Origin of the sequence: Streptomyces sp. GDS52 (assembly GCF_052246875.1) — a bacterium.
In the GTDB taxonomy this organism is placed as follows: domain Bacteria; phylum Actinomycetota; class Actinomycetes; order Streptomycetales; family Streptomycetaceae; genus Streptomyces; species Streptomyces cathayae.
Genome location: NZ_CM125966.1, coordinates 1,076,310 through 1,306,995 on the forward strand (window position 1 = coordinate 1,076,310; position 230,686 = coordinate 1,306,995).

Below are 230,686 nucleotides of genomic sequence, written 5' to 3' on the forward strand. Positions count from 1 at the left end.
CAACATCTCGTCGGTGGCGGGTGTGTACGGCCACGCCAGCCAGAGCAACTACTCCGCCTCGAAGGCCGGCATCATCGGCTTCTCCCGGTCGCTGGCCAAGGAGGTCGGCCGCTCCGGGATCCGGGTCAACGCCGTCGCCCCCGGGTTCATCGACACCGACATGGTCGCCGCGATGAACGAGAAGGCCCGCAAGGACATCACCCGGACGATCCCGCTGCGCCGCATGGGCCGTGCCGAGGAGGTCGGCGACCTCGTCGCGTACCTGGTGTCGGACAGGGCCGAGTACATCACCGGTTCCGTCCTGCAGATCGACGGCGGCATCACCATCTGACCACCTGACGGGCGGGAAGACCCGGCCCGTCCGCCCCCGGCCCGATCCGTGACCGGCGGCAGCACTCAGCATGTTTGGAGGCGGTGATGGCCCGACGGAGGCCACGCTGGTACTTCTCGTTCCGCAGCCCCTATTCGTGGATGGCCTACCGGGACCTGATGGCCGACCACCGGGACGTCGCGGAACGCATCGACTGGCTCCCCTTCTGGGAGCCGGACGCGGAGACGAGCGGCCATCTGGAGCAGGCCGGCATCAGCCTGCCGTACGTGGCGATGTCGAAGGAGAAGCACCTCTACATCCTGCAGGACGTGCGCAGGCTCGCCCGCGACCGCGGCCTGGAGATGGTGTGGCCGGTCGATCGCCACCCCCGGTGGGAGGTGGCGCACCTGGCGTACCTGGTGGCCGACGAGCTCGGCCACGGGCCGGAGTTCATCGCGGCGGTCTACCGCGCCCGGTGGGAGGAGGGGCAGGACATCTCCGACCCGGCCGTCATCGCGTACATCGCCGAGCGGCTCGGTCTGGACCCGGTGCGCCTGTCCACCGCGTGCGACGATCCGGCCGTACGCGAGCACGGCCTCGGATCCCTCAACTCGCTCTATCGCGACGGGGTCTTCGGCGTTCCGTTCTTCATCAACGGCTACGAGAAGTTCTGGGGGGTGGACCGGCTGCCCGGCTTCGTCTCCTCCGTCCGTGCCGGCGCCGCCTGAACCGGTCCCGCACCCCGATTCCGCATCCGCAACCCGAAACCCCCAACAGCGAAGGAGCCCGACATGGCGACCAACCCGTTCGAAGACGACAACGCGAGCTACCACGTCCTGGTCAACGACGAGAACCAGCACTCGCTGTGGCCCGCGTTCGCCGAGGTGCCGGCCGGCTGGACCACGGTCTTCGGCGAGGCGACCCGCCAGGCGTGCCTCGACTACATCACCGAGAACTGGACCGACATGCGGCCCAAGAGCCTTGCGATGGCCATGGACGCCTGACGAGGACATCGCAAGGGGGCGCGGCCGGGCATCCCCGGCCGGTCGCGCCCCGCGCAGAAGGCCCGGTGGGCGGGTGCGACGCCCACCGGGCCTTCTGCGTACGGGGAGACCCTCCCCGCCCGGCACCACAATGCGACAACGGACTTTCCGGTGGCAGCTTGATGCAGCCGCCATTGTCCGCCTTCCGAAGCCGATGCGAAAGTGCTCGGAATTGACCAACGTCGGCCATGCCCGGTCGCGGGATTCAACCGCCGGGATACCCGCCGCACACACTGCGCAATCCCTGCCAAGGCGATCCGCTAGAGGTGGAAGAGAATCATGCTCGCTGGTGACGGAGTACCGCTTACGTCCGCGCAGTCGGGAATCTGGTTCGCCCAGCAACTCGACGCGTCGAATCCGATCTACAACGCCGGCGAATACCTGGAAATTCACGGGTCCGTCGACGTCGCGGTGTTCGAGGCGGCGCTGCGGCAGGTCGTGGCCGAGGCGGAGAACCTGCGCGTCACCTTCGTCGAGACGCCCGAGGGGCCCCGCCAGTACGTCCACCCGGACCCCGAGTGGCAACTGCGGATCATCGACGTGAGCCACGAGGCCGACCCGCGGGCGGCCGCCGAGGCATGGATGCGCGCGGACCTGGCGCAGCCTCAGGACCCTTCGGTCGGACCGCTGTTCCTCTTCGTCCTCTTCCGGGCCGCCGACGACCGCTGGTTCTGGCTGCACCGGTACCACCACCTGCTCGTCGACGGGTTCACCGTGGCGCTCGTCGCCCAGCGCGTCGCCGAGGTCTACACAGTCCTGCTGGACGGCGGGACGAGCGACAACCCCTTCGGCGCCCTGGACAGCCTCGTCGGCATGGACACCGCCTACCGTTCCTCCGACGCCTTCGACGCCGACCGCGCGTGGTGGGCGGAGAAACTGGCCGGCCGGCCCGAACCCGTGAGCCTCTCCGCCAAGGAACCCACGGCCGCCCGCGGTCTGCTGCGCCGCACCGAGTACCTGGACGCCGGGGCGACCGAGCGGCTCCGCGACGCGGCCCGCGACGCCGGGGTGCCCTGGCCCTGCATGATGACGACCGCCGTCTCGGTCTATCTGCACCGGCTCACCGGCGCGGAGGAGATCGTGCTCGGCCTCCCCGTCACCACCCGGCTGGGGAAGGCCGCACGCGGCGTGCCCGGCATGGTCTCCAACGTGCTGCCGCTGCGGATTCCGGTGGGGCCGGCCGACACGCTCCCCCGGCTGCTGGCACAGGTCTCCCGCGAGATGCGCGGCGCCATGAAGCATCAGCGCTACCGCTACGAGGACCTGCGCCGCGACCTCCAGCTCCTCGGCAACGACGAGCGGCTGACCGGGCCCCAGGTCAACATCATGATGTTCGACTACGCCCTCACCTTCGGGGAGCACCGGGCCACGGTCCACAACCTCTGCATCGGCCCCGCCGACGACCTGTCGGTCATCGTCTACGACCGCACCGACGGCCAGGGTCTGCAGATCGACTTCGACGCGAACCCGGAGCTCTACTCCGAGTGCGAACTCGCATCCCACCTGCGGCGCTTCGTCGAATTCCTGGCTGAACTGGCCGATGCCCCGGCCGACCGGGGCATCGGCGCCCTCGACGTGGCCACCACCGCGGAGCGCGACGTCGTCCTGGCTGCCGGTGCCGGTGCGGTGGTGGACCGGGCCGGTACGGACGGACCGTCACTGGCGGAGCTGTTCGAGGACCGCGCCGCCGGCACACCGGACGCCACCGCCCTGGTCTGCGGCGACCGAACGGTCTCCTACCGCGAGCTGAACGCCTCGGCGAACCGGCTGGCACGCCGGCTGGTCGCCACCGGCGCCGGACCCGGCCGGTTCGTCGGCCTCGCCCTGCCCAGATCCGTCGAACTCGTCACCGCCCTGCTCGCCGTCATCAAATCCGGCGCCGCCTACGTCCCCATGGACCCCGACTACCCCGCCGACCGCCTCGCCCACATGGTCGCCGACTCCTCCCCCGCCCTCGTCGTCACCACCTCCGGCGTGGACCTGTCGGGCGTCGACTGCGGTGACGCGGCCCTCCTCGTCCTGGACGACCCGCACGTACTGGCGGACCTGAGCGACCTGGCCGACGACGACCTCACCGACACCGAACGCGGCGGCCTGCTCTGCCCCGGCTCCGCCGCCTACGTCATCTACACCTCCGGCTCCACCGGCCGCCCCAAGGGCGTGGTGATTCCGCACGGCAACGTGGTGCGGCTGTTCTCGGCGACCGACCACTGGTTCGGCTTCGGACCCGACGACGTGTGGACCCTCTTCCACAGCTACGCCTTCGACTTCTCCGTCTGGGAGATCTGGGGCCCCCTGCTGCACGGCGGCCGCCTCGTCGTCGTCCCCTTCGAGGTCTCCCGCTCCCCGGAGGACTTCCTGGAACTGCTGGCCGACCAGAAGGTCACCGTCCTCAACCAGACCCCCTCCGCCTTCTACCAGCTGATGCGGGCCGAGGGTGAACGCCCGGACCTGGCCGCCCGGTTGACCCTGCGCTACGTCGTCTTCGGCGGCGAGGCCCTCGACCTGTGGCGACTGGAGGAGTGGTACGGCCGCCACCGCGAGGACGCCCCCCGCCTGGTCAACATGTACGGCATCACCGAGACCACCGTCCACGTCACCCACCGCGCCCTGGACCAGCTGACCGCCAAGTCCGCCCCGGGCAGTCTCATCGGCCGGCCCATCCCCGACCTCGGGGTACGCGTGCTGGACTCCGCCCTCCGGCCCGCCGCACCGGGCGTCGTCGGTGAGATGTACGTGGCCGGCGCGGGCCTGGCCGACGGCTACCTCGGCCGCCATGCCCTGACCGCCGAGCGCTTTGTCGCCGATCCGTACGGCCCGCCCGGCACCCGCATGTACCGCACCGGCGACCTGGCACGCTGGGACGACGACGGCGAGCTGGAATACATCGGCCGCGCCGACCAGCAGGTCAAGATCCGCGGCTTCCGCATCGAACTCGGCGAGATCGAGGCCTGCCTCCAGGCCCACCACGACGTCGTCCAGGCGGCCGTCGTCGTACGGGAGGACCGGCCCGGCGACAAGAGACTGGTGGGCTACGCGGTCATGGCCGACGGCCGGGACTGCGATCAGGCCGCGCTCCGGAACCACCTGGCCGTGCTGCTCCCCGACTACATGGTGCCCGCCGCGTTCGTCGCGCTCGACGTCCTGCCGCTGACCTCCAACGGCAAGCTCGACCGCAAGGCGCTGCCCGCCCCCGCGGTGGCCACCGGTACCGCCGGCCGTGCCCCCGTCACCCGGACGGAGGAGACACTCTGCGCCGTCTTCGCCGAGGCGCTGGGTGTGCCCGCCGTCGGACCGGACGACAACTTCTTCGACCTGGGCGGCGACTCCATCGTCTCCCTCCAGCTGATCACCCTCGCACGCCGTGCCGGACTGCGGCTGACCACCCGCGACATCTTCAAGCACCGCACCCCGGCGGCCCTGGCGGCCGTCGCGGCCACCGCCCCGGCGGCCGCCGGAACGGTGCGGGACGAGCCCGTCGGCCCGCTCGTCGCCACCCCGGTCGTCCACTGGCTCGCGGGCCGCGGCGGCACCATGGACCGGTACCACCAGGCCACCCTTGTCCAGGTCCCCGCCGGTCTGCGGCAGGAACACCTCACCGCGGCCCTGCGGGCACTGCTGGAGCGTCACGACGCCCTCCGGATGCGTGCCCTCGCCGCCGGAGACGGTGGCTGGACCCTCGAGGTGGCACCGGCCGGCACGGTCGAGGCCCGGGACACCCTGCGGCGCGTCGGCATCCCGGACACGGCCGCAGGCCTCCCGCCGGAGCTGCTCGACGAGCGGACCCGCGCCGCCGTCGCCGAACTCGCCCCGCACGACGGGGTGATGCTGCGGGCCGTGTGGTTCGACGCCGGGGACGAGGCTCCCGGACGGCTGCTGCTGGTCGCCCACCACCTCGTGGTCGACGGTGTCTCCTGGCACATCCTGCTGTCCGACCTCGCGGAGGCCTGGCAGGCCGCCGCCGCCGGACGCGCCCCCGCGCTCCCTCCGTACGGAACCTCCTTCCGGACCTGGGCCCGTGAGCTCCGGCAGCTGGCCCAGCGCCCCGAGCGGGTGGCCGAGGCCGAACTGTGGCAGCACATCGCCTCCGGGCCGGACCCGCTGCTGGGCAGCCGTGCCGTGGACCCGGCGCGGGACACGGCGGCGACGGTGCGGTCGCTCTCGGTGTCGCTGCCGGCGGAAGAGACGTCGGCGCTGCTGGGTGAGGTGGCGCGGGTGTTCCGTGCCCGGGCGAACGAGGTGCTGCTGGCGGCGTTGGCGCTGGCGGTGCCGAGGTGGCGCCGGGCGCGTGGTGTGGACACCAGCGAGGTGTTGCTGGAGGTGGAGGGGCACGGCCGGGAGGACGTGCTGGAGGGCGTGGACGTGTCGCGGACGGTGGGCTGGTTCACCAGTCTGTTCCCGGTGCGTCTGGACGCCCGCGGGGAGGACCCCGGGGACGCGTTGAGACGCGTCAAGGAACAGCTCAGGGCGGTGCCGGACAACGGGATCGGCTACGGCCTGCTGCGTCATCTGCATCCGGTGGCGGGGGCCGGGCTCGCCGCCTTGCCGGTTCCGCAGATCGGCTTCAACTACCTCGGCCGCATCGGTGGTTCACCGGGCGGCGACTGGGCCCCGGTGGCCGGGGAGCGCGCGCTGACGGGCGCCGACGACCCGTCGATGTCCGTCGCCCACACCGTCGACCTCAACGCGTACACCCAGGAGACCGCCGAGGGCCCGCGGCTCACCGCCGTGTGGAACTGGGCCGGCGGTGTGCTCACCGAGGCGGAGGTGAGCGCTCTGGCCGACCTGTGGTTCACGGCCCTGCGGGAACTCGTGGCCGCGTCCTCGCAGCCCGGAGCGGGCGGCTTCACCCCCTCGGACGTGCCGCTGGTACGGCTCACCCAGGACCAGATCCGGAGCATCGAGGCCGCGCACCCGGCGACCGCCGACATCCTCCCGGTGACGCCGCTCCAGCAGGGACTGCTCTTCCACACCCTGTTCGACGAGGGCGGACCGGACGTCTACACCGTCCAGTTCTTCTACGACCTGGAGGGCCGGCTGGACGCCGCCGCCCTGCGGGGCGCGGCCGAGGAGATGCTGCGCCGTCACCCCGGTCTGCGCGCGGCCTTCCGGCTGGACGGACTGGACCACGCCGTCCAGGTGATCCCCGAGTCGGTGGAACTGCCCTGGGCGGACAAGGACCTGCGCCACCTCGACGCGACCGAGCAGCAGACGGTCCTGGACCGGATGCTGCACGAGGACCGCAACAGCCGCTTCGACCTGGCGGCCCCTCCGCTGATGCGCTTCCTGCTGGTCGCGCTCGCCGACGACCGGCACCGGCTGGTCTTCACCCACCATCACGTCCTGCTCGACGGCTGGTCCATGCCGCTGTTCGTCCGGGAACTCCTCGACCTCTACGCGGGCCGGACCCCGGACCGCACCCCGCCCTACCGGGACTACCTCGGCTGGCTGGGCGAACAGGACGCGCCGGCCACCGCGGGCGTCTGGCGCGAGGCGCTCCACGGGGTCGAGGAGCCCACCCTCCTCGCCCCCGCGGCCACCGACCGGCAGCCGGTCACCCCCGACCAGCTGCTGGCCGACCTGCCCGCCGATCTGACCGCGCGGCTCCTGGGCGCCGCACGCGAGCACGGCCTCACTCTCAACACCCTGCTCCAGGGCGCCTGGGCCGTGGTGCTGGGGCGTCTCACCGGACGCGACGACGTCGTCTTCGGAGGGACGGTCTCCGGCCGGCCGCCGCAGGTTCCCGGCGTGGAGTCGATGATCGGCCTGTTCATCAACACCCTTCCGGTGCGGGTCCGGATCGTGCCCGGGGAGAGCGCCGTCGCGTTCCTGACCCGGCTGCAGGACGAGCAGAGCCGGCTGATGGAGCACCAGCACCTCGGCCTCGCCGACGCCCAGCGGATCGCCGGGATCGGCGAGCTCTTCGACACCATCACCGTGCTGGAGAACTACCCGCTGGACCCGGCACGGCTGAGGGTGCCCGGCCTCGCCGTCACCGCCATCGACGGCCGGGACGCCACGCACTACCCGCTGAGCCTCGCCGTGATGCCCGGCGAGCGGCTGCACCTGCGCATCAACTACCGGCCCGACCTGTTCGACGCCGATGCCGTCCGGCACCTGGTGGGCCGCCTCCAGGCGGTCCTGGAGTTCTGGGCGGACCGTCCGCAGGAGCCGGTGGGCCGGATCGATGTCCTCCCCGCCGCCGAGTACGAACATGTGGTCCGCGGGGTCAACAGCACCGCGCGGAACGTCCCGTACGACACCTTCCCGCAGCTGTTCTCCGCGCGGGTCGCCGCCGCCCCCGACGCCCCGGCCGTGCTCTTCGGCGACCGCGTGCTGACCTACGCGGAGTTGGACGAGCGCACCGACCGGCTCGCGGGCGTGCTGGCCGGCCGGGGCATCGGCCCCGAACAGATCGTGGCCGTCGCGGTGCCGCGCTCGGCGGAGCTCGTCGTGTCCGTGCTCGCCGTCCTCAAGGCAGGTGCCGCGTACCTGCCGGTCGACCTCGACTATCCGGCCGAGCGCGTCGCCTACATGCTGGAGGACTCCCGCCCCGCGCTGGTCATCACCACGTCGGCGGCGGCGGACACGATCCCCGGTGACGTACCGCGGTTCCTCATGGACCGCCCGGACGACCTCGCCGGGCCCCTCGCGCCCGTCGTCCCGGCGGACGTCACGAGCCCCGCGTACGTGATCTACACCTCCGGCTCCACCGGCCGCCCGAAGGGCGTGGTGGTCACCCACTCCGGCGCGGCGAGCCTGATCGCCGCCCAGACCGAGCGCTTCGACGTCGGACCGGGCAGCCGGGTGCTGCAGTTCGCCTCGCCGTCGTTCGACGCCGCCTTCTGGGAGCTGACGATGGCGCTCCTGTCGGGGGCCGCCCTGGTCGTGGGCACCGCGGAGGAGGTCACCCCCGGCCCGGCCCTGGCGGCGTTCGCCGCCCGGCACCGGGTCACCCACGCGACGCTGCCACCGGTGGTCCTCGGAGCCGCGTCCCCCGGCGACTTCTCCTCGGTCTCGACGCTGGTCGTCGCGGGGGAGGCCACCGCCGGCGAGATGGTCGACCGCTGGTCGTCCGGCCGCCGGATGGTCAACGCCTACGGCCCCACCGAGACCACGGTCTGCGCGACGATGAGCGCCCCGCTCAACGGCGGCGGACTGCCGCCCATCGGCGGTCCCGTCGTCAACGCCCAGGTGTACGTCCTGGACGCCAACCTGCGACCGGTGCCGCCCGGTGTCGCGGGCGAGCTGTACATCGCCGGCGCCGGTCTCGCCCGCGGGTACCTGGGCCGCCCGGACCTGACGGCCGACCGCTTCGTGGCCGACCCGTTCGGTGGGGCAGGCACCCGGATGTACCGCTCGGGCGACGTCGTGCGCTGGAACCACGACGACCAGCTCGAGTTCCTGGGCCGGGTCGACCACCAGGTCAAGGTGCGCGGTTTCCGGATCGAGCTGGGCGAGATCGAGTCCGTGCTCACCGCCCTGCCGCAGGTCGCCCAGGCCGTCGTCGTGGTGCGCGAGGAGTCCTCCGGCCCCCGCCGGCTGGTGGGCTACGCGGTGCCCGCCGAGGGCGCCGCGGCCGACCCGGCGGAGCTCCGCTCCGCGGTCGCCCGCGAACTCCCCGACCACATGGTGCCCTCCGCCGTCGTCGTGCTCGACGCGCTGCCGCTGACCCCGAACGGCAAACTGGACCGCAAGGCCCTGCCCGCCCCCGGGACACCCGCCGACACCGGCCGCGCCGCCGCGACGGAGCGGGAGAGCATCCTGTGCGAACTGTTCGCCCAGGTGCTCGGCCTGCCCGCGGTGGGTCCCGAGAGGAGCTTCTTCGATCTGGGCGGCGACTCCATCGTCTCCATCCAGCTCGTCTCCCGGGCCCGTGCCCGCGGCCTCGTCATCACACCGCGCGAGGTCTTCGTCCACCGCACCGCCGCCGCCCTGGCGGTCGTCGCCCGCGCCACCGAGGGGGATTCACCGGAGGACACCGAGCAGGAGAACGCGGACGACGGCCTCGGCCCGCTGCCGCTCACCCCGATCATGCACTGGCTGCGCACCAGGCCCGGCACTGTCGACGCCTTCAGCCAGTCCGTGCTGGTGCGCACCCCCGCCGGTGCGACGGAGCAGGACCTCGCCGCCGTCCTGCAGGCCGTACTCGACCGGCACGACATGCTGCGGGTGCGGCTGACCCGCCGCGGACCGCTCTGGGGCCTGGAAGTGGCCGACCGCGGCAGCGTCACGGCCGCGTCCGTGCTCTCCCGCGTCCCCGCGGACGGTACGTGGAACGAGGCGTTCGGGACGCTCGTCGCCGAGCAGGCGGCGCAGAGCCGGGCCGCACTGGCGCCCGAGGACGGTGTCGTGCTCCGGGCCGTGTGGTTCGATGCCGGACCGGACACGGCGGGCCGGCTGCTGCTGACCGTGCACCACCTGGCCGTCGACGGTGTGTCCTGGCGGATCCTGCTGCCCGACCTGTCGGCAGCCTGGGACGCCGTCCGCGCGCAGCGCACCCCGCGTCTCCCCGCCGTCGGTACTCCTTACCGCCGCTGGGCCGAGCAGCTCACCGCCCTCGCCCAGGAACCGGAGCGGCTCGACGAGCTCGGTTTCTGGACCGACATGCTCGCCGTGCCCGACGCGCCGCTCGGCGACCGGCCGCTCGATGCCCGCCGGGACACCGTCGCCACCGCCCGCAGTCTCTCGTCGACCCTCCCGTCACAGACCACGGCACCGCTGCTCACCAGCGTGCCCGCCGACTTCCGCACCGGTGTGAGCGAGGTCCTGCTCGCCGGGCTCGCCCTCGCCGTCACCGAGTGGCGGCGCCGCCGCGGCCATGACACGGCCGCCGGAGTGCTGATCGACCTGGAGGGCCACGGCCGCGACGAATCGCTGACCGGTGCGGACCTCTCCCGTACCGTCGGCTGGTTCACCAGCCTGCATCCCGTACGCCTGGACGCGGACAGTCGGCAGGACCCCGCCGAGACCGTCAAGCGGGTCAAGGAACGGCTGCTGGCCGTCCCCGGCGGCGGCATCGGCCACGGGCTGCTGTCCCACCTCAACCCCCAGACGGCGATGCTGCTGCACGGCCTGGCAGCCCCGCAGATCGGCTTCAACTACCTGGGCCGCTTCGGCTCCCCGGACGACAGTGCCTGGGCCCCGGCGGACGAGGCGGGCACGATCGGCGGCGGCGCCGACGACGACATGGCCATGCCCCACGTCGTGGAGATCAACGCCGTCACCCAGGACGGTCCCGACGGGCCGCGCCTCGTGGCCACCTGGACCTGGGCCGGCGAGATCCTGGAGGAGCCCGAGGTCCGCGAACTGGCCGGGCTGTGGTTCGAGTCGCTGCAGCGGCTCGCCACCCCGGCCGGCCCGACCGGTCCGGTCGGCGGCCTCACCCCCTCCGACCTGCCGCTCGTCTCCCTGGAACAGCACCACATCGACATGCTGGAGGCCGACCGGCCCGGCCTCGCGGACGTCCTGCCGCTGGCCCCGCTCCAGGAGGGCCTGCTCTTCCACAGCCTGCTGGACGACAGTGCTCCGGACGTCTACAACGTCCAGCTCCACATGGACCTTTCCGGTCCCCTGGACGTCACGGCGCTGCGCTCCGCGGCCGCCGGGCTCCTGGCCCGGCACCCCAACCTGCGGGCCTGCTTCCGCGAGGACGGGCTGCCGCACGCCGTGCAGCTCGTGCCGAACGCCGTGGACCTGCCCTGGGCCGACATCGACCTCGTCCACCTCGACGAAGCCGAGCGCGCCGGCGAGCTCGACCGGGTGATGGAGACGGACCGGACCGCCCGGTTCGACGTGACGACCGCACCGCTGATCCGCTTCACCCTGGTCCGGCTGGCCGCCGACCGCCACCGGCTCCTTCTCACCAACCACCACATCCTGCTCGACGGCTGGTCGATGCCCCTCCTGCTCGAGGAGCTGTTCACGCTCTACGAGACCCGTGGGGACGCTTCGGCGCTGTCCCCTGCCCCGGCTTTCGCCGACTACCTGACGTGGCGCGCCGGTCTGGACGACGAGCCGGCGAGGCATGCCTGGCACACCGCGCTGGACGGGCTGGAGGAGCCCACCCTGCTCGTGCCGGAGTCCTCCGACGCCTCCGTGGCGCCCGGCCGGGTCTCCCGGTGGCTCTCCGAGGAGTCCACCGCCGAGCTGACCGCCCTCGCCCGTAGGCACGGCTTCACCCTCAACACCCTGGTCCAGGGCGCGTGGGCGCTGACGCTCGCCGGGCTCACCGGACGCCAGGACGTGGTGTTCGGCGCGACGGTCTCCGGCCGTCCCCCGGAGGTTCCGGGTATCGAGTCGATGGCCGGCCTCTTCATCAACACACTGCCCGTCAGGGTCCGGCTGCGGCATGACGAGACCGTCGCGGAGCTGCTCGCCCGTCTGCAGGCGGAGCAACTGGACCTGATGGACCACCAGTACCTCGGCCTGTCCGAGATCCAGCGCATCGCCGGTCGCGGCGAACTCTTCGACACGCTGGCGGTGCTGGAGAACTACCCCCTGGACCCGGAGAAGCTGCGGGCCCCCGGGGCGCTGGACGTCACCCACATCGACGGCCGCGACGCCACCCACTATCCGGTGACGTTCGTCGTCCTGCCGGGCGACCGGCTGGAGTTCCGCCTCAATCATCGGCCGGAGCTGCTGCCGGCCGACCGGGCCGAGGCCATGGCCGACCGGCTGGCGGACCTGCTGGCCCGCATCACCGCCGAACCGGACCTCCTGGTCGGCCGGCTGGATCACGTCACCGAGGCGGAGCGTGAGCGCGTCCTCCACACGTGGAACGGCGCACGCCTCGCGATCGAGCCCCGGACGTTCCCGGCGTTGTTCGAGGCGCAGGCGGCCCGCACCCCGCACGCCCCGGCGGTCGTCTCCGACGACGGCACGCTGTCCTACGCGCAGCTGAACGCACGGGCCAACCGGCTCGCCCACCACCTCATCGACCGGGGCGTGGGCCCCGAGCGGATCGTCGCCCTGCTGCTGCCCCGCTCGGTGGACATCGTCGTCGCCCGCCTGGCGGTGATGAAGGCCGGCGGCGCCTACCTGCCGGTCGACCCGGACTACCCCGCCGACCGCATCGCCTACATGCTCGACGACGCCGACCCCGTCCTGGTCATCACCACCACCCGCGAAGCCGACCGGACACCCGAGTCCGCAACCGCCGGCCACGTGCTCCTGGACCGCCTCGACCTGGCCGCCGAACCGGCCACCGACCCCACCGACACCGACCGGCCGGCACCGCTGACCGTGGCCCACCCGGCCTACGTCATCTACACCTCCGGCTCCACCGGCCGCCCCAAGGGCGTCGTGGTCTCCCACCAGGGCCTGGCGGCCTTCGCCACCATGCTGGCCCAGCGGTGCGCCGTCGCCCCGCACAGCCGGGTGCTGCAGTTCTCCTCGCCCAGCTTCGACGCCTCGGTCCTCGAACTGTGCATGAGCCTGCCCTGGGGCGCCGCCCTGGTGGTCCCCCCGCCCGGCCCGCTGGCCGACGAGGCCCTGGGCCGGGTCCTCGCACAGCACGCCATCACCCACGCACTGATCCCGCCGGCCGCCCTGGCCACCGTCCCGGCCACGGACCTGCCGGACTTCACCACCCTGCTCGTGGGCGGCGACGCCACCGACGCCACCCTGGTCGACCGCTGGGCCCCCGGCCGCCGCATGATCAACGCCTACGGACCCACCGAATCCACCGTCGTCGCCACCCTCAGCGAACCACTGGTCGCCGGTGCCGGCACAGCGCCTCCCATCGGCCGGGCCATCGACGGTACGAGCGTCTTCGTGCTGGACGCGGCACTGCGGCCGGTCGCCCCGGGCGTGGCGGGAGAGCTCTACCTCGCCGGCGAGCAACTGGCCCGCGGCTACCTCGGGCGCGCGGCGCTGACCGCGGAACGGTTCACCGCCTGCCCCTACGGCGACGCGGGCAGCCGCATGTACCGCACCGGCGACCTGGTCCGCTCCGCCGAGGACGGGACGCTGGAGTACCTGGGCCGCGCCGACGACCAGGTCAAACTGCGCGGCTTCCGCATCGAACTCGGCGAGATCGAGATCGCGCTCACAGCCTGCGAGGGAGTCGGCCGGTCCGTCGTGCTGGTCCGCGAGGACCGCCCCGGCGACAAGCGGCTCGTCGCCTACACCGTCCCCGACACCACCCCCGCACCGGACGCCGGTGCACTGCGTGCCGCGCTGGCCGCCACACTCCCCGCCCACATGGTGCCGTCGGCCTTCGTCACCCTCGACGCCCTGCCGCTCACCCCCAACGGCAAGCTGGACCGCAAGGCCCTGCCCGCCCCCGAGCACACCACCGCCGGCACCGGCCGCGCTCCGCGCACCCCGCGCGAGGAGGTGCTCTGCGCCCTGTTCGCCGACACTCTCGGCGTGCCGGAGGTCGGCCCCGACGACAGCTTCTTCGAGCTGGGCGGGCATTCGCTGCTCGCCACCCGTCTCACCGGCCGCATCCGGGTGGCGCTGGGCACCGAACTCCAGGTGCGCGCGCTGTTCGAGACCCCGACCCCGGCCGGTCTCGCCGCCCGGCTGGACGGCGAGACCGCAGTGGCCCGGCGGGCGCTCCGCCTCATGCCCCGGCCCGAGGAGGTGCCGCTCTCGTACGCGCAGCAGCGGCTGTGGTTCCTCGGTCGCTTCGAGGGCCCGGGTGCGACCTACAACATCCCGCTGGCCCTGCGGCTCACCGGCTCGGTGGACCCCGCCGCGCTGGCCGCGGCCCTGCACGACGTGGTCGGCCGCCACGAGCCGCTGCGCACCGTCTTCCCCGACATCGACGGCGTGCCGCACCAGCGTGTTCTCGACGCGTGCGACGCACAGCCCGAGTGGGCCGTCGTCGACGTGGACGCGGACGGGCCCGGCCTGGACGCGCTCCTCGCCGAACAGGTGAAGCGCGGTTTCGACCTCTCGACCGACCTGCCGCTGCGGGCGACGCTGTTCCGGCTCGGCGAGCAGGAGCACGTGCTGCTCCTCGTGCTGCACCACATCGCCGCCGACGGTTCCTCGCTGACCCCGTTGGCGCGTGACCTGTCGGCCGCCTACACGGCACGGTGCCGCGGCGAGGCGCCGGCCTGGAACGAGCTGCCGGTGCAGTACGCGGACTACGCGCTGTGGCAGCGGGAGGTCCTGGGCAGCGAGAGCGACCCGGACAGTGTGGTCTCCGGCCAGCTGGAGTTCTGGCGCCAGACACTGGCCGGTGTGCCCGAGGAGCTGTCCCTGCCGGTGGACCGGCCGCGCCCGGCGCACTCCTCCTACCGCGGCGACGTGGTCCCCTTCACCCTGGACGCGGACGTGCACGCGGGACTGGCCGCGCTGGCACGGGAGTCCGGCGCCAGCCTGTTCATGGTGCTGCAGGCCGCCGTCACCGTCTGGCTGGGCAAGCTCGGCGCCGGCACCGACGTGCCGCTGGGCACCCCCGTCGCCGGACGCACCGACAGCGCCCTGGACGACCTCGTCGGCTTCTTCGTCAACACCCTGGTACTGCGCACCGACGCCTCCGGCGACCCCACCTTCCGGGAACTGCTGGACCGGGTCCGGGAGACCGACCTGGAGGCCTACGCCCACCAGGACGTCCCCTTCGAGCGCCTCGTCGACCTGGTCAGCCCCGAGCGCTCCCTGGCCCGCCATCCCCTCTTCCAGGTCATGCTCACCCTGGACAACGACGCGTACGGCCGCCTGCTCCTGGGCGACGTCGACGCGGAGATCCTGCCGTTGGGCACCGGAGCGGCCAAGTTCGACCTCGCGCTCAGCTTCGGTGAGCGGTCGGCCGGGGCCGGTTCCCCGGCCGGGCTGGACGGGTTCGTCGACTTCGCCGTGGACCTGTTCGACCGGTCGACGATCGAGGCGTTCCTCGGCCGGCTGGAGCGGGTGCTCCGGGCCGTCGTGGCCGACCCCGACGCCCCGGTCGGCACCGTGGACGTCCTGTCCACCGCCGAACGCACCGACATCCTGACCACCTGGAACGCCACCACCACCCCGGTCCTCACCGGCACCCTGCCCGACCTGTTCCAGGCCCAGGCCGCCCGCACCCCCACCCACACCGCCCTGGCCCACGCGGACGGCGAGAGCCTCACCTACGCCCGGCTCAACCAGCGCGCCAACCGCCTCGCCCGGCACCTGATCGGCCACGGCGCCGGACCCGAGCGCATCGTCGCCCTGGTGCTGCCCCGCTCCGTGGAACTCCTCGTCGCCGAGCTGGCCGTCCTCAAGACCGGCGCCGCGTTCCTGCCCATCGACCCGGCCCACCCGGCCGACCGCATCGCCTACACCCTCGACGACGCCGACCCCGTCCTCGTCCTCACCGACCAGCGCGACCCGGTGGCCGCGACGGCCGGTGACCGTCCCGTCCTGCGGATCCACGACCTCCCGCTCGACGGCCAGGCCGCCGACCTCACGGACGCGGACCGCCTGTCCCCCCTGACCGTGGCCCACCCGGCCTACGTGATCTACACCTCCGGCTCCACCGGCCGCCCCAAGGGCGTCGTCGTCTCCCACACCGGCGTCGGCAACCTCGCCTCCGCACAGATCGACCGCTTCGCCCTCACCCCCCACAGCCGCCTGCTGCAATTCGCCTCCCCCAGCTTCGACGCCTCCGTCTCCGAGGTCTTCACCACCTGGCTCTCCGGCGCCACCCTCATCACCGCCACCGCCGACCACCTGCGCCCCGGCCCCGACCTCGCCGACACCGTCCGCGACCTCCACGTCACCCACGCCACCATCCCCCCCGCCGCCCTGGCCGCCATGCAACCCCCGGACCTGCCCACCCTGACCACCCTCGTCGTCGCCGGCGAAGCCGTCCCCGCCCAGGTCGTCGCGAACTGGGCACCCGGCCGCCGCATGATCAACGCCTACGGACCCACCGAAACCACCGTCTGCGCCACCATGAGCACCCCCCTGACCGGCACCCCACCGGACAGCGTGCCCATCGGCACCCCCATCACCAACACCCGCGTCTACCTCCTCGACCACTCCCTGCGCCCCGTCCCCCCCGGCGTGGCGGGCGAGCTGTACGTGGCCGGCACCGGCCTGGCCCGCGGCTACCTGAACCGGCCCGCCCTGACCGCCGAACGGTTCCTCCCCTGCCCGTTCGGGACACCCGGCGAGCGGATGTACCGCACCGGCGACCTGGCCCGCTGGACCGCAGACGGCGAACTCACCTACCTCGGCCGCACCGACGACCAGATCAAACTCCGCGGCCACCGCATCGAACTCGGAGAAATCGAAACCGCCCTCCGACACCTCCCCGGCATCCGCCAGGCCACCGCCACCCTCCGCGAGGACCGCCCCGGCGACCGCCGCCTGGTCGCCTACGTCGTGACGGACGACAGCGACACCACGACCGACCCGACGACGTTGCGCGAAGCACTGCGCACCACCCTGCCGGAACACATGGTTCCGGCCGCGGTCGTCCCCCTCGACGCCCTCCCCCTGACCGTCCACGGCAAGCTCGACCGCACCGCGCTCCCCGCACCCGCGTACGGCCGGGCGGCGGGCTCGGGCCGGGCGCCCTCCGGGCCGGTGGAGACGACGCTGTGCGCGATCTTCGCCGAGGTCCTCGGCGTGGAGAACGTCGGCGTCGACGACGGGTTCTTCGACCTCGGAGGCGACTCCATCGTCTCCATCCAGCTCGTCGCCCGCGCCCGCAAGGCCGGGCTCGCCATCACCGCCCGCGACGTCTTCCAGCACAAGACCGCCGCCGCGCTCGCGGAGATCGCCGAGGCCACCACCGCGCACGCGGCGGAGGACCCGGACGCGGGCATCGGCCGTGTCGACACCACGCCGATCGTCGCCTGGCTCTCCGAACTCGGTGGTCCCACCGACCGGTTCAGCCAGTCGATGTTGCTGCAGATCCCCGCCGGAACGCGTCAGGAGCAGCTCACCGAGGCGGTGCAGGCACTCCTGGACCGTCATGACGCACTGCGCAGCAGGCTGGAACGCGGCACCGACGGCTGGTCCCTGGAGGTGCTCCCGCGCGACGCGGTCCGGGCCACCGCCCTGATCCGGCGCGCCGACGCGCTCGGCATGGACGAGGCCGCCCTGCGGGAGACCATCGCCCTGCACCACGACACGGCGCAGGCGGCCCTCGCCCCCGAGGACGGCGTCATGCTGCGGGCCGTGTGGTTCGACGCCGGCCCGGACCATCCCGGACGGCTGCTGCTGGTCGCCCACCACCTCGTGGTCGACGGTGTGTCGTGGCGCATCCTCCTCACCGACCTGGCCGCCGCTGGTGCGGCCGTCGCCGCGGGCCGTCGGATCGAGCTCGACCCGGTGCCGACCTCGCTGCGCACCTGGGCCCGGGAACTCACCGCTCACGCGGCCGAGCGCGCCGGTGAACTGCCGTTCTGGGAGCGGACCCTGGCCGGGCCCGATCCGTTGCTGGGCGACCGTCCCGCCGACCCGGCCCGCGACACCATGGGGACCGCCCGGTCGCTGTCGGTGTCGCTGCCGGCCCAGGTGACCTCGGCGCTGCTGGGCGAGGTGTCCCAGGTGTTCCACGCCCGGGCGAACGAGGTGCTGCTGGCGGGGCTGGCACTGGCGGTGCCCAGGTGGCGCCGGGCCCGTGGCCTGGACGGTGACGACGTGCTGCTGGACGTGGAGGGACACGGCCGGGAGGACGTGCTGGCCGGCGCCGACGTGTCGCGGACGGTGGGCTGGTTCACCAGCCTGTTCCCGGTGCGTCTGCACTCCGGCACGGACGGTGTCGACGCCGCGGTGAAGCGGGTCAAGGAACAGCTGCGGGCGGTGCCGGACAACGGCATCGGCTACGGCCTGCTGCGCCACCTCGACCCCGGGGCGCGGCCCGTGCTCGCCGCGCTGCCCGTTCCGCAGATCGGTTTCAACTACCTGGGCCGCATGGCCGGTACCGCCGGTCCGGCCGACTGGGCCCCGGCCGACGAGTCGGACCTGCTCCTGGGCACCGGCGTCGCCGACGCGGCGATGGCCGTACCGCACCCGCTGGAGATCAGCGCCGTCGTCCGGGACGGGCAGGACGAGGGTCCCGTGCTCACCGTCACCTGGGTGTGGGCCGAGGGCCTGCTGGACGAGGCCGCCGTCAGGGCGCTCTCGGCCGACTGGTTCGACGCGCTGCGGGACATCGCCGCGCACGCCGCCCTGCCCGGAGCGGGCGGCTTCACCCCGGCCGACCTGCCGCTGGTGGAGCTCAGTCAGGAACAGATCGACCGGATCGAGGAGGCGCACCCCGCGCCGGCCGACATCCTGCCCGTCGCGCCGCTCCAGGAGGGGCTGCTCTTCCACGCGATGTTCGACGAGGGCGGACCGGACGTCTACAGCGTCCAGTTCTCGTTCGGCCTGGACGGTCCGCTGGACGCCGGCGCCCTGCGGGCCGCCGCCGAGTCGCTGCTGGCCCGCCACGACAACCTGCGGGCCGCGTTCCGTCTGGACGTCGCGGACCGCCCGGTCCAGGTGATCCCGGCCGCCGTGGACCTGCCCTGGCAGGAAGTCGACCTGGGCGGCCTCGACGAGGACGCGCGACGGGCCGGGGTGGAGCGGATCCTCGCCGAGGACCGCGCCGTCCGCTACGACCTGTCCGTCGCGCCCCTGCTGCGCTTCACCCTCGTGAGGCTGGCCGACGAGCGCCACCGACTGGTGTTCAGCAACCACCACGTCCTGCTCGACGGGTGGTCCATGCCGATCGTGTTCGGCGAACTGTTCACCCTCTACGCCCGGAACATCGGCACCGACCGCGACCTGCCGCGCGTCACCCCGTACCGCGACTACCTGTCCTGGGTGGGCGGGCAGGACCGCGCCGTCGCCCTGGACGCCTGGCGGACCGTGCTGGACGGGCTGGAGGAACCGACGCTGCTGGTCCCGGACGACTCCGGGACCCGGGGGGCGGGCCACGAGGCCGAGGTTCCGCGGCAGCTGCCCTTCGAGCTGTCGGCGGAACTGACCGCGGGACTCCAGGAGTGGGCCCGTCGGTCCGGACTGACGCTCAACACCGTGGTGCAGGGACTGTGGGCGGTGCTGCTGGCCCGGTCGACCGGACGGGACGACGTGGTGTTCGGCGCCACCGTCTCCGGCCGGCCGCCGGAGGTGCCCGGCATCGAGTCGATGGTGGGCCTGTTCATCAACACCGTGCCGGTGCGGGTCACCGTCGACCCGGCGGAGACCGTCACCGCCCTGCTGACCCGTGTACAGGCGGCGCAGAGCGGGCTGACGCCCCACCAGCACGTGCAGCTCTCCGAGATCCAGGGGCTCGTCGGCATCGGTGACCTCTTCGACACCCTCACCGTGTTCGAGAGCTATCCGATGGACGCCGAGGTACTGGAACTCCCCGGCACCGGGCTGCGGGTGTCCGACGTCGACGGCGCGGACGCCACGCACTACCCCGTCACCCTCGCGGCGCTGCCCGGGGAACGGCTCCAGTTGCGGCTGGAGTACGCTCCGGGCCGCTTCCCGCAGGACCGTGCTCAGGCTCTGGCGGCCCGGCTGACCGGGCTGTTCGAAGCGGTGGCCGAGGACCCGGACCGTCCGGTCGGCCGACTGGACGTGCTGACCGTGGAGGAGTGGGAGACCGCGCTCTCGGGCGGGAACGCCCTCATGCACCCGGTGCCCGGGCACCCCGTCCAGACGCTGCTGGAAGACCTGGCCGCCCGCACGCCCGACGCGACCGCCCTCGTCTTCCGCGACACCACGCTGACCTGCTCGGAGCTCAACGAGCGGGCCAACCGGCTCGCCCGACTGCTCATCGGGCGGGGCGTCGGACCGGAGCGGATCGTCGCCCTCGCGCTGCCGCGCGGCGCACAGGTGCCGGTCGCGATGTTCGCGGTGCTGAAGGCCGGTGCCGCCTTCCTGACGGTGGACCCCGGGCTGCCGGCGGACCGCATCGCCTACCTGCTCCAGGACGCCGCGCCGACGGTGGTGCTCACCGACGGCGAGGTGGACGCCCACCTCACGGCCGACGGTCTCGGCGCGGGCATCGAACGCCTGGTGCTGGACACGGAGGAGACCGGCCGGGAACTGGCCGCCGCAGATCCGGCGGACGTGGTGGACACCGACCGCACCGCGCCGCTGAGCCCCGCCACCCCGGCGTACGTCATCTACACCTCGGGTTCGACCGGCCGTCCCAAGGGCGTGGTCGTACAGCACCGCAACCTGGTCAACCTGTTCCACAGCCACAAGGGGACGCTCTTCGACCGGCACGCACGGGCCGAGAGCCCCGAAGGCCGCTTCCGGGTGGCGCTGACGGCCGTGTTCTCCTTCGACACCGCCTGGGACGGCGTGCTGTGGATGCTCGACGGCCACGAACTCCATCTGATCGACGACGACACCCGTCGCGATCCGGAGGCTCTGGCCGACTACATCGACCGGGAACGCATCGACTTCCTCGACCTCACCCCGGCGTTCGCCGGGCAGCTGGTGGAGGCGGGCATGCTGGCCGACGGCCGGCACCACCCGGCGGTGCTGATGCTCGGCGGCGAGGCCCTCGGCCCCGACCTGTGGTCGCGTCTGCGCGCCGCCCCGCACACCACCGCGTACAACTTCTACGGCCCGACCGAGGCCACCATCGACAGCGTCTTCCTGGCCCTGTCGGAGAGCGAGAAGCCCCTGGTGGGCCGGCCCGTGCGCAACACCCGGCTGCACGTTCTCGACGGACACCTGCGGCCCGTCCCGCCGGGGGTGACCGGTGAGCTGTACCTCGCGGGCGACCAGCTGGCCCGCGGTTATCTGGGCCGCCCGGACCTGACGGCCGGCAGCTTCGTGGCCAACCCCTTCGGGGAGCCCGGCTCCCGCCTGTACCGCACCGGCGACCTGGTGCGGGCCACGGCGGACGGGCTGCTGGAGTACCGGGGCCGGACGGACGACCAGGTCAAGGTCCGCGGTTTCCGCATCGAGCTCGGCGAGATCGAGTCCGCGCTGACCGCCGGTCCCGACGTGGCCGCGGCCGCCGTCGTGGTCCGTGAGGACACCCCCGGCGTCCGCCGGCTGGTCGGTTACGCGGTCCCGGCCGCCGGCGCCGCCCCGGAGCCCGCGGTGCTGAGGGAACGGGTGGGGCGGACCCTGCCCGAGTACATGGTCCCCGCGGCCGTCGTCCTGCTGGACGCTCTGCCCCTGACGGCCAACGGCAAGCTCGACCGCAAGGCGCTGCCCGCACCGGACTTCTCGGTCCGGGCGACGGGCGGCCGGGCGGCGGGCGACCCGGTCGAGCGGGCGCTGTGCGCGCTCTTCGCCGAAGTCCTCGCACTGCCCGACGTCGGTGTCGACAGCAGCTTCTTCGACCTGGGCGGGGACTCCATCGTCTCCATCCAGCTCGTCGCCCGCGCCCGCGCCGCCGGCCTGGTGTTCTCCCCGAAGGACGTCTTCACCCACCGGACCGTCGCCGCCCTGGCGCCCGTGGTCCGCCAGGCACAGGACACTCCCGCCGAGGACCCGGACGCCGGTGTCGGCGCCCTGCCGGCCACCCCCGTCATCCGCTGGCTCCAGGAGCACGGTGGGGCCACCGAGGGCTTCGTCCAGTCGATGCTGGTGCAGGTGCCGGCCGGACTGGGCCTGGAGCACCTGACCACGGCCGTCCAGGCCGTGCTGGACCACCACGACGCGCTGCGCATGACCGTGACCCGCGGCGCGGGCGACACGCCCTGGTCGCTGGAGATACCCGCCCGCGGCAGCGTCCCGGCCACCGAGGCCGTCGTCCGTGTCCCCACGGGCGGCTTCACCGGTACGGACCTGGAGGCGCTGATCGCCGCCGAGGCGGAGGCCGCCTGGCGCGGACTCGACACGGCCACCGGACGGATGCTCCGGGTGGTCTGGTTCGACGCCGGGCCGTCGGCCCCCGGCAGGCTGCTGATCACCGCCCACCACCTGGTCGTCGACGGAGTGTCCTGGCGGATCCTGCTCCCGGACCTCGCCGCGGCCTGGCAGACCGCCGCCGACGGCGGACAGCCGCGCCCGGCACCGAACGGAACCTCCTTCCGCCGCTGGGCGCAGCGCCTGACCGAGGCCGCCGCCGAGCGGGAGGACGAGGTGGAGCTGTGGCTGGAGATGCTGTCCGAGGAGGAGGCACCTCTCGGCGGACGTCCGCTCGCGGAGTCCGACACCGCGGCCGGAGCGCGCTCGCTCACCCTGAGCCTGCCGGCCGACCGCACCGAGCCGCTGCTCGCCGACGTCCCGGCCGCGTTCCACGGAGGGATCAACGACGTACTGCTCACCGGGCTCGCTCTGGCCGTGGCCCAGTGGCGTCACCGCCGGGGCCTCGGTGAGGACGGAGCCGTCCTCGTCGACCTGGAGGGCCATGGCCGCGAGGACGTGGTCGGGGACGTCGACCTGTCCCGTACGGTCGGGTGGTTCACGACCGTGTACCCGGTACGGCTCGACCCCGGGCAGCTCGACCGGGACGAGGTGAGGGCCGGCGGCGCGGCACTGGGACGCGCCGTGAAGCGGGTCAAGGAGCAGCTGCGGGCCGTGCCGGACAACGGCATCGGTCACGGCATGCTGCGCCACCTCAACCCGGCCACGGCCCCCTTGCTGGCCGCGTACCCGGACCCCCAGATCGGTTTCAACTATCTCGGGCGCATCGGTGCTCCGGGCGCCGAGGGCCAGGACTGGGCCGTGGCACCGGAGTCGACCGCCCTGACCGGGGCCGCCGCCGGCGATCCGGACACCCGACTGGCACACGCCATCGACATCAACGCCCTCGTGAGGGACCTTCCCGAGGGTCCCGAACTGAGCGTCACCTGGACCTGGCCCGACGGGCTGTTCCCCGAGCGGGACATGCGGGAGCTGGCGGACAACTGGTTCGACGCCCTCGACGCGCTGGCCCGGCACGCCACCGCGCCGGAGTCGGGCGGCCACTCGCCGTCGGACATGCCGTTGGTGAACCTGTCTCAGGCACAACTCGATCTTCTGGAAAGCAAGTGGAGGAAGTCGTCATGAATGGTGCGGGACTTGAGGACGTCCTCCCCCTGTCGCCGATGCAGGAGGGCATGCTGTACCACGCCCTGCTCGACGAGCAGGAGCTCGACGTGTACGGCGGTCAGATCGCCTTCGACTTCGAAGGCGCCCTGGACGTGGCGGCTCTGAAGACGGCCGCTGCCGCCCTGCTGCGGCGGCACGCGAACCTGCGCGCCGGTTTCGTGCACGAGGGTCTCGACAAGCCCGTGCAGATCATCCCCCGCGAGGTGGAACTCCCCTGGCAGGAGATCGATCTGACGGATGTGGCGGCCGAGGACGAGCCGGAGCGCCTCGAGGCGCTCATGCTCGCCGACCGCGCCCGGCACTTCGACCTGACCGCGCCACCGCTGGTGCGCTTCAGCCTCGTACGGCTCTCGGGCGGGCGGTTCCGTTTCGTACTGGCGAACCACCACATCCTGCTCGACGGCTGGTCGATGGCGATCATGCTGCGGGAGCTGTTCGTCCTGTACGCGCAGGGCGGCGACGACACCGGGCTGCCGCGGGTCACGCCGTACCGCGACTACCTCGCCTGGGCCGCCGCCCAGAACCGCGACGAGGCGGCGAAGGCGTGGGGCCGGGCCCTTGCCGGGGTCGAGGAGCCCACCCTGCTGGCGCCGGCCGCCCCGGCCGCCGCCACCGAGCCCCCGCACTACCACCACCACGAGCTCTCCGAGGAGCTGACGGCGGCCGTGGCGTCCCTGGCCCGCCGTCACGACCTCACGGCCAACACCGTGGTGCAGGCCTCCTGGGGCGTCCTGCTGGGCCGTCTCACCGGCCGGGACGACGTGGTGTTCGGCAGCACCGTCTCCGGCCGCCCGCCGGAGATGGCCGGCATGGAGAACATGGTCGGCCTCTTCATCAACACCCTGCCGGTCCGCGTCCGCCTGGACGCCGGACAGCCCGTCGCCGACCTGCTGCGCCGTCTGCAGGACGAGCAGTCGGAGCTGATGGACCACCAGCACTACGGCCTCTCCGACATCCAGTCCCTCCTCGGCGGCGGTGAACTCTTCGACACCATCACCGCGTTCGAGAGCTACCCGGTCGACACCGACGGCTTCTCCCAACCCGCCGAAGGCCTGCGCGTCACCGGTGTGCACACCACCGACGACAACCACTACCCGATCAGCCTGGCGATCCTCCCCGGCGAGCGGATGCGGCTGCGTCTGGGCTACCGCCCGGATCTGTTCACCGCCGAGCAGGCGGAGCTCATCGGCCGGCGGCTCCAGCACATCCTGGAGAGTTTCACCGGTGCTCCCGAGCAGCTCCTGGGCCGTCTCGACGTACTCACCGGTGCGGAACGGGAGCAGCTGCTGCAGGCGTGGCGGGGTGCCCGGCCCGCGGCACCCGCCGCGTCGTTCCCGGCGTTGTTCGAGGCGCAGGTGGCCCGCACCCCGCACGCCCCGGCGGTCGTCTCCGATGACGGCACGCTGTCCTACGCGCAGCTGAACGAGCGGGCCAACCGGCTCGCCCACCACCTCATCGACCGGGGCGTGGGCCCCGAGCGGATCGTCGCCCTGCTGCTGCCCCGCTCGGTGGACATCGTCGTCGCCCGGCTGGCGGTGATGAAGGCCGGCGGCGCCTACCTGCCGGTCGACCCGGACTACCCCGCCGACCGCATCGCCTACATGCTCGACGACGCCGACCCCGTCCTGGTCATCACCACCGGCCACGAGGCCGACCGGATACCCGGGTCGACGACCGCCGGCCACGTGCTCCTGGACCGCCTCGACCTGGCCGCCGAACCGGCCACCGACCCGGCGGACACCGACCGGCCGGCACCGCTGACCGTGGCCCACCCGGCCTACGTCATCTACACCTCCGGCTCCACCGGCCGCCCCAAGGGCGTCGTGGTCTCCCACCAGGGCCTGGCGGCCTTCGCCACCATGCTGGCCCAGCGGTGCGCCGTCGCCCCGCACAGCCGGGTGCTGCAGTTCTCCTCGCCCAGCTTCGACGCCTCGGTCCTCGAACTGTGCATGAGCCTGCCCTGGGGCGCCGCCCTGGTGGTCCCGCCGCCCGGCCCGCTGGCCGACGAGGCCCTGGGCCGGGTCCTCGCACAGCACGCCATCACCCACGCACTGATCCCGCCGGCCGCCCTGGCCACCGTCCCGGCCACGGACCTGCCGGACTTCACCACCCTGCTCGTGGGCGGCGACGCCACCGACGCCACCCTGGTCGACCGCTGGGCCCCCGGCCGCCGCATGATCAACGCCTACGGACCCACCGAATCCACCGTCGTCGCCACCCTCAGCGAACCACTGGTCGCCGGTGCCGGCACAGCGCCTCCCATCGGCCGGGCCATCGACGGTACGAGCGTCTTCGTGCTGGACGCGGCACTGCGGCCGGTCGCCCCGGGGGTGGCGGGAGAGCTCTACCTCGCCGGCGAGCAACTGGCCCGCGGCTACCTGGGCCGTGCGGCACTGACCGCCGAACGGTTCACCGCCTGCCCCTACGGCAACACGGGCAGCCGCATGTACCGCACCGGCGACCTGGTCCGCTCCGCCGAGGACGGGACGCTGGAGTACCTGGGCCGCGCCGACGACCAGGTCAAACTGCGCGGCTTCCGCATCGAACTCGGCGAGATCGAGACCGCGCTCACAGCCTGCGAGGGAGTCGGCCGGTCCGTCGTCCTGGTCCGCGAGGACCGCCCCGGCGACAAGCGGCTCGTCGCCTACACCGTCCCCCGCGACGTCCAGGGCCCGCCGGTCGAGCCCCGGGCGCTGCGCGAGCAACTGGCCGCCACGCTCCCCGAGTACATGGTGCCGTCGTCCTTCGTCGTGCTCCGTGAACTCCCGCTCACCGCCAACGGCAAGCTGGACCGCAAGGCGCTGCCCGCGCCCGAGGAGACCGCCGGGGGCGCGGGCCGTGCCCCGCGCACCCCGCAGGAGGAGATCCTCTGCGGCTTGTTCGCCGAGATCCTCGGCCGCCCGTCCGTCGGGGTGGACGACAGCTTCTTCGACCTGGGCGGCCACTCCCTGCAGGCCACCCGCCTGGTCAGCCGCGTGCGGTCGGCGTTCGACGCCGAGCTGCCGCTGCGCAGCCTCTTCGAGTCGGCCACCCCGGCCGGGCTCGCCGCCCTCCTCCAGCGGTCCGCGGACGGCCGGCCGGCCCTGGAGTCCCGGCCGCGGCCGACCGAGGTCCCGCTCTCCTTCGCCCAGCGGCGCCTGTGGTTCCTCGGCCGCTTCGACACCACCGGTGCGGGCTACAACATCCCGCTCGTGCTGCAGCTCGACGGCGACCTGGACCGGCACGCCCTGAGTGAGGCGCTGGCCGACGTCGTCGCCCGGCACGAGAGCCTGCGTACCGTCTTCGCCGAGGCCGACGGCCGTCCCCACCAGGTCGTCCTGCCCCCGGCCCCGGCCGCTCCGTTCCTTCCCGTCGCCGCCACCGACGACGACCTCGACGACCGGCTCGCCGAGGCCGCGTCCCTTCCGTTCGACCTGGCGGCCGAGACCCCGCTGCGGGCCACTCTCTTCGCCCTCGACGAGCGGCGGCACGTCCTGCTGCTCCTGTTGCACCACATCGCGGGCGACGGGTGGTCGCTCGCGCCCCTCGCCCGCGACCTGTCGGCCGCCTACGCCGCCCGCAGGGCCGGCGAGGCTACCGCGTGGGAGCCTCTGCCGGTGCAGTACGCCGACTACAGCCTCTGGCAGCACGATCTCTTCGGCGACGAGGACGACCAGGACAGCGTCGGAGCACGTCAGATCGCCCACTGGAAGCAGGTCCTGGCCGGCCTGCCGGAGGAGCTGGCGCTGCCCACGGACCGTCCGCGCCCCGCGCAGGCGAGCCTGCGGGGCGACGTCGTCGCCTTCTCGCTCACTCCGAAGCTGCACCGGGGGCTCGTCCAGCTGTCCCGCGACAGCCGCTGCAGCCTCTTCATGGTCCTCCAGGCGGGCCTCGCGGCCCTGCTCGACCGGCTCGGCTGCGGCGAGGACATACCCATCGGCACCGCCGTCGCGGGCCGCACGGACGAGGCCCTCGACGACCTCGTCGGCTGCTTCGTCAACAACCTGGTACTGCGCACCGACACCTCCGGCAACCCGACCTTCCGGGAGCTGCTGAGCCGGGTCCGCGAGACGGACCTCACCGCCTACGCCCACCAGGACGTCTCCTTCGACCGGCTCGTGGAGGTCCTCAACCCGGGGCGTTCCCTCGCCCGGCACCCGCTGTTCCAGGTGATGCTCACGCTGCAGAACACCGAACGGGCCACCCTGGAGCTCCCCGGTCTGAGCGTCGCACCCCGTGCGGTGCAGACCCACTCGGCCCGTTTCGACCTCGCGCTGGAGCTGGGCGAGAGGCGCGGCGCCGACGGCAGCCACGACGGACTCGACGGCATCGTCGAGTACAGCACCGACCTCTTCGACCGAACCACCGTCGAGAAGATCACCACCCGCTTCGTCCGGCTGCTGGAGGCCGTGGTCGCGGACGCGGACCGCGCCATCGGCCGGATCGACGTCCTCGGCCCCGTCGAGCGGCACGAACTCCTCGTACGCCGCAACGACACCGGTCACGAGGTGCCCGCCACCACCCTGAACGGTCTCCTGGCCGAGCAGGCGGCCCGCACCCCGGACGCGTCGGCCCTCGTCTTCGAGGACACCACCCTCACCTACGCCGAGCTCGATGCCCGCGCCAACCGCCTCGCCCGCCGCCTCGTGGCCGAGGGGGTCGGTCCGGAGGGGACGGTGGCCGTGGCGGTGCCGCGCTCCCCCGAGCTCGTCGTCGCGTTGCTCGCCGTCCTCAAGGCCGGCGCCGCCTACCTGCCGGTCGACCCGGACTACCCGGGCGACCGCATCGGGTATCTGCTCACCGAGGCGAAGCCCGCCCTGCTGCTCACGGTCGCGGCGGCCGCGCTCCCCGAGGACCTGGACCTCCCCGTCCCCCGGCTGGCACTGGACGACCCGGCACTGCTCACCGGACTCGAGTCGCTCGACGCCTCACCGCTGCCGGACACCGCCCGGCCCGACAACCCGGCCTACGTCATCTACACCTCCGGCTCCACCGGCCGCCCCAAGGGCGTGCCCGTGCCGCACCGGGGCATCGTCAACCGGCTGCTGTGGATGCAGGACCGCTACGGGTTGCGCGCCGACGACCGGGTGCTCCAGAAGACGCCGTCCGGCTTCGACGTGTCGGTGTGGGAGTTCTTCTGGCCGCTGATCACCGGTGCCACCCTGGTTCTGGCCCGTCCCGAGGGCCACCGGGACCCGGTGTACCTGGCCGGGCTGATCCGCGCCGAACGGATCACCACACTGCACTTCGTGCCGTCCATGCTCCAGGCCTTCCTCGCCGAGCCGGCCGCGGCCGGATGCGGGGAGTCCCTTCGTCGGGTGATCTGCAGCGGCGAGGCCCTCACCGGCGACCAGCGCTCCCGCTTCTTCGAACTGTTCGACGCCGAGCTGCACAACCTCTACGGCCCGACCGAGGCGTCCGTCGACGTCACCCACTGGACCTGCGAGCCCTCCGAGGGGGCACGCTCCGTCCCGATCGGCCACCCGGTGTGGAACACGCGGGTGTACGTGCTGGACGCGGCGCTGCGGCCGGTCGCCCCGGGGGTGGCGGGAGAGCTCTACCTCGCGGGCGAGCAGCTGGCCCGCGGCTACCTGGGCCGTGCGGCGCTGACCGCCGAGCGGTTCACCGCCTGCCCCTACGGCGACGCGGGCAGCCGCATGTACCGCACCGGCGACCTGGTCCGCTGGGGCTCCGACGGAGCCCTGGAGTACCTGGGCCGCGCCGACGACCAGGTCAAACTGCGCGGCTTCCGCATCGAACTCGGCGAGATCGAGTCGGTCCTGGTCGCCCACCCGGCCGTCGCCCGGGCGGCCGTCCTGGTCCGCGAGGACCGCCCCGGCGACAGACGGCTCGTCGCCTACACCGTCCCCGACGCCACCACCGCCCCGGAGGCGGACGCCGGTGCGCTGCGCAGGCACCTGACGGCCGCGCTGCCCGAGTACATGGTGCCGTCGGCCTTCGTCACCCTCGACGCCCTGCCGCTCACCCCCAACGGCAAGCTGGACCGCAAGGCCCTGCCCGCGCCCGAGGTACAGAGCGGAGAGCCCGGCCGCGCTCCGGCGACCGCGCAGGAGGCGCTGCTGTGCCGGCTGTTCGGGGAGATCCTCGGACTCGACGCCCCGGCCGGGGCCGACGACAGCTTCTTCGAGCTGGGCGGCCACTCCCTGCTGGGCACCCGTCTGATCAGCCTGATCCGTACCGAGGCCGATGTCGAACTGCCCATCCGGGCCCTGTTCGAGACGCCCACCCCGGCGGGGCTCGCCCTCCTGCTCGGCGACGCACGACCGGCCCGCAGGGCCCTGTCCCGCGGACCGCGCCCCGAGCACCTGCCCGTTTCGTACGCGCAGCAGCGGCTGTGGTTCCTCAGCCGACTGGACGGCGCGGAGGCCGCCACGTACAACCTGCCGGTCGCCCTGCGGCTCACCGGCTCGGTGGACTCCGCCGCACTGGCCGCGGCCCTGCGGGACGTGGTCGGCCGCCACGAGGCGCTGCGCACCGTCTTCCGAGAGGTCGGCGGCAGCCCGGTGCAGCTCGTCCTGGACGGGGCGGCGCCCCGGCTGGACATCGTCGAGGTCCGTGAGAAGGAGCTGCGGGCGGCGCTCGACGCGACCGCGGCGCGCGGCTTCGACCTCTCGGCCGACCTGCCGCTGCGGGCGACGCTGTTCCGGCTCGGCGAGCGGGAACACGTGCTGCTGCTCGTGCTGCACCACATCGCCGCCGACGGATGGTCCATGGGCCCGTTGGCGCGTGACCTGTCGGCCGCCTACACGGCACGGTGCCGCGGCGAGGCGCCGGCCTGGAACGAGCTGCCGGTGCAGTACGCGGACTACGCGCTGTGGCAGCGGGAGGTCCTCGGCAGCGAGGACGACCCGGACAGTGTGGTCTCCGGCCAGCTGGAGTTCTGGCGCCAGACACTGGCCGGTGTGCCCGAGGAGCTGTCCCTGCCGGCGGACCGGCCGCGCCCGCCACACTTCTCCTACCGCGGCGACGTGGTCCCCTTCGCCCTGGACGCGGACGTGCACGCGGGACTGGCCGCGCTGGCGCGGGAGTCCGGCGCCAGCCTGTTCATGGTGCTGCAGGCCGCCGTCGCCGTCTGGCTGGGCAAGCTCGGCGCCGGCACCGACGTGCCGCTGGGCACCCCGGTCGCCGGACGCACCGACAGCGCGCTGGACGACCTCGTCGGCTTCTTCGTCAACACCCTGGTACTGCGCACCGACACCTCCGGCGACCCGACGTTCCGGGAGCTGCTGGACCGGGTCCGGGAGACCGACCTGGAGGCCTACGCGCACCAGGACGTCCCCTTCGAGCGCCTCGTCGACCTGGTCAGCCCCGAGCGCTCCCTGGCCCGCCATCCCCTCTTCCAGGTCATGCTCACCCTGCAGAACGCGGGTGGCAGCGACCTCGAGCTGCCCGGTCTGACCGTACGGAACGAGGACACGGACACGGGCGCCGCCAAGTTCGACCTCTCCCTGACCTTCGGTGAGCGGTCGGCCGGGGACGGTTCCCCGGCCGGACTGGACGGGTTCGTCGACTTCACCCTGGACCTGTTCGACCGGACCACCGTGGAGACGTTCCTCGGCCGGCTGGAGCGGGTGCTCCGCGCGGTCGTGGCCGACCCCGACGCCCCGGTCGGCACCGTGGACGTCCTGTCCACCGCCGAGCGCACCGACATCCTGACCACCTGGAACGACACCACCACCCCGGTCCTCACCGGCACCCTCCCGGACCTGTTCCAGGCCCAGGCCGCCCGCACCCCCACCCACACCGCCCTGGCCGCCGCGGACGGCGAGAGCCTCACCTACGCCCGGCTCAACCAGCGCGCCAACCGCCTCGCCCGGCACCTGATCGGCCACGGCGCCGGACCCGAACGCATCGTCGCCCTGGTCCTGCCCCGCTCCGTGGAACTCCTCGTCGCCGAGCTGGCCGTCCTCAAGACCGGCGCCGCCTTCCTGCCCATCGACCCCGCCCACCCCACCGACCGCATCGCCTACACCCTCGACGACGCCGACCCCGTCCTCGTCCTCACCCGCGACCTGTCCCGCCTCCCGCACACCACCACCGGCACACGCACCATCCTGCACATCGGAGATCTCCCGCTCGGCGACCACGCATTCCACGACAACGCCGCCACCGATCTCACGGACGCGGACCGCCTGGCCCCGCTGACCGTGGCCCACCCGGCCTACGTGATCTACACCTCCGGCTCCACCGGCCGCCCCAAGGGTGTCGTCGTCTCCCACACCGGCGTCGGCAACCTCGCCTCCGCGCAGATCGACCGCTTCGCCCTCACCCCCCACAGCCGCCTGCTGCAATTCGCCTCCCCCAGCTTCGACGCCTCCGTCTCCGAGGTCTTCACCACCTGGCTCTCCGGCGGCACCCTCATCACCGCCACCGCCGACCACCTGCGCCCCGGCCCCGACCTCGCCGACACCGTCCGCGACCTCCACGTCACCCACGCCACCATCCCCCCCGCCGCCCTGGCCGCGATGGACCCGGCAGACCTGCCCACCCTGACCACCCTCGTCGTCGCCGGCGAAGCCGTCCCCGCCCAGGTCGTCGCGGACTGGGCACCCGGCCGCCGCATGATCAACGCCTACGGCCCCACCGAAACCACCGTCTGCGCCACCATGAGCACCCCCCTGACCGGCACCCCACCGGACAGCGTGCCCATCGGCACCCCCATCACCAACACCCGCACCTACGTGCTGGACGAGTCCCTGCACCCCACCGCCCCCGGCGTCACCGGCGAACTCTACGTAGCCGGCACCGGCCTGGCCCGCGGCTACCTGAACCGACCCGAACTCACCGCCGAACGCTTCATCGCATGCCCCTACGGAACACCGGGCGAGCGCATGTACCGCACCGGCGACCTGGCCCGCTGGACCGCAGACGGCGAACTCACCTACCTCGGCCGCACCGACGACCAGATCAAACTCCGCGGCCACCGCATCGAACTCGGAGAAATCGAAACCGCCCTCCGGCACCTCGACGGCATCCGCCAGGCCACCGCCACCCTCCGCGAGGACCGCCCCGGCGACCGCCGCCTCGTCGCCTACATCGTCACGGACGACAGCCACACGACCGATCCGACGACGGTGCGGGAAGCACTGCGGACATCGCTGCCGGAACACATGATCCCGGCCGCGATCGTCCCCCTCGACACCCTCCCCCTGACCGTCCACGGCAAGCTCGACCGCACCGCCCTCCCCGCACCCGACATCACCGCCACCGGTGCGGGCCGGGCCCCCCGGACCGTCCAGGAAGCGCTGCTCTGCGACCTGTTCGCCGAGGTGCTGGGAGTGGAGGCCGTCGGCGTCGACGACGGCTTCTTCGACCTCGGGGGCCACTCCCTGCTGGCCACCCGGCTCGCGAGCCGCATCCGGGACGAGCTCGGCGTGGAGCTGCCGGTGCGCAGCGTCTTCGAGCACCCGACCGTGGCCGCGCTCGTCCGGCAGCTCGGCTCGGAGTCCGGGGTACGTCCCCCGGTGCGCGCGGTCGAACGCCCCGCGGAGGTTCCGCTCTCCTTCGCCCAGCGCAGGCTGTGGTTCCTCGGTCACTTCGACGGGCCCAGCGCCGCGTACAACATCCCGCTGGCGTTGAGTCTGAGCGGCGACCTGGACCGGGAGGCTCTCGCCGCCGCGCTGCGCGACGTGGTCGACCGGCACGAGAGCCTGCGGACCGTCTTCCCCGACACCGACGGGCGCCCGCGCCAGCTGGTGCTGGAGGCAGCCGCCCTCGGTCTCGGACTGCCGGTCACCGAGGTCACCGAAGCCGAACTGCCCGGCGCGCTGAGCGCCGCGGCCGGCCACGCCTTCGACCTGACGGCCGATGTACCGCTGAAGGCGGACCTCTTCGCTCTCGCTCCCGACCGGCATGTGCTCCACCTGCTGGTGCACCACATCGCCGCCGACGGCGCCTCGCTGGCGCCGCTGGCCAGGGACCTGTCCACCGCCTACGCGGCGCGCCGCCTGACACGGACTCCCGACTGGGAGCCCCTGCGGGTGCAGTACGCGGACTACACGCTGTGGCAGCGGGAGGTGCTGGGCAGCGAGGACGACCCGGACAGCAAGGTCTCGGCTCAGCTGGAGCACTGGCGTACCGCTCTCGCGGATCTCCCCGAGGAGCTGGCGCTGCCGACCGACCGGCCGCGGCCCCAGCGTTCCTCCCACCGCGGCGGCCTGGTCCCGCTGGAACTCGATGCCGAGCTGCACGCCCGGATCGCGACGCTGGCACGCCGTACCGGTACCAGCGTGTTCATGGTCCTCCAGGCGGCCACCGCCGCCCTGCTCACCAAGATGGGGGCCGGCACGGATGTCCCGATCGGCACGCCGGTCGCCGGACGGACCGACAGCGCCCTCGACGACCTCGTCGGCTTCTTCGTCAACACCCTGGTGCTGCGCACCGACACCTCCGGCAATCCAACCTTCCGGGAGCTACTGGCACGGGTCCGGGACACCGACCTCGCTGCCTACGCGCACCAGGACGTTCCGTTCGAGCGGCTCGTGGAGGTAATAAACCCGGAGCGCTCGGCGGCCCGGCACCCGTTGTTCCAGGTCAACCTGACCTTCCACAACCAGACCCCCGCCGCGGACGGCCTGGAACTGCCCGGGCTGACGTTCGGCGGTCACCCGGTCGAGCACAGCGTCGCCAAGTACGACCTGGCGCTGAGCCTCACCGAGCAGCGGGCTCCCGACGGTTCGGCCGCAGGGATCACGGGCGCTCTGGAGTTCGCCGTCGACCTCTTCGACGCGTCCACGGCCGACAGCCTGGCCGAGCGTTTCGTGCGGCTGCTGTCCACGTGGACCGAGGAGCCCGACCGGGCGCTCGGCGACGTGCACGTCCTGGACGTGGCCGAGTGGGATGCCGCTCTCGCCGGTGCCGGTGCGGTGGTGGACCGGGCCGGTGCGGACGGACCGTCGCTGGCGGAGCTGTTCGAGGACCGCGCCGCCGGCACACCGGACGCCACCGCCGTGGTCTGCGGCGACCGAACGGTCTCCTACCGCGAGCTGAACGCCTCGGCGAACCGGCTGGCACGCCGGCTGGTCGCCACCGGCACCGGACCCGGCCGGTTCGTCGGCCTCGCCCTGCCCAGATCCGTCGAACTCGTCACCGCCCTGCTGGCCGTGGTCAAATCCGGCGCCGCCTACGTCCCCATGGACCCCGACTACCCCGCCGACCGCCTCGCCCACATGGTCGCCGACTCCTCCCCCGCCCTCGTCGTCACCACCTCCGGCGTGGACCTGTCGGGCGTCGACTGCGGTGACGCGGCCCTCCTCGTCCTGGACGACCCGCACGTACTGGCGGACCTGACCGACCTGGCCGACGACGACCTCACCGACACCGAACGCGGCGGCCTGCTCTGCCCCGGCTCCGCCGCCTACGTCATCTACACCTCCGGCTCCACCGGCCGCCCCAAGGGCGTCGTCGTCCCCCACGGCAACGTGGTGCGGCTGTTCTCGGCGACCGACCACTGGTTCGGCTTCGGACCCGACGACGTGTGGACCCTCTTCCACAGCTACGCCTTCGACTTCTCCGTCTGGGAGATCTGGGGCCCCCTGCTGCACGGCGGCCGCCTCGTCGTCGTCCCCTTCGAGGTCTCCCGCTCCCCGGAGGACTTCCTGGAACTGCTGGCCGACCAGAAGGTCACCGTCCTCAACCAGACCCCCTCCGCCTTCTACCAGCTGATGCGGGCCGAGGGTGAACGCCCGGACCTGGCCGCCCGGTTGACCCTGCGCTACGTCGTCTTCGGCGGCGAGGCCCTCGACCTGTGGCGACTGGAGGAGTGGTACGGCCGCCACCGCGAGGACGCCCCCCGCCTGGTCAACATGTACGGCATCACCGAGACCACCGTCCACGTCACCCACCGCGCCCTGGACCAGCTGACCGCCAAGTCCGCCCCGGGCAGTCTCATCGGCCGGCCCATCCCCGACCTGCGGGTGCACGTCCTCGACGCGCGCCTCGCTCCGGTCCCCGCCGGTGTCGTCGGTGAGATGTACGTGGCCGGCGCGGGCCTGGCCGACGGCTACCTCGGCCGCCATGCCCTGACCGCCGAGCGCTTCGTCGCCGACCCGTACGGCCCGCCCGGCACCCGCATGTACCGCACCGGCGACCTGGCACGCCGCACCAAGGACAGTGACCTGGAGTACCTCGGCCGCGCCGACCAGCAGGTCAAGATCCGCGGCTTCCGCATCGAACTCGGCGAGATCGAGGCCTGCCTCGCCTCGCACCCGCAGACCGGCCAGGTCGCCGTCGTCGTACGGGAGGACCGACCGGGCGACCGCAAGCTCGTCGGGTACGTCGTCCCGCAGGCGGAGAGCGGAGCCCCGGAGGCGGAGGACCTGCGCAAGCACCTGCGTACGCAGCTCCCCGAGTACATGGTGCCGTCGGCCTTCGTCACGCTCGACGTCCTGCCGCTGACCGCCAACGGCAAGCTCGACCGCAAGGCGCTGCCCGCCCCCGACTTCGCCGCGGCGGCGGGAGGCCGCGCGGCGCGGACCGAACGTGAGGAGCTGCTCTGCGGTCTGTTCGCCGAAGTCCTCGGGCTGCCCGCCGTCGGCGTGGACGACGGCTTCTTCGACCTGGGCGGCGACTCCATCGTCTCCATCCAGCTCGTCGCCCGCGCCCGCAGGGCCGGACTGCTCCTGACCCCGCGCGACATCTTCGAGCACAAGACGGTCGAGGCGCTGGCCGCCGTCGCCGCCGTCGTCGACCGCACGGCCGACGAGGGCCCGGACGCCGGGATCGGGACCGTGGGGGCGACGCCGATCGTCCGCTGGCTGGAGGAGCGCGGCGGCCCCGTCGACCGCTTCAACCAGTCGACGCTGCTCCAGGTCCCCGCGGGTGCGTCGGCCGGGCATCTGACGGCCGCGCTGCAGACGCTGCTGGACCACCACGACATGCTGCGGGCGCGGCTGACGCACGGCGCCGACGGTTGGTCGCTGGAGGTCCCGGACCGTGGCACGGTCGACGCGGGCGACCTGTTGTACAGGGCGGCGCTGCCGTCGGGTCCGGTACGGGCCGAGTCGCTCGCCGAAGCGCTGGAGGAGCACGCCACCGCGGCGTGGGACCGGCTCTCGCCCGAGAACGGCGTCATGGTCCAGGCGGTCTGGTTCGACGCCGGCCCGGACCATCCGGGACGGCTGCTGCTGATCGCCCACCACCTCGTGGTCGACGGCGTCTCCTGGCGGGTCATCACCCCCGATCTGGCCGCGGCGTACCAAGCCCTGGCCGGTGGTGGCAAGCCGGTGCTCGAACCGGTGCCCACGTCCTTCCGTACCTGGGCCCGCCTGCTGAACGAGGAGGCCCACAAGCCCGCACGCGTCGGTGACCTGAGCCGCTGGACGACGATGCTGGCCGCCGCCGAACCGCTGCTCGGCGAGCGTCCGCTCGATCCGGCGCGTGACACCCGGGCGACCGCGCGCACCCTCACCCTGTCCCTCGCCCGCGAGCACACCGAACCGCTGCTGACCTCCGTCGTCTCCGCGTTCCACGCCGGGGTGAACGACGTGCTGCTGACCGGATTCGCGCTGGCCGTGGCCGAGTGGCAGGAGAGCCGGGGCCGCAGCACCCGGGGTGTGCTGGTGGACCTCGAAGGCCATGGCCGGACCGGACCGGGCGACGCCGCCTGCGACCTGTCGCGCACGGTCGGCTGGTTCACCGGGATCCACCCGGTACGGCTGGAGACCGGCCACCAGGACTGGGAGCGGCTCGCCGCCACCGGCTCGGGCGCGGGCAGGGTGCTCAAGCAGGTCAAGGAGCAGTTGCGTGCGGTGCCCGACAACGGGCTCGGCTACGGGCTGCTGCGCTACCTCAACCCGAACACCCGGGCCGTCCTGGCCGAACTCGCCCCGCCGCAGATCGGGTTCAACTACCTGGGCCGGCTCGGCGGGGGCGGCGAGGCGGCCGAGGCCGCGGACTGGGGCCCGGCCCCCGAGTCGGGCGGGCTCGGCGGCGGCTCCGACGACGCCATGCCGCTCGCGCACCCGCTGGAGGTCAACGCCTTCACCCAGGACGGCCCCGGGGGCCCGCAGCTCGTGGCCACCTGGACCTGGGCCGGGGAACTCCTCGGCGAGGAGGACGTGGCCGGGCTGGCCGAAGGGTGGTTCCGCATGCTCCGCATGCTCGCCGAGCACGCGGCCGCTCCCGAGGCCGGCGGCTGGACGCCTTCCGACCTGCCCCTGGTGTCACTGAGCCAGCACGACATCGACGGCCTCGGAGACGACCTCGACGAGGCCTTCGAGGACGACCTCGAGGACGACTTCGACGGTCCCGACGCGTCCGACGGTCACCGGGACCGAGGGACGCGGCAGAACCAGCAGAACACCGCACACGACGATGCCGAGGCCGGCACCGACTGGAGGAACCGATGACCAAGCCGGCGATCGAGGACGTGCTCCCGCTGTCACCGCTGCAGGAGGGGCTGCTGTTCCACGCACTGCTCGACGAGCAGGAGATGGACGTCTACACGGTGCAGCTGGTGCTGGAGCTGACCGGTCTGGTGGACACCGAGCGGATGACGGCCGCCGTCGCCGCGCTCGTCGCCCGGCACACCAGCCTGCGCGCCGGCTTCCGGCACGAGGGTCTGGAGCGCCCGGTGCAGGTGATCCGCAGCCGGGTCCGGCCGCCCTACCGGGAGGTCGACCTCGGCGGGCTGCCGCAGGACGAGCGGCCCGCCGCGCTGGAGAAGACGCTGGCCGAGGACCGCGCGCGCCGCTTCGACCTGAACCGGCCGCCGCTGGTGCGCTTCACCCTGGTACGCCTCGGCGAGCGCGAGCACCGGCTCGTGGTGAGCAACCATCACATCCTGCTGGACGGCTGGTCCACACCGTTGCTGGTCAGCGAGCTCTTCACGCTGTACAGGCAGCACGGCGACGCGTCCGGTATGCCGCATGTCACGCCGTACCGCGACTATCTGGCGTGGGTGGCCAAGCAGGACCGGGCGCAGAGCGAGCAGGCCTGGCGCGAGGTGCTCGGGGACGTCTGCGAGCCCACCCTGCTGGCCCCCGCGGACCCGTCCCGCCGGCCGGTCCGGCCGCGCCATCACACGCTGGACCTCTCCGAGGAGTTCACCTCGGCGCTGGCGGCGCGGACCCGCGGGAGCGGTCTGACGCTGAACACCGTTCTGCAGGGCGTGTGGGGGCTGCTGCTGGGCCGCCTCACCGGCCGGGACGACGTCGTCTTCGGCGGTACGGTCTCCGGGCGCCCGCCGGAGCTGCCCGGTGTGGAGCACATGATCGGACTGTTCATCAACACCCTGCCGGTCCGGGTCACCCTCGACCCCACCGAATCGCTGGCCGGACTCCTGGCCCGGCTGCAGAGGCAGCAGTCCGGCCTCATGAGCCACCAGCAGCTGAGCCTCACCGAAGTCCAGTCACTCGGCGGCTGGAAGGAGGGCGTCGGCGAGCTGTTCGACACCCTCACCGTGACGGAGAACTACCCGGTCGACCCGTCCGCGCTGGCGGCCGAGGACCCGGGTGACCCGGACGAGCTGCGGGTCACCGGGCTGGTGGGCGAGGACGCCAACCACTACCCGATGAGTCTCGCGGCCGTTCCCGGCCCCCGGCTGCACCTGCGGCTGAGCTACCGGCCCGACCTGTTCTCCGAGGAGACCGTGCGGCTGATGGGCGGCCGTCTGGAGGCACTGCTGCGGGCCGTGGTCGAGGACCCGGAGCAGGCCGTCGGCCGACTGGACGTCGTCTCCCCGCAGGAGCACCGGCGGCTGGTCGACGAATGGAGCCGCAGCGGCGACGGGCCGCGGGCCCGGACCTTCCCCGAACTGTTCGAGGAACAGGTCCGCAGCACCCCGGACGCCGACGCCGTCGTCGCGCCGGGGGCCCTGCTCCGTTACGCCGAGCTGAACGAGCGGGCCAACCGGCTCGCCCGGCTGCTGGCCGCGCGCGGGGCCGGGCCGGAGAAGATCGTCGCCCTGCTGCTGCCCCGGTCGGTGGACATCGTGGTGGCGCAGCTCGCGGTGCTCAAGTCCGGGGCCGCCTACCTGCCGGTGGACCCGTCCTACCCGGCCGAGCGCATCGCGTTCATGCTCGAGGACACGGCGCCGGTGCTCGCCGTCACCGCCTCCGGTGTCACCCTGCCGCAGGGCACGCCGCCGGCCGGACTCCCGGTGCTGCGGCTGGACGACCCGGCCGTCACCGGGGAACTGGCCGCGCTGCCGGCCCACGACCTGACCGACTCCGACCGCACCGCCGCGCTGCTGCCCGGTCATCCCGCGTACGTCATCCACACCTCCGGTTCCACCGGCAGGCCCAAGGGTGTGCTGGTGCAGCACACCGGGCTGGCGGCCTTCTCCGCCGCGGTGGCCGAAGGGTTCGCCGTGGACGGCACGGCGCGGGTGCTCCAGTTCGCCTCGCCGAGTTTCGACGCCTCGGTGCTGGAGCTGTGCTCCGCGCTGCCGGCCGGGGCCGCGCTCGTGGTGCCACCTCCCGGCCCGCTCGCCGACGAGGCCCTCGCCGAGGTGTTGCGCGAGCAGCGGGTGACCCATGCCCTGGTGCCGCCGGCGGCGCTCGCCACCGTGCCCGTCGAAGGGCTGCCCGCCTTCCGCTCCCTGGTCGTCGGCGGCGATGCCACCGGCGCCGAACTCGTGGACCGTTGGGCGCCGGGCCGTCGCATGGTCAACGCCTACGGGCCGACCGAGGCCACCGTCGCGGCCACCCTCAGCGGGCCCCTGGCCGCGGGGGCCGGCACCCCGCCCATCGGCCGACCGGTCCGCGGCACCAGGGTCTACGTGCTGGGCGGCACGCTGCGCCCCGTACCCGTCGGCGTACCGGGTGAGCTGTACGTGGCCGGGGACGGTCTGGCCCGTGGCTACCTGGGCCGTACGGCACTGACGGCCGAACGGTTCACCGCCTGCCCGTACGGCGGGCCCGGCGAGCGGATGTACCGCACCGGGGACCTGGTGCGCTGGACCGACGACGGCGCCCTGGAGTACCTCGGCCGCGCCGACGACCAGGTGAAGGTCCGCGGCTTCCGGATCGAACTCGGCGAGATCGAGTCGGCACTCGCCGCGCTTCCCGGTGTCGGCCGTGCGGTGGCGGTGGTGCGGGAGAACGCCGAGGGCGACCGGATGATCGTGGCCTACGTCGTTGCGGCGGACCCGGCCGGACCGGCCGGCTGCCTGGAACCGGTCGCGCTGCGGGACGGTCTGGCCGACAGGCTCCCCGAGTACATGGTGCCCTCCGCGTTCGTGCGGCTGGACGAGGTTCCGCTGATGCCGAACGGAAAGCTGGACCGCAAGGCGCTGCCCGACCCCGAGTTCACCGGGGCCCTGGGCAGCGGTGCCCCCCGCACCCCCGAGGAGGAGGTGCTCTGCGGTCTGTTCGCCGAGGTGCTCTCGCTGCCCAGGGTCGGCGTCGACGACAACTTCTTCGATCTCGGCGGGCACTCGCTGCTCGCGACCCGGGTGATCAGCCGGGCGCGGGCCGCGTTCGGCGTGCGGCTCTCGGTGCGCAGCCTGCTGGAGAACCCGACCGTGGCCGCGCTGGCCGCCGAGCTCACCGCCGGTTCCGACCACGACCCGTTCGACGTGCTGCTGCCCCTGCGGCCCGGCGGCTCGAAGCCGGGCGTGTTCTGCCTGCACCCCGGAGCCGGTATCGGGTGGGGCTACTCGGGCCTGCTGCGGCACATCCCGGCCGACCACCCGATCTACGCGATCCAGGCTCGAGGGCTCGCCCGCGACGAGGAACTGCCCTCCTCCATCCAGGAGATGGCCGACGACTACCTCGACCGGATACGCGGCGTCCAGCCGTCCGGTCCCTACCACCTGGTGGGCTGGTCCCTCGGCGGAATCCTCGCGCACATGATCGCCACCCGGCTCCAGGAGGCGGGCGAGCAGGTCGGGCTGCTGGCCGTGCTGGACACCGACCCGGACATCCCCGCCGAGGATCACGAGGGTCTCGAGTACGACGAACAGGACGTGCTGGCCACGCTGTTGGACCTCAGCGGCCGGGCAGGGGACCGCGACCCGGCCGAGCCGCTGGTGTACGAGCAGGTGATGGAGGTCCTGCAGGCCGGGGACAGCGCTCTCGCCGGCCTGGAAAAGCGCCATATCGGCGCGCTCGCCCGTGTTGGCACCAACATGTCGAGGAGCATCATCCACGCCTACAGCCCTGGTCTACTGGGCATCGTCCGTGGCGATGTCATGCTGACCGTCGCAGGCCGGGACCATGCCTCCCCGCAGGCGATGGCCACGGCGTGGCGGCCCTTCGTGGAGGGGCGGGTCGACATCCAGGTCGTCGACTGCGGGCACAACGAGCTGACCCGGCCAGGGCCCATCGGCGAGATCGGCCGGGCCCTCGCAGCGCAGTTGCGTGAGCTCCGGTGAACCGCCGGGGTACCACCGTACCGACGACCCGCCACAGCGCACCGACTTGGAGCATGCCCCTATGACCAGCGCCACCGCGACGGCACTGGGCGGAGCCGACGTCGAGGACCGTGAGCTCGACAGCTTCGACCTGACCGATCCCCTGACCTATCAGACGACCGACGTCCACGCCATGTGGCGCCGGTTCCGCACCGAGCGCCCGGTACACCGTCATCCGGCGACCGCGGCCGGACCCGAGTTCTGGGTCCTGTCCCGGTACGACGACATCATGAAGGTGTACAAGGACGACGACGACTTCACCTCCGAGCGGGGGAACCTGCTGGTCACGCTGTTGCACGGCAGTGACTCCGCGGCGGGCAAGATGCTCGCGGTCACCGACGGCCCCCGGCACGCGGCGATCCGCAAGCTGATGCTCAAGTCGTTCTCGCCGCGCGCCCTGCGGCACATCTCGGAGCAGGTCGTGCAGCGCACCCGCCTGCTCCTCAAGGGCGCGGTGGAGCGGGGCGAGGCGGACTTCGCGCGGGATGTCGCCGAGCACATCCCGATCGCCACCATCTGCGACCTGCTGGGCGTCCCCGAGTCGGACCGCGCCTTCCTGCTCGGCCTCAACAAGCAGGCACTCAGCTCCAGTACGGCCGACACCAGTGCCGAGGACTCCTGGCTCGCCCGCAACGAGATCCTCCTGTACTTCGGCGAGCTCGCCGAGGAGCGCAGGAAGAACCCGGTCGACGACGTCATCAGCGTGCTGGCCACCGGCCTGATCGACGGAAAGCCGCTCGACGAGGACGAGATCGTCCTGAACTGCTACAGCCTGATCATCGGCGGCGACGAGACCAGCCGGCTGTCGATGATCGGCGGGCTGCAGGCACTGATGCGTCACCCGGAGCAGTGGAACGCGCTGAAACAGGGCGAGGTCACGGTGGAAAGCGCGGTGGAAGAGGTGCTGCGCTGGACGACCCCGGGCATGCACTTCGGCCGCCGGGCGCTGCGGGACGTCGAGGTCGCGGGTCAGCGGATCGCCGCCGACGACATCGTCACCCTGTGGAACACCTCCGCCAACCGGGACGAGGGCGTCTTCGACGCCCCCGAGACGTTCGACCTGGCGCGCACCCCCAACAAGCACGTGTCGTTCGGCTACGGGCCGCATTTCTGTCTCGGTGCGTTCCTCGGCCGTGTCGAGATCAACGCCATGCTCGACGGACTGCGTACGGTGGCGGACCGCGTCGAGCCCAACGGCCCGGTGGAACCGGTGTTCTCCAACTTCCTCAGTGGTCTGGAGAGCCTGCCCGTCCGCTTCGAGGCGGACCGTGAAGGGCTCGCACAGTGGGACTGAGGGCCGTTCGTTCCGCCCGCAGGTCCTGATGAGAAGGAAGAGGAATCTGATGTCGAAGGCACGAGCAGAGACCACCTCGGCGTCCGCGGTCCCGGTCTCCCGGTGGGAGCGGACCGTCGGGTACTGCGCTGTGGTCGCCGGGCTCGCCTACGCCCTGCCGCACCTGTGGTGGGGGCTGGGGATCATGTTCGCCTACCCCGACACCCCCGAGTCGGTGCCGGACGTGGCCTGGCAGCGCATGATCGCCTTCTGGGGCATGGGGGCGGCCGCCACGCTCGCCGCCCTCGCGACCACCGCTCTCTTCCGGCCCTGGGGGGACTTCTTCCCCCGGTGGCTCCGCATCGGGGCGGCCCTGACCGCCGGCACCGGGCTCACCCTGTGGGGACTCGGCTACGGCTACCTGCGGTTCTTCGTCGCCGTGGGCAGGGTCGAGCCGAGCGCGGAAGTGGCCGCCTCCTTCGGGCCCTGGAACTTCTACTGGTATCCCGTGTTCTTCGTCTGGGGCGTTTCGCTGGCGCTCGCCGGTCTCCATCTGCGCCACCGCCCCCGCCGCCCCGCCGCCCCCGGGACCGACGTCCCGCAGCCGGACGGACCGGCCCGGAGGGCACCGTCAACCACCGAGGTGAACTCGTGACGAACGCCATCGAGGCCGAAGGCCTCCGCAAGAGTTACAAGGGGCACGAGGCACTGAGCGGGGTGTCCCTCTCCGTGCCCGAGGGAACGGTCCTCGGACTGCTCGGCCCCAACGGTGCGGGCAAGACCACCACCGTCCGTATCCTGGCCACTCTGCTCCGGCCCGAGGAGGGCCGCGCGACGGTGGCCGGATTCGACGCCCTCAGACAGCCCAAGGAGGTACGCCGCCGGATCGGCCTCACCGGCCAGTACGCGGCCCTCGACGAACGGCTCACCGGCCGCGAGAACCTGCGGCTCATCGGCACTCTGCTCCACCTGGGCAAGGGCCCCTCGCGCCGGAGGGCGGACGAGTTGCTGGAGCGGTTCGAGCTCTCCGAGGCCGCCGACCGGGTGGTACGGACCTACTCCGGCGGCATGCGTCGGCGACTGGACCTGGCGGCCAGCCTGATGGTCGACCCGCCGGTCCTCTTTCTCGACGAGCCGACCACCGGACTCGACCCCAGCAGCCGGCTCGTGCTGTGGGGGATGATCCGGGAGCAGGTGGCCAAGGGCGTCACCGTCCTGCTGACCACCCAGTACCTGGAGGAGGCCGACCAGCTCGCCGACCGCATCGTGGTGATCGACTCCGGCAAGGTGATCGCCGACGGCACCGCCGACCAGCTGAAGCAGAAGGTCGGCAACGAGCGCCTCGAGGTCGCCGCGGTCGCCGCCGAGGACACCTCCCGGGTGGTGGCCGCGATCGGTGCCCGGCTCGCGACCAGCCCGTCGGTGGCCGAGGACGGCCGCACCGTGTCGGTGCCGTTGCCCAACGGCATCGGCGGTGTCGCCGCCGCGGCAGCAGCGGTCGAGGAACTCGGCGTCGACATAGCGGAGTTCGCCGTTCGGCGCCCTTCGCTCGACGATGTTTTCATGACGCTGACCGGCCAGACGGCCAAGGAGAGGGATTCGGCGTGACCGAGACACTGAGTGACGTACGGGCGTTGGTGGGCCGCCACTTCCGGCACATCTACCGCATACCCGAGCAGCTGATCAGCGTCACCATCATGCCGATCGCCTTCGTGCTGATCTTCGGCATGCTGTTCGGCAGCGCCATGACGGTGGAGGGCGGCAGCTACCAGGAATACATCATGGCGGGCATCTTCATCCAGGTGATGATGGCCAACATCTCCCAGACGGCCCTGGGCGTCGTCGGGGACCTGAGCAACGGCCTGGTGGACCGCTTCCGTTCACTGCCGATCTCCCGCTCCGCGGTACTGATCGGCCGTACCACGGCGGACATGGCGCTCGCCGCCTGGTCCTGCGTCCTGATGGCCGGTGTCGGCTATCTCATCGGCTGGCGCATCCACAACGGACTGCCCAAGGCCCTCGCGGCGTTCGGGCTGCTGCTCCTGCTCGGCTTCGCCATGTCGTGGCTGGGCGCACTGCTCGGTCTGGCGCTGCGCAGCACCGAATCGGTCAACGCCCTGGCGTTCATGGCGATGATGCCGCTGGTGTTCCTGTCCAACGCGTTCGTCCCGCCCGACGGGCTGCCGACATGGCTGAGGGTCGTCGCCGAATGGAACCCGGTCAGCATGGTGGTCACCGCCTGCCGGCAGCTCTTCGGCAACCCCACCGTGGGCGTCGGCACGGGGCTGCCGGCCGAGCACCCCATCGCGATGTCGCTGCTCCTGATCGGTGTCATCCTCGCCGTGGTCGTCCCGCTGTCGGGCCGCGCCTACAGCACGGCGACCGCCCGCTGAGGGCGGCCGTCCCGTACGCCGGAGGGCTCGTTCGCGTGCTCGCCGGAGCAGTTCACGCGACTACGCCCGGCTGGGGTCTCCCAGCCGGGCGTAGTCGCGTGGGCGGCCGTTCGGGTTCGGCGGCGCCGGCGCCGAGGAGGGCGCGGGTGAAGGCCCAGGGCGCCGGTTCCTTCCGGAACCGGCGCCCTGGGCTTGGGGTGCTCGGCAGACGCCTCGTGGACCACGTGCCGCTCCGACCCGGCCGGGAACACCTCCCGCGGGACGTGACACATCTGCCGCGGGTTCCGCTCCTTGCCCGGCATCGCCGGGACGGCGTCCCGGCGGTACCGGTTCGAACCGAGCCCGCAGGGCTCGTAGCGGGAGCGGCGGCCGTCGTCACGGCCCTGAACCGGGGCCCGTCGGTATCGGGGCCCGTCGGCGCCGGACGGCCCGGGTCAGCGGCGGCCGCGGGAGAGCGTGAACAGCACCCGTAGCGTCAGCACCGAGGCGACGAGGAGCATATTGCACCCGAGCACCTCGAACAGTCCGACCGACGGGGTGATCTCCGGCCCGCCGGGCGTCCGCAGCAGCATCACCCCGACCACCCCGGCCGCACCGCCGCTGAAGGCCAGCAGTACGTCGTGGACGATGCCACGGACGAAGTCCCGGTCACGTTCGTCGGCCAGCACCCGGACGTTCACGTTCAGCCGTCCCTGCTCCAGGATCTCCGTGATGCGGTCCACCCGGCGCGGCAGCCGGCGCAGGACCGGCAGCAGCGTGAGCATCTCGTCCGCGGCCGCCCGTCCGAGGCTCCCCGGGGCCAGCTTCCGCCGGGCCTGGGAGGTCGCGAACCGGCGGGCCTCGGCGATGATGTCGTAGTCGGGGACCAGCCGGCCGAGGGACGCCTCCAGCGTCGACAGGGAACGGAACACGGCTGCGATCTCGCCGGGCACGACGAGTCCGTACTTGGTCACCAGCAGGAACAGCGCGGCGAACATGTCCCGGTCCGGCCGGCTCCCCGGAAGCAGGTGCCGGGCCATGAACCGGCCCAGGTCACGGGCCAGCCGGTTCTCGTCGGCCGGTTCCGGCCGGTGCTCCACCAGCTCCAGCAGCGCGTCGCAGAGGGCCTGCTGGTCGTTGCGGTGGATCGCGACCAGCAGGTCGCGCAGCGCCGAACGCAGCACCCGGTCGATACGACCGGCGCAGCCGAAGTCCAGCAGTCCCGGTCGTCCGTCGTCCAGCAGCATGATGTTGCCCGGGTGCGGATCGGCGTGGAAGACGCCGTCCGACATGATCTGCGCGAGAACACAGTCCAACAGGGCTCCGGCGAGCACCGTCCGGTCGAGTCCGCGGGCGTCGGCGTACTCGGCGGCCCTGTCGAGCGTCTTCCCGTCCAGCCACTCCACCACCAGCACGCGGGCGGTGGTCAGACCGTCGTGGACGGCGGGGATCTTCACTGCCGGGCGCGGGGCCGGATCTTCCGACGGGTGCTGTCCCGCATCGGCCCCCCGTGCGGCGGCGACCTCCCGGGTGTTGCGGGCCTCGGTGCGGAAGTCGAGTTCCTCCCGGAGGGAGGCGGCGAAGCCCCGGGCCAGTCCGGTGACTCCGACGGAACGGCCCCACGCGGTGCGTTCGTCGGCCCTCCGGGCGAGCCACAGAAGGATGTCCAGGTCGCGTTCCACCACCTGGCGGGCCCGGGGGCGCTGCACCTTGACGGCGACCGCCCGGCCGTCCCGCAGCCTCGCCCGGTGCACCTGGGCGACGGAGCCGGCCGCCAGCGGCACGGTGTCGAACTCGGCGAACACCTCGCCCGGTGGGGCTCCGAGGTCCTCGGTGAGCGCCTGTTCGATGTCGTCCCAGTGCTCGGCGGCCGCCGAGCACTGGAGCAGGCTCAGTTCATCGATGAACTCGGCGGGCAGCAGGTCGTAGCGGGTGGAGAGCATCTGGCCGAGTTTGACGAAGGTGGTGCCCGCCTCCTCCAGGGCCATCCGCAGGGCACGGGCGTGCTCCGTCCGGGTGGCGCCCGTCGCCGGGCGGGTCAGGCCGGACAGCCGCGGGAGGCGGCCCAGCCCGTGCCGGAGGGCGATCCTGCTGAGCTCGGTGAAGCGCTGGGTGCGCGCCACCCGGCGCTTCACCGAGCGGGGCCAGCGGACGATGCCGCCGACCGACCCGCTGGGCACCACCGCCTCGGACAGGGCCAGGAAGATCATGGCGGCCAGCAGGGCGCAGCCCACCTGGACGGTCCCCAGCACGGGGCCCGCCGCGGCGGGCCCCATCGCGGAACTCACCAGTCCGATGGTGAGCAGCCCGGTGCATCCGGTGAGCAGGGAACGCAGCACGCCGATCCGCAGACCGAGCAGTCTGCGCGCCCCGAAACCGAGTATCACCAGACCGAGGGCGATGGTGCCCACAGCGGTCAGGACGACGACGAACGCGGTCAACGTGAGGAGGTCACGTCGTGGCCGGCTCGGGTGCCGACGTCGGCACGGCGTCGTCGCTCTCCGCCGGTTCCCGACGGTCGCGACCCGGCCACCAGGCCCGTTCACCGAGCAGCGAGGTGACCGCCGGTACCAGGACGAGCGCCATCACGAAGGCGGCGATCAGGATGCCGAACGACACCGCGAAGCCCAGCTGCTGGAGCATGCTGTTGGCGGCCAGCATCAGCACGCCGAAGGTGCCGGCCAGGATGACGGCGGCGGCCCCGATGGTGGGCGCCGAGTGGGTCACGGCGAGCCGGACGGCCTCCTGCTGGGTCCTGCCCCGGGCGATCTCCTCGCGGAGGCGGGCCACCATGAGGATGTTGTAGTCGGTACCGATCGCCACCACGAAGAGGTAGACGAACACGGGCAGCGCGAACATCAGCCCGTTCTCGCCCTTGATCTGCTGGAAGACCAGGACGGTCGAGCCGAGGGTGGCACCGAACCCGAGGCCCACGGCCACGATCAGGTACCAGGGCGCGACGGCGCTGCGCAGCAGGAGTCCGAGAATCACCATGATGGCGATGCCGGCGATCGGGAAGACCAGCGAGTAGTCGTGTTCCACGGCGGTGCGGATGTCCGCGAGGACCGCGCTGGTGCCGCCGACGAGCGCCTCGGTGCCCTCGGGCGCCACCCGGTGCGCGGTGTCGCGCAGGTCTCCGGAGACCAGGTCGATGGCTGCCTCCTCGGCGGGGCGGAAGTCCAGGACCACGCTGAACTGCGCCGCGTCCCCGGCGGTGCCGAGCATGGCCGGGGAGACGTCTCCGACGCCCTCGACCCCGGAGAGCTGTTCGCGGAACGTCTCCAGGTCGGCCGGGTCGAGCCGGGAGCCGTCCTTGGAGGCGACGAGCACCAGGGAGGGGTCGGTCTGCCCGGCGGAGAAGCCGTTCCTGAGGTCCTTGGACGCCTGGACGGACTCCAGGTTCTGCGGCAGCGAGCTCTCGCTGTCGAACTCGGCGCTGAAGCCGAACGCGGCCACGCTCATGACGGCCAGCAGGCCGCCGGAGAGACCCGCGAGGAGGCGGGGCCGCCGGGAGACGAGGGTGCCGAGCCGGCCGGCGAGGGCGTTCCTGGGCTGCTTCTTCCACGCCTTGGACGGCCAGAACGCTTTGGTGCCCAGCAGCGAGAAGACGGCGGGTACGAGAGTGAGGGAGGCCAGCAGGGTGACGGCCACGGCGATGGCCAGCGACGGACCCATGGCGCGCAGCATGCCCATGGTGGAGAGCACCAGGGCGAGGAAGGCGACGATGACCGCGCCGGCCGCGGAGGCGATGGTCTCGCCGACCCGGGTCACCGCGTCGATCATGGCCTCCTTGGCTTCCTGCCCCTCCCGCAACTGCTCGCGGTACCGGAAGAGCAGGAACAGGATGTAGTCGGTGCCGACGCCGAACAGCACCACGATGAGGATGGCGGAGACCGAGTTGTCGGCCTGGAGCCCGCCGAGTTCGGCGGCGGTGGCGATCAGCCCGGTGGCCACCACGAACACCAGAAGAATCAGCAGCACCGGCAGCAGCGCGATGAGCGGACTGCGGAAGATCAACAGCAGCAGCACCACGATCAGCACCAGGGTCGCCAGCATGATCATCGCATCGGTGTTGCCGGAGGACTCGAGGTTGTCCAGCCCGCTGGCGGTCGGCCCGGTCACCCCCATGCTCAGGCCGCTCTTCGCGAGCAGCGGCTTGGCGTCCGCCCGGAGCTGCTTCACCGACTCGAAGAGCTTCTGGTCGTAGTGGTTCTCCGTCGTGGCGAAGACACTCGCCAGCGCCACCTTGCCGTTGGGCGAGACCGCCTCGGGGCTCGCGAGGACCGACTTCACCTTGGCGTAGCCCTCCGCCTGCAGGGCCCCGGCGATCCGGGTCACCTCCGCCAGGTCGGCCGGAGAGAGCTTGCCCCCGTCGGCGCGTTGGAACACCGCGATGGCGGAGGGCTGCTCCGCCATCGGGAACGCGCGCTGCTGCAGCTCCGTGACACGCACCGACTCGTAGTGGGACGGCAGGAAGTCCGCCTGGTCGTTGGTGCTCTTCAGCTGCGGCGCCAGCGCGACCGCGGCGACGGTCGCGACGAGCCAGGCGACGATCGTCAGCCAGGGCCGGTGAACGGCGAACCGCCCTATCCGTCCGAACATGGTGCTCCTTCGTGCTTCCTCGGCTGGGGGGGATACCGGGGCCAGTACATGGGGGTCGCCGGTTCTCCCCGCAGTCTGGCCGCCTGTTCCGCCGCCCGACGACGGCGAGCCGCCAATGCGGCAAGAACCTGCCAGGGCCGTTGCCCGCGGTCCGGGCCCGGTGTGACAGTCCTGATGTACGCAGCGCGATCCGGTGCGGCACCCCTGGCGTCCGCAGCGCGACCCGTCGCGGACGCTCTCCACTCCTCTGGCCCGCCGCGCCCGCCCTCCGGCCCTGCCGCGGCAGCGGAAGGGCATCCGGCTGTCCGGAGCCTGCCCCGCGCGGCGGCCGTCCGCAGTGTCCGGCCGGGAGATCCCGTGCCTCATCTTCTTCATCAGGAGCCCGGATGAACCTGTTGAGCGCCCCGGAGCACCGTTCCCTCGTGTCCGGACTGGCCATCGACGACCCGGCACTGCGGGACCGGCTGGCCGAGCGTCTGCGAAGCGTCGAACAGCACCTCCGGGAGCGCACCGCCCGTACCGCCGACCCCCGTGTCGCCCCGCTCGTCGGGCATCTCGTGGCCACCGGCGGAAAGCGGCTGCGGCCCCTTCTGGTCCTGCTGGGTGCGGAGTTCGGGGATGCGGAGAGCGAGGGGGCCGTCGACGCGGCCGTCCTGGCCGAACTCGTCCATGTTTCCTCCCTCTACCACGACGACGTCATCGACAACGCCGACACCCGGCACGGGGCGGCCAGCGCCAACGCCCGCTGGGGGAACCGCCGCGCGGTGTTCGCCGGGGACTGGCTCCTCGCCCAGGCCGCCCAGCTGGCCTGCGCACTCGGGCCGCACGCGGTGCGGATGAACGCGGTGACCGCCGACCGGCTGGTGCAGGGCCAGATGCTGGAGCTGCTCGGCCCGGATTCCGGGACCGCTCCCCTGGACCACTACTTCCAGGTGACGGCCGGCAAGTCCGCGTCCCTGATCGCCCTGTCGCTGCGACTCGGTGCCCTGCAGGCGGGCGCGTCCGCCGCGTACGTCGACGCTCTCGCCGAGTACGGCGAGCAACTGGGCCTCGCCTTCCAGATATCCGACGACCTCCTCGACATCGAGGCACCCGCCTCCTCATCGGGCAAGGAACCGGGAAAGGACGTGGAGGCCGGGGTGCTCAGTCTCCCTGTGCTGCTCGCCCTGTTCGACGACGAACCGGGCGACGGTGAGCTGCGTGCCCTGCTCGCCGCCGGGCCGGCCGCCGGGACGCACCCGCACCGCCGGGCGTTGGAACTCCTGCGGGACTCCCCCGCGCTCGCCACGGCCGAGGCCATGATGGACGATCGCCTGGCCCTGGCCCGTACCGCCCTCGCAGCCCTGCCGCCGACCCCGGCACGCGGGGTCCTCGGCTCGCTCTGCGACTTCGTGGCCCACCGCAGGGGCTGAACCACCTTCTGGAGACCGAACATGCCGGGGTACAGCGACACCGTGCGCGACTTCGTCCGACCCGGATCCGCGGGAACGGGCCGCGTCCGGCCGCCCGCCACGCAACCGCGCCCGGCCGCCGGGCCGCGAGGACGAAGACCGGCGGGTGTGAACGGCCTCGAGCCGTCCGTGTTCCGCGTACTCGGGTCGGTCGAGGCCGAGGCCGGCGGACGGGCGGTCACCCTCGGCGGAGCGAAGCAGCGCACGGTTCTCGCGGCGATGCTGCTCGCCGGGGGCCGGCCGCTCTCCGACGACCGGCTCAAGGCCCTGCTGTGGGGGTGCGAACCGCCCGCCACGGCGACGGCCCAGCTCTACACCTACGTCTCCCGGCTCAGGAAGTGCCTGGGTACCGACATCCACCTGGAGCGGCACGCCCACGCCTACCGACTGGACACACGGGGCGCCTTCTTCGACTGGACGGTTTTCGAGAGCCTGGTGGACCGCGGTCGCGCGGACCTGACGGCGGGCCGCTACACCGCGGCCGCCGACCGTCTCGGGCAGGCGCTCGCGTTACGGCGCGGGCCGGTCCTCTCCGATGTCACCGTCCACCTCAGGGAACGCCAGCGGCCCTTGCTGGACGAGGCCCTCCTCTCCACGCGGGAAGACCGGATCGAAGCCGAACTGGCCCTGGGAGGCCACGACGCGGCGGTTCCGCAGCTGATGCGGCTCGTGATGGAGAACCCCCTGCGCGAGCGGCTGCTCGGCCAGCTCATGACCGCTCTGCACCGGTGCGGCCGGCAGGCGGAGGCCCTCGCGGTGTACGAGCGCGGCCGACGGATGCTCCGTGACGAGCTGGGGGTGGACCCGGGCCGGGCCCTGCGTGACATCCGGCAGGCCGTGCTGACGGGCACGCTCGCGCGGTCCGTCGCGCGCGGGGAAGCGGAGCTCTCCGGCACGGCGCTCGCCCTGCCGGACGGTGGGCCCCGCTCCGCGGTGGCACGGGCGCGGGCGCGCGACCGCGGCGCCTGGAACGGTGTCGTGCCCGCGATGCTGCCCGCCGACGTCGCGGACTTCTCCGGTCGCCGCCGGGAACTGGCCGCCCTCATGGCCGACCTGCGCCGAGCAGGGCCCTCCCCCCTCGTGGTGACGGGCGCCGCGGGTACCGGCACATCGGCCCTGGCCGTGCACGCGGCGCACCGGGCACGGCAGAGCTTCCCGGACGGTCAGCTTCATGCCGACCTGTCCGGAGGGTCCGGACGCCCCCGCTCCCCCGGCGAGGTACTCGGCTGGTTCCTCCGGGCCATGGGCGTCGCGGAGCACGAACTTCCGGCGTCTACGGAGGAGCGCGGCCAGCTCTACCGCAGCCTGCTCGCCGACCGCCGGATGCTGGTGCTCCTGGACAACGCCGTGGACGACCGCCAGGTCCGCCCGCTGCTGCCCGGCACGGACGGCTGCCGCACGCTGATCACCGGCCGGGACTCCTTCACCACCCTGCCGGGAGTGCGTCCGGTCCCCCTCGGCCCGATGAGCGCCAGGGAGGGCCACCGGATGCTGAGCGCGATCGTGGGGCCCGAACGGACCGGGGACGAGCCCGACGCGGCCGCCCGCATCGTCGAACTGTGCGACCGGCTGCCGCTCGCCCTGCGGATCGTGGCGGCCCGGCTGGCTGCGCACCCGCGCCGACGACTCGCGGCGGCGGCGGCCCGGCTCGAACCGGAGGAACGCAGGCTCGACGAACTGCGGGAGGGCGACCTGGACATCCGGGCGGCGCTGTCCTCCGGTCACCGGCGGGTGACCGGACCGGTGCGCACGGCCTTGGGTGTCCTGGCGTCCGGCTGCCCCGACGTCTTCGACTCGCAGGAGGCGGCGAACGCCCTCAGCTGCCTGGAGGAGGACGCCGAGGACGCTCTGGAGACGCTGGCCGCCGCCCGCCTGCTGGAGGTGTCCGGTCCGGCCCCGCACCGCTACCGCCTCACGCCGCTGGTCCGCCTCTTCGCCCGCGAGCAGAGCCGCGGGGGACCGGCTTCACCCGGCACGCCGGACGGCGGGCGACGACCGGTCATCTGCTGACGGAACACGGTCAGCCGCAACCTCCCGCGTGCCCCTCGTCGAGGCGGAACGACATCGGGGAGCCCTCCTCACTGCTGCGCGGGAGCAGCGAACAGCTCAGGGAGTCGATGTAGCTGGCCACCAGATCGCTCCACCGGATGTCGGAGTCGAGGTCCCACCGGTCGAGCAGTTCCGAGGACGGGCCGGCCGGCTCGGTTCCCCCGAAGCCGTCCTGCTGCACGAGATCCCAGATCGTGTCCCGGGCGGTCGCCTCGTCGGACACGCTCTGGCCGTTCAGGACCGTCATCAGGTTCATCCCTCCTTGTTCCAACCAGGACGTGATCTCCTCCTCCAGTTCCGCCGGCAGCTGCTCGCTGTCGCGGTCGTCCCCCTCATGGGGCATCCTCCCGCTCATAACCGCCTCCCTCGTCGACACGGATCCGATCGGTCAGTACCGGAACAGCATCCGGGAAGCGTCTATGAATCACCTATGGAAAGCGGTCCTGCCCGAACTCCTTGACTTCTTGGACCCACCGGCCGGGACACCCGCGCGGCATGCCGACGGGGTCTGCACGGTGATCGGTCCGTTGCTCCGGGCCGGGGAAGAGGTGGCTGTGGACGTTCGGGGGCGTCGCGGCGCCGGTGTGCCCCGACCGCTCCGGCACGACCTTGGCGGAATCCCCCGCGGCCGTACCGACCGCCGTGGCCCGTGAGGTGGACGCGAGGTCATCGCCTCGGGGGGTCCTGTCGTTCACTCCTCCGGTGTGCGGGTGGGGTGGGGGCGGTGCAACTGCGCCCAGAGGCGGGCCTCTTCGCGTGTGCTGCGCCGGCGGTGGACGGCGGCACGTCCCCAGAGGCCGGTCGTGACGGTCGCCCCCGTCAGGGCCGCCGCACAGGGCGGCCACCAGCCCCCGGTCACGAGCAGGAGTACGGCGACGACGGCTGCCGTGCTCCAGCCGCTGAGGCAGGCCACCGCCTCGGCACGCCGGGACGCGGGCCGGTCGGCCCCCGCGCGCAGGTCGACGAGGGCCGGCAGGTACCAGACGGAGCCGGCCGTGGTCACCGCCGCGGCGCCGAGGGCCAGGACTGGATGGGACACGGCTCAGCCCACCGTCTCCAGGGCGGCGATCTCCGGATGGTGCACGTCGAAGGCCGGGGATTCGGACCGGATGCGGGGCAGGGAGGTGAAGTTGTGGCGCGGGGGCGGGCAGGAGGTGGCCCACTCCAGGGAGCGGCCGTAGCCCCAGGGATCGTCGACCTCGACCTTCTTGCCGTACTTGGCCGTCTTCCACACGTTGTAGAAGAAGGGCAGGATCGACATGCCGAGCAGGAACGACCCGATCGACGACAGGGTGTTGAGGGCGGTGAAGCCGTCGGCCGCCAGGTAGTCCGAGTAGCGGCGGGGCATGCCCTCGGCGCCCAGCCAGTGCTGGACCAGGAAGGTGAGGTGGAAACCCGCCGTGAGCGTCCAGAAGGTGATCTTCCCGAGGCGTTCGTCGAGCACCTTGCCGGTGAACTTCGGCCACCAGAAGTGGAATCCGGCGAACATCGCGTACACGACCGTACCGAAGACCGTGTAGTGGAAGTGCGCGACGACGAAGTACGAGTCGGTGAGGTGGAAGTCCAGCGGCGGCGAGGCCAGGATGACCCCGGTCAGCCCGCCGAAGAGGAACGTGACGAGGAAGCCCACGGTCCAGAGCATGGGCGTCTCGAACGACAGACTGCCCTTCCACATGGTGCCGATCCAGTTGAAGAACTTCACCCCGGTGGGAATGGCGATCAGGAAGGTCATGAAGGAGAAGAACGGCAGCAGCACCCCGCCCGTGGTGTACATGTGGTGCGCCCAGACGGTCAGCGACAGACCCGCGATGGCGATCGTCGCGCCGATCAGCCCCATGTAGCCGAACATCGGCTTGCGGGAGAAGACCGGGATCACCTCGGAGACGATGCCGAAGAACGGCAGGGCCAGGATGTAGACCTCGGGGTGGCCGAAGAACCAGAACAGGTGCTGCCACAGCAGCGCCCCGCCGTTCGCCGCGTCGAAGATGTGGCCGCCGAACCCGCGGTCGTACTCCAGGGCGAACAGTGCCGCCGCCAGCACCGGGAACACCATGAGGACCAGCACGCTGGTGAGGAGCACGTTCCAGGTGAAGATCGGCAGGCGGAACATGGTCATGCCCGGCGCGCGCATGCAGAGGATCGTGGTGATGAAGTTGACCGCGCCCAGGATCGACCCGAAGCCGGACAACGCCACGCCCATGATCCACAGGTCGGCTCCCACGCCCGGCGAGTAGACGGCGTCGGAGAGCGGGGCGTACAGGAACCAGCCGAAGCCGGCGGCGCCGTCAGGAGTGAGGAAGCCGCTCGCCGCGATCGAGGAACCGAAGAAGAACAGCCAGTAGGCGAGCATGTTCAGCCGGGGGAAAGCCACGTCCGGCGCGCCGATCTGCAGCGGCATGATCCAGTTCGCGAACCCGGTGAACAGCGGCATCGCGAACATCAGCAGCATGATCGAACCGTGCATCGTGAACGCCTGGTTGAACTGCTCGTTCGACATGATCTGCAGTCCGGGGCGGGCCAGCTCCGCCCGCATCAGCAGTGCCAGCACACCGCCGACGACGAAGAACACGAACGCGGAGATCAGGTAGAGCGTCCCGATCTTCTTGTGGTCGGTGGTCGTCAGCCACTCCACCCACGACGGACGTGCCGTCCCGGGCCCGATCTCCCGGGGATGCCCGGGCGCCCCCGTGCCGGAAGCCACGGCGTTCCCCTCCGCGGTCCCCACCCCCCGCATCTCTCGTATCTGCCCCTCGTCCACCGTCGGCGCCCTGCCCTTCCGCTCATGTCCGTACGCGTCGTCGAGCCGGGAGGGGCCGGGTCGACCGGGGTGGACGCGACGCCTCCCGGCCGCTGCCACATGATCCTTTCCGGGGTACCGGGGCCGGACAGGGCCGAACAGTCCACACCGTGGCCCGGGAGGGGGGCCCAACGGCCCTGATGCGTCCGGCGGCCGGGGCTCGTCCGGCAGCAGCTCCACGTGAGCCTCCCGGCCACCCCGGCCCAGGTGGCCGGGAGGACCTGCTCACCGTCACCGAGCTCATCGAAGCCGACGAGCTCACTCCCGCGGACGAGCACACCCACTCCCTGGCCGACACGGCCGAGGGCGTACGCCATGCGGAGCAGGGCCACGCCCGCGGCAAGGCCGCGGTCACCGTGGTGTGAGCACCCTTGCCGCGCACCCTCGCCTGCGGTCCCCCTTGACAGCCCGCCGACTTCACAGGCAGTCTTCCGTTAAGCAGAAACAGCTTTCCACCATACGGAAAGTGAGGTGGTCCTGATGCCGGGTGCCGAGTGGAGTGCCGCCGCAGAGCAGCGCTTCGACGTCAACCTGTCGATCCTCTTCACCGAACTCCCGCTCCTGGAGCGCCCCGCGGCCGCCGCCGCGGCCGGCTTCACCGCGGTCGAGCTGTGGTGGCCCTGGGCCGACTCGCCCACCCCCGGGCAGTCCGCACTGGACGGTCTGCGGAAGGCGGTCGAGGACGCGGGCGTCCGGCTCACCGGCCTGAACTTCTACGCCGGGCAGCTCCCCGGCCCGGACCGGGGCGCCCTGTCGATCCCGGGCGAGGAGTCGGAGCGGTTCCGCGCCAACGTCGAGGTCGCCGCGGACTTCGCCGAGTCCCTCGGCTGCCCGGCCCTCAACGCGCTGTACGGCAACCGCGTCGACGGCGTGGATCCCGCCGAGCAGGACGCGCTCGCCCTGGAGAACCTCGCCCTCGCCGCCCGCGCGGCCCACCGGACCGGCGCGATCCTGCTGGTCGAGGCGCTGAACCGGCCCGAGTCGCCGCGGTACCCGCTGGTGTCGGCGCCGGCGGCGGTGCGGGTCGTCGGCGCGGTGAACGCGGCCACGGGGCTGGGCAACGCCCGGTTCCTGATGGACCTGTACCACCTGTCCAGGAACGGTGAGGACCTGCCCGCGGTGATCGAGCGGTACGCCGCGCGGACCGGCCATGTACAGATCGCCGACGACCCCGGCCGCGGCGCCCCCGGCACCGGATCGCTCCCGCTGGCGGACCTCCTCGGACGGCTGCGGAAGGCGGGCTACGCGGGCTGGGTCGGCCTGGAGTACAAGCCCGGCGACCGGCCGAGCGCCGAGGCCTTCGACTGGCTGCCGGCCGAGGCCCGCCCGGCCCGCTGAGCAGTGGACGCCCGCAGTCACCGCAGAGTGAGAGAGAGGCACCCCACATGAGCACCGGACTTCCCGCGGTCGCCTGGATCGGCCTCGGCATCATGGGCTCCCCCATGTCCGAGAACCTGATCAAGGCGGGCTACGACGTCACCGGTCACACCCTGGAGCAGGAGAAGCTGGACCGGTTGGCCGCCGCGGGCGGCACCGCCGCCTCCTCCGTCGCCGAGGCGGTCCGCGACGCGGACGTGATCATCACCATGGTGCCCGCCTCCCCCCAGGTGGAGGCGGTCGCCTACGGAGCCGAGGGCATCCTGGAGAACGCCCGGCCCGGCGCCCTGCTGATCGACATGTCCTCGATCACCCCGCAGACCTCGGTCGACCTGGCCGCCGCCGCGGGGGACAAGGGCATCCGGGTGCTCGACGCCCCGGTGTCCGGCGGCGAGGCGGGCGCCGTCGAGGCGGTGCTGTCCATCATGGTCGGCGGTGAGCAGGCCGACTTCGACCGGGCGAAGCCGCTCTTCGACGTACTCGGCAGGACGGTCGTGCGGTGCGGACCGCACGGCTCCGGTCAGACCGTGAAGGCCGCCAACCAGCTGATCGTCGCCGTCAACATCCAGGCGTGCGCCGAGGCCGTGGTCTTCCTGGAGAAGTCCGGCGTGGACCTGGCGGCCGCGCTGGACGTCCTGAGCGGCGGTCTCGCGGGCTCCACCGTGCTGACCCGCAAGAAGGACAACTTCCTCGCCCGTGACTTCACGCCCGGCTTCCGCATCGATCTGCACCACAAGGACATGGGCATCGTCACCGACGCCGCCCGCACCGTCGGGGCGGCCCTGCCCGTCGGCGCGGTGGTCGCCCAACTGGTCGCGAGCCTGCGCGCGCAGGGCGACGGCGGCCTGGACCACTCCGCGCTGCTGCGCGCGGTGGAGCGGCTGTCCGGCGCCCGGGTCTGACCGTCCGACCCGCGTACGGCCGCCGACGGGGGCGAGGCCGTACGCGCGGCCCGCGGGGTCTTCCCCGCGGGCGGGGCGGGGCGCCGCGGCGGCGTGCGCGCCAGTGCGGTGGTGAGGGCCGCCGGGGCACCTCCTCCGACCTGAGCGGAGGGGCACCCGGCGCCGTCGCACCCGCCGCGGTCCCCGGCCCGGCCCACCGACCCCGTCCGGCGGCGCGAACACACCGTCGCGCCCGGCCTCGCGCCGCCGGACGGCCAACGCCTCCCGGCGTCCGGGGTGCGGATCCGCCCGGCGGGCAGGAGCCTGGGGGCATGGCACCTCCCACCGGGCAACCGCACATCGTGGTCCATGCGCCGGCCCTGGACGGCTCGCGGCGGGTCACCTCGGGCGACGAGACGCTGGGCGTCGCCTCGCACGTCGACGACGTCGGCGAGATCCTGCGGCTGGCGGATCTCTATGTCACCGACGTCGAGGAGGCCGACCTCATCGAGTGGCAGGGCGGCGGCCCCGACGACTGGCCGGGCCTGTCGGAGCACCACGAGGCCTGAGCGGGAGGGCGGGGGTGGGGGGCGTACGGCCGCTCCCGGTCCACCGGCGCTACGGCAGCAGACGTAGCCCTCCTACGGCACTCTCAGATCGACCTCTGAACCGGGCTCAGGAGGCTTCGGCCACCCCCGCCGACGGGCACCTACCCCGTACGCGGGGCCCGCCGGCACGGGGGCGGCGGGCCCCGCGTGCCGGGGAGCCGCCCGTCAGACCTTCAGCGTCCTGATCGACGTCGGGGCGTGCCACGGCTCCGTCGCGATCTCCTCGAACTCGGTGACGTCGCTGATGTCGTTGGTGGTCGACATGGAGATGTCGGTGACGCGTTCCAGGATCGCCTCGACCACCACCGGGACCCTGAACTCCGCGGCGAGCTTCTTGGCCTCCTCCAGTGCCGGGCCCAGTTCGCCGGGTGCGGTCACCCGGATCGCCTTGCAGCCGAGGCCCTCGGCGACCCGTACGTGGTCGACGCCGTAGACGCCCAGTTCGGGCGCGTTGACGTTCTCGAACTCCAGGTTGACCTGGAAGTCGATGTCGAACGCCCGCTGCGCCTGACGGATGAGGCCCAGGTAGGAGTTGTTGAGCAGCACATGGACGTAGGGGATCCTGTGCTGCGCCCCGACGGCCAGCTCTTCGAGCATGAACTGGAAGTCGTAGTCGCCGGACAGGGCGACGACCTGCGCGCCGGGATCGGCCCTGGCCACGCCCAGCGCCGCCGGGACGGTCCAGCCGAGGGGGCCGGCCTGGCCGCAGTTGATCCAGTGCCGGGGCCGGTGGACGTGCAGCATCTGGGCGCCCGCGATCTGCGCGAGGCCGATCGTGGAGACGTACCGCGTCTCCGGGCCGAAGGCCCTGTTCATCTCCTCGTAGACGCGCTGCGGCTTGATCGGGACGTCGTCGAAGTGCGTGCGGCGCTGGAGGGTGGCCCGCTTCTCCTGCGCCGCGGCCGCCCACGCGGAACGGTCGGGCAGCCCTCCCTCGGCCCCGAGTTCCCTCGCGACCTCGACGAACAGTTCCAGCGCGGCGCGCGCGTCGGAGGCGATGCCGTAGTCGGGGGCGAAGATCCGGCCGATCTGGGTGGGGTCGATGTCGACGTGGACGAAGGTCCGGCCGGCCGTGTAGACGTCGAGCCGGCCGGTGTGCCGGTTGGCCCAGCGGTTGCCGATGCCGAGGACGAAGTCGGACTCCAGGAAGGTCGCGTTGCCGTGGCGGTGCGAGGTCTGCAGGCCGACCATGCCGGCGTTCAGTTCGTGGTCGTCGGGGAGGACGCCCCAGCCCATCAGGGTCGGCACGACCGGTGTGCCGGTCAACTCGGCGAACCGGACGAGGAGTTCGGCGGCGTCGGCGTTGAGGATGCCGCCGCCCGCGACGATCAGGGGGCGCTCGGCGGCGTTCAGCATGCCGAGCGCCTTCTCGATCTGGGCGCGGCTCGCGGCGGGTTTGTGGACGGGGAGCGGCTCGTACGTCCCGGGGTCGAACTCGATCTCCGTCCGCTGCACGTCGATCGGCAGGTCGATGAGGACCGGGCCCGGCCGGCCGGAGCGCATGAGGTGGAAGGCCTGCTGGAAGACGCCGGGGACCTGCGCGGCCTCCAGGACGGTCACCGCCATCTTGGTGACCGTCCTGGCGATGGCGGCGATGTCGACGGCCTGGAAGTCCTCCTTGTGGAGCACCGCGGTCGGGGCCTGGCCGGTGACGCACAGGATCGGAACGGAGTCGCCGGTCGCGGAGTACAGGCCGGTGATCATGTCGGTGCCGGCCGGGCCGGAGGTCCCGACGCAGACCCCGATGTTGCCCGGCCGGGTGCGGGTGTAGCCCTCGGCCATGTGCGAGGCGCCCTCGACGTGGCGGGCGAGGGTGTGGGTGATGCCGCCGGATGCCTTGAGCGCCGCGTAGAAGGGGTTGATCGCCGCGCCGGGGACACCGAACGCGTCGGTGACGCCCTCGCGCTTGAGGATTTCGACTGCCGCGCGGGCAGCGGTCATTCGAGCCATGGAGTACTCCTGCTTCGGCTGTCGGATCAGCACTCCCGTCGCGCCCCGCGGTGCGCTTCTTCCGTATTACGGAAAATTCTTTCTGCTATCTGGAATGAATGTAGGCAGGGCGGGTGAAGGTCGTCAAGAGAGCGGCACGACGGCGCCACCGGACGGCACGAGTGCCGTCCGGAAGCGGCAACCGCCGGACAGGACGGGCGCGCGGGAGGACGATGGGGGACGCCGGTCCGAGGACGAGCCGTCCAGAACGGAAGGGGTGGGGTCATGCCCGAGAGCGTGTCCGTGTCCGTGCGCTGTCCGGCCTGCCGCGGCGCGCACCGCTACACGGCGCCGTCGTACCCCTGTGTGTGCGGCGCGCCCGTCGCCCTGCCGCTGGACGGGAACGCGGCGCCCGCACCGGTCGTCCACCGCGTCTGGCAGGACGACTGGGTCACCCTGCGCTGCGGTGACTGCGGACGGCCCGGCGAGTGGCCACGGCCGGAACTCGGCTGCCCGTGCGGGACGCTCCTGCGGATCCCGCTGACCGACCCGGACGCCACGCCCGCCCCCGGCCCCCGGGACACCGGCGCCGCCGCGCGCCCCGCCCTGCCTCCCGTACCGATCCACAGCGCCCGCGACGCGGTCACCGCCACCGTGCTGTATCTGCGGAAGCTCGGCCACGGGGACATCCGCCGCGCCGACCAGCGTCCCCCGTCCGGCATCGGGCTGGCCGGCCGGGGCATCGTCGCCCTCCTCGACCCGTCCGCGCACCGGGCGACACCGCGGGACGTGGAGTGCCTGTGGCTGACCGCCATGGCGGAGTCCGCCCGGTGCCTGTACTTCTCCCTCGCCGGATACGCCCCGGACGCCCGGGAGAGCGCCGACCGCCTCGGCGTCCCGCTGTTCCTGCTCGACCTCACCGGCACCCCGCAGCCGGTGAACGCCCCGGCCGACGCCCTGGACGCCACCCGCACCTGAGTCCCGGCCCGAAATACCGCACCGCCCGCGAACCGGCCCCGACCGGAAACCCGGCGACGCGCACCCCGCCGCCGTTCGATACTCGGCACATGCGCATCCGCCCCGCCACCCCCGATGAGCTGCCCGCCCTCCAGGACGTCGAACGGGCCGCCGGCGCCCCCTTCCGCGCCCTGGGCATGACGGAGATCGCCGAGGACGAACCGCCCGCCCTGGACGCCCTCGAGCACCACCGTCGGGCGGGGTACTGCTGGGTGGCGGCCGACGCACGGGGCCGGCCCGCCGCGTACCTGATCGCCGAGCCGGTGGACGCCGCGCTCCATGTCGAGCAGGTCTCCGTCCACCCGCGCGCCGCACGCCGCGGCGTGGGCCGGTCCCTGATCTCCCACGCCGCGCGACGGGCCGGTGCGGAGGGCCTGACCGCCCTGACGCTGACCACGTTCGCCGACGTCCCGTGGAACGCCCCGTACTACACCCGCCTCGGCTTCCGCACGCTGACCGAGGCCGAACTGACGCCCGGTCTGCGCCGGATCCGCGCCGAGGAGAGCGCGCACGGCCTCGACCGGTGGCCGCGCCTGTGCATGCGCGGAAGCGTCCGAACGCTCCGTCAGCCGGGAGGGACACCTGACGGCCTGTCCGCACCACGGGCAGAGTGCTGACCGGATCGGCCGCGCCCCACCGCTCCACCGTTCAGCCGCTGACCGGGCCGGTGGCGTGCCGATTCCGCGGCTCCACCTCGCGCGCCTTCCCGGAGACCGGCCTCGGGGAGGAGTCGACGAGCCGGAGCCGGCTCGGGATCCTGCAGTGGGCCGGCTGCCGAAGGCCCGCGTCGGACCGACCGCGGGTGCGGGCCCTGGTGCCGTCGACGAGGAGGCGTCGTGCCTCGTCCGTGTGATGCGGTGCGCCCGCTGATGCGGTGCGCCGGTTCGCGTGGATACGCTTGCCCGTGGGGCCGGTGTGCAGCCGGTGGGGATGCCTGCCACGTCGTCATCGTGGCGTCGGGCCACGTGGTCGTGACGGCTCTCCTCGAAGGACATGGGCTCGGCGGCCGCTGCGGGCGAGAGCCTGGGGCCAGTGGGCGCCCGGGCGGGGCCGCAGGTGTTCTCCGGTGAAGTTCCCGGAGCGGCTCCCGGCAAGGGAGGTGGCAGGGTGGCCACATTGAGAGCCTTGAGCGTCGGGATGCCGAAGGACGTCCCCTGGCACGGCAGGACCGTGCACACCGGCGTCTACAAGAGGCCCGTGTCCGGGCCGCGGATGGTGCGGCGGCTGAACATCGACGGCGACGGCCAGGGCGATCTGGGCGGTCACGGAGGCGAGCAGCGGGCAGTGCTCGTGTACCAGACCGATTCCTACCGTTTCTGGGCTCGCGAACTCGGCCGCGACGATCTCCGGCCAGGTCGGTTCGGGGAGAATTTCACCGTCGACGGCCTGCCGGACAACGAGGTCTGCATCGGTGACCGCTACCGCATCGGCGACGCGCTCTTCGAGGTCACCCAGCCGCGGGTGACCTGCTACCGGGTCGGCCTGCGGATGGGCGAGCCGCGGATGGCGGCACTGCTGGTGGCACACCACCGGCCCGGCTTCTACCTGCGCGTGCTCGAGGAAGGCGAGGTCGAAGCCGGGCAGGAGATCGTCAAGGTCTCCACCGGACCCGAGGCGATGACCGTCGAGGAGATCGACCGGGTGCTCTACCTGCCCGGGCACACCCGCCGCCAGGTCGAACGTGCCCTGCGGATCCCCGCGCTCAGCCCCGGCTGGCAGGCGTCCATGAGGGCCCTGCTGGACCAGGGGGACGACGAGGCCGCCGCAACGTCCGGCAGCGCCGGGCTGAATGCCGCGGCCACCGCCCCGCGCCCGGCCTGGCCGGGCTTCCGCCCGCTGGTCGTCACCCGCGTCCGGCCCGAGAGCCGGAGCGTTTTCTCCCTGTCGCTGGCCGCCCCCGACGGTTCGGATCTGCCGACGGCGCTGCCGGGGCAGTTCGTCACGGTCAAGGTCCCGCTCGAGGGGAACGCGCCGCCGCTGATCCGCAGTTACTCACTGTCCGGCGAGCCGGGCACCGGAACGTACCGGATCAGTGTGAAGGCCGAGATCCACGGCGCGGCCGGCAACCGCCTGCGCGACCACGTGTCCACCGGCGACCACCTCGACGTCGCGGCGCCCCGCGGTACCTTCTGCCTGACCGCCGGGGACAATCCGGTGGTCCTGCTGTCGGCCGGCGTCGGCGTCACTCCCGTGCTGGCGATGCTGCACGCACTCGCCCGCGACCACTCCAGCCGCCAGGTGTGGTGGCTGCACGGGGCCCATGACGGCACGGAGCACCCCTTCGCCCGGGAGAGCCGGGAACTGGTCGGCGTGCTTCCGCGGGCCCGGTCGAGGATCTACTACAGCGAACCGGCCGCCGAAGACCGCCGGGACGTCGACTACACGGACATCGGCCACCTGTCGGGCGACCGTATTCCCGGCCTGGGACTGCCCATCGACGCCGACGCCTACCTGTGCGGCCCCGTGGCCTTCATGGACAGCGTCACGACCGCCCTCGTCGGCGCGGGCCTTGATGCCTCCCGCGTCCATACCGAGATCTTCGGCGCGGGTCCGTCCCTCACCCCCGGGATCGACGGCGTGGCGACAGCCGCACCCCACCGGCCCGCCGGGCGGGCGGGCACCGGTCCCCCGGTCGCCTTCGCCCGCAGCGGTCTCGAGGTCCCCTGGAGCGATGCCCGGCAGTCCCTGCTCGAACTCGCCGAAGCCTGCGACGTCCCCGTCAGATGGTCGTGCCGGACCGGTGTCTGCCACACCTGCGAACTCGCCCTCATGTCCGGGGCGGTGCAGTACGCTCCCGAACCGGTCGAGCCCCCCGCCGACGGCAACGTCCTCATCTGCTGCTCCAAGCCCACCGAGGGGGTCGTCCTGGACCTGTGAGGAGCGGCGCCCCACCCCGGCACGCGGGCACTGCCGCCCAGCGGTCCGTGGCGGTGGGGGTTCCGCCCTCACTCCGTTCCGTCGGTGGCCCGCCCGGGGTCGTTGGGGTGGGGTTCGAGCGGGGTGACGGTGAGAGTCATCCAGGGACGCAGCGGAAGTGTGCCGAGCACCTTCTCCCGGAGTTCCTTCTCGTCCGCGGCCCGCCAGATCCCGATGCTGCGCGACTCGCCGACGGGGCGCCACAATCGGGCCAGGTTGCCGGTCGTCGAGAGCTCCCCCGCGCGGACCGCCTCGGCCGCCCTCCGCCGGTCGACCTCGTCCTGGCTGGTCCCCTCAGGGATCGTCGTGGTGATTTCGACGAGGAACTCCTGCATCGGTTCCGCTCCGTTCGGTGAAGGTCCCGGGGGCGCCGGGAAGGGCGGGTTCGCCGGTGGCCATCTGCCTCCCCCGAGCGGAGCCGCGATCAGGTCGGACGCCGCCTCACCTCATGAGAGCTCTCACACGAGGGTTTTCAGCAGCCGTTCTGCGAGCACTTCGGCGGAGTGGGGATTCTGCCCGGTGATCAGGTTGCGGTCCTCGACCACGTACGGCTTCCACATCTCGCCCCGGCTGTACTCGACGCCGACTTTCTCCTTGAGCTCGTCCTCGAGCAGCCACTGTGTCCTGTCGGCCAGCCCGACAGCCTCCTCCTCCTCATTGGTGAAGCCCGTGACCCGGTAGCCCTTGAAGGGCGACTCGCCGTGGATCCTGGTGGCCAGCATCGCGGCAGGGGCGTGGCACACGATGGCGAGTGGTTTGCCCGAGGCGAGTTGCCCGGTCAGTATCCGTCCCGCGTCGGCGTCCACCGACAGGTCCTGCATCGGGCCGTGGCCTCCGGGCAGGTACACCGCGTCGTAGTCCTGCAGCCGCACGTCCGAGAGTTTGATCGGCCGACGCATGACCTCCGCGGACCGGATGACGGCTTCCAGTTCGAGCGCTCCCTCCTCACCGCCGGCCATGGCGGGGCGCAGGCTCATCATGTCGACGGTCGGCGTCACGCCGTCGGGCGTCGCGACGACGACCTCGTGGCCCGCCTCCGTGATCGCCTTGTACGGCTGCGCGAACTCCTCCGCCCAGTAGCCGGTGGCGTACCTCGTGCCGTCCTTCAGGACCAGGTACGTGGCTCCGGTGACCACGAAAAGCACCTTCGCCATCGCTCATCACCTCCTCAGCCCCATTTGGCCGAATTGAGTGGATTCACGCTGAAGGCCAGTCTAGGTACAGGACCCCTCAGGCACCTGTGGACAGCGGTTCCCGCCCGAGGCCCGCAGCGTGACGCGTTGCCGACCGCCTCCGGGGACAAGGGCCTCCCGCCCTCCTGAACAGAGCCGGGCGGCAAGGTCCCGGAGAAGCGGCGCCCGCTGTTCGGCGGGACAGCCGGTGGCGGCCTGCGCGGGTGGGACGCGTGCGGCGGCGGCCTGGACGCCGGCGGCCGCAGCCGCTACTTGATCAGGGCGTTGGCCACGATGATCACCAGGCCGATCAGCATGTCGGCGGTTCCGGCCCGGAACGAGGCCGCCCGGCCACGGCCCACGCTGCGCGCGGTCCACACCCCCCCACCCGGCGAGCAGCAAGGTGTTGAGCACCAGTGCGGTGTTCACCGCCGCGGCCTCCGTCCACCAGGAGGGCACCGCGGTCAGCAGCAGCACGACGGTGGGGGCGGCCGCCGCGACCACCGGCCACTCGGCGAGCATCGCGCGCAGCCCGATCCTGACACCGCCGCGGTCCGCCGACATCCGGTGCGCGATGACGTGGGCGTAGCCGTGGGCGGCCGCGGAGGCCAGTGCGGTGAGCAGGACCCACAGCGCGTCCGACCCGGGGTCGGACACCTCACCGGGAGAGTCGAGCGCGGCCGCCAGCGCACTGGCCAGAACGAGCCCGTAGACGCCGCTGAACAGCCTCGTCTCCGACGGCTGCCGGTCCGGTGTCCACTGCGGGGCGGCCGACGGGGGGAAGCGGTGGGCACCGTGGTACATCGCTGCACTCTCCGCTGGGACGGTACGGGCATGGCAATATGCCACGAGTCATGGCGATCCGCCCAGGATTGCGCACGCGAGTCGCGGCCCCGGCTCGTCTTCCGCGTCACACGGGAGCCCTGCGCGTGGTGCGCCGCCCGCTCCGACTGGGGTACAGTGGATCTTGTTCACGCCGCCGGATTCACCGGCGGAGAGCAATGCGTCGGTGGTCCAAGGAAAGACGTCCCGCTTCCTGCGGGAAAATGCAGGTGCAAGGCCTGCCCGGCGCTCGACGAAGAAGGCCTCCCCCCCTGTTGTCCAGGGCGGGAGGCCTTCTCGTTTCCGGTCAACGCCGGCCCGGGGGTACCGGGGAAGAGGTCACCGGAAGTCCTCCTCGCGGTACTCGGCGTCGGAGCCCGCCGCCGTGGCCTCGCGCAGCTCGATGCGGCGGATCTTGCCGGAGACGGTCTTGGGCAGTTCGCCGAACTCCAGCCTGCGGATCCGCTGGTAGGGGGCGAGCACCTTGCGGGAGTGCTCGAAGAGTTCCTTCGCGGTGTCCGGGCCGGGCCGCCTGCCCTCCACGAGCACGATGTACGCCTTGGGCACGGCCAGGCGCAGCGCGTCCGGAGCGGGCACCACGGCCGCCTCGGCGACCGCCTCGTGCTCCAGCAGGGCGCTCTCCAGCTCGAACGGACTGATCTTGTAGTCGCTCGCCTTGAAGACGTCGTCCGCGCGCCCGATGTACGTGATGTATCCGTCTTCGTCCCGCGCGCCGATGTCGCCCGTCCGGTAGTAGCCGCCGGCCATGGCCTCCGCGGTGCGGTCGGGGTCGCCGTGGTAGCCGGTCATCAGGCCCACCGGACGGTCGGACAGGTCGAGCGCGATCTCGCCCTCGGCGGCGGGCGCGCCGGAGACCGGGTCGAGGAGGGCGACGCGGTAGCCGGGGCTGGGGCGGCCCATGGAGCCCGTCTTGAGGGGCTGGTCCGGGCTGTTGGAGATCTGGACGGCGGTCTCGGTCTGGCCGAAGCCGTCACGGATCGTCACGTGCCAGGCGCGCCGGATCTGCTCGATGATCTCGGGGTTGAGCGGCTCACCGGCGGCGACGAGCTCGCGCGGCGGGGTGTGCAGCCGGGTGAGGTCGGCCTGGATGAGCATGCGCCACACGGTCGGCGGCGCGCAGAAGGTGGTGACGCCGGCCCTGTCCATCTCGGCCATCAGCCGCACGGCGTCGAAGCGTGCGTAGTTGTACAGGAAGACGGTCGCCTCGGCGTTCCACGGGGCGAAGAGGTTGGACCAGGCGTGCTTGGCCCAGCCGGGTGAGGAGATGTTCAGGTGCACGTCGCCGGGTTTCAGCCCGATCCAGTACATGGTGGCCAGATGCCCGACGGGGTACGTGGTGTGGGTGTGCTCGACGAGTTTGGGCCGGGCGGTGGTGCCCGAGGTGAAGTACAGCATCAGCGGGTCGTCGGCGAGGGTGGGGCCGTCGGGTGCGAAGTGCTCGGCGGCGCCGTGGACGTCCTCGTACGGCAGCCAGGCGTCACCCGCTCCCGCGCCGACCGCGACCCGGGTGTAGTCGCCGGGCACCTCGTCGAACTTCGCCGTGTCGGCGGCGCGGGCGATCACGTGCCGGACGCGGCCCCGGTCGACGCGGTCGCGCAGGTCGGCGGGGCCGAGCAGCGGGGTGGCGGGGATGACCACGGCGCGCAGTTTCATCGCGGCGAGCGCGGTCTCCCAGAGTTCGGCCTGGTTGCCGAGCATGACCAGCACCCGGTCCTCGGCGCGTACGCCCTGCCGGCGCAGCCAGTTCGCGGCCTGGTCGGAGCGGCGGGCCAGTTCGGCGAAGGACAGTGCGGTCCGCTCGCCGTCCTCCTCGACGAGGTGCAGCGCGGTGCGGTCGTTGCCGTCCGCGATCACGTCGAACCAGTCGAGCGCCCAGTTGAACCGCTCGGGGCGCGGCCAGCGGAACCCCTCGTAGGCGGTGGCGTAGTCGTCGCGGTGTTCCAGCAGGAAGTCCCGGGCCCTGCGGAACTCCTCGGTCGCCGTCGTCATCTGTCCTCCTCGGTGCCGGACCTTGCCGGGCGGCTCTCCCCCATCGTGTAATCCGTGATGCGGGTCCCACTCCACTACCCCCGAACAGGGGGTGGGTACGCGGGAACCGCACCGAAGGGACGAAGGAGCGACGAGGCGAAGGAGCGAGCGAACAGGTGACGGCTGATCCGGGGGGAGCGCCCGGCGCGGTCGGGCCCGGTGGCGCGGCGGCCCGCCGGGCGGGTGGTCGCCGCAGGTGTGCCGCGGTCCCGTACGGCCGCCATTACCGGTGTCCCGGGGCTTTGGATTTCATCCGCGCGGAGCGCTGTTATTTCCCTCACCACACCGTCTCTCCGAAATGAAAGGGCCTGTTGCCTAATATTGGCCAGGACACGACACAGGAGGGGAGCGGTGACCGTGCGAGGGGACTTCAAGGAGCCTGCCAGGTGCCGCCCCGACCTGGTCATCGGCCGGGAGGAACCGTTCGCCGAGGCGCGCGGACAGCTCGCCCGAGGGGGCAGTGTGCTGCTCCACGGGCCCGCCGGAATAGGAAAGTCGACCGTGCTGCGGGCACTTGCGGCGGAAAACGCCGGCGCGGCGCCCACGGTGTTGCGCTGCTCGGCCACCGAGTCCGAATCCCATCTCCCGTTCCTGGCGCTGGCCGATCTGTTCGGTCTGGTCCTGGACCGGGTCTCCGGTGCGCTGCCCGCCGCGCAGCGCACCGCCCTGGAGTCGGCGCTCACCGGCCGCGGCGAGTCCACCCTCCAGCGGGACGGTCTGGCGCTGCGCCTGGCGGTGCTGTCCACCCTGCGGGCGCTCGCCGCCGAGGGGCCCGTCCTGGTCGTGGCCGACGACCTGCAGTGGCTGGATCCGGCCAGCGCGGAGCTTCTCGGGTTCGCCGCGCGGCGCCTCGGCGACACCCCCGTGCAGATGCTGTGCGCGGTGCGTACGGAGGGCCTGGAGGAGTACGACCGCCATCTGCGGGCCTGCCCGCCGGACACGCGCGTGGTGCGGCTGGGCCCGTTCTCCCGTGCCCAGGTGTCCACACTGCTCGACCACCGCGGTTACACGGGCCTGTCCCGCACCACCGTCCGTGACATCCACCGCACCAGCGGCGGCAACCCGCTCTTCGCCCTCGAACTGGGCCGCGCCCTGGCCGAGAGCCCGACCCGTCCCCGCCCCGGTGAGCCGCTGCCGGTGCCGACCTCGCTGCGGGCCCTGGTGCTCAGCCGGCTGGAGATGCTGTCGGACGAGGCGCGCCGCACCCTGCTGGTGGCCAGCGTCGGCGCCCGCCCCACCCCGGTGCTGCTGCGCGCGGCCGGCCGGGAGCACGCCGAGGAGGAGACGGCCCAGGCCGCCGCGCTGGGGCTGCTGGCGACGGACCCGGAGGAGCCGACTCTGCGTTTCGCGCATCCGCTGATCTCGGCCGCGCTGTACGCGGAGGCCCCGGCGCACGAGCGGCGGGCCGCGCACGCCGCGCTGTCCACGGCGGCCTCAGACCCCATCGAGCGGGCCCGGCATCTGGCCCTGGCCACCACCGGCACCGATCCGGAGGTGGCGGCCCGGCTCGCCGAGGCCGCCGCGCTGGCCCGGGACCGGGGGGCGCCCTCGGTCGCGGCCTCGCTGGGGCTGCTGGCCGCCCGCCACACCCCGGTGGACCCGTCGGCCGACGGCCCGCGGGCGGACCCGGCGTCGGGCGGCGGCGTGCCGGGTCGCGGCGTGCCGAGTCCGGACGAGCGGCGGCTGCAGGCCGCCGAGGACGCCATCACCGCCGGTGAGGTGGATCTCGCCCGGGACATCGCGCGCGAGGTGCTGACCCGGGCCACGGTGCCCGCGGAGCGGGTGCGGGCGTGGATGGTGGTCATCGAGGCGGCCGGGCAGGCGCTCGGTGAGGTCGACGCGGTCTACCCGCAGGTGCTGGCGGACGCCGGCGACGACCCGCGGCTGCTCGCCCTGGTCCATTACCAGCTGGCCTGGCGGGAGGTGGTGGTGGACGGCGACTTCGCCAAGGCCCGGCTGGAGACCGCGCACGCCGCGGAGCTGGCCGCACGCGGCGGGGACCGGCGTACGGAGCTGATGGCGCTCGCCTTCCAGTCCTCCACCGAGACCCTGATGGGCCACCCGGACGCGCCCGCCACCATCGAGCGGGCCCTGCAGGAACCCCAGGACCCCGATGTGGCCTGCCACCACAACGGCGCCGCGTCGGCCAGGTTCCGCTGGCTGCTGATGAGCGACCGGCTGCCCGAGGCCCGCAGGAGCATCACCGGGCTGCTGCGGGAGGCCCGGCGGCGCGGCATGGTCGAGAGCGAGGTGCACTTCCTGCGGCTGCTCGCCGACACCGAACTGCGTTCCGGGCACTGCGGCCGGGCCCTGGACCTGACCCGCGAGAGCCTGCGGCTGGCCCGGGACTCCGGGATCGGCGAGAGTGCCTCGGCCATGCTCGCCTCCCTCGCGGAGGCCTCCGGCGGGGACGTGGACCGGGCGCTCGCACTGGCCCGGGAGGCCGCGGACCACGCCGAGGTGGACGGCGACCAGATGTACCTCTCCCTCGCCCTGGCCGCCCTGGGCTACGCCCGGCTGGTCGCCGGGGACGCCGCGGCCGCGGTCCGTGCGCTGCGCCGGGTGCGGGAGTTGGAGCACGGCATGGGCATCAACGACCCGGCGCGGGGCCGCTGGCACGGCGATCTCGCCGAGGCGCTGGTGCGGATCGGGGAACCCGGCGAGGCGCAGGAACTCATCAACGTCACCCGGGTGCACGCGCGGCGTCTGAACCGCCTGAGCGTGCTGGCCGTACTCGACCGCGCCGAGGCGCTGGTACGCGCGGCGCGTGGCGAACACGAGGCCGCCCGGGTCCAGTTGACGTCGGCGCAGGGCCGGCTCGCCGCGCTGGGCCTCGGCCTGGAGGAGGCGCGGGCCGCGTTCGCGCTGGCCCGGCTGCGGGCCCGGGGCCCGGATCCGGCCCCGTACGACGAGGCCGCCCGGCTGTTCCGGCGCTGCCGTGCGCTGCCCTGGCTGCGTCAGGTGGACGCGGCCGTGGCCGCCGGTCCGGCGGCACCGGAGAGCGCGCCCGCCGCCCCGGCGACCCCGGCCGCGCTGGACGGTCTCGCCTCGATGGAACGGCAGGTCGCCTCCCTGGTGATGGAGGGGGCCACCAACCGGGAGATCGCCGGCCGGCTGTTCATCAGCGTGAAGACCGTCGAGGCGACCCTCACCCGGGTGTACCGGAAACTGGGCATCCGGTCGCGGGTGGACATCGTCCGGCTGGCGGCGGGCCGCCGTACGAGGTAACCGGCTTGGGGGGATGGGGAGTTCGGGTGTCGGCGACCGAGGGTTTTCCCTGTCCGGCTCCCGTAGGGGCTTCCCTCATTGGGCGCGCGCGCTCCGGCTCGTAGCGTAATCCGTGCCGCTCGCCGGGCACATGGAGACCGGTGGCCCGGTCCCCGTGCTGAACCCCCACCCCGTGCGACCCCCCACCGGCAACGACGAGGAGACCGATGTCCGGACTCACCCGCGCCGAGAAGGCCGCCGCGTTCGTCGCGGCGAGCACTGCCGCCGCCGCGACGAACGCGGGCGGATCCCCGGGCGCGTACACCCTGTCGACCCCCTTCTCCGGGAAGGTCACGGCCCGGATCGGCCCGTAGCAGTACCACGGGCCGATGTGCGGCACCAGAGTTCCTGAGTACCCCTCAGGTGATTGCCAGGGGGCGTTGCGAGCTTCCACGAGCAGCCCGCAACGCCCCCTTTCCACGCCCGGGAAGAACCCCTCCCATCGGCGCTCATTCAGGACATTTCCTCGAGACGTGTAACACCGCGGCGGGCATCGGGCGCTGATCCCTACGGGACGCGAGAGGCGGCCCTTTTTCATGCAGTCGGGCACCACCCCGGAACAACCCCACGACGAAGGGCCGTCCCCAGTGAATCCCCACCCCGCCGAGAACGGTGGAACCGCACAGACCTCACAGCCCGCGCAGTCTCCTCAGGACCACCGGACCGCCCAGAGCCCCGCGGCCCCTCGGATCGATGCCAGCGGCCTCGGGGGAACCGAAGGTCTCCCGGTCTACGAGGGCCTGGTGCGCGAACGGGGTGACGTCGTGGCGGAGGCCCGCGAGGTGGCCGAGCGCACGGAGTTCGAGATGCGTCAGGTGCTGCCCTTCCGTCCCGGGTCCCGGCCGGCCCCGGCCCCGGCCGGCCGGTGAGGTGCGCACCGGTTGAGCCGGGCGGGTGAGCCCTCCCCGCCCGGGCCACCGGGCGGGCGGAATTCCCTAGGATTCCTCCGTGGCCACCTTCCAGCTCCAGCGCACGGCGCCCCTCCCGATCGACGAGGCCTGGCGTCGGCTCACGGAGTGGCACCGCCACGGCTCGGCGGTCCCCTTCACCCGGATCACCGTGTCCCCGCCCCCGCCCACCGGCGAGGGCACGGTCGTCGTCGCCCGCTCGGGTCTCGGCCCGCTCTCCTTCGACGACCCGATGGAGGTGACGGTGTGGCGGCCCCCGGGCCCCGGTTCCCCGGGCCTGTGCCGCCTGGAGAAACGGGGCCGGGTGGTCCGGGGCTGGGCGGAGATCGAGGTCCGTCCGGGGCCGGGGGGCCGCACCCGCGTCCTGTGGCGCGAGGACCTGCGGGTCCGCTTCCTCCCCTCCTTCTGCGACCCCGCGCTGCGGTCGGTCTCCCGCCGGATGTTCGGACGAGCGGTGAACACCCTGCTGCGGCAGCCCTGACGGCCAAAGCGGCGGGTGGTCACCGCGTCGGCGGCACCGCCGTCATGCCCTCGAACCGGTCCTGCCCGCGGGCTCGGGTGCGGGTGCGCCGGCGGGCGGCGGGGGTGCGATGTCGTGGTGGATCGGGGTGTGGGCGCCGGTGAGGGGGGCGCCGGTGCCGCCCCGACGGGTGGCGACGATCTCGGCGGCGATGGACAGGGCCGTCTCCTCCGGGGTGCGGGCGCCGAGGTCGAGGCCGATCGGGGAGCGCAGGCGGGCCAGTTCCGGGTCGGTGACGCCGGCCGCGCGCAGCCGGGCCGTGCGGTCCAGGTGGGTGCGGCGGGAGCCCATCGCGCCGACGTAGGCGACCGGGAGGCGCAGGGCGAGCCGGAGCAGGGGGACGTCGAACTTCAGGTCGTGGGTGAGGACGCACAGGACCGTACGGGCGTCGACGTCGGCGCGTTCGAGGTACCGGTGCGGCCAGTCGACGACGATCTCGTCGGCGTCCGGGAAGCGTGCCCGGGTGGCGAAGACGGGGCGCGCGTCGCACACCGTGACCCGGTAGCCGAGGAACGTGCCGGCCCGGACCAGCGCCGAGGCGAAGTCGATCGCACCGAAGACGATCATCCGGGGCGGCGGGACCGCCGACTCGACCAGCAGGGTCACCGGGGCGCCGCAGCGTGAACCCTCCGCGCCGACCTCCAGGGTGCCGGTGCGGCCCGCGTCCAGGAAGGCGCCCGCCTCCCCCGCCACGGTGCGGTCGAGACCCGGACGGTCGCCGAAGCCGCCCTCGTACGAGCCGTCGGGACGCACCGTGAGCGCACGGCCCATCAGGTCGGCGGGGCCGCTCACGATCCGTGCCACGGCCGCCGCCTCGCCCCGCGCGGCGGCGGCGAGCGCGGCGGTGAGCGCCGGACGGGACGGGTCCGCCGCCCGTACCGGTGCGATCAGGACGTCGATGACGCCGCCGCAGGTCAGACCGGAGGCGAAGGCGTCCTCGTCGCTGTACCCGAAGCGTTCCAGGACGGTTTCGCCGTCCCGGAGCGCCTGCTCGCACAGCGCGTACACCGTGCCCTCCACGCAGCCGCCGGAGACCGAGCCGATCGCCGTGCCGTCGGTGTCCACCGCCAGCGCGGCGCCGGGCCCGCGGGGCCCGCTGCCGGCGACCGCCACCACGGTGGCGACCGCGAAGTCGCGGCCCTGCTCGGCCCACCGGTGCAGTTCCTCGGCGATGTCCAGCATCTCTCGGCCTCCTGAGCCGGGTGCTCCGGGCGGCGCGCGCCATGGCCGTTCGCGCGACGCCCGGAGGCTCTGTCATGCGGTGCCGGTCAGGTGCTCCGGTCGTACCGGCGTGCGGTTCAGCTCCAGCCCGGTCGCGTCCCGGACGGCCGCGAGGACCGCCGGGGTGGACGACAGGGTGGGGGCCTCGCCGACGCCGCGCAGCCCGTACGGCGCGTGGTGGTCGGCGAGTTCGAGCATGTCGACGGGGATGGTCGGCGTGTCGAGGATGGTGGGGATGAGGTAGTCGGTGAAGGAGGGGTTGCGGACCTTCGCGGTCCTCGGGTCGACGAGGATCTCCTCCATGACCGCCACGCCCAGGCCCTGGACGGTGCCGCCCTGGATCTGGCCGATGACGGACAGCGGGTTGAGCGCCTTGCCGACGTCCTGGGCGCAGGCCAGTTCGATCACCTTGACCAGGCCGAGTTCGGTGTCGACCTCGACGACGGCGCGGTGCGCGGCGAACGTGTACTGGACGTGCCCGTCGCCCTGGCCGGTGCGCAGGTCGAAGGGTTCGGTCGGCCGGTGCCGCCATTCCTCCTCCACCTCGACTGCCTCGTCGCCGAGGACGTCCACCAGGTCGGCGAGGACTTCGCCGCCGTCGGTGACCACCTTGCCGCCCTCCAACAGGAGTTCGGCCGTCGCCCACGCCGGGTGGTACGGGCCGAGCCGGCGCCGGCCGAGTTCGAGCACCCGCTCGCGGACGAGTTCGCAGGCGTGGCGCACGGCGCCTCCGGTGACATAGGTCTGCCGGGAGGCGGAGGTCGAACCGGCCGAGCCCACCCGGGTGTCGGCCGGGTGGATGGTGACCTGGGCGACGCCGAGTTCGGTGCGGGCGATCTGGGCGTGGACGGTGACACCGCCCTGTCCGACCTCCGCCATCGCGGTGTGCACGGTGGCCACGGGCTGCCCGCCGACCACCTCCATCCGCACGCGGGCGGTGGAGTAGTCGTCGAAGCCCTCGGAGAAGCCGACGTTCTTGATGCCGACCGCGTAGCCGACACCGCGGACGACTCCCTCTCCGTGGGTGGTGTTGGACAGGCCGCCCGGCAGCCGGCGCACGTCGGCGCCCTCGCTGCTCTCCCACTGCCGCTCGGGCGGCATCGGCATCGCCTTGACGCGGCGCAGGAGTTCGGCGACCGGTGCCGGGGAGTCGACCCGCTGTCCGGTGGGCATGACCGTGCCCTGCTCCATGGCGTTGAGCTGTCTGAACTCCACCGGGTCCAGGCCCAGTTCCCGCGCCAGTTTGTCCATCTGCGCCTCGTAGGCGAAGCACGCCTGGACCGCGCCGAAGCCGCGCATGGCGCCGCAGGGCGGGTTGTTGGTGTAGAGGGCGAGGCCCTCGATCTCGACGTCGTCGACCCGGTAGGGGCCGATGCCGAGGGAGGTGGCGTTGCCGACCACGGCCGGGGAGGCGGAGGCGTACGCGCCGCCGTCGAGCACGATGCGGCACTTCACATGCGTCAGTCTGCCGTCGCGGGTGGCGCCGTGCTCGTAGTGGAGCTTGGCCGGGTGGCGGTGGACGTGGCCGAAGAAGGACTCGAAGCGGTTGTAGACGATCTTGACGGGCTTGCCGGTGCGCAGGGCGAGCAGGCAGGCGTGGATCTGCATGGACAGGTCCTCGCGGCCGCCGAACGCGCCGCCGACGCCGGACAGGGTCATCCGCACCTTGTCCTCGGGCAGGCCGAGGACGGGCGCGATCTGGCGCAGGTCGGAGTGGAGCCACTGGGTGGCGATGTAGAGGTGGACGCCCCCGTCCTCCTCGGGGACGGCGAGTCCCGACTCGGGGCCGAGGAAGGCCTGGTCCTGCATGCCGAAGGTGTACTCGCCCTCGACGACGACGTCCGCCCGCTCGCGGGCCCGTGCCACGTCGCCGCGCACGATCGGCTGGCGGTGGACGATGTTGGGGTGGGGGACGTGGGCGAAGATGGGGGTCCCCCCTGGACCGGAGCCTGTCGGAGGCCCTTGGGGGAGGTCTTCCCGGTTCTCGTGGACGAGGGGCGCGTCGGGGGCGAGCGCGGAGGCCTCGTCGGTGACGACCGGGAGTTCGCGGTACTCGACCCTGATCCTGGCGGCGGCGCGGCGCGCGGTCTCCGGGTGGTCGGCGGCGACCACGGCGACGGGTTCGCCGTGGTGGCGGACCTTGCCGTGGGCGAGGACGGGGGTGTCCTGGATCTCCAGGCCGTAGTTCCTCACCTCGGTCGGCAGGTCGTCGTGGGTCAGGACGGCGTACACGCCCGGCAGCGCGAGGGCCTCGGAGGTGTCGATCGACACGATCTCGGCGTGCGCGACCGGGGAGCGCAGGATCTGGCCCCAGAGCATGTCCTCGTGCCACATGTCGGAGGAGTACGCGAACTCGCCGGTCACCTTGAGGGTGCCGTCGGGGCGGAGGGTGGACTCCCCGATGCCGCCCCTGGTCCGCGCGCCCTGGGTGAGGGTGGCGGGCGCGCCGAGGGGGGCGCCGGCGGCCGGTCCGGGCGCCGTGGAGGGCTCGTGGACGGTCATGCGCGGGTCCCCTCGGACTGGCGGGCGGCCGCGAGGCGGACCGCGTCCATGATCTTCTCGTAGCCCGTGCAGCGGCACAGGTTGCCCGACAACGCCTCGCGGATGTCCGCGTCGCTCGGGCTGGGGTTGCGCTCCAGCATCTCGTCGGCGGCGACCAGCAGGCCCGGGGTGCAGAAGCCGCACTGGACGGCGCCGGTGTCGATGAACGCCTGCTGGATCGGGGCGAGTCCGGTGCCGGCACAGTGTCCGGTACCGGCATCGGCACTGCCGGAACGCTGCCGGGAGAAGTCCGCCAGCCCCTCGACCGTGACGACGTCACGGCCCTCCACCTGGCCGGCCGCGACGAGGCAGGAGCACACCGGGACGCCGTCCAGGCGCACCGTGCAGGAGCCGCACTCGCCCTGTTCGCAGGCGTTCTTGGAGCCGGGCAGGCCGAGCCGCTCGCGCAGCACGTACAGCAGGGACTCGCCCTCCCACACGTCGTCGGCCTGCCGGCGCCGTCCGTTGACGGTGAAGTCGATACGCATCACGCGGCTCCCTCGGTGCTCCGGCGGGCGCCGCGGTACGACTCCCAGGTCCAGGTCAGCGTGCGGCGGGCCATGACGCCGACGGCGTGCCGGCGGTACCCTGCGGTGCCCCGGACGTCGTCGATCGGGGTGCAGGCGGCGGCGCACAGGTCCGCGAACTGCTTGGCCACGGACGGGGTGACGATCTTCCCGTTGTCCCAGAAGCCGCCCTCGTCGAGCGCCGCGTTCAGGAACTCCTCGGCGGCCGTGGCGCGTACGGGCGTGGGTGCCGCGGAGCCGATGCCGGTGCGGACCGTGCGGGTCCCCGGGTGCAGGGCCAGGCCGAACGCGCACACGGCGATGACCATCGCGTTGCGGGTGCCGACCTTGGAGAACTGCTGGGGGCCGTCGGCCTTCCTGATGTGCACGGCGCGGATCAGCTCGTCCGGCGCCAGCGCGTTGCGCTTCACTCCGGTGTAGAAGGCGTCGATCGGGATGCGGCGGGACCCGCGCACCGACTCGGCCTCGACCTCGGCACCGGCGGCGAGCAGCGCCGGGTGGGCGTCGCCCGCCGGGGAGGCGGTGCCGAGGTTGCCGCCGACCCCGCCGCGGTTGCGGATCTGCGGGGAGGCGACCGTGTGGGAGGCGAGGGCGAGACCCGGCAGCTCGGCCCGCAGGTGCTCCATGATCCTCGAGTACGGGACGGCGGCGCCGAGCCGTACGGTGTCCTCGCCGACCTCCCACTCGGCGAGGTCGGCGATGCGGTTGAGGTCCATGAGGTACTCGGGTCTGCGGTGGTCGAAGTTGATCTCGACCATCACATCGGTGCCGCCCGCGATCGGTACGGCGGTGGGGTGCTCGGCCTTCGCGGCGAGCGCCTCCTCCCAGCTGGCTGGGCGAAGGAAGTCCATGACCGACTCTCTTCTTCGTCTCGTGTCGGGTGCGTCGAGTTGTTCCTCCCGTGAGTCGTACGGGATCGAACCGATCCGTGTCCGGCGGGTCCGGCTCGTTCATGGGGGATTCACTCGGAGTGCGCTTCAGTACACCGTCCGTTGCTCCACCCGGGTCAGTCACGGAAGCCATGAAGGAGTTGGCTGGCCAGCACCGTCATCTTGTAGATTCATATGAACGGAGGGCTTCGGCGGCCTCGGTGACTTCGGCGATCTCGCCGATCTCCATGCCTTCCTCCAGGAACAGCGGATACGGAGGACACGGAGAGCACTCTTCTGATAGACGGCCGACCGCAACCGGTCAGCCGCCTGCCGGACGCCGCACCCACACCACGGGAGCCTCTCCACAGCCCATCGTAGGCACCGACACACACCTCAACGTGCGCATTGCCGTACATGGCGCACATGACGCACACATCCACGCACACATCGACACACAGGGAACGGCGGCGACGAGAATGCGGCTGCGCGCACTGCTGGAGACCGACGCGCTGGGCCTCAGGCTGCTCGGCGGCGAGGACGAGCTGGACCGCACCGTGCACGGGGTGATGACCACCGACCTCAAGGACCCCAGCCGCTATCTCTCGGGCGGGGAACTGGTGCTCACGGGTCTGGCCTGGCGCCGGGACCCCGCCGACTCGGAACCGTTCGTACGGCGCATGGTGCGGGCGGGGATCGCCGCCCTGGCGGCCGGTGAGGCCGAGCTGGGCGACATCCCTGACGACCTGATCACGGCCTGCGCCCGGCACCGGCTGCCGCTGTTCGCGGTGCACGAGTCGGTGGCCTTCGCGACCGTCACCGAGCACGTCGTACGGAAGGTGTCCGGCGAGCGGGCCGGGGACCTCGCGGCCGTGGTGGACCGGCACCGGCGGATGATGACGTCGGGCCCGGCGGGCGGCGGCCCGGACGTGGTGCTCGATCTGCTCGGCACCGACCTGGACCTGCGGGCGTGGCTGCTCTCGCCCACCGGGCGGCTGATCGCCGGTTCGAAGACGGCGGGGCCGGGGCTGCCCGCGGACGTGGGCGCACGGCTCGTGGCGGAGCAGCTGGCGGCCGCGCGTTCCGGCCGGCCCGGACCGCACCGGGTGACGCTGGACGACCGCACCACGTACAGCCTCTTCCCGGTACGCGGCGGCGGGCCCTCCCCACAGACCGCGCGGACCCCGCGCGACGGGCGGGACGCCCCCGGGGGACAGGAGGGCCCGGACGACCGGGGGACGGTGCTGTCGGACTGGCTGCTGGCGGTCGAGGCGGACGCCGGGGACTGGGCCGGGGAACGGCTGGACCTGCTGCACGGTGTCACCCAGCTGATCGCGGTCGAGCGGGACCGCCGGGACGCGGCGCGCACGGTGCGCCGCCGGCTCGCGCACGAGGTGCTGGAGCTGGTGCAGGCGGGAGCCGCGCCGGCCGAGGTCGCGGCCCGGCTGCGGGTGGCGGCGCCGGTGCTGCTGCCCGGACTGGGGGCCGCGCCGCACTGGCAGGTGGTCGTGGCCCGTATCGACCGGGACGGCGGCGGGGCCGAGAGCGGTCCGGCCGCGCAGGCGCTGCTCGAGGAGATCCTGGTCGACCCGGCGTCGACGGGGCCCGAGCAGTCCGACCGGCTCGCGGTGGCGCACACCGGGGAGGAGGCGATCGCGCTCGTCCCGCTGCCGGCGGTGGCGGGCGAGCACGAGGGCTCCGCGCAGAGCGGGATCCTCGCGGAGACCCTGCTGGAGTCCGTACGGGACCCGCTGACGGCCGGACTGGACGGCGCCGGGCGGCTCACGCTCGGGGTCAGCGCGGCCGTGCACTCGGCGGAGGGACTGCGCGGGGCCCTGGAGGAGGCGCGGCACGCGCGGCGCGTGGCCGCGGCCCGTCCGGGCCGGGTCTGCGCGGCCGGCCACCACGAGCTGGCCTCGCACGTCCTGCTGCTCCCCTTCGTCCCCGACGACGTACGCCGGGCCTTCACCGCCCGTCTCCTGGACCCGCTGCGGGAGTACGACCGGCGCCACCGCGCCGAGTTGATCCCCACCCTGGAAGCCTTCCTGGACTGCGACGGCTCCTGGACCCGCTGCGCCTCCCGGCTGCATCTGCACGTCAACACCCTGCGGTACCGGGTGGGCCGCATCGAGCAGCTGACGGGCCGCGACCTGTCCCGCCTGGAGGACAAACTGGACTTCTTCCTGGCCCTCCGCATGAGCTGACGGCGGGCCGCCGACGGGAGCCGGGGCGGGGCGGGGGTGGCGTGCGACGGATTCGCGCGCCGGTGGGGACTCACGGGCGCCGCCGGGGAGTTGCCTGTTCCCGCCCACCGGTCCAGGACTTTGTGAAATCCTTCACCCACCCTCTTGGCCCGGCCCCGTTGTTCGTGCTGAGATGCGGCCACCACTCAACAGCTCGAAGGCGTGCTCGGGGAGGGCAACGTGGCGCATACCGCCATGTCTGGTAACGGAACGACCGCTGGCGACGATCCCCTCCAGACCGCGGTATGGCGGCTGCGCTCACGCGCCTGCTGGGCCGACGCCGCCGCCCTGCTCACCCCGGTGACCCCGGCCACCGCGCTGCAGCGGGCGTCGCTCCTGGTGGAACGGTGCCTGTACACCGAGGCGGGGTGGGAGGAGGCCGAGGACGCGCTGCGCACGGCCGAGGCGCTGGCCGACAGCGACGACGAGCGGGGCGCGGCCGCTTGCGAACGCGGGTACTTGGCCTACGCCGCCACCCTGTTCGGCGTGCGGGACCGGGCCGACGAGGCACGGGCCGCGCTCGGGCGGGCGGCGGCGCTGATCCCGCCGGGAGTCGCGGCGCGGGCGCTGCTGGACTTCCGGCGCGGGCTGATCGCCGAGAACCTGACCCGGTCCCCGCAGTCGGCGCGCGCCGCGTACCACCGCGCCCACGCGGGCGCCACCGCGCACGCCGATCCGCTGCTGCTCTCCGGCACCTGGCGTCACCTCGCCGGACTCGCCCTGAGAGACGGCGAGTTGGCGGAAGCCCGGCACGGCTTCGCCGAATCACTGCGGATCCGCGAGGAGCTGGGCTATCTGGTCGGCACGGCCCCGGCCCTGGTCTCCCTCGCCGACACGGAGACCGACCCGGAGGCGTCCCGCCTGCGGGAGGAGGCCCGCCGCCTGCTGCGCCTGCTCGGCGGGGTCCCCACCTGGCTGGCCCGCCAACTGACCCCGCCGGCGCCGGGGGCGGCCCCGGCGTAGCGGCGCCCCGGCGTCCTCAGAGCTCCCCGGTGAAGTGGTCCTCCACCAGTGACCGCACCGCGTCCGGGTCACCCGCGATCAACGCGTCCAGCAGGGCGGTGTGTTCGTGAGCGTCGGCCACCAGCCGCGCCGCGCCGCCCCGGGCTCCGGGGGCGGAGCCCATCAGGGGCCACTGGGCGCGGCGGTGCAGGTCCTCGGCGATCCGGAGCAGCTGTTCATTGCCGGCCAGGGCCAGCACCGCGCGATGGAAGGCGCGGTCGGACTCGGCGTACGTGGCACGGCAGCCGGAGGAGGCGGCGCGGATCGTGGCCTCGGCGAGGGGGCGCAGTTCGGCCCAGCGTTCGGCGGGCACCGTACGGGACAGCCGCAGCACCACCGGGATCTCGATCAGCGCCCGGACCTCGGTCAGTTCGGCCAGCTCCCGGTCGCCCCGCTCCACGACCCGGAACCCCCGGTTCGGCACCACCTCGACCGCGCCCTCCAGGGTGAGTTGCTGCATGGCCTCGCGGACCGGTGTCGCGGAGACCCCGAACCGCTCGGCCAGCACCGGCGCGGAGTACACCGCACCGGGCCGCAGATCACCCGTCACCAGGGCGGTGCGCAGCGCGGCGAGGATCTGCCCGCGTACGGAGGACCGCTGGACGGGCCGCCGGGGCAACGGAAGGGCCGGTTCGCCGTGCGTGTGCTCACCGCGTACGCCGTCGGCCCCGGCCCTGCCGGGCGCGGCGGCGCCGGCCCCCTCACCTCGCGGCCGGTTCCGCGGCCGGTCCACGTCCTCCGCGCCGGGCCGGGCGGGCACCCCGGCCCTGCCCGTGGCGTCCCGTCCGGTCCCCGTGTCGTCCACCCCGACAAAGCCCTCCGTGCCCTGCTTCACCGGGCCCTCCTCCGGATGTATCGGTACTTGGGGTCATTACGACGGCTTGTCACTCGCTCGTCAAGCACCTTAAGGGCAGCGGGCCCCCGGTTCACATTCCGACGATCTTAGGTAAGGTGAGGCTTACCTTTATTGACCCGGTGTCGGGCGGGCTTCGGTCCGGCTCGACGAGACGTGCAGGGGTGGTCCCATGGCAGTGCCCGGTTCGGCCGTCGCGGACGCGTACGCCCGCTTGGCAGAGGTCTTCCCGGCACTCGTCGTCACCGAACTCGCCGCCGGCGAGGAGACCCCCCGGGGCGGCGCCTGGGTCGCCGCCGACGCCCTGGCCGAAGGGGACGGCGGGAGCGCGCTGGACGCCTTCCTGGCCTGGGACGAGAGCCAGATACTGCGGGACTACGAGCAGCGGGCCCGCCCGGACGTGGTCGCCAGTTTCGGACTGCACCGCTACGCCTGGCCCGCCTGCCTGCTGATCACCGTGCCGTGGTTCCTGCACCGCCGCGTGCCGCGCTATCCCGTGACGCACGTCTCCTTCGACCGCACCGCCGCCGGACTCGCCGTGGGCCGCATGGCCGTACGGCCGGACACCTTCGCCTGCCTCCCCGGCGACCCGGCGGCCTCGCTGCCCGGCGCCCGCGTGGTGGCGGACGAGGAGGCGCTGCGGGCCGAGGTGCGGACCGCCGTCGCCGAGCACCTCGAACCCGTCCTGACGGGCTTCGGCCCGCGGATGCGGCGGCGCGGCCGCGCCCTGTGGGGCATGGCGACCGACGAGATCGTGGAGAGCCTGCGGTACGTCGGCCAGCTGCTCGGCGAGGAGGAGCGGGCCCTGCGGGAGCTGGAACTGCTGCTGCCCGGCGCGACCAGGCCGTACGTCGGCGCGGCAGGGTTCCGCCGGGTGAGCGGGCCCGAGGGCGGGCCGACGCACACCCGGGACCGGATCAGCTGCTGCATGTTCTACACCCTGCGCCCCGAGGACATCTGCGCCACCTGCCCGCGCACCTGCGGGGGCCCGAAGGCCGTCACCAGGGAGCTCGCGAAGGCGAGTTGACGTCACGAAGGTCACAGTCGATTCACCATTCCCTCACTTGTCGCGAGAACCCTCCACCGAACCACTCGTACGAGTAGTCTCAATCGAACCCAACTCCCGCAACTCAAGCGTCAGTTCGAACGGAATGACGCCCTGGGTGTCCCCTCGCGCTCCGATGGACGCCACTTGCTCCGAAATCCCCTGAGGGACGGTGGGACTGGGCCACTATGGCGGGCGTTACGCCCTATCCCAATGCAAGGGACCCCTAGATGAGACTGACCGACATATCGCTGAATTGGCTGCTTCCGGGCGCCGTACTGCTCCTGGGCATGTCGGCGGCGGTGGCGGTGCTCGCGCGCGGCAAGCGCTCCTCGGTCAAGGACACGCGTGCGGACGACTCGTGGGAGCGCAGCGAGGAGCGCCGCAGGCGCAAGGAGGCCCTCTACGGCACCGTCTCCTACATCCTGCTGTTCTGCTGTGCGGCGGTGGCGGCGGCGCTCTCCTTCCACGGCCTGGTCGGCTTCGGTGAGCAGAACCTCGGCCTGTCCGGCGGCTGGCAGTACCTCGTCCCCTTCGGTCTGGACGGCGCGGCGATGTTCTGCTCGGTGCTCGCCGTGCGCGAGGCGAGCCACGGTGACGCGGCGCTCGGCTCCCGCATCCTCGTGTGGACGTTCGCGTTCGCCGCGGCCTGGTTCAACTGGGTGCACGCCCCCCGGGGCCTCGGACACGCGGGCGCCCCGCACTTCTTCGCGGGCATGTCCCTGTCGGCGGCCGTGCTGTTCGACCGCGCGCTGAAGCAGACCCGCCGGGCCGCCCTGCGCGAACAGGGCCTGGTGCCGCGCCCGTTGCCGCAGATCCGTATCGTCCGCTGGCTGCGGGCCCCCCGCGAGACGTACCGTGCCTGGTCGCTGATGCTCCTGGAGGGCGTGCGCAGCCTGGACGAGGCGGTCGAGGAGGTCCGCGAGGACCAGCGCCAGAAGGACGAGACGCGACGGCGCAGGCGCGACCACGAGCGGGTGGAGCGGGCGCGGCTGAAGGCGATCAGCCGCGGCCACCGCGGTGTCCTGGGCCGGGGCGCCGGCCACCCGGCCCAGGCTCCGACGGTGGAGCGGGCCGACGACATGGTCTCCGCGGAGCCCGTCATACCGGCGCCGGAGGCCCTGCCGATGCGTGCGCGTCCCTCCCTCCAGCCGGTACGCGGCGGTTCCGACCCGATGACCGTGGACCTCACCGCGGAGGACGACACCCAGGCACTGCCGCGCCTGGACTCCCTGGAGCGCAAGCTCAAGGACCTGGAGCAGCAGTTCGGCTGACGGGCGACGGCGCGTCAGGCGGCGTCCGCGTCGAGTTCGAACCAGACCGCCTTGCCCACCGCGTGCGCCCTGATCCCCCACGCGTCGGCGAGGCGGTCGAGCAGCACCAGCCCCCGGCCGTGCGTACCGTCACCTGCGTCCGGTACCCGCGGCCGGGGTTCGTCGTGCACGAAGTCCCGTACCTCGACCCGTAGTCCGCGGGGTCCGACGGTGGCGGTGAGGACCGCCGCCCGGTCGGTGTGGACCAGCGCGTTGGTGACGAGCTCGGTGGTGAGCAGCTCGGCCGTCTCCGACTGTCCGGGGCTGCCCCAGTGCCTGAGCAGTTCGCGCAGGTCGTGGCGGGACTCGGGCACCGCCCGCAGGTCCGCGCGCCCCAGCCGGCGTCGTAGCCGTGCCGCCGGGGTCCGCTCCCCGTCGCCGTCGGCCGTCTCCTCCACGGTCGTCTCCCGGATCGTCCCGGCCGTACCGGGACCACCCCCTCGTGCCTGCCTTCTCATGGCCCCCGCCCGCGTCGTGGTGTCGGTTCCCCCTGCGGCTCGAACACGTCCACGGGAAACCATGCCCCGTCACCCGCGCGCCAAGTCATGGGGCGTGGTCAAGGCCGGTTATTGGCCGAACTTCAACGGCCACACACGTGTGCGGGGCCGTTCTCACGGCGTTGCGGGTCCGGGTGACCGGCAGCACCCGCCCCGTCCCGTCCCGGGCAACGCGTACGCCATGGGCCAGGGCTGCGGCGGCGTCTGCCCCCGCGGTACTTCGACGTGGACCTGGACAAGAACCGGCCCATCGCCCGCGCGGCCGCCGGGAACGACGCCGGTACGCCGATCCCGGCGGTCCGCATGCCCCACCGGGTCTCCGCGACGGACCCGGAGGTGCTGCGGGTCACCGCCCGGACCGGGGCCCACGACTGCCTCCGGCGCACGGTGCCGGACCGGTCCTCGGCCGGCCGCTCCGGCACCGTGCGGATCGACGACCGGGACCGTCCGTTCCACACCAGCGGCACCGAGGGCCCGCCCCGCTACGAGTACGACACCGCAGCCCGCCGCCGGGCGCCCCGGACGGGCTGAATCCCGTTACGGCCTGATCCGGCGAACAGGCCCTACGGCCGGGGCACGTTGCGCAGGTTGGAACGCGCCATCTGGAGCATCCGGCCGACCCCGCCGTCCAGCACCATCTTCGACGCGGACAGCGCGAAACCGCTCACCATCTCGGCGCTGATCTTCGGCGGGATGGACAGCGCGTTGGGGTCGGTGACGATGTCGACGAGGGCCGGGCCCTTGTGCTTGAACGCCGACTTGAGGGCCCCGGCGAGTTCCTTCGGCTTCTCCACCCGCACCCCGTGCGCGCCGCAGGCGCGGGCGACGGCGGCGAAGTCGGGGTTCTTCATGGCGGTTCCGTGCGAGGGCAGCCCGGCGACCAGCATCTCCAACTCGACCATGCTGAGCGAGGAGTTGTTGAAGAGGACGACCTTCACCGGCAGGTCGTACTGGACGAGGGTGAGGAAGTCGCCCATGAGCATGGTGAATCCGCCGTCCCCGGACATCGACACGACCTGTCGGCCCCGGTCGACGAACTGCGCCCCGATCGCCATCGGCAGCGCGTTCGCCATCGAGCCGTGGGAGAACGAGCCGATGACCCGGCGGCGGCCATTGGGCGAGATGTAGCGGGCCGCCCAGACGTTGCACATCCCGGTGTCAACCGTGAACACCGCGTCTTCGTCGGCGAGTTCGTCCAGCACGGAGGCCACGTACTCGGGGTGGATCGGCACGTGCTTCTCGACCTTCCGGGTGTACGCCTTCACCACCCCCTCCAGCGCGCCCGCGTGCTTCTTCAGCATCCGGTCGAGGAACCTGCGGTCGTCCTTGGTCCTGACCCTCGGGGTCAGACAGCGCAGCGTCTCCCGTACGTCGCCCCACACCGCGAGGTCCAGTTTCGAGCGGCGGCCGAGGTTCTCGGGCCGCACGTCGACCTGGACGATCTTCACGTCGTCGGGCAGGAAGGCGTTGTACGGGAAGTCGGTGCCGAGCAGGATCAGCAGGTCGCACTCGTGGGTGGCCTCGTAGGCGGCGCCGTACCCGAGCAGCCCGCTCATGCCGACGTCGTACGGGTTGTCGTACTGGATCCACTCCTTGCCGCGCAGGGCGTGCCCGACCGGGGACTTGATCTTCTGGGCGAACTCCATGACCTCGGCGTGCGCGCCCTGCGTGCCGGCGCCGCAGAAGAGGGTGACCTTCCCGGCCGCGTCGATCATGTCGACGAGCCGGTCGATCTCGGCGTCGCCGGGCCGGACCGTGGGCCGGGAGGTGACCAGGGCGGTCTCCACGGCCTTCTCCGGGGCGGCGTGGTCGGCGATGTCGCCGGGCAGGGTGACGACGCTGACCCCGGAGCGGCCCACCGCGTTCTGGATGGCGGTGTGCAGCAGCCGGGGCATCTGCTGCGGGCTGGAGATCATCTCGCTGTAGTGGCTGCACTCGCGGAACAGCTGGTCGGGATGGGTCTCCTGGAAGTAGCCGAGGCCGATCTCGCTGGACGGGATGTGCGAGGCGAGGGCGAGGACCGGGGCCATGGACCGGTGGGCGTCGTACAGCCCGTTGATGAGGTGGAGGTTGCCGGGCCCGCAGGAGCCGGCGCAGGCGGTGAGCCGGCCGGTGATCTGGGCCTCGGCACCGGCGGCGAAGGCGGCGGTCTCCTCGTGCCGGACGTGGACCCAGTCGATGGCGGAGTTGCGGCGCACGGCGTCGACCACGGGGTTGAGGCTGTCGCCGACGACGCCGTAGAGACGCTTGACTCCCGCGCGGGTCAGGATGTCGACGAACTGTTCCGCGACGTTCTGTTTGGCCATGACTCTCGTGTGCCCCTTCGGTGTCCGTGATTCCCTCGGGCTTGCGGGCTTCTGGATCTCCCTCCGGGGTCCATGAATTCACACCCGACGCGCTCACGCCTCCCAGACGGCGGCGGCCGTACGGTCGTCCCCGTACCCCTTGACCCGTGCCTGGGCGTCGGTGAGGAAGACGGCGAGGCCCGGTGGTTCGGGGCGGGACCACCGCTCGGCCAGGTGGGCCCGGAGTTCCCGCTCGCCGCGCAGCGGATCGGCGAGGCCCGTACTGCACAGCAGGAGGGTGTCACCCTGGCGGGCTACGGAGGTACGGAAGCGGAAGGGTTCGCGCGGGGGGCCGGGGGCGGGCTCGTAGGGGCTCGGGGGCGTCGGGATGCCGAGGTCCATGGTGAGCCGGTCGCCCTCGGGGGTCTCGGAGGGCGGCGAGCCGAAGCCCATCACGGCCTCTCCCCTGGCCTCGGCGGCCTTCGGTTCGATGTCCTGCCACGCGCCGTCCCGCAGCCGGAACAGGCCGCCGGTGCCGACGCCGAAGAACACCCGGATACGGCATTCGGGGTCGGCGGGCAGCAGGAGGCAGCGCAGGGTGGCCCCGTACGCCTCGGGTGCGAGGCCCTGTTCGGCGGCGCCCGCGCGGAGCCTGCCGAGGGTGCGGTCGGTGAGGCGGTGCAGTCCGGACTTGAGTTCGCCGCGCCGGGCGGCCCTGATGTCCTCGGCGAGGCGGGAGTGGCTGAGGCCCACCGCCTCGCCCATCCACCGGCAGGCCTCGGCGGCCGCGCGGTGCGCGCCGGGAGCGGCCCGTGCGCCGGTCGCGACCGCCACCAGCACCAGTGCCCGGTCCCCGCTGCCGAACCGGGCGGTCAGCAGGGCGTCCCGCCGCGGTTCGCCCCGGTGGCGCGCGAAGTCGCCCCGTACGGACACGGCCCGCAGGGTGCAGGCCCCGTACCGGGCGCCGTCCAGCACGGTGTCCGGGACCAGGTCGTCCAGTGCGTGGGGGTCGGCGGCGGGCAGCGCGGTGGGTTCGGCGTCGTAGACGGGCGGACGAGGACCCACACGGCCGCCCGGCACCGGCGGCGCTTCGGCGGGGCGGACGCGGCGCGGGGCACGCGGAACCCGCGGGGCACGGGGGTCGGCGGGGGCGTCGGCGGGGGTGGGCACGGCCTCGGCGGCGGGCGCGGCCGGTCTCTCGTTCACCGTGCCGGCCGCGGATTCGAAGCGGTCGTCGAGGGAGTCGGCCGCGGGCGCGGGGCCCGTGTCGCCGCCGGCCTCGGCGTCGTACAACTGCCGCCACCAGTCGTCCTGGTGGCCGGCGGACCCGCCCCCCTGCTCACTCATACCCTCAATTCTCCACCGCGAGGGCCCTGGGGAAACTGGGCATCGGGAAATCCGTCCCCGGCGCCGGGCGGCGACGGCACGCCACCCGCCGCGGGGAGCCTGCCGTCCGGCAGACGGGGGCGGTGCGGGTTCGGCGCACCCGGTCTGCGCCTTCTGCCGTCTTCCGGCACCCTGGACCAGTGACTCCGCTCCCCCTCCCGAAGGAAGAAGGCTTCCCACCCGAGGGTTGCGGTCCAGCCCGAACCGATCCCTTGCGGGACACCAGAAACGTACATCAGGGATTCGATTCCCCCACCGGCTGAAACCGGTGGTTCCCTCGAAAGAGATCCGATGGGAGCGTGGGACCTCCTGCTGGCCGGACTGGTGATCCTGCTCGGCCTGTGCGGAGTACTGCTGCCCGGGGTGCCGGGGTCGTGGCTGGTGTGGGCCGGGATCCTCTGGTGGGCCCTGAAGGACCCGCGGCCCGTGGCGTGGTGGGTGCTCGTCGGGTCGACCGCCGCCCTGCTCCTCTCCCAGGTGGTCCGCTGGACGCTGCCGCCCCGCCGGCTGCGGGCCGACGGGACCGCGGGGCGGGTGCGGGCGTACGCCGGCGCGGGGTCGTTCCTCGGCTTCGTCCTGGTGCCCGTGCTGGGCTCCGTCCCGGGCTTCGTGGCCGGGATCTACGCCGGCGAGCGGATCCGTCTGGGACGCCACGGCGAAGCGGTCGCGGCGACGCGTACGGCGATGCGCGCGGGCGGCTGGAGCCTGCTGACCGAGCTGTTCACCTGTCAGCTGATCACGGTGGCCTGGCTCGGCGCGGTGTTCTGGGGCTGAGCGCCCCGGACACGACGGGCCCCGGCTACGGGCGGAGCGCTCCTTCGTGGGTGAGCAGGCGTACCTTGCGGTCCAGGCCGCCCGCGTATCCGGTCAGGGTCCCGTCGGCGCCGATCACCCGGTGGCAGGGGCGCACGATCAGCAGCGGGTTGGCGCCGATCGCGCCGCCCACGGCCCGTACGGCGGCCCGGGAGGCGCCGATCCGGGCGGCGATCTCGCCGTACGACACGGTCGACCCGTAGGGGACGTCGTCGAGCGCGGCCCAGACCTTCTCCCGGAAGGGGGTGCCGGCGGTGTGCAGGGGCAGCCGGAAATCCCTCAGCTCACCGGCGAAGTACGCGGCGAGCTGTTCCTCCGCCGCGCGGAACGGTCCCGGGTCCTGCCGCCCGCCTTCCGGCACACCGCGACCGCCCTTCTGGCCGGGCACGGAGAGCGAGGTCAGCTCCCCGTCCGGTCCGGCGGTGAGGAGCAGCGGCCCGAGCGGACTCGGCACGCTCGTCCAGTACGGGTGCGGGGTGCTCGTCACGTTCGCCATGTTCGCCGTATTCGCCGCGTTCATCGCGTTCGTCGCGTTCGTCGTGGTCATCGGTACTCCAACTCCCCTGCCGCGCGCAGGTGGTTCAGTGCGTATGAGCGCCAGGGGCGCCAGCTGCCGGGCAGTTCCGGACCGGGTGGGGCCGCGTCCGGGTCGCCGAGGGCACGGGTGCGGATCTCGGCGATGGTACGGGCGTCCAGGCCGGGAACGGCGCGCAGGGCGTCCGCGGTGTCGTCCCGGTCGGCGCCGGGGTCGAGGCGTACGGTGCCGTCCGCGAGGGCGGCGGTGAGCGCGCCCAGGGTGCCGCCGGGTTCGGCCTCGGCGAGGACGGCCGGTTCGGGGAAGAGGTGGGTGAGGCCGTCGCAGGGGGCGTCGAGCCTCTTGCCGTACCGCTGGACCAGCCGCGCGGCCTCCTCGCGGCCCACCAGGGCCCGGACCGCGGGTTCCTCCGGGTCGGCGGTGCCCGGCGAGCGCAGTCCGGGCCGGGCGGCGACCAGTGGGGCGAGCCGCGCGTCGGCGCCGAGCCGTTCGTCCACGGCGTACGGGTCCGCGTCCAGGTCGAAGAGGCGGCGCAGCCGCTGTACGGCGGTGGTCAGGTCCCGGAGGTCGGTCAGGTGGATGCGGGCGTCGAGCCAGCCTCCGGGGTGGGCCGCGGAGCCGGTGCGCGTGGTCCCGGGACGTTCGTCGACGGCGGTGACGCCGATGCCGTACGGGAGCCGCAGGGTGCGCCGGTAGGTGCGGGCACCCGGGGCCCCGGTGACGTCCTCGACGCCCGGGACGGCCTCGTGTTCCAGCAGGTCGAAGACGGGGCGGGGCTGGTACGGGCCGCGGTGGGCGAGCCGCACGGGGATGCCCGCCGCGGGGGTGGCCGTACGGCGGGCGGCGGCCCGGCCGCCGCCGGGTGCGGTGGCGCGCAGTGCGGTGGGGGTCATGGCGTACACGGCCCGGACGGTGTCGTTGAACTGCCGCACGCTGGCGAACCCGGCGGCGAAGGCGATCTCGGTGATCGGGAGCCCGGTGGTCTGCAGCAGTACGCGCGCGGTGTGCGCGCGCTGCGCGCGGGCGAGGGCGACGGGCCCGGCGCCCAGTTCGCCGGTGAGCTGGCGCTGCACCTGGCGGGCGCTGTAGCCGAGCCGGGCGGCCAGTCCGGCGACGCCCTCGCGGTCGACCACCCCGTCGGCGATCAGCCGCATGGCCCGGCCCACCACGTCGGCGCGCACGTTCCACTCGGCGGAGCCGGGGACGGCGTCCGGACGGCACCGCCGGCAGGCCCGGAATCCGGCGCCCTGCGCGGCGGCGGCGGTCGCGAAGAACCGCACGTTGCGTCGTTTCGGTGTGACGGCGGGGCAGCTGGGACGGCAGTAGATCCCGGTCGTCCCGACGGCGAAGAAGAACGCGCCGTCGAACCGTCCGTCCCGGCTGCGCACCGCCTCGTACCTGCTGTCCTCGTCCATCACACCGTCCAGTCTCCGCCGGCCGGGGCAGACCGGCTGGCGGAAATCGGACAGGGAGGTGCGGGGCGGGGGGTGCGCCGGTGGGTCAGCGCAGGCGGCCCCGCTTCGCCTCCATCGCCGCCTTGCCCATCGCCCCCTTCCGCTTCCACTCCCTGCGGATCTCCGCGCGCAGCCGCGCGTCGGTCTTGGCGACGATGCGCTGGTTCTCCCGCAGCAGCTTGCGGTAGCTCTCGAGGCGGCGTTCCGGCAGGGCGCCCGTCCCGACGGCCTCGAGGACCGCGCACCCCGGTTCGCTCTCGTGCGCGCAGTCGTGGAAACGGCAGTCCCCGGCGAGCTCCTCGATCTCGGAGAACACCTGGCCGACGCCGCTGCCGGCGTCCCAGAGCCCGACGCCCCGCAGGCCCGGGGTGTCGATGAGGACTCCCCCGCCGGGCAGGGCGAGCAGGTTGCGGGTGGTGGTGGTGTGGCGGCCCTTGCCGTCGACCTCCCGGGCCGCCTGGACGTCCATCACGTCCTCGCCGAGGAGCGCGTTGGCCAGGGTGGACTTGCCCGCGCCCGACACGCCGATCAGCACCGACGTACCGCCGGAGACGACCGCGGCGAGGACGTCCAGCCCTCCCCCAAGCTCTCGGCTTCGCTCGAGCAGGGAGGTACCCCCATCCTCCCGAGCGCTGACGGCGAGCACCGGGACGCCGGGCGCGGTGGTCTCCACGTCCTGGACCAGATGGGCCCGGGTCACCGCGTCCGGCACCAGGTCGGCCTTGGTGAGCACGACCACCGGCTGCGCCCCGGACTGCCAGGCGAGGGCGAGGAACCGTTCGATCCGCGCCAGGTCCAGCTCGCCGGCGAGCGAGACGGCGATGACGGCGTGGTCGACGTTGGCGGCGAGGATCTGTCCCTCGGACCGCCCGGAGGAGGTGGAGCGCACGAAGGCGGTACGTCGCGGCAGGTACGCCCGTACGTAGCGCGGGGTGTGGCCCTCCGGTTCGACGGCGACCCAGTCCCCGGTGCACACGACCCGCAGGGGGTCGTGCGGGGTGACGAACGCGGTGTCGGCCCGTACGGTCCCGTCGGCGGTGACCACGTCGCACTGCCCGCGGTCGACCCGCACCACACGCCCGGCCACCAGCCCTTCGGCCGCGTAGGGGGCGAACGCGTCGGCCCACGTCCCGTCCCAGCCGTAGGCGGCCAGCACGGAGGACGGCGACGAGGGGAGGGAGGTGAAAGAGGTGAAAGAAGAGGTGGAACTCAAGGGGTGACCCTTCGCGAGGGTGGCCCCGGCGGCCGCGCGACGACGCGCGGAACGGAAAGCTGAGGTCAGCCGGTGGCCACGGAGATGAAACGGATGGATTCCTGGATGCGGGCAGCGCCCGTCGCAAAGACAGCCATCGGTCACACCTCCCGTCCCTCGCTCGATCCGGCGGCAGCGGACCGCGGCGCATGCGCGCGCCGCTTGTGTGCTGCGGCCCTCACTGTAGGAAACCACCGGCCCGGGGCGCCACCGATTTAACGGGCGCCTTCAGCGAGCGCCTTCAACGGGCGCCCCGGACACCCGGGGGCTTCGGGCCGGATCGCGTCACCCGGTCGTGCAGGAGTGGCCGTCGAGGGTGATGGCGGAGGGTGGGGGGTTCGTGCCGGCCCAGGAGGCGATGAAGCCGAAGGCGAGCTTTCCGCCGGCGGGGACGGCCTTGTTGTAGTCGGTGGCGGTGGCGGTGACGCGGGGGCCGTTCTGGCTGACGTCGGCGTCCCACATCTGGGTGACGCGCTGACCGTCCTCGAAGGTGAAGGCCACGCGCCAGGAGTCGAGGGGCTCCGTCGTGGTGACGGTGACGGTGGCCTGGAAGCCGACGGGCCACTGGTTGACCAGGTCGTACGCGGCGTGGCAGACGGACGGCCGGCTGGACGCGGTGGTCCGGGGCGCGGTGGGGGCGGTGGCGGTGGTGCTGCCCTGGGGCTCGGGGTCGGGGTCGGGGTGGGGTTTCGCCGGGTCCGGGGTGCCTTCGGAGGACGGCTGCGGGGTGTCGGGGGAGGCGGGGCCGGAGTCAGTGGCGGAAACGGTGGGGGTGGGGGCGGGGGCCGCGGGCGGGTACAGGCCCGGGTCGGCCGCCGGTCCAGGGGTGGCGCCGGTGCGGATCGCCTTGTCGGCGTCCGTGCCGCCGAACGGCATCAGGGAGACGGCGAGGGCGAGGCCGGACACCAGGACGGCGGCGACCAGCAGCCCGTTGCGGGTGGCGCGTGCCCGGCCGGTTCCGTCGGCCGGGTCGCCGCCCGCGTCGGGGCCGTCGGGGCGGCCGGGGCCGAGCCGCGCCTCGGCCGCGCGGCGGCGGCGCTCCAGGTAGGCCAGGCCGCCCCAGCCGAGGACCCCGCCGGTGAGGGCGCCGGGCAGCCCGCCGCCGTGCAGTCGGAGGCAGGCCGCGGCCTCGGCGCAGCGTACGCAGGTGGCGAGGTGTTTGGAGAGGTCCTCGGGGGTGTCGGCGGCGGGCGAGCGGGTGACGGCGTCCAGCAGCCGGGCGTAGCTGCGGCACTCCGCGTCCATCGGGGAGTCGAGGTGGTTGCGGTGGCACCGGTCCCGGAAGAAGCCGCGGACCTGGGCGAGTTCGTCGGCGGCGGTGGCGGCGTCGAGGCCCAGCCGACGGGCCACCAGGGGCAGCGGGAGGGACTCCGCCTCGGCCAGCCACAGCAGTTCGGCGTCGGCCTGCTGCAGATCGCGCAGTCCGCGCAGGGCGACCGGGCGCGACAGCGGTGGGCCGGTGAAGCGGGCGGCGTTCTCGGAGTGGAGCCACAGCCGCAGGTCGGGATCGAGCCGGTGGCCCTGTCCGCTCTCCTCCCAGGCCGCCGCGGTGGTGCGAACGGCGGTCAGCAGCAGGGGTATTCGGGGCAGCCTGGACGAGCGGCGGCCGGCCGCGCGTACGGTGGTCGCCTCCGCTTCGCGCACCTCGCGTATGCCCTGGGCGAACGCCTCGCGCGCCAGTTGCGCGGCGGCGGTGGAGCCGGCCGTGCACAGGTCGGCGTAGGAGAGCACCGCGTCCCAGCACTCGGAGAACAGTGCCGCCTCGGTGGCGTCCTGGGGGGCCGACAGGTCGGACATAAGTCTCCTGCATCCACGGACAAGGTCAACTCGTGACATCGGCAAAGCAGTTGGGGGAAACCGCAGGGGCGGTGGACGAGCTTTTCACGCTGTCGCCACAACTGACAAGCGCTGTCTCCGCTTCGTGCGCCACGGCGCCCGCGCACGCCCGCGTACGCCCCCCTCGGGCACCCTACGCAAGAAGGGCCGGAACCGTCTCGGTTCCGGCCCTCTCGGCCTTGCTCACGGCCCCTCGGGGGGGGCCCGGGAGTCCTCACGCCTCGACGGGCGTCTCCTCCGGGAGGCTGTCCATGAAGGAGCTGACGGAGAACACCGCGCGGCCGGGTCCGGGCAGGCCGTAGCCGGGGGGCGAGGCCAGGCCGAACTCGTCCATCGTGGCGCGGTACGCCTCGAGCAGCCGGATGTGGTACTCCAGCGGCGCCCCCTGCGGGTTGGCCTTGCCGAGCGGGGTCGTCGGCTCGGGGCACCAGGTGGTGAAGCGGGGCGTGATGCCGTGCGACATGAAGAAGCGCAGACCCTCGGTGGTCGAGGCGATGGCCTCGTCGACGGTGGCGAAGCCGAACGGCTCGGACATCTCCACGCCCGCCACGAAGTTGGGGATGACGTTGCGCGCGCCGAAGACGTCCGCGGAGTCCAGGATGCGCTTGTGCCACTCGTCGCGGCCGACGTAGCGTTCCTTGCCCGGGCAGTACATCTTGAACAGGTACTCGTCCCACACCTCGTAGTTGGGGTGGTAGATCTGCACGCCGTAGTCCTTGAAGCGCTGCACGTCGTCCTTGGGCAGCGCCTGGGCGACGACCTTGCCGATCCAGCGGCCGGGGAAGCGCTCCTCGATGGCCTTGGCGTAGTGCCCGTAGAAGTCGGCCTCGTCACGGCCGGCGACCGTCTTGGTGATCGCGCCGCCGGTGAGGGTGTAGGCGGTGGACGCCTTCGCCGTGTCGTACCGGTCGATGATCTCCAGGGCCTCGAGGACCTCCTCGACGTCCTTGACCCCGGTGTAGGGACGGCCGGCCGCCTTGTGCTGGCGCCAGTTGTGGTTGATGTCGCAGTACTGGCACTCCTCCTTGGCGCCGAAGTACTGGCAGACCCGGAAGACGGTCAGGTAGATCAGGTAGCCCCACTGGATGGTCGGGGCCACCTCCATGACGGACTTCCCGTTGGAGAGGGTGTGCCGGTAGTACTCGGGCATCGGCGGCACGCCGACGTCGGCGATGCGCTTCCCGTCGAGGTAGAGGCCGAGCACGCCGTCCTCGTTCGCGGCGACCCGGTACGGGGACGCCGGGTTCACCCGGACGGAGACGACCGTGCGGCGCAGGTCGTAGGGGCCGCCGGTGAGGATGATCTCCTCGGGCGGGCGCCGCAGCGCGGCCTCGCCCAGCTCGGGCAGCGTGCCGTGGTCGAAGGAGAAGATGAAGTACGACTTCGGCTTGACCTCGCCCTTCTCGTTGTCGCTGAGCGCGGACGGGTCGAAGGCGATCCCGCCCCGGAGCAGGTCCTCCTTGAAGACGGCCTCGCGCGGCACATGCGGGAACCGCTCCATCAGATCCTCGACCAGCGCGGTACGGCTGCCGCTGCCCATCCCGTGTCTCCTTCCGGCTCGGACGTACGACTCCCGGCTCGGACGTACGACTCCTCACGGTATGCCCCCGACCCCCTCGGGTGTGCAACCGGGTCCGGCGAACGGACCGGAAGCCCCCGGCGGCGGCGCCGGTCGGCGCGGTGATGTGATGTCCCCGACACGCTCGACGACTCGGGGAGGGACCGCCGCATGACCGGGACCGTGACCAACTGGGCCGGCAACATCACGTACGCCGCCGAGGAACTGCACCGCCCGCCCACCCTGGACGCGCTGCGCGCGCTGGTCGCCGGCGGCTCCCGGGTGCGGGTCCTGGGCAGCGGGCACTCCTTCAACGAGATCGCCGAGGCCGGTGCGGACGGCGTCCTGCTCTCCCTCGACGCGCTGCCCCCGCAGATCGACGTGGACACGGCCGCCAGGGCGGTCCGGGTCGGCGGCGGCGTGCGGTACGCCGAGCTGGCCCGGCAGGTGCACCGGCACGGGCTGGCGCTGGCGAACATGGCGTCGCTCCCGCACATCTCGGTGGCCGGCTCGGTCGCCACCGGCACGCACGGCTCCGGCGTCGGCAACGGCCCGCTCGCCTCGTCCGTGCGGACGGTGGAACTGGTCACGGCGGACGGTTCGACGCTGCGGATCGACCGCGGGGACGAAGCGCGGTTCGGCGGGGCGGTCACCTCGCTCGGGGCGCTCGGTGTGGTCACCGCGCTCACCCTGGACCTGACGCCCGCCTACGACGTCGAGCAGCATCTGTTCACCGAGCTCCCGCAGGCCGGGCTGGACGCCGCCACCTTCGAGAAGGTGATGTCGGCCGCGTACAGCGTGAGCCTGTTCACCGACTGGGGCGCGCCGGGTTTCCGGCAGGTGTGGGTGAAGCGGCGTACGGACCAGCCGCTGCCGGACTTCCCCTGGGCGGCGCCCGCGACCGAGAAACTGCACCCCGTGCCCGGCATGCCGGCGGTGAACTGCACGGAGCAGTTCGGGGTACCGGGGCCCTGGCACGAGCGGCTGCCGCACTTCCGCGCGGAGTTCACCCCGAGCAGCGGGTCGGAGCTGCAGTCGGAGTACCTGCTGCCGCGCCGGTTCGCCCTCGACATGCTGCACGCGATCGACGGGATCCGGGAGGCCGTCTCCCCCGTGCTGCAGACCTGCGAGGTGCGGACGGTGGCCGCCGACGACCAGTGGCTCAGCCCCTGCCACGGCCGGGACACCGTGGCCGCCCACTTCACCTGGGTGGCGGACACCTCGGCCGTGCTGCCCGTGGTGCGGCGGCTGGAGGAGGCGCTGGCGCCCTTCGAGGCGCGACCGCACTGGGGAAAGGTGTTCACCACGCCGGCGGCCGACCTGCGCGCCCGCTACCCGCGGCTGGACGACTTCCGGGCCCTGGCCCGGTCCCTGGACCCCGGGGGGAAGTTCACCAACACGTTCGTCCGCGACGTCCTGGGCGAGTGACGTCGACGCCTCCTGGGGCAGGACGTTCGAGACCCCGCACATCGTCCTGACGAACCGGACCCGGGAGAGCCGGAGACGAGTCCGGGAGAGGCCGTATGTGCCACGGTCACGCATCGGACGGCGGTGCCGGGTGTGAGACGGCGAAAACAGCGGTACGGACGTTGAGGAGGAGACTTTCTTTCTAAGATGGCGTGATCGCGGACGTCATGTGCCGCCCAACGGGAGGGGATGGAGCGCGACTTGTCCCCACAGCAGCTCGGCCGCGGCCCCTTGCGCCCCGCCCGTCCGGACGACCGCACCCCCGTCGCAGGGGGCGACGCGGCCTCCCGGCCGACCCGTTTCGTGGGCTGGCTGGGCGGGTTCGGCTGCGCGGCCGCCGGATACGCCGTGTTCCAGTTCCTCTTCGAGGTGCTGCCCGACTCCGTCGACGGGGAGGCCGCGAAGTACCTGATCGCGTCGGTGAGCGGCCTCGGCACCGCGCTCGCCGCCTGGCTCGCCGCGGCCCTGCTACGGGCCCGTGCCGCGGCTCCGGACCAGCGGCTCCTCCCGCCTCCCGCGCCCCTCGCCGGCCCGGAGCCCGGCCCGCTCCCGCGCCTGTTCGCGGCCACCCACGACACCCTCGTCGGCGAGGTGTCCGTCGTCGACGATCCGGAGCGCGGACGGCTCGTCGGCTGGTCGCACTCCCTGGGCGAGAGCACCCCGTCCCGCCCCACCTCGGTCGGCACGGCGTACGGGCTGCAGATCATGCTCGAGTCGGGCCTGCCCGACGGGCGTCTCACGCCGGGCGAACTGGCCGACACGCTCTGGCGGTTGCGGCTGCCCGACGGCGGCTGGTCGGCGCGGTCGCAGGGCGCGCGGGCCCGCCCCGAGGTGACCGCGCTGGTGCTGGGCGCCCTGGCCCGCGCGGGCGCGACCCGGGGCGGGCGGCTGGCGCGGGAGGTGGACCTCTGCACGGCGGCCTTCACCCGTGCGGCCGACCGGGCCGGACACGAGTCGACCCATGTGATGACGACGGTGCTGCGCGGACTGCTGCGCGCCGCACCCGGCTGCGACGCCCTGCCGGTGCTGCGGGAGGCCCTCGTCGACGGAGCCATCAGCGACCCGGGCCGGGACCATCTGCGCTGCTGGGGCTATCGGCTCGACGCGCCGTACGGGCCGCCGTCCCCGGTGCACACCGCGCAGGCAGTGCTCGCCCTCGACCGCGCGGCCCGTGTCCTGGGCGAGAGCGCGGCGGTGCGGGCCGCCCGCGAGGACGGGGTGCGCTGGCTGCTGTCCTGCCCCGACGCGCCGCACCACGCCTGCCTGGACCTGGAGTACCGGCGCGAGGAGGTACGACGCCCGCGCCCCGACGACCCCGCACACCACGAGGTCCTGAACGTACGGCACTTCACCGCGTCCTGGATCGTGCGCGCCCTGCTGACCCCGGGCGCGCTGGAGGTCGCCCGGCAGAGCGGCCTGGAGAACACCTGGCGGGAACTGCTGGACGGCGCGGCCGCCTCGGTGCGGGCGGCGCAGCAGGACGGCATCTGGTCCTGGGAGCGGGGCGACAGCACGGAGCTGCGGCGCCCGATGTGGATGACGTACCAGGGCGTGACGGCGCTGCGCGCCCACGCGGTGTGGACCTATCGGCCCGATGAGACGGCACCCGCGCGGTGAGCGGGAACCGGAGGACGGAGGACGGAACGCATGGGCGGTCAGCGGGTTCTGGCGGCGCGGCGACTGCTGGCGAGGACCCTGGACGACACCTTGCCCGAACGGGACCAGGTGGCCGCGGCCCATGCGGTCGTCGCCGAACTCGGGTCACCGGAAAGCCTGTTGGAGCTGGTCACCGAACTCGCCTCCGGGGCGGGTGATCCGGAGGCCTGCGCCGGGCTGTCGTACCGGCACGTCCTCGGTTTCGACAAGCTGCTGCTGGTCGACTCCGGCCCGCTGCACATGCTGCGCGCACACGTGTGGCACACGGGCACGGACGGCACCGGCCGGGAGGACATCCACAACCACCGTTCGACGCTGGCCTCCCATGTCGTCCGGGGGCGCCTGTGCACGGAGTTGTACGAGGAACTGCCCGAGACGGGGCCCGGGGCGCGGGTCAGCGCCGGGATCAGGGCGGCCCGGTTCGAGGAGACGCTGGCCGAGGGGTCGGCCGACTGGCTGCTGGCACCGGCGGGTCCGGCGCGGCTGCGCCTGACCCATCTGGGCCGGTACGCGGCGGGCAGCACCTACGCCCTGCCGGCGCACACCCTGCACCGCGCCTGGTGCGACACGGACGCGCCGACGGTGACGCTGTTCCTGGAGACGGGCGGGCGACGCCGGCGGCACACCGACGTGTTCACGGCGGCGGGCCCGCATCCGGCGGCGGTGCCGAAGGTACCGCTGAACGTGCCGGCCTACCTGGACTCGCTGGGCGCGCTGGCGGAGTTGCTCAGGAGTCCGTGAGCGCCTGCCGGACGACGTCCAGGTTGTAGGCGTCGATGTCGACACCGGTCAGCTCGGACGGTCGGAGCCAGGCGTGGTCCTGATCCGGACTGGGCAGCGTGACCTCCCGGGACAGCGGGCGGACCAGGAAGTTCTCCTGCCAGTTCTTGACCTCGTGCCCCGCGTACTCGCTGAGGAAGGACGACTCGCCGACCTTGCGCACGATCTCGCCGAGCAGGCCGGTCTCCTCCTTCAGCTCGCGCAACGCACCGTCCGGGGCGCTCTCCCCGGGATCGAGCTTGCCGCACGGCACGCCCCACACCCGGGGCAGGAATCTCTCGGTCGCGCTGCGACGCACCAGGAGCACCCGCCCCTCGTCGTCCATCACGACCGCTGCCGCCAGCCGTTTCTCGCCGGGGATGTCCATGTCTACGTTCATGGTTCCTCGGTTCCTCGGTCCTTTGCCGGAGATGAGTCCAAAGGTTCTGATACCCGCGAAAGCCGCCACCGTACCAGGGTCATCCGAAGGAAACCGTGGCGTCGGCCGCACCGCCGGTGTCCCGGCTCAGTGCCTGGATCTCCTCGTAGGTGGGTGTCCGGCCGCCGGGTGCCCGGCCCGCCCTGATGTCGGTCGCCGCCTCCACCGCCGCGCCCAGCGCCCGCCGGTACAGCAGCGAGCCGAGGCTGATCCGGCGTACGCCGAGGTCGGCGAGGTGAGGGACGGAGGGACCGGTCGGCGAGTAGAGGATGTTGAGGGGAACGTCGCCCAAGTGGCGTACCAGGGAGGCGATCTCCCGGACGTCGGTGAGCCCGGGGACGAACACCCCGTGTGCGCCCGCCTGTCGATAGGCGTCGAGCCGCCGGACCGTGCCCTCGCCGTCGCCGTCGCCGAGCCAGTGGGTGTCGGTGCGGGCGTTGACGAAGAGGCCGGGGGCCGCGGCCCGGACGGCGGCGATCTTCGCGGCGTGTCGGTCGACGGGCCCGAGCCCGTCCTCCAGGTTGATGCCGGCGGCGCCCGCGGCGTGCAGTTCGCGGGCGAACTCGGCCACCTCGTCCGGGTCGTCGCCGAATCCGTCCTCCGCGTCCACGGACAGGTGGAACGGCTCGGAGCCGAGGGTGCGGGCGAGCCGCAGGGTCTGTTCCCGGGTCGCCGCCGCCCCGTCGGGCAGCCCGACCGCCGCCGCGACGGCCAGGCTGGTGGTGCCGATCGCCCGGAACCCCTGAGCGGCGAGAGCGGCGGCGGAGGCGTGGTCCCAGGCGTTGGGCAGCAGGAGGGGCTCGTCGGCGCGGTGGAGATCGGCGAAGGTCCTCTGGGTCATGGAGCAACACTAGGGGCGGAACACCTCGGCACCGGCCTGAACGTCCGCCCGGCCGCCGGTGGTGGCGCCGTCGGCCACGGGGACGCCGAAGTCCGGGGTGCCGTCCGGTTTCCAGCCGAACGCCTGGATCCGGGTGTGGCGGTTCGGGTCGTGGAGCGGGTCCCCGTCGATCTCCTTGTACTGCCGGGCGTGGTACACGAGGACGTCGGTACGGCCGTCCTCGGCGACGGTGAAGCAGCTGTGGCCGGGGCCGTACTGCCGGGTCGTGTCGTTGCTGGTGAAGACGGGGACGGGCGACTTGGACCAGTTGGCGGTGTCCATGAGGTCGCTGTCCTCGGGGGCGGTCAGCAGGCCCATGCAGTAGTTGGCGTCGGTGGCGCTGGCCGAGTAGGTCATGAGGACCCGGCCGCCCCGCTGGATCACGTACGGCCCCTCGTTGACCCTGAAGCCGATGCGCTCCCAGTCGTACTCCGGTGTGGACAGGCGTACTTGGGGTCCGGTCAGGGTCCAGGGGTCGGCCATCTCGGAGAGCCAGAGGGCGGTGTTGTTGTCCATGCCGGGTTCGTGCTGGGCCCAGGAGAGGTAGCGGGTGCCTCGGTGGGTGAAGGTGGTGGCGTCCAGGGAGAAGGTCTCCCAGGCGGTCTTGACCTGCCCTTTCTCGGTCCAGGTGCCCCGGAAGGGGTTGGGGTGGGTGTTCTCCAGGACCCAGATGCGGATGGCCCACACGTCCTCGGCGGGCGCGGCGGCGAAGTAGACGTACCACTTGCCGGCGATGCGGTGCATCTCCGGTGCCCAGATGTGGGCGCCCATGTCACCGGTGGGGTGCGCCCGCCAGATGACGGACTCGGCGGCACTTCCCAGACCGTTCAGCGTGCGGGAGCGGCGCAGGATGATCCGGTCGTACTCGGGGGCGGTGGCGGTGAAGTAGTAGAAGCCGTCGGTGTGGCGGGTGATGTGCGGGTCGGCGCGGTTGCGGACGAGGGGGTTCACGTAGGGGGCCGCCTGCGGTCTGCCGGCGGGGGCGCCGGGGGTGGCCGCGTGGGCCGCGTGGGCCGCCGTGGGGGTGGCGGCCAGCGCGCCTGCGGCGAGGGCCCCCTTCAGTAACAGCCTGCGGTCGGGCGTCCGGGGCGTGTCGCCGGCGGTAGGGCTCATGCGGTCTGCCTTTCGGAGGGAGGCTCGCTCGAGAACCTCGGGATCACGAATCGAGCGTTCGATATATCGAACGCCATCTGGGATCACGGACGTCGACAAGGTAAGGGCGCGTCACGGACAGGTCAACGGGCCCGGCGGGACGAAATCGCCGACCCCTCCCCTTCAGGACTCCGCTCCTGCATCTCCTCCATCGGCTGAGGGGCGAAGCGAGCCATCCCGTCCCCCTCGGGCTGGACGACGCCGTACCTGCCCTCGGGGACCTCGTTCCACATGCCGGGCAGGCCCCCCAGGGGCTCCGACACGATGAGACGGGTCTCGTCGGACGCCTCACGCAGGAACTCCACGTCCGGGTGGAGGGAGCGCAGCGTCTCCACGCGTGTGCTGTAGAAGAGCGAACGGGACGCCCTCTGCGTCGAGTAGCGGAACGCCCACAGCCGTCGCCCGTCGGTCACCGCCACCGTCATCTGCAGCGGGTACTCCACACCGTGCTCGCGCCCGACCCGCTCCACCAGGCCCACCATCCGCGCGACCGCACCGGGCGGATCCTGCTCCAGTCCGAAGGTGAGCGCCAGGTAGAACATCAACTCGGAGTCCGTGGACCCCTCGACGGAGAGGAAGAGTTCCGGGTCGACGGCCAGGGCGAGGTCGCGCCGCATGCGGTGGAAGTCCGTGATCGCACCGTTGTGCATCCACATCCAGCGGCCGTGACGGAACGGGTGGCAGTTGGTCTCCTGCACCGCCGATCCGGTCGAGGCCCGGATATGGGCGAAGAACAGAGGCGAGCGGACATGGCGGGCGATCTCCCGCAGGTTGCGGCTGCTCCAGGCCGGGCCGATCTCCCGGACGATCGCCGGAGTGTCGGCGCGGGGGCCGTACCAGCCGACGCCGAACCCGTCTCCGTTGGTCGTCTCGACGCCCAGCCTGGCGTGCAGGCTCTGGTCGATCAGCGAGGGCGTCGGCTTGTAGAGCAGGCTGTCGAGCAGGATGGGGGTACCTGAGTAGGCCAGCCAACGGCACATCGGCCACCGCCTTCCCGACCGCGGGGTCGTCTCCCCCTCAGGATCCCAGCCCTGCCGCAGGGGCGCGCTGTGAGGCCGCACGGCAGGTCGGGGGCCGTCTCGACTACCGTCGAGGGGCATGAGCACCGCCCCCGTCCCCACCCTCACCGACGCTCTCGCGGGCGGCACGGTCGTCCTCGACGGCGGCATGTCCAACCAGCTCGCGACGGCCGGGCACGACCTGAGCGACGCGCTGTGGTCGGCGCGGCTGCTCGCCGAGGACCCCGAGGCGGTCACCGAGGCGCACCTCGCCTACTTCGAGGCGGGTGCGGACGTGGCGATCACCGCCAGTTACCAGGCCACCTTCGAGGGCTTCGCCCGGCGCGGGATCGGACGGGAGGAGGCGGCCGACCTGCTCGCGCTGAGCGTCGGGTGCGCCCGCGAGGCGGCCCGCAGGGCCCGGACGCCCCGCCGCCCCCTCTGGGTGGCGGCCTCCGTCGGCCCGTACGGCGCGATGCTCGCCGACGGGTCCGAGTACCGGGGACGGTACGAGCTCACCGTGTCCGAGCTGGAGCGCTTCCACCGTCCCCGCATGGAGGTCCTGGCCGCCGCCGGCCCCGACGCGCTCGCCCTGGAGACGGTCCCGGACACCGACGAGGCGAAGGCCCTGCTCCGGGCGGTGCGCGGGCTCGGCCTCCCGGCCTGGCTGTCGTACTCGGCGGCCGGCGACCGCACCCGCGCGGGTCAGCCCCTGGCGGACGCCTTCGCGCTCGCCGCGCGGGCGGACGAGGTGATCGCCGTCGGCGTCAACTGCTGCACCCCCGAGGACGCCGACCACGCCGTCGCCCTCGCGGCCCACGTCACCGGCAAACCCGTCGTCGTCTACCCCAACAGCGGCGAGACCTGGGACGCCGGGGCCCGGGCATGGACCGGCCGGCCGACCTTCACGGCCGAACAGGTCACGGGCTGGCGGGAGTCCGGGGCACGGCTGATCGGCGGATGCTGCCGGGTGGGACCGGAGACGATCGCGGCGATCGCGGGGGCGCTACGGGCCCCCTAGCGAACTCGCACCACACCATCTTCCCCGGACTCCGCTCCCCCACGCCCCACTTGTCGGCCGGCTCGCCCACCAGCACCAACCCACGCCCGCCCTCCCGCGGTTCCCGTGCCCCCGTCTCCGGTACGGCCGGCACACCGCCCCCGCTGTCGTGCACCTCGACCCGTACGCCACCGTCGCCGTACGGCAGCATCCGCGACTCCAAGACCCCCGAGGCCCCCACCTCACCGTCACCCCGAAGACCTGGGCCGCGTTCCTGTCCGGAGGAGAGCTGACCAGCGCCGTGTCGGTGTCTTGAGGGGGCACACGGTGACCAGGACACGGCGAACAGCGCCGGACGGGCTACGCCGGGACAAGGACGATGGGCCATTCCGCTGCGCGTGCCCGGTACCCGTACCGGTCCCGCAGCCCCGCCACGATCGCCGGGACATGGCCGGCCCCGTAGACGATGGCCACCCGAATCGGTTCGTCACCGCGCTCCACGTGGATCTCGCCGAGCGCGTCGAGCAACCGCTGGTCGCGCCGATCGGTCATCGCGTGCTCCACAGGACCGCCGGCCATCATCTCCGCCCGCAGCGTCGACGGCAGATCCTCGACCACCAGGTCCTCATCGAGGAAGGCGCGCTGACCGCGCAGCGCGAGCACCAGGCCCATCACGGGAGTCGTGGCCACGAGCAGCAGGTACGTCCACCGCGGTAACGTCTTCAGATCCGCGATCGCCTCCGCCGCGGTCACATCCGGGTTGATGTCCGGCACGCCCTCGGGAAGCAGTAGCGCCTCGCGCTGCTTCTGCAGGCCGTTGCGCCGCCGGCGTGGGGCGAACCGGTGAGCGAGCGTGAGGGCACTCACTCCGACCGACTTCCCTCGGACCCCCTCGACGACTATGAGGTCGCGTTCCCTGAGCCTGAGGCGAACCTGGGAGCAGAACGTCGGCGAAGCCACATGCGGCATCGGGAAGATCACGAACTCGAGTGGCGTTCCCGTCCGCTTCATGGTGATCACAGCAGATCGGACGGCGTAACCGGTCACCTCGATGATCTGCATGATCCCTCCGCGGAACTCGCCCGGTTCCCCTTCCCTTCCCCGTACCAGGACATGAGGCCGCCCGGAGCTGCGGTTCCCCGGACGTGGCACACCTTCCCGAAAGCGTGAGCACTTTGACCGCCGCTGCCCTGATGCCGCTCAGATGAGCGGCATCAGGACACTTGCCTGCCGACTGTTCACGCTTTTCCGTATGGCACCCGTCCCCGCCCCACAGCGTCGGGACCGCGAAGCCCCTTCCCACAAGGACGGTGAGGACATGCCGACTTCGCGCTTCTTGACCCCACCCTCGAGAGGTCGTCCCGTCGCGCAGGTCCCCTGCCTGCGCCGGGCGGAGGCGCGAGGGGCAGGATCGGCACCATGCCCACCATGGTTGTCGAGATCCACGTACCGCTGCTGCCGACTCCGAACCTGCCGGAAGGCACCTACCCGTTTCCGTGGATCGAGGAGATCGAGGACTTCCTGTGCGACCTCGAAGAGCAAGGTGACGTAGAGGTCTTCGACGACGGGGAGGAGCACGAGGACGCCTACGTCTTCTTCGTCACCGGAGCCGGTGAAGAGGAACTGCTGGCGGCGGCGTCCCAGGTGGCCACGCTGCCCGCAGTCCCCGCGGGCACTTTCGCGGTGGTCAGTGACGACGAGGCCGAGGAGTTCGGCCTGGGGCGCCACATAGCGCTTCCGCTGCCCGCAGTCTGACACTCAGTGACGTTTTCTCAGCGGAATGACGTTCGCGGAGCGGGCCGAGCGGGGCGTCAAAGGCTGGACCGCGCCCGTAGGGGACTTCGTTGCGTTCGTGGCGGGCCCCGGAGGCACCGAATGCCGACCGGGGTCCGAGGCTTTACGCGGGCGCGCCTGCGTGATCAGCTGTGGCCTGTCATGGACAGGCAGCCTTGGGAAGGCTGCGGGGGGGAAGGGAACAGCGCCCGCATGCGCAGCGCCACAGAGGAAGTGACTCGGCCGTGCCCTCGGTGCGGGGCCTAGATCCGTGAGAACAGCCGGTTCGTCACCTGGTGCGCCGCATGTGACTGGAACTTGACATCCTCCCCCTCCTCAAAGGAGGGGGATTCCGACCCGGGCGGGTCGAGGTTCACGGGTGCTCGAGTGGCCGGCGGCCGCTGTCACCCCTCCGGCACCGGCTGCCCGCCGGGGGCGGGGAATCCCGCCCTGTCCTGCCGCGACGTTGACTGCTGCGTTCTCATCCGCGTTACAGCCGAACCCGCAGGACACGCAGACGAACTCGGCTTGGCTCTTGCGCGAGTCCTTCTCGATCCAGCCGCAGGCACTGCACCGCACAGAGGTGTAGGGGGCGGGCACGTCCTCGACCCGGCCCGGGGCCTTCTCCCCGGTCCGGCGGCGCAGCAGGCCCCAGCCCTGGGCGAGGATCGCCCGGTTCAGCCCGGCCTTCTGCCGCACCCGCCTGCCGGGCTGTGCGACGGTCCCCCTCGCCGAGCGGGTCATGGTGGTGATGTGCAGCTTCTCGAACCGGACCAGGCGGCAGGTGCGGGCGAGCATGGTCGAGGTCTTCTCGCACCAGTCCTTGCGCCTATCCGCCTCCCGCGCCTTGATCCTCGCCACCTTCGCGTACTCCTCCCGCTTGCGGTCGCTGCCCCTGGGAGCGCGGGCCGCCCGGCGCTGGTGCTTGCGGACCCGGGCCCGCTCCCGGGTGGTGAGCTGCGGGCAGTTCAGCCTCCGCCCGTCGGACAGGGCAGCGGTGATCTTGATGCCCCGGTCGATGCCGATGACCTCCCCCGTGCCGGGCGCATCGACGGGGTCGGGGACGACGGCGAAGGCGATGTGCCACCGGCCGTTGCGGAAGGTGACCCGGAACGTCTTCGCCACCGGCAGACCGGCGCGGGTGAGCCGGAAGCGCACCCAGCCGCAGCCGGGCACCTTCACCCGCGCCCACCGCCGGTTGAGTCTCTGCACCACCACCGAGCGGCCCATCACCTGCCTGCCCGTGGCGTTCAGCCTCGGGGTGCCGTCCGGCTCGTACTCCGGGACCCGGTCGGTGCCGATCACCCGGAAGCCCTCATGCCGGTGCTTCCTGCGCCAGGTCGGCTCGCCGAACCCGGAAGCGAACCGGGCGCTCTTGGCCCTGGCGAAGTCCTGCAGCGCCTGCTGCTGCACGTCCGCGTTCCCGGCCCGCAGCCAGGCACTCTCCCGCCGGGCCTCGGTGAGCTGACGGCACTGCTCGGCAAACCCGGGAGCAGACCTGCGCCCCGGCCGCCGGTGCGCGTGCTGCTCGACGGCCAGATTCCACACGTACCGGGCATGCGCACAGTGCAGCAGCATCCGCTGCTCCTGCGCGGCCGTGGGGTACATCCGGAACCGTGACATGCCGCCAACCTAGCCCCGCCGCCTGCCCATCTCTTCACATCCCACCAGGCTCACCCGAACGAGCGACCGACCCCACCACCCCCGCTCCCAGCCACGCACCATCACGCCCTCCCGTGACCAAGCCCGCCACCATCCTCCTTCGGGACGCCGCATCGCCCCGAAGGCGATACGGTTCCTGTCCCGCTCCTCGGGACCGGGCATGCACCCCGGCCCTGAAGGACCGGGCACCCCGCCCGGCAAGAGAGGTGGATCCGGCAAAGCCCGAGGAGGAGCAGGGACGGCTGGAGAGGGCACGGCGCGCCCTGGCTCGTCGGCACGGCGAGAAGCTGCTCGCCGAGGTGACCGCCAGCGGGATGCTGAGTCCAAGGCGGGATGCCTCCGCGCTCTTCGCCCATCAGCGGCAGCCTGGAGTGCAACGGCGGCAACCCGGCGCAGGTGCAGAGCCGGATCGACACCTACCAGCACTTCACCCGACTCCTCGGCGTCGAACCCGGCGACGACCTCAGCTGCTGAGCCCGCCCGCTCCGCCGGGCGCCGCGCGGCGAGTGAAAGCGCTCCGGTCACGGACAGGAAGGGCAGGGGCCCGCCCTCCTGCCCGTGACCGGAGAAAACAGCAAGGGCAGTCCGTGTCGACGGTCAGGCTTTCCCCTGAACATGGTGGTCGCGAAAGGGATTCGGGCACCCATGGCACGGTCTGGTCACCGGCCGTGCAGCCAGACCCGCAGCGGGCCGACCGGCTCGAAGCCATGGCGGACGGCTGCCGACAGATCGTCGCCCTGCTCGTAGCCGACCACCGGCAGGGTGGGGAACAGCCGGTTCACCGCGTCCAGTACGACCGGCCAGGCCGCGTCAGGACCGCCGTCCAGCGCGAAGACGTTGGAGATTCCGACCACGTGGTCGCTGCGGCCGGCCACCGCGCCGGCGACCACTCGGCCATCGGTGGACTGTCCGGCGAGCACGAAGGTGGCGGGGTCGTCGAGCAGTTCGGGCCGGAAGAGGTCCGCGCTGCCGTCCCCGTCGTCCCAGGCGAGAGCCCAGGCGCGCAGTGTGCCCGGGTCGCCCGCCACGGCCCAGTCGAGGTCCGGCGCGGGGGCGGGCGCACGCGCCGGGCGGTGGATCCACTGCGCCTCGAACAGCACCCGGAAGCCGGCTTCCGTCAGGTCGAGGTCGGCGAAGCTGTCCTTGACGGAGGCGCCGGGTGCGGTGGTGTCGATCCGGGCCGCCAGCGCGGCCGGATCGGCGCCCGGCACCAGCGTCACCGCGTCGGGATAGTAGAGCGGCGTACGAGACGGAGCGGCCCACGCCTGTGCCCCGAACTCTCCCGCCGAGCCGTGCGATCGGCTCATCGCCGCGCACCACTCGGCGTTGTTGCGGGCGGCGGCCCGGACCAGGAGGTGCTGCGCAGTCGTCACGAGTACGGATCATGACGGCTCAGCCCCGGTCGGTCGAACGGTTTTCCGCCCACTACGAGAAGAACCAGCGTCCTCACCCGGACGATCGACGCCACGGGCCATCTCCCGGAAAATGCTCGGAAAATGACGGCAGCTTCGCGTCGGAGTGCCGTGCCGGCGGCTCACAGCAGGACGACGCACCCGCGTTCCTCGAGGTCCGTCAGCACGCGGCGGGGGAGCGTGCAGGTGTTCCACCGAAGGTCCAGCTTCTCCAGGGCGGGCATCCGCACCACCCAGTCCGGGATCCGGACGATGTGGTTGCCGCGGAGGTCGAGTTGCCGCAGCAGGGGAAGGCCGACCAGGAACTCGGGCAGTTCGGTGAGGTCGTTCTCCCGCAGGTCCAGGTGCCGTAGTTCCTGCAGATCAGCCATCGTGGAGGGCAGAGTTCTGAGTCCGTTCCCCCGCAGCCAGAGCTCGCGCAACCTGTGGAGGTGGCCGATGCTGCCGGGCAATCCGGTCAGCCGGGCGTGCTGGGCTCGCAGCTCGATCAGTTCCGTCATCCGGCCGACGGTTTCGGGCAAGGCGGTGAGAGGGTTCTCGCCGACGTTGAGGTAGCGCAGCCGTGTCAGGTTGCCCAGTGTGTCCGGGAGTCGGGACACGTCGTTGTCGTGCAGGTAGAGGAAGCCGCTGAGTCGGGCCAGGTCGCCCAGAGCGTCGGGAAGCGACGTGAGCTTGTTGTGGCCGAGGTCCAAAGTGGTCAGACGGTCCAGTCGCCCGATCTTCGGTGAGAGGGCCGTGAGGCCGTTGTCCGCCAGGATCAGCACGCGAAGCTCGGTGCGCTGCCATACCGACTCGGGCACCTCCCCGAGCTGTCGGCGCCAGAGATCGAGAGTGGGCTGCACGGCCTCGTCCTTTCCGTCGACGGTCCGGACCGGGATTCTCCCCGAACTTGGACCGGGTGGTGGCGAGCCGGGTGGGAGCCGCGGGCGTCGACGGGGCGGGACGGGTTCGTGGACGGCCGGGGTGCGGCGTGGTCCCGGCCGCACCGGGCCGTCGGCTTCTGCTCGAACACCGGACTCTCACATGCCGCGGTCAGGGCTTTCCCGGCCGGACGCGGAAGCCGTCTCGTCCGTCGGCATGCCGTCGAGGGGGATCGGACCGGGGCGGAAGAGGCCGCTGCCCGGACCGGACGCGTCCTCACCGGCCGGATACCGGTGGAACCACTCGGCGAACGGCATTCGGTACTCGTAGTACAGCGCCGCTTCACCATCGCAGGTGAACAACTGCGTACTCGCCGATGGGTTTCTTTTGGCCTTCGGGCAGCCGAACACCCGGCTACCTTTCCGAGTCGTTCCGCGCCTCAGCGGAAGCGGGACCATTCCCGGTCTTCCCGGGCATGCGGGGCACGGATTCGATGAAGTCGCACGGGATCGACATTCTCGGAAATCATTTCGAACGATTCGCGGGCCTCACGGTCCGGCCGGAGCGTGCCCGTCGGGGCTCCTCGAGGAGCTGCGACGCCGTCATCAGGGAGAGACCGACCAGAATGAGCGGCATGTTGCCCCCGAAAGGCATCCGGCGGGTGGCCGCGAGCCCTCCGGCCAGCAGGAGCGCGCCGGCACCCCACAATCCGGGACGGCTCACACCGCCCTGGAACCAGGGCAGTACGATCCGGCCGGTCACCAGCGCCACCGCCCCCGCCGCCCCGAGCACCAGCGCCATCACCGAACCGACCACCAGAAAGAACGTGGACACGGGCCCCCCTTGATCACTTCCACGATGATCATCTCAGAAGTCCGGGGCGGGGCCGTGTTGAAGGATTTGCCCTCCCTGGCCGCCCGGCCGCCCGGCCCTTTGACCTTGCCCGGCGTCCGGCTTCTCGGGAGGAGATAATGCGTGTGCCCTGGAAGGCGGTAACAGCGCCTTCCAGGGCACAGCTCAGATGCAGGACCGGCTACACGGCGGCCTTGCGGCAGGCGGTGTCGGCGATCGCCGGCGGGACCGAGGACACGTTCATCAGCAGCACGCGGCACAGCAGCTGGTCGGCGGGCAGACCGGAACCGCCGACGGTGCACGCGAGGTTGGTGTCGGTGCTGGAGTAGCCCTTCGAGGCCAGGTACGACGTGCAGTCGCTCGGCGTCGCGCTGGCGGACGGCGCGGCCACCACGAAAGCGCCGGCGGCGGCCATGGTGGCCACCGCCACGCCGGCGATGCGGGTCTTGAGGGTACGCTTCATCGGTCCTCCTGATGGACGTGAAGGCTCACCCGGATGGGATCCACCCGGAACACCATGAGATTAAGAGCTCGTAACACGATCTTGTTGAAGTGGCCTGGTAGGCCGTGACCGATGTGAGGATTCGGCCGTTCGGGAGGGTGTGAGTACCCGGCCGTGGATCGTGGACGACGACTTGTGGGCACTGATCGAACCGCTGCTGCCGCCCTGGCCGGAGAAGGCACCGGGGCCGCGCCCGGTGCCGGACCGGCTCTGCCTGCAGGGCATCCTCTACGTCCTCCACAACGACATAGCCTGGCAACTGCTGCCCCCTGAGCTGGGTTTCGGCTCCGGGCAGACCTGCTGGCGGCGCCTGGACCGCTGGCAGAAGGCAGGGGTCTTCGACCAGCTGCACCGCATCCTGCTGGCCGAACTGAACGCGGCCGGCGCACTCGACTGGTCTCGCGCGTGTGTGGACGGCTCCCACATCCGCGCGAAAAAGGGGGTGCCGACACCGGTCCGTCGCCGGTCGACCGGCGCAAGACGGGCAGCAAACATCACCTGATCTGCGACGGCTGCGGCACCCCGCTCAAGGTCATCACGACTGCGGCCAACGTCAACGACGTCACCCAGACCCTCGCCCTGGTCGACGGCATCCCGCCCGTCGCCGGCCGCCCCGGCCGTCCGCGCCGCCGTCCCGAAGCCCTGCTCGGCGACAAGGGCTACGACTCCAACCCGAACCGCGAAGAGCTGCGCAAGCGGCGGATCCTGCCGGTCATCTCCCGCAAGGGCGCCCCCAACATCAAGGGCCTGGGCAAACTCCGGTACGTCGTGGAACAGACCTTCGCCCTGCTCCACCAGTTCAAGCGCCTCGCGGTCCGCTGGGAACGCCGCACCGAACTCCACGATGCCTTCGTCTCCCTGGCCTGCAGCCTGATCTGCTGGAGACGTCTCAAGAAGGCCCGACCATGATCGTGTTACGAGCTCTAAGAGCGTAAAAGCCGATTTGCTGCCGGCATGCGTTTAAACGTTCCGCCCATGAGCGGCGCGTTGGCCACTGGGCCCGCTTTATGCACCTGCTCCCACTGGGACCTGTGACGCAAAGGAGGAGGGTGCCCCATGCCGGAACTTGCGGACAGATCACACATCCCCTTCTCCGCGGTTCAAAAGAGGACATGAATTGATCGGGGGCGGTCGCGCCCGCTCGCTCACATTGGCCGAAAACCCGCCGGTCTTTGCGCTGAACCGGAATCCGGTTCCCCTATTCACTGCCAGGCGCATAAAACATCCGCCCGGCGCTCATGTAAAGCATCTCCCACGAAGAATCACTCCCGGAGTATGCGCGGGGGCGCACCCGCAACCGCGCACGCCGGGGATCACACGCACCGCCTGCTCCGCCATGCCGGGTGCTCCGCGGGCGACGCGGCGGTACGACCGCCGCTTCACCTCGACAGCGCTGCCCCCTGCCGGAGCGCGGGTCAGAGGAACCCGGTTCGGGGGGCCGTGACCTCGATGGTGTCCTTCACCAGGGCGAGCGCGGCACCCAGAGGGCTCGAGCGTCCCCCGCTGACGATCACGTCGCCGGCGTCGGGGCAGCCGAACACCACGGCCTTCTCCGGTCCGACGAGCGCGTGCAGGGGGTCACCGGGCTCCGTCTCCTCCAGGCGGACGCGGACCAGGTGGGGCGTGTCCACGGAGGCGCTTGCCACGGCGCGCAGGCGGCGTGCCCGGGAGGCCGCGGCCGGCGCTGTCCGGGAGGTGCCCTCGTCCACCGGCTCCGCCCGCACCCGCACGGACGCCGGGTCCCACCCCCAGGCCAACGCTGCCAGCAGCCGCACCTTCGTGGCGGCGTCCTCACCGGACAGGTCGGACGAGGGGTCCGCTTCCGCGATTCCGCGGCGCTGAGCCTCCCGAACCGCCTCGTCCAGCGAGTCGCCCGCGGCGAGACGGTCGAGGACGAACGTGGCGGTGCCGTTCGGGCAGGCCCGGATCGTCGTGCAGCCCAGGCCCCGCAACGAGGTCCTGGACAGGTCCCCCGCCGGCAGAGCGGCTCCCGTCGCCCCGGAGATCCTGATCATGACGGCCGCCGCGCGGGCCGCTTCGTCGAGGTCCCGCCAGTGGCTGAGCAGGTGGCTCTTGGTGGCCGTGACCACATGCACCCCTCTGCGCAGGGCGATCATGGCCTCTTCCGCGGCGTGCAGGCGGAGTCGGGGGGAGGACGGGATCGCCTGGACGAACACGCCGGCAGCGGTCCGGTCGAGTGTCTCCTCCAGCGGGGCCGGCGGGCCCCACGCCGAGCGGGGCGGTACGGGTTCGCCCTCGCGGAGCCGGCACTGCCCGGAACTCGCCCGGACGGCAGCGACGTTCACCCGTACGCCGTGCCGGTGGGCAAGCTCGTCCCGCTGCCGGGCCAGGTACTCGACGTAGGCCCGGCCGACCGGACCGTATCCGGAGAGCACCACATCGGCCCGGCTCACTTCACGCATGGTTCCCTGCTCCTCTTCGGTACATCGGTACATCGGTGCGTCGTGCGGGAGGTCGAGGCCCGTCCGTCGGAATCACGCACCTCAGTGTCGTCGGAGCACACCGCTGCGGCGCAGGCGGCCGATGACCGGGCGCAGTTCCGGTGCGGTGGCGGGTGACGGCTCCTCGGTGGTGTCCTCCGTGGTGTTCTCGCCGGCGTCGTCGGTGGCCGTGGTCCACAGGGCGAGTTCACGGTCGCGGGGCCCGTGTGCCGTGTACGGTGCGCCGGCGCCGAACATCCGCACCGGGTGTCCGGCGTCCCAGCGCTCCCATCCCGGCTCGCCGTCGGAGACGAAGCGCACCCAGGCGCCGTGCATCGCGTCGGACAGGGCCCGGGGTGCGCCCTCGCCCGCGAGTTTGCGCGCGTCGGGCTCGTCGCCGCTGTCGAAGACGAAACCGAGTTCCAGGGCGTGGCAGGCGCCCATGCCGGGGCGGTTGGAGGGCCAGGCGAACTCGTAGACGTACGAGGGGGCTTCGCGGCCGTCGGCCAGTCGGTGGAGGGGGATGCGCAGGAGGTGGTCGGTGACCAGCTGGCCGACGATCTCGGCGGTGCCGGCGTCCGGGCGCAGGGCGCGGTAGCCGCGCGGGACCTCGCTGCCGCAGTGGCAGCGGGCCATCGCCCCGGCCAGGGCGACCGCGCCGAGCCGGTCGACGCGTTCCAGGAGCCCGCCCGGTACCAGCCACAGCCGGTACTCGTCAGTGGTCCATCCGGTGAGCAGGTCGACGCCGGGGGCCGCGCCGCCGTCGGTGAGTGCCTCCAGGGGGTCGCGCGGGACGAGGTCCTCGTCGACGACGATGCCGAAGGCGGGCCCGCCGAGCACCGGGCTGCTGAGGCGCCCCACCTCGGCCTGGGTGCGCAGCAGCAGCTCGCGGTCAACGGCGGCGAAGGCCTCGGCGGTCGCGGGGACCTTCAGCCGGTTCGCCATGCGGCGCACCACCCGCCGCACCTTGGCCCGGTCGGACACCTCGGGCGGTCCGCTCTGCAGGATGGCCCGCCGGACCAGGCCCTGGGCCTGCGGGGCGGCGATCAGCGCGCCGGTGCTGATCGCCCCGGCGGACTGGCCGCCCAGGGTGATGCGGTCGGGGTCGCCGCCGAAGGCCGTGACCGACTCGTGGACCCAGCGCAGGGCGGCGAGCTGGTCGCGCAGGCCCGGGTTGGCGGGGGCGTCCGGGAAGAGGCCGTAGCCCTCGACGCCGAGCCGGTAGTTGACCGACACGAACACCACGCCGTCACGGGCGAAGGTCCGCCCGTCGTACACCGGTACCGCCGAGGAACCCCTGGTCAGGGCCCCGCCGTGCAGCCACACCAGCACCGGCAGCCGGGCTGTCGGGGACGGGTCGGGAGTCCAGACGTTCAGGTTGAGGCAGTCGTCGCCGGGGACGGACGGATCGGCGAGACAGCGCGCGAAGGCTTCGGAGTACGGGGGTTTCGGAGCCGTGGGGCCGAAGGCGTCGACGTCGCGTACGCCGTCCCAGGGATCCGGCGGGACGGGGGGCCGGAATCTGCGGGGGCCGAACGGCGGCGCCGCGTACGGGATGCCCCGGAACACGGCGGTCCCGTCTTCCCGTCTGCCGCGTACGGCACCGTACGGCGTCCTGACCACGGGGAGCATGGGGCTCACGCGGGTCACGGGGGGCATGGGGGCCACGGGGTGCGCCCGGTCGTCTGCCGCCATCTGCCCACCAGCCCTTCGCGGCGCCTCCAGCACCACAAGAGCACCGGGAGGCTCATCAGTATTCCTGCGCCGCCCCGGCGGCCGTCCCCTCGGCCCCGCCCCGCCCACCTCAGTCCAGCACCGCGATCGCCTCCACCTCCACCAGGTGCTCCGGCACGTCCAGCGCGGCGACTCCCAGCAGTGTCCCCGGCGGGACCGGGGTGCCGCCCAGCTTCTCGGCCGCCCGCGACACACCCTCCATGAACAGGGAGAACTTGTCAGGGTTCCAGTCGACGACGTACACGGTCAGCTTCACCACGTCGTCGAAGGTGGCACCGACGCCGGCCAGCCCGGTGGCGATGTTGAGGTAGCACTGCTCGATCTGCGCGGCGAGGTCGCCCTCCCCCACCGTGACGCCGTCGGCGTCCCAGGCGACCTGCCCGGCGAGGAAGATCGTCCTGGATCCGCTCGCGACCGCCACCTGTCGGTAGGCGTCGGTCTTCGGCAGTCCGGTCGGGTTCAGGAGCGTGACGGCCATGGTGCCCGCCTCCTTGGGTCATGAGCACTCGTGCTCTCTTGTGGTTACTTGGGAACCGTAAGAGAGTGGCTGCTGACATGGAAGAACGCACTTTTCAGTGACTGGGGAACCTCATGGTGACCAAGCAGTTCAGGGGCTCGCCCGAGGATGCGGATCTCACGCGCGCGGACTCGCTGGCACGGGAGATCTTCTCGGACATCGCCAACAAGTGGGCGCTGCTGATCATCGAGGCGCTCGGTGAGGGCACGTTGCGCTTCGGGGAACTGCGCAAGGAGATCGACGGCATCAGCCACAAGATGCTCACCCAGAACCTGCGCATGATGGAGCGCAACGGCCTGGTCGAGCGGCAGGTGCATCCGACGGTGCCGCCGCGGGTCGAGTACACGCTCACCGAACCGGGCGCCGCCCTGCGGGCGACGGTCGACGCCATGTGCGACTGGACGCACCGCTACCTCGGCGACATCGAGGCGTCCCGCGGTCGCTTCGGGTCCGGGCCCGCGGCTTCCGGCTGACCGGGTCGCCGTACCGGACGGCCGTGTCCTATTCCTTCAGGACCGGGGGCCGGGGCGCGCCCGCGGTGGCCGCGTGAGTGCACGATGTGATGCCATCGGGTCGGTCGTCTCCGGACATGGGCGTCTCCGTCGCCTTCCATCGACGGCTCGGGTTCGCTTTCCCCGAGGGGGCCGAGGAACAGGGGCACGCCGAGGCCGGGGCGCCGAGCGCGCAGTTCGTGCGCGGGCACGCCCAGCAGGGCGGGGGCGGTGCCGGGGTGGAAGCGGATGCCCGCCCGGGGGCGGGTCGCGTCGCCCCCGGTGCGGTGGGCGTGGGTGTCGGGGCCCGCGGCCGGCAGGCGTCCGTCGTGCCGGAGCAGGTCCAGGCAGCCGTCAGGCAGGACCCGGTCCGCTCCGCTGCCGGCGGTGTGCTGGTCCACACGACCGCGCCCGGCAGCCGTGACACAGGCTCGCCGTACATGTCAGCCACGCTGCGCGGCCCGCGTCCGCCATTCCTGCGGACTGGCCCCGTACTCCCGTTTGAAGGCGGTCGACAGCGCGAAGGCGCTGCCGTAGCCGACGTGGCGGGCGATCGCGCCGATCGTGTCGTCGGTGGCGCGCAGGCGGTCCGCCGCGAGGGCGAGGCGCCAGCCGGTGAGGTACGTCATCGGGGGTTCGCCGACGCGTTCGGTGAAGCGGCGGGCCAGCGCGGCGCGCGAGACGCCGGCCTTCGCGGCGAGCGCGGCGACCGTCCAGGGGTGGGCGGGGTCGCCCTGGAGGAGGCGCAGCACCGGGCCGACGACGGGGTCGCCCTGTGCCTCGTACCAGGCGGGCGGCGCCGCCTCGGGGCGGGCGAACCAGGCCCGCAGGGCGGCGATGACCAGCAGGTCGAGCAGCCGGTCGAGGACGACCTCCTGGCCTGGTTCGTCCCGCATGATCTCCGCCGTGAGGAGCGGGGTGAGCGGGGTGAGCGGGCCGTGCCGGTCGTCGGCGGTGAGGGAGAGCAGCGGTGGCAGCGCGTCGAGGAGCCGGCCGCCGATCTCGCCCCGCATCCGGTAGGTGCCGATGAGCATGACCGTCTCGCCGTCGGGCCGGCCGCCCCAGGTGCGGACGCCGAGGTCCATGACGCCGTTCAGGGGGCGTCCGTCGGGGTGGTGGCACGCGCCGCCCGGCAGGATCAGCGCCTGTGGCGCGGTGCCGGGGTCGTCGGCGCAGGTGTACGGGTCGGGGCCGCACGCGATGGCCAGGTCGCCGGGGCGCAGCCGCAGCCGTTCGCCGCGGTCCGGCACGATCCAGGCGTCACCGCGGACGAGCAGCATCACGGTCAGCGGGGCGCGGTCCTCGATCCGGACCGACCAGGGCGGGTCGAAGCAGGTCCTGATCATGAACGCCCCACGGGCGCGGGGGCCTTCCAGCAGGCCGGTGAGGGCGTCCATGGGGCCAGCGTAGACGCGGGGCGGGCGTGTCCCCGCGCAGCCGCTCGACGTCCCGCCCCGGTCAGGCGGTGACCACGGGACCGTGGTCGCCCACCACGCGCTCGTCGCCGTCCCGCCGGGGGAGGTGGAGGGTCGCCGTGCCGGTGACGGCCGGGCTCACCGCATCGCCGGGGCGGTGTGCGACCGGCCCGGGAACACGGACGTGCACCGGTGAGTCCAGTCCGGTCACCGCCACCGTCACCAGGGTGTCCGGTCCGTGGAAGGAGATGTCCGCCACCGTGCCGCGGGGGGCCTGGTCGGACGGTGCGCCGAGGGTGAGCTGTTCGGGGCGCAGCACGACCGTACCGGCACCGTCGTCCACCGGGGTCTCCAACGGGATGCGGCCCAGCGCGGTGTCCGCGGTCGTGCCCCTGCCGGTGCCCGGAAGCAGGACGACGCCGCCGACGAAGGCGGCCACCCAGGGGTCCTGCGGCCTGCGGTAGACGTCCTGCGGGGTTCCGCACTGGGCCACCCTGCCCGCTCTGACGACCGCCACGAGGTCCGCCGTGGAGAGTGCCTCCTGCTGGTCGTGGGTGATGAGGACGCCCGTCGCCCCGGTGGACCTGAGCGCCGCGCGCACATCGGCCCGTACGCCTGCGCGCAGTCCGCTGTCGAGCGCGTTGAACGGTTCGTCGAGCAGGACGATCGCGGGTTCCGGGGCGAGCGCCCGCGCCAGCGAGACGCGTTGCTGCTGGCCGCCGGAGAGTTCGTGGGGCATCCGGTCGCCGTGGCCGGGCAGGCCGACGAGGTCGAGCATGTCCCCGGTGCGCCGACGGCGTTCGGCCGGGGAGAGTCCCGCCAGCCCGAAGGCGACGTTGCGCGCCACGCTCAGGTGCGGGAACAGGGCGCCCTCCTGCGGCACGATGCCGATGCGCCGTCGTTCCGGGGGCAGGTGGGTGCCGGGTCCGGTGACGGTCCGCCCGCCGATCTCGACCGTCCCCGCGTCCGCCCGCAGAAAGCCGGCCACGATGCGCAGCATGGTCGTCTTGCCGCAGCCCGAGGGCCCGAGGACGGCGGCCAGCCGCCCCGCGGGGACGGAGAGGTCGATCCCGTTCAGAACGGGGGCGCCGGGCCCGTAGGACTTGGTGAGCCCGGTGATCCGCAGGTCGTTCATGCGCGGTGCCTTCCGAGGAGGTACGAGGGAACGGCGGCGATCAGGATGAGGACGGCCGCGTACGGAGCGGCGGCGGCGTACGAACCGGTTCCGGTCTCGGTCCACAGGCGGGTCGCGAGGGTGTCCATACCGGTGGGTCTGAGCAGCAGGGTCGCCGGGAGTTCCTTCATGCAGACCACGAAGGTCAGGGCGGCGCCCGCGGCGATACCGGGAGCGGCGAGCGGGACCGTGACCTCACGCAGGACGCCCAGCGGCCCCCGCCCGAGGGAACGGGCGACGTCCTCCAGCACGGGCGGTGCCTGGAGGACCGCTGCCCGGGTGGCGCCCACGGCGACCGGCAGGAACAGCACCGCGTAGGCGGCGACGAGCAGGGGCAGCTCCTGGTACAGCGGATAGGCGAACCGCACCGCGAGGAAGACCATCGCGAGGCCCACGGTGATCCCGGGCACGGCGTGGCCCGCGTACGCGGCCTGCTCCAGCAGATGTGCGGCGCGGCCCCGGTGGCGGGCGGCGAGCACGCCGACGGGAAGGGCCAGACACGTGGTGAGCGCGGCACCGAGGGCCGCCACGAGCAGCGTGATTCCCCCGGTCTCCAGCAGTCCCTGCGGATCCCAGGTGCGGGAGTTGCCGACCGCCAGCCAGTACCCGAGGGTCCCGGCCGGGAAGGCGACCCCGGCCGCGGCGACGGCCGAGCACCAGCCGAGCGCGGGCCACTTCAGTCGGCCGAGCGGGATCGGGGGTGCCGGCCTGGCCGTTCCGCCGCCGGTCCGGGCGTGGCCCGCACGGCCGCGGGTACGCGCCTCGGCGGCGACCAGCAGCACCGTCATCAGGACGAGCACCACGCTGAGGGCCGCTGCGGGCGTGCGGTCGAAACTCGCCTTGTACGACGTGTGGATGGCCCGGGTGAAGGTCTCGTACCGCATGATCGACACGGCCCCGAAGTCGGAGAGGACGTACAGCGCCACGAGCAGCCCGCCGCCGGCCGCGGCCGGGCGGAGCTGCGGCAGGGTGACCCGGCGGAACGTGCTCCAGGGCCCGTGCCCCAGGGCGCGCGACGCTTCCTCCTGGGCGGGGTCGATGCCGCGCAGCGCGGCGGCCACCGGCAGATACACGTACGGGTAGCTGACCAGGGTGAGCGCGAAGGCGGCACCGCTGAATCCGGCGAGATCGGGGCGCGCCGAGATCCAGGCGAAGGCCGCGACGTAGCTGGGCACGGCGAGCGGCAGCGTGGCGAGCACCGACCACGCGCGCCGGCCGGGCAGCGCGGTGCGGACGGTCAGCCAGGCGAGGGAGATGCCCAGGACGAGGCAGGCGGTCACCACCACGGCGGCCAGACCGACGCTCCGGGCGAGCAGTTCCAGCGTGCGGTCGGTCGCGACGACGTTCCACGCGTACGCGGGGCCCCGCTCGGCGGCCCGTACGGCCAGGTAGACCAGCGGGAGCAGGGTCAGGGCCGCGGCTGCCGAAGCCAGGGCCAGCAGGAGGAGCGGCGGTCGGCGCCCGGCACGCCCGGGCCTGGACGGTGCGGGGGCGTCGTCCGGGCCCGGGGCGGAACGAGCGGGTGCCGACGGGGCCTGGTGGCCTCGGGTACCCGAACTCTTCATACCGATCAGACCATCCCGGCTTCCTGGAGCATCTCCAGCGTGACCTGGAGGGACTCCAGCCGGCTCAGGTCGATCTCCGGCGCGTCGATGGAGTCGAGCGGCGGAAGGTCGTCCCCGCCGGTGACTCCGGCGGCCAGCGGGTACTCGTGGGTCTCGTCGGCGAAGTAGGTCTGCGCCTCCTCGGCCAGGAAGAAGTCGACGGCCTTCCGCGCGGCGGTGCTCTGGTCGCTGCCCTTGAGGATCCCGACGCCCGCGACGTTGACGAGCGCGCCCGGGTCGCCCTTCGTCGGGAAGTGCAGTTTGGCCTTGAGCTTGTCCGCGCCCTCCTCGGCGGCCTTCTCGTACCAGTAGTAGTGGTTGATCAGACCGAGTTCGGCCTTGCCGTCGTCGACGGCGTCGAGGACGGCGCCGTTCTTCTCGTACACCTGGGGGTCGTTGGCCTGGAAGTCCTTCAGCCACTTGCGCGTGGCGTCGTCGCCCTCGAGGACCCGCATGCCGGTCACGAACGCCTGGAACGAGGCGTTGGTGGGCGCGTAGCCGACCTTCCCCTTCCATTCCGGTCCGGTCAGTTCGTGCACGCTGTCCGGTGCCTCGGCGACCTTGTCGCCGTGGTAGGCGATGACGCGGACCCGTCCCGACACACCGACCCAGTCGCCGTTCTCCGCGCGGAACGCCTTGTCGACGCGGTCGAGGGACTTCTGCGGCAGCGCCGCGAGACGGCCCTCCTTGCCCAGGGCGCCGAGTGCGCCGGCGTCCTGCGAGAAGAAGAGGTCCGCGTCGGTCCTGTCGCCCTCTTCGAGAAGCTGGGCGGCGAGTTCGGCACTGTCCCCGTAACGTACCTCGACCTTGGAGCCGGTGGTCTTCTCGAGCTTCTCGATGAGCGGCGCGACGAGGTCCTCGCTGCGGCCGGAGTAGACGACGAGCGTCCCTCCCCCGCTCTTCTCCCCGGCTTCGGTGCCGGAGCCTGCTCCCTTGCCGTCCGAGCCGCATGCGGTCGCCAGGGGGACGAGCAGGACGGAAGCGGCGAGAGCCCCGATCGTACGGAGGGAGGGACGTCTCATGTCAAAGCCTTTCCAGGGAAGAGTCAGAACAATCTAAGGTTTGCCTTACCTAAGAAACAACTCTGTCCCGTTCTCCGTGACCGAACCGGGACCTGGTGCGTCCCGGGGGAGCGGTGAGAGCGGATGCGTCGCCGTCGGGCGTTCGGCCTCACTTCTCGTCGTCCGGCGGGCCCGTCTGCTCCTCGCCGTTCCTCGGCTGGTGGCTGCTCTTCGCATGGGTGCGCAGGCGGGCCGTGACGTCCTCGGGAGGCAGGAAGCGGGACCAGCGTTCGGGGAACTCGGCGGGCATGTCCGGGTCGGCGTCGTCGTCGGTGGCGGCCTCGGCGGAGGTGCGGGCGACGTACTCGGCGACCTGCTCCTGCCGCAGCCGCTCGTTGGTCTCGCGGGCGGCGGCCGTCGCGGCGGCCGGCCAGACCCGGTCGATGGCGGCGTTGACCGCGGCCCCCACGAGCACGGCGAAGGCGGACACGCCGATCCACAGCAGGACGGCGACGGGGGCCGCGAGGGAGCCGTAGATGGTGGGGCCCTCGACGGTGTTGGTCAGGTAGATCCGCAGCAGGATGCTGCCGATCACCCACATGGCGAGGGCGACCAGCGCGCCGGGCACGTCCTCGATCCACGGGGACCGCACGGGCACGGAGACGTGGTAGAGCGTGGTCAGGAAGGCGACCGACAGCAGGATCACCACCGGCCAGTACAGGATCTGCACGAGCGTCGTCGACCAGGGGACGACCCGGACGACGGCGTCCGGGCCCGCCACCATCAGGGGCAGTGCGACCGAGCCGATCAGCAGGGCCGCGATGAACAGCAGGAAGGCCACCAGGCGGGTCTTGACGATGCCGCGCACCCCGTCGAGGCCGTACATCACGGTGATGGTGTCGATGAAGACGTTCACCGCACGGGAGCCCGACCACACGGCGAACAGGAAGCCGATGGAGATGACGTCGGGTCTGCCGCCTTTCGTGACGTCGTGCAGGATCGGCTCGGCGATCTGCTTCACTCCCCGGTCGGACAGCACGGCGCGGGACGCCTCGAGGAGGTTGGTCTGCAGGCTCTGGATGGTGTCGGCGCCGGTCCAGGAGTCGACGTAGCCGAGCAGGCCGATCATGCTGAGCAGCAGCGGGGGCACCGACAGCAGGGTGAAGAAGGCCGCCTCGGCGGCCAGGCCCAGGATGCGGTACTCCATGCAGGAGTTGACGGTGTCCTTGAGCAGCAGCCAGACGGTCCTGCGTTTGGAGACGTTGCGGTACAGGGCGCGGGCCCTGTGAAGTCGACCGGAGGGCGCGTCGGGGGGTTCGCTTGCTGGCTGCACGAACCAAAGGTATCCGCCGTGCCCGGCGGTCCTCACCCGAAGGGTCACGAGGTGAGACGGGTGGCGGGGGCGGCGGGTAGGTTCGTCGCCATGGCAGGGAGCACCCACACCGTGACCAACCAGGCACCGCCGCTGACGCAGTACGACGTGTTCACCGCCGACCGGGCGCTGACGGAGGCGGTCGAGCGGCATCTGGACCCGGCGGTACTGGACGAGGGCCGGTCCGAACTGTCGGCGCTCGGCCGGACCTCCGGTTCCGCGCAGGTGCAGGAGTGGGGGGTGCTGGCCGACGCGAACCCGCCGCGGCTGCGCAGCCACGACCGGTACGGGCACCGGATCGACGAGGTCGACTTCCATCCGGCCTGGCACCGGCTGCTCGGCAAGGGGGTCTCGGCGGGGCTGACCGGCGCGTGGGGGCGGCCGGGCGGGCATGTGCGGCGGGCGGCGGCGTTCGTGGTGTGGACGCAGGTCGAGGCCGGCACCTGCTGCCCGCTGTCGATGACGCACGCGGCCGTGCCCGCCCTGCGCGCGGATCCGGCGCTGGCCGCCGAGTGGGAGCCGCGGCTGGCGTCGCCGGTGTACGACCGGGGCCTGCGGCCGGCCCACGAGAAGGCCGGTGTGCTCTTCGGGATGGGCATGACGGAGAAGCAGGGCGGCAGCGACGTCCGCGCCAACACGACGTCCGCGCGGCCGCTGGCCGAGGACGGCGCGTACGAGCTGACCGGGCACAAGTGGTTCTGCTCGGCGCCCATGTCGGACGCGTTCCTGGTGCTGGCGCAGGCACCCGGCGGACTCACGTGTTTCCTGGTGCCGCGGGTGCTCGCGGACGGCTCGCGCAACGTGTTCCTCCTCCAGCGGCTCAAGGACAAGCTGGGCAACCGGTCCAACGCGTCCGCCGAGGTCGAGTTCGCGGGGACCTGGGCGCGGCGGGTCGGGGACGAGGGGCGCGGGGTGCACACCATCATCGGGATGGTGGCGGCGACCCGGCTGGACTGCGTCCTGGGCTCGGCGGGGCTGATGCGGCAGGCCGTCGCGCAGGCGGTGCACCACTGCGCCCACCGGAAGGCGTTCGGCGAGAAGCTGGTCGACCAGCCGCTGATGCGCAACGTGCTGGCCGATCTCGCGCTGGAGTCGGAGGCGGCCACCGCGCTGGCACTGCGGCTGGCCGCGGCCTGTGACGACGGGGGCGAGCAGGAGCGGGCGCTGCTGCGGATCGCGGTGCCGGCGGCCAAGTACTGGGTGACCAAGCGGTGTGCGCCGCTCGTCGTGGAGGCGGCGGAGTGCCTGGGCGGCAACGGGTACGTGGAGGAGTCGGGGATGCCCCGGCTGGTGCGCGAGTCGCCGCTGAACTCGGTGTGGGAGGGCGCGGGCAACGTCCAGGCGCTGGACGTGCTGCGGGTACTGCGCCGGGAGCCGGGGGCGCTGGACGCGTATCTGCGGGAGGTCGGGCAGGCCCGCGGGGCCGATCACCGGCTGGACGGCGCGATCAGGGACCTGCTGACCGGGCTGGCCGATCTGGAGGGTGTCGAGGGGCGGGCGCGGCGGCTGGTGGAGCGGCTCGCGCTGGTGCTCCAGGGCTCGCTGCTGGTGCGGTACGCGCCGCCGCAGGTCGCCGACGCGTTCTGTGCGGCCCGGCTGGGCGGTGACGGGGGCGCGTCGTTCGGGACGCTGCCGCACACCCTCGATCTCGCGGCGGTCGTGGCGCGGGCCCGGCCGGAGCCGGCGTGACGCGGGGGTGGTGCCGCGCCGACACGGCACCACCCCCGCCGCACAGGCCCCGTGGAGCCGTGGACGCCGTTCGGGACGGCGTCGCTCGAGCTTCGGACAGTGCGGGGCTCTCCACCAGGGTTGCGGAGGGTTGCGACGTGCCGCCGCCCGTGTCGGTACCGAACGCCCTCGCCGGGGGGCGGCTCCGGGGCGTGTCCGGGCTGCCGAGGTCACGCGTTCCGCACATTTGCAGGGTCTTCCTCCCTCGGCGGGTCCCCCTGCCGTAGCATCCCTCTACGGGCCACCCCACCTGCTCCACGGTCAACGGTCGGACCACCGGACGCAGTTGGTTTGCCTCGGGAGGACGTTATGAAGCATCGCGGCAGACATCGTCGGCGCAGGCGGGGCAGGGCGCTGCGGGCGACGCTGGCCGGGACCGCGCTCGCGCTCACCGCGGCGGCCACCATGATCAGCACGTCGCAGGCCACCGATGCCGACGACCCCGGGGCGCTGAAACCGCTGACCGCGTCCGCCGAGACCGCGCCGCTGCGGCTGACCGAGGGCAGTGTGCCCCCGGAGTGGCTCGACCGGCTCTCCGCGGAGATGGGCCGGCCCGTCGGCGTCCGGGCCGTGCTCGACGACACCGACGGTTCCCTGCGGGACGCGGCGGCCTGTCCGGAGGACGACAGGCGGGCGCTGCCCGTCGAGCCGGCCGCCACGCGGGCGTACTGCTGGGACGGCGCCGACGTCGAGGGCTGGCGTTCCGGCGCCGTCACCACGTCCGGGGACGCCGACGACGACGGCCGCTGGGGGCAGAGCCGTGTGGTGCTCTCCGGCTGGAGCCAGGGCGGCGTCCTGGCGGACGGCACCCCGGCGGAGGGCCCCGCGGCCGCCGGCCCGGGCCAGGGTCTCGCGCGCGTCGCGTTCATCGACGCCGGCGACCCCGACGACCTCCGCTACACCTGGGCGCAGCTCGCCGTCCCGGTGGACGACGGCCGCGACTACCGGGGGCTGGTGTCCCCCGTGTCCGGCATGGTCTGGTACCAGGACAAGCTGCTGGTCACCGCCGGCCGGGGGGACGGCAGCACGCTGTACGTGTACGACGTGGACCGCGTCCAGCGGACCACCGTGGACGGCGCGACGGTCGGGCGGGTGCCCGGCGGCTGGTCGGCGGCCGGGGCGCGGTACGTGCTGCCGGCCGTCGCCTCGTACCGGACGGCCGATGTGAACGCCCCGCAGCCGGGCGGTATCTCGCTGGACCGCAGCACGGCGCCGGACAGCCTGGTCGCGCACGAGGCGGTGCCGAAGGAGCACGACGGGCCGACCCGGCTGTGGCGGTACGCGTTCGACGACGACCGTTCCCGCGCGGGACTGCTGGCCACGGACTCGGTGGGGCAGGCGGACGTGGTCGCGGCGTACGAGACGGAGCTGACGGATGTGCGCAGCGTGCTGTCGTACGGGTCGGGCTGGTACCTGGGCCGGATGACCGGGACGCCCCAGGAGCGCGGGACGCTGTGGCGGCAGGACAGGGAGGGGGCGCGGCCCACCCGGTGCGGGGCGGACGAGACGCACCGCTGCTGGAGCGGGCCGGCGGCGTCCCTCTCCTACTGGCAGGAGACCGGCGAGGTGTGGTCCCAGTCCGGCCGCATGCTCTTCGCCCTGCCCCTGGACTCCGTCGACCACTCCCTGGACTAGGGCCTCCCGTCCGGATCAGGCCGGGCTGACGGGGCCGGTCCGGCCCGGCCGCTCCTTCGGGCTCCTCCCCCTCGTCCCTCGGGCGTTCGACAGATGTACGTGCCAAATGGTTCCCTTTCCGGCATGACGACCATCACCGTGACCACCTGGTCCCTGGAGCAGACCGCGCCCGCCGATCTCCTGCCGGCCGCCGTGCCCGAGGGGGATGTGCGGATCGTCCGTTCCGAGGTGCCCTCCCCCGAGTTCAGCCGTTTCCTGTACGCCTCGGTCGGCGGTGACATCCGCTGGACCGACCGGCTGGGGTGGACGTACGCGCAGTGGCTGGAGCACCTGGACCGGCCCGGCGTGGAGACCTGGGTGGCCTACGACCGGGGGACGCCCGCGGGGTACGTGGAGTTGGAGGCGCAGGACGACGGGGTCGTGGAGATCGTCTACTTCGGGCTGATCTCCGCCTTCCGGGGCCGGCGCATCGGCGGGCACCTGCTGTCGTACGGTGTCGCGCGGGCCTGGGACCTGGCGGAGCGCCGACCCGGCCTGAAGCCGACCAGGCGGGTCTGGCTGCACACGTGCAGCAAGGACGGCGAGTACGCCATGGACAACTACCGGCGCCGGGGCTTCAGGCTGTTCGACACCAAGGTCGAGGAAGAGCCCGAGGTCGCCACGCCGGGCCCGTGGCCGGGAGCCTACCCCGCCTGAGCAGCACGCTCACCCCGCCTGAGCAGCACGCTCACCCCGCCTGAGCAGCACGCTCACCCCGCCTGAGCAGCACGTTCGCCCCGCCTGACGGCGCGCCCGCCCCACCCGGGCAGCGCCGTCCGCCCCTTTTGGCACGCATGGACGAGATCGCCCGGGTCTCCCGGCGCCAAGAACACGTGCGTCTCTCATTCCGAGACAAGCACGTCCGCATCATGGATGAAGCTGGACTGTGTCCAGATCTCCGTGCCACGCTTCCGTCATGCCTGGAACGGGAATCGCCTTGGTGAGTCGGCGTCATGTCGACCTCGGCCGTATGTCCAGCGCCATCTGTCCGGCGTGCTGAGAGCACGTTCAGCAGTACCCGACAGCCTTTCTCCACTCCGTTCCACGTCGCTTCTCCTCGACTGAACTCCCGCGTGATGACGCGCACTTGCGCCTGTATCGTCATGCGCAGGTCAGAGCCGTCTCCCGCCTGTCCCGAAGGACGTATCAGCCATGGCCGCCAGCCCGCAGGATCCTGCCGCCGCGACCCCCCGCCGCAAGGTGAGCCGTCACCGCGGAGAGGGGCAGTGGGCCGCGGGGCACTTCACTCCGCTCAACAGCAACGAGCAGCTCAAGAAGGACGACGACGGTCTCAACGTACGGACACGTATTGAGACGATCTACTCCAAGCGGGGCTTCGACTCGATCGACCCCGGCGATCTGCGGGGACGTTTCCGCTGGTGGGGTCTGTACACCCAGCGCCGCCCCGGGATCGACGGCGGCCGCACCGGTCTGCTGGAGCCGGAGGAGCTCGAGGACAAGTACTTCATGATGCGGGTCCGCATCACCGGCGGCCGGCTCACCACCGAGCAACTGCGGGCGATCGGCGAGGTGTCGGAGACCTACGCCCGCGGCACCGCCGACATCACCGACCGGCAGAACATCCAGTTCCACTGGATCCGCGTCGAGGACGTGCCCGCGATCTGGGAGCGCCTCGAAGCGGTCGGCCTGTCCACCACCGAGGCCTGCGGCGACACCCCGCGCGGCATGCTCGGCTCCCCCGTCGCCGGCGTCGCCGAGGACGAGATCATCGACGGCACCGCGGCGCTGGACGAGATCGCCCGCCGCTACATCGGCGACCCGCGCTTCTCCAACCTGCCGCGCAAGTACAAGACGGCCGTCTCCGGCTCCCCGCTGCTGGACGTCGCCCACGAGATCAACGACATCTCCTTCGTCGGCGTGGTCCACCCCGAGCACGGTCCGGGCTTCGACCTGTGGGTCGGCGGCGGCCTGTCGACCAACCCCAAGTTCGGTGTGCGGCTGGGCGCCTGGGTCCCCGAGGCGGAGGTGCCCGAGGTGTGGGAGGGCGTCACCTCCATCTTCCGCGACCACGGCTACCGGCGGCTGCGCAACAGGGCGCGGCTGAAGTTCCTGGTCGCCGACTGGGGCGCGGAGAAGTTCCGCCAGGTGCTGGAGGACGACTACCTGGGCCGCGGGCTGATCGACGGTCCGGCGCCCGAGATGCCCGCGCAGCAGTGGCGCGACCACATCGGGGTGCACCGGCAGAAGGACGGCCGGTTCTACGTCGGCTTCGCGCCGCGGGTGGGCCGGATGGACGGCTCGCTGCTCACCAAGGTGGCCGAACTGGCCGAGGGGCACGGCTCGCGGCGGGTGTCCACCACCGTCGAGCAGAAGATGATCGTCCTCGACGTGCCGCAGGACCGGGTGGACTCCCTGGTCGACGCGCTGGAGGCGCTGGACCTGCGGGTCAGCCCGTCGCCGTTCCGGCGCGGCACGATGGCCTGCACCGGCATCGAGTTCTGCAAGCTCGCCATCGTGGAGACCAAGGAGCGCGGCAGCGAGCTCATCGACGAACTGGAGCGCCGGCTGCCCGACTTCGACGAGCCGGTCACCATCAACATCAACGGCTGCCCGAACGCCTGCGCCCGCATCCAGACCGCGGACATCGGTCTCAAGGGGCAGTTGGTCACCGACGCCGAGGGCCGGCAGGTCGGCGGCTACCAGGTGAACCTGGGCGGCGCCCTCGGCCTGGACCCCGCGTTCGGCCGCAAGGTGCGCGGCCTGAAGGTCACCTCGGACGAACTGCCGGACTACATCGAGCGGGTGCTGAAGCGCTTCCAGGCGGAGCGCGAGGAAGGCGAGCGGTTCGCCACCTGGGCCGCGCGCGCCGATGCGGAGGCTCTGTCGTGAGCGAGCGGGCCGCGCCCTTCTACTGCCCCTACTGTGGTGACGAGGACCTGCGTCCCGGCGAGGAGGGACCGGGGGCCTGGGAGTGCGGAGCGTGCAACCGGGGCTTCCGGCTGAAGTTCCTCGGGCTGCTCGCCCGCGGAATCGAGCGACCCGACACGGGAGGGGACCGGACATGACGGCGGTTCAGGAAAAGTGCTCCACCGACGACTTGAGGGAGCTGGCCGAGCAGGCGGGCCGCGAACTGGAGGACGCCTCCGCGCTGGAGATCCTGACATGGGCCGCCGAGACCTTCGGTCCGCGGTTCTGCGTGACCTCCTCGATGGAGGACGCGGTGGTCGCCCATCTCGCCTCCCGCGCCCTGCCCGGCGTCGACGTGGTGTTCCTCGACACCGGCTACCACTTCGAGGAGACCATCGGCACCCGGGACGCGGTGGCGGCCGTGATGGACGTCAACGTCATCACGCTCACCCCGCGGCAGACGGTCGCGGAGCAGGACGCCGAGTACGGGCCGGAGCTCCACGACCGCGACCCCGACCTGTGCTGCGCGCTGCGCAAGGTGCGGCCGCTGGAGGAGGGCCTGCGGGACTACCTGTCCTGGGCGACCGGGCTGCGCCGCGACGAGTCCCCGTCCCGGGCCGGCACCCCGGTCGTCGGCTGGGACGAGAAGCGGCAGAAGGTCAAGGTCTCCCCCATCGCCCGCTGGACCCAGGACGACGTGGACGCCTACGTCGCCGAGCACGGCGTGCTCACCAACCCACTGCTGACGGACGGTTACGCCTCGGTGGGCTGCGCCCCCTGCACCCGCCGTGTGCGGGAGGGCGAGGACGCCCGCGCCGGGCGCTGGGCGGGCCGCGCCAAGACCGAGTGCGGACTGCACGGCTGACCATGACCGCGCCCTCAGCGCCTCCGACATCCTCCACGACCCCCACGAACCAGGAGACCGCCGTGACGACCGGAGCCACCGTCTGGCTCACTGGTCTGCCGAGCGCAGGCAAAACCACCATCGCCCACGAACTGGCCGGCCGGCTGCGCGCGGAGGGCCGGCGCGTCGAACTGCTCGACGGCGACGAGATCCGCGAGTTCCTCTCCGCGGGCCTCGGCTTCAGCCGCGAGGACCGGCACACCAACGTGCAGCGCATCGGCTTCGTCGCCGAACTGCTCGCCCGCAACGGCGTCACCGCGCTGGTCCCGGTGATCGCGCCCTACGCGGACAGCCGGGACGCGGTACGGGGGCGGCACGAGACGAACGGCACGTCGTACCTCGAGGTGCACGTGGCGACCCCGGTCGAGGTGTGCTCCGCACGCGACGTGAAGGGGCTGTACGCCCGGCAGGCCGCGGGTGAGCTCACCGGCCTGACCGGGGTGGACGACCCGTACGAGGCTCCTGTCTCACCCGATCTGCGCATCGAGTCGCAGCACCAGACCGTCCAGGAATCCGCCGCGGCGGTGCACGCCCTGCTGAGCGAAAGGGGACTGGCATGACAACCGTGGCCACGGTCGGGACGGGTGGCGAGGGCGCCGGCGGTGCGGCCGAGCCGTACACCCTCTCCCACCTCGACGCCCTCGAGTCGGAGGCGGTGCACATCTTCCGCGAGGTCGCGGGCGAGTTCGAGAACCCGGTGATCCTCTTCTCCGGCGGCAAGGACTCCATCCTGATGCTGCACCTGGCGCTGAAGGCCTTCGCCCCGGCGCCCGTCCCCTTCTCGCTGCTGCACGTCGACACCGGGCACAACTTCCCCGAGGTCCTCGACTACCGCGACCGCACGGTCGCACGGCACGGGCTGCGGCTGCACGTCGCCTCCGTGCAGGACTACATCGACCGCGGAGTACTGCGCGAACGCGCCGACGGCACCCGCAACCCGCTCCAGACGCTGCCGCTCACCGAGAAGATCGCCGCCGAGAAGTTCGACGCCGTCTTCGGCGGCGGCCGCCGCGACGAGGAGAAGGCCCGCGCCAAGGAACGGGTGTTCTCCCTGCGCGACGAGTTCTCCCAGTGGGACCCCCGCCGCCAGCGGCCCGAACTGTGGAACCTCTACAACGGCCGGCACGCCCCCGGGGAGCACGTCCGGGTGTTCCCGCTGTCCAACTGGACCGAGCTGGACGTGTGGCAGTACATCGCCCGCGAGGGGATCGAACTCCCGCAGATCTACTACGCCCACCGGCGCGAGGTGTTCCGGCGGGGCGGCATGTGGCTGACCGCCGGCGACTGGGGCGGTCCGAAGGACGGCGAGCGCGTCGAGAAGCGGCTGGTGCGCTACCGGACGGTGGGCGACATGTCCTGCACCGGCGCGGTCGACTCCGGGGCCGACTCCATCGAGAAGGTGATCACCGAGATCGCCGCCTCGCGCCTCACCGAAAGAGGCGCGACGCGAGCCGACGACAAGCTCTCCGAGGCGGCCATGGAAGACCGCAAGCGAGAGGGGTACTTCTAGACTTGGTCTCTTCTGTCGCCCTCAGACCACAGAATCCGGCGATCGCTCACCGGGCTTCCTGCTTCACAGCCGACAGCCCCCGGGACGAACCCAAGCCGAGGTCTTACACCAGCTCCACAGGCCGAAACCGCCGACCCGGCGGCCGCCACGGAATGTAGCAAAGGGATTACGCATGACGCCAGTCGAGCAGTTGGCGGCAACGACTCTGCTGCGGTTCGCCACCGCCGGTTCCGTCGACGACGGCAAGTCCACCCTGGTGGGCCGGCTGCTGCACGACTCCAAGTCGGTCCTCACCGACCAACTGGAGGCCGTGGAGCGGGTGTCGGTGAGCCGCGGTCAGGAGGCCCCCGACCTCGCCCTGCTCACCGACGGGCTGCGGGCCGAGCGGGAACAGGGCATCACCATCGACGTGGCGTACCGTTACTTCGCCACGCCGCGGCGCCGGTTCATCCTCGCCGACACCCCGGGCCACGTGCAGTACACCCGCAACATGGTCACCGGTGCCTCCACCGCGGAGCTGACCGTCATCCTGGTCGACGCCCGCAACGGCGTCGTCGAGCAGACCCGGCGGCACGCCGCCATCGCCGCCCTGCTGCGTGTGCCCCATGTCGTCCTCGCCGTCAACAAGATGGACCTGGTCGGCTACCGGGAGCCGGTGTTCGCGCGGATCGCCGAGGAGTTCACGGCGTACGCGACCGAGCTGGGCGTGCCGGAGGTCACCGCGATCCCGATCTCGGCGCTCGTCGGCGACAACGTCGTGGAGCCCTCGGCGCACATGGACTGGTACGGCGGCCCGACGGTGCTGGAGCACCTGGAGACGGTGCCGGTCAGCCACGACCTGGCGCACTGCCACGCCCGGCTGCCCGTGCAGTACGTGATCCGGCCGCAGAGCGCCGAGCACCCGGACTACCGGGGGTACGCCGGCCAGATCGCCGCGGGGACGTTCCGCACCGGCGACGAGGTGACCGTGCTGCCGTCCGGCCGGACGACGACGATCACCGGGATCGACCTGCTGGGCACGCCCGTCGAGGCGGCCTGGACGCCGCAGTCGGTGACGCTGCTGCTGGCCGACGACATCGACATCTCCCGCGGTGACCTGCTGGTCCCGAGCAAGGACGCGCCGGCCACCACGCAGGACGTCGAGGCCACCGTGTGCCATGTCGCCGACCAGCCGCTGACCGTCGGCCACCGGGTGCTGCTCAAGCACGGGACCCGCACGGTCAAGGCGATCGTGAAGGACATCCCGGCCCGGCTGACGCTGGACGACCTGTCCCTGCACCCGCACCCCGGGCAGCTCGTCGCCAACGACATCGGCCGGGTGAAGATCCGTACCGCCGAACCGCTGCCGGCCGACTCGTACGCGAACTCGCGGCGCACCGGTTCGTTCATCCTGATCGACCCGAACGACGGCACCACGCTCACCGCGGGCATGTCCGGCGAGTCCTTCGCCGCCCCCGAGCCCGTCAAGGGCGCGGACGAGGAAGACGGATGGGACTTCTGACCATGGACTCCACCGGTTTCTACGTCACGTTCGCCAAGGAGGGCGGACGTGTGGGGAGTGGGGCCCTGGGGAGCGGGCAGGGCGGGGTGGCCCGATGTGCGCGATGACGTGCGCGCACCGTTCCCGTGCCCTCAGCACCCGTCGCCGTAGGCGAAAACCCGCCGACCGCCCGGCCGCGACCTAAGAGTCCGTGACCGCCGGGCCTTTGAGAGGAACCCCTCCCGTGCCTGCCACCTCCGCCCCACGCCGCGCGTTCGCCGTGACGGCCACACTGCTCCTGCTCGCCCTCGCCGGATGCGGCTACGGCTCCCAGGCCAAGGACGAGGGCGCGGCCGACATCGCCGCCGGGGCGCGGAAGACCGACGGCCTCGACTCGGTCCGGATCGGCTACTTCGGCAACCTCACCCACGGGACCGCGCTGGTGGGCAACCGGAAGGGGTTCTTCCAGAAGGAACTCGGTGCCACCGAGGCGCGGTACGCGGTCTTCAACGCGGGGCCGTCCGAGATCGAGGCGCTCAACTCCGGTTCGATCGACATCGGTTGGATCGGCCCCTCGCCCGCGATCAACGGCTACGTCAAGTCCCGCGGCAAGAGCCTGCGGATCATCGGCGGTTCGGCGTCCGGCGGGGTGAAGCTGGTGGTGAACCCGGAGCGGGTGAAGTCCCTCGAGGACATCGAGGGCAAGCGGATCGCGACCCCGCAGCTCGGCAACACGCAGGACGTGGCGTTCCTCAACTGGGCGTCCGAGCAGGGCTGGACGGTCGATCCGCAGAGCGGCAGAGGCGATGTGACGGTCGTCCGCAGCGACAACAAGGTGACCCCGGACGCCTTCGCGGCCGGGTCGGTCGACGGGGCGTGGGTGCCGGAGCCCACCGCGTCGAAACTGGTCGCCGAGGGCGGGAAGGTGCTGCTGGACGAGGCCTCGCTGTGGCCCGGCGAGGAGTTCGTCATCACGAACATCGTCGTGCGCCAGGAGTTCCTGGAGAAGCATCCGAAGGCCGTCGAGGCGGTGCTCAGGGCGTCGGTCGGGACCAACCGGTGGATCAACGCCCACCCGGAGAAGGCCAGGGCCGCCGCCAACGAGCAGCTGGCGGCCGACTCCGGCAAGGCCCTGCCCGCCGACGTACTGGACCCGGCGTGGAAGTCGATCCGGTTCACCGACGACCCGCTGGCCTCCACCCTCCGGACCCAGGCGGAACACGCCGTCGCGGCGGGCCTGTTGGACAAGCCCGACCTGGACGGCGTCTACGACCTCACGCTTCTCAACAAGGTCCTCGCGGCCGAGGGCGCCCCCGCCCTCGACGACGCCGGTCTCGGCGCCGGCTGACCCCTGATCCCGATGATCTCCCTGATCTCCCTGATCTCCCTGATCCCGATGACCTCGATGACCTCGATGACCCCGAAGAAACGTCCCAGGAGGTGACGATCATGGCCACGACCCTCGCCAAGGCCGCCGACGGCGCCGCGACGGAAGCCGCCCACGCCGCCCGGATCGAGCACGTCTCGAAGACCTTCCCGGCGCCGGGCACGCCCGGCGGGCAGCAGCTCGTGCTGGACGACATCAGCCTGGATGTCGCGCCCGGTGAGTTCGTCACCCTGCTGGGCGCTTCGGGCTGCGGCAAGTCCACGCTGCTCAACCTGGTCGCGGGCCTCGACCGGCCCACCGCCGGCACGATCAGCACGGACGGCCGCCCGGCGCTGATGTTCCAGGAGCACGCGCTGTTCCCCTGGCTGACCGCGGGCAAGAACATCGAGCTCGCCCTGAAGCTGAGGGGCGTGCCGAAGCCCGAGCGTCGCGGCCGGGCCGAGGAGCTGCTGGAACTGGTCCGGCTGGGGGGTGCCCACGGCAAGCGGGTGCACGAGCTGTCCGGCGGCATGCGCCAGCGGGTGGCGCTGGCGCGGGCGCTCGCCCAGGAGAGCAGGCTGCTGCTGATGGACGAGCCGTTCGCGGCCCTGGACGCCATCACCCGGGACGTGCTGCACGACGAGCTGACCCGGGTCTGGCGCACCGCGAACGCCGGCGGCTCCGCCGCGGGCCGGCTGTCCGTGCTGTTCGTCACGCACAACGTGCGCGAGGCCGTCCGGCTCGCCGGGCGGGTGGTGCTGCTGTCGTCCCGGCCGGGCCGGATCGCCCGCCAGTGGACGGTGGACATCGAGCACCCGCGCCGTATCGAGGACACCGCGGTGGCGGAGCTGTCCGTCGAGATCACCGAAGAACTCCGTGGGGAGATCCGCCGTCATGGCAAGCACTGAGACGACCGCCAAGGACGGCGACCTCGCCGGTCTGGAGGCGGGGCTCGACGCGCTGGAGACGGTGCAGCGGGGCCGCACACCGTGGCGCCGGACCTTCGTCGAGAAGATCCTGCCGCCGGTCCTCGCCGTCGCCCTGGTGCTGGCGGTGTGGCAGGCACTGGTCTCGTTCAGGATCGTCGACGATCCCACCAAGCTGCCCTCGCCGGGCGCCGTGTGGGACGTCCTGCGGCAGGCGTGGCTCCAGGGCGAACTGCTCGGCTACATCTGGACCAGCGTCTCGCGCGGACTGCTCGGCTTCTTCTTCGCGCTGCTGATCGGCACCCCGCTGGGTCTGCTGGTGGCGCGGGTGAAGTTCGTGCGCGCGGCGCTCGGCCCGATCCTGTCCGGGCTGCAGTCCCTGCCGTCGGTGGCGTGGGTGCCGCCGGCCGTGATCTGGCTGGGCCTGAACAACCAGATGATGTACGCGGTGATCCTGCTCGGCGCGGTCCCCTCCATCGCCAACGGTCTGGTCTCCGGCGTCGACCAGGTCTCCCCGCTGTTCGTGCGGGCCGGCCGCACGCTCGGTGCGACGGGTCTGAAGGGTACCTGGCACATCGTGCTGCCGGCCGCGCTGCCCGGCTATGTGGCGGGGCTGAAGCAGGGCTGGGCGTTCTCCTGGCGTTCGCTGATGGCCGCGGAGATCATCGCGTCGTTCCCGGACCTCGGCATCGGCCTCGGGCAGCTGCTGGAGAACGGCCGCAACGCCAGCGACATGGCCATGGTGTTCGAGGCGATCCTGCTGATCCTGACCGTGGGTGTCGCCATCGACCTGCTGATCTTCAGCCCGTTGGAACGGTGGGTCCTGCGCAGCCGCGGCCTGCTGGTGAAGGACTGAGCCGACCATGCGCCGACCGGTACTTCTCGTCATCGCCCACGGCAGCCGCGATCCGCGGCACGCCGCGACCGTGCACGCCCTGGTGCGGCGGGTGCGGTCGCTGCGGCCGGGGCTGCGGGTGGAGACCGGCTTCCTCGACTTCACCGTCCCCTCCGTGCCGGGGGTGCTGGAGTCCCTCGCGGCGGAGGGGGTGCGCGACGTGGTGGCCCTCCCGCTGCTGCTGACCCGCGCCTTCCACGCCAAGGCGGACATCCCGGCGGTCCTCGCAAAGGCGCCCGCCCGGCTGCGTGTCCGTCAGGCGGACGTCCTGGGCCCGTCCCCCCTGCTCCTCGCCGCGCTGGAGCGCCGGCTGTACGAGGCGGGTCTCACCCCCGCCGACACGTCCTCGACCGGGGTCGTCCTGGCCTCGGCGGGGTCCACCGACCCGGAGGCGATCGCAGTGATCGCAGCAATCGCGCGGGAGTGGCGGCACACCGGTTGGTGCGCCGTGCGGCCTGCGTTCGCCTCCGCTTCCCTGCCCCGCACCGAGGACGCGGTGCGGGAGCTGCGCGCCCTGGGCTGTGAGCGCGTCGCCGTCGCCCCGTACGTGCTCGCCCCCGGCTTCCTCCCGGACCGCATCGCGCGGGGCGCGGCGGCGGCGGACGTGCTGGCGGACGTGCTGGGCCCGGCCCCCGAGGTGGCGCGGGTCCTGCTGGAGCGGTACGACGCGGCGCGGACGCCGGAGCTGGCGGCGGTGGGGGCGCTGGGAGCCTGACGGGGCGGGTTCACGGGTGCGCGGCCCCGGGCCCGCACCGGCCGGTCACTCCTCGTCCGGGTCGAACAGCGTCCCCTGGTGGAAGTAGAGAAGCCAGTCCTGGCCGGTGCGACGCCACAGCGAACTGCGGCGCGCGCGGCGGCCGTTGTGGTCCGTTTCGAAGGTGAGATGGACGACGTCGGGGGCGAGCTGCGTGGCCTTGATGTCGGAGACGGTGCCGGCCAGGTCCCCCGACTCGTGTTCGTCGGCGAGCAGGGCGATGACCGCGTCACGGTCCCAGATCCGTCCGGAGGCACCGAACTCGAGGAACTCCGGGTGCAGCAGCGCCCCGACCCGCTCGGGCGAGCGGCGCACCTCGGGATCCAGGAGTTTCAGTTCGCCCTCGATGGCGGCGTCCACGGCCTTGTTCTCCTCATGCACGGGTGAGCTCCACGAGCTTGACGACGGTGTTCCGGTTGCGGGTGACGGTGGCGACGCCCCGGGCGGTCGGGGCCTGGCCGGTTGCCCGGTGAGTCTAGAGCGGCCGGCCCGTCCGGCGCGTGCGGGTGGAGGCACGGTCGGCGAGGCGGAACTCCTCGGGCGGGTGGGGCGGCGCGGACTGCGTGAAGCGGCTACCGCCGCTCCGGCAGCTCCGCCTCGATGAGGTCGGCCGCCCTGGAGGTGCCGCCCTCCCGGGCCATATCCGCCTGGATCCGCCGCAGTCGTCGGGCGACCTCCGGGTCGCCGACGAGGTCGAGGGCCGCCGCGCGCAGGGCCCCGGCGGTCGCCTCCCCTGCCGGGACGTGCCGGGCGACGCCGAGCGCCTGGAGCATGTCCGCGTTGCCGAACTGGTCCACCGCCTGGGGGACGGCGATCATCGGGGTGGCCGTGGCCAGCCCTTCCTGGCTGCCGCCGGCACCCGCGTGGGTGAGGAACAGGTCGGCCTGTCTCAGGATCGCGAGCTGCGGCACCCAGGACCGCACCTCGACGTTCGCCGGCACGGCGCCCAGTTCGGCGGGGTCGACGTGCTTGCCGATCTGGAGCACCAGATGCCAGCCGGGCAGGTCGCCGAAGGCCTCGACGCACTCCCGGTAGAAGTCCGGCTGCTTGGTGAACGAGGACCCGAGCGACACCAGGACGACCCGCTCCACGCCGGAGGGCCGCTGCCACGCCCCCTCGTCGCTCCGGTCTCCCTGGCAGGCGCCGACGAAGGTGTGCACGCTCTCGTCGACCCGGTCGGCGTGGGGCTGCAGCGCCTTCGGGATCAGGACGAGGGAGCGGGCGGGGCGGCCCACGAACGGGTCGGGGTGCTCGGTGATCCCGTTCTCCTCCAGCCAGGCGTGGAAGCGGGCGTAGTAGGCCCGGCCGCGCTCGGTCCTCAGCGGCTCCTCCCACATCGGCTCGCCGACCTCCTTCTCGTACCCCTCCCAGGCGACGAGGTTCGGTGAGAGGGAGACCACGGGCACGCCCCAGCGGTGGCCGAGCACGCGCGCCGGGTAGGAGGTGATGTCGTGCAGCACCAGGTCGGGGGTGTCCCCCTGATAGGCCTCGATCAGCTGCGGGAGCGCCTGGATCGCGTCGTCGAGGAACGGCTCCACGTTGTCCAGCAGGGTGCTCCCCCACGCCTTCGGGTCGTCGTCGGGCGAGGGCAGCGTGGAGTTCCAGGGCTTCACCTCGGCTCCGGTCCCGGCGACCTTGTCCGCGAAGACCGGCGGGATCGCGTACGTCACCCGGTGGCCGCGCGCCACGAGTTCGCGGATCACCTCGAGGCTCGGGTTCACGTGGCCGTGGGCGGCGATGGAGAACATGGCGATATGAGCGGGTCGGGTCATGCCCCGACCCTAGGCGAGACGATACGTCTCGTGCAACCGAATTCAGGGGACCGGGGCACACCGCGCTCGGCCGACCTGCGCGAATGCGAGACTTACCGACGGTGCGGACACGGTCGGGCACCGGATGCGGGCACCGGAACAGGCACGGAGGCGGACGGATGGACGAGGCACGGGCGCGGGTCGTCCTGGCGGCGGCGGGCGTACTGCCGGGGCGCGCGGCCGCCCGGGACGCACGGCTGCTCGCCCTGGGCGAGAACGCGGTGTTCGCCGCCGGTGACCTGGTCGTCAAGGTCGGCCGTGACGGCGGCCTGCTGGAGCGGGCCCGCCGGGAGCTGACCGTCGCGCTGTGGCTCGCCGAGGCCGGCGTGCCCGCGGTGCGGGCGGCGGAGTCCCGGGCGCTGCTGGTCGAGGGGTACCCGGTGACGGTGTGGCACCGGCTGCCCGCGCCGGTACGGCCCGCCGAACCCCGGGACCTGGCCGCACTGCTGCGGGTGGTGCACGCCCTGCCCACCCCCTCCTTCGGGCTGCCGCCCCGCGAACTGCTGGGCGGCGTGGAACGCTGGCTGCGGCTCGCGGGCGAGGCGATCGACCCCGAGGACGCCGCGTACCTGCGTGAGCGGCGCGACGGTTTCGCGGCGGCCGCCGCGGCGCTGACGCCCCACCTTCCGCCGGGACCCGTCCACGGGGACGCGCTGCCCCGGAACGTGCACGTCGGGCCGGACGGGCCGGTCCTGGTCGACCTGGAGACCTTCTCGGCCGATCTGCGCGAGCACGATCTGGTGGTCATGGCCCTGTCCCACGACCGCTACGGGCTGTCGGACGAGGCGTACACCTCCTTCACCGAGACGTACGGCTGGGACGTGCGCGCCTGGGAGGGCTGCGCGGTGCTGCGCGGCGCGCGGGAGACGGCCAGCTGCGCCTGGGTCTCCCAGCACGCGCCGAGCAACCCGAAGGCCCTGGCCGAGTTCGAGCGCCGCGTGGCGTCCCTCCGGGACGGCGACCCGACCGTCCGCTGGTACCCGTTCTGACCCCGACCGCCCGGACCGCGCACGCCCCGGGGGTTCCCGCGGCGCCGGGTCAGACCCGCTCGCCGGCCGGCTCGCGCAGCGGCCAGGTCCCCTCGACGGTCGCGGTGGCGTCGCCCTTGCGGCGCAGGAAGCTCTGGAAGTCCGCCGCCCACTCCGCGTACCACTCGATCTGGCGGAGGTGCAGCTCCGCCGGGCCGAGGGCCGCGACCTTCGGGTGGCGGCCGGCTATCGCGCCGGCCAGCCGGGCCGCGGCGAGCGCGTCGGCCGCCGCGTCGTGCGCGGAGTCGAGCGCGACGCCGTACTCCGCGCAGACGGCTTCGAGGTTGCGCTTGCCGCGGCGGTAGCGGTCGACACTGCGGTCGATCGTGTACGGATCGATGACCGGGGCGGGGTCCACGCCCCCCAGCCGGTCGCGCAGCGACGGCAGCCCGTACCGGCGCAGCTCGGCGGAGAGCAGCGTCAGATCGAACGCGGCGTTGTAGGCGACGACCGGGACGCCCGCGCTCCAGTGGGCGGTGAGGACGTCGGCGATCTCGTCGGCCACCTGGTCGGCGGGGCCTCCCTCGGCCGCCGCCCGCTCACCGCTGATGCCGTGCACGGCCACCGCCTCCGCCGGGATGGGCACCCCGGGGTCGGCCAGCCACTCCCGGCGCCCCAGCGGCTCCCCGTCCCTGGCCTCGATCACGGCCCCCGTGACGATCCTCGCCTCGCGCGGGTCGGTGCCGGTCGTCTCCAGGTCGAAGCCGATCAGCAGCTCTCGGTGCCAGCTCATGGCCCGTCCCCCTTCTGTGTGGTGCGTTCCCCCAGTGGTTCCCACCTTCGCACGCGCCACTGACAGCCCAAGGGTCGCCTTCCGTTCACCGGCCGGAAGACTTCGGAGGGTTCATGACAGACGGCCGCAAGGCGGGCGTTCACGACACCGGGCGTGAATCCATCCACATCTGCTCGAACTCCTCGCGGTACGTGGGGAACAGCCCGCCCTCCTCGGCCTCACCCGGTTTGACCACCTTGCTGCCGTTGCGCAGCACCAGCACCGGCGCCTCCATCCCCCGGGCCCGGCGCAGATGGTTCTGCACCACGCCGACGCCGTCGGCGCCGTCCCCGTCCACGAGGTACGCCGTGCAGCGGGGCGTCTCGTCGTAGACCTGGATCTCGAAGGCTCCCGGGTCGCGCAGCCGGGACCGCACCCGGCGCATGTGGAGGATGTTCATCTCGACCGCGCGGCCGAGTTCCCCCCGTTTGAGGCCGAGTTCGCGCTCGCGGCGCTTGACCGCGCTGGAGGCGGGGTTGAGGAACAGCAGCCGCACCCGGCAGCCGGATTCGGCGAGCCGCACCAGACGGCGTCCGGAGAAGTTCTGCACCAGCAGGTTGAGGCCTATCCCGATGGCGTCCAGGCGGCGGGCACCGCCGAAGATGTCCTCGGCCGGGAACTGGCGGAGCAGCCGCACCCGGTCGGGGTGGACGGCGACCACGTCCGCGTACCGGTCGCCGACCAGGTCCTCCACCGCGTCGACGGGCAGCCGGCGCGCGGACGGCACGTCGCCGTCGGCGCCGAGCATCTCCAGCAGCCGCGCCGAGGCCCGCTCGGCCTGGTTCAGCACCGCCTCGGACAGCGCCCGGTTGCGGGAGACGACGTTACGGGTGACCTCCAGCTCGTCCAGGGCCAGTTCGACGTCCCGCCGGTCGTCGAAGTACGGCTCGAAGCACGGCCAGTGCTGGACCATCAGCTCCCGCAGCTGAGGGAGCGTGAGGAAGGAGAGCACGTTGTCGTCGGCCGGGTCGAGCAGATAGCCCTTGCGGCGGCTGACCTCGCGCACCGCGGCCGCGCGCTGCACCCACTCCTGCCCGGCGGGTCCGGCGGCGGCGACCACCCAGTCGTCGCCGTGCATCGGCTCGTAGATCGGACGCAGCACGGCGGCGACGACCGAACGCAGCCGCTGCTCGACGAGGTTGAGCCAGATGTAGGCGCGGCCGGCCCGCTGGGCACGGGTCCGCACCTCGCGCCAGTCGTCGGCGCCCCAGTCCAGGTCCGGGCCGATCGAGCCCGCGTCCATCGGCCGCGCCAACGACACCGCACCGGGCGGGACGTCCGTGGAGTTCCCCTCGTGACCCTCGTCACCAGGGGGCAGCTCCAGCCCTCCCGAACCCACCCGCGCACCGCCTTCCGCTCCCCCGAGCTCTCCCAGCCCCAACGATCAAGGAGAGTACTCCGCATGCGGTGCGCGGTGCAGCCCGATGGCGGGGTCGTTTCTCAACTTCCGCCTCCCACAGGACTGTTCTGCTATGACCGCTCCCCATGAGTGGTCGGATTCACTGTGTTTTCACAGCATCGCCGACAGGAAGGCCCGGCTCGGGGAACGGGTACCGCGTGGGGCGACACGGCAAACACTCGGGGGCGAGGCGCCCCCACCGGGGCCGTCCACCTGAAAGAGTCGTGTCCATGCAGGTCTGGCCTGGCGAGGCGTATCCCCTCGGTGCCACGTACGACGGCGCCGGCACCAATTTCGCGGTCTTCACGGAGGCCGCGGACCGAGTAGAGCTGTGTCTGCTGGACGACGACGGCTCCGAGACGGCGGTCGAACTGCGCGAGAGCGACGCGTTCGTGCGGCACGCGTACCTGCCCGGCGTCATGCCCGGACAGCGCTACGGCTTCCGCGTGCACGGGCCGTACGCCCCCGAGCGGGGGCTGCGCTGCAACTCGGCGAAGCTGCTGCTCGACCCGTACGCGCGGGCGATCAGCGGGTCGGTCCGCTGGGGCGAGGAGGTGTACGGCTACCACTTCGACGCGCCCGATCGGCGCAACGACCTGGACTCGGCGCCGCACACGATGACGTCGGTCGTGGTCAACCCGTACTTCGACTGGGGCGACGACCGGCCGCCCCGGACGGAGTACCACCACACGGTGATCCACGAGGCGCACGTCAAGGGGCTCACCATGCGCCATCCGGGGCTGCCGGAGGAGTTGCGCGGCACCTACGCGGGCCTCGCGCACCCGGCGCTGATCGGGCATCTGACCGAACTCGGTGTGACGGCGCTGGAGCTGATGCCGGTTCACCAGTTCGTGAACGACCACCGTTTGGTGGACATGGGCCTGAACAACTACTGGGGCTACAACACCATCGGCTTCTTCGCCCCGCACAACGCCTACGCCTCCTGGGGCGACCGCGGTCAGCAGGTGCTGGAGTTCAAGTCGGCGGTGAAGGCGCTGCACGAGGCGGGCATCGAGGTGATCCTCGACGTGGTCTACAACCACACCGCCGAGGGCAACCATCTGGGCCCCACCCTGTCCTTCAAGGGCATCGACAATCCGTCGTATTACCGGCTCACCGACGACCGCCGCTACTACATGGACACCACGGGCACCGGGAACTCCCTCCTCATGCGGTCCCCGCACGTACTGCAGATGATCATGGACTCGCTGCGGTACTGGGTCACCGAGATGCATGTCGACGGGTTCCGCTTCGACCTCGCGGCGACCCTGGCGCGGCAGTTCCACGAGGTGGACCGGCTCTCGTCGTTCTTCGACCTGGTGCAGCAGGACCCGGTGGTCTCCCAGGTGAAGCTGATCGCCGAGCCGTGGGACGTGGGCGAGGGCGGCTACCAGGTGGGCAACTTCCCGCCGCTGTGGACCGAGTGGAACGGCAAGTACCGGGACACCGTGCGGGACCTGTGGCGGGGCGAGCCGCGCACGCTCGCGGAGTTCGCCTCCCGGCTGACCGGCTCCTCCGACCTGTACCAGGACGACGGGCGGCGCCCGCTGGCCTCGATCAACTTCGTGACCTGTCACGACGGCTTCACGCTGCACGACCTCGTGTCCTACGACGGCAAGCACAACGCGGCCAACGGCGAGGACAACCGGGACGGGGAGAGCCACAACCGGTCCTGGAACTGCGGCGCCGAGGGTGAGACCGACGACCCGGACGTGCTGCGGCTGCGGGCCCGGCAGATGCGGAACTTCATCGCGACCCTGATGCTCTCCCAGGGCGTGCCGATGATCAGCCACGGCGACGAGCTGGCCCGCACCCAGCGCGGCAACAACAACGCCTACTGCCAGGACAACGAGCTGGCCTGGATCGACTGGCCCGGGGAGGGCGGGGGCCGCGGGGAGGGCGGGGTCGGCGAGGAGGACCCGCGAAGGCGGATGCTGGAGTTCACCCGCGCGATGGTGTGGCTGCGCAAGGACCACCCGGTCTTCCGCAGGCGCCGCTTCTTCCACGGGCGGCCGGTGGAGGGCACCCACGACGACCTGTCCGACATCGCCTGGTTCACTCCGGAGGGGGCGGAGATGACCCAGCGGGACTGGGACTCGGCGCGGGCCTCGGCGCTGACGGTGTTCCTCAACGGCAACGCGATCTCGGAACCCGGCCGGCGCGGCGAACGCGTCACGGACGACTCGTTCCTGCTGATGTTCAACGCCTCCCCCCATCCGCTGGAGTTCGTGGTGCCGGTCGACCACGGACGGCAGTGGCAGGTCGTGGTCGACACCGCCCGCGAGGACTGCGTGCCGCCGGGCACCGGCCCGAAGGTGCGGGCCGGTGCCCGGCTGACGCTGACCGACCGGAGCCTGACGGTGCTTCAGCGGCCGGCCTGAGCCGGTCCGTCCGGACCGGTCCGCCCAGGCCCGGTCCGGCGGCCGGTCCAGCGGCAGCCGGGTCACTGATGACAGGAAGGACCGCAGGGCGGGTACGTACGTCTGCATGACCCCTGAGCGACCCGACCCCGCGGTCCCCACCGCCACCTACCGGCTGCAGCTGCGGCCCGACTTCCCGTTCGCGGCCGCGGCGGCCGCAGTGCCGTACCTGGCCTCGCTCGGGGTGTCGCATCTGCACCTGTCCCCCGTCCTGGAGGCGGTGCCGGGCTCACCGCACGGCTACGACGTGGTGGACCACGCCCGTGTGCGTGCCGAGCTGGGCGGCGAGCAGGCGCTGCGGGCCCTGTCGCGCACCGCGCGGGAGCACGGGCTCGGCCTGGTCGTGGACATCGTCCCGAACCACATGGCGATGTCCCCGCGCCACAACCCCGCCCTGTGGGAGGTGCTGCGCGAAGGGCCCGCGTCGCGCCGTGCGCGGTGGTTCGACATCGACTGGGAGGCCCAGGGCGGCCAGGTGCTGCTGCCGGTGCTGGGCGGGCCGCTCGGCACGGAGGCCGACCTGCTGAAGACCGACGGCGACGTGCTGCGCTACCACGACCACGCGTTCCCGCTGCGCGAGGGCACCGCCCACCTGCCGCTGCCGCAGCTGCTGGACGCCCAGTGGTACCGCCCGGTGTGGTGGCGCCTGGCCCGTACGGAACTCAACTACCGGCGGTTCTTCAGCATCTCCGAGCTGATCGGGGTGCGGGTCGAGGACCCGGAGGTGTTCGAGGCCACCCACGCCAAGATCCTCCAGCTGCTGCGCGAGGGCGTGGTCGACGGGCTGCGCGTCGACCACCCGGACGGACTCGCCGACCCGGACGGATACCTGCGGCGGCTGCACGAGGCGACCGGGGGCCGCTGGACCGTGGTGGAGAAGATCCTCGCCGACGGCGAGCCGCTGCCCGCCTCCTGGCCGGTCGCCGGCACCACCGGCTACGACGCCCTGCGGCAGGTGGACGGCCTGTTCACCGACCCGGCGGGGTTCGGGGAGCTGCTCGGCCAGTACCGGCGGTTCGCGGCGCCGCAGCCGGACCGGGGCGGCGAGTGGGCGGCGACGGTGCGGCGGGCCGCGTACAAGGTGCTCACGCACGAGCTGGCCGCCGAGGTGGACCGGCTGACCCGGGTGGCGCACCACCTGTGCGCCGGCTCGCCCGAGCCCGCGCTGCGCGACCGCGCGCCCTGGGCGCTGCGCACCGCGCTCCGGGAGCTGCTGGTCCGGCTCGAGGTGTACCGGCCCTACACCTCCGTGGACCCGGCCGGTGTGGTCACCGAGGAGGCGGCGGCCGCGGCACGGCTCGCGTTCGCCGTGCCCGAGGAGGCCGGGGCGGTGGACGTCGTACGGGATCTGGTGCTCGGGCGGTACGGCGACGGGCCGGAGCAGGTGGAGTTCCGTACGCGGTTCGCGCAGACGGCGTCGGCGCTGCGGGCCAAGTCGGTGGAGGACACGGCGTTCTACCGCTATGTGCCGCTGCTGTCGGCGACGGAGGTGGGCCAGGACCCCGGCGACCCGGCGGTGTCCCCCGAGCGGTTCCACGCGTACTGCGCGCGCGTGCAGCGCGACTGGCCGTCGACGGGAACGGTGGTCTCGACGCACGACACCAAGCGCAGCGCCGACGTGCGGGCCGCGCTCCATGTGCTCACCGAGTGCCCGCGGCGCTGGGCGGATGTCCTGACGGAGGTGACCCGCACCGGCGAGGGCGTGCCGGACGCGCAGCTGGCGTGGGCGGCCTGGCAGACGGTGTTCGGGCTGGGCCCGGCGGAGCCGGAGCGGGTGGCGGGGGCGCTGCTCAAGCATGTGCGCGAGGCGGGGCTCCACACCAGCTGGACGGAGCAGGAGCCGCCGTACGAGGAGGCGGTGGCCCGGTTCGTGACGGCGGGGCCGTGCGGGGCGCCGGGCGAACGGGTGACGGCGCTGCGGGCCTCGCTCGAGCCGCACATCCACGCCAACGTGCTGGGCACCGCCCTGGTCCAGCTGACGATGCCGGGCGTGCCCGACGTCTACCAGGGCTCCGAGTTCGAGTACCGGGCCCTGGTGGACCCCGACAACCGGCGCGCCGTGGACTTCCCGGCCGGCGAGCCGTCCGGCCCGGGCACGGGCGACGGCAGCGGCAGCCTCGGCGTCGGCGTCGGCGTCGGCAAGGACGCGGTGACGCGGGCCGCGCTGCGGCTGCGGGCGCGGCGGCCCGAGGCGTTCGGCGACACGGCGTCGTACGAGCCGCTGGCCGCCGAGGGGCCCGGAGCCGCGCACTGCGTGGCGTTCGTGCGGTCCGGTGCGGTGCTGACCGCCGTGACCCGGCTGTCGCTGCGGCTGGCGGAGGCGGGCGGCTGGCGGGAGACCCGGCTGGCGCTGCCGCCCGGCCGGTGGGCCGACGTACTGGAGCCCGGCCGGGAGTTCACGGGGCGCGTACGTGTGGCGGAGTTGTTCGAGCGGTCGCCGGTGGCGCTGCTGGAGCGCGCCGCAGGCCCTCTGGGACCTCCCCCGTCGCACCCTTGACACCGTTCCGTGACCGTGGGGTACTGCGGATTGCGGCATGGGGTGGATGACTCGGGACGACGGGGGGTGGGTCTCCTGCCGGAGCTGCGCTATCCGACGGTGGCCGAACTGGTCTCCTCCGCCCGTGCGCTGACGGTCCAGCGGCCCGGTCTGAGCGTCCTGCGGCAGGTGGGGGTCTCCCGTGCGGGGCGGCCGCTGCACCTGCTGTCCGTGGGCCACGCCCGGCGTGCCGTGCTGGTGGTCGCCGGCGCCCACGCCAACGAACCGGCCGGCGGGGGCACCCTGCTCGCGCTGGCCCGGCGGGTCCTGGTGGAGAGCGAGCTGCGCAACGGCACCTCCTGGCACTTCCTGCTCTGCGCGGACCCCGACGGGGCGAGCCTGCACAGCACCTCGCCCCCGCACAGCCTGTACGACTACCACCTGGGCTTCTTCCGCCCCCAGGGATCGGAGCAGCCGGAGTGGGCGCCGTCGGTGCTGCCGCCCGGCCGGCTGCCGCCCGAGACCCGGGCCCTGACCGGGGTCATCGACGAGCTGCGGCCCTACCTCCAGGTGTCACTGCACGGGACCGATCTGGGCGGCAGCTGGGTCCAGTTGACGAGGGACGTGCCGGGGCTCGCCGAGCCGTTCGCCAAGTCGGCCGCGGAGCTGCACATTCCGGTGGAGACCGGCGCCTCGGACGCGGCCGGCTGGCCGGTGTCCGGCCCCGGGGTGCGGGTGATGCCCGCCCCGGGGGCCGGGCCGGCGTATCCGAGCCTGCCGGACGACGCGCGGCACAGCACCTGGTACCGGGCTCACCGGTACGGCGGTCTGACGGCGGTCGTCGAGGTGCCGATGTGGGCCGCGGCCCTGGTGGACGATCCGGGCCCGCATCCGGCGCCGGCGGCGGCGCTGCGGTATCTCGCGGACCGGCTGCAGCGGGACGCGCGGAAGGTGCGGCAGGTGCTCGAGGAGGCGCGGCCCGGGGCCTTGACGGGTGCCGGGGCCGCCGGCGGTCCGCTGCTGCGGGCGGCCACCTGGGGGCTGGAGCTGGTACCGGGACTGGCCGACGACCTGATCCACACCCCGCCCGCGGACGGCACGAGGGCGTACGTGAGCAGTGTGGACGCGTTCACGCGCCGGGTGCCGCTGCGGGCGGCGGCGATGCTGCTGCGGGAGCTGCGGGAGACCGACGCGCACGCGGCGGCGCGTCTCGACCGGCTGGTCGCGTTGTGGAGCGACGCCTTCGCCGTGCACTTCCGGGCCCGCTGGGTGCCCGTGGAGCACCAGGTGGAGCATCAGGCCCACACGGTCGTGGCGGCGGCGCTGCACGCCCGCGCGTGACCGGGCGGCGCGCACCGGCGAGGAGCGGGAAGCCGGAGCGGACCGCCCCGGCCCCCTCCCCCTTGTCCACGCCTCGCCCACGCCTCGCCTATGCCTCGTCCAGGGCGAACACGGAACCGGTCCGGGCCCTCATCGCGCACGCGTTCGGGAAGGTCTCCGTGTACTCGACCGGCTGCCCCCGCCACTGCCCGTGCGCGTGGGCGGTCACCGGGGCGTAGATCATCGTGCAGATGGTGTCCTGGGCCGGGATGTCGGAGATCCGTCCGTCCGCCGCGGCGAGTTCCGCGCAGGCGTCGGCGGCGCGCGGGTGGCCCTGGGGCGGGTCGCAGCGGAGCATGGTGCCGGGCTTCGTGCCGGTCCGGGTCTCGCCCCGGTCGACGCCGACGGCCAGCCAGGTGTCGGTGGCGGCCGGACCCCGGGTCTCCGCCCGCGCGGGCGCGGGCGCGACGCAGGCGAGGAGGGCGATCACCGCGAGCAGCGCGCCCCGTACCGCTCTCACTGAGGTGCGCGTGGTGTCCATGGTGTACGTCATTCCAGATGCATCGGCACGACGGTGCCGAAACCCCAGCCCAACTCACCCGAACGGGATCGTGCGACCGGAAACCGCCATGTCGCGCCGTACCGCGCTCAGTTCGCCGCGAGCCGGTACGTCATCCGCCCGAAGCCGATCTGGTCGCCCTCGCGGACGACGGCCGCGCCGACGACCCGACGCCCGTTCACCGTCGTGCCGTTGGTCGACCCGAGGTCCCGCAGCACCCACAGACCGCCCTGCCGTCGGAGCTCCGCGTGCACACGGGAGACCGTCTCGTGGTTGAGCCGCAGCCCGTTGGCGGGATCGCGTCCTATGCGCAGCGGGTGGCCGGTCGCCGGATGGGGCAGCAGCAGCTTCGGCAGCCGCTCGGCCCGCCACGCCCCGCGCAGCCGTACCGTGAACCCGGAGACCGCCTCCACGGAGGAGAACAGCACGCGCGAGAAGCGGCCCTCGGTGGGCAGGTCGGCGGTGAGCGGGGCGAGTTCCTCGGGAGACCGGGCGGCGAGGGCCAGTTCCATGCGCCGGATGAACGTGTCGTGGGACAGCCGCCCCACGGCGGCGCCGTCCCGCAGCACCTTCAGCGCCTTGTCCCGTTCCACGTCGGAGATCCGCGCGGGGTACGTGTTGAACTCGAAGGACGACGTCACGCTGCTGATTGTCGGCCAGCACGGGGCGGGCTGTCCAGAAGACCGGAGGAGCACCCTCCCGGCCGTCCCCGCGGTTCCCGCGCCTTCGGCGGCGACACCAGTCGCAAAAGGATCATTCTCCGGCGGATCGGTCTTCCATGCAGCACGATGGACGGGCTACATCACGGTGAGCAGACGAAGGGGAACCGTCCGTGCAGTTCGAGGTGTGGGCACCGCAGGCCGGCAGAGTGACGCTCCAGTGCGACGGCGTCGCGCGCGCGTTGGCGCGCGATCCGGAACGGGAGGGGTGGTGGCGCGGGGAGGCCGACGCGCGTGACGGCTCCCGGTACGGCTTCTCCCTGGACGACGGGCCCGTGCTGCCCGATCCGCGCTCGCGACGGCAGCCGGAGGGGCCCGACGGGCCGAGCGCGGTCGTCGACCACGAGGCGTACGCCTGGCGCGCGGCGTGGGACGGGCGCCCGCTGCCCGGCGCCGTCCTGTACGAGCTGCATGTGGGCACGTACACCCGCGAGGGCACCCTCGACGCCGCCGCCGGGCGGCTGGAGCACCTCGCCGGACTGGGGGTCACCCATGTGCAGCTGATGCCGGTGTGCCCCTTCCCGGGCCGTCACGGCTGGGGGTACGAGGGGGTCTCGCCGTGGGCGGTGCACGAGCCGTACGGCGGGCCCGAGGCGTTGAAGCGGTTCGTCGACCGCGCGCACGGCCTGGGGCTGGGCGTCGTCCTCGACGTGGTGCACAACCATCTGGGGCCGTCGGGGAATCACCTCCCGCGGTTCGGACCGTACTTCACCGACACCCACCACACCCCGTGGGGCGCCGCCGTCAACCTGGACGCGCCCGGCTCCGACGAGGTGCGGACGTACCTCGTGGAGAGCGCGCTGGCGTGGCTGCGGGACTACCGGATCGACGGGCTGCGCCTGGACGCCGTGCACGCGCTGGCGGACACCCGTGCGTACCACTTCCTCGAGGAGCTGTCGGCGGCCGTGGACGTGCTGGCCGCCGACATCGGCCGGCCGCTGTTCCTGATCGCCGAGTCGGACCGGAACGACCCCCGGGACATCACCCCGCGCGCGGCGGGCGGCCACGGGCTGCACGCGCAGTGGAACGACGACTTCCACCACGCCCTGCACACCGCGCTGACCGGTGAGTCGCAGGGCTACTACGCCGACTTCGCGCGCGCCCCGTTCGCGGCTCTCGCCAAGACGCTCCGCGGCGGTTTCTTCCACGACGGTACGTACTCCGCGTTCCGCGGCCGGCGTCACGGCCGGCCCCTGGACCGTACGCGGGTCGCCGGGCACCGGCTGCTCGGCTACAGCCAGACCCACGACCAGGTCGGCAACCGGGCCCGGGGGGACCGGCTGGCCGCGCTGGTCTCCCCGGGTCTGCTGGCCTGCGCGGCGGCCCTGACCCTGACGGCCCCGTTCACACCGATGCTGTTCATGGGCGAGGAGTGGGCGGCCGGTACGCCCTGGCAGTTCTTCACCGACCACACCGACGCCGAGCTCGCCACGGCGGTGCGCGACGGCAGGCGCCGGGAGTTCGCGGCGCACGGCTGGGCCGAGGAGGACGTCCCCGACCCGCAGGACCCCGCCACCCGGGACCGCTCCTGCCTCGACTGGTCGGAACCGGAGCGCGAGCCGCACGCGCGCGTGCTGGCCTGGTACCGGCAGCTCGTCGCCCTGCGGCACGCTCAGCCGGACCTCACCGACCCCGACCTCGCCGACACCAGGGTGGTGTACGACGAGGAGCGGCGCTGGCTGGCCTTCCGGCGCGGGGACGTGCTGGTGGCCGTGAACCTGGGCGGCGAACCGGTCCCGATCGCGCTGGGTGTCCCCCGCGCGCGCGTGCTCGCCGCCTGGGAACCGGTCGACGTACCGGGTGCCGACGGGGTGCTGCGCCTGCCCGGCGAGTCCGCGGTGGTACTGCTGCAGGACTGAGGCCGGGGCGTCGGGGTGTCGGGGCTCCGGGCCGTCGGGCCCCGGCGGCCGGGCGTGTCTCCGGGGCGTGCGTCCGGGGCGTGTCTCCGGGGCACCTCTCTAGGGCATGTCGTCGGTGCCGCAGATCTAGGGCATGTCGTCGGTGCCGCGGAGGTCCGTCACCCGCTCCAGGAGGATCGCCTCCCAGGCCCGGCGCAGCCGGATCCGCAGCAGCGGCAGCGGGTCGGTGCCCCGGCCGCCGAGCGCCTCGGCGAGGCGCAGGACGCTGTCGCAGCGGGCCAGCCAGAGCCCGCGCAGACAGGGGCGGGCGCCGTAGCCGGCGAGGGTGGCGGCGCGTACGGCGGCCGGGGAGCCCACGGCGCACGCCAGACCGGCGATGTCCTCGGCGGGGTCGCCGATCACCGCTTCCGCCCAGCCGAGGACGCCGCGTACCCGGCCTTCGGTGCTGACCACGAGATGCGCGCCGGTGAGGGCGTGGTGGACGAGGACCGCCGAGGCGGGCTGGGCGATGAGCTGGGCGGTGGCGGAGGGGGTGAGCTGCCGCAGCCGGCCGGAGGCGAACTCGTCGGCCTCGGTGAGCCGTTCGGCGGCCTGTCCGGCGGCCCGGCGCAGGGACTCCAGGGAGCGAGGGGGGACCCGCGGCACGCCCAGCGTCTCCGCCTGCCGCACCGGCACCTCGCGCAGCCCGGTGAGCAGCGCGGCCAGGTCGGCCTCGCCCCCGGCGGACACCCGGTGCCTCTCCGCCGACCCGCCGGACAGCCTGGTGTCCAGGGTGTAGACCAGGCCGGGCGCCCACTCGCCGTGCGCCGTGCTCGACGGCACCGCGACCGGGACGTGCGGCCGGACGAGTTCGCGCAGCCGCAGCTCACGGCGCCTGCGGGTGCTCGCCGCCCGGTCGGGGGCCAGCCGCAGCACATGACGGGTGCCGACCCACCAGGTGGCGGGGTCGGCGCCCTCGCCGGCGGGCCGCACGTCCACTCCGTCCGGCCCGGCGGCGGTGTCCGCGCCTCCCCCCTCGTGCTTCAGGAGGGTACGGACCAGTCGGCGGACGGTGTCCGCGGTGGGTGTCGGTGCCTGGGTCATGGTCGCGCCTGGTGTCGTTCGATGGACGGTGCGGGACGTCTGGGGCCACTCAGTCCACTATGACCGCTTTCCGTACACCCTCCACAGGGGCGGCGGAGCCCTCGGCGGTGAGGGGAGCGAGCGTACTGCCGGTCATCCTGGCCTCCCGGGGTGTACCTGTGGGCCGTGCGCGACTGCGTGCGGCTGCATACGGCCACATGTGGCTACGCACGGTCATGGGCAGCATCCTGCCCGGCGGACGGGGGCCGCGCGAGCCGGTCCGCCGCGGCCGGCCGGTCGTGTCGCCCGCTCCCCTCTCAGGAGAGGGAAGGCACGGGCAGCGGGGGTGTGCGGTCCGGCAGGAAGCCGTGGGCCCGGCCCGAGAGCCACTCGTCCTTGTAGCGGTCCACGCTCCGGTGCCAGTTCAGGATGCCCGCCAGCCAGTTCCGCAGGTCCAGCACATAGTCCCGCATGATCGCACGGGCCTCCGCAGTGAGCTCGAAGTCCTCGTACAGCACGGGGAGTTCGTGCTCCACGACATGCTCGAACTGGTCCAGACGGCGGCTCATCAGGTCGTGGACGATGCCGAGGGCCCTCGGGTAGTCGCAGCCGAAGAAGGTCTGCACGACGAGGATCGCGTTGTGGATCTCGCCCTCGTACTCGATCTCCTTCTGGTACGAGAAGACGTCGTTCAGCAGGCAGGCGTAGTCGATGGCCGCGTTCTCCAGGGAGCGGACCGGGCCGCTGCGGTAGACCTCGGGCGGGACTGCGGGGCCGTGGCCCATCCGGCACAGGCCGAGCGTGAGGTCGGAGCCGAAGGTCCGCCGGCGCATCTCCAGGTAGTCGACCGGGTCGGGCACGCGGTGCAGCATCTGGTTGGCCAGTTCCCACAGCCAGCTCTCGGTCATGTCGTTCACGGCCTTCTTCAGGACGGCCCGCTCCCCGGGCGTCATGGCCGCCGTGGTGCGCGCCCACAGGTCGGCCAGGGCCCGCTCCATGGCGTTGGCCGCCGGGGGCACCGGCTCGCCGTCGACCGGCATGCAGTCCGACAGGCGTGCCGTGGTCAGCCGCGCGGCGGCCAGGTCGCGGCGGTGTCCGTAAACCAGCGGGTAGTAGTCGTCGCCGTACGTGCCCCAGGCGAGCCACTGGGCGCTGAGGTCGAGCGCCTCGGCAGTGGCGTCCGGGTCGAGTCCGGCCGAGCACAGCGCGAGGTCGTAGGCGGCGAGTTTGTCCTCGTCCCACACGCCTTCGGCGAGGATGCCCGTCCGCCGGCACCAGTCGGCGAGGGTGCTCCGGGAGGCGGCGAGGTGCGGGCTGAGCTCCAGCGGGAACGGCATCCGCAGGTCGGGGATCAAGGACGGACCGACCTTCTGGTACGGCACATGGGTGTGGGCCCGCAGCCTCGCCGTCCCCGCGGCGGCGAGCAGCCCCCGCACGTCGGCGGCCGAGGTGCCGGGCCCGGTCGGGCCCGCCCACGGGCCGGTCCGCCGCGCGCCCTCGTTCATGTACCGGCTGGAGCGCAGGTGCCATTCGTGACCGCCGGACTGCCAGTCCTGCAGCCCCTTCGCGTACGCCGCCACGGCCGCGGTCTCGTGCGGGGCGAGGCCCTGCTCCAGGGCGACCGCGGGCACTTCGGTGAACGCGGTGTGCTCGAACTGGTGCAGCCGCGAGGTGAGGATGTCGTTGACGGTGTCGGCGGCCTCCTGCGTGGTGCAGCCGAAGAAGGTCTCCAGGACGAGCACGCCGTTGCTGTTCTCCCCCTCGTCCTCGACCTCACGCTGGTAGGAGAACAGGTCGTTGCGCAGGTGCACGGCGTCGGAGAACGTCTCCATCAGCACCCGCAGCGGCCTGGTTCCGGCGACGGCGGTGGGCACTTCGGCCGTCGCGTACTCGACGAGCCCCGCCGACCAGGGGGCACCGCCCACCTTGCGGCGCATCTCGATGTACTCGACGGGGTTGGCGATCCGCCCCTCGTTGATGTTGGACAGCTCCCACAGCGACTCGTTGAGGAGGTGCTCGGTGGCGAGGGCGAACCGGGCGCGCCAGTCCTGGGACATCGCGGGTACCGTGCGCGCCCACAGGTCGGCGAGGCCCGCCTCGACCGGGTTCTGCGGCCGGGGGACCGGGGTCGCGGGGTCCAGCGGCATGAACAGCGGCAGCCGGTCCAGGTGGGCCTTGCCGCCCTCCCGGTCCTGACTGCGTTTGAACAGTTCCAGGAAGTGGTCGTCGAAGAAGAAGACCCACACGTACCAGTCGGTGATGAGGGAGAGGGCGGGCCCGTCGCAGTCGGGATGGGTGTAGGCGCAGAGCAGGCCGTAGTCGTGCGCGTCGAGGTCGGCCTGGTTCCAGACCCCGGATCCCTCCAGCATGCCCATCTCGCACGCCCACACCGACGAGTGGGCGCGGGCCTGGTCGAGATGCGGGTTCAGCCGCGCGGGGTGCGGCAGGTAGAAGTGCGGAAGTTCGAACGGCTGGTTCGCTGGAGCCACCGAGGACACCGAGGACACTGCAGACACCGAGGACACTGCGGACGCTGAAGCTGCTGCGGGCACTGAGGACATGGCCGGGCACTACCCGTGGGCCCGTGGCGGCATCCACCGGCCCGACCATGATCACACCATCGCGTGAAACCTCGCCGATCCGCCGAAAAAGGGTTTCGGCGTGCTATGTCCGCACCTGGATCAGCGCATGGGTACCGCTGGTGCGCCAGCGTTGCTCCTCGGCCGCGACCAGCGCCTCCTCCGTACCGGGTGCCAGGCCGGTGACGACGTCGGACTTCAGGGTGCGCAGGGCGGCGACCGGTCCCGGGAAGTACCCGGTGACCTCCGCGAACGGCGTGGTCGGCGGCCACTGCCGGTCGCCCACCAGCCGACGGTAGTTGAGGTCCCCCTTGACGATGGTGACGGCGGCCCGGGCGAAGTCGGCGCGGAGGTCGTCCGGCATCTCCTCGTAGGGCAGCGGGGAGCAGGAGAAGGGGTGCGCGCGCAGGGCGAGCCGTCCGTCGGCGAGGGCGTCCCGGAGCCGTCGCCCGTGTCCGGCCGCCGCCGCCCCGGCGTCGGTCAGCCGGCGCAGCGCGTCGACGACGTCGGCGGTGGTGGCGTCGGAGACGTAGTACGGGTACGGCTTGATGTGCAGCACCGCCCGGCCGATGTGCCCGTGGGCCAGCAGGTGGTCGATGAGCAGCAGATCGGGGACGAGTTCGCGGCCGGCGTTGTCGGCGACCAGCACCAGGGTGCCCGCCTGGCCCGCGCGGGAGGGGTCCAGCAGCGACCACAGGCGCTCGCTGTCGTCGGCCACCAGCGCGGGAACGGCCGCCGCGAGGTCGGTTCCCTCGGCGGACAGCCGGAAGCCGAGGTCGGCGCGGTTTCCCCAGAGGGAGCCGTGCAGCAGGGCCCGGCCCCGTTCGTCCGCGGGCCGTCCGGCGAGGTCGTCGAGCGCGGCGAGTTCCTCGTCGGTCTCGGGCGAGTCGAGTTCGGCGAGCTTGGAGGGGCGGAAGGGGTCGATGCCCTGCCAGGTGCCGGGGCCGAAGTAACCCACCGCTCCCAGCAGTTGACGGTAGAACCAGCTCTCGGACCACAGCCAGGGCACGTCGTACCAGGACTGTCCGGCGTATGTGTCCATCCCCCAGGCCGTCCAGCGGTCCCGGTCGTGGGCGTCGGCGGGGAGGGCCTCGATCGTGCCTTCGGTGCAGTGGGTCAGCAGTGCGTCGAGCGCGTGTCGCTGCGCGGGCTCGTAGGGGAAGGCGTCGCGCACCTGCCGGATGATCGCGGGGTGCCGCTCGGCGAGCACGCCGTGCGGGAACGAGCCGGGCCGGTTGCCGAGGAGCACGGGGGCGGTGGGGGTGTCGGGCATGCGGCTCACCGTAACGCGCGGCGCCGGCCGGCGTGACCGGCCGCACGGGCGGGAGCGACCGCACCGGCGGCAGGGGCGGCCGGGCGGGTCACACCGGGGCGATCTCCCGCTCCAGCCGTGCGGCCAGGCTGAGATAGCGCGCCCTGCGGGTCACCGGCACCAGGCCCCTGATGAGGATCTGCCACATCTCCGCGGTGCGGCGGGGCTGCCGGGCGACGGGTTCCCGGGACCGGCCCACGACCCGGGTGCCGATGAAGAAGCAGACGAGGGAGTGGGCCACGACCTCGATGTCGACCTCCGGGTGGACGTCGGCCTCCTTGACCGCGCCGAGGAGCCGCGCGGTGACGATGTCCATCCACTCGGCGAAGGGGTGACTGAGCGGAGGGCGCGGCCGGGTGCCCCCGGTGGCGAGCCGGAGCCCCGCCCGCAGCACGGGGTCCTCGGCCGACAGGCGGGCTATGCAGAAGGTGAGACGCATCAGCGCCTCCAGGGAGGTGTGGCCGCGGGTCTCGGTGTCCCTGGCCAGTCGGCGGCAGGTGGCGGACTGGAGCTCCAGGATCGCGTGGGCCAGGTCCTCCTTCGCCGCGAAGTGGAAGTACAGGGCTCCCTTGGTGACGTGGGCGTGCTCGACGATGTCGCTGAGACTCGTCGACTCGTACCCCTGCCGGTCGAACAGATCGGCGGCGGCCGTGATGATCGTCGCGCGGGTCTGCTCGGCGCGTACCTGCCTCGCCATCGACTGAACTCCTGAGCCGGAAAGGAACGGGTCATGCCGTTTGTTTTTACCCCGCGTACACGATAACTCACCCTGCGACGGTGCTCGTTCAGCGGTTCGTCCCGCGGTGCGGTACACATCGGGCAATTCCATCCCGGACGCCGAAAGAAAACAGCACGCCCGGTATCTGAGTGTGGCAGCCGCGTCGGCACAGGAGAACGGCGGGCGGATCCGGACGGAACTCGTCGCACCGTGTCGCCGTTTCCCGCCAACACCCCGGAAACCCTTCGGGGTTGATCCGGATCAAGTCCGTCCGCACCTGCCGGACGGGCCTGTTCGGGTTCCGTACCGGCCGTGCGGTTGGCGGCCGGACGGTGGGCGGCCACCCCTGCCACCTCGGAACTCACCGTTCATCACAATGCGGCAGCGGCGTCTCACTTCACGTGGTCCCTCACTTGACTACCAGTGGTGCGACGCGATTGGCTCCGGCCAGCGAGAGTCACCCGGTCGGCGTAAAACCCCGCGGCTCCGCCCCTGCTTCCGTCTCCTCACTTGCTCGGCCGTACAGCGAGGTCCGCTCCCTCATGAACACTCGTCCCCCGTCCCACGGTTTCCCGAGACGGCCCGTCCGCCCGGCCGTGCTCGCGGCAGCCGTCGGTCTGCTGGTGACCGGCTGCTCCGCCTTCGACGCGGCCGGCGACTCCTCGGACTCCGGGAGCGCGGGTGCGGCCGGTGGCGGGACGAGGGTCGTGATGGTGACGCACGGCGGCGAGGGGGACGCCTTCTGGGACAGGGTGCGCAAGGGCGCCGAGGCCGCCGCGGCGAAGGACGGCATCGACCTCACCTATGTGAGCGACGCGGACCCGGAGGGCCAGGCCGAGCTGGTGCGCGACGCGGTCCGCGACAAGGTGGACGGCATCGCCCTCACCCTGGCCAAACCGCAGGCGATGAAGGGCGCGGTGAAGGAGGCGCGCGAGGCGGGCATCCCCGTGGTCGGGCTCAACTCCGGTATCGGCGCCTGGAAGTCGACGGGGCTGCTGGAGTACTTCGGCCAGGACGACGGCGTCGCGGGCCAGGCCGTCGGCAACAAGCTGAACGAACTGAAGGCCGAGCACGCCCTCTGCGTCATCCACGAGCGGGGCAACGTCGGGCTGGAGGCGCGCTGCGCCGGCATGCGCAAGACGTTCGACGGGGAGACCGAGAACCTCTACGTGGACGGCACCGACGAACGCGCCGTCTCCGGCATCGTCACCGCCCGGCTGCGCCAGGACCCGACCATCGACGAGGTGGTCGCCAACGGCGCGCAGCAGGCCCTCATCGCGGCCGACGCCGCCAAGAAGGCGGACACCGGGGCGCACGTCGCCACCTTCGATCTCAACAAGGACCTGGTGGACGCCGTCCGCCGGGGCGACATCCGGTTCGCCGTCGACCAGCAGCCCTACCTCCAGGGCTATCTCGCCGTGGACGCGCTGTGGTTGTACCGGACCAACGGCAACATCAGCGGCGGCGGGGTGTCTCCCGTGCTCACCGGCCCGGCGTTCGTCACGAAGTCCAACGCCGCCTCGGTCGCCGAGTTCGCCGCCAACGGAACCCGGTGACGGTCGCATCCGGTGAGGACGTACCCAGGAACTCGGTTACGCACGGGCTGTACGGTCACGTGTGCGGACAACCTCCCGCACATCACCCGGGAGTGACCGGACCTGCGTCCGACCCGCCCGTCCACAGCCCGTTCCCGACTGTTCCGCGCCCGCAATCCCCGCTGATCCGACCGCTCTAGGACGACGATGTCTCCACGGACAGGTGCCCGGCGCCGTCTCGGCTCCATACGTCTCTCGCTGGTCCTGCTGGCTCTGGTGCCCAGCGTCACCCTCGCCGCCATGTGGGGTGTGACGACGATCCGGATGTTCTCGGAGGGGCTTCAGCTCCGCGCGCAGACGGAGCTGAGCCGGTCGACCGGTGCGATGGGTACCGAGGCGACCCTCGCGTTGCAGCAGGAGCGGAGACTGTCCGCGGCCTGGCTGGTCTCGCCCAAGACGTCCCGGGCCGCCCTCGAGGCGCAGCGCGAGAAGACGGACGTGGCGGTGGCGAAGCTGGTCGGGCAGGCCGACGCGATCGCCGAGGCGCCGGCCCGTGTGTCGGAGCGGCTGTACTCGGTGCTCGGTTCGGTGGGCAGCCTCGAGTACTACCGGGGCCAGGTGGACAGGCCGAGCGACATCACCGCCGAGCAGGCGCTCGACCAGTACACCTCGATCATCGACGACCAGATCCACGCCTTCCAGGAGCTGTCGCAGGTCGACGACGGCGATCTGACCTCGCAGGCCAGGCCGTTGGTCTCGCTGGAGCACGCGGCGGAACTGGTGTCCCAGGAGGACGCGCGGCTCACCCTGGCCTGGCCGTCCGGGGAACTCGACGAGCCGTCCTGGTCCGCCTTCGCGGGGACGGTCGCCACCCGCCGCTGGCTGGTCAAGGACCAGATCGTGCCGTCCCTGCGCGGCGACACCAAGACGCAGACCGAGAAGATCCTGCACAGCCCTCAGTGGAGCACCCTGCAGGAGATCGAGAACGAGGTCCTCGCCGTCCACCCCACCGCGAAGGGCACGGCCGGCCTGCCGGACGCGCAGAAGCAGTGGGACGCGGCCCTGACCAAGATCACACCGCAGTACGCCACCCTGATCCGGCAGCAGACCGACGCGCTGCTCACCCGCAGCGCCGCCGAGGCCCGCGGTCTGCTGCTGACCGCGGCGGCGCTCAGCGCCGGCGGGCTGCTCGCCCTGCTGCTGTGCGTCGGCATGTCGTGGCGGATCACCCACTCGCTGTCCCGCCGGCTGCACGGCCTGCGGATGGCCACCCTCAGCCTGGCCGAGGAGCGGCTGCCCGACGTGGTGGCCCGGCTGGAGCGGGGCGAGCGGGTCGACGCCGAGTCGGCGACCACTGCGCTGGACTACGGCCACGACGAACTCGGCCAGGTCGCCCAGGCGTTCAACACCGCGCAGCGCACCGCGGTGCACACGGCGGTCGAACTCGCGGACACCCGGCGCGGGTTCCAGAAGATCATCCTGGGCATCGCACGGCAGAGCCAGAACCTCGTCAACCTCCAGCTCAGCAAGCTCGACGCGCTGGAACGCCGGCACACCGATCCCGAGGTCCTCAAGGGACTGTACGAACTGGACTCCACGGCGAGTCAGTTGCGCCGCTACGAGGAGAACCTGGTCATCGTCAGCGGTGAGCGGCCCGGCCGTTCGTGGAGCGAACCGGTCGCGTTGATCGACATCCTGCGCAGCGCCGTCGGTGAGGTCGCCGAGTACCAGCGCGTGGAGGTGCACACCGACGAGGAGGTGGCGCTGGCTCCGCCCGCGGTGGCCGACGTCATCCACCTGCTGGCCGAGCTGATCGACAACGCGACGGCGTACTCGCCCGCCCCGAGTCCCGTCGGGGTGCGTGCCGCGATGGTGGCCAAGGGCCTCGCCGTCGAGGTCGAGGACCGGGGACTCGGCATGTCCGAGGACGACTACGCCTCGATGAACGCCCAGTTGGCCAAGCCCCCGCAGTTCGACGTGGTGGCCCTCGCCGACGACCTGCGGCTCGGCATGTTCGTGATCTCCCAGCTGGCCCACCGGCACGGCATCGCCGTCACCCTGCGCCCGTCGCCGTACGGCGGGACGACGGCGATCGTGCTGCTCCCGCACACCATCGTGGTGTGCGACGCGCCGCACGGGGCCGAGGCCGCCCCCGCCGTCGTGGGGAACGGACACCGCACGGCGGCCGGCCCGGACCGGGCGGCCACCACCGGCACCACGGACACGGCGGACTCCACGGACGCCACGGACGCTCCGGAGCCCGAGAACACTGCGGACGCCCGGCCCCCCGCGACCGATGCCGCCGAAGCGGCCGACACGGCCGAGACGAGCGAGACAGTCGCGGCCACCGCCGCGCCCGGGCCCGGAAAACTCACCCCGCTCCCCCGCCGGGTGCCGCAGACCAGCCTGGCCGCCGAACTGCGGGAGGAGGTGGCGGCGCCCATCGCCGAGCACGACTCCGGGGACTTCACGGCGGAACACGCGGCCGCCTCCCTCGGCGGTTTCCAGCGCGGCACGTCCCGGGCACGTGCGAACGGCGGCGACCCCCGGGCCGGCGCCCCCCGTACCGACGACGCCGCCGTGCCGCCGTCCGCCGCCACCGACACGGCGGCCTCCTCCGGGGCCCCCGCCGGCTCCCGAGAGCTCCCGAATCCGCCCTCCGACCGCTGAACGTCGACGAAGGAACACAGAGATGACACGCCCCGTACCCGCCACTCACACCCAGCTCGACCAGCTGCTCACCGGACTCGTGGAGCGGGTCGCCGAGGTGAACCAGGCCGTGGTGCTGTCCGAGGACGGTCTGGTGGTCAGCAAGTCCACCGGGTTCCTGCGCGACGACGCGGAGCGTCTGGCGGCCACCGCGTCCGGGCTGATGAGCCTCAGCAAGGGCGTCAGCATGGACTTCCGCGGCGGCCCGGTGCGCCAGGCGCTCATCGAGATGGCCAACAGCTACCTGATCCTCACCTCGGCCGGTCCGGGCGCCCACCTCGTGGTGCTGACCGGGCCGGGCGCGGACGTCGGTGTGGTCGCCTACCAGATGAACATGCTGGTGAAGAAGATCGGCGAGCACCTCAGCGCGGCGCCCCGGGGCACCGCAGGCCCCGCCACCGACTCCGGCGCGTGAGGTGGGCGGAGGCGATGTCGCGGGCCGGCTCGTCCGACCGTTCACCCTGACCGGTGGCCGGACGCGGCCCAGCCGCGCCGACTTCACGCTCATCACGACGGTGACGGCGGTCGATCCGCAGCCCGAGGCGGCCGCCCGGCCGCAGCCCGAGCACACCCGCATCCTGCGGCTGTGCGCGGAGCCCGTCGCGGTGGCGGAGATCGCCGCCCGCCTCGACCTCCCGATGAGCGTGATCGTCATCATGCTCTGCGACCTGCTGGAGGCGGGCCGGATCACGGTCCGCCCGCCCCACCACGTCACCCGCACCGCCCCGGACCTGGATCTGCTGCAGAAAGTGAGGGACGGACTTGGCCGGCTCTGACACCACCGCTCGGGCACCTGCCGGGCGTCCGGCACCCGACACGGTCAAGATCCTGATCGCCGGGGGCTTCGGCGTGGGCAAGACCACCATGGTCGGCTCGGTCAGCGAGATCGCCCCGCTGCGCACCGAGGAGCCGCTGACCATGGCGGGCCTGGACGTCGACGACCTCGAGGGCATCGAGGAGAAACGTGACACCACGGTGGCGCTGGACTTCGGCCGGATCACCGTCTCCGACGACCTGGTGCTGTACCTCTTCGGTACGCCGGGCCAGCAGCGGTTCTGGTTCATGTGGAACGACCTGGCGCTCGGCGCGCTCGGCGCGGTGGTCCTGCTCGATGTGCGCAGACCCGAGTCCAGTTTCGCCGCGATCGACTTCTTCGAGCGCCGGGGCATCCCGTTCGTCATCGCCGCGAACGGCTTCCACGGGAAGCACCCCTACCCGGTCGAGGACATCCGGGATTCGCTGACCCTGCCGGAGGGTGTGCCCGTGCTGCTCTGCGACGCACGGGAGCGCGAGTCGTCCAGGGACGTACTGATCGCTCTGCTCGACCGGCTGATCTCAGCGGCGGCTCAGGAACGGTGAACGGTGCGGGGGTGCGGCCCGTTCACCGCACCCCCGCGCGGGGTCAGTCCAGTCCGGCCGACTTCAGCCAGGCCTTCGCCACGTCCAGCGGGTCCTTCTTCTCCGACTGGACCTGGGTGTCGAGGTCGAGCAGGGTCTCGGTGTCCAGCTCGGCGGAGACCGCGTTGAGCGCGTCGACGCCCTCCTGGGGGAGGGCGTCCTTGTGGACCAGCGGGGTCACGTTGGCGAAGCCGAAGAGGTTCTCCGGGTCCTTCAGGACGACGAACTTCTCCTTGACGATGGCCGGGTCCGTGGTGAAGACGTCCGCGGCCTGGACCTCGTTGCCGGTGAGCGCGGCCTGGGTGAGCGGGCCCCCCGCGTCGAGCGCCTTGAAGGACTTGAACTTCAACCCGTAGACGGACTCCAGGCCCTTCAGGCCCTGTTGCCGGGTCTGCAACTCGGGCGAGCCGCCGATCACCATCTCCGGTGCGACGTCCTTGAGTTCGGCGAGGGTGGACGACGCCGTGAGACCGTACTTCTTCGCCGTCAGGGCGTTGACGCTGACCGAGTCCTTGTTCTCGGCCGGCGACGGGTCCAGCAGCGTCAGCTTCTTGTCGAGCTTGGCCTTGACGGCGTCGTTGACGGCGTCGGCGGACTCCTGTCCGGCCTCGGGGTCGAGGTAGGCGAGCAGGGAGCCGTTGTACTCGGGCAGGACGGTGACGGAACCGTTTTTCAGCAGGCCGTAGCTCGTCTCCCGGCTGCCGATGTTGTGCTTGTAGGTGACCTCGAGGCCCTTGGCCCTCAGCGCCTCGCCGTAGATGTCGGCGAGCAGGGTGCTCTCGGCGAAGTTGTTGGAGCCGACGACGACGGTGCCGGCCTCCGCCTTCTCCTCCTCGAGGGGATTGCCGGAGGTGTCGCCGGACGAACAGCCCGCGAGCAGCGCCGTCGCGGCGCTGAGCGCGACGAGCGCCGCGCCGGTGTGCCTCGTCCTGGACCTGCTGCTCTTCACGGTAGAAGTCATCCGTCGATCCAATCCAGCCGGTTGACGGCCGTCAAGCGCGGCCGGATCACGGTTGCCACTCGTCCGCCCGTGCGTCCGGGGCCGGTTCAGCGCCGCCGTACGCCCGGTGACACCAGCAGCCGTCCCGCCGCCCAGAACAGCGCGAGCGTGACGAGGGCCAGGGCCGCCACCAGGGTGGCCCCGCCGACCACCTTCTCGTAGTCGCGCTGGTAGAGCCCGTCGATGATGTACCGGCCGAGGCCGCCCAGGCTGACGTACGCGGCGATGGTGGCCGTCGACACGATCTGGATGGCCGCCGAGCGCAGCCCGCTCAGGATCAGCGGCAGCGCCACCGGCACCTCGACCCGGAACAGGATGTGCGACTCGCGCATGCCCATGCCGCGGGCGGCGTCCACCGGGGAGGGGTCCACCGTGCGGACGGCCTCGTAGGTGGTCACCAGGATCGGCGGGACGGCCAGCACGACCAGCGGGATCATGACGGGCAGCAGACCGAAGCCGATCAGCAGCACCACCAGCACCAGCAGGCCGAAACTGGGCAGGGCGCGGGCGGCGTTGGCGATGAAGGCGAGTGCGTTCCCGCCGCGGCCGGTGTGCCCGGTCAGCAGGCCGACGGGCAGGCCGATCGCGGCGGCGATCGCGAGGGCCAGCAGCGAGTACCGGATGTGTTCGAGGAAGCGCTGCGGGATGCCGTCGTAGCCGTGCCAGTGGGCGCTGTCGCTGAAGAAGGCGTTCATGAAGTCGAGGATGTTCACCGGGTCGCGCTCCCGGCTCCGTACGGCTCGGGGCGTGCTGCGGGTCCCTGCCGTGTGCCGCGCGGCATCCACGGCGTGAGCAGGACCCTGAGCAGGACCAGCAGCGCGTCGCACAGGATCGCCAGCACGGCCATCGTGATGACGGAGTTCACCGCGAGTTCGGGCCGGTCGTACTTCTGCGCGGCCGCGAGCAGGTTGCCGAGGGCGCCCTGATTGCCGATCAGGGCGCCGATACTGACCAGGGAGATGCTGGACGCGGTGGCCACCCGCAGGCCGGCGATGATGGCGGGGGCGGCGATCGGCAACTGCACCTGGGTGTACCGGCGCAGGGGGCCGAAGCCCATGGCGGTGGCCGCGGCCAGCGTCTCCGGTGGCACCGCGCGCACCCCGTCGACGATCGCCGGGATCAGCACCACCAGGCTGTACAGGGCCAGCGGGATCATCACGGTGAGTTCGGTCTGGCCGGTGTAGTCGATGAGGACGACGAAGAACGCCAGCGACGGGATGGCGTACAGCACGGTCGTCATGCCCAGGACCGGCGGGTACAGCCAGCGGAAGCGTCCGCACAGCTGGGCGACGGGCAGTGCGAGCAGCAGTCCGGCCGCGACCGGGATCAGCGCCTCCCTCAGGTGCAGTCCGATCAGGCCCGCCCAGCTGTGCTGGAGGTCGCTGGGGATGTCGAAGAAGCCGCTCATCCGGCGACCTTCTCGTCGCCGGTGCGGCCGCCTCGGTGGGCGGTGCGGATGGCGTCGCCGATGGTCTGCTGGGAGACGACGCCCCGCACCCGGCCGGTGTCGTCCACGGCGACGGCCCAGCCGGTGGGGGAGAGCACCGCGCAGTCGAGCGCGACCCGCAGCGAGTCCACGCCAGGCACGAACGGCCGCCCGTACGGCAGGAGCCGGTCGGGGCGGATGTCCCCGGCGGTCAGCCGGCGCGGCTCGGACCAGCCGAGCGGGCGCCCCTCGCCGTCGGTCACCAGGAGGTGGGGGGCGTCCGAGGCGCCGATCCGCTCGGCGGTGGCGTCCGGCGGGATCACCGTGTCGGTGGCCAGTTCCAGCGCGGCGGTGGTGAGGAAGGAGAGCCTCCGGATGCCCCGGTCGGCGCCGAGGAAGTCCTCGACGAACGCGTCCGCGGGGTCGGACAGCAGCTCGGCGGGCGGCGCGTACTGGGCGAGCCGGCCGCCTTCGCGCAGTACGGCGACCATGGTGCCGAGTTTGACCGCCTCGTCGATGTCATGCGTGACGAAGACGATGGTCTTGCCCAGCTCTTCCTGGATCCTGAGGAGTTCGTCCTGCAGCCCCTTGCGGACCACCGGGTCGACGGCCGAGAACGGCTCGTCCATCAGCAGCACCGGCGGGTCCGCAGCGAGCGCGCGTGCCACTCCGACGCGCTGCTGCTGGCCGCCGGAGAGCTGGTACGGGTACCGCTTGGCCAGGGCGGTGTCCAGGCCCACCCGCTCCATCAGCTCCGCCGCCCGCTCCCGGGCCCGCTGCTTGCCCCAGCCGAGCATGCGCGGCACGGTGGCGATGTTGTCGACGATCGTGCGGTGCTGGAAGAGTCCGGCGTTCTGGATGACGTACCCCATGGACCGGCGCAGGGTGGTGACCGGTTGCCGCCGGCTGTCCGCACCGTCGAGCAGGATCGTTCCCTCGGTGGGTTCGACCATGCGGTTGATCATGCGCAGGGTGGTCGTCTTGCCACAGCCCGACGGCCCGACCAGAACGGTGATCGAGCGGTCGGGGATCTCCAGGGAGAGCCGGTCCACCGCCACCGTGCCGTCCGGGTAGCGCTTCGTCACTGAGTCGATCCGTATCAAGACGCCGAACACCCTTCGGGTGGCTGGAAGTTTCCGGCCGAGCCGGCCGCGCGGTCTGCCGCCGGTCGAGTGTAGACGGCATCTCCGACAGCGCCCGGGGAACACGCCCCCGCGCTACGCGGCCACCTGCCCCGCCCCGACCTCGGGAAACCACCCGACGGGGGAGGGCCGCCGGGATTCCCGGCGGCCCTCCCCCGTCACCACGGCCCGGCGCGACTCGGCGCGCGTCCGCGCGGATCAGCCCTCGGTGGGCCGCAGCCTCAGCGAGATGCTGTTGATGCAGTACCGCTGGTCCGTGGGCGTCGCATAGCCCTCGCCCTCGAAGACGTGCCCGAGGTGGGAGCCGCAGCGGGAGCAGCGCACCTCGGTGCGCACCATGCCGTGCGACCGGTCCTCGATCAGCTCGACCGCCTCGGAGTCCCGCGGGTCGTAGAAGGAGGGCCAGCCGCAGTGCGACTCGAACTTGGTCTTCGAGGTGAACAGTTCGGCGCCGCAGGCACGGCACGCGTAGACGCCCTCGGTCTTCGTGTCGGTGTACTCACCGGTGAAGGCCGGCTCCGTGCCCGCCTGGCGCAGCACGGCGTACTCGGACGGCGACAGCTCCGCGCGCCACTGCTCGTCCGGCTTCTCCACGTCGTACGACATGAGCCTTCAGCCCCTTCGCTTCTGCTGCTGCGTGCTTCTTGCGCGTCTCACTTCGAGAGACGGTCGAGGATCAGCGGGCCGAGGTCGGTGACGTCGCCCGCTCCCATGGTGAGAACGAGATCGCCGGGCTTCGCCATTCCCGCCACCGCGTCCGGGATCTCCGCCTGGTCGTGCACCGGCGTCACGTCCGCGCCGGCCGCCCGCGCCGCCTCGATGATCAGCTCGCTGGTGACGCCCGGGATCGGGTCCTCGCGGGCCGGGTAGATGTCCAGCACCACCGAGGAGTCGGCCAGGGCCAGGGCCTGGCCCATCTCCTTGCCCAGCTCCCGGGTGCGGGAGAACAGGTGCGGCTGGAAGACGACCAGAATGCGGGCGTCGCCCGCGGCGGCGCGCATCGCCTCCAGGTCGGCGGTCATCTCGGTCGGGTGGTGCGCGTAGGAGTCGATGACCTGGACGCCCGCCGCCTCGCCCTTGAGCTGCAGGCGCCGCTTCACCCCGGTGTACGCGGCCAGCGCCGGGGCCAGTTCGCCGGCCGGGATGCCGAGCGCGACGCCGGCGGCGAGCGCGGCCACCGCGTTGTGCGCGTAGTGGCGGCCCGGGACGGACACCGTGAAGGTGAGCGGGGCGCCCTCGAACTCGGCGGTCACCTCGCTCTTCAGCCCCTGCGGGACGACCGACGTCACCCGTACGTCGGCGTCGGGCGCCTCCCCGTACGTCACCGTCCGGACGGAGCCGGCCGACCCTGCCGAGGCGCGCAGGCGCCGGGTCAGTTCCCGCGCGCCCTCGTGGTCCGACGAGATCACCAGCGTGCCGCCGGGCACGATCCGGCCGACGAACGTCTCGAAGGACTCGTGGATCTCCTCCATCGACGCGTAGTTGGCGTGGTGGTCCAGTTCCACGTTGAGGATGATCGCGACCTCGGGGGCGTACTTGTGGAAGCTGCGGTCCGATTCGTCCGCCTCGGCGACGAAGATCTCGCCCTCGCCGTGCAGCGCGTTGGAGCCGGGCGCGTCCAGGTCGCCGCCGATCGCGTACGACGGGCGGCGGCCCAGCTCGGTCAGGGAGACGGCCAGCATCGAGGTGGTCGTGGTCTTGCCGTGGGTGCCGGCCACCGCGATCGGGCGCAGGCCGTCCATGAGGGCGGCCAGCGCGTCGGAACGGTGGACCACGGGCACGCCCAGTTCGGCCGCGCGGACGAGTTCCGGGTTGTCCTCACGGATCGCCGAGGAGACGACCACGCAGCTCGCGTCGTCGGCCAGGTGGCCGGCGGCGTGCCCGATGTGGACCGTGGCGCCCAGCGCGCGCAGCGCCTCGGCGGTGGCCGACTCCTTGGCGTCGCTGCCGGCCACCTCGGCGCCGCGCTGCGCGAGGATCTTCGCGATGCCCGACATCCCGGCGCCGCCGATGCCGATGAAGTGCGGTCGGTCCATAGCGGTAGGAAGGCCGGGTGCCATGCGTGTTTCTCCCCAGTGGTGACGAGTGTTCTCGCGCCCTCGTCCATAGGACGCCGACCCAGCCTATGCCTTGCTGTGCGAGAACAGTTTCAGCACCGGTACGCCCACCTTGTGCCGGGCCCGGGAGGCCCAGTCCCGGTGGAAGAACTCCTCCACGTAGTGCGGGTCGGTGAGCACGATCACCTCGTCCGCCCCGGTCTCCTGGACCATCGTTCTCAGCACGTCCAGGGGATGGTTCTCGATCAGCCGGCCGTCGGCCTCGTGGCCGGCGGCGCGCAGGGCCTGCAAGGACACCTCGAGTGCCCGCTCCCCCGTCGTCCTGGCGTCCTCGCCCTCGGGTGTCTCCGCCTCCCGGACGGCGTCGTCGAGCTCGCCGAGGGCCACGTCGTCGATGGCCCTCAGCAGCCGGTCCGCCTGTTCGCCGCGCGGCTGGAGCAGCACCTGGAAGGCGACCTCCTCGTCGCCGTGCAAGGTGGTGACGAACTCCACGTCGGCGGACGTCAGGGCCTTCTCGATCATCAGTACGCTTGTGAACACCAGGCGCCCCTTCTCCTCGGAGGGCCGTGGGCCCTCTCTCCCCGTGGGCCGAGCCAGGCCCTGCGGAATCCGTCCCGCCCGTGCTCGTACGGGCACCACCGGATTCAGTGTGCCCGTCGCGACACCAAGCGGAACGGAACATTCCGCCGATTACCGGACCAGCGGTAACCATTGAACGCGCATCCGGGTGCTCCTGGACGTTCCCGGACACCGCCGGAGGGCTCGGGTCCGCCCGTCCGGTCAGGACCGCGCGTACCGCGTGAAAAGAAAACCGTCCTCCTCCAACATCGATTTCAGCGTGAAACGACTCGGAAGTGTCACAGACGGTCCGCCGGCGATGCGCTGAGCGTCACCCGCGACGAGCATCGGGGCGACGGTCAGACAGAGCTCGTCCAGCACTCCGGCCGCCACCAGCTGGCCCAGCAGCCGCGGCCCGCCCTCGGTCAGCAGCCGGGTGTGCCCCCGTTCCGCGAGGGCCCGCACCGCGCGGGCCGGATCCACTCCGGTGCCGTCCCCCGCGATCACCACCCGGGTCCCGGCGGCCGCCTCGGCGGCGGCGATCCGGTCGGGGGGCGCGGCGGCACCGGTCAGGACCAGGGTGTCCACCAGCGGGGTGGTGAACAGCGGCAGGGAGAAGTCCAGGTCCAGACCGGCGGAGACCACGGCGACCGCCGGCGCGGGGCCCTGCCCGGCCGCCTCGCGCGCCGCCGCGAACTCGGCACGGGCGCGGGCCGGACGGTAGCCCTCCAGCCGAACCGTTTCCGCGCCGACGAGCACGACGTCCGCGAGGGCCCGCAGCGTGCCGAAGACGCGCATGTCGGCCGGGCTGGAGATGGGCTGCGAGCGGCCCTCGTGCTGGGCGGCTCCGTCGAGCGTGGACACCATGTTGGCCCGCAGCCACGGCTGCCGGTCCCCACCGGGCCCCGGCCCCGGGTAGGCGTACGCGGCGGCCAGCTCGGCCAGGCTCCACTCCCGGCCCTCCGGGCCCTCTCCCGCGCGGGAGGTACCGGTCGTCCCCCCGGCGGGAGCTGCTGTTTCGTCGGTCACAGGGAAGAGACGTCGCATGCCGTGCAGTGTTCCACGCCCCGTAACATGAGTAAGCGTGTCGTCCTCCTCCCCCGCCTCCGGGCTCGCTCCCTCGGCCGATGCGGCCCCGCTGTCCCTGTGCGCCCGTGAGCCGCACGTCCCCGCGGACCGGCTCGTCGCCGAGATGGTGCCCCCGCCCCGGTTCGACGCGGTCCGTTTCGGCACCTACATACCCGACCCGGACCAGCCCAGCCAGACCGAGGCCGTGCGCGTCCTCGACGGCTTCGCGGCGGGTCTCGGCGGAGCGCCGGGCGGCGGTTCCGGCAGGCGCCGGCTGTTCGGCTTCGGAAAGCCGGCGAAGCCCGCCCCGGCCGGCCCGCGCGGTGTCTACCTCGACGGCGGTTACGGCGTCGGCAAGACCCACCTGCTGGCCTCCCTGTGGCACGCCACCCCGGCCGAGCCCGCGCTCAAGGCGTTCGGCACCTTCGTGGAGCTGACCAACCTGGTCGGCGCCCTCGGCTTCCAGCAGACGGTGCGGACGCTCTCCGGGCACCGGCTGCTGTGCATCGACGAGTTCGAACTGGACGACCCCGGCGACACCGTGCTCGTCTCCACCCTGCTCGGCAAGCTGGTCGAGGCGGGGGTCGCGCTCGCCGCCACCTCCAACACGCTGCCCGGCAAGCTCGGCGAGGGCCGGTTCGCCTCGGCCGACTTCCTGCGCGAGATCCAGGGCCTGTCGGCCCACTTCCGCGCCCTGCGCATCGACGGCGAGGACTACCGCCACCGCGGTCTGCCCGAGGCACCGCCGCCGTACACCGACGAACTGGTGACCAAGACGGCGTACGCCACCGAGGGCGCCTCGCTGGACGGCTTCGCGGATCTGCTGGAGCACCTCGCGAAGGTGCACCCCAGCCGCTACGGCGCCCTCACCGACGGGCTCGCCGCGGTGTGCCTCACCGGTGTGCGGCCGGTACCGGACCAGTCGACGGCGCTGCGGCTGGTCGTCCTCGCCGACCGGCTCTACGACCGCGAGGTACCCGTACTCGCCTCGGGGCTGCCCTTCGACCAGTTGTTCAGCGAGGAGATGCTGAAGGGCGGCTACCGCAAGAAGTACTTCCGGGCGATCTCCCGGCTCACCGCGCTGGCCCGGGACGCCGGCCGGCTCACCGGGGCCCCGTAGCCCCGGGGCCGGGTGCCCCCGCGCCCGGTACCCCGAGCCCTCGACCTCGGACCGTGGCCGCGGACCCGATACCGGGCATATCGTGGCAGAAGCGGGCACATGCTCAGGGAGCAGGCCTCTGAACGGGAGGTCGTCATGGTCGAGGAGCTGATCACCGCGGTCGTCGCCACCGGCGCCGCGGGCATCGTCTATCTCACCGCGGCGGCGCGGGTCGTCAAGCAGTACGAGCGCGGCGTGGTCTTCCGGCTCGGCCGGCTGCGCGGCGGGGAGCGCCCACCCGGGTTCACCATGATCCTTCCCGGGGTGGACCGGCTGCACAAGGTCAATCTGCAGATCGTCACGATGCCGGTGCCCGCGCAGGAGGGCATCACCCGGGACAACGTCACCGTGCGGGTGGACGCGGTCGTCTACTTCAAGGTCGTCAACGCCTCCGCCGCACTCGTCAACGTCGAGGACTACCGGTTCGCGGTCTCCCAGATGGCGCAGACCTCACTGCGCTCGATCATCGGCAAGAGCGACCTCGACGACCTGCTGTCCAACCGGGAGAAACTCAACGAGGGCCTGGAGTTGATGATCGACAGCCCGGCGGTCGGCTGGGGCGTGCAGATCGACCGGGTCGAGATCAAGGACGTCTCGCTGCCCGAGACCATGAAGCGGTCCATGGCCCGGCAGGCGGAGGCCGACCGCGAGCGGCGGGCCCGGGTCATCAACGCCGACGCCGAACTGCAGGCGTCGAAGAAACTGGCCGAGGCCGCCCAGCAGATGGCGGACACCCCCTCCGCGCTGCAGCTGCGACTGCTGCAGACGATCGTGGCCGTGTCCGCGGAGAAGAACTCCACCCTGGTGCTGCCCTTCCCGGTGGAGCTGCTGCGCTTCCTGGAACGGTCCGCCCAGCAGCCTGCGCCGACGGAGCGCGCCCTGAAGGAACCGGGACCACCCCCCGACGAACCGGGGCCGCCACCCGACCGGTCCCCGGGCCCGTGACACCTGCTTCACGCGTGGTTCCCGTGACTCACGGCAGGTGATAGACACGGCGGGTCACAGTTCCTGTCCGCCAGCAGGAAGGTTCCCCCACCATGACCGCACCAGGGACCACTGAGCCCACCGGACCCACGGAGTCCGCCGGATCCGCCACCGGCCCCTCCCCCACGACACGACGCCACCTGCTCGCCCGTTCCGGCGCCCTGGGAATCGGCATCGCGTTCTCCGGCTCCCTCTCCGAGCTGTTCACCCCCGCTGCCGCCGCCGCGCAGAACCTCGGCCACCACGGCTACGGCCCCCTCGTCCCCGACCCCGACGGGCTGCTCGACCTGCCGAGGGGCTTCCGCTACCGGGTGCTCTCCCGCGAGGGTGACGCACTGCGCTCCGGCGAGGGCCCCGTCCCCTCCAACCCGGACGGCATGGCCGCCTTCGCGGGCGGGCACGGCCGCGTCCATCTCGTCCGCAACCACGAGAACCGGGCCAACGGCAGGGCCCCGGTCCCGGTGATCGACGGGCTGACGTACGACCCGCAGGGCAAGGGCGGCTGTACGGCACTGACCCTGGACTCCCGTGGCCGGGTGCTCTCGGAACGGGTCGCGATCGCCGGTACCGCCGTCAACTGCGCGGGCGGGCCGACGCCTTGGGGCACCTGGCTGACCTGCGAGGAGACCGAGGACAAGGCGGGCACCAACGGCTACACCAAGGATCACGGCTTCGTCTTCGAGGTCGACGGGGCCGACCCGCGCCGCACGGGTGCCGTGCCGCTCACCGCGATGGGCCGCTTCCAGCACGAGGCGGTCGCGGTCGACCCGCAGCGGGGTGTCGTCTACGAGACGGAGGACGCGTTCGAACGGCCCTTCGGGCTCTTCTACCGCTTCCTGCCGGACAAGCCGCTCGGCGGCACCGGTTCGCTGCGCGCGGGCGGCCGGCTCCAGGCGATGCGGGTGCCCGGGGTGCCCGACCTGTCCTCGATCCAGGAGACGGGCGCGCGCTTCGACCGCGTCGAGTGGGTGGACGTGCCGGACCCGCAGGCCGCCGAAACCCCCATCCGCTTCCAGGACTTCGGCGCCGGCGGCATCACGCACGCGCAGAAGCTGGAGGGCTGCTACTGGGGCGGCCGGTCGGTGTACTTCGTGTCGTCCTTCGCCCGCAGCGCCGAGGGGTCGGCCGGTGACCACTACGGGCAGATCTGGCGCTACGACCCGGACCGGCGGCGGCTGACGCTGGTGATCGTCTTCGGGCCGGACACCGACGTGCAACTGCCCGGCGAGTCGCCGGACAACATCTGCCTCGCCCCCAGCGGCGGCCTGATGGTCTGCGAGGACGGCGGCGGCGCGCAGCACGTCTACGGCGTCACCCGGCGCGGCGAGGTGTACGCGATGGCGCGCAACCGCCAGAACGTGGGCACGCCCGAGAAACCGGAGTGGGGCGAGTTCGCCGGGGTCGCCTTCTCCCCCGACGGCCAAACGATGTACGTCAACTGCTACTCCCCCGGCACGACGTTCGCGGTCACCGGCCCCTGGCGGCGGTGACGGACGCGGGGGCGGCCGGGGAGAGCCCCGGCCGCCCCCGCGCGGTCCGTACGCGGCCCGTACGCGGGTCAGGCCGCCAGCAGGTCGTCCATCGGGCCGATCGCCTGCTTCAGCCCCTCGGCCATGCCCATCTCCGCGAGCCGGTCCATCTGCTCCCGGCTGTCGAAGACCGAGGCCGAGCGCACGTCCTGCTCGGGGTGACGGTGGCCGGTGCCCGGTGACTTGGCAGACTGTTCCAGTGAACAACGACCGGACGCCTGCCACCGACAGCCCCTTCCGTCATGAGTCCAGTGCCCGTGACGCGGCACCCCAGTTCGTGCTGCCGCTGGTGGCGCGCATCGAGCGGGCCGCACCCCCGGCCCGTACCGACGCGCTGGAGACGGCGGCCCGCGCGGTCCTGGTGATGCTGGCCGACGAGCGGTCGACGGGCGAGGGCGAGTGGGCGCGGGTGATGCGCGACTGGCAGGACGCCCGCATCCGCAAGGTGGTGCGCCGGGCCCGCGGCGCGGAGTGGCGCCGCGCGGAGGCCCTGCCGGGCATCACGGTCACCGGCACGTCGGCGGAGGTCCGCGTCTTCCCGCCGGTCCCGCTGGACGGCTGGCCCAAGGACCTGGCCCGCCTCCAGGTCTCCGGCACCGACCTGGAGGACCGGGAGCCCGTGCCCCCGGCGGACCCCACCGCCCCCGTCCTGTGGCTCAGCCCCGACCTCGACATGTCGGCGGGCAAGGCCATGGCCCAGGCGGGCCACGCCGCCCAGCTGGCCTGGTGGGAGCTGACCGACGAGGACCGCACCGCCTGGCGCGACGCCAGCTTCCCCCTCTCCGTCCGCCCCGCCGTCCCCTCCCACTGGCCGGCCCTGATCACCAGCGGCCTCCCCCTGGTCCGCGACGCGGGCTTCACCGAGATCGCCCCCGGCTCCAGCACCGTGGTGGCGGACCACCCGGCCCTCCGGTGAACTCCTGCGTCCCTCCTCGCCGCCCCGCCGGGAGCTTGCGGACCCCGGCAGGGCAGCACACCAACACCTGACGCCCTGTCACCAAAAGCGCCAAGGCTGACGCTGACGTCTGAACACGGGCCGTCCAGCTTTGTCGAGTGCCCCGTGAGCACCCGGACTGGGTCATCGAACGGCGCCGGGAGCTGGGCGAACGCATCGGAGACCTGCGCGCCGCCGCCCACCACACCCAGGAATCCCTCAGCGAAGCCACCGGGACCCCCGCCGCATCCTCCAGGGCATCGAGTCTGGCGAGGCCGACCCCCGCTACAGCGAGCTGCTGCGCATCGCCGCCGTAATCGGCACCCGCGTCTCCGTCCTCACCGACTGACCCCAGGCACGAAGAGGCCCCGCCCATCCGCCACGGGGCAAGCAGACGAGCGGGGCCGGTCAGGGAGCCGTCAGCTCTTCGGCCAGGTGATCCTCTGAGCCTCCGGCGTGACGATGACCTCGAAGCGGTCCGGGGCCGGAGAGCCGTCCGCCCGCCAGCGGAGCAAGTGGTCCTCAACCTGGTCCCACAGCTGCGCAGGCCCGCCCTGGCGGACGGTCCACTGCTCACCCTCCCTGGTGAGAGCTGCCCAGGCGCCTGCCTCCACGTCAACCATGACGTGCTGGGTCTTGTCGGCGAGCGTCAGGCTCAGACGCTGAGCGCGCGGGGCCGCGAGCTGGGCAACGAACCGCGCGTCCCAGCCGTTCAGGACGTCGGCACCGAGCCGGGCCGACCGCTCCTCCCCGGACTCGAGGTCGGGGAGCATGCCGAGCGGTGGCGGCAGCTGCGGCCGGGCGAGCATGAACGAGATCTGCCCCCCGAGGAACCGGCCGTGGGCCACCCCGTCATCACCGACGGTCAGCCGGGCCAGCTCTGAGGAATGCATCCAGCCGCACACGGTGGCGAGGACGATTCCGCCCGGCTTGGTCTGCTCGATCCAGGCGTACGGTAGCTCCAGCACTCCGCAGGTGGCGACCAGCCGATCGTATGGGACACCGTCCTTGTGCCCGACCAAGCCGTCACCGACGGCCAACTCCGGGAAGTAGCCGCAGGCGCCCAGACCGGCGCCGGCCCGGCGGGACACCTCAGCGTCCACCTCCACCGATGTCACCAGGTCGTCTCCGAGCCGGTGGCAGAGCAGCCCAGTGGAGTAGCCCGTGCCGGTGCCGATCTCCAGCACCCGGTGGCCTTCCTCAACTTGGAGATCTTCCAGCATCCGCACGACCAGGCTAGGCAGCGTGCTGGACGAAGTGGGGGCGCGCAGGATCTCACCGCGGATATCGCAGGGAACGATGGTGCCCGCGATCTGGGTGACCAGCGACTCGTCCGCGTAGCAGCGCTCAAGCCAGCCGTCGGTATCGGCCAGCACCGGCCGCCAGGCATCTGCGGACCGCTCGAAGAAGCCGCCGCGCAGGAACTCGTGCCGGGGCACGGCTTCGACGGCCTTCCGCCACGGCTCGGTGCGCAGGGAACCGTCTGCGGCGAGGTGGTCTGCCAGCGCCCAACGTAGGGCGGTGGAGTCCATGTCGGTCATCAGCGGGTCGTCCTTTCCAGGAGGTCGGCCATGGCCGCGAGCATCGGCAGGCCGGTCTCGTGTTCCAGCCAGTACCACTGGCCGGACGGGTTGCACTCGAGGAACCACCATCGGCCCTCGTGGTCGACGGCGAAGTCGAAAGCGCCGAAGACGAGACCGAAGTGGGACAGGTAGGCGTGCAGGGCCTCGGTAACACCGGGCGGGGGCGTGTCGACGCTGTAGCGCAGGCGGCTGTAGTCGGTGCGCCAGTCCAGCAGATCCGAGTCGATACGGACGGCGAAGACCGTCTCGCCGATGACGGTGACCCGCACGTCCGCGGCCTTGTCGACCCGCTGCTGGAACAAGTGCGCCGTCCCGGCCACGCTGTCGTCGATGTCCTCGGCAGCCACTTCGGCGACCTTCACCACGTTGGAGATGCCGTCGACCAAGTACACCGGATTGTGCAGCGGCTTGTAGATGACCGGGCCGTGCTGCTTGATGAAGGCCCGCGCTGCGTCGGGGCTGGACGTGACGAGCGTGGGCGGGAGCAGGAAGCCGGCCGCCGCCGCGGCGGCCAGGCCGGAGGGCTTGAACTCTGCGTCTCCGATGCGGTGGGGGTGGTTGACGTACAGGCAGCCGGGCAGCGAGGCGAGTACGCCCCCGAGTCCGTACCGGGCCTGGGTGACGGCGAACTGGGCGTCCTGCTTGCTCAGGTGGGGGAAGGCGAAGCCCGACGGGCGCCGGTAGTACAGCGCCCGCACGTTCGCCAGATCGGCCGTGCGGGACGGAGTGTGAAGGCGGCCCTGTAAGCCGCTCGAGGTGATCTCTGCCTCCACCGACAGTGATGCGGGGAAATCCCCCGAGTCGAGCCGCACGACCGGGACATCCCGGTCGTGCAGCTCGCGGATCACCACGTCGACGGTGGGGTCGTGCAGGCTGGTGACGACCAACACCGGACGCGGCTCACTCACTGGTCGCTGTCGCTCCCCGTGTCGGAGTCCGACGTACCGCCGGACCCGTCAGGGCTGGTGCCCGTGGACGGGCGGGTGCCCGTGCTGGTGCCGTGCTTGCCCATCTCCACGACCTGGCCGGCCTCGTTGAAGAAGACGGCGATCTGGGTGGTCGGGTCGAGTTCGGCACGCGCGTAGTCGGGAGCCATCGTCGGGTAGGGAGCCATACGGCTGACACCCCACGGGGCGGCGGTGGGCACGCCGGACGGAAGCGGCGACGAGACCGGGAATCGGTCAGAGTGAACGAACAACGGATCTTCCTCTCTTATTGGGGATGAACCCGCCCCCAGGGCCGGGCCTGCCAAGGTTCGGGGTCCTGGGGGCGGGGGTCTGTGGAACCCGTCCCGCCAAAGGCTTGCGGTCCTTCGACGGGACGGGCGGGACCCCTCCCGCCGCGGCTTGCGGACCACGACGGGAGAGGCGTTCGAGGGGTGCGACCCTGTCCCTGCGGTCGCCGTGGGGGTGCGTCAGTTCGGGGTCCGCGCCAGCACCAGGGCGAACACCGGGCCCGAGACGACGGCCACGTAGACCAAGAGGCCGACGACGGCTCTCACCGGGACTCGCCGTCCAGGGTTTCGCTGTGGTCGACGAGGGCGCGCAGGACGCGGGCGAGTTTCTGCGCGTGCCCCACCCGGCGGGGGAACGAGGCGGGTGGCTCCACTCCGAGTTTCATCCGCGCCTCGCCGACGCAGGCCCGCGCGCAGTGCCCGGGGATGTTGCCGTCGGGGAGCTTCGCGGCCGTCGTCTCCACCTCGGGGATCAACAGCATGAGATGCCCGCGCAGCTGGAGCAGCAGTGTCTCCAGCTCCTCCTCGGTGGGCAGGACGGCGTCGTCGGCGAGCAGCCGGCTCACGGCAGTCCGCATCGGGACGATGTCGACTGGTGCAGCCTCGGACGATTGGGGCTGGGCGGCGGTCACCGGGTGGCCGCCTGTCCGGCCCGGTGGCGCGGGCACTGGCACGGCGGGTACGCGTCGGTGAACGGGATCGGCGGCGTCTGGCGGTCGCGGACCACGGTGATGCCGTGGTCCGCGAGGACCTTGCCGTGCCGGTCCACGGTGTAGACGTGAAGGGTCATCTTGACCCCGGGCCTTCGGAGGACTGTAGCGTTCATGGTGTCGACGCTCCTTGCAGCGTTGGCCACGCCCCGGGACCGTTGTGCGACGGTCGCCGGGGTCTCGGTCCGTACGCCGGTCACGCGGCGGCCCTCTGACTGCGGCACCCGCACGTGAAGATCTCCCACACGCGAGTGCTGCCACGGACCACGACGTGCCCAGCCGCGCGCAGGGTCCGGTTGACGGCTCCACAGTCGAAGCACGCCTCACCGTGCAGTCGGACGATGCTCACACGCCCGTCGATGACCGTGGGCGCGGGCCGAAGTACATAAGACATCCCCGGCTCCCATCTGCTGGTTCCTGCGCGTGCAACAGATGGTGGGGGAAGGGAGAAGCCACAAGTACCCCGGCGAGGGGTAGTTGGGGTAGCTCGCTCAGGTGGCGGCGCACCATTCCGCGAAGTTGGTAAGAGTCTCCGAGTCTGCACGCTTCAAGCGGCGCAGCGTGGCCGCGTCCTCGCGGACCCACGGATGCTCGCGAGTGTGCTGCGGAGCAATGTGCCGGGCGACCTTCAACGACTCGAAGGCGTCGTCGGCCAGGCCGGTCCATAGCTGCGCCCGGGCGAGTTCGATGTAGAACGCGGAGCGGCGTTCGGCCGGCAGATTCTTGGGCGGCTTCCACTCGCTGGCGACGGCCAGGGCGCGGCCGACGTGGTCGTCTCCGAGGCCGACGGCGACGGACACCTCGTGGATCTTCACGGAGTCCGGGCCGAAGGCGGTACCGCAGTACACATCCTCGGGGACCTGGTCGGCGAACGTGCGGGCTTCAGCAAGGTGGTGGTCTGCGGCTGAGGCGTCGTGGGCCCGTCCGGCGATGACCGCGGCCCGCATGTGCAGCGCGCCGCGGGCAGCGATCGCCGGGGCGGCCGTCGGAGCAGGTGCGGCATCCAGCGCCCGCTCCAACGCACGCAGGCCGGCCGTGTGGGCGCGGGCAGCGAAGAAGGTCTCCGTACGCACGTAGGCGACGGACGCGGTCAGTGCCGGATCGTCGGCTTCGGGGGCGGCCCACCGCATCAGTTCGACCAGGCGGGCGGACAGGTCCCGGGCACCGAACTTGTAGGCGACAGCGTCAGCGGAGCGGTACGCCTTGACCAGGAGGGCGGCGAGTTCGGCGCGGTCTTCGTCGGGAGCCCCGTGGTAGGCGCGGGCGAGCTCGGTCAGCAGGTCCGGCAACGCGCGCACGATCCGCGTGTATTGGGCTGCTACCCGCCACCGGGCGGCGTCCGTGACCGCTGTTCGCAGATCCTGCAGAGGGCGGACAGGGCCGTCCTCGGGGACGTCGTAGGTGGCGATCGCGGCAGAGAGCGCGGGCAGCGCGTCGTGGACGCGGGTGTGCGCTGTGCCTCGGTCGGTGCGCAGACGGCCGGGGTCGATACCGAGAGCGTCGGCGATGGCTTCCAGGGTGGCGTCGGTGACGCCTCGCTCGCCTCGCTCGATCTTCCGGATGGTGCCGAGCGCGACGCAGGCCGCGTCGGCGAGCTGCTGCTGCGTCAGCTTCGGCCGCATGACGCTGCGGTAGTAGGCGATCCGGCAGCCTACCCCGCCATCAGCGTGTGCGGGCATACTGGCTCCAGTTCGGTGCGTCCACTCCGAACGGTACTCGCGTCTGCACGCCGCGTGTACGGAACGGCCCCACCAACCATCCGGCTGGTGGGGCCGTTTCATGCCGGTCAGCCGCCAACGATGCCGGTGAGCTGGGTGAGACTGTCGATCCGCCAATCAGCCGCCGCTACGACTTCCGAGTCGTCCGCCCACAGGTACCCCCACGGTCCGCGACGAAGATGCGCCGTACGCAGCCCCGCCGCCTTCGCGGGGAACACGTCGTTGGCCGGATGGTCGCCGACGTACAGAGTCGCGCCCGGGGCCGCCTGCGCGACCTCGAGAACCCTATGGAAGAACGCGGGTTGCGGCTTCGCGACGCCCCACTCCCCCGAGGTGACGATCAGGTCCGCCGGAAGGCTCAGGTCGCGCAGCAGCTGCCCCGCGCGCGGTGTCTGGTTCCCGGCGATGACCACGCGCACGCCCAGCTCACGCAGCGCGGACAGCGCCGGGCGGACGTCGTCGTACAGGTCACTCTCGTCCAGGTTCTCCCCGCGGCCGGCGGCGTCGCGAGCCTGGTACTCGGCAGCCACGTCGATGCCCGGCCGCACCAGCCGGAGGGCTTCGGCGTTGTCCTCGCCCTGGGCGACGACGGCACCAACGAGAGCGGACAGAGTATGACGGGGGATGTCCAGCCAGTCGGCCCAGGACGCCCAGTAGCGGTCGTCCCGGGTGATCGTCTCTCCGACGTCGAACACGATGGTCTCAATCACGTCCGCAGCCTAAGTCCGGGCATGCGAAAGGTCCCCCGCCGCCCGGAGGCGACGGGGGACCTGGAGACGGTGGACCGGATCAGTTGACGAACAGGGCGACCACCACACCGGCCAGCTGGCCTGGTGGGAGCTGACCGACGAGGACCGCACCGCCTGGCACCACGCCGGCTTCCCCCTCTCCGTCCGCCCCGCCGCCCCCTCCCACTGGCCGACCCTGACCACCAGCGGCCTCCCCCTGGTCCGCGACGCGGGCTTCACCGAGATCGCCCCCGGCTCCAGCACCGTGGTGGCGGACCACCCGGCCCTGCGCTGACACTCTGCTCGGTGTCAGTGGGTGCCGAGACTCGCGAGAGCATGACGGATCGCCGCCAGTGCCTCCTCGTTCGAGACACCGAGCCGGCCGACGGCAGCCGCGTAGGCGCGCGCGTGTTCCGCGAGCTTCGCCTTGCTGTCGGTGGCGGCCGCCGCGGAAGGAACTGTGTCAAGCGATTGAGACAGTGATCGGTGTTCCGGTCAGCGCCATGGTCCGGCCTCCGGCCGATCACCCCAAGCTCAAATGTTGCTCTGAAGGTGGGCCGGGACGGGTTCGGAGGTGTCGTTCGGGGTCATACCCACGGCACGCCCGACAGGGCGGCCGACGGGGGCCTGGTGGAGGAGGGGGAATGACGGTGCGACTGGGGGCGGGGATCGGGTGGCGGCCGGAGATCGCCGAGGGCGTGGAGGGGATGGCGGGGATCGACTGGGTCGAGGCGGTGGCCGAGAACGTGTGTCCCGGGCATCTCCCCGCATCGCTGCTGCGGCTGCGCGAGCGCGGGGTGACCGTCGTGCCGCACGGGGTCGGGCTCGGGCTCGGCGGGGCGGAGCGGCCGGACGCGGGGCGGCTGGCGGCGCTCGCCGAGCGGGCCACGGCGCTGGGGGCGCCGCTGGTCACCGAGCACATCGCGTTCGTCCGGGCGGGTGGGCCGCTCAGTGCCTCCCCGCGGCTCGAGGCGGGGCACCTGCTGCCGGTGCCACGGACCCGGGACGCGCTCGACGTGCTGTGCGAGAACGTCCGGATCGCCCAGGACGCGCTGCCCGTGCCGCTCGCCGTGGAGAACATCGCGGCACTGTTCTCGTGGCCCGGCGAGGAGATGACCGAGGGCCAGTTCCTGTACGAGCTGGCCGACCGCACCGGAGTGCGGCTGCTCGTCGACGTGGCCAATCTGCACACCAACCACGTCAACCGCGGCGAGGACCCCGCGCGGGCGCTCGCCGAACTGCCCCTGGAGGCCATCGCGTACGTCCATGTCGCGGGCGGCGTCGAGCGGGACGGGGTCTGGCACGACAGCCACGCCCATCCCGTTCCCCGACCGGTGCTGGACATCCTCACCGACCTCACGTCCAGGGTCTCCCCTCCCGGCGTGCTGCTGGAGCGGGACGAGAACTTCCCCGAACCGGGCGAACTGGAGCGGGAGTTGGCGTCCATCCGGGAGGCGGTGGAGAAGGGGGCGGCCGTGCGGGCCGGGGCACGGGCGGCGAAGGGCACCGGTGCAGCCGGCTCGCGCGCCGGGTCCACGCCGGACCCCGGCTCCGGTGAACCCGCGCGGCAGCGCCTCGCGCTCGCGCAGACCTCGGTGCTGTCCGCGCTGGTCGCCGGGACGCCCGTGCCCGAGGGGTTCGACCGGGGACGGATGGCGGTGCAGGCGCGGGCGTTGGCCGCGAAGCGGGCGGGCGTCGTCGCCAAGGTGGCGCCCGAGTTGCCGGTGCTGCTCGGCGAGGGGTACCGGGCCGCCTTCCTCGCGTACGCGCAGAGCCGGCCGATGACCGAGGGGTACCGGCGGGACGCGCTGGACTTCGTGGAGCACCTGCTGCTCGCCGGGCGGCCGGAGGACGGGCGGACCCGGCGGGAGCTGCGGGAGTGGTGGCTGGAGCGGTCGGGGCCGAAGCCGCGGTCCCACCGGCCGGTGGTGCGGCTGGCCCGGGCCACGCGACGGGTGCTGCTGGGCGCCCTGCCCCGCGGCACCCGCGGGGCCGGTGACGACCGTACGTATCTCACCTCCGTCGCCCTGCGCGGCGTCCGCGCGGTCGGTGAACCGGATCCGCGTGCGACCTTCGCACACCGCGAGCACCCGCACCCTCGGCAGGACCGGGGCCGCGGGGGCGCACGGGGGCATTGACGCCGACACCGGCGAACGGTGCTTGCCTTCCCCGACCACCGAACGAAACATCCCTTTCGTCGCCGCCGTGCACCGAAGGGGAACATGCGATGAGAACTGCCGTCGTCCACGCGGCCGCCGGGTCCCTGCTGCTCACCACCCTGGCCGTCGCGCCGACCGGCAGCGCCACCGCCGCCCCGGGTGCCGCCCCGAATGCCGCCGCCCCGGCCGCCGCCCCGGCCCCGGACGCCCCCGGCGCGGCCGAGCTGCGCGGCACCGCGGTGGCCGCCGCGCGCGCCGCGGCCGAGGGCATCGGGTTCGGCGCCTGCCCCGACGCGCAGGACCTGCCCGGCACCATCGAGTGCGGCACGGTCACCGTCCCGCTCGACTACGCCCACCCGCACGGCCGGCAGATCGGACTCGCCGTCAGCCGCGTCCGGGCCACCGGGAAGGACCCGGACGACGGCAGCCGCGAGGTGCCCCGGCAGGGCGCCCTGGTCCACAACCCGGGCGGGCCGGGCGCCGACGGCACGTACTTCCCGCTCATCGGCCTGCTCCCCTGGTGGAAGCGGATCGCGGGGGCCTACGACCTCGTCGGCTACGCACCGCGCGGGGTGGGCCGGTCCGCGCCGCTGTCCTGCGAGGACCCGGAGAAGTCCGTCCAGGGCCCCACGCAGGCGCCGGCGCATCCCTCGGAGGCGTACAAGCGCGAGCGCGTCGCGCAGGCCAGGGCGTACGCGCGCGGCTGCGCGGAGCGGGCCGGCGACGCGCTCCGGCACTACCACTCCCTGAACAACGCGCGCGATCTGGACGTGCTGCGCGCCGCGCTGAAGGAGCCCCGGCTGACGTTCATGGGGGCGTCGTACGGGACCTACTTCGGGGCGCTGTACGCCACGATGTTCCCCTCGCACGTCCGGCGGATGGTGTTCGACTCGGCGGTGCACCCGGACCCGGAGCGGATCTGGTACCGCAACAACCTCGACCAGTCGGCGGCGTTCGAGGACCGCTGGGCGGACTTCCGGGCATGGGCGGCCCGGCACCACGACGTGTACGGGCTCGGCGACACGCCCGCGGAGGTGCTCCGCAGCTACGAGAAGGTGAGCGCGCGGCTCGCGCGGGAACCGGCGGGCGGGAAGGTGGGTCCGGGGCAACTGCAGTCGGCGTTCCTGCAGACCGGGTACTACGACGACCACTGGCCGCATCGCGCGCACGCCCTGTCGGCCTACCTGAAGGGCGATCCGGGGCCGCTGACCGAGCAGGCGGAGCCGCAGCCCGGGGCGGCGGCGGAGACGGAGAACGCGCGCGCGGTCTATGTCGCCGTGGAGTGCAACGACGCGCCCTGGCCGACGGACTGGGCGGTGTGGGACCGGGACAACACCCGGCTGGCCCGCCGGGCGCCGTTCGAGACCTGGGCCAACGTGTGGACGAACCTGCCGTGCGCCTTCTGGCCGGCGCCCCGGCAGCGGCCGCCGGACGTCCGGGCCGGGGCGGGTGAGCTGCCGCCGACGCTGATCCTGGCGGCCGAACGGGACGCGGCGACCCCGTACGCCGGGGCGCTGGAGCTGCACCGGCGGCTCGCGGGTTCGGCGCTGGTGACCGAGCGGGGCACCGGCACCCACGGTGTCGCGGGCGGGCCCAACGCCTGTGTGAACGGCCACCTGGAGGCGTACCTGCTGACCGGCCGGGTCCCGGGGCGGCGCGCGTCCTGCGCGCCGCGCCCGGAACCGGAGCCTGAGCCGCAGGCGGAGCCGGAGCCCCGGCCCGCCGCCTGATCAGGCGAGGCCGGCGACCAGTTCGGCGATGTCCTTGCGGCGGCCCGTGTAGAACGGGATCTCCTCACGGACGTGCATCCGGGCCTCGGAGCCGCGCAGGTGCCGCATGAGGTCGACGATCCGGTACAGCTCGTCGGCCTCGAAGGCGAGGACCCACTCGTAGTCGCCGAGGGAGAACGAGGGGACCGTGTTGGCGCGCACGTCGGGGAAGCCGCGGGCCATCTTGCCGTGGTCGGCGAGCATACGGCGGCGGTCCTCGTCGGGCAGCAGGTACCAGTCGTAGGAGCGCACGAAGGGGTAGACGCTCACGTAGTTGCGGGGCGTCTCGTCGGCGAGGAACGCCGGGATGTGCGAGCGGTTGAACTCGGCGGGGCGGTGCAGTGCCATGTTCGACCACACCGGCTCGAGGGCCCGGCCCAGCTTGGTGCGGCGGAACAGGTTGTAGGCCTCCTGGAGCTGGTCGCTGCTCTCGGAGTGCCACCAGATCATGAGATCGGCGTCGGCACGCAGACCGGAGACGTCGTACGTCCCGCGGACGACGACGTCCTTGGCGGCGAGCTGGTCGAACAGCTCCTGGACCTCGTCGGCGTACCCGGCGCGGTCCTCGGGCAGCACGTCCTTCAGCTTGAAGACGGACCAGAGGGTGTAGCGGATGACCTCGTTGAGGTCCTTGGCCAGCTTGCCCTTGTTCGGGATCCGTGCGGGGTCGGGGGTGGTGGTGGCGTCGCTCATGTCCCTTATTCTCCTGCCCCTCCATGGAGGCTTTGCATCGGGTCGGCGGTGGCCTGCCGCACGCCGTGCGGCAGGCCACCGTGGATCTGGATCTGGTCGACGGCGGTGTACGCGCTCGCGATGCACGCGGGGATGCCGACGCCGTCGTAGGCCGCGCCGCACACGGCCAGCCCGGGAAGGACGGCGAGGTGCTCGCGGATGCGCGCCACGCGCGCGTGGTGGCCGACGGGGTACTGGGGCAGTCCGTCGTGCCAGCGGGTGACGCGGGTGGCCACGGGGGTGGCGTCCAGGCCGGTGGCGGCCTTCAGGTCGTGCCGGGAGACCTCGACGAGGTCGGCGTCGTCACGGCGGAGGATCTCCGTCTCGCCGTGCCGGCCGACGGAGGTGCGCAGGACGGTGAGGCCGGGGTCCTCCTCGGCGATCCAGCCCCATTTGTGCGAGGCGAACGTGGACGCCTTGATGGTGCGGCCGTCGACCGGCGGCACCAGGAACCCGCTGCCGGCGGGGAGGCCGGTCTCCGCGCGGCGGTAGGCGAGCGTGATGAGCGCCATGGAGGCGTATTCGACGCCGGTGAGCTCGGCGGAGGCCCCGGGCGCCTCGGCGCGCAGCAGCCGCGCGGCCTCCGGGGCGGGCGCGGCGACGACGACCGCGTCGGCGTACAGCTCCCGTTGCCCGGCGACGATCCGCCAGCCGCCGGCCGGCTCCCGGCGCAGTTCGGTGACCGGGGTACCGGTGCGGATCTCCCCGCCGCGTGCCCGCACCGACTCGGCGACGGCGAGCGGGAGGGTGCCCACTCCGCCCTCGATGCCCATGAACACCGGCCCGGTCTGCTGCGCGGCGGCGGCCCTGGCCTGGATCTCCCGCACCCCTTCGGTCAGGGAGGTGTGGGCGCGCGCGGCCTCGAACAACTGGGGGACCGCCGCGCGCATCGAGATGCGGTACGCGTCGCCCGCGTACACCCCGCCCAGCAGGGGCTCGACCAGCCGGTCGACGACCTCGCGGCCCAGCCGGGCCGCCACGTACTCCCCGACGGCGATGTCGTCGCCGACCTCGGTGCGGGGCAGTGCGGCGTCGCGCTCGATCCGGGCGAGGCCCTCGTCGGAGAGCACACCGGCCAGGGCGGCGGCCGTGCCGGGGACGCCCATGACATGGCCCTTGGGCATGGGGCGCAGGGCGCCGCGGGTCCACAGCGAGGCCGTCGCGGTGGCCGGGGGCTGGAGCCGGTCGCCGAGGCCCACCTCGCGGGCGAGGGTCACCGCCTCCGGGCGGCGGGCCAGCATCGCCTCGGCGCCGAGGTCCACGCGCGCGCCCGCGATCTCGCCGGGCAGCAGCTTGCCGCCGACCCGGTCCGAGGCCTCCAGCACGGTCACCCGCGCCCCGCGCCCGAGCAGCCGGTGCGCGGCGGCCAGGCCGGCGATACCGGCCCCCACGACGACGACCTGCTGTTCCGCGCCCGCACGTGATCCGCTCATGGCTCCACCCTCTCAGACTCGGCCCGCGTTCCCGCCAGGGCCATCCGGCCCTGACGAGTCCCTACCGTGACCGCTTCGGAACCGTTTCGCGCCAACGTTCGGCCCGCCCCCGGCGTCGAAGGAACGTCAGTGATCGCCACCCCTGGGGGGGGAACCCGCATGCGCACACCACGAGCCGCACGCCCTGCACACCCCGTACGATCCGGCCGAACCGGCCGGCCGGTCCACGCGATGGCCGGTCTGCTGCTGGCCGCCGCTCTCGCCCTGACCGGATGCGGCGCCTCGGACACCGACTCCGCCGGGGCGTCCGCCGACAAGGCCGCCGCCCCGCAGGCGGACGCCCGGGCGGGCACGGCGGCGGGAGAAGCAGCAGGGGAGGCGGCGCAGGACGGGGCGCCCGGCGGCTCGGCGGCGGAGGGCTCGCGGGCGACCGCGCCGCCCTCGAACAGGAACGGCACGGCCCACATCATCCGCACCGCCTCGCTGACCGTGCAGGTCGAGGACGCGCCGAAGGCCCTGGACGAGGCCCGCACGGCCACCGAGAACGCGGGCGGCTACATCGGCGACGAGACCACCCGCCGGGACGGGAAGGGCCGTGAGCGCACGCGCGTGGTGCTGCGCGTACCCGTGGAGAAGTACGACGCGGTGCTCACGGAACTCGAGGGCGCCGGCAAGCTCGTCGAACGCCGCGCGAAGGCGGAGGACGTCACCGACCAGGTCGTCGACGTGGAGAGCCGGATCACGACGCAGCGCGCCAGCGTGGTCCGGATCCGCGAACTGATGGACCGGGCCACCCGGCTCAGCGACGTGGTCACCCTGGAGGGCGAACTCAGCACCCGCCAGGCCGACCTGGAGGCGCTGCTCGCCCGGCAGGAGTCCCTGAAGGACCGCACCAGCCTCGCCACCATCACCCTGACCCTGTCCGAGACGCCGGTGGAGCGGCCCGCGAAGGACGACGACCCCGGGTTCCTGGACGCGCTCGCCGGCGGCTGGGGGGCGTTCATGACGATGCTGCGCTGGCTCGCGGTGGCGCTGGGCGCGGTGCTGCCGTTCGCGGCGGTGGCGGCGCTGGGCGCCCTCCTGTGGCTGAAGGGCGTACGCCCCCGGCTGCCCCGCCGCACGCGGCCCGAGCCGGCGTCCACGCCGCTGTCCGCGCCGCTGCCCGCACCGGCTCGGGCACCGGAGGAGACCCCGTAGGGCCGGACCCGAAGTACGCGGCCCCCGTAGCGTGTTCGTATGAGCACGAACGAGCACACGAGCAGGAGCACTGGTACTGGTACTGGTACGAACACGCGCGCGTCCGCGGCCCCGGGCGCGCGGGAGCGCCTGGTGGTGATCGGCGGGGACGCCGCGGGGATGTCCGCGGCGTCCCAGGCACGCCGGCTGAAGGGGCCGGACGAACTGGAGATCGTGGCGTTCGAGCGCGGTCGCTTCACCTCGTTCTCGGCCTGCGGCATCCCCTACTGGGTGGGCGGTGACATCACCGACCGGGACACCCTGATCGCCCGTACCCCCGAGGAGCACCGCGCGCGGGACATCGACCTGCGGCTGCGCACCGAGGTCACGGAGATCGACCCGGACCGGAGCAGGGTCCGCGCACGGGACGTCGCGTCGGGGGCCGAGTCCTGGACGTCGTACGACGAACTCGTGATCGCGACCGGCGCGCGGCCGGTCCGCCCGGAGCTGCCCGGCATGGACGCCCCCGGGGTGCACGGCGTGCAGACCCTGGACGACGGCCAGGCCCTGCTGGACACACTGGCCCGCGCCGACGGCCGCCGCGCGGTGGTCGTCGGCGCGGGGTACATCGGTGTGGAGATGGCCGAGGCGATGCTCAGGCGCGGCTACGAGGTGACGGTCGTCAACCGGGGCCCGGCACCCATGGCGACCCTGGACCCCGACATGGGGCTCCTGGTGCACAAGGCGATGGAGGGCCTGGGCATCACCATGGTGAACGACGCCGAGGTCACCGGGCTGGTCACCGGGGACGACGGCAGGGTGCGGGCCGTGTCCACCGCGGACGCCGAGTACCCGGCGGACGTGGTGGTGCTCGGCATCGGGGTGCGGCCCGAGACCGGCCTGGCGCGGGCGGCGGGGCTGCCCCTGGGGGAACACGGCGGACTGCTCACCGACCGGTCGATGCGGGTGCGCGGGCACGAGAACGTCTGGGCGGGCGGCGACTGCGTGGAGGTGCTCGACCTGATCTCCGGGCAGGAGCGGCACATCCCGCTGGGCACGCACGCCAACAAGCACGGCCAGATCATCGGCTCCAACGTCGGCGGCGACTACGCCACCTTCCCGGGCGTGGTCGGCACGGCGGTCAGCAAGGTCTGCGACCTGGAGATCGCGCGCACCGGTCTGCGGGAGAAGGACGCCCACCGTGCGGGGCTGCGGTTCGAGTCGGTCACCATCGAGTCGACCAGCCGCGCGGGCTACTACCCGAACGCCTCCCCCATGACGGTGAAGATGCTCGCCGAACTGCGCACGGGCCGTCTCCTCGGCGTCCAGATCGTCGGCCGGGAGGGTGCGGGCAAGCGCGTCGACATCGCGGCGGTCGCCCTCACCGCCGGGATGACGGTGGAGCAGATGACGATGCTGGACCTGGGCTACGCGCCGCCCTTCTCCCCCACCTGGGACCCGGTCCTGGTGGCGGCCCGCAAGGCCACGGCGAAGATCCGCGCCACGGCAGGAGCCCCGACGCCCTCGGCCGGTCCTACACGGTCCCGTTGATCCGTTCGATCGCCTGCCGCGCCTGCTCGGCCGGTGGCCGCACCTGGTCGGTGGCGGGCCGGGGCGGCAGGGACGACACGGAGGAACCGGAACCACCGGAGACGCCCGCGGCACCGGAGGCCCCGGACGCGCCGACGGCGCTGGAGGTGCCGGAAGCCACGGCCGGCGGCTGCTCCCCGACCGGCCGCGCGTGCGCCGCGGCGGGCCGCGCGGAGCGCAGGCGGTGGCTCACCGCCTCGTCCAGCGTCACCGGCCGCTGCCTCTGGGCGGCGAGCCGTCCCGCCTCCTGGCCGAGCCGGGCGACGTCCTCCCAGGGAAGCCGCACCACGAGCGTGAGTTCCGCCTCGCCGTCGGGCAGCGCCTGCATCGCAACGGTGGTCCCTCGGTCGTCCATCGCCTGTTCCTCACGTCGGCCCCGCGGCCCCTTCCCCGCGCCGCAGGCAGTTGGGAAGGGATACGCACGACCGGACGGCGGCGTTCAGGGCGACCACTGATTCCACCGGTGGCCGGGCGGGCACACGTGAGATGTGGTCATCCCGGTCCATGACGTGAATCCGGCGCGGCGCACCCCCTGGGTGACGTACGCGCTGCTCGCCGCGAACTTCGTCGCCTTCCTGTTCCTCACGCCCGGTGTCGCCGGTTCCCTGACGGGCAGCGGGGGCAGCCTGGCGGAGTTCTGTCACCTACAGGCGTTCCTGGACCAGTACGCGGCCGTGCCGCGGGAGCTGATCCACCACCAGCTGCCGCGCCTGGTGCCCACCGGCGGCACGGGGGTGGGCCCGCAGGGGCCGGGCTGCCTGGTGGCACCGCCCGACTACGACAAGTCACCCGAGCTGAGCGTGCTGACGGCGATGTTCCTGCACGGCGGCTGGCTGCACCTGCTGGGCAACATGCTCTTCCTGTGGATCTTCGGCAACAACATCGAGGACCGCATGGGCCGTCTGCGGTACCTGCTGTTCTACCTGCTCTGCGGCTACGCGGCCGCATACGGATTCGCCCTCACGAACCCGAACGCCACCACCCCCCTGATCGGCGCCTCGGGCGCCATCGCCGGCGTCCTCGGCGCCTACCTGGTCCTCTACCCGAAGGCGCGGGTGTGGGTCCTGGTGCCGTTCCTGATCTTCCTGCCCCTGCGCCTGCCGGCCTGGATCGTGTTGGGCCTGTGGTTCCTGCTGCAGGCGGCGTACTCGGCGGGCGCGGGCGTCACCGGCGCCGGAACGGTGGCCTACGCGGCCCACCTGGTCGGCTTCGTCGTCGGCATGCTGATCGCCTGGCCCCTCAAGCCGGGCACTCCCCCACCACCCGAACCGGACGGCATCCTCTTCGGACGACAGACCCGAGGGAAGTGGTAGGGCCACACGCCAGGGCCAGGAAACGCAAGGGGAACCCGCATCAGTTCGCATAAGCGACATTTACATTCCCAGGCCGGCCGTCAGTCGTTGAACAATTCAACCACCTGCACTTTTTGCCAGATGTTCGAGCCTCTGGCCGGACTCATGCTGACCCATTACCAACTCCCCTGACGCCCCGTCAGGCAGGAAGGGCCCCACAGGGATCACGCCGAGCCCATCCATCACGGCTCGGAGTGGGCCCCCAGGAGCTCACAACCGAGCCTCACAGGCCCCCAGGCATGCTCCTGCTGACAGTCACGGGTCCGCGTCCGGTGGGCCAGAAGAACGCGCCGCGATCTGTTCGGTGGATGCCTGAGCGGTGGCCAGGTCGCGGGGGTAGGTGTGTGTGGCCATCACGCCGAGCAGACCGGCGGCGATCAGGGCGAGGCGGAAGAAGAGCAGCGTGTGTTCGAGTCCGGTGCCGCCGTCGCCACCCTGGTTGCCGAAGATGTGCGCCGAGAAGTAGCCGAACAGGGTGGGGGCGGCGGCTTCGCACAGGGTGCGCAGCATCGTCCGTACGCCCTCGCCGGTGCCCCACAGGTAGGGCGGGGAGGATGTCGAGCCGGGCGGCGTCCAGTGGGGGGCGCCGCACCGAGGAACAGCGTGCCGGCGACCAGCAGCGGCAGGGCGAGAGCCAGGGAGGTCGCGTGGATGGCAGGGGCGAACAGGAGCGGCACCGTCAGCATGCAGACGGTGGACACCAGGACCCGGGCATTGACCCGTCCGCGGCGCGGCAACCGGTCGGCGGTCCGCCCCCCGCACAGGACCCCGGCCAGCATCCCGATGCCGACGACCAGCACCAAGGAAGTGGCCACGGACGTGGTCACGCCGTAACGGCCGGTGGTGTAGATGGTGGCGAACGAGCGCAGTCCGACGCAGTAGAAGTAGCCGAGCGCGGAGGCCACGATGAAGCTGAGATCGGTGCGTACCCGCAGGACGTAGCGGATGGCCCACCAGGTGGGCTGCCGGCACGGGCCGGAGTGCAGGACGAGATTCTCGTGCGGCTCGGCCTGTGCGCGCCGCGCCGCCCGCCCGGCGGGATCGCCGTCCCGGCCGCGCCGGGCGCCTGCCGCCGGGCCCGGTCCCCGTCGCGCGCGACTGGATCGTCCTCGCGCCCGCTCCCCGTGCCGTCCTCAGCCTCGGCCGGGACGTTCTGCACGGGGCCGTCGTGCGGTCGTGGCGCGTCCCGTGCGTCCGTGATGTTCTCCTGGCCCGTCTCCAGGCGAGACTGCCCGCCACGCGCGGGCTCGGGAAGGCGGCTGACGAACCAGACGACGGCGCCGGCCGGGATGACGCCGCCTGGGCCACGGCCCGCCGCGTGCGGCGGCGGACCGGCGGTCGGCGTGGCCCGCTACTCGTCCTCGGACAGCGTGATGGCGCCCACGGGGCAGGCGCGGGCGGCCTCCCGGACCAGTGGGTCGCCGGCGCCGTCCTCCCGACCGGGCAGCAGGGCGCTGAAGCCGTCGTCGTCCTGGGTGAACACTCCCGGCGCGGTCAGGGCGCACTGTCCGGCGCCGATGCAGCGGTCCTTGTCGATCTCGATGTGCATGACGGCAGCCTCTTACCAACTGACGGGGAGTTCCAGCATCCCCTGGATGGTGTTGCCGGGTTTGAAGGGGATCTCCTCCGGCGGGGCGGCGAGCCGGAGCCCGGGCAGCCGTTCGAGGAGCGTGCGCAGGGCGATCTCCAGCTCGGTGCGGGCGAGGTTCTGGCCGAGGCACTGGTGGATGCCGAAGCCGAAGGCGACGTGGTGACGGGTCGAGCGGTGGAAGTCGAGTGTGTCGGGCGCCGGATAGACGTCCTCGTCGCGGTTGATGACGGAGGTGGAGAAGACCACGCCGTCCCCGGCCCTGATCGTGGTCCCGGCGATCTCGATGTCCTCGGTGGCCAGCCGCAGCAGCCCGTCCGCGATGGACAGCATCCGCATGAGTTCCTCGATCGCGTCCGGCAGCAGCGAGGGGGCGGCGCGCAGTTCGGCCAGCCGGTCGGGGTGCAGCAGGAGCGTGTAGGTGCCGAGGGAGATCATGTTGGCCGTGGTCTCGTGGCCCGCGACCAGGAGGATCATCGCCAGCGCGGTCAGCTCCTCGCGGTCCGGCTCGCCCGCGCGCAGCCGCTGCTGGACGAGTTCGTCCAGCAGGCCCTCGCCGGGCTGCCGCTGCTTGTGGTCGATCAGTTCCTCCAGGTACGCCGCCAGTCGGTCCCGGGCGTCCTGCGTCTCCTCGGCCGTCGGTCCCCGCAGCAGCCGCCTCGACTGCTCCTCGAAGAACTCGTGGTCGGCGTAGGGCACGCCGAGCAGGGCGCAGATGACCATGGACGGAACCGGCAGCGCGAAGGCGCGCACCAGGTCGACGGGCGGCCCCTGCGCGATCATCGCGTCCAGCAGTTCGTCGACGATCTCCTGGATGCGCGGCCTCAGCTCGGTGGCGCGCTTGAGGGTGAAGCTCGGGATCATCATCCGCCGCTGGGTGCGGTGCTCGGGGTCGTCGACGCCCAGGAGTGCCGGCTTGCGGTCGCGGAGCGCGGCGAAGCGGGGCGCGGTGGCGGGGAAGCCCGAGCGGGTGCGGTCCGTGGACAGCCGGGGGTCCGCCAGCAGGTCGCGGGCGACGGCGTGGCCGGTCACGAGCCAGGCCGGGCGGCCGTCGTAGAGCTGGATGCGGGCCAGTGGCCGGGCGGCGCGCAGCGGGTCGTACCCGGTGGGCGGGTGATAGGGGCAGGTCCGGTCCTGGGGGAAGGAGACGGGCTCGGAGAGTTCGGTCAGGTCTGTCATGGAAGACCTCGCAGACGAAGGATGCGTCGTGCCGATCTTCATTAGATGCCCGAGGCACCTAGGGCACGACATGAAGTTCGGCCAGATCGGGGACCTGCGGGATCTGGCCGGGAACCACCCATTCCGCATCGTAGTTCGGTTGCCGCTCGAACGGTGCGGGAGACGGGATCCGGCCATGTCCACGACCGATGTGTCCTCACCGCTGCCGTCCGCCGCCGGCCTCTCCGCGCGGCCCCAGCAGCAGCCCGGCCGTCCCCGAAGGCCCGGTCCCGGAAGGCCCGGTACCGCCGCGGTCGTGAGCGCCGCGCTCGTCGCGGGCTACGGCATCGCCGTGCTTTTCGGCGCCGTCGTGATCCACCTCGTCACCCTGACCGCCCGAACGTCCCTACGGACCGGTGACCGTCCCCTCATAGCTGGAGGCCGTGACTGCAGGGGACGTCGAGAGTCATGACGGAGAAGAGGCGTAAGTTCGACGCGGAGTTCCGTGAGGGGGCCATGCGGATCGTGACCGCGACCGGGAAGCGGGTCGCGCAGGACTTGGGGGTCAACGAGACGACGCCGGCGAGCTGGGTCTCGCGGGCCAGGCGCGTGGGGAGGGCGGTACCGGAGGACAAGGACGCGCTGATCGCCGCCCGGCTGCCGCAGGAGAACAAGCAGCTGACGAAGGACGTCAAGGGGTTGGAGATGGAAGGTGATGTCCTCGAACGCTGCATGGTCCTGTGGGTGAAGCGGCCGTGGCGGCGCCGGACCGGCTCCTCGAGAAACGGCACTGCCAGGCCGCCTTCACGCCCGAGTCACCGATCCGGTACACCTGGATGGCCGCGCCGACGGCCGCGACCAGGGCGATCGCCCATGGAGTGAGGCCGGCCCCCCTTTGGCGTGCTCTCCCTCCAGCGCGCTCTCCCGCACTCGGTCCTCCAGCCACTCGCCGGATTCGGTGGTCGGCACCACCAGGGCATGAGTGACCGGCCCCATGACCGGCAGCACCCGGCTGAGCCCACGCGCCGCCGGACAACCACAGCGCACAGAGCACGAGCGCCAACGCCGTCAGGGGGACCAGCACCGCCGCGCGTGAGCGAAGAGGGGGATCGGGTGTGGCACTGGTGGGGTCGGGTAGCCGGAGCCCATTGCCGGCCCCCGGCCCTCTCAGAGGTCGTCAGGGGGTTGTCCGCGCCGAGGCTTCGGCGGCGGCTCGAAGTGCACCCGGACCTTCTGAAAGCCCTTGAACGTCTCGGTGGCGGCGTAGGACTGGTAGGCGCGACGGTCACCCGCGCTGAGGTCCACTCGGTCCGTGAACGGTGTCAGCAGGCTCCGCGGCCACAGCCTCAGCAGCCGGACGGCTCCGACCTCGGCAGCCGTGATGAAGATGAGTGCCCCCGCATAGAGCCAGGCGAGCAGCCCCAGGACGATGCCGAACATGCCGTAGGTGGCTGTGCTCCCGCGCAGGACATGGCTGACGTAATAGGTACCCACCCATTGCAGCCCCTGCCACGCGCAGGCAGCGCCGAGCGCGATCATGACGAGTCCGCGCAGCGGCAGCTCCCGCTGCGTCAGCAAGCGGTAGCTCACGAGGAGCAGGGAGGTGGTGAGGCACACGGAGGCCACCGTGGCGGCGATCCAGGCCCCGCCCCACAGCCGCGCGCCGAACAGGTACGTCTGCGAGGCCGCCACGGACAGCAGGGTGAACGCGCACAGTCCGAGTGCCAGGATCAGCAGGGACAGCAGCCCCTTGAGCCGTGAGCGGAAGGGGTCCGGCCGGGCGTGCCGGGGCACTGCCCAGATCTTGTTGAGGGCGTACTGCGCTGCCTGGGCCACGCCCAGAGAGCCGTAGACGCTGCCTGCGATGCCCACGACGAGTGCGGTACTGCTGCCGTGGAAGGAATGGATGTTGCCGGCGATCTGGTCGCCGATGACGGGGAACTTGCTCAGGGCCGAGTCGAGGACCCGCTGACGCAGGGCGGGATCGTTGCTGAGGAAGGTGCTCAGGACGGTGACGAGGATGAGGAGGAGCGGGAAGAGGGAGAGAAAGCCGTAGTAGGTGAGGAGGGCGGCGAGGTACAGGGCTTGGTCGTCGTAGAACTTGTACAGCACGGCGAGTGGCAGTCCCACCCAGCGGTGACGTCGCTGGTAGCGGTCCAGACGCTCATGGAGGGTCATCGTTCGCGCCTTTCCCGAGGGCCCGAGGCGTTCGTTGTGCCAGGCGATGGCGCGTCTGGTCTCAGGTTCGCGTAGCCCGCGGTCCGGCATCCCAGTCGCTCAAGGGTGAGGACGGACGGGCCGGCGGTCAGGGCCCGGAGACCTCCGCCGCCCACAGTTCCTCGTACGTGAACGGGCGGTGCCGGTGGAATTCCCGCACGACCGCGCAGTGCGGTTCGCTGCACGCCGGGACGAGCCGCAAGCCGTCGAACCATTCGTTGTCGGAGTTCACGGAGAACGGGTCGGGCACGTAGCCGCGCGTCGCCTCGCTCTCGGGGAAGGTGGCCGCGCACAGGTCACACAGCTCCAGACGGGTCTCCTCTGTCTTTCGCTTCGGGTTCTTCCCCTTCCACCTTTTCATCGGGTCCCACCACATGTGAGGGGAAAAGACGCAAGTGCTCCGGCGGGGCCCTGACCGCGGGGTCGCGACGCGTCACAGTGCCCGGGTCTCCTCTCGGCCCGAGTCGGAAACGGGTAGAGCAGGTCGTTACCCGGTTGGCTGCCGGCACACCTGCTCTGAGCGGCCGGGCGTTCACGGGCCACGCGGTGAAGAACCGCGCACCATTGACACCTGCATCAGCATCCCGTGTGCGGCCGATGTCTTCGGCAGCCCCGGGGAGAAGATGACCTCCTGACAGACCCACCTGCCCAAGAAGGGACCACCTGGAAGGCAAGGACGGACAAGGTGTCGGCCTTGATCGCCGCCCGGATCCCCTCCGCCCGGCTGACGTCCCGCATCGGGGCGCTCATGAAGTACCGGAAGACGACACCGAGGATCCGGGCGAAGGCGAATTCGAGCACGAAGTCGGCGTGGAGGGCCCTGCCCGCGAGCGTCGGTCGGGCGGCACGGAGCAGCCACTCCGCGGAGACGTCGCCCAGGGTGCAGCCTGCGCCGCGGTGGCTGACCGCCTTCGACATCACCTGCCACCGCGGCGGCTTTTCCGAGTCCGCGGCGTCGCCGAAACTTCGACCGGGTGATGCGCCTGCTCGCCGTCCACGAGGCTGCTGAGGAGAAGCACGTCAAGGGAGCTGCTGGTCGCACAGGGGCCCCACGGAGCTGGATGTCTGCGGCGCCTGGACGAGGTCAGTCGCGCGGTTTCCCAGCATGCCGCGCGTGAGAAGCGTGAGGAGTTCCGGGCGCTGCGGAAAGTTGTCAGCCTGCCCCGGCTGCGCAGACTGGGCGCTGAGGTCAAGCTCACCCAGGCATACGATCCGACCCGGCCGCATCGCCGGGTCAACAACGCGATCATGAACAAGCCGGCCGCACCGGTCTTCGGCCCCGAAGATCCAGGTCGGCGCCCCGGTGCGCGCGGCGGCCCGTCCGGAGATCACCCCGCTCGACGAGGAACAGCGCAAGCGGGTCCGCCGCGTGCTGCGGCGCCGCCGCGTGGCCTGCCCGTCCTGCGGAAACCGCCGGCGGTGGACCGTCGGCGACGCGCTCCACCTGGGGTTCCTCTTCCTCGACGAGGACGAGGACGCCTACATGATCGCGGTGACCTGCCGCCGCCGCGGCTGCCCACGGCCCCGCACCGGCGTCATCGCGCACCGGGCGGACGTCCTGGAACCCTGACCCCGCGCCGTCCCGCGGCCCGGTGCCGGCACCGCTCACCGTCGCCGCTCGCCGTCCGGGCGCGGCACCGCCAGGCCGAGCCGCTCGGCCAGCGGCGCGACGTCCCGCAGTTCGGCGCACAGGTCCGCGAACCGGTCCCGCTCGGCCGGACCGAGCGCGCCTCGACGGTCGTACCGCACCAGCCGCGGCAGCCGACCGTGCAGAAAAGCCCCCCACCGGATGCTGAAGCCGTACACGCGGTCGGCGTCCCCGGCCTGCTCGGGGTCCCCGGCCAGCTCGCGCAGCTGCCGTACCTGGGTGAACAGCAGGTCCAGGTCCGCGGCCGCACCGGGGACGGCCGCGGACTCCGGTTCGCCGCCGGCCGGCCGCCTGCGGCGCGCGCTCCACCCACAAAATCCCATGAGCGCGGCGGCTACAGGCTCGGTTCGGCGACGCCGAGGGCGTACGGAACGCCCCGCAAGGTCAGATAGACCCGTTCCGGGCCCACCGCCATGCCCGACAACGGCGCCTTCCTCGCCGCCGCGTCCCGCACCGGGGCCCCGAGCCGGGACCGGGCCACCATCAGGAGCCTGTCCCCGCCAGGTGACGTGTCGATCGCGACCAGCCGGTCCGTCCCCTCCTCCGCGGCTTAGAAGTCACGAGGCATCATCAAGGGTTCACTTGCGTTCGCCCGTCCAGCCTTCCCCTCGCCTGTTGCACCCCGATGGCCGAGACGCTCTTGGGCTTGACCGCTCCGCTTCACACCCCGCCGTTACCAGCAACGCATGGGAGCGCGGGGACGGGCCCCGGACACTGGCCCGAAGTTCAGCCGATCGATACCTCCTTCACGTGGCTGGACTTACTTACGTGGAGCGACTTCGTGTCGCACACTGAGCGCTTCGGTTGGCGGGCTTCGCCAACTGAAGCGCCCAGCGCGGAGCGTGTCCGTTACCGTCTCGGTCCTGCTGCGGCGTACAGCACGGTGCCGGTCGCCAGCAGGACCCACGCGGTCGCGGCGGACGCCGTCGTGGCGGGGGAAAAGATCATCCAGTTGCTCACCTCTCCCACGATGCCGGGCGGAGCCGGGACGAGGAGGGCGAACGCGAGCCAGCCGATCGGCAGGGTCCATGCGAACGGTGCCCCGCAGAGCACCGCCCCGAGCGCGGCCAGGCCGACCAGGCCCGCGCTGTCGCGGACGACGAGCGCGACCGGGACGAGCTCGGTTCCCGCCCCCTGGACCGCCAGCAGCGCCGCCCCGGCGACCGCGCCGGCCAGCAGCACGTGCGCCGCCCGCCGGGGCACCCACCGGATCGCGGCCGTCCGGTCCAGCGCGGCGTCCTGCCCACCGAGCCCGACAGAGGCGGCCGCCACGTTCGCGGCCAGGATCAGGACCGCGGTCCCCAGGCTCATCGGGCCCGCGCCGTCCCGGTTGAAGGTCCACGCCGCCAGCGCGACGAGCGCGACCGCTGCGGCCGAGGTGGGCACCTGTCGTGAACGGGCGTACAGGATCAGCCACCTCATGACGACGCCTCCCCCGCCAACACCTCGGTGTACCCCGTGCAGGAGAGGGCGGCGGCGCGCACCTCGGCCATCCGCGAGCGTTGCTCGGCCGGTGACAGCGCCGTCAGCCGCCGCCAGACGACGTCGGCGTCCGCCTGTTCACGCTGCGAGTACGCGTAGCGGTCCGGCGTCTGCAGCGGTGTGAACCGCTGATCGCCCAGGGCCCAGCTCGCGGCGATGCTCTGTGCGGGGATGTCCAACTGCCCCGAGCCCTCCCAAGGGGTGCGCGGTGCGCAGTTCGGTACCAGGCCCTCGGCGACCAGGAGGCGGGTCAGTTCCGCCCCCGTCGCACGGGCGATCAGCGGGTCGCCGAAGTCGACCAGCACCGTGTCGCGGGAGAGCCGGCGGTCGTCGCCGACCGCGCGCAGCCGGGTGTCCTCCCGCACCGAGTCCGGTGCCTCGTCGCCCAAGGCGTTGTGCAGCACGCGCAGCGCGTCCTTGCCGCGCGACGCGAGTTCGGGCAGGTGCGAGCGGTTCGCCTGCGTCACGCACACCGGCCCGTCGCAGACCAGGGTGGCGGCGGCCTCGTCGATGACGTAGGTGTCGCGCGGAGTGGCCGGGAGGATCAGCAGGGCCAGGGCCGCGCAGGCCAGGGCGGGGGCCACCGCGAGCAGTCGGGCTCGGAGGGTCGCGGCCGACAGCAGTGCGAAACCGGTGGCGAGCAGGCCGAGCAGCCAGAGCGTCTGGCCGAGGTGCACGGAACCGGACAGGGTCAGCAGCATCTCCCGCGGCTCCACGGTCGCCGGGAGCAGCAGGGAGAGCCGGTTCGGCGCGACGCTCGACGGCAGTACCTCATCATTGCTCGGCCGCAGGGAGAGGGTCGTCAGCAGGAGGAACAGGGTCAGGGCCGGCGGGGTGAGCGCAAAAGGCACGGCCCGCGCGAGGCCCATGCCGAACACGGCCCCCGCGACGAGGGACAGCGCCGCCACCAGCGAGATCGGCAGCCAGCCGAGACTCGTGTAGGTGGTGGCGCCGAGGGCCACCTGGACTCCGCCCACGAGGACCAGGAGGCCGAAGCCGGGCACCAGCACGAGGGCCGTCGCGCCGGCCGGCAGCGCCGCACGGCGCCAGGCCGGCAGCGGCGTGGTCGTCAGCAGTTCGGTCATCCGCGAGCGGGAGTCGCGCAGCCCGTACACCGCCCCCAGGCCCACCACGAGCGGCCACCAGAAGCTCAGCAGGTACCGGGTCCACAGGGCCATGGAGGTCCACTGGGCCGTCCATCCCGCGTCACCCTGCCACCAGATCCCGTCGATCAGCAGGAGGACCGCCAGGCTGCCTGCCAGGACGACGACGCCGAGCCACGGGGCGGCGGAGCGCTTCAGCTCGATGCGCAGGACACGTGCGTTCACCAGGTGCCTCCCGGCTGCTCGGAGCCCTGGAGCAGCGCCGAGTAGCCGCGCTCCAGGGGGCTGCCCCCCGGGTGTTCGGGGCCGCCCGCCGCGGCCAAGTCGTCCGGCGCGCCCTGGAAGACGAGGCGGCCGTCGGCGAAGAGCACCACGTCGGAGCAGGCGGCCGCGACGTCCTCGACCAGATGGGTGGAGACGACCACACACGTGTCACGGCCCAGTTCCTGCAACAGCTCGCGGAAGCGCAACCGCTGCGCCGGGTCCAGGCCGACTGTCGGCTCGTCCAACAGCAGCACCGCGGGATCGTTGACGATGGCCTGAGCGATGCCGGCCCGCCGCACCATGCCGCCGGACAGGGTCTTCATCCGGTGGTCGGCGCGGTCCGCCAGGCCCACCCGTTCCACGGCCCGCTGGACGGCCGCGGGGACGTCTGCCTTCGGAACCTCCTTCAACCAGGCCATGTACTCGACGAACTCACGCACGGTGAAGCGCTTGTAGTAGCCGAAGTCCTGCGGCAGGTAGCCGATCCGGCGGCGCAGGGCCCGGTGGTCAGCCATCGCGCCCACGCGGGTGCCGAGCATCTCCAGTTCGCCCTCGGTGGGGCGCAGCACGGTGGCCAGCGTCCGGATCAGGGTGGTCTTTCCCGCTCCGTTGGGTCCCAGGAGGCCGTGGGTGCCGATGCCCAGGCAGAGGTCGAGTCCGTCGACGGCCATCTTCTTGCGTCCGACGCGTACTCTCAGGCCGCGGGCCCGGATCTCCCAGGCGTAGGTTTTCGGCGCGGTGTCGACCGCGTTCGTGGTGGGCATGGTGCGGTGGTCCCTTTCGAAGGTCGACGATGGTTTCACAGCGTTGAGTACGCTTTTCTGCGGGCGATCACGGCGCCGATGCCGAGCGCGAGGAGCAGCCCCCACGCGGGCAGTTGGTCGGGCTGGAAAACAATTCGCAGGGCAAGGGGGGTGTGGCCGGTGACCCACGTGGGCGCCACGACGACGACGCCCCACGCGACCGCAAGCCCGGTGGCGGCGCGGGTCACGCCGACCAGGCTGCCCAGCGCCAGGGCGGTGGAGGTGAAGGCCAGGGAGGGCAGCAGCCACTGCGCGGCCGTCATGGTTCCGGTCAGCCAGCCCTCCACCAGGAGCCCGGGCAGGACCACCACGAGAACCGCCGTGGTGCGCCTGAGGAGCAGGGGCAGGCCGGCTCGGGCGGTCGAGGCCGTCAGTTCGTACGCCGGGTCCAGGCCGCGCGACCACGATGCGGCGACACCACACAGCGGCAGCACGGGGGCGATCGCCAGCACGGGAGAGATGTCGCCGAAGAACGTGGGCGGCGCGAGCGAGTCCAGCAGCAGCGCCATCAGGGTGACCACGACGGTCATGGCCAGCCACGGGGCCATGGCCGGCGTCAGCCAGGCCGACAGCCCCCTCGGGCGGTGTCGCCGCGAGGGTGTCCTGACGGCCGCGTCCAGCTGCGGTTCCAGACCGGCGCGGACGGTGTCGAGGAGCGTGGCGATGCCGGGCACCTCGGTGGCCACGGAGGCCGCCAGACGACTCCGGCACATCGCGCACGTCTCCAGATGGGCCTCCAACGCCCACACCGCGTCCACGGCCATCTCCGTATCACCACGTGCGTAGTCGTCGAGCAGCCGCATCGACGCGTGTTCCCCGCTCATGTCAGCGCCTCCCGCATCGCGATCCGGGCCCGGCGGGCGCGGGTCTTGACCGTGCCTTCGGGCAGTCTGAGCAGGACGGCGGTCTCCCGCACGGAGAACCCGTCCAGCACCATGGCCTGCAGGACCTCTCGAAGTTCCGGCGCCAGTCGCCGAAGAGCGTCACCGACGTCCCCGTCGACGGTCCCGGCCAGTGCCTCGTCCTCCGCCGCGGGCACCACCGCCCGTTCGGCGGCGGCGACCGGCGGCTCGGCATGGTGGGCACGGCGCCGGAACGCGTCGACGAGGCGGCGCGCCGCGATCGTCCACAACCATCCGACGGCCGTCCCGCCGACCGCGCTCCCGGCGAACGCGCCGGCCGCGCGCCACACCGCCAGATAGGTCTCCTGCATGACCTCGGCGACGATCTGCTCGTCCGAGCAGCGGCGGCGCAACCGCACAGCCAGCCACGGCGACGTGCGCCGGTACAACTCGTCGAACGCCCCGCGGTCACCTCTGGCCACCAGCCGGACGAGGCGCTCCTCGTCCAGCTCGTCCAGTGCTCTCACACGTAAGCTCACACCAGCCAGACGCCCGATGGTGCGCACAGGTTCTACGTCTGACGTGGTTTGCGTCACAGTGCCACGCGTGGAGGATTCCGATCCCCGTGAACCCCGGTCGCCGGTTGCGATCCGGCTCGTGATGAACCCTGGCGCCTCGTGGTGCTGCACCCTTCTCGGTGCAGCCCTGACCAAGTACGCCGACTGACGCGCAGTCGCAATCGATGCCGAAGGTCCAGCCCGCCAACTGAAGCACTCACTGTGCGACACGAAGTCGCTCCACGTAAGTAAGAAGCCATCTCAATTGGCTCGGTAGGCTGTCGACCATGGCAGGGATCGTTGAGCGGCTGGTGCCGGATGAGCTGTGGGAGCTGTTCCAGCGGGTGGTGCCGTAGGCGCCCTCGCGGCCGCAAGGTGGCGGTCGGCGCCGGCACGGCGACCGTGAGGTGCCGGCCGCGATCGTGTTCGTGGCGACCTCCGGGTGCACGTGGCAGCAGCTGCCCGCCGCGTCGTTCGGGCCGTCCGGGGCCACGGCCCACCGCCGGTTCACCGAGTGGACCAAGGCCCGGGTGTGGGCCAGGCTGCACCGCCTGGTCCTGGACGAACTCGGAGCCCGCGGCGAGCTGGACTGGTCCCGTTGCGCGATCGACTCGGTGAACATACGGGCCCTGAAAAGGGGGACCTGACGGGTCCGAATCCTGTCGACCGGGGCACGTACGGGTCGAAGATCCACCTGATCACCGAGCGGACCGGTCTGCCCCTGTCCGTCGGCATCTCCGGCGCCAACGTCCACGACAGCCAGGCCCTGATCCCGCTGGTCAAGGGCATACCCCCGATCCGCTCCCGCCGCGGCCGACGTCGGCGCAGGCCCGGCAAGCTCCACGCCGACAAGGGCTACGACTACCGCCACCTGCGGCAATGGCTGTCCCGCCGGGGCATCGGGCACCGCATCGCCCGCAAGGGCATCGAGACCTCCCAGCGGCTCGGACGGCACCGCTGGACCATCGAACGCACCATGGGCCTGGCTCGCCGGCTGCCGCCGACTCCACCGCCGCTACGAACGCAAGGCCGACCACTTCCTCGCCTTCACCAGCATCGCCTGCACCCTGATCTGCTACCGCAGACTCACCAAATGAGATGACTTCTTAGAGCCGACTGACCTTGATCAGGTCACCGGTGGCCGTCGCCGCCGGAAGGCGAGGTCGGCGGTCTTCTCCACCTCGCCCGCCGGACCGAGCCGGACGTCGGTCCGCATCACGACGGAGGGCTCCTCGCCGGGGCCTCCCGCTCGCCGCTTGCCGGCTCCTTGCTGACCCAGAGCTCAGCAATCAGGCCCATGACCTGGACTGACGCCCACCCTTCAGATCTTCGGCAACAACATCGAGGACCGCATGGGCCGTCTGCGGTACCTGCTGTTCTACCTGGTCTGCGGCTACGCGGCCGCATACGGATTCGCACTCACGAACCCCTACGCCACCACTCCCCTGATCGGCGCCTCCGGAGCGATCGCGGGGGTGCTGGGCGCCTACCTGGTCCTCTACCCGAAGGCCCGCGTCTGGGTCCTCGTCCCCTTCCTCATCTTCCTACCCCTGCGTCTGCCGGCCTGGATCGTCCTGGGCCTGTGGTTCCTGCTGCAGGCGCTCTACTCCGCCGGCGCTGGCGTCACCGGCGCCGGAACCGTGGCCTACGCGGCCCACATCGTCGGCTTCATCGTGGGCATGCTGATCGCCTGGCCCCTCAAACCGGGCACTCCCCCACCCCCCGAACCGAACGGCATCCTCTTCGGACGACAGACCCGAGGGGACTGGCGTCGATCAGAAACTCAATGGGTTCTGATCAATACAAGAGGCCCGATGCCTTCGAAGGAACGCTGCGCGCGCTCAAGCGCGTCACGCTCAGCCCGAGCCGGATCAGCGACATCGCCCGCGCCGACCTCGTCCTCGACGACCACTGGAAATGATCTTTGTCGAAAAACCCCAGTGCCTGGCCGAGTTCTCTGCGGCCTCGCGTCTCCTGGAACGCTCACCAGTCCCAGGAGGCTTCCTCGAAGGTGTCGGGGGTGACGACCCATCCTGCGTTGAGGACGAGTCGGGAGGTCCGGTGCAGAGCGAGGAACCCGAAGGGGCGGTCGAAGCGGGCGCTGATCTCGCGGGCTCGGAAAGGGTGACGCGGGATGCCACCGGCCATCATGGCGAAGGCGGTGACGGCCCCGGAGCGGAAGCCGCGTGCGCCGAACGTCGCCGTCATTGCCTGTGCGGCGGCCTGGACCGCAAGCGGCTCGGCACTGATGCCGGGAAAGTGGCCCTGCGAGGCGTCCGTCGCCGTGCGCAGGCCGAACAGGTCGGGGTGGTCGAGCAGGTCGTGGCGGACTTTGACGGTGAACGGCACGGTGGATACGTGGAGCGTGGGTTCGCCGTCGGTACTGGGGGCGCGAGTCACGGACAGCCCGGGGCCCGGAGTGCCGTGAGGGAGGTGATCGCCGGGGACCATGGTCCGGCGGTTGTGGAGCGCGCCCACAGCCGCAGTCAGTACCTGGCCTGCGGTTGCTTCGGGTGTTCCGAGGTACAGGTGGACGTCGATGCCATGGGTACCGATGACCTGAAGTTCGGTGAGGGGGCCGGCTGCCGTGTCCGCGACGCCGACCCGGTTCAGGAGACTGGTGGTTCGGTGCAGGCCGGCCAGGTCCATGCCGCGCCAGGGCCCCGTTTCGGCTTGCATTCCGCCTGGGGTGAAGGGCCGGATCCAGTCGGTACGGAGGGTCAGGGCGCTGGCCAGCACCAGCAGAGTCTCGTCGTTCACCGTGACCGGCATCGCGTCGATCTCTCCCTGGGTGCGCTTGGCTGCCCATGTGTCGAGACACGACTGGTCGCTGACGGGGTCGCCGGTGAGCTGCCCGTGCACATCGGCGGGCAGTAGGTCCAGCCAGGCCGGTTCGACGGGCAGGGTGCTGCGAGTCCACAGCCCCAGGGCTGTGCTCAGGCCACGCGCCGCCTCGAGCGTGGAGAGCAGGTCGCGTGCTGCCGTTGCGGCGCCGTCCGCCGGGATGCCGAGTGCATCCGAGAGTTCCTGACGAGCGGGACCCACGGCACCGTCGGCCAGAAGGCCGAGTAGCGGCCACACCCCGGCTGCGGCGAGTACCGTGCCGTCGTGGGGCAGGGCCTCGACCCAACGCGCGGCCAGTCCGTTGACGGCTCTGACTGTGCCGTGACTGGCCATGCCTGCCCTTCCGTTGCTCCCGGTCCTCGCGAGAGGAGAGCCGGAAGTGCCGGCTGGCGAGCGAGAGGCTACACCGAAGCTCTCCGCTGTCGAGTTGCCCGAACCGGACGGCGTGCTGAAGCCGCTGCCTTCGCTGATCAGCAACGGACACCAAGCCCTGCCCGTACACCTGCGCCCGGACGCCCGCTGATCACCACTTCGGCCTGGAAGACCGTTGTGACCACCACCCCGAACACCGTCTCCGCCTGCCTCCTCACGATTCCGGCGAAGCCGCACTGCCCGCCCCGCGGCGCACCGCGCGTCCTGGTGCGTCATCTACTCAGCTCGGGGCAGGCCACCCCGCCCTCCACGACTCGGCCCACCCCGTCAGGACCCGAGTCTGCTTGGCCTCCACCTTCCAGGCGGCGGAGAGGCAGCAGAGTCATCGGTCGCTCGGACGGTGCCGGCATCCCGTCGCCTTCGGGCGGTCGGCCGCTCGAACCTCATTCGTCACAGGGGTTTCGAGCGTCGGCGATTCGGCCATTCCGGGGCACCGCCCAGGGGCGGCACAGCGGGCCCAGGGGCCGTACAGGCCGTGCGGTGCAAGGGGTCCACGCCGTCCGGAATCGAGTGCGTTCGAATCCCGATCAGCGTCGTTAAGCCGGGCACTGCCGAGCCATCCAGGTACGGCTCCGACCCCATGGAGGAACCAGGTGACTGTGACTGCCGCCTCGACCGAAACTCCCGAGACGCCTCCCCCTCCACCGCCGGCCACCATCAGCTTCGAGGGCAAGTTCGGCCAGAACCCGCTGGAGGACGCCGGCTTCGGGACGATGTGCCGACGCCTGCCCTCCGTACTGGCCCACACCGCGCGCAAGGCGTGGGCCGTCGACAGGACCGGCTCCGTACTGCTCCTCGTGTGCCAGGTGCTCACCGGCGTCGCCGCCGCTGTCGTCCTGGCCTCCACCGCCCGCGCCATGACACACGTCCTCGGCGGCGGCACCGTCTCCGAACGTCTGCACGGCGCGGTCCCCGCCTTGATCATGGTGACCCTGGCCGCGGGCACCGGCCGGATCTGTGGCCTCCTGTCCTCGTACGCGGACGGACGCATCACGCCGCTGTTGACCACCGAAGCCGACGTCGCGCTCGTCTCCGCCGTGCTGCGTGTGGAGTCGTCCGCCTACGGGAGGGACGGTTTCTCCGACCAGCAGGAGGCGGCCGAGATCGGGGTCACCCGCACCCGCCTGATGGTGCAGGACGCGCAGCGGTTCATGTCCGCCCTGGTCCGCATGATCGCCGCCGGCGGGGTCATCACCGCACTGCATCCGCTGATGCTGCCGGTGCTCCTCCTGGCCGTGCTGCCCGCCGGCGTCGGAGCCGTGCTGTCGGCCCGTGTCGACTACCGCACGCACTTCCTCAACCTCGGCGACCGCAACGTACGGGCCATGATGCGCAGTTGGGCCACCCACTCCCGCTTCGGCGACGAGGTCCGCGCCAACGGCATGACCGGCTACCAGATCTACTGGTACCAGGCCCTGTTCGACCGCATCGACCGGCGCACCCTCGAAGCGGCGCCGCAGATGCTGCGCATCCAGTTGTCCACCAGCGCCCTGGGCGGCTTCTTCCTGATGTGCACCTGGGCCACCCTCGCCGGTCTCTCCGTCACCGGCCGCATCGCCCTGCCCGTCGCGGCCACCGCGGTGGTCGCCGTCCAGAGCGCGCTCGCCGCGCTCTCCCAGGTCGTCATCAACGGCGCCGCCCTGTTCCACACCTCGCTCTACCTCGCCGACATGCGGGCGTTCCTCGGCCTCGCTCACGAACGCGCCCCGAAGCGGGGTGAGCTGACGATCCCGGAGCGCGTCGACGAGATCCGTATCGAGGAGGCCGTCTACCACTACCCCGGCAAGGAGGATCCGGCCGTCGCGGGGATCTCCCTGACCCTGCGCCGCGGTGAGATCCTGGCCGTCGTCGGCGCGAACGGTTCCGGCAAGTCCACCCTGACCAGACTCATCACCGGGATCGTGCTCGCCGACAAGGGGCGCGTCCTGTGGGACGGCGTCGATCTCGCCGACGCCGACCCCGACGCTGTGTGGAGCCGCACCTCACTCGTTCCGCAGAACTTCGCGTGCTGGCCGTTGCGGGCCCGCGAGAACATCACCCTGGGCCAGCCCCGCACCCACGACGACGAGCCGGTGTGGGACGCCATCGACGCCGTCGGCATGCGCGAGGAGATCGAGAGGCTGCCCCGCCGACTCGACACCCTCCTGGCCCGAGAGCTGTTCGGCGGCGCCGAACTGTCGGGCGGTCAGTGGCAGCGGCTCGTGTGTGGCCGCGCGCTGTACCGGCAGACGCCGCTCATGATCCTGGACGAGCCCACCTCGCAGATGGACGCCCGCGGCGAGCACTCGATCTTCACGCAGATCAAGCGCCTGGCACCCCAGTGCATGACGATCGTCGTCACGCACCAGCTGGAGAACACCCGGCTCGCCGACCGCATCCTCGTGATGGACGAAGGCCGCGTCGTCGAACAGGGCGCGTACGACGACCTGGTGAACGCCGGCGGCCAGTTCGCCGACCTCGTCGCCCTGGCCAAGGACCGCTGACCCACCCACGGAATCGAGACCCACATGACCGACACCTGGCAGATGGTCGCGGACCTCGCCGACCGCCTCGACGACCACTCCACGCTCCCCCGCGAACAGCGAGTCCTCTTCCAACTCCTCAAGATCCAGGAGGAGGCCGGCGAAGTCGCCGAAGCCGCCATCGGCGCAGCCGGGCAGAACCCCCGCAAGGGCCGTTCCCACACCTGGCAGGACGTCGAATCCGAGGTCTGCGACGTCATCGTCACCGGCATGGTCGCCCTGATGCGTATGAACCCCGACGCGGAGGCGGTCTTCGCCCAGCACCTGCGGCGCGTCGCGGACCGCGATCTGAGCGGGGCCCGTGGGAGGACCACCGGCCATCCCGCACAGGCACAGTTCCCACACCCGGGCGGTGCGCCGAGCACCTCCGAACCCGCCTGACGAGGCCCGGAAGGAACGCTGTGGTCCACACGTCACAAGACGCCCGAGCAAGCGGAGCGTACGAAGCAGGCGAGGCCGGCGCGTACTGGGAGCCGCTGTGGCGATCCGGCCGGCGCTACCGGAGCATCGACGCGCCGGAGCGAGAAGCCCTGAGCCGTCAGGTAGGCATCGGTCGTGGGAGACCCGCCCTCGACATCGGCTCCGGCGACGGGGCACTCGTGCGGGCGCTCGCCGAACTCGGCTACCGGCCGACCGGGATCGACTGTGCACCCGGCGCGCTCTCCACCGCCCGTCACGAGCACCCCGGCCTTGACTTCAGGCACTTCGACTTCGACACCGACGACCTGGCCGACCTGCCCGAACCGGCGTTCACGCTCATCACCTGCCGACTGGTCTACCGCTGGGTCCAGGACAAGCACGCGTTCCTGTCCCGGCTGCGTCGGCTCCTCGCCCCGGGAGGCATCTTCTGGGTGGCCACTTCCGTGCACGGTCCCCGGCGCGGCGAGGCCGAACCATGGGAGATCGACGCCGCGGAGACGGAACTCCTCACCGCCGGCTGGGCCCGGGCGGACGTGACGCAGCTCGACGAGTCGTACCACTGCTTCGCCCTGCGCCCCTGACCTTCGCCCGTCTCGACGCCATCGAACGAGCCCGGCGCGGCGAAGGCCCGGCCTGCCTCACCACGCATACCTGATCCGCGTCCCGCTGCCCATCGAGGAGACACCGTGCCCGTCGAGGACATCAACACCCGAGCCTGGATCGTCTACGGCCGGCGCCAGCTGGCTCGCGGCTCCATGCCGCCCGTCCCCGACCACCTGTCCTGGACACCCTGGGAGGGAGTCGGACCGGGTGTCGAGGTCCTCGGCGACATCACCGGCCGACGTGTCCTGGACATCGGCTCCGGGGCCGGCCACCACGCCGTGCATCTCGCCCGGGCTCACGGCGCTCGCGTCACCGGGATCGAGCTGTCGCCGACCCAGCACGAGCGCGCCGTCTCCACGCACGCGGATGTGCCGGGCGTGGAATTCACGCACGGAGATGTGGCCGAACACCTCACCCGGTCCGCACCGTTCGACGCCGCGTACGCCATCGGCACCCTGGCCTTCATCGACCCGCACCGCGTGCTGCCCGCACTGCGCGACGGTCTGCACCCTGGCGCGCCGCTGGTCCTTTCGCTCCTGCACACCGACCTGCACGGCCGCGGCCCGTCCACGGAACCGGCACCGCGCGAGCAGATGATCCTGTTGCGCGAAGATCCTCCCTTGCCGACTCGGATGTGGGTCCTCACACCGCAACTGTGGGAGGACCTGCTCACCGAGTACGGCTTCCGCGTCGAGGCCGTCGACCTGCTGCACCACCCCGAGGAAAACGCCCCGGTCATCCAGCAGCTCATCCGGGCCCGACGCCTGCCCGACCGGCCGGCGCGGGTTTCCAGCCGCCCCCGCAGTGCCAGGCCACCGCAGGCGCACGCGGCCGTGGGTGTCGGCGCGATCGTCCTCGGCGCGCAGGGACTGCTCCTGGGCCGCCATCGTCGCGGCACCCTCGAACTGCCCGGCGGAACCGTCGAGGCCGGGGAGTCCCTCGAAGCCGCGGTGGTCCGCGAACTCCGCGAGGAGACCGGCCTGATCGCCCGTCCTGCCGACGTCAGGCTCCTGGGAACGCTCGTCGACCACGTCGAAGACGTCCTGCGGGTCACGGTGGGTGCCCTCGTTCACGCCTGGCGGGGACAGCCGACCCGGCAACCGGACGAAAGCGTCGGCGACTGGGCCTGGTATCCCCTGGACCAGCTTCCCGACGGCTTGTTCGTGTGCAGCGCACACATCCTGACGGCCTGGCGTCCCGACCTGCCCATCGACCACACCCCCGCGCACTTCACGCCCTTCGCCCACGGCCCGTCGCCCTCGACGCCGACGGGCGGCGTGGCATGACATCCACCCGCGAGCCCGGGCTGTTCCGACCCCCGTAACAGGCGGTGGGGCAGCCGAAGCAGCCGCGGACGATGTGCGGCTGGCATGGGCTTCTGCGGAAGAACCGGCGGGTCTCGGTGGACGAGCCGGCTAACGCGCCACGCGGTGGCGGAGGTGGACGACTCCCGAGCCGAAGACGCGGGTCTCGACGAGTTCGAGGTCCACCCGGCGCTCACTCCGGGGAAAGAACGGGATGCCGCCGCCGACCAGCACCGGGTGGACCACGGCCCGGTACTCGTCGATCAGACCCGACGCGGCCGCCTCGGCGGCGAGGGCCGCGCCGCCGATCGCGATGTCGCCCTCCCCCGGCTCGGCCCGCCACCGCTCGATCTCCTCCGCCAGGCCGCCGGAGGCCAGGCGGGCATGGCCCCGCACCTCCGACAGCGTGGTCGAGAACACCACCTTGGGCAGCGGCTTCCAGAGCGCGGTCCACTCGAGCTGGGAGTCGTCGAGCGAGGGATCCTGGTCGGCGGTCTCCCAGTACAGCATCGTCTCGTACAGCCGTCGTCCCAGCAGATGAACGCCGACCTCCCGGATCTCGTCGATCCAGAAGCGGAAGACCTCCTCGTCGGGCTCCGTCCAGTCGAAGCCGCCGTCCGGTCCGACGATGTAGCCGTCCAGCGAGACGCCCATCGAATAGGTCACGTTGCGCATCGGAAGTCCTCCTCGGTGACGGGTTCGACAGTACGACCGCCGGACGCCGCAGGACTCATCGCGGCTCGCGGGATTCCCCTGTGTCGAGTCACCTCACAAGGTCCCCGGCGGGGCAGGACACGGTGCGTGGCCCGGACGTCAGCCGGTCAGGTGGGTCACCACCGAGCGCATCGCGTGGCGCAGGGCCGGAAAAGGGCGGCGTCGTGGTCGCCGCCGTCGAAGGTGTGCCGGCGCTGGTCGCGTCGACCTGACGGAGGGCGTCGGTGACGGTCGTGGTGCCGGAAGGAGCGGCCACGGCTTCGTCGGGGGCATGCTGGTCGCCCGGTCCCTGGGACCGGCCGCTCCCGCCGCCGGGTCCGCGCCCGGCCTGCTGTCTGCAGGCCGGGCGCGGACCCGGGGCCGGTGGTTGAGCCGGCGGGCGGCGGGTCAGCGGGCGGTGAGGGTGTGGACGTGGTCCACCAGGCGGGTCAGGGCGTCCGCTTCGGTGTTCGGCATGACGCCGTGGCCGAGGTTGAAGATGTGGCCCTCGAGGCCCTCCGCCTGGGCCAGGACCTCGCGGGTCTTCGCCTCGACGGCCTCGGTGCCGGCGAACAGCACGGTCGGGTCGAGGTTGCCCTGGAGTGCCTTGCCGGGACCGACGCGGCGGACGGCCTCGTCCAGGGGGACGCGCCAGTCGACGCCCACCACGTCCGCGCCGGCCTCGCCCATCAGGCCGAGGAGTTCGCCGGTGCCGACACCGAAGTGGATGCGGGGGACGCCGTACCCGGACACCGCGTCGAGGACCTTGGCCGAGGCGGACATCACCGAGCGCCGGTAGTCGGCGGGGGCGAGCGCGCCGGCCCAGGAGTCGAAGAGCTGGACCGCGGAGGCACCGGCCTCGATCTGCACGGTGAGGAAGGCGGCGGTGATGTCCGCGAGGCGGTCGAGGAGGTCGGCCCAGAGTTCCGGGTCGCCGTACATCATCGCCTTGGCGTTCTCGTAGGTGCGGGACGGGCCGCCCTCGATGAGATAGCTGGCGAGGGTGAACGGGGCGCCCGCGAAGCCGATGAGCGGGGTGGAGCCCAGCTCGGCGGTCAGCAGGCGGTACGCCTCGGTGACGTAGGAGACGTCCTCCGGGGTGAGGTCGCGCAGCCGGGCCAGGTCGGCGCGGGTGCGGAAGGGCTCCTCGACGACGGGGCCGATGCCGGGCTTGATGTCGAGGTCGATCCCGATGGCCTTGAGGGGGACGACGATGTCGCTGAAGTAGATCGCCGCGTCGACGTTGTGCCGGCGGACCGGCTGGAGCGTGATCTCGGCGACGAGGTCGGGGCGCATGCAGGAGTCGAGCATCGCGATGCCCTCGCGCACCTTGCGGTACTCCGGCAGTGAGCGGCCCGCCTGCCGCATGAACCACACCGGAGTGTGCGGAACCGGCTCACGCCGGCACGCCTTGAGGAAGGCACTGTCGTACGTCTGGGTCGGCTGCTTGCCCCGGGGGCTGACATTGGCACTCACACCAGCCAGTCTCGCATGGTCCGCCGGTGACCTCGCACCGCAGGCCATCCGGCGCACGGTACCCGCACGCCGCGCCCGGGACGACACGATCCGGACACCGTGCTGCGCCGTGGGTGTCCTTCCCCGCGCCGGGGCCGCGTTCCCCTTAATCTTCCCCGCATGGCTGCGGCTCAAGGACGATTGTCGGACGGCAAGGGCGGTATGGACGAGGCGAAGAACACCGGGGAGGACCTCGGGCAGGAGGGCGCGGCGCCCCCGCTGCCCTTTCGGACGGCCGTCGACGCGATGCGGGGCGCGCGGCTGCGGCCGCAGATCGAGGTGGAGACCACGCCCGCGCCCACCCGGCTCGCCCCCTACGCGCACGCGCTGGAGGCGGCGGTCGTGGACGGTGAGCAGGAGCTGGCGGACGGCCGGCTGGTACTGCTGCACGACCCGGCCGGGCACGACGCCTGGCGGGGCACCTTCCGGCTGGTGACGCTGGTGCGCGCGGAACTGGAGCCGGAGATGGCGGCGGATCCGCTGCTGCCGGAGGTGTGCTGGTCCTGGCTGACCGGCGCGCTCTCGGCCCGCGACCTGACGTACGGCGAACCCAGCGGCACGGTCACGCGGGCGAGTTCGCACTACTTCGGCGGGCTGTCCGAGCGCCCCGCCGCCTCGCAGATCGAGATCCGCGCCTCGTGGACGCCGCGGGAGGGGCCGGGCGGGGTGCCGGACACCGCCGCCCATCTGGTCGCCTGGTGCGATCTGCTGGCCCAGGTCGCCGGGCTGCCCCCGGCGGCTCCGGGGGACGCGTCGGTGGTGACGCTCCCTCAGCGGAGGGGGCCGCAGTCGCGCTGAGCGTCCCCTCCTGGACCCCGGCCCTCACACATGGTGATCTCTTTGTCGATACGGCCACTTTCGGAAGCGTTGTGACGCTGACCGAAACCGTTCGGTCTTCGAATGATCGACCGCGTGTCCGAATTGCACATATTGTTACTCACCAGATCGTGATCATTCTCTAAAGGAGACCGGGTTTGTTGCCGAAGACGACTGTGACCTTGAAAGCACGGTTGAGCCCGGCTTCACCCCCACGAGCCGGCCCCGTCCCCGCCACCCCAGGAGGCCTGGTGTCCGTTCTCCTCGAGCAGCCCGCAAGCCTGGTCGCCTACCGCCCGAACAAGCCGACCGCCATGGTGGTCGTGGCCGACCCCCGCGTCCGTTCCACCGTCACCCGCCATCTGTGGGCGCTCGGTGTGCGCGACGTGATCGAGGCCTCGTCCGTCGCGGAGGCTCGTCCCCGCATCGGCAACCCCCGCGACATCTGCGTCGCCGACGTCCACCTGCCGGACGGTTCCGGCCTCACCCTCCTCTCCGAGACCCGAGCGGCGGGCTGGCCCAACGGCCTCGCCCTGTCCGCCGCCGACGACATCGGCGCCGTGCGCAACGCCCTCGCGGGCGGAGTGAAGGGCTACGTCGTCACCGGCACCCGCACCAACCTCGGACTCCCCTCCCGTCCCGGAGCCGCTCCCCTCGGCGCCGGCCCCCGTCTGCACCGCCGCCCCCCGGGTGCTCCGAGCCACCCGGGCGGCTACCGCGAACTGTCCGGCCGTGAGGTCGAGGTGCTGCGGCTGGTGGCGGAGGGCCAGTCCAACAAGGCCATCGGCGTCTCGATGGGCCTGTCCGCACTGACCGTCAAGAGCCACCTCGCCCGCATCGCCCGCAAGCTCGGTACCGGCGACCGCGCGGGGATGGTGGCGGTGGCCCTGCGCACGGGCATCATCCACTGACCTCGCCGCCCCGCCGCGCTCCCCGACAGCCCCCTGCCGTTCCCCTCCGTCCCGCTCTCCCTCTGCCGAACGTTCACCGGACTGACTGGTTTACGACCCCCCGGCGCCTGCCGACGGAACGTTCCGTCGGCGGGCGCCTTCACGGCATGGCTACTCTTGACAGGTGACCGACGCCCACGACACCGCAGCAGACAGCTCCCTGCGAACCACCGGAGGCGCCCCTCCGGACGACAACGGATCACCTGCTACGGAGGCGCCGACCCCCTTGCTCGAACCGCGTGAGGGCATCCCGCCCGTGATCACGGGCGGGGCCGCCCTCGCCGAGGTGACCGCCGCCTTCGCCGCGGGCACCGGACCGGTCGCCGTCGACGCCGAGCGCGCCTCCGGCTACCGCTACGGCCAGCGCGCCTACCTCGTCCAGCTGCGCCGTGCGGGCGCCGGGTCCGCCCTGATCGACCCCGTCGCCTGCCCGGACCTGTCCGGCCTGGGCCAGGCGCTGTCCGGCGCCGAGTGGGTGCTGCACGCCGCCACCCAGGACCTGCCCTGCCTGCGCGAGATAGGGATGCTGCCCGGCCGCCTCTTCGACACCGAACTGGCCGGACGCCTGGCCGGCTTCCCCCGGGTCGGCCTCGGCGCGATGGTCGAGAACGTGCTCGGCTTCGTCCTGGAGAAGGGCCACTCCGCCGTCGACTGGTCCACCCGCCCGCTGCCCGAGCCCTGGCTGCGCTACGCCGCCCTCGACGTCGAGCTCCTGGTCGACCTGCGGCACGCCCTGGAGAAGGAACTGGACCGGCAGGGCAAACTGGAGTGGGCCCTGCAGGAGTTCGAGGCGATCGCCTCGGCGCCGCCGCCGGAGCCCCGCAAGGACCCCTGGCGGCGCACCTCCGGCATGCACAAGGTGCGCAGGCGCCGGCAGATGGCCGTCGTCAGGGAGCTGTGGCAGGTCCGGGACCGGATCGCGCAGCGCCGGGACGTCTCCCCGGGCAAGGTGCTCTCCGACGCCGCCATCGTCGAGGCCGCGCTCGCCCTCCCGGTCAACGTCCACGCCCTGGGCGCGCTGAACGGGTTCGGGCCGCGGGTGGGGCGGCGCCAGCTGGAGCAGTGGCAGACGGCCGTCGACCGGGCGAGGGCACTGCCCGAGTCTCAGTTGCCGCAGCCCGGACAGCCGGTGACCGGTCCGCCGCCGCCGCGCGCCTGGGCGGACAAGGACCCGGTGGCCGCGGCCCGGCTCTCCGCGGCCCGCGCGGGGGTGAGCGCGCTCGCCGAACGGCTGAACATGCCGCAGGAGAACCTGATCACCCCGGACACGGTGCGCAGGGTGTGCTGGGAGCCCCCGCAGTCGGCCGACAGGGAGTCCGTCGCGGCGGTGCTGGCCGGGTACGGGGCGCGGCCGTGGCAGGTGGAACAGGTGACCCCGGTGCTGGTCACCGCACTGGTCTCCGGCGGTTCGGGAGGGCTCTGAGGGCCGCCGGCGGTGCCCGTCGCGGGGCGGGGGCGGGGAGAGGACGGCCGGGATCTCGCCTGCCGCGACGGTCTGACCTGTGCTCCCCCGCACCCCGAAGGAACCATCGCAACAGAGCGGCGACGTCGGGATCGCGCCAAGATCCTCGGAGCGGGTCCACGTCCGCACCGACCGCGCTCCCGGACTCCGCGGGGTGCGACGGCTCCGCCGGGAGTGTGAGCTTCGCCGCTCGGTTCCGTGGGGCTGGGCAGCTACATTACCCACAAGTAGCATAGGCTCTGAGCGCGCGCTCAGCGCAACGCAGCAGTGCCATCCCGCACCCTGGAGGAGAGCCATCGTGCCTCGTACCGTCAGGGACGTCGTCTTCGTCGACGGCGTCCGCACCCCGTTCGGCAAGGCGGGCCCCAAGGGCATCTACCACGAGACCCGGGCCGACGACCTCGTCGTGAAGGCGATCCGGGAGCTGCTGCGCCGCAACCCCGGACTCGACCCGAAGAAGATCGACGAGGTCGCCATCGCCGCGACCACGCAGATCGGCGACCAGGGCCTGACCATCGGCCGCACCGCCGGCATCCTCGCGGGCCTGCCCACCTCGGTCCCCGGCTACTCCATCGACCGCATGTGCGCGGGCGCCCTGACCGCCGTGACCGCGGTGGCCGGCTCCGTCGCCTTCGGCGCGTACGACGTGGCCGTCGCGGGCGGTGTCGAGCACATGGGCCGCCACCCGATGGGCGAGGGCGTCGACCCCAACCCCCGGTTCGTCTCCGAGAAGCTGGTCGACGAGTCCGCCCTGTTCATGGGCATGACCGCGGAGAACCTGCACGACCGCTACCCCACGATCACCAAGCAGCGCGCCGACGAGTACGCGGTGCGCTCGCAGGAGAAGGCCGCCAAGGCGTACGCCGACGGCAAGATCCAGGCCGACCTGGTGCCGGTCTCGGTGCGCCGCACCAACGAGGAGGCCGGCGAGACGGGCTGGGGCCTGGTCACCGCCGACGAGCCGATGCGTCCGGGCACCACCCTGGAGAACCTGGCCGGGCTGAAGACGCCGTTCCGCGTCCACGGCCGGGTCACCGCCGGTAACGCGGCCGGTCTGAACGACGGCGCCACCGCCTCGCTCATCGCCTCCGAGGACTTCGCCCGCGAGAACGACCTCCCGGTGAAGATGCGTCTGGTCTCGTACTCCTTCGTGGGCGTCGAGCCGGAGGTCATGGGATACGGTCCGATCCCGGCCACGGAGAAGGCGCTCGCCCAGGCGGGTCTTTCCATCTCCGACATCGGCCTGTTCGAGATCAACGAGGCCTTCGCCGTCCAGGTGCTGGCCTTCCTGGAGCACTACGGCATCGCCGACGACGACGCGCGCGTCAACCAGTACGGCGGCGCCATCGCCTTCGGCCACCCGCTGGCCTCCTCCGGCGTCCGGCTGATGACGCAGCTGGCCCGCCAGTTCGAGGAGCAGCCGCACGTCCGCTACGGCCTGACCACCATGTGCGTCGGCTTCGGCATGGGCGCGACGGTCATCTGGGAGAACCCGCACTTCGAGGGGGACAAGTGAGCACCACCGCAGAACTGTTGAAGGGCGCTGCCGCGCTGTTCCCGGACGAGGTCGTCACGACCTCCCACGTACGCCACTTCGAACTGCCCCTGGGCGCGGGCCGCTTCGCCCTCATCACCCTCGACAACGGGCTGGACCACACCAAGCCGACCACCTTCGGCCCCCAGTCGCTGGCGAATCTGGACGCCGCCGTCGACCAGGTCGAGAAGGAGGCCGCGGACGGCGAGATCGTCGGCGTCGGCATCACCGGCAAGCCGTTCATCTTCGCCGTCGGCGCCGACCTCAAGGGCGTCGAGCTGCTCAAGCGGCACGAGGACGCGCTCGCCATCGGCAAGGGCGGCCACGACGTCTTCAAGCGGCTGTCGAAGCTCGCCGTGCCCACCTTCGCGTACTACAACGGCGCGGCCATGGGCGGCGGTGTCGAGGTCGGCCTGCACTGCTCCTACCGCACGGTGTCCGCGGCCATCCCCGCGTTCTCCCTGCCCGAGGTCTTCCTCGGCCTGGTCCCCGGCTGGGGCGGCTGCGCGCTGCTGCCGAACCTGATCGGCGCGGACAAGGCCGTCTCGGTCATCATCGAGAACAGCCTCAACCAGAACAAGCAGCTCAAGGGCGTGCAGGTCCACGAACTCGGCATCGCGGACGCGATCTTCGAGGGCGCCGACTTCCTGGAGCAGTCGCTGATCTGGACGGCGGCCGTCCTCAAGGGCGAGATCGTCGTCGACCGTCCGGTGATCGACCGCGGCGAGGCCTGGGACCAGGCCGTCGCCAAGGGCCGCTTCATCGCCGACTCCAAGGTGCACGGCGCGGCCCCGGCCGCCTACCGGGCGCTGGACATCATCGCCGCCGCCAAGGACGGCGACCTCCAGCAGGGCTTCGACGCCGAGGACCAGGCGCTCGCCGACCTGATCATGGGCGGTGAACTGCGGTCCGGCCTCTACGCGTTCAACCTGGTGCAGAAGCGCGGCAAGCGCCCGGCCGGCGCCCCGGACAAGAACCTGGCGCGTCCGGTCACCAAGGTCGGTGTCGTCGGCGCCGGTCTGATGGCCTCGCAGCTCGCGCTGCTGTTCCTGCGCCGCCTCGAGGTGCCGGTCGTGCTGACCGACATCGACCAGGAGCGCGTCGACAAGGGCGTGGGCTACGTCCACGCCGAGATCGACAAGCTGCTCGGCAAGGGCCGCATCAACCAGGACAAGGCCAACCGCCTCAAGGCGCTGGTCACCGGTGTGCTGGACAAGGCCGAGGGCTTCGCGGACGCCGACTTCATCATCGAAGCGGTCTTCGAGGAGATGGGCGTCAAGCAGAAGGTGTTCGCCGAGGTCGAGGCGGTCGCCCCGGCGCACGCGATCCTCGCCACCAACACCTCCTCGCTGTCGGTGTCCGAGATGGCGTCGAAGCTGAAGCACCCCGAGCGGGTCGTCGGCTTCCACTTCTTCAACCCGGTCGCGATCCTGCCGCTGCTCGAGATCGTCCGCGGTGAGCAGACCGACGACGCCTCGCTGGCCACGGCGTTCGGTGTCGCCAGGAAGCTGAAGAAGACCGCGGTGCTGGTCAAGGACGCCCCGGCGTTCGTGGTGAACCGCATCCTGACCCGCTTCATGGGCGAGATCCAGAACGTCATCGACGAGGGCACCCCGGTCGAGGTCGCCGAGAAGGCGGTCGAGCCGCTCGGTCTGCCGATGTCCCCGCTGGTGCTGCTGGAGCTGGTCGGCCCGGCGATCGGGCTGCACGTGTCCGAGACGCTCCACCGGTCCTTCCCCGAGCGTTTCACGGTCTCCCCGAACCTCAAGAAGGTCGTCGAGGCGGGCAAGCGCGGCTTCTACGTCTACGACAGCGGGAAGCCCGAGCTGGACCCGGAGGTCGCCGCGCTGCTCGAGCAGGGCGACACCGTCCTCACCGAGGAGCAGGTGCGGGCGCGGGTGCTCGACGCGGTGGCGCAGGAGATCGGGCTGATGCTCGACGAGGGCGTCGTCGCCGAGGCGCAGGACATCGACCTGTGCCTGATCACGGGCGCCGGCTGGCCCTTCCACCTGGGCGGCATCACGCCGTACCTGGACCGCGAGGGTGTCTCCGAGCGCGTCAACGGCAAGCGGTTCCTGGCCCCGGGCGTGGCGAGCGTCCCGGCCTGACCGGCCGGCCCTGACAGGGGGCGGGCCGCACGGTGACGATCCGTGCGGCCCGCCCCTTTTTCGGCACGGGTTCTCGGCACGGGCTCTCGGCACGGGTTCTCGGCACGGGAGCAGCGAGTGGGTCGCCGTACGGTCCGACCGCGTGGGCGTCCGGGTCACACCTCGCACCATGCCGTCAGGGCCAGGCCCGGCTCGTCCTTGCGGCGGGCGAGCCGGAGGGAGCCGGCGGAGCAGGGCGGCGGGCGTCTCGGGCGGGGGCCGTTTCGTGGAATTCTGGACGCATGGACCACAGCGTCGCCGCCCTGCTCGTGATCGTCGACTCCGCGAACGTCGTCGGGTCGGTGCCCGACGGGTGGTGGCGGGACCGCCGGGGTGCCGCGGAGCGGCTGCGGGACCGGCTGGCCTCCCGGGGGCTGCCCGGCCGTCCGGGGCCGGTGGAGATCGTCCTGGTGGTGGAGGGCGCGGCGCGGGGTGTGGAGTCGGTGCCCGGGGTGCGGGTGGAGGCGGCACCGGGCAGCGGCGACGACCGCATGGTCGACCTGGTGGCCGAGGCGGGTGAGCGCCCGGTCCTGGTCGTCACCGCCGACCGCGGACTGCGCCGCCGGGTGACCGCCCTGGGCGCCACCGTGACCGGCCCCCGGGCCGTCCACCCCTGACCGCCGTCGCCGGGGCCGTACGGGTCACCGGAAGGCCGGGCCCGGCGGCTTGCCGGGCCGGCCGGAGTCGACCTGCTCTTCCCGGCCCAGGCGGCTGTGGCTCCGGCTGTAGAGGAAGTAGAAGACGAAGCCGAGCACCATCCAGAGGCCGAACCGGAGCCAGGTCTCGGCGGGCAGGTTCAGCATCAGCCACAGCGAGGCGGCGACCGACAGGATCGGCAGGAACGGCACCCAGGGCATGCGGAAGGCCCGGGGCAGGTCGGGACGGGTGCGGCGCAGGATGATCACACTGAGCGCGACGATCACGAAGGCGAACAGCGTGCCGATGTTCACCAGCTCGGCGAGTTCCGACAGCGGGGTGAAACCCGCGACGACCGCGATGATCACGCCGAGCAGGATGGTCGGCCGGTGCGGGGTCCTGAAGCGGGGGTGGACGCGGGAGAAGAAGCGGGGCAGCAGACCGTCCCGGCTCATCGCGAAGAACACCCGGGTCTGGCCGAGCAGCAGGATCATGCAGACGACCGTCAGGCCGACGGCGGCGCCGAAGCTGATGAAGCCCGCGTACCAGGGATGCCCGGTGGCCTTGAAGGCGTCCGCGAGCGGGGCGTCCACGGACAGATCGGTGTAGCGCTGCATTCCGGTGACGACGATCGACACGGCGACGTACAGCGCGGTGCAGATGAACAGGGAGCCGAGGATGCCGCGCGGCATGTCCCGCTGCGGGTTCCTGGTCTCCTCGGCGGCCGTGGCGACGATGTCGAAGCCGATGAAGGCGAAGAAGACCACCGAGGCCGCCGTGAAGATGCCCATCACTCCGAAGTTGGACGGTGCCCAGCCGAACATCAGCTGGATGAGCGGAGAGTGGAGACCGTCACCGGCCGGGACGGGCTGCGCCTTCGGGATGAACGGGTCGTAGTTGTCGGCGGTCACGAAGAAGGCACCGGCGACGATGACGACGAGGACGACGGTCACCTTGATGGCGACGACGACCGAGGTCACCCGGGCGGACAGCTTCATGCCGAGGACGAGGATGCCGGTGAGGGCCAGCACCAGTACGGCGGCGAGGATGTCGAAGCCGAAGCCCTCGGCGCCGTCCCGGGTGCCGAGGGCCGCGGGCAGCTGCCAGCCCGCGTTGTCCAGCAGCGAGTGGACGTAGCCGGACCAGCCGACGGCCACCACCGCCGTGCCGAGCGCGAACTCCAGGACCAGGTCCCAGCCGATGATCCACGCGGGCAGTTCGCCGAGGGAGGCGTACGAGAAGGTGTAGGCGGAGCCCGCCACCGGGACGGTGGAGGCGAATTCGGCGTAGCAGAGCGCGGCGAGCGCGCAGACGACGCCGGCCACCACGAAGGCCAGGGCCACGGCGGGCCCGGCGTTGTTCTTGGCGACCGTGCCGGTGAGCACGAAGATGCCGGTTCCGATGATGACGCCGACGCCGAAGACGGTCAGGTCCAGCGCGGAGAGGGACTTCTTGAGCGCGTGCTCCGGTTCCTCGGTGTCGCGGATGGACTGCTCGACCTTCTTCGTCCGGAAGAGGGTGTTGGTCACAGGTACCTCCCACGCTGTGTCGTCCTCGACGTGGTCGAGAGGGGCGTACCTCGTATGCCCCGGCGTGGGCGCCGTCACGCGAACGGGCCGCCCTCACCACTCTTCACAGTGGCACGGGCGGCCCGTTCGGGCGCATCGGCGGAGGGGATCAGTCGCGGGCCGGTTCCACCGGGTCGGCGGCGCGTGCCGCGTGGATCCCGTCGTGCGTGCCGTTCGAGCGGATCCGGGAGGGCGGGAGGCCGCCGTCCAGCTTCGCCACCAGGCCGGTGACCTGACGGGCGATGTCGGGAGCGGTGAGCCCGATCTCCGCCAGGACCTCGGCGCGGGAGGCGTGGTCGAGGAAGCGCGGCGGGATGCCGAAGTCGCGCAGCGGTACGTCGACGCCGGCGTCGCGCAGGGCCTGCGCGATCGTCGAGCCGACTCCGCCGACGCGGGAGTTGTCCTCGACGGTGACGACGACCCGGTGCTTCTCGGCGAGCGGGGCCATGGCCCCGTCGACGGGCTTGACCCAGCGCGGGTCGACGACGGTGGTGGAGATGCCCTGCTTCTCGAGCAGCCCGGCGATCTCCAGGCACATCGGGGCGAGGGCGCCCACGGAGACCAGCAGCACGTCCGGGGTGTCGGTGCCGGGCTCACGCAGGAGGTCCATGCCGCCGACGCGTCCCACGGCCGGTACGGCGGGTCCGACCGCGCCCTTGGAGAAGCGGACCACGGTCGGCGCGTCGGTGACCTCGACGGCCTCGCGCAGCTGGGCGCGGACCTGGTCGGCGTCGCGCGGGGCGGCCAGTCGCAGCCCGGGGACGACCTGGAGGATCGACATGTCCCACATGCCGTTGTGGGAGGCGCCGTCGGTGCCGGTGACACCGGCCCGGTCCAGGACGAAGGTGACGCCGCACTTGTGCAGGGCCACGTCCATCAGCACCTGGTCGAAGGCGCGGTTGAGGAAGGTGGCGTACACGGCGAAGACGGGGTGCACCCCGCCGTGGGCCAGGCCCGCCGCGGAGACCGCGCCGTGCTGTTCGGCGATGCCGACGTCGTAGACCCGGTCCGGGAACCGCTTGGCGAACCGGTCGAGGCCGACCGGCTGGAGCATGGCCGCGGTGATGGCGACGACGTCCTCGCGCTCCTCGCCGAGCTTGACCATCTCCTCGCCGAAGACGGACGTCCAGTCGGCACCGGAGCTGGCGATGGGCAGGCCCGTGTCGGGGTGGATCTTGCCGACGGCGTGGAAGCGGTCGGCCTCGTCCGCCAGGGCGGGCTGGTAGCCGCGGCCCTTCTCGGTGAGGCAGTGCACGATGACCGGGCCGCCGAAGCGCTTGGCGCGGGTGAGGGCGGACTCCAGGGCCTCGATGTCGTGGCCGTCGATGGGGCCGACGTACTTCAGGCCGAGGTCCTCGAACATGCCCTGCGGGGCGATGAAGTCCTTCAGGCCCTTCTTGGCGCCGTGCAGGGTGTCGTAGAGGGGGCGGCCGACGACCGGGGTGCGCTCCAGGACCTCCTTGGTGCGGGTCAGGAAGCGCTCGTAGCCGTCGGTGGTGCGCAGGGTCGCCAGATGGTTGGCGAGACCGCCGATGGTGGGCGAGTAGGAGCGCTCGTTGTCGTTGACGACGATGACCAGCGGGCGGTCCCTGGCGTCGGCGATGTTGTTCAGCGCCTCCCAGGCCATGCCGCCGGTGAGCGCGCCGTCCCCGATGACCGCGACGACGTGGTCGCCGGTCTTCCTCAGCTGGTTGGCCTTGGCCAGGCCGTCGGCCCAGCCGAGGACCGTGGAGGCGTGGCTGTTCTCGATGACGTCGTGCGCGGACTCGGCCTGCGAGGGGTAGCCGGAGAGGCCGCCCTTCATCTTCAGCCGGGAGAAGTCCTGGCGGCCGGTCAGCAGTTTGTGCACGTAGGACTGGTGGCCGGTGTCCCAGAGCACCTTGTCCCTGGGGGATTCGAAGACGCGGTGCAGGGCGATGGTGAGTTCCACCACACCCAGGTTGGGGCCGAGATGGCCACCGGTCTTGGAGACCGCGTCGACCAGGAAGGTCCGGATCTCCTCGGCCAGCTGGCTCAGCTCCTCCGCGGTGAGCCGGTCCAGATCGCGCGGTCCCCTGATACGGGTCAGCAGCGGCACCCGTGCCTCCTTGCAGTAGAGCTGATCGAGCTGTTGCCGGGCTCGACGAGTCTAATGTTCGCCTCCGGCGCCCGGCGTCCGGGCCGTGCGTCATAGCTCACGCGGTCCGGCCTCGCCCGGGTCCGAAGCGCCCGTGCCGGGCCGTGGGGAAACCATGGGCCGAAAGGCTAGGCGCGGCCCGCGGTCTTCTGCGTCTTGCGGGTGATCGCGTCGATGACGACGGTCGCCAGCAGCACACCACCGGTGATCATGTACTGCACCGGCGAGGCGATGCCCTCGAGGGCGAGGCCGTACTGGATGGAGACGATCACCAGGACACCGAGGAGCGCGTTCCAGGTGCGGCCCCGGCCGCCGAAGAGGGACGTACCGCCGATCACGGCCGCGGCGATGACGTTCATCAGGAACTCACCGGTGCCCGCGCCCTGGTTGGCGGAGGCGATCTTCGAGGCGACGAAGAGGCCGCCGATCGCGGCGAAGGTGCCGGCGATCGCGAAGACCGAGATCCGGACCATCTCCACGTTGATACCGGCACGGCGGGACGCCTCGACGCTGCCGCCGAGCGCGAAGACCTTGCGGCCGTAGGCGGTGCGGCGGAGCAGGAAGTCGGTGAACACCAGCACCGCGAGGAAGATCACCACGGCGAGCGGCAGACCCTTGTGCTGGTTGTAGACGATCGCCACGGCGAAGGAGACGACGGCCAGCAGCACCGTGCGCACGATGATGTCGTTCAGCGGGCGCGAGGGGATACCGGCGGCCTCGCGGCGGCGGTTGCCCAGGAACGCGGTGAGGAAGTACCCGACCACGGCCACCAGGGCGAGGCCGTAGGCGGCCGCGACATCGGTGAAGTAGTAGCTGGTGAACTTGCCGACGACGCCTTCGCTGTCCAGGTTGATGGTGCCGTTGCTGCCGAGTATCTGCAGCATGAAGCCCTGCCAGAACAGCAGGCCGGCCAGCGTCACGGCGAAGGCCGGGACGCCGATGCGGGCGAAGACGAAGCCGTGGATGGCGCCGGCCGCCGTGCCGGTGAGGATGGCCAGCACCAGGGCCAGCCACTCGTTCATCCCGTGGGTGACGCTCAGCACCGCGAAGGCGGCGCCCGCGACACCGCTGACCGAACCGACCGACAGGTCGATCTCGCCGAGCAGCAGGACGAAGACGATACCGACGGCGATCATGCCCGTGCCGACCATGGCCACGGACATGTCGGAGAAGTTGCCGGCGGTGAGGAAGTTGGAGTTCAGGCCGGTGAAGATGGCCCAGATGATCACCAGGCCGATGATGACGGGGACGGACCCGAGGTCGCCGGCCTTCATCTTCCGCTTGAACTCGCCGATGTAGCCGGCGAAGCCCTGTTCGCGGACCAGCAGCCGGGGGTCGACGGCGGTGACCGCCGCGGCGGCCGCCTCGGTGTTCTCGACCGTGTCGGCGGTGGGCGTCGAGGTCTTTTCGGTGCTCACTTGCTGACCTCCCCGTTGGTGCGCGCCGCACGGCGGGTCACGGCGTTCTCCGTGGCTCCGGTGATGGCGGAGATGATCTCTTCCTGAGAGGTCGACTTGACCTCGAAGGTGCCGTTGTTGCGCCCGAGGCGCAGCACGGCGACCTTGTCCGCGACGGCCTTGACATCGGCCATGTTGTGGCTGATGAGGATGACCGCGTGGCCCCGCTCGCGCAGCCGCTCGACCAGGTCGAGGACCTGCGCGGTCTGCTCGACGCCGAGGGCGGCGGTCGGTTCGTCGAGGATCACCAGCTTGGGCTCGCCGAGCATGGACCGGGCGATGGCCACGACCTGGCGCTGACCGCCGGAGAGCGAGGCGATCGGGATCCGGACGCTGGGAATGCGGATCGACAGGGTGTCGAGGAGCTCGCGGGAGCGGCGCTCCATCTCCACCTCGTCCAGGACGCCGCGCTTGCGGATCTCCCGGCCCAGGTAGAGGTTGCCGACGACGTCGATGTTGTCGCACAGCGCGAGGTCCTGGTAGACCGTCGCGATGCCCAGACTCTGGGCGTCGTGCGGCTTGTTGATCTGGACGGCCTTGCCGTCCCACTCGATGACACCCTCATCGATGGGGTGCACGCCGGCAATCGTCTTGACCAGCGTGGATTTACCGGCGCCGTTGTCGCCGACCAGGGCGACCACCTCACCGGCGCGGACCTCAAGCTCTACGTCGGTGAGCGCCTGGACGGCACCGAAACGCTTGGAGACCCCGCGCAACGCCAGCACGGGCGTAGCGGACACGTGAACCATCTCCTTCGCCGCCTGACCCGGCGGGAGGTTGTGCAGAAGCAGTTTGGGGGGTGTTCCGACCGGCGCCCCGCGTAGCTTGCGGGGCTGGTGTGTGCGGGGCGCCGGCGGAGTTCGCGGCAGTCCGTCCCGTACGGGAGCCCGGTGCGGACTCCCGTACATCTCATGGGACTTCGGGACTGCTTACTTCAGACCGATCTTGTCGCAGGCGGCCTTGTACTTGCCCGTGCAGATCTCCTCGACGGTGTAGACGCCGTCCTTGACCACGGTGTCGTTGATGTTCTCCTGGGTCAGCGACACGACCGGGACGAGCACGGAGGGAACACCCTTGGTGGTGGGGCTGTCGACCGTGTCCTTGGCGACGGAGTCGAGCGACTTGCCCTGGGCGAGCGCGACGGCCATCTCGGCGGCGGCCGCGGCCTCCGGGGCGTACGGCTTGTAGACGCTCATGAACTGCTCGCCCGTCACGATGCGCTGCACGCCCGCGATCTCGGCGTCCTGGCCGGTGACCGGGACCTTGATGCCGGCGGCCTTCAGGGCGGTGATGATGCCGCCTGCCATGCCGTCGTTGGCGGAGTAGACGCCGACGATCTTGTCCTTGCCGAGGGCGGAGATGGCGCCCTCCATGTTGGCGTTGGCGTTCTCCGGCTTCCACTCCTTGGTGTCGTACTCGCGGCCGATCTTGACCTTGCCGTCGAGGGCGGCGTGCGCGCCCTCCTTGAACTGGGCGGCGTTCGGGTCGGTGGAGGAGCCGTTCATCATGACGATCTGGCCCTTCTTGGCCTTGTCGCCCAGCGCCTCGAGCAGGGCCTCGCCCTGCGTCTTGCCGACGGTCACGTTGTCGAACGAGGTGTAGGCGTCGATCGGGCCCTCGGCCAGGCGGTCGTAGGCCACGACCGGGATGCCGGCCTCCTTGGCCTTCTTCACCGAGCCGGCGATGGCCTTGGCGTCCACCGCGTCCAGGATCAGCACGTCGACCTTGTTGGTCACCATCGTGTCGACCTGCTGGTTCTGCAGGCTGGCGTCCTGCTTGGCGTTGGCGTAGATGACCTCGGCCTTGTTGTTCGTGAGCTCCTTGACCTTCTTCTCGATCAAGGGCTTGTCGAACTTCTCGTACCGCGCGGTCTGGTTCTCCGGCAGGAGCAGACCGACCTTGATGTCGTCGCCCTTCTTGGCGGCGGACTCGGTCGACTCGCTCTTGCCGCCGGACTCGGCGGCGCTGCCGCAGGCGGCGAGAGAGACGGCCATCGCACCGGCGGCGACGGCGACGGCGGCACGGCGCATACGCGTGTTCACTTCAGAAACCTCCCTGACGAGGCCGCGACGGTGCGGCCGAGGTGGCTGGAAGTCAACTCGGCCACACGTGCGACGTCAAGAAGTAAATCCTTAACGAGATGGCAACGGTGCCAATCGTTCTCTAAGTGAAGGCAGGGGAGGCCACGGTGAGGGATCCGGTGGCGGTGCCGTCCAACAGGGTGGAATCGCCCATTTCACCCAGCGCGAGGGCGAGCGCGCCGAGCACCTCCGCACGGCCCCCGAGTGCCCCGGGGAGAACGGAGAGTTGACGCGCCGCGCTGGGAATCGCGTAGCGGCCGACGGACTCCCTTATCGGTGCGAGCACCAGCTCACCGGCCTCGGCGAGGTCACCGCCCAGCACGACCCTGCTCGGGTTCAACAGGTTGCAGAGATTGGCGACTCCACTGCCGATGTGACGGCCGACGTCGGCGATCACCCTACGACAGCCGGGATCACCCTCGCGCGCCAGCCGTACGACGCCTTCCATCGTCAAGTCCGTGCCGTGGCTGGGCTGGAGCAGCGGGAGCACGTAGCGGGCCGCCGCGAACGTCTCCAGGCAGCCGCGGTTGCCGCACCGGCAGACCGGCCCCGACTCGTCGAGCGTGATGTGTCCGATCTCCCCCGCCGTGCCGCCGGGTCCGCGGTAGATCTTCCCGTTGATCACCAGTCCGGCTCCGACACCGCTGGCGACCTTGATGTACGCGAGGTCCCGCACGCCCCGGCCGCTGCCCCAGACCATCTCTCCGAGGGCGCCGAGGTTCGCGTCGTTGTCCACGTGCACGGGCACGCCGAGCCGCCCCCGCAGCTCCTCGGCGGGCTTGGTGCCGGTCCAGCCGGGCAGGATCGCGGTCGAGCCCAGGGTGCCGGACTCCACGTCGATCGGACCGGGCACGCCGAGGCCTATCCCGGCGACCTTGGCCGGGTCCACCCCGGTCGCCTCGATCAGCCGGCTGACCAGTTGCTCCGCCCGGTCGAAGCCCTGCGCCGAGGAGGCGTCCACGTCCAGCGGCTCGGACTCCTCGGCCAGCACCTGGTGGGCGAGGTTCCCGATGGCCACCCGCAGGTGGGCGTGCCCGAAGTCCACCCCGATGACGATCCCGGCGTCCCCGCTGAGCGAGACGCTGCGGGCCCGGCGGCCGCCCGCCGACGTGGGCGTGACCTCGACCGTCCCGCCCTCCCTCAGCTCCCGGACGATATTGGAGACCGTAGCCGCGGACAGGCCCGTCGTCCTCGCGATCTCGGCCTGGGTGAGGGAGCCGGCCAGCCGTACCGCTCGAACGACCCGTTCCAGATTGGCTCGGTGCAGCGACGACTGTGACCCCGGAGTCTCCACGACGACCTCCTGCGCGCGGGGCCGCTTCGATGAGACCCCATTCCGTGTCCAACTAGTGAACTCTAAGATGAGCTGTTCCGGTTGCCTTCCGTCAAGAGGTTGAACCGTTTCCGAGTACTTGCACACGTCGGCACCCGCCGCTCCCAGGGACGGGTACGGCGGGTGCGCGAGCAGATCCGGAGGGTGACTTCAGAGGATCCCCGGGGGCGCCGCGAGGGGCGGCCGCGGGGCTGTCGCGGGAGGGCCCGCAAGGGCCCGGGACATCATTTCAGGGCGCCCGCGGTGAGGCCCTGCACGACCTGGCGCTGGAAGACGATGTACGCGGCGAGCACCGGGAGCATCGCCATCACGAGGCCGGCGAAGAGGCCGGACCAGTCCCCCTTGTAGCCCTGGCTGACGGCCAGCTGCACCAGGCCCTGGGTGAGGACGTGCTTGTCCTCGTCGGTGTTGAGCACGGTGGGCAGCATGTACTGGTTCCACTGGCCCAGGAAGTTGAAGATGCCCACGCTGATCAGGCCCGGCCTGGCCATCGGGAGCATGATCTGGAAGAACGTCCTGGTGTGCGAGGCCCCGTCCACGAACGCGGCCTCCGCCACGGTACCGGGCAGGGTCCGGAAGAACGCGGTCAGGAAGAACACCGTGAACGGCAGCGAGTACGCGATGTAGACCAGGATCAGCCCGTGGATCGTGTTCAGCAGGCCCATGTTGTCGACGACGTAGAACAGCGGGACCAGGGCGAGCATGACCGGGAAGCTCATGCCGCCGATG

The 230,686-nt window shown here is 72.3% G+C and carries 174 protein-coding genes and 9 pseudogenes (2 of these 183 only partly in view); 87 read left to right on the forward strand and 96 right to left on the reverse strand.

The features are described 5' to 3' along the window. The 10 genes from fabG to ACTWJ9_RS04955 all read left to right on the forward strand — a co-directional run. Window positions 1-331 carry the 3' end of a 3-oxoacyl-[acyl-carrier-protein] reductase gene (gene fabG, locus ACTWJ9_RS04910; protein ID WP_279332939.1) on the forward strand. It extends 416 nt beyond the left edge of the window, so the window shows 331 of its 747 coding nt (coding positions 417-747); its start codon lies off the left edge, out of view; its stop codon occupies window positions 329-331. An 86-nt stretch (window positions 332-417) separates the two neighbouring features. Then, complete coding sequence (locus ACTWJ9_RS04915; RefSeq protein WP_279332940.1) at window positions 418-1,038, forward strand: 2-hydroxychromene-2-carboxylate isomerase; 621 nt, start codon at window positions 418-420, stop codon at window positions 1,036-1,038. A 63-nt stretch (window positions 1,039-1,101) separates the two neighbouring features. Beyond that, entirely contained in the window at window positions 1,102-1,314 is a 213-nt protein-coding gene (locus ACTWJ9_RS04920) for an MbtH family protein (protein ID WP_279332941.1), read from the forward strand. A 318-nt stretch (window positions 1,315-1,632) separates the two neighbouring features. Continuing rightward, window positions 1,633-23,241: a non-ribosomal peptide synthase/polyketide synthase gene (locus tag ACTWJ9_RS04925; RefSeq protein ID WP_443295243.1), complete on the forward strand. Its 21,609-nt coding sequence runs from the start codon at window positions 1,633-1,635 to the stop codon at window positions 23,239-23,241. Then, window positions 23,238-37,631, forward strand: coding sequence for a non-ribosomal peptide synthase/polyketide synthase (locus ACTWJ9_RS04930; protein ID WP_443295244.1), 14,394 nt, complete (start codon window positions 23,238-23,240; stop codon window positions 37,629-37,631). Before ACTWJ9_RS04925 ends, ACTWJ9_RS04930 begins: the two co-directional genes overlap by 4 nt. Beyond that, window positions 37,628-41,599, forward strand: coding sequence for an amino acid adenylation domain-containing protein (locus ACTWJ9_RS04935; RefSeq protein ID WP_279332944.1), 3,972 nt, complete (start codon window positions 37,628-37,630; stop codon window positions 41,597-41,599). The genes ACTWJ9_RS04930 and ACTWJ9_RS04935 overlap by 4 nt, the downstream gene beginning before the upstream one ends. Window positions 41,600-41,660: 61 nt before the next feature. Continuing rightward, the gene (locus ACTWJ9_RS04940; RefSeq protein ID WP_279332945.1) at window positions 41,661-42,932 is read left to right on the forward strand and encodes a cytochrome P450; all 1,272 of its coding nucleotides are present in this window, start codon (window positions 41,661-41,663) and stop codon (window positions 42,930-42,932) included. A 49-nt stretch (window positions 42,933-42,981) separates the two neighbouring features. Further along, complete coding sequence (locus ACTWJ9_RS04945; protein ID WP_279332946.1) at window positions 42,982-43,566, forward strand: DUF3995 domain-containing protein; 585 nt, start codon at window positions 42,982-42,984, stop codon at window positions 43,564-43,566. Continuing rightward, a complete protein-coding gene (locus ACTWJ9_RS04950) occupies window positions 43,563-44,519 on the forward strand; it encodes an ATP-binding cassette domain-containing protein (RefSeq protein ID WP_279332947.1) in 957 nt (318 codons plus the stop codon). Before ACTWJ9_RS04945 ends, ACTWJ9_RS04950 begins: the two co-directional genes overlap by 4 nt. Continuing rightward, entirely contained in the window at window positions 44,516-45,304 is a 789-nt protein-coding gene (locus ACTWJ9_RS04955; protein WP_279332948.1) for an ABC transporter permease, read from the forward strand. Before ACTWJ9_RS04950 ends, ACTWJ9_RS04955 begins: the two co-directional genes overlap by 4 nt. A gap of 434 nt (window positions 45,305-45,738) precedes the next feature. Here the strand turns inward: ACTWJ9_RS04955 and ACTWJ9_RS04960 are convergent, their stop codons facing one another. Together ACTWJ9_RS04960 and ACTWJ9_RS04965 are read right to left on the reverse strand one after the other, a co-directional pair. Further along, window positions 45,739-47,724 carry an ABC1 kinase family protein gene (locus ACTWJ9_RS04960; protein ID WP_279332949.1) on the reverse strand — a complete coding sequence of 662 codons (1,986 nt, stop codon included), beginning with the start codon at window positions 47,722-47,724 and terminating at the stop codon, window positions 45,739-45,741. A gap of 10 nt (window positions 47,725-47,734) precedes the next feature. Further along, window positions 47,735-49,885, reverse strand: coding sequence for an MMPL family transporter (locus ACTWJ9_RS04965; protein WP_443295245.1), 2,151 nt, complete (start codon window positions 49,883-49,885; stop codon window positions 47,735-47,737). A gap of 386 nt (window positions 49,886-50,271) precedes the next feature. Here ACTWJ9_RS04965 and ACTWJ9_RS04970 point away from each other — a divergent pair, with 386 nt between their 5' ends. Next, the gene (locus ACTWJ9_RS04970) at window positions 50,272-51,297 is read left to right on the forward strand and encodes a polyprenyl synthetase family protein (protein ID WP_387040832.1); all 1,026 of its coding nucleotides are present in this window, start codon (window positions 50,272-50,274) and stop codon (window positions 51,295-51,297) included. A 147-nt stretch (window positions 51,298-51,444) separates the two neighbouring features. Beyond that, window positions 51,445-53,346: an AfsR/SARP family transcriptional regulator gene (locus tag ACTWJ9_RS04975; RefSeq protein WP_279332952.1), complete on the forward strand. Its 1,902-nt coding sequence runs from the start codon at window positions 51,445-51,447 to the stop codon at window positions 53,344-53,346. A gap of 10 nt (window positions 53,347-53,356) precedes the next feature. On the opposite strand, the gene ACTWJ9_RS04980 is transcribed toward ACTWJ9_RS04975, so the two are convergent. The 3 genes from ACTWJ9_RS04980 to ctaD form a co-directional block, all read right to left on the reverse strand. Beyond that, window positions 53,357-53,740, reverse strand: a complete 384-nt coding sequence (locus ACTWJ9_RS04980; RefSeq protein ID WP_279332953.1) for a DUF6269 family protein — start codon at window positions 53,738-53,740, stop codon at window positions 53,357-53,359. Window positions 53,741-54,076: 336 nt separating this feature from the next. Further along, window positions 54,077-54,424: a hypothetical protein gene (locus ACTWJ9_RS04985; RefSeq protein ID WP_279332954.1), complete on the reverse strand. Its 348-nt coding sequence runs from the start codon at window positions 54,422-54,424 to the stop codon at window positions 54,077-54,079. Between the two features lie 3 nt (window positions 54,425-54,427). Further along, window positions 54,428-56,119 carry an aa3-type cytochrome oxidase subunit I gene (ctaD, locus tag ACTWJ9_RS04990; RefSeq protein WP_387040846.1) on the reverse strand — a complete coding sequence of 564 codons (1,692 nt, stop codon included), beginning with the start codon at window positions 56,117-56,119 and terminating at the stop codon, window positions 54,428-54,430. Window positions 56,120-56,292: 173 nt separating this feature from the next. Between ctaD and ACTWJ9_RS04995 the strand changes: the two genes are divergently transcribed. The 4 genes from ACTWJ9_RS04995 (at window position 56,293) to ACTWJ9_RS05010 (ending at window position 59,009) form a co-directional block, all read left to right on the forward strand. Continuing rightward, window positions 56,293-56,547, forward strand: a complete 255-nt coding sequence (locus ACTWJ9_RS04995; protein WP_388702065.1) for a zinc-binding dehydrogenase — start codon at window positions 56,293-56,295, stop codon at window positions 56,545-56,547. A gap of 115 nt (window positions 56,548-56,662) precedes the next feature. After that, on the forward strand, window positions 56,663-57,520 hold the full coding sequence (locus tag ACTWJ9_RS05000) for a TIM barrel protein (RefSeq protein ID WP_443295246.1): 858 nt from the start codon (window positions 56,663-56,665) through the stop codon (window positions 57,518-57,520). 47 nt (window positions 57,521-57,567) lie between these two features. After that, on the forward strand, window positions 57,568-58,461 hold the full coding sequence (locus tag ACTWJ9_RS05005) for a 2-hydroxy-3-oxopropionate reductase (RefSeq protein ID WP_279332957.1): 894 nt from the start codon (window positions 57,568-57,570) through the stop codon (window positions 58,459-58,461). 311 nt (window positions 58,462-58,772) lie between these two features. Further along, complete coding sequence (locus tag ACTWJ9_RS05010) at window positions 58,773-59,009, forward strand: hypothetical protein (protein WP_279332958.1); 237 nt, start codon at window positions 58,773-58,775, stop codon at window positions 59,007-59,009. A 204-nt stretch (window positions 59,010-59,213) separates the two neighbouring features. Here ACTWJ9_RS05010 and gcl read toward each other — a convergent pair whose 3' ends face one another. After that, entirely contained in the window at window positions 59,214-60,998 is a 1,785-nt protein-coding gene (gene gcl, locus ACTWJ9_RS05015; RefSeq protein ID WP_443295247.1) for a glyoxylate carboligase, read from the reverse strand. Window positions 60,999-61,262: 264 nt separating this feature from the next. Between gcl and ACTWJ9_RS05020 the strand changes: the two genes are divergently transcribed. From ACTWJ9_RS05020 to ACTWJ9_RS05030, 3 genes are all read left to right on the forward strand, one after another. After that, entirely contained in the window at window positions 61,263-61,955 is a 693-nt protein-coding gene (locus tag ACTWJ9_RS05020) for a hypothetical protein (RefSeq protein ID WP_443295248.1), read from the forward strand. An 89-nt stretch (window positions 61,956-62,044) separates the two neighbouring features. Beyond that, window positions 62,045-62,611 carry a GNAT family N-acetyltransferase gene (locus ACTWJ9_RS05025; RefSeq protein WP_279332961.1) on the forward strand — a complete coding sequence of 189 codons (567 nt, stop codon included), beginning with the start codon at window positions 62,045-62,047 and terminating at the stop codon, window positions 62,609-62,611. A gap of 508 nt (window positions 62,612-63,119) precedes the next feature. Further along, window positions 63,120-64,871, forward strand: coding sequence for an MOSC domain-containing protein (locus ACTWJ9_RS05030; RefSeq protein ID WP_443295249.1), 1,752 nt, complete (start codon window positions 63,120-63,122; stop codon window positions 64,869-64,871). A 68-nt stretch (window positions 64,872-64,939) separates the two neighbouring features. On the opposite strand, the gene ACTWJ9_RS05035 is transcribed toward ACTWJ9_RS05030, so the two are convergent. The 4 genes and pseudogenes from ACTWJ9_RS05035 to ACTWJ9_RS05050 all read right to left on the reverse strand — a co-directional run bounded on the left by ACTWJ9_RS05035 (window position 64,940) and on the right by ACTWJ9_RS05050 (window position 68,914). Further along, window positions 64,940-65,245: a muconolactone Delta-isomerase family protein gene (locus ACTWJ9_RS05035; RefSeq protein ID WP_387040730.1), complete on the reverse strand. Its 306-nt coding sequence runs from the start codon at window positions 65,243-65,245 to the stop codon at window positions 64,940-64,942. Window positions 65,246-65,368: 123 nt separating this feature from the next. Further along, window positions 65,369-66,064, reverse strand: a complete 696-nt coding sequence (locus ACTWJ9_RS05040) for a type 1 glutamine amidotransferase domain-containing protein (protein ID WP_443295250.1) — start codon at window positions 66,062-66,064, stop codon at window positions 65,369-65,371. 287 nt (window positions 66,065-66,351) lie between these two features. Next, window positions 66,352-66,886 (reverse strand): annotated as a pseudogene (locus tag ACTWJ9_RS05045) (hypothetical protein). A gap of 357 nt (window positions 66,887-67,243) precedes the next feature. Then, entirely contained in the window at window positions 67,244-68,914 is a 1,671-nt protein-coding gene (locus ACTWJ9_RS05050) for an AMP-binding protein (protein ID WP_443295251.1), read from the reverse strand. Between the two features lie 390 nt (window positions 68,915-69,304). Here ACTWJ9_RS05050 and ACTWJ9_RS05055 point away from each other — a divergent pair, with 390 nt between their 5' ends. The 4 genes from ACTWJ9_RS05055 (at window position 69,305) to ACTWJ9_RS05070 (ending at window position 73,609) form a co-directional block, all read left to right on the forward strand. Beyond that, entirely contained in the window at window positions 69,305-72,181 is a 2,877-nt protein-coding gene (locus tag ACTWJ9_RS05055) for a helix-turn-helix transcriptional regulator (protein ID WP_279332967.1), read from the forward strand. Between the two features lie 206 nt (window positions 72,182-72,387). Continuing rightward, window positions 72,388-72,534, forward strand: coding sequence for a hypothetical protein (locus tag ACTWJ9_RS05060; RefSeq protein ID WP_279332968.1), 147 nt, complete (start codon window positions 72,388-72,390; stop codon window positions 72,532-72,534). A gap of 429 nt (window positions 72,535-72,963) precedes the next feature. Continuing rightward, window positions 72,964-73,089, forward strand: coding sequence for a hypothetical protein (locus ACTWJ9_RS05065; protein WP_341483673.1), 126 nt, complete (start codon window positions 72,964-72,966; stop codon window positions 73,087-73,089). Window positions 73,090-73,168: 79 nt separating this feature from the next. Further along, window positions 73,169-73,609 (forward strand): SRPBCC family protein, encoded by a 441-nt coding sequence (locus tag ACTWJ9_RS05070; protein ID WP_279332969.1) that lies wholly within the window; start codon window positions 73,169-73,171, stop codon window positions 73,607-73,609. 42 nt (window positions 73,610-73,651) lie between these two features. Here ACTWJ9_RS05070 and ACTWJ9_RS05075 read toward each other — a convergent pair whose 3' ends face one another. The 4 genes from ACTWJ9_RS05075 to ACTWJ9_RS05090 form a co-directional block, all read right to left on the reverse strand. Continuing rightward, window positions 73,652-74,830, reverse strand: a complete 1,179-nt coding sequence (locus ACTWJ9_RS05075) for an XdhC family protein (protein WP_279332970.1) — start codon at window positions 74,828-74,830, stop codon at window positions 73,652-73,654. Between the two features lie 72 nt (window positions 74,831-74,902). After that, the gene (locus ACTWJ9_RS05080; protein ID WP_279332971.1) at window positions 74,903-77,371 is read right to left on the reverse strand and encodes a xanthine dehydrogenase family protein molybdopterin-binding subunit; all 2,469 of its coding nucleotides are present in this window, start codon (window positions 77,369-77,371) and stop codon (window positions 74,903-74,905) included. Next, window positions 77,368-77,898, reverse strand: coding sequence for a (2Fe-2S)-binding protein (locus ACTWJ9_RS05085; RefSeq protein WP_387037923.1), 531 nt, complete (start codon window positions 77,896-77,898; stop codon window positions 77,368-77,370). Before ACTWJ9_RS05085 ends, ACTWJ9_RS05080 begins: the two co-directional genes overlap by 4 nt. Next, entirely contained in the window at window positions 77,898-78,788 is an 891-nt protein-coding gene (locus ACTWJ9_RS05090; protein ID WP_279332973.1) for an FAD binding domain-containing protein, read from the reverse strand. The genes ACTWJ9_RS05085 and ACTWJ9_RS05090 overlap by 1 nt, the downstream gene beginning before the upstream one ends. Before the next feature lie 497 nt (window positions 78,789-79,285). Here ACTWJ9_RS05090 and ACTWJ9_RS05095 point away from each other — a divergent pair, with 497 nt between their 5' ends. Further along, window positions 79,286-81,010, forward strand: a complete 1,725-nt coding sequence (locus ACTWJ9_RS05095) for a PucR family transcriptional regulator (RefSeq protein WP_279332974.1) — start codon at window positions 79,286-79,288, stop codon at window positions 81,008-81,010. A 234-nt stretch (window positions 81,011-81,244) separates the two neighbouring features. Further along, complete coding sequence (locus tag ACTWJ9_RS05100; protein WP_279332975.1) at window positions 81,245-82,012, forward strand: hypothetical protein; 768 nt, start codon at window positions 81,245-81,247, stop codon at window positions 82,010-82,012. A gap of 16 nt (window positions 82,013-82,028) precedes the next feature. Here the strand turns inward: ACTWJ9_RS05100 and ACTWJ9_RS05105 are convergent, their stop codons facing one another. Next, the gene (locus tag ACTWJ9_RS05105) at window positions 82,029-82,886 is read right to left on the reverse strand and encodes a GntR family transcriptional regulator (protein WP_279332976.1); all 858 of its coding nucleotides are present in this window, start codon (window positions 82,884-82,886) and stop codon (window positions 82,029-82,031) included. Between the two features lie 190 nt (window positions 82,887-83,076). On the opposite strand from ACTWJ9_RS05105, the gene ACTWJ9_RS05110 reads away from it, so the two are divergent. Further along, window positions 83,077-83,931, forward strand: a complete 855-nt coding sequence (locus ACTWJ9_RS05110) for a (2Fe-2S)-binding protein (protein WP_443295252.1) — start codon at window positions 83,077-83,079, stop codon at window positions 83,929-83,931. Window positions 83,932-84,179: 248 nt separating this feature from the next. Further along, window positions 84,180-85,223: a DUF2637 domain-containing protein gene (locus ACTWJ9_RS05115; RefSeq protein ID WP_279332978.1), complete on the forward strand. Its 1,044-nt coding sequence runs from the start codon at window positions 84,180-84,182 to the stop codon at window positions 85,221-85,223. Between the two features lie 14 nt (window positions 85,224-85,237). Here ACTWJ9_RS05115 and ACTWJ9_RS05120 read toward each other — a convergent pair whose 3' ends face one another. Beyond that, window positions 85,238-85,660: an ATP-binding protein gene (locus ACTWJ9_RS05120; RefSeq protein WP_279332979.1), complete on the reverse strand. Its 423-nt coding sequence runs from the start codon at window positions 85,658-85,660 to the stop codon at window positions 85,238-85,240. Window positions 85,661-85,984: 324 nt separating this feature from the next. Here ACTWJ9_RS05120 and ACTWJ9_RS05125 point away from each other — a divergent pair, with 324 nt between their 5' ends. Next, window positions 85,985-86,290: a hypothetical protein gene (locus ACTWJ9_RS05125; RefSeq protein WP_341483674.1), complete on the forward strand. Its 306-nt coding sequence runs from the start codon at window positions 85,985-85,987 to the stop codon at window positions 86,288-86,290. Window positions 86,291-86,322: 32 nt separating this feature from the next. Here the strand turns inward: ACTWJ9_RS05125 and ACTWJ9_RS05130 are convergent, their stop codons facing one another. Continuing rightward, the gene (locus ACTWJ9_RS05130) at window positions 86,323-88,065 is read right to left on the reverse strand and encodes a pyruvate dehydrogenase (RefSeq protein WP_443295253.1); all 1,743 of its coding nucleotides are present in this window, start codon (window positions 88,063-88,065) and stop codon (window positions 86,323-86,325) included. Window positions 88,066-88,158: 93 nt separating this feature from the next. Further along, window positions 88,159-89,391, reverse strand: a complete 1,233-nt coding sequence (locus ACTWJ9_RS05135; RefSeq protein ID WP_443295254.1) for a protein phosphatase 2C domain-containing protein — start codon at window positions 89,389-89,391, stop codon at window positions 88,159-88,161. A 330-nt stretch (window positions 89,392-89,721) separates the two neighbouring features. On the opposite strand from ACTWJ9_RS05135, the gene ACTWJ9_RS05140 reads away from it, so the two are divergent. After that, complete coding sequence (locus ACTWJ9_RS05140; RefSeq protein ID WP_279332982.1) at window positions 89,722-90,204, forward strand: DUF456 domain-containing protein; 483 nt, start codon at window positions 89,722-89,724, stop codon at window positions 90,202-90,204. A gap of 25 nt (window positions 90,205-90,229) precedes the next feature. Here the strand turns inward: ACTWJ9_RS05140 and ACTWJ9_RS05145 are convergent, their stop codons facing one another. The 5 genes from ACTWJ9_RS05145 to ACTWJ9_RS05165 all read right to left on the reverse strand — a co-directional run bounded on the left by ACTWJ9_RS05145 (window position 90,230) and on the right by ACTWJ9_RS05165 (window position 96,860). Further along, complete coding sequence (locus ACTWJ9_RS05145) at window positions 90,230-90,739, reverse strand: methylated-DNA--[protein]-cysteine S-methyltransferase (RefSeq protein ID WP_279337887.1); 510 nt, start codon at window positions 90,737-90,739, stop codon at window positions 90,230-90,232. 47 nt (window positions 90,740-90,786) lie between these two features. After that, window positions 90,787-92,193, reverse strand: a complete 1,407-nt coding sequence (locus ACTWJ9_RS05150; protein ID WP_279332983.1) for a DNA-3-methyladenine glycosylase 2 family protein — start codon at window positions 92,191-92,193, stop codon at window positions 90,787-90,789. An 85-nt stretch (window positions 92,194-92,278) separates the two neighbouring features. Next, the gene (rsgA, locus tag ACTWJ9_RS05155) at window positions 92,279-93,445 is read right to left on the reverse strand and encodes a ribosome small subunit-dependent GTPase A (RefSeq protein ID WP_279332984.1); all 1,167 of its coding nucleotides are present in this window, start codon (window positions 93,443-93,445) and stop codon (window positions 92,279-92,281) included. A 324-nt stretch (window positions 93,446-93,769) separates the two neighbouring features. Then, window positions 93,770-95,281, reverse strand: a complete 1,512-nt coding sequence (locus ACTWJ9_RS05160; protein ID WP_443295255.1) for a cellulose binding domain-containing protein — start codon at window positions 95,279-95,281, stop codon at window positions 93,770-93,772. A 253-nt stretch (window positions 95,282-95,534) separates the two neighbouring features. Then, window positions 95,535-96,860 (reverse strand): radical SAM protein, encoded by a 1,326-nt coding sequence (locus tag ACTWJ9_RS05165; RefSeq protein WP_279332986.1) that lies wholly within the window; start codon window positions 96,858-96,860, stop codon window positions 95,535-95,537. Between the two features lie 189 nt (window positions 96,861-97,049). Between ACTWJ9_RS05165 and ACTWJ9_RS05170 the strand changes: the two genes are divergently transcribed. The 3 genes from ACTWJ9_RS05170 to ACTWJ9_RS05180 all read left to right on the forward strand — a co-directional run bounded on the left by ACTWJ9_RS05170 (window position 97,050) and on the right by ACTWJ9_RS05180 (window position 100,742). Continuing rightward, entirely contained in the window at window positions 97,050-98,306 is a 1,257-nt protein-coding gene (locus ACTWJ9_RS05170) for an FAD-binding protein (RefSeq protein ID WP_279332988.1), read from the forward strand. A 240-nt stretch (window positions 98,307-98,546) separates the two neighbouring features. After that, window positions 98,547-99,962: a hypothetical protein gene (locus ACTWJ9_RS05175; protein ID WP_279332989.1), complete on the forward strand. Its 1,416-nt coding sequence runs from the start codon at window positions 98,547-98,549 to the stop codon at window positions 99,960-99,962. A gap of 30 nt (window positions 99,963-99,992) precedes the next feature. Then, window positions 99,993-100,742: a hypothetical protein gene (locus ACTWJ9_RS05180; protein WP_279332990.1), complete on the forward strand. Its 750-nt coding sequence runs from the start codon at window positions 99,993-99,995 to the stop codon at window positions 100,740-100,742. On the opposite strand, the gene ACTWJ9_RS05185 is transcribed toward ACTWJ9_RS05180, so the two are convergent. The 4 genes from ACTWJ9_RS05185 to ACTWJ9_RS05200 form a co-directional block, all read right to left on the reverse strand. Further along, window positions 100,729-101,148 carry an NUDIX hydrolase gene (locus ACTWJ9_RS05185; RefSeq protein ID WP_443295852.1) on the reverse strand — a complete coding sequence of 140 codons (420 nt, stop codon included), beginning with the start codon at window positions 101,146-101,148 and terminating at the stop codon, window positions 100,729-100,731. The genes ACTWJ9_RS05180 and ACTWJ9_RS05185 overlap by 14 nt on opposite strands. 91 nt (window positions 101,149-101,239) lie before the next feature. Then, window positions 101,240-102,040 carry an isocitrate lyase/PEP mutase family protein gene (locus ACTWJ9_RS05190; protein ID WP_279332991.1) on the reverse strand — a complete coding sequence of 267 codons (801 nt, stop codon included), beginning with the start codon at window positions 102,038-102,040 and terminating at the stop codon, window positions 101,240-101,242. A gap of 9 nt (window positions 102,041-102,049) precedes the next feature. Continuing rightward, window positions 102,050-103,192 carry a glycoside hydrolase family 43 protein gene (locus ACTWJ9_RS05195; RefSeq protein WP_279332992.1) on the reverse strand — a complete coding sequence of 381 codons (1,143 nt, stop codon included), beginning with the start codon at window positions 103,190-103,192 and terminating at the stop codon, window positions 102,050-102,052. A gap of 122 nt (window positions 103,193-103,314) precedes the next feature. Beyond that, entirely contained in the window at window positions 103,315-104,211 is an 897-nt protein-coding gene (locus ACTWJ9_RS05200) for a class II glutamine amidotransferase (protein ID WP_279332993.1), read from the reverse strand. A gap of 118 nt (window positions 104,212-104,329) precedes the next feature. Here ACTWJ9_RS05200 and mmuM point away from each other — a divergent pair, with 118 nt between their 5' ends. Then, window positions 104,330-105,250 (forward strand): homocysteine S-methyltransferase, encoded by a 921-nt coding sequence (gene mmuM, locus ACTWJ9_RS05205; RefSeq protein ID WP_443295256.1) that lies wholly within the window; start codon window positions 104,330-104,332, stop codon window positions 105,248-105,250. Here the strand turns inward: mmuM and ACTWJ9_RS05210 are convergent. Together ACTWJ9_RS05210 and ACTWJ9_RS05215 are read right to left on the reverse strand one after the other, a co-directional pair. Continuing rightward, window positions 105,150-105,437: pseudogene (locus ACTWJ9_RS05210) on the reverse strand (ATP-binding protein); the annotation flags it as partial. The gene mmuM and the pseudogene ACTWJ9_RS05210 overlap by 101 nt on opposite strands. A 152-nt stretch (window positions 105,438-105,589) precedes the next feature. Next, window positions 105,590-106,291 (reverse strand): hypothetical protein, encoded by a 702-nt coding sequence (locus ACTWJ9_RS05215; RefSeq protein ID WP_443295257.1) that lies wholly within the window; start codon window positions 106,289-106,291, stop codon window positions 105,590-105,592. 357 nt (window positions 106,292-106,648) lie between these two features. On the opposite strand from ACTWJ9_RS05215, the gene ACTWJ9_RS05220 reads away from it, so the two are divergent. Further along, window positions 106,649-106,984, forward strand: coding sequence for a hypothetical protein (locus tag ACTWJ9_RS05220; RefSeq protein WP_279332996.1), 336 nt, complete (start codon window positions 106,649-106,651; stop codon window positions 106,982-106,984). A 354-nt stretch (window positions 106,985-107,338) separates the two neighbouring features. Here ACTWJ9_RS05220 and ACTWJ9_RS05225 read toward each other — a convergent pair whose 3' ends face one another. Continuing rightward, a complete protein-coding gene (locus tag ACTWJ9_RS05225) occupies window positions 107,339-108,625 on the reverse strand; it encodes an RNA-guided endonuclease InsQ/TnpB family protein (protein ID WP_443295258.1) in 1,287 nt (428 codons plus the stop codon). Window positions 108,626-109,018: 393 nt separating this feature from the next. On the opposite strand from ACTWJ9_RS05225, the pseudogene ACTWJ9_RS05230 reads away from it, so the two are divergent. Next, window positions 109,019-109,138, forward strand: a pseudogene (locus ACTWJ9_RS05230) (glycoside hydrolase family 19 protein); the annotation flags it as partial. 185 nt (window positions 109,139-109,323) lie between these two features. Here the strand turns inward: ACTWJ9_RS05230 and ACTWJ9_RS05235 are convergent. The 5 genes from ACTWJ9_RS05235 to ACTWJ9_RS05255 all read right to left on the reverse strand — a co-directional run bounded on the left by ACTWJ9_RS05235 (window position 109,324) and on the right by ACTWJ9_RS05255 (window position 112,252). Next, window positions 109,324-110,037: a hypothetical protein gene (locus tag ACTWJ9_RS05235; RefSeq protein ID WP_279332999.1), complete on the reverse strand. Its 714-nt coding sequence runs from the start codon at window positions 110,035-110,037 to the stop codon at window positions 109,324-109,326. 161 nt (window positions 110,038-110,198) lie between these two features. Beyond that, window positions 110,199-110,918 (reverse strand): leucine-rich repeat domain-containing protein, encoded by a 720-nt coding sequence (locus ACTWJ9_RS05240; RefSeq protein ID WP_279333000.1) that lies wholly within the window; start codon window positions 110,916-110,918, stop codon window positions 110,199-110,201. A 177-nt stretch (window positions 110,919-111,095) separates the two neighbouring features. Continuing rightward, window positions 111,096-111,254 (reverse strand): hypothetical protein, encoded by a 159-nt coding sequence (locus tag ACTWJ9_RS05245; protein WP_279333001.1) that lies wholly within the window; start codon window positions 111,252-111,254, stop codon window positions 111,096-111,098. A 208-nt stretch (window positions 111,255-111,462) separates the two neighbouring features. Beyond that, window positions 111,463-111,771 carry a hypothetical protein gene (locus ACTWJ9_RS05250; protein ID WP_279333002.1) on the reverse strand — a complete coding sequence of 103 codons (309 nt, stop codon included), beginning with the start codon at window positions 111,769-111,771 and terminating at the stop codon, window positions 111,463-111,465. A gap of 199 nt (window positions 111,772-111,970) precedes the next feature. Next, window positions 111,971-112,252, reverse strand: coding sequence for a hypothetical protein (locus ACTWJ9_RS05255; RefSeq protein ID WP_279333003.1), 282 nt, complete (start codon window positions 112,250-112,252; stop codon window positions 111,971-111,973). 157 nt (window positions 112,253-112,409) lie between these two features. Between ACTWJ9_RS05255 and ACTWJ9_RS05260 the strand changes: the two genes are divergently transcribed. After that, a protein-coding gene (locus ACTWJ9_RS05260) for an IS5 family transposase (protein ID WP_443295853.1) occupies window positions 112,410-113,200 on the forward strand; the annotation gives its coding sequence in 2 pieces (ribosomal slippage) (window positions 112,410-112,724 and window positions 112,727-113,200; 789 coding nt in all). Window positions 113,201-113,706: 506 nt separating this feature from the next. On the opposite strand, the gene ACTWJ9_RS05265 is transcribed toward ACTWJ9_RS05260, so the two are convergent. The 3 genes from ACTWJ9_RS05265 to ACTWJ9_RS05275 form a co-directional block, all read right to left on the reverse strand. Beyond that, window positions 113,707-114,714, reverse strand: a complete 1,008-nt coding sequence (locus tag ACTWJ9_RS05265) for a homoserine dehydrogenase (RefSeq protein ID WP_279333004.1) — start codon at window positions 114,712-114,714, stop codon at window positions 113,707-113,709. 81 nt (window positions 114,715-114,795) lie between these two features. After that, complete coding sequence (locus ACTWJ9_RS05270) at window positions 114,796-116,364, reverse strand: carboxylesterase/lipase family protein (RefSeq protein WP_443295854.1); 1,569 nt, start codon at window positions 116,362-116,364, stop codon at window positions 114,796-114,798. A 172-nt stretch (window positions 116,365-116,536) separates the two neighbouring features. After that, the gene (locus ACTWJ9_RS05275) at window positions 116,537-116,944 is read right to left on the reverse strand and encodes a RidA family protein (protein WP_387037865.1); all 408 of its coding nucleotides are present in this window, start codon (window positions 116,942-116,944) and stop codon (window positions 116,537-116,539) included. A gap of 113 nt (window positions 116,945-117,057) precedes the next feature. Here ACTWJ9_RS05275 and ACTWJ9_RS05280 point away from each other — a divergent pair, with 113 nt between their 5' ends. After that, window positions 117,058-117,456: a winged helix-turn-helix transcriptional regulator gene (locus ACTWJ9_RS05280; RefSeq protein ID WP_279333006.1), complete on the forward strand. Its 399-nt coding sequence runs from the start codon at window positions 117,058-117,060 to the stop codon at window positions 117,454-117,456. A gap of 191 nt (window positions 117,457-117,647) precedes the next feature. On the opposite strand, the pseudogene ACTWJ9_RS05285 reads toward ACTWJ9_RS05280, so the two are convergent. The 6 genes and pseudogenes from ACTWJ9_RS05285 to ACTWJ9_RS05310 all read right to left on the reverse strand — a co-directional run. Next, window positions 117,648-117,916, reverse strand: a pseudogene (locus ACTWJ9_RS05285) (DUF6597 domain-containing transcriptional factor); the annotation flags it as partial. Between the two features lies 1 nt (window position 117,917). Continuing rightward, window positions 117,918-118,871, reverse strand: a complete 954-nt coding sequence (locus tag ACTWJ9_RS05290; protein WP_279333007.1) for an AraC family transcriptional regulator — start codon at window positions 118,869-118,871, stop codon at window positions 117,918-117,920. A gap of 61 nt (window positions 118,872-118,932) precedes the next feature. Beyond that, a complete protein-coding gene (locus tag ACTWJ9_RS05295; protein ID WP_387037862.1) occupies window positions 118,933-120,024 on the reverse strand; it encodes an ABC transporter ATP-binding protein in 1,092 nt (363 codons plus the stop codon). Continuing rightward, window positions 120,021-121,628 carry an ABC transporter permease gene (locus tag ACTWJ9_RS05300; protein ID WP_443295259.1) on the reverse strand — a complete coding sequence of 536 codons (1,608 nt, stop codon included), beginning with the start codon at window positions 121,626-121,628 and terminating at the stop codon, window positions 120,021-120,023. Before ACTWJ9_RS05300 ends, ACTWJ9_RS05295 begins: the two co-directional genes overlap by 4 nt. 5 nt (window positions 121,629-121,633) lie before the next feature. After that, a complete protein-coding gene (locus ACTWJ9_RS05305; RefSeq protein WP_279333010.1) occupies window positions 121,634-122,689 on the reverse strand; it encodes an iron ABC transporter substrate-binding protein in 1,056 nt (351 codons plus the stop codon). Between the two features lie 148 nt (window positions 122,690-122,837). Continuing rightward, window positions 122,838-124,001 (reverse strand): YihY/virulence factor BrkB family protein, encoded by a 1,164-nt coding sequence (locus tag ACTWJ9_RS05310; RefSeq protein WP_279333011.1) that lies wholly within the window; start codon window positions 123,999-124,001, stop codon window positions 122,838-122,840. A gap of 90 nt (window positions 124,002-124,091) precedes the next feature. Here ACTWJ9_RS05310 and ACTWJ9_RS05315 point away from each other — a divergent pair, with 90 nt between their 5' ends. The 14 genes from ACTWJ9_RS05315 to ACTWJ9_RS05380 all read left to right on the forward strand — a co-directional run bounded on the left by ACTWJ9_RS05315 (window position 124,092) and on the right by ACTWJ9_RS05380 (window position 138,106). After that, window positions 124,092-125,729 (forward strand): acyl-CoA dehydrogenase family protein, encoded by a 1,638-nt coding sequence (locus tag ACTWJ9_RS05315; RefSeq protein ID WP_387037856.1) that lies wholly within the window; start codon window positions 124,092-124,094, stop codon window positions 125,727-125,729. 348 nt (window positions 125,730-126,077) lie between these two features. Continuing rightward, window positions 126,078-127,403, forward strand: a complete 1,326-nt coding sequence (locus ACTWJ9_RS05320) for a hypothetical protein (RefSeq protein WP_443295260.1) — start codon at window positions 126,078-126,080, stop codon at window positions 127,401-127,403. Window positions 127,404-127,526: 123 nt separating this feature from the next. Further along, window positions 127,527-128,099 carry a GNAT family N-acetyltransferase gene (locus ACTWJ9_RS05325; RefSeq protein ID WP_387037853.1) on the forward strand — a complete coding sequence of 191 codons (573 nt, stop codon included), beginning with the start codon at window positions 127,527-127,529 and terminating at the stop codon, window positions 128,097-128,099. Window positions 128,100-128,358: 259 nt separating this feature from the next. Beyond that, on the forward strand, window positions 128,359-128,442 hold the full coding sequence (locus ACTWJ9_RS05330; protein WP_341483713.1) for a putative leader peptide: 84 nt from the start codon (window positions 128,359-128,361) through the stop codon (window positions 128,440-128,442). A 152-nt stretch (window positions 128,443-128,594) separates the two neighbouring features. Then, window positions 128,595-130,292 (forward strand): nitrite/sulfite reductase, encoded by a 1,698-nt coding sequence (locus ACTWJ9_RS05335; protein WP_443295261.1) that lies wholly within the window; start codon window positions 128,595-128,597, stop codon window positions 130,290-130,292. Then, window positions 130,289-130,468, forward strand: a complete 180-nt coding sequence (locus ACTWJ9_RS05340) for a hypothetical protein (RefSeq protein WP_384200008.1) — start codon at window positions 130,289-130,291, stop codon at window positions 130,466-130,468. Before ACTWJ9_RS05335 ends, ACTWJ9_RS05340 begins: the two co-directional genes overlap by 4 nt. Further along, window positions 130,465-131,175 carry a phosphoadenylyl-sulfate reductase gene (locus tag ACTWJ9_RS05345; protein WP_387037849.1) on the forward strand — a complete coding sequence of 237 codons (711 nt, stop codon included), beginning with the start codon at window positions 130,465-130,467 and terminating at the stop codon, window positions 131,173-131,175. Before ACTWJ9_RS05340 ends, ACTWJ9_RS05345 begins: the two co-directional genes overlap by 4 nt. Window positions 131,176-131,237: 62 nt before the next feature. Next, entirely contained in the window at window positions 131,238-131,774 is a 537-nt protein-coding gene (gene cysC, locus ACTWJ9_RS05350; protein ID WP_384200012.1) for an adenylyl-sulfate kinase, read from the forward strand. After that, complete coding sequence (gene cysD, locus ACTWJ9_RS05355; RefSeq protein ID WP_279333020.1) at window positions 131,771-132,724, forward strand: sulfate adenylyltransferase subunit CysD; 954 nt, start codon at window positions 131,771-131,773, stop codon at window positions 132,722-132,724. The genes cysC and cysD overlap by 4 nt, the downstream gene beginning before the upstream one ends. Window positions 132,725-132,896: 172 nt before the next feature. Beyond that, a complete protein-coding gene (locus ACTWJ9_RS05360; protein ID WP_387037842.1) occupies window positions 132,897-134,225 on the forward strand; it encodes a sulfate adenylyltransferase subunit 1 in 1,329 nt (442 codons plus the stop codon). 223 nt (window positions 134,226-134,448) lie between these two features. Further along, window positions 134,449-135,552: an aliphatic sulfonate ABC transporter substrate-binding protein gene (locus tag ACTWJ9_RS05365; RefSeq protein ID WP_279333022.1), complete on the forward strand. Its 1,104-nt coding sequence runs from the start codon at window positions 134,449-134,451 to the stop codon at window positions 135,550-135,552. 101 nt (window positions 135,553-135,653) lie between these two features. Continuing rightward, window positions 135,654-136,478 (forward strand): ABC transporter ATP-binding protein, encoded by an 825-nt coding sequence (locus ACTWJ9_RS05370; protein WP_279333023.1) that lies wholly within the window; start codon window positions 135,654-135,656, stop codon window positions 136,476-136,478. After that, window positions 136,465-137,352, forward strand: a complete 888-nt coding sequence (locus ACTWJ9_RS05375; RefSeq protein ID WP_279333024.1) for an ABC transporter permease — start codon at window positions 136,465-136,467, stop codon at window positions 137,350-137,352. Before ACTWJ9_RS05370 ends, ACTWJ9_RS05375 begins: the two co-directional genes overlap by 14 nt. 7 nt (window positions 137,353-137,359) lie before the next feature. Then, entirely contained in the window at window positions 137,360-138,106 is a 747-nt protein-coding gene (locus tag ACTWJ9_RS05380) for a sirohydrochlorin chelatase (protein WP_279333025.1), read from the forward strand. A 45-nt stretch (window positions 138,107-138,151) separates the two neighbouring features. Here ACTWJ9_RS05380 and ACTWJ9_RS05385 read toward each other — a convergent pair whose 3' ends face one another. Further along, window positions 138,152-138,526: a nuclear transport factor 2 family protein gene (locus ACTWJ9_RS05385; protein ID WP_279333026.1), complete on the reverse strand. Its 375-nt coding sequence runs from the start codon at window positions 138,524-138,526 to the stop codon at window positions 138,152-138,154. Window positions 138,527-138,717: 191 nt separating this feature from the next. Beyond that, entirely contained in the window at window positions 138,718-139,917 is a 1,200-nt protein-coding gene (gene mgt, locus ACTWJ9_RS05390) for a macrolide-inactivating glycosyltransferase (protein ID WP_279333027.1), read from the reverse strand. Window positions 139,918-140,075: 158 nt separating this feature from the next. Here mgt and ACTWJ9_RS05395 point away from each other — a divergent pair, with 158 nt between their 5' ends. Continuing rightward, window positions 140,076-140,945 carry an aminoglycoside phosphotransferase family protein gene (locus tag ACTWJ9_RS05395; protein WP_387037834.1) on the forward strand — a complete coding sequence of 290 codons (870 nt, stop codon included), beginning with the start codon at window positions 140,076-140,078 and terminating at the stop codon, window positions 140,943-140,945. Between the two features lie 49 nt (window positions 140,946-140,994). On the opposite strand, the gene ACTWJ9_RS05400 is transcribed toward ACTWJ9_RS05395, so the two are convergent. Then, complete coding sequence (locus ACTWJ9_RS05400) at window positions 140,995-141,717, reverse strand: 3'-5' exonuclease (RefSeq protein ID WP_279333029.1); 723 nt, start codon at window positions 141,715-141,717, stop codon at window positions 140,995-140,997. A gap of 139 nt (window positions 141,718-141,856) precedes the next feature. Then, window positions 141,857-143,095, reverse strand: coding sequence for an SAV2148 family HEPN domain-containing protein (locus ACTWJ9_RS05405; protein ID WP_279337890.1), 1,239 nt, complete (start codon window positions 143,093-143,095; stop codon window positions 141,857-141,859). Window positions 143,096-143,385: 290 nt separating this feature from the next. On the opposite strand from ACTWJ9_RS05405, the gene glgX reads away from it, so the two are divergent. The 3 genes from glgX to ACTWJ9_RS05420 all read left to right on the forward strand — a co-directional run bounded on the left by glgX (window position 143,386) and on the right by ACTWJ9_RS05420 (window position 149,392). Continuing rightward, window positions 143,386-145,536 (forward strand): glycogen debranching protein GlgX, encoded by a 2,151-nt coding sequence (gene glgX, locus ACTWJ9_RS05410; protein WP_279333030.1) that lies wholly within the window; start codon window positions 143,386-143,388, stop codon window positions 145,534-145,536. Between the two features lie 106 nt (window positions 145,537-145,642). Further along, the gene (gene treY / locus ACTWJ9_RS05415; RefSeq protein ID WP_443295262.1) at window positions 145,643-148,072 is read left to right on the forward strand and encodes a malto-oligosyltrehalose synthase; all 2,430 of its coding nucleotides are present in this window, start codon (window positions 145,643-145,645) and stop codon (window positions 148,070-148,072) included. Window positions 148,073-148,138: 66 nt separating this feature from the next. Continuing rightward, window positions 148,139-149,392 (forward strand): M14 family zinc carboxypeptidase, encoded by a 1,254-nt coding sequence (locus ACTWJ9_RS05420; protein ID WP_279333032.1) that lies wholly within the window; start codon window positions 148,139-148,141, stop codon window positions 149,390-149,392. A gap of 88 nt (window positions 149,393-149,480) precedes the next feature. Here ACTWJ9_RS05420 and ACTWJ9_RS05425 read toward each other — a convergent pair whose 3' ends face one another. Further along, window positions 149,481-149,912 (reverse strand): SSI family serine proteinase inhibitor, encoded by a 432-nt coding sequence (locus ACTWJ9_RS05425; protein ID WP_279333033.1) that lies wholly within the window; start codon window positions 149,910-149,912, stop codon window positions 149,481-149,483. 107 nt (window positions 149,913-150,019) lie between these two features. Then, window positions 150,020-150,571 carry a DUF1707 and FHA domain-containing protein gene (locus tag ACTWJ9_RS05430; protein ID WP_279333034.1) on the reverse strand — a complete coding sequence of 184 codons (552 nt, stop codon included), beginning with the start codon at window positions 150,569-150,571 and terminating at the stop codon, window positions 150,020-150,022. Window positions 150,572-150,762: 191 nt separating this feature from the next. Here ACTWJ9_RS05430 and treZ point away from each other — a divergent pair, with 191 nt between their 5' ends. Next, window positions 150,763-152,508 carry a malto-oligosyltrehalose trehalohydrolase gene (treZ, locus tag ACTWJ9_RS05435; protein WP_388702084.1) on the forward strand — a complete coding sequence of 582 codons (1,746 nt, stop codon included), beginning with the start codon at window positions 150,763-150,765 and terminating at the stop codon, window positions 152,506-152,508. A 126-nt stretch (window positions 152,509-152,634) separates the two neighbouring features. Here the strand turns inward: treZ and ACTWJ9_RS05440 are convergent, their stop codons facing one another. The 4 genes from ACTWJ9_RS05440 to ACTWJ9_RS05455 form a co-directional block, all read right to left on the reverse strand. Further along, window positions 152,635-153,591 carry an aminoglycoside phosphotransferase family protein gene (locus ACTWJ9_RS05440; protein WP_279333036.1) on the reverse strand — a complete coding sequence of 319 codons (957 nt, stop codon included), beginning with the start codon at window positions 153,589-153,591 and terminating at the stop codon, window positions 152,635-152,637. Window positions 153,592-153,887: 296 nt separating this feature from the next. Continuing rightward, the gene (cyc2, locus tag ACTWJ9_RS05445; RefSeq protein ID WP_388702085.1) at window positions 153,888-156,131 is read right to left on the reverse strand and encodes a germacradienol/geosmin synthase Cyc2; all 2,244 of its coding nucleotides are present in this window, start codon (window positions 156,129-156,131) and stop codon (window positions 153,888-153,890) included. A 103-nt stretch (window positions 156,132-156,234) separates the two neighbouring features. Continuing rightward, entirely contained in the window at window positions 156,235-157,422 is a 1,188-nt protein-coding gene (locus ACTWJ9_RS05450; RefSeq protein WP_443295263.1) for a damage-control phosphatase ARMT1 family protein, read from the reverse strand. Between the two features lie 88 nt (window positions 157,423-157,510). Continuing rightward, window positions 157,511-158,158, reverse strand: coding sequence for a ScbR family autoregulator-binding transcription factor (locus tag ACTWJ9_RS05455; protein WP_279333039.1), 648 nt, complete (start codon window positions 158,156-158,158; stop codon window positions 157,511-157,513). A 563-nt stretch (window positions 158,159-158,721) separates the two neighbouring features. Here ACTWJ9_RS05455 and ACTWJ9_RS05460 point away from each other — a divergent pair. The 5 genes from ACTWJ9_RS05460 to ACTWJ9_RS05480 all read left to right on the forward strand — a co-directional run bounded on the left by ACTWJ9_RS05460 (window position 158,722) and on the right by ACTWJ9_RS05480 (window position 163,782). Then, window positions 158,722-159,735 (forward strand): substrate-binding domain-containing protein, encoded by a 1,014-nt coding sequence (locus ACTWJ9_RS05460; RefSeq protein WP_279333040.1) that lies wholly within the window; start codon window positions 158,722-158,724, stop codon window positions 159,733-159,735. Window positions 159,736-159,921: 186 nt separating this feature from the next. Then, on the forward strand, window positions 159,922-162,384 hold the full coding sequence (locus tag ACTWJ9_RS05465; protein WP_279333041.1) for a sensor histidine kinase: 2,463 nt from the start codon (window positions 159,922-159,924) through the stop codon (window positions 162,382-162,384). A gap of 22 nt (window positions 162,385-162,406) precedes the next feature. Continuing rightward, window positions 162,407-162,838 carry a roadblock/LC7 domain-containing protein gene (locus ACTWJ9_RS05470; protein ID WP_279333042.1) on the forward strand — a complete coding sequence of 144 codons (432 nt, stop codon included), beginning with the start codon at window positions 162,407-162,409 and terminating at the stop codon, window positions 162,836-162,838. A gap of 1 nt (window position 162,839) precedes the next feature. Then, on the forward strand, window positions 162,840-163,199 hold the full coding sequence (locus tag ACTWJ9_RS05475; RefSeq protein WP_279333043.1) for a DUF742 domain-containing protein: 360 nt from the start codon (window positions 162,840-162,842) through the stop codon (window positions 163,197-163,199). Beyond that, a complete protein-coding gene (locus tag ACTWJ9_RS05480) occupies window positions 163,186-163,782 on the forward strand; it encodes a GTP-binding protein (protein WP_279333044.1) in 597 nt (198 codons plus the stop codon). The genes ACTWJ9_RS05475 and ACTWJ9_RS05480 overlap by 14 nt, the downstream gene beginning before the upstream one ends. Window positions 163,783-163,825: 43 nt before the next feature. Here ACTWJ9_RS05480 and ACTWJ9_RS05485 read toward each other — a convergent pair whose 3' ends face one another. The 8 genes from ACTWJ9_RS05485 to ACTWJ9_RS05520 form a co-directional block, all read right to left on the reverse strand. Then, on the reverse strand, window positions 163,826-164,782 hold the full coding sequence (locus ACTWJ9_RS05485; protein WP_443295264.1) for an ABC transporter substrate-binding protein: 957 nt from the start codon (window positions 164,780-164,782) through the stop codon (window positions 163,826-163,828). An 86-nt stretch (window positions 164,783-164,868) separates the two neighbouring features. Continuing rightward, on the reverse strand, window positions 164,869-165,534 hold the full coding sequence (locus ACTWJ9_RS05490) for an ABC transporter permease (protein WP_279333046.1): 666 nt from the start codon (window positions 165,532-165,534) through the stop codon (window positions 164,869-164,871). Next, window positions 165,531-166,229, reverse strand: a complete 699-nt coding sequence (locus tag ACTWJ9_RS05495; protein WP_279333047.1) for an ABC transporter permease — start codon at window positions 166,227-166,229, stop codon at window positions 165,531-165,533. The genes ACTWJ9_RS05490 and ACTWJ9_RS05495 overlap by 4 nt, the downstream gene beginning before the upstream one ends. After that, window positions 166,226-167,350 carry an ABC transporter ATP-binding protein gene (locus tag ACTWJ9_RS05500; RefSeq protein WP_279333048.1) on the reverse strand — a complete coding sequence of 375 codons (1,125 nt, stop codon included), beginning with the start codon at window positions 167,348-167,350 and terminating at the stop codon, window positions 166,226-166,228. Before ACTWJ9_RS05500 ends, ACTWJ9_RS05495 begins: the two co-directional genes overlap by 4 nt. 237 nt (window positions 167,351-167,587) lie before the next feature. Continuing rightward, on the reverse strand, window positions 167,588-167,995 hold the full coding sequence (msrB, locus tag ACTWJ9_RS05505) for a peptide-methionine (R)-S-oxide reductase MsrB (RefSeq protein WP_279333049.1): 408 nt from the start codon (window positions 167,993-167,995) through the stop codon (window positions 167,588-167,590). Between the two features lie 47 nt (window positions 167,996-168,042). Then, the gene (murC, locus tag ACTWJ9_RS05510; protein WP_279333050.1) at window positions 168,043-169,449 is read right to left on the reverse strand and encodes a UDP-N-acetylmuramate--L-alanine ligase; all 1,407 of its coding nucleotides are present in this window, start codon (window positions 169,447-169,449) and stop codon (window positions 168,043-168,045) included. A 63-nt stretch (window positions 169,450-169,512) separates the two neighbouring features. Further along, window positions 169,513-169,986, reverse strand: a complete 474-nt coding sequence (locus ACTWJ9_RS05515) for an indole-3-glycerol phosphate synthase (RefSeq protein WP_279333051.1) — start codon at window positions 169,984-169,986, stop codon at window positions 169,513-169,515. 240 nt (window positions 169,987-170,226) lie between these two features. After that, window positions 170,227-171,051, reverse strand: a complete 825-nt coding sequence (locus ACTWJ9_RS05520) for a pyrimidine reductase family protein (RefSeq protein ID WP_279333052.1) — start codon at window positions 171,049-171,051, stop codon at window positions 170,227-170,229. Window positions 171,052-171,088: 37 nt separating this feature from the next. Here ACTWJ9_RS05520 and zapE point away from each other — a divergent pair, with 37 nt between their 5' ends. From zapE to ACTWJ9_RS05540, 4 genes are all read left to right on the forward strand, one after another. Further along, the gene (gene zapE / locus ACTWJ9_RS05525) at window positions 171,089-172,192 is read left to right on the forward strand and encodes a cell division protein ZapE (RefSeq protein ID WP_279333053.1); all 1,104 of its coding nucleotides are present in this window, start codon (window positions 171,089-171,091) and stop codon (window positions 172,190-172,192) included. A 135-nt stretch (window positions 172,193-172,327) separates the two neighbouring features. After that, entirely contained in the window at window positions 172,328-173,176 is an 849-nt protein-coding gene (locus ACTWJ9_RS05530; RefSeq protein ID WP_279337891.1) for a slipin family protein, read from the forward strand. Between the two features lie 92 nt (window positions 173,177-173,268). Then, complete coding sequence (locus ACTWJ9_RS05535; protein WP_279333054.1) at window positions 173,269-174,705, forward strand: PhoX family protein; 1,437 nt, start codon at window positions 173,269-173,271, stop codon at window positions 174,703-174,705. Window positions 174,706-174,943: 238 nt separating this feature from the next. Then, window positions 174,944-175,660: a peptidyl-tRNA hydrolase gene (locus ACTWJ9_RS05540; RefSeq protein WP_443295265.1), complete on the forward strand. Its 717-nt coding sequence runs from the start codon at window positions 174,944-174,946 to the stop codon at window positions 175,658-175,660. Between the two features lie 437 nt (window positions 175,661-176,097). Here the strand turns inward: ACTWJ9_RS05540 and tgmC are convergent, their stop codons facing one another. The 7 genes from tgmC to ACTWJ9_RS05575 all read right to left on the reverse strand — a co-directional run bounded on the left by tgmC (window position 176,098) and on the right by ACTWJ9_RS05575 (window position 181,633). After that, window positions 176,098-177,219: an ATP-grasp peptide maturase system methyltransferase gene (tgmC, locus tag ACTWJ9_RS05545; RefSeq protein ID WP_443295266.1), complete on the reverse strand. Its 1,122-nt coding sequence runs from the start codon at window positions 177,217-177,219 to the stop codon at window positions 176,098-176,100. Beyond that, window positions 177,219-178,169 (reverse strand): ATP-grasp ribosomal peptide maturase, encoded by a 951-nt coding sequence (gene tgmB, locus ACTWJ9_RS05550; protein WP_387041164.1) that lies wholly within the window; start codon window positions 178,167-178,169, stop codon window positions 177,219-177,221. Before tgmB ends, tgmC begins: the two co-directional genes overlap by 1 nt. Next, window positions 178,166-178,618 carry a putative ATP-grasp-modified RiPP gene (tgmA, locus tag ACTWJ9_RS05555; protein ID WP_387041166.1) on the reverse strand — a complete coding sequence of 151 codons (453 nt, stop codon included), beginning with the start codon at window positions 178,616-178,618 and terminating at the stop codon, window positions 178,166-178,168. Before tgmA ends, tgmB begins: the two co-directional genes overlap by 4 nt. A gap of 140 nt (window positions 178,619-178,758) precedes the next feature. Then, window positions 178,759-179,073: a DUF6415 family natural product biosynthesis protein gene (locus ACTWJ9_RS05560; RefSeq protein WP_387041168.1), complete on the reverse strand. Its 315-nt coding sequence runs from the start codon at window positions 179,071-179,073 to the stop codon at window positions 178,759-178,761. Between the two features lie 50 nt (window positions 179,074-179,123). After that, a complete protein-coding gene (locus tag ACTWJ9_RS05565; protein ID WP_443295267.1) occupies window positions 179,124-179,321 on the reverse strand; it encodes a hypothetical protein in 198 nt (65 codons plus the stop codon). Between the two features lie 375 nt (window positions 179,322-179,696). Continuing rightward, window positions 179,697-180,884, reverse strand: coding sequence for a helix-turn-helix domain-containing protein (locus tag ACTWJ9_RS05570; protein WP_387041170.1), 1,188 nt, complete (start codon window positions 180,882-180,884; stop codon window positions 179,697-179,699). Window positions 180,885-180,991: 107 nt separating this feature from the next. Continuing rightward, window positions 180,992-181,633, reverse strand: coding sequence for an HAD family hydrolase (locus ACTWJ9_RS05575; RefSeq protein WP_387041173.1), 642 nt, complete (start codon window positions 181,631-181,633; stop codon window positions 180,992-180,994). Window positions 181,634-181,736: 103 nt separating this feature from the next. Here ACTWJ9_RS05575 and ACTWJ9_RS05580 point away from each other — a divergent pair. From ACTWJ9_RS05580 to ACTWJ9_RS05590, 3 genes and pseudogenes are all read left to right on the forward strand, one after another. Further along, window positions 181,737-181,946: pseudogene (locus tag ACTWJ9_RS05580) on the forward strand (peptidyl-tRNA hydrolase); the annotation flags it as partial. A gap of 349 nt (window positions 181,947-182,295) precedes the next feature. After that, complete coding sequence (locus ACTWJ9_RS05585) at window positions 182,296-183,789, forward strand: DUF692 domain-containing protein (RefSeq protein ID WP_443295268.1); 1,494 nt, start codon at window positions 182,296-182,298, stop codon at window positions 183,787-183,789. An 89-nt stretch (window positions 183,790-183,878) separates the two neighbouring features. Then, complete coding sequence (locus tag ACTWJ9_RS05590; RefSeq protein WP_443295269.1) at window positions 183,879-185,540, forward strand: alpha/beta hydrolase; 1,662 nt, start codon at window positions 183,879-183,881, stop codon at window positions 185,538-185,540. On the opposite strand, the gene hemQ is transcribed toward ACTWJ9_RS05590, so the two are convergent. Then, window positions 185,541-186,272, reverse strand: coding sequence for a hydrogen peroxide-dependent heme synthase (hemQ, locus tag ACTWJ9_RS05595; protein WP_279333060.1), 732 nt, complete (start codon window positions 186,270-186,272; stop codon window positions 185,541-185,543). A gap of 5 nt (window positions 186,273-186,277) precedes the next feature. Beyond that, window positions 186,278-187,744 carry a protoporphyrinogen oxidase gene (gene hemG / locus ACTWJ9_RS05600; RefSeq protein ID WP_279333061.1) on the reverse strand — a complete coding sequence of 489 codons (1,467 nt, stop codon included), beginning with the start codon at window positions 187,742-187,744 and terminating at the stop codon, window positions 186,278-186,280. Window positions 187,745-187,903: 159 nt separating this feature from the next. Here hemG and ACTWJ9_RS05605 point away from each other — a divergent pair, with 159 nt between their 5' ends. Together ACTWJ9_RS05605 and ACTWJ9_RS05610 are read left to right on the forward strand one after the other, a co-directional pair. Next, window positions 187,904-188,941, forward strand: coding sequence for a DUF4349 domain-containing protein (locus tag ACTWJ9_RS05605; RefSeq protein ID WP_388702095.1), 1,038 nt, complete (start codon window positions 187,904-187,906; stop codon window positions 188,939-188,941). Between the two features lie 159 nt (window positions 188,942-189,100). Next, window positions 189,101-190,471, forward strand: a complete 1,371-nt coding sequence (locus ACTWJ9_RS05610) for an FAD-dependent oxidoreductase (RefSeq protein ID WP_387038314.1) — start codon at window positions 189,101-189,103, stop codon at window positions 190,469-190,471. On the opposite strand, the gene ACTWJ9_RS05615 is transcribed toward ACTWJ9_RS05610, so the two are convergent. Next, complete coding sequence (locus ACTWJ9_RS05615) at window positions 190,455-190,865, reverse strand: hypothetical protein (protein ID WP_279333066.1); 411 nt, start codon at window positions 190,863-190,865, stop codon at window positions 190,455-190,457. The genes ACTWJ9_RS05610 and ACTWJ9_RS05615 overlap by 17 nt on opposite strands. Before the next feature lie 133 nt (window positions 190,866-190,998). On the opposite strand from ACTWJ9_RS05615, the gene ACTWJ9_RS05620 reads away from it, so the two are divergent. Beyond that, a complete protein-coding gene (locus ACTWJ9_RS05620; protein WP_443295270.1) occupies window positions 190,999-191,823 on the forward strand; it encodes a rhomboid family intramembrane serine protease in 825 nt (274 codons plus the stop codon). 294 nt (window positions 191,824-192,117) lie between these two features. On the opposite strand, the gene ACTWJ9_RS05625 is transcribed toward ACTWJ9_RS05620, so the two are convergent. From ACTWJ9_RS05625 to ACTWJ9_RS05640, 4 genes and pseudogenes are all read right to left on the reverse strand, one after another. Further along, window positions 192,118-192,372 (reverse strand): hypothetical protein, encoded by a 255-nt coding sequence (locus ACTWJ9_RS05625; protein WP_387038303.1) that lies wholly within the window; start codon window positions 192,370-192,372, stop codon window positions 192,118-192,120. 80 nt (window positions 192,373-192,452) lie between these two features. Beyond that, window positions 192,453-192,848 (reverse strand): annotated as a pseudogene (locus ACTWJ9_RS05630) (hypothetical protein); the annotation flags it as partial. Window positions 192,849-193,213: 365 nt separating this feature from the next. Further along, a complete protein-coding gene (locus ACTWJ9_RS05635; RefSeq protein ID WP_055571498.1) occupies window positions 193,214-193,411 on the reverse strand; it encodes a ferredoxin in 198 nt (65 codons plus the stop codon). Window positions 193,412-193,423: 12 nt separating this feature from the next. Next, window positions 193,424-194,629 (reverse strand): cytochrome P450, encoded by a 1,206-nt coding sequence (locus tag ACTWJ9_RS05640; protein WP_279333100.1) that lies wholly within the window; start codon window positions 194,627-194,629, stop codon window positions 193,424-193,426. Between the two features lie 295 nt (window positions 194,630-194,924). On the opposite strand from ACTWJ9_RS05640, the pseudogene ACTWJ9_RS05645 reads away from it, so the two are divergent. Then, window positions 194,925-195,026, forward strand: a pseudogene (locus ACTWJ9_RS05645) (lysine transporter LysE); the annotation flags it as partial. A gap of 50 nt (window positions 195,027-195,076) precedes the next feature. Next, complete coding sequence (locus ACTWJ9_RS05650; RefSeq protein ID WP_443295271.1) at window positions 195,077-195,490, forward strand: transposase; 414 nt, start codon at window positions 195,077-195,079, stop codon at window positions 195,488-195,490. Between the two features lie 285 nt (window positions 195,491-195,775). Here ACTWJ9_RS05650 and ACTWJ9_RS05655 read toward each other — a convergent pair whose 3' ends face one another. From ACTWJ9_RS05655 to ACTWJ9_RS05665, 3 genes are all read right to left on the reverse strand, one after another. Continuing rightward, on the reverse strand, window positions 195,776-196,786 hold the full coding sequence (locus ACTWJ9_RS05655) for a YihY/virulence factor BrkB family protein (protein ID WP_279333101.1): 1,011 nt from the start codon (window positions 196,784-196,786) through the stop codon (window positions 195,776-195,778). Between the two features lie 127 nt (window positions 196,787-196,913). Then, the gene (locus ACTWJ9_RS05660) at window positions 196,914-197,186 is read right to left on the reverse strand and encodes a hypothetical protein (RefSeq protein ID WP_341483677.1); all 273 of its coding nucleotides are present in this window, start codon (window positions 197,184-197,186) and stop codon (window positions 196,914-196,916) included. 215 nt (window positions 197,187-197,401) lie between these two features. Further along, the gene (locus ACTWJ9_RS05665) at window positions 197,402-197,743 is read right to left on the reverse strand and encodes a DUF4396 domain-containing protein (RefSeq protein ID WP_387038298.1); all 342 of its coding nucleotides are present in this window, start codon (window positions 197,741-197,743) and stop codon (window positions 197,402-197,404) included. Between the two features lie 385 nt (window positions 197,744-198,128). On the opposite strand from ACTWJ9_RS05665, the gene ACTWJ9_RS05670 reads away from it, so the two are divergent. After that, window positions 198,129-198,395: a hypothetical protein gene (locus ACTWJ9_RS05670; protein ID WP_279333102.1), complete on the forward strand. Its 267-nt coding sequence runs from the start codon at window positions 198,129-198,131 to the stop codon at window positions 198,393-198,395. A gap of 35 nt (window positions 198,396-198,430) precedes the next feature. On the opposite strand, the gene ACTWJ9_RS05675 is transcribed toward ACTWJ9_RS05670, so the two are convergent. The 7 genes from ACTWJ9_RS05675 to ACTWJ9_RS05705 form a co-directional block, all read right to left on the reverse strand. Beyond that, window positions 198,431-198,796: a hypothetical protein gene (locus ACTWJ9_RS05675; protein WP_279333103.1), complete on the reverse strand. Its 366-nt coding sequence runs from the start codon at window positions 198,794-198,796 to the stop codon at window positions 198,431-198,433. A gap of 11 nt (window positions 198,797-198,807) precedes the next feature. Continuing rightward, window positions 198,808-198,957, reverse strand: a complete 150-nt coding sequence (locus ACTWJ9_RS05680) for a hypothetical protein (RefSeq protein ID WP_279333104.1) — start codon at window positions 198,955-198,957, stop codon at window positions 198,808-198,810. A 365-nt stretch (window positions 198,958-199,322) separates the two neighbouring features. Beyond that, window positions 199,323-199,895 (reverse strand): hypothetical protein, encoded by a 573-nt coding sequence (locus ACTWJ9_RS05685; protein ID WP_279333105.1) that lies wholly within the window; start codon window positions 199,893-199,895, stop codon window positions 199,323-199,325. Further along, window positions 199,892-201,283 carry a hypothetical protein gene (locus tag ACTWJ9_RS05690; RefSeq protein WP_279333106.1) on the reverse strand — a complete coding sequence of 464 codons (1,392 nt, stop codon included), beginning with the start codon at window positions 201,281-201,283 and terminating at the stop codon, window positions 199,892-199,894. Before ACTWJ9_RS05690 ends, ACTWJ9_RS05685 begins: the two co-directional genes overlap by 4 nt. Beyond that, on the reverse strand, window positions 201,280-202,086 hold the full coding sequence (locus tag ACTWJ9_RS05695) for an ABC transporter ATP-binding protein (RefSeq protein ID WP_279333107.1): 807 nt from the start codon (window positions 202,084-202,086) through the stop codon (window positions 201,280-201,282). Before ACTWJ9_RS05695 ends, ACTWJ9_RS05690 begins: the two co-directional genes overlap by 4 nt. Window positions 202,087-202,121: 35 nt before the next feature. Further along, a complete protein-coding gene (locus ACTWJ9_RS05700; protein ID WP_279333108.1) occupies window positions 202,122-202,949 on the reverse strand; it encodes a zf-HC2 domain-containing protein in 828 nt (275 codons plus the stop codon). Then, entirely contained in the window at window positions 202,946-203,494 is a 549-nt protein-coding gene (locus ACTWJ9_RS05705; protein ID WP_279333109.1) for an RNA polymerase sigma factor, read from the reverse strand. Before ACTWJ9_RS05705 ends, ACTWJ9_RS05700 begins: the two co-directional genes overlap by 4 nt. A gap of 317 nt (window positions 203,495-203,811) precedes the next feature. Here ACTWJ9_RS05705 and ACTWJ9_RS05710 point away from each other — a divergent pair. From ACTWJ9_RS05710 to ACTWJ9_RS05720, 3 genes and pseudogenes are all read left to right on the forward strand, one after another. Then, a pseudogene (locus ACTWJ9_RS05710) lies at window positions 203,812-204,621 on the forward strand (IS5 family transposase). Window positions 204,622-204,843: 222 nt separating this feature from the next. Next, window positions 204,844-205,284: pseudogene (locus tag ACTWJ9_RS05715) on the forward strand (rhomboid family intramembrane serine protease); the annotation flags it as partial. A gap of 26 nt (window positions 205,285-205,310) precedes the next feature. Further along, on the forward strand, window positions 205,311-205,445 hold the full coding sequence (locus ACTWJ9_RS05720; RefSeq protein WP_279333110.1) for a hypothetical protein: 135 nt from the start codon (window positions 205,311-205,313) through the stop codon (window positions 205,443-205,445). A gap of 62 nt (window positions 205,446-205,507) precedes the next feature. Here ACTWJ9_RS05720 and ACTWJ9_RS05725 read toward each other — a convergent pair whose 3' ends face one another. After that, the gene (locus tag ACTWJ9_RS05725; protein ID WP_279333111.1) at window positions 205,508-206,701 is read right to left on the reverse strand and encodes a serpin family protein; all 1,194 of its coding nucleotides are present in this window, start codon (window positions 206,699-206,701) and stop codon (window positions 205,508-205,510) included. Between the two features lie 698 nt (window positions 206,702-207,399). On the opposite strand from ACTWJ9_RS05725, the gene ACTWJ9_RS05730 reads away from it, so the two are divergent. From ACTWJ9_RS05730 to ACTWJ9_RS05745, 4 genes are all read left to right on the forward strand, one after another. Beyond that, on the forward strand, window positions 207,400-209,283 hold the full coding sequence (locus ACTWJ9_RS05730) for an ATP-binding cassette domain-containing protein (RefSeq protein WP_443295855.1): 1,884 nt from the start codon (window positions 207,400-207,402) through the stop codon (window positions 209,281-209,283). 24 nt (window positions 209,284-209,307) lie between these two features. Then, window positions 209,308-209,703, forward strand: coding sequence for a hypothetical protein (locus tag ACTWJ9_RS05735; protein ID WP_279333112.1), 396 nt, complete (start codon window positions 209,308-209,310; stop codon window positions 209,701-209,703). A gap of 20 nt (window positions 209,704-209,723) precedes the next feature. Beyond that, a complete protein-coding gene (locus ACTWJ9_RS05740) occupies window positions 209,724-210,323 on the forward strand; it encodes a class I SAM-dependent methyltransferase (protein ID WP_279333113.1) in 600 nt (199 codons plus the stop codon). A 105-nt stretch (window positions 210,324-210,428) separates the two neighbouring features. After that, the gene (locus ACTWJ9_RS05745; protein WP_443295272.1) at window positions 210,429-211,631 is read left to right on the forward strand and encodes a bifunctional class I SAM-dependent methyltransferase/NUDIX hydrolase; all 1,203 of its coding nucleotides are present in this window, start codon (window positions 210,429-210,431) and stop codon (window positions 211,629-211,631) included. Window positions 211,632-211,760: 129 nt separating this feature from the next. On the opposite strand, the gene ACTWJ9_RS05750 is transcribed toward ACTWJ9_RS05745, so the two are convergent. Together ACTWJ9_RS05750 and hemE are read right to left on the reverse strand one after the other, a co-directional pair. Continuing rightward, window positions 211,761-212,324 carry a dihydrofolate reductase family protein gene (locus ACTWJ9_RS05750; protein ID WP_279333115.1) on the reverse strand — a complete coding sequence of 188 codons (564 nt, stop codon included), beginning with the start codon at window positions 212,322-212,324 and terminating at the stop codon, window positions 211,761-211,763. 426 nt (window positions 212,325-212,750) lie between these two features. Continuing rightward, window positions 212,751-213,818 (reverse strand): uroporphyrinogen decarboxylase, encoded by a 1,068-nt coding sequence (gene hemE / locus ACTWJ9_RS05755; RefSeq protein WP_279333116.1) that lies wholly within the window; start codon window positions 213,816-213,818, stop codon window positions 212,751-212,753. 159 nt (window positions 213,819-213,977) lie between these two features. Here hemE and ACTWJ9_RS05760 point away from each other — a divergent pair, with 159 nt between their 5' ends. The 6 genes from ACTWJ9_RS05760 (at window position 213,978) to ACTWJ9_RS05785 (ending at window position 221,383) form a co-directional block, all read left to right on the forward strand. Continuing rightward, the gene (locus ACTWJ9_RS05760) at window positions 213,978-214,655 is read left to right on the forward strand and encodes a DUF3000 domain-containing protein (protein WP_279333117.1); all 678 of its coding nucleotides are present in this window, start codon (window positions 213,978-213,980) and stop codon (window positions 214,653-214,655) included. Window positions 214,656-214,924: 269 nt separating this feature from the next. Beyond that, window positions 214,925-215,584 (forward strand): helix-turn-helix transcriptional regulator, encoded by a 660-nt coding sequence (locus ACTWJ9_RS05765; RefSeq protein WP_279333118.1) that lies wholly within the window; start codon window positions 214,925-214,927, stop codon window positions 215,582-215,584. A 163-nt stretch (window positions 215,585-215,747) separates the two neighbouring features. Then, window positions 215,748-217,046: a ribonuclease D gene (locus tag ACTWJ9_RS05770; RefSeq protein ID WP_279333119.1), complete on the forward strand. Its 1,299-nt coding sequence runs from the start codon at window positions 215,748-215,750 to the stop codon at window positions 217,044-217,046. 337 nt (window positions 217,047-217,383) lie between these two features. Continuing rightward, window positions 217,384-218,601: a thiolase family protein gene (locus ACTWJ9_RS05775; RefSeq protein WP_279333120.1), complete on the forward strand. Its 1,218-nt coding sequence runs from the start codon at window positions 217,384-217,386 to the stop codon at window positions 218,599-218,601. Continuing rightward, a complete protein-coding gene (locus tag ACTWJ9_RS05780; protein ID WP_279333121.1) occupies window positions 218,598-220,727 on the forward strand; it encodes a 3-hydroxyacyl-CoA dehydrogenase NAD-binding domain-containing protein in 2,130 nt (709 codons plus the stop codon). Before ACTWJ9_RS05775 ends, ACTWJ9_RS05780 begins: the two co-directional genes overlap by 4 nt. Window positions 220,728-221,008: 281 nt before the next feature. Continuing rightward, complete coding sequence (locus tag ACTWJ9_RS05785; protein WP_279333122.1) at window positions 221,009-221,383, forward strand: NTP pyrophosphohydrolase; 375 nt, start codon at window positions 221,009-221,011, stop codon at window positions 221,381-221,383. Window positions 221,384-221,407: 24 nt separating this feature from the next. Here the strand turns inward: ACTWJ9_RS05785 and ACTWJ9_RS05790 are convergent, their stop codons facing one another. From ACTWJ9_RS05790 to ACTWJ9_RS05820, 7 genes are all read right to left on the reverse strand, one after another. After that, window positions 221,408-222,931 (reverse strand): amino acid permease, encoded by a 1,524-nt coding sequence (locus ACTWJ9_RS05790; RefSeq protein WP_443295273.1) that lies wholly within the window; start codon window positions 222,929-222,931, stop codon window positions 221,408-221,410. A gap of 148 nt (window positions 222,932-223,079) precedes the next feature. Beyond that, window positions 223,080-225,047 carry a 1-deoxy-D-xylulose-5-phosphate synthase gene (gene dxs, locus ACTWJ9_RS05795; RefSeq protein WP_384207390.1) on the reverse strand — a complete coding sequence of 656 codons (1,968 nt, stop codon included), beginning with the start codon at window positions 225,045-225,047 and terminating at the stop codon, window positions 223,080-223,082. 167 nt (window positions 225,048-225,214) lie between these two features. Then, window positions 225,215-226,504 carry a sugar ABC transporter permease gene (locus ACTWJ9_RS05800; RefSeq protein ID WP_279333125.1) on the reverse strand — a complete coding sequence of 430 codons (1,290 nt, stop codon included), beginning with the start codon at window positions 226,502-226,504 and terminating at the stop codon, window positions 225,215-225,217. Then, window positions 226,501-227,292, reverse strand: coding sequence for an ATP-binding cassette domain-containing protein (locus ACTWJ9_RS05805; RefSeq protein ID WP_279333126.1), 792 nt, complete (start codon window positions 227,290-227,292; stop codon window positions 226,501-226,503). Before ACTWJ9_RS05805 ends, ACTWJ9_RS05800 begins: the two co-directional genes overlap by 4 nt. 180 nt (window positions 227,293-227,472) lie before the next feature. Further along, a complete protein-coding gene (locus ACTWJ9_RS05810; protein WP_387041299.1) occupies window positions 227,473-228,573 on the reverse strand; it encodes a substrate-binding domain-containing protein in 1,101 nt (366 codons plus the stop codon). A 133-nt stretch (window positions 228,574-228,706) separates the two neighbouring features. Beyond that, complete coding sequence (locus tag ACTWJ9_RS05815; RefSeq protein WP_279333127.1) at window positions 228,707-229,918, reverse strand: ROK family transcriptional regulator; 1,212 nt, start codon at window positions 229,916-229,918, stop codon at window positions 228,707-228,709. Between the two features lie 263 nt (window positions 229,919-230,181). Beyond that, a protein-coding gene (locus ACTWJ9_RS05820; protein WP_388702138.1) for a carbohydrate ABC transporter permease crosses the window boundary here: on the reverse strand, window positions 230,182-230,686 show its 3' portion. The gene runs 428 nt beyond the window's last position; only the last 505 of its 933 coding nucleotides appear in the window; its start codon lies beyond the right edge, outside the window; it ends in the stop codon at window positions 230,182-230,184.

Bases quoted from the DNA above. Each gene is read 5' to 3' on its own strand.
- ACTWJ9_RS04915 (WP_279332940.1), top strand. From the start codon at position 418: ATGGCCCGACGGAGGCCACGCTGGTACTTCTCGTTCCGCAGCCCCTAT.
- ACTWJ9_RS04920 (WP_279332941.1), top strand. From the start codon at position 1,102: ATGGCGACCAACCCGTTCGAAGACGACAACGCGAGCTACCACGTCCTG.
- ACTWJ9_RS04925 (WP_443295243.1), top strand. From the start codon at position 1,633: ATGCTCGCTGGTGACGGAGTACCGCTTACGTCCGCGCAGTCGGGAATC.
- ACTWJ9_RS04930 (WP_443295244.1), top strand. From the start codon at position 23,238: ATGAATGGTGCGGGACTTGAGGACGTCCTCCCCCTGTCGCCGATGCAG.
- ACTWJ9_RS04935 (WP_279332944.1), top strand. From the start codon at position 37,628: ATGACCAAGCCGGCGATCGAGGACGTGCTCCCGCTGTCACCGCTGCAG.
- ACTWJ9_RS04940 (WP_279332945.1), top strand. From the start codon at position 41,661: ATGACCAGCGCCACCGCGACGGCACTGGGCGGAGCCGACGTCGAGGAC.
- ACTWJ9_RS04945 (WP_279332946.1), top strand. From the start codon at position 42,982: ATGTCGAAGGCACGAGCAGAGACCACCTCGGCGTCCGCGGTCCCGGTC.
- ACTWJ9_RS04965 (WP_443295245.1), bottom strand. From the start codon at position 49,885: ATGTTCGGACGGATAGGGCGGTTCGCCGTTCACCGGCCCTGGCTGACG.
- ACTWJ9_RS04970 (WP_387040832.1), top strand. From the start codon at position 50,272: ATGAACCTGTTGAGCGCCCCGGAGCACCGTTCCCTCGTGTCCGGACTG.
- ACTWJ9_RS04980 (WP_279332953.1), bottom strand. From the start codon at position 53,740: ATGAGCGGGAGGATGCCCCATGAGGGGGACGACCGCGACAGCGAGCAG.
- ctaD (WP_387040846.1), bottom strand. From the start codon at position 56,119: ATGCGGGGGGTGGGGACCGCGGAGGGGAACGCCGTGGCTTCCGGCACG.
- ACTWJ9_RS05000 (WP_443295246.1), top strand. From the start codon at position 56,663: ATGCCGGGTGCCGAGTGGAGTGCCGCCGCAGAGCAGCGCTTCGACGTC.
- ACTWJ9_RS05005 (WP_279332957.1), top strand. From the start codon at position 57,568: ATGAGCACCGGACTTCCCGCGGTCGCCTGGATCGGCCTCGGCATCATG.
- ACTWJ9_RS05010 (WP_279332958.1), top strand. From the start codon at position 58,773: ATGGCACCTCCCACCGGGCAACCGCACATCGTGGTCCATGCGCCGGCC.
- gcl (WP_443295247.1), bottom strand. From the start codon at position 60,998: ATGGCTCGAATGACCGCTGCCCGCGCGGCAGTCGAAATCCTCAAGCGC.
- ACTWJ9_RS05020 (WP_443295248.1), top strand. From the start codon at position 61,263: ATGCCCGAGAGCGTGTCCGTGTCCGTGCGCTGTCCGGCCTGCCGCGGC.
- ACTWJ9_RS05025 (WP_279332961.1), top strand. From the start codon at position 62,045: ATGCGCATCCGCCCCGCCACCCCCGATGAGCTGCCCGCCCTCCAGGAC.
- ACTWJ9_RS05035 (WP_387040730.1), bottom strand. From the start codon at position 65,245: ATGCAGGAGTTCCTCGTCGAAATCACCACGACGATCCCTGAGGGGACC.
- ACTWJ9_RS05040 (WP_443295250.1), bottom strand. From the start codon at position 66,064: ATGGCGAAGGTGCTTTTCGTGGTCACCGGAGCCACGTACCTGGTCCTG.
- ACTWJ9_RS05050 (WP_443295251.1), bottom strand. From the start codon at position 68,914: ATGACGACGGCGACCGAGGAGTTCCGCAGGGCCCGGGACTTCCTGCTG.
- ACTWJ9_RS05060 (WP_279332968.1), top strand. From the start codon at position 72,388: ATGTCCGGACTCACCCGCGCCGAGAAGGCCGCCGCGTTCGTCGCGGCG.
- ACTWJ9_RS05075 (WP_279332970.1), bottom strand. From the start codon at position 74,830: ATGCTGGACATCGCCGAGGAACTGCACCGGTGGGCCGAGCAGGGCCGC.
- ACTWJ9_RS05080 (WP_279332971.1), bottom strand. From the start codon at position 77,371: ATGACCGTCCACGAGCCCTCCACGGCGCCCGGACCGGCCGCCGGCGCC.
- ACTWJ9_RS05085 (WP_387037923.1), bottom strand. From the start codon at position 77,898: ATGCGTATCGACTTCACCGTCAACGGACGGCGCCGGCAGGCCGACGAC.
- ACTWJ9_RS05090 (WP_279332973.1), bottom strand. From the start codon at position 78,788: ATGGACTTCCTTCGCCCAGCCAGCTGGGAGGAGGCGCTCGCCGCGAAG.
- ACTWJ9_RS05095 (WP_279332974.1), top strand. From the start codon at position 79,286: ATGCGGCTGCGCGCACTGCTGGAGACCGACGCGCTGGGCCTCAGGCTG.
- ACTWJ9_RS05100 (WP_279332975.1), top strand. From the start codon at position 81,245: ATGTCTGGTAACGGAACGACCGCTGGCGACGATCCCCTCCAGACCGCG.
- ACTWJ9_RS05110 (WP_443295252.1), top strand. From the start codon at position 83,077: ATGGCAGTGCCCGGTTCGGCCGTCGCGGACGCGTACGCCCGCTTGGCA.
- ACTWJ9_RS05115 (WP_279332978.1), top strand. From the start codon at position 84,180: ATGAGACTGACCGACATATCGCTGAATTGGCTGCTTCCGGGCGCCGTA.
- ACTWJ9_RS05130 (WP_443295253.1), bottom strand. From the start codon at position 88,065: ATGGCCAAACAGAACGTCGCGGAACAGTTCGTCGACATCCTGACCCGC.
- ACTWJ9_RS05135 (WP_443295254.1), bottom strand. From the start codon at position 89,391: ATGAGTGAGCAGGGGGGCGGGTCCGCCGGCCACCAGGACGACTGGTGG.
- ACTWJ9_RS05140 (WP_279332982.1), top strand. From the start codon at position 89,722: ATGGGAGCGTGGGACCTCCTGCTGGCCGGACTGGTGATCCTGCTCGGC.
- ACTWJ9_RS05145 (WP_279337887.1), bottom strand. From the start codon at position 90,739: ATGGCGAACGTGACGAGCACCCCGCACCCGTACTGGACGAGCGTGCCG.
- ACTWJ9_RS05150 (WP_279332983.1), bottom strand. From the start codon at position 92,193: ATGGACGAGGACAGCAGGTACGAGGCGGTGCGCAGCCGGGACGGACGG.
- ACTWJ9_RS05160 (WP_443295255.1), bottom strand. From the start codon at position 95,281: ATGTCCGACCTGTCGGCCCCCCAGGACGCCACCGAGGCGGCACTGTTC.
- ACTWJ9_RS05165 (WP_279332986.1), bottom strand. From the start codon at position 96,860: ATGGGCAGCGGCAGCCGTACCGCGCTGGTCGAGGATCTGATGGAGCGG.
- ACTWJ9_RS05170 (WP_279332988.1), top strand. From the start codon at position 97,050: ATGACCGGGACCGTGACCAACTGGGCCGGCAACATCACGTACGCCGCC.
- ACTWJ9_RS05180 (WP_279332990.1), top strand. From the start codon at position 99,993: ATGGGCGGTCAGCGGGTTCTGGCGGCGCGGCGACTGCTGGCGAGGACC.
- ACTWJ9_RS05185 (WP_443295852.1), bottom strand. From the start codon at position 101,148: ATGGACATCCCCGGCGAGAAACGGCTGGCGGCAGCGGTCGTGATGGAC.
- ACTWJ9_RS05190 (WP_279332991.1), bottom strand. From the start codon at position 102,040: ATGACCCAGAGGACCTTCGCCGATCTCCACCGCGCCGACGAGCCCCTC.
- ACTWJ9_RS05195 (WP_279332992.1), bottom strand. From the start codon at position 103,192: ATGAGCCCTACCGCCGGCGACACGCCCCGGACGCCCGACCGCAGGCTG.
- ACTWJ9_RS05200 (WP_279332993.1), bottom strand. From the start codon at position 104,211: ATGTGCCGTTGGCTGGCCTACTCAGGTACCCCCATCCTGCTCGACAGC.
- mmuM (WP_443295256.1), top strand. From the start codon at position 104,330: ATGAGCACCGCCCCCGTCCCCACCCTCACCGACGCTCTCGCGGGCGGC.
- ACTWJ9_RS05215 (WP_443295257.1), bottom strand. From the start codon at position 106,291: ATGCAGATCATCGAGGTGACCGGTTACGCCGTCCGATCTGCTGTGATC.
- ACTWJ9_RS05220 (WP_279332996.1), top strand. From the start codon at position 106,649: ATGCCCACCATGGTTGTCGAGATCCACGTACCGCTGCTGCCGACTCCG.
- ACTWJ9_RS05225 (WP_443295258.1), bottom strand. From the start codon at position 108,625: ATGTCACGGTTCCGGATGTACCCCACGGCCGCGCAGGAGCAGCGGATG.
- ACTWJ9_RS05245 (WP_279333001.1), bottom strand. From the start codon at position 111,254: ATGCCGTTCGCCGAGTGGTTCCACCGGTATCCGGCCGGTGAGGACGCG.
- ACTWJ9_RS05255 (WP_279333003.1), bottom strand. From the start codon at position 112,252: ATGAAGCGTACCCTCAAGACCCGCATCGCCGGCGTGGCGGTGGCCACC.
- ACTWJ9_RS05265 (WP_279333004.1), bottom strand. From the start codon at position 114,714: ATGCGTGAAGTGAGCCGGGCCGATGTGGTGCTCTCCGGATACGGTCCG.
- ACTWJ9_RS05270 (WP_443295854.1), bottom strand. From the start codon at position 116,364: ATGCTCCCCGTGGTCAGGACGCCGTACGGTGCCGTACGCGGCAGACGG.
- ACTWJ9_RS05275 (WP_387037865.1), bottom strand. From the start codon at position 116,944: ATGGCCGTCACGCTCCTGAACCCGACCGGACTGCCGAAGACCGACGCC.
- ACTWJ9_RS05280 (WP_279333006.1), top strand. From the start codon at position 117,058: ATGGTGACCAAGCAGTTCAGGGGCTCGCCCGAGGATGCGGATCTCACG.
- ACTWJ9_RS05290 (WP_279333007.1), bottom strand. From the start codon at position 118,871: ATGGACGCCCTCACCGGCCTGCTGGAAGGCCCCCGCGCCCGTGGGGCG.
- ACTWJ9_RS05295 (WP_387037862.1), bottom strand. From the start codon at position 120,024: ATGAACGACCTGCGGATCACCGGGCTCACCAAGTCCTACGGGCCCGGC.
- ACTWJ9_RS05300 (WP_443295259.1), bottom strand. From the start codon at position 121,628: ATGAAGAGTTCGGGTACCCGAGGCCACCAGGCCCCGTCGGCACCCGCT.
- ACTWJ9_RS05305 (WP_279333010.1), bottom strand. From the start codon at position 122,689: ATGAGACGTCCCTCCCTCCGTACGATCGGGGCTCTCGCCGCTTCCGTC.
- ACTWJ9_RS05315 (WP_387037856.1), top strand. From the start codon at position 124,092: ATGGCAGGGAGCACCCACACCGTGACCAACCAGGCACCGCCGCTGACG.
- ACTWJ9_RS05320 (WP_443295260.1), top strand. From the start codon at position 126,078: ATGAAGCATCGCGGCAGACATCGTCGGCGCAGGCGGGGCAGGGCGCTG.
- ACTWJ9_RS05325 (WP_387037853.1), top strand. From the start codon at position 127,527: ATGACGACCATCACCGTGACCACCTGGTCCCTGGAGCAGACCGCGCCC.
- ACTWJ9_RS05330 (WP_341483713.1), top strand. From the start codon at position 128,359: ATGCCTGGAACGGGAATCGCCTTGGTGAGTCGGCGTCATGTCGACCTC.
- ACTWJ9_RS05335 (WP_443295261.1), top strand. From the start codon at position 128,595: ATGGCCGCCAGCCCGCAGGATCCTGCCGCCGCGACCCCCCGCCGCAAG.
- ACTWJ9_RS05345 (WP_387037849.1), top strand. From the start codon at position 130,465: ATGACGGCGGTTCAGGAAAAGTGCTCCACCGACGACTTGAGGGAGCTG.
- cysD (WP_279333020.1), top strand. From the start codon at position 131,771: ATGACAACCGTGGCCACGGTCGGGACGGGTGGCGAGGGCGCCGGCGGT.
- ACTWJ9_RS05360 (WP_387037842.1), top strand. From the start codon at position 132,897: ATGACGCCAGTCGAGCAGTTGGCGGCAACGACTCTGCTGCGGTTCGCC.
- ACTWJ9_RS05370 (WP_279333023.1), top strand. From the start codon at position 135,654: ATGGCCACGACCCTCGCCAAGGCCGCCGACGGCGCCGCGACGGAAGCC.
- ACTWJ9_RS05375 (WP_279333024.1), top strand. From the start codon at position 136,465: ATGGCAAGCACTGAGACGACCGCCAAGGACGGCGACCTCGCCGGTCTG.
- ACTWJ9_RS05380 (WP_279333025.1), top strand. From the start codon at position 137,360: ATGCGCCGACCGGTACTTCTCGTCATCGCCCACGGCAGCCGCGATCCG.
- mgt (WP_279333027.1), bottom strand. From the start codon at position 139,917: ATGACCCGACCCGCTCATATCGCCATGTTCTCCATCGCCGCCCACGGC.
- ACTWJ9_RS05395 (WP_387037834.1), top strand. From the start codon at position 140,076: ATGGACGAGGCACGGGCGCGGGTCGTCCTGGCGGCGGCGGGCGTACTG.
- ACTWJ9_RS05400 (WP_279333029.1), bottom strand. From the start codon at position 141,717: ATGAGCTGGCACCGAGAGCTGCTGATCGGCTTCGACCTGGAGACGACC.
- glgX (WP_279333030.1), top strand. From the start codon at position 143,386: ATGCAGGTCTGGCCTGGCGAGGCGTATCCCCTCGGTGCCACGTACGAC.
- treY (WP_443295262.1), top strand. From the start codon at position 145,643: ATGACCCCTGAGCGACCCGACCCCGCGGTCCCCACCGCCACCTACCGG.
- ACTWJ9_RS05425 (WP_279333033.1), bottom strand. From the start codon at position 149,912: ATGGACACCACGCGCACCTCAGTGAGAGCGGTACGGGGCGCGCTGCTC.
- ACTWJ9_RS05440 (WP_279333036.1), bottom strand. From the start codon at position 153,591: ATGACCCAGGCACCGACACCCACCGCGGACACCGTCCGCCGACTGGTC.
- cyc2 (WP_388702085.1), bottom strand. From the start codon at position 156,131: ATGTCCTCAGTGCCCGCAGCAGCTTCAGCGTCCGCAGTGTCCTCGGTG.
- ACTWJ9_RS05450 (WP_443295263.1), bottom strand. From the start codon at position 157,422: ATGCCCGACACCCCCACCGCCCCCGTGCTCCTCGGCAACCGGCCCGGC.
- ACTWJ9_RS05455 (WP_279333039.1), bottom strand. From the start codon at position 158,158: ATGGCGAGGCAGGTACGCGCCGAGCAGACCCGCGCGACGATCATCACG.
- ACTWJ9_RS05460 (WP_279333040.1), top strand. From the start codon at position 158,722: ATGAACACTCGTCCCCCGTCCCACGGTTTCCCGAGACGGCCCGTCCGC.
- ACTWJ9_RS05465 (WP_279333041.1), top strand. From the start codon at position 159,922: ATGTCTCCACGGACAGGTGCCCGGCGCCGTCTCGGCTCCATACGTCTC.
- ACTWJ9_RS05470 (WP_279333042.1), top strand. From the start codon at position 162,407: ATGACACGCCCCGTACCCGCCACTCACACCCAGCTCGACCAGCTGCTC.
- ACTWJ9_RS05485 (WP_443295264.1), bottom strand. From the start codon at position 164,782: ATGACTTCTACCGTGAAGAGCAGCAGGTCCAGGACGAGGCACACCGGC.
- ACTWJ9_RS05495 (WP_279333047.1), bottom strand. From the start codon at position 166,229: ATGAGCGGCTTCTTCGACATCCCCAGCGACCTCCAGCACAGCTGGGCG.
- msrB (WP_279333049.1), bottom strand. From the start codon at position 167,995: ATGTCGTACGACGTGGAGAAGCCGGACGAGCAGTGGCGCGCGGAGCTG.
- murC (WP_279333050.1), bottom strand. From the start codon at position 169,449: ATGGCACCCGGCCTTCCTACCGCTATGGACCGACCGCACTTCATCGGC.
- ACTWJ9_RS05520 (WP_279333052.1), bottom strand. From the start codon at position 171,051: ATGCGACGTCTCTTCCCTGTGACCGACGAAACAGCAGCTCCCGCCGGG.
- ACTWJ9_RS05530 (WP_279337891.1), top strand. From the start codon at position 172,328: ATGGTCGAGGAGCTGATCACCGCGGTCGTCGCCACCGGCGCCGCGGGC.
- ACTWJ9_RS05535 (WP_279333054.1), top strand. From the start codon at position 173,269: ATGACCGCACCAGGGACCACTGAGCCCACCGGACCCACGGAGTCCGCC.
- tgmC (WP_443295266.1), bottom strand. From the start codon at position 177,219: ATGACCGACATGGACTCCACCGCCCTACGTTGGGCGCTGGCAGACCAC.
- ACTWJ9_RS05560 (WP_387041168.1), bottom strand. From the start codon at position 179,073: ATGCGGACTGCCGTGAGCCGGCTGCTCGCCGACGACGCCGTCCTGCCC.
- ACTWJ9_RS05565 (WP_443295267.1), bottom strand. From the start codon at position 179,321: ATGAACGCTACAGTCCTCCGAAGGCCCGGGGTCAAGATGACCCTTCAC.
- ACTWJ9_RS05570 (WP_387041170.1), bottom strand. From the start codon at position 180,884: ATGCCCGCACACGCTGATGGCGGGGTAGGCTGCCGGATCGCCTACTAC.
- ACTWJ9_RS05585 (WP_443295268.1), top strand. From the start codon at position 182,296: ATGACGGTGCGACTGGGGGCGGGGATCGGGTGGCGGCCGGAGATCGCC.
- ACTWJ9_RS05590 (WP_443295269.1), top strand. From the start codon at position 183,879: ATGAGAACTGCCGTCGTCCACGCGGCCGCCGGGTCCCTGCTGCTCACC.
- hemQ (WP_279333060.1), bottom strand. From the start codon at position 186,272: ATGAGCGACGCCACCACCACCCCCGACCCCGCACGGATCCCGAACAAG.
- hemG (WP_279333061.1), bottom strand. From the start codon at position 187,744: ATGAGCGGATCACGTGCGGGCGCGGAACAGCAGGTCGTCGTCGTGGGG.
- ACTWJ9_RS05605 (WP_388702095.1), top strand. From the start codon at position 187,904: ATGCGCACACCACGAGCCGCACGCCCTGCACACCCCGTACGATCCGGC.
- ACTWJ9_RS05610 (WP_387038314.1), top strand. From the start codon at position 189,101: ATGTCCGCGGCGTCCCAGGCACGCCGGCTGAAGGGGCCGGACGAACTG.
- ACTWJ9_RS05615 (WP_279333066.1), bottom strand. From the start codon at position 190,865: ATGGACGACCGAGGGACCACCGTTGCGATGCAGGCGCTGCCCGACGGC.
- ACTWJ9_RS05625 (WP_387038303.1), bottom strand. From the start codon at position 192,372: ATGCTGCGCACCCTGTGCGAAGCCGCCGCCCCCACCCTGTTCGGCTAC.
- ACTWJ9_RS05635 (WP_055571498.1), bottom strand. From the start codon at position 193,411: ATGCACATCGAGATCGACAAGGACCGCTGCATCGGCGCCGGACAGTGC.
- ACTWJ9_RS05640 (WP_279333100.1), bottom strand. From the start codon at position 194,629: ATGACAGACCTGACCGAACTCTCCGAGCCCGTCTCCTTCCCCCAGGAC.
- ACTWJ9_RS05650 (WP_443295271.1), top strand. From the start codon at position 195,077: ATGACGGAGAAGAGGCGTAAGTTCGACGCGGAGTTCCGTGAGGGGGCC.
- ACTWJ9_RS05655 (WP_279333101.1), bottom strand. From the start codon at position 196,786: ATGACCCTCCATGAGCGTCTGGACCGCTACCAGCGACGTCACCGCTGG.
- ACTWJ9_RS05660 (WP_341483677.1), bottom strand. From the start codon at position 197,186: ATGAAAAGGTGGAAGGGGAAGAACCCGAAGCGAAAGACAGAGGAGACC.
- ACTWJ9_RS05665 (WP_387038298.1), bottom strand. From the start codon at position 197,743: ATGTCGAAGGCGGTCAGCCACCGCGGCGCAGGCTGCACCCTGGGCGAC.
- ACTWJ9_RS05675 (WP_279333103.1), bottom strand. From the start codon at position 198,796: ATGGGATTTTGTGGGTGGAGCGCGCGCCGCAGGCGGCCGGCCGGCGGC.
- ACTWJ9_RS05680 (WP_279333104.1), bottom strand. From the start codon at position 198,957: ATGGTGGCCCGGTCCCGGCTCGGGGCCCCGGTGCGGGACGCGGCGGCG.
- ACTWJ9_RS05685 (WP_279333105.1), bottom strand. From the start codon at position 199,895: ATGAGGTGGCTGATCCTGTACGCCCGTTCACGACAGGTGCCCACCTCG.
- ACTWJ9_RS05695 (WP_279333107.1), bottom strand. From the start codon at position 202,086: ATGCCCACCACGAACGCGGTCGACACCGCGCCGAAAACCTACGCCTGG.
- ACTWJ9_RS05700 (WP_279333108.1), bottom strand. From the start codon at position 202,949: ATGAGCGGGGAACACGCGTCGATGCGGCTGCTCGACGACTACGCACGT.
- ACTWJ9_RS05720 (WP_279333110.1), top strand. From the start codon at position 205,311: ATGGGTTCTGATCAATACAAGAGGCCCGATGCCTTCGAAGGAACGCTG.
- ACTWJ9_RS05725 (WP_279333111.1), bottom strand. From the start codon at position 206,701: ATGGCCAGTCACGGCACAGTCAGAGCCGTCAACGGACTGGCCGCGCGT.
- ACTWJ9_RS05735 (WP_279333112.1), top strand. From the start codon at position 209,308: ATGACCGACACCTGGCAGATGGTCGCGGACCTCGCCGACCGCCTCGAC.
- ACTWJ9_RS05750 (WP_279333115.1), bottom strand. From the start codon at position 212,324: ATGCGCAACGTGACCTATTCGATGGGCGTCTCGCTGGACGGCTACATC.
- ACTWJ9_RS05760 (WP_279333117.1), top strand. From the start codon at position 213,978: ATGGCTGCGGCTCAAGGACGATTGTCGGACGGCAAGGGCGGTATGGAC.
- ACTWJ9_RS05785 (WP_279333122.1), top strand. From the start codon at position 221,009: ATGGACCACAGCGTCGCCGCCCTGCTCGTGATCGTCGACTCCGCGAAC.
- ACTWJ9_RS05805 (WP_279333126.1), bottom strand. From the start codon at position 227,292: ATGGTTCACGTGTCCGCTACGCCCGTGCTGGCGTTGCGCGGGGTCTCC.
- ACTWJ9_RS05810 (WP_387041299.1), bottom strand. From the start codon at position 228,573: ATGCGCCGTGCCGCCGTCGCCGTCGCCGCCGGTGCGATGGCCGTCTCT.